Annotated in this window: 183 protein-coding genes and 1 riboswitch (2 of these 184 only partly in view); of the genes, 70 read left to right on the top strand and 113 right to left on the bottom strand. The window is 61.0% G+C overall.

Features of this window, described 5'->3' with window-relative positions; translation table 11 throughout:
* From murA to rpoE, 5 genes are all read right to left on the bottom strand, one after another.
* On the bottom strand, window positions 1-395 hold the 5' portion of the coding sequence (gene murA, locus KB449_RS28250; protein WP_282911543.1) for a UDP-N-acetylglucosamine 1-carboxyvinyltransferase. Its footprint begins 856 nt before the window's first position; 395 of the gene's 1251 nt are visible here — the first part of the coding sequence; its start codon is at window positions 393-395; its stop codon lies off the left edge, out of view.
* Window positions 396-584: 189 nt separating this feature from the next.
* Entirely contained in the window at window positions 585-1439 is an 855-nt protein-coding gene (fba, locus tag KB449_RS28255; RefSeq protein WP_277530658.1) for a class II fructose-1,6-bisphosphate aldolase, read from the bottom strand.
* 191 nt (window positions 1440-1630) lie between these two features.
* A complete protein-coding gene (locus KB449_RS28260) occupies window positions 1631-2029 on the bottom strand; it encodes a response regulator (protein WP_282911544.1) in 399 nt (132 codons plus the stop codon).
* Window positions 2030-2163: 134 nt separating this feature from the next.
* The gene (gene pyrG, locus KB449_RS28265; protein ID WP_282911545.1) at window positions 2164-3771 is read right to left on the bottom strand and encodes a CTP synthase; all 1608 of its coding nucleotides are present in this window, start codon (window positions 3769-3771) and stop codon (window positions 2164-2166) included.
* 298 nt (window positions 3772-4069) lie between these two features.
* Entirely contained in the window at window positions 4070-4660 is a 591-nt protein-coding gene (gene rpoE, locus KB449_RS28270; protein ID WP_282911546.1) for a DNA-directed RNA polymerase subunit delta, read from the bottom strand.
* A gap of 466 nt (window positions 4661-5126) precedes the next feature.
* On the opposite strand from rpoE, the gene KB449_RS28275 reads away from it, so the two are divergent.
* Window positions 5127-6326, top strand: coding sequence for a S8 family peptidase (locus KB449_RS28275; protein WP_282911547.1), 1200 nt, complete (start codon window positions 5127-5129; stop codon window positions 6324-6326).
* 440 nt (window positions 6327-6766) lie between these two features.
* On the opposite strand, the gene argS (KB449_RS28280) is transcribed toward KB449_RS28275, so the two are convergent.
* Window positions 6767-8440 carry an arginine--tRNA ligase gene (argS, locus tag KB449_RS28280; protein ID WP_282911548.1) on the bottom strand — a complete coding sequence of 558 codons (1674 nt, stop codon included), beginning with the start codon at window positions 8438-8440 and terminating at the stop codon, window positions 6767-6769.
* A 4-nt stretch (window positions 8441-8444) separates the two neighbouring features.
* Window positions 8445-8840 (bottom strand): YwiB family protein, encoded by a 396-nt coding sequence (locus KB449_RS28285; RefSeq protein ID WP_282911549.1) that lies wholly within the window; start codon window positions 8838-8840, stop codon window positions 8445-8447.
* A gap of 540 nt (window positions 8841-9380) precedes the next feature.
* Here KB449_RS28285 and argS (KB449_RS28290) point away from each other — a divergent pair.
* On the top strand, window positions 9381-11096 hold the full coding sequence (argS, locus tag KB449_RS28290; RefSeq protein ID WP_282911550.1) for an arginine--tRNA ligase: 1716 nt from the start codon (window positions 9381-9383) through the stop codon (window positions 11094-11096).
* Window positions 11097-11946: 850 nt separating this feature from the next.
* On the opposite strand, the gene KB449_RS28295 is transcribed toward argS (KB449_RS28290), so the two are convergent.
* Together KB449_RS28295 and speE are read right to left on the bottom strand one after the other, a co-directional pair.
* The gene (locus KB449_RS28295) at window positions 11947-14172 is read right to left on the bottom strand and encodes a methyl-accepting chemotaxis protein (protein ID WP_282911551.1); all 2226 of its coding nucleotides are present in this window, start codon (window positions 14170-14172) and stop codon (window positions 11947-11949) included.
* 191 nt (window positions 14173-14363) lie between these two features.
* On the bottom strand, window positions 14364-15191 hold the full coding sequence (gene speE / locus KB449_RS28300) for a polyamine aminopropyltransferase (protein WP_282912925.1): 828 nt from the start codon (window positions 15189-15191) through the stop codon (window positions 14364-14366).
* A 259-nt stretch (window positions 15192-15450) separates the two neighbouring features.
* Between speE and KB449_RS28305 the strand changes: the two genes are divergently transcribed.
* Window positions 15451-17550 carry a transglycosylase domain-containing protein gene (locus KB449_RS28305; RefSeq protein ID WP_282912926.1) on the top strand — a complete coding sequence of 700 codons (2100 nt, stop codon included), beginning with the start codon at window positions 15451-15453 and terminating at the stop codon, window positions 17548-17550.
* Between the two features lie 189 nt (window positions 17551-17739).
* On the opposite strand, the gene KB449_RS28310 is transcribed toward KB449_RS28305, so the two are convergent.
* Both KB449_RS28310 and KB449_RS28315 read right to left on the bottom strand, forming a co-directional pair.
* Window positions 17740-18255: a YwhD family protein gene (locus KB449_RS28310; protein WP_282911552.1), complete on the bottom strand. Its 516-nt coding sequence runs from the start codon at window positions 18253-18255 to the stop codon at window positions 17740-17742.
* Between the two features lie 206 nt (window positions 18256-18461).
* On the bottom strand, window positions 18462-19298 hold the full coding sequence (locus KB449_RS28315) for a hypothetical protein (protein ID WP_282911553.1): 837 nt from the start codon (window positions 19296-19298) through the stop codon (window positions 18462-18464).
* Window positions 19299-19490: 192 nt separating this feature from the next.
* Between KB449_RS28315 and KB449_RS28320 the strand changes: the two genes are divergently transcribed.
* From KB449_RS28320 to KB449_RS28330, 3 genes are all read left to right on the top strand, one after another.
* Window positions 19491-21641 carry a M1 family metallopeptidase gene (locus tag KB449_RS28320; protein WP_282911554.1) on the top strand — a complete coding sequence of 717 codons (2151 nt, stop codon included), beginning with the start codon at window positions 19491-19493 and terminating at the stop codon, window positions 21639-21641.
* A gap of 16 nt (window positions 21642-21657) precedes the next feature.
* A complete protein-coding gene (locus KB449_RS28325; protein ID WP_282911555.1) occupies window positions 21658-22476 on the top strand; it encodes a hypothetical protein in 819 nt (272 codons plus the stop codon).
* 336 nt (window positions 22477-22812) lie between these two features.
* Window positions 22813-22956, top strand: a riboswitch (cyclic di-AMP (ydaO/yuaA leader).
* Window positions 22957-22961: 5 nt separating this feature from the next.
* The gene (locus tag KB449_RS28330; RefSeq protein ID WP_282911556.1) at window positions 22962-23429 is read left to right on the top strand and encodes a C40 family peptidase; all 468 of its coding nucleotides are present in this window, start codon (window positions 22962-22964) and stop codon (window positions 23427-23429) included.
* A gap of 184 nt (window positions 23430-23613) precedes the next feature.
* On the opposite strand, the gene KB449_RS28335 is transcribed toward KB449_RS28330, so the two are convergent.
* The 7 genes from KB449_RS28335 to KB449_RS28365 form a co-directional block, all read right to left on the bottom strand.
* Window positions 23614-24915, bottom strand: coding sequence for a hypothetical protein (locus tag KB449_RS28335; protein WP_282911557.1), 1302 nt, complete (start codon window positions 24913-24915; stop codon window positions 23614-23616).
* Window positions 24912-26033, bottom strand: a complete 1122-nt coding sequence (locus tag KB449_RS28340) for a DUF58 domain-containing protein (RefSeq protein WP_282911558.1) — start codon at window positions 26031-26033, stop codon at window positions 24912-24914. The genes KB449_RS28335 and KB449_RS28340 overlap by 4 nt, the downstream gene beginning before the upstream one ends.
* Before the next feature lie 3 nt (window positions 26034-26036).
* On the bottom strand, window positions 26037-26999 hold the full coding sequence (locus tag KB449_RS28345) for an AAA family ATPase (RefSeq protein ID WP_282911559.1): 963 nt from the start codon (window positions 26997-26999) through the stop codon (window positions 26037-26039).
* A gap of 198 nt (window positions 27000-27197) precedes the next feature.
* Window positions 27198-27641 (bottom strand): hypothetical protein, encoded by a 444-nt coding sequence (locus KB449_RS28350; RefSeq protein ID WP_282911560.1) that lies wholly within the window; start codon window positions 27639-27641, stop codon window positions 27198-27200.
* Between the two features lie 48 nt (window positions 27642-27689).
* The gene (locus KB449_RS28355; RefSeq protein ID WP_282911561.1) at window positions 27690-28550 is read right to left on the bottom strand and encodes an ABC transporter ATP-binding protein; all 861 of its coding nucleotides are present in this window, start codon (window positions 28548-28550) and stop codon (window positions 27690-27692) included.
* 105 nt (window positions 28551-28655) lie between these two features.
* Window positions 28656-29462 carry a polysaccharide deacetylase family protein gene (locus KB449_RS28360; protein WP_282911562.1) on the bottom strand — a complete coding sequence of 269 codons (807 nt, stop codon included), beginning with the start codon at window positions 29460-29462 and terminating at the stop codon, window positions 28656-28658.
* A gap of 73 nt (window positions 29463-29535) precedes the next feature.
* On the bottom strand, window positions 29536-29742 hold the full coding sequence (locus tag KB449_RS28365; RefSeq protein ID WP_090117637.1) for a DUF1657 domain-containing protein: 207 nt from the start codon (window positions 29740-29742) through the stop codon (window positions 29536-29538).
* Window positions 29743-29938: 196 nt separating this feature from the next.
* Here KB449_RS28365 and spoVAC point away from each other — a divergent pair, with 196 nt between their 5' ends.
* From spoVAC to KB449_RS28380, 3 genes are read left to right on the top strand one after another with little or no spacing between them, the layout of a single operon-like run.
* On the top strand, window positions 29939-30412 hold the full coding sequence (spoVAC, locus tag KB449_RS28370) for a stage V sporulation protein AC (protein ID WP_282911563.1): 474 nt from the start codon (window positions 29939-29941) through the stop codon (window positions 30410-30412).
* Between the two features lie 10 nt (window positions 30413-30422).
* On the top strand, window positions 30423-31454 hold the full coding sequence (spoVAD, locus tag KB449_RS28375) for a stage V sporulation protein AD (RefSeq protein ID WP_282912927.1): 1032 nt from the start codon (window positions 30423-30425) through the stop codon (window positions 31452-31454).
* 4 nt (window positions 31455-31458) lie between these two features.
* Window positions 31459-32319: a DUF421 domain-containing protein gene (locus KB449_RS28380; RefSeq protein ID WP_282911564.1), complete on the top strand. Its 861-nt coding sequence runs from the start codon at window positions 31459-31461 to the stop codon at window positions 32317-32319.
* Window positions 32320-32340: 21 nt separating this feature from the next.
* Here KB449_RS28380 and KB449_RS36610 read toward each other — a convergent pair whose 3' ends face one another.
* Both KB449_RS36610 and KB449_RS28395 read right to left on the bottom strand, forming a co-directional pair.
* Window positions 32341-34206, bottom strand: a complete 1866-nt coding sequence (locus KB449_RS36610; RefSeq protein ID WP_350356247.1) for an ATP-binding cassette domain-containing protein — start codon at window positions 34204-34206, stop codon at window positions 32341-32343.
* Window positions 34203-34979: an ABC transporter permease gene (locus KB449_RS28395; protein WP_282911565.1), complete on the bottom strand. Its 777-nt coding sequence runs from the start codon at window positions 34977-34979 to the stop codon at window positions 34203-34205. The genes KB449_RS36610 and KB449_RS28395 overlap by 4 nt, the downstream gene beginning before the upstream one ends.
* A gap of 461 nt (window positions 34980-35440) precedes the next feature.
* Here KB449_RS28395 and KB449_RS28400 point away from each other — a divergent pair, with 461 nt between their 5' ends.
* Window positions 35441-36073 carry a DUF975 family protein gene (locus KB449_RS28400; protein WP_282911566.1) on the top strand — a complete coding sequence of 211 codons (633 nt, stop codon included), beginning with the start codon at window positions 35441-35443 and terminating at the stop codon, window positions 36071-36073.
* Between the two features lie 34 nt (window positions 36074-36107).
* The gene (locus KB449_RS28405; protein WP_282911567.1) at window positions 36108-36995 is read left to right on the top strand and encodes a DUF4190 domain-containing protein; all 888 of its coding nucleotides are present in this window, start codon (window positions 36108-36110) and stop codon (window positions 36993-36995) included.
* A gap of 77 nt (window positions 36996-37072) precedes the next feature.
* Here the strand turns inward: KB449_RS28405 and KB449_RS28410 are convergent, their stop codons facing one another.
* The 8 genes from KB449_RS28410 to KB449_RS28445 all read right to left on the bottom strand — a co-directional run bounded on the left by KB449_RS28410 (window position 37073) and on the right by KB449_RS28445 (window position 47177).
* The gene (locus KB449_RS28410) at window positions 37073-37336 is read right to left on the bottom strand and encodes an HPr family phosphocarrier protein (RefSeq protein ID WP_282911568.1); all 264 of its coding nucleotides are present in this window, start codon (window positions 37334-37336) and stop codon (window positions 37073-37075) included.
* Window positions 37336-39057 carry a phosphoenolpyruvate--protein phosphotransferase gene (ptsP, locus tag KB449_RS28415; protein ID WP_282911569.1) on the bottom strand — a complete coding sequence of 574 codons (1722 nt, stop codon included), beginning with the start codon at window positions 39055-39057 and terminating at the stop codon, window positions 37336-37338. Before ptsP ends, KB449_RS28410 begins: the two co-directional genes overlap by 1 nt.
* Before the next feature lie 38 nt (window positions 39058-39095).
* Entirely contained in the window at window positions 39096-40253 is a 1158-nt protein-coding gene (locus tag KB449_RS28420) for a mannitol-1-phosphate 5-dehydrogenase (RefSeq protein ID WP_282911570.1), read from the bottom strand.
* Entirely contained in the window at window positions 40250-40687 is a 438-nt protein-coding gene (locus tag KB449_RS28425; protein ID WP_282911571.1) for a PTS mannitol transporter subunit IIA, read from the bottom strand. The genes KB449_RS28420 and KB449_RS28425 overlap by 4 nt, the downstream gene beginning before the upstream one ends.
* Before the next feature lie 5 nt (window positions 40688-40692).
* Window positions 40693-42795, bottom strand: a complete 2103-nt coding sequence (locus tag KB449_RS28430; protein ID WP_282911572.1) for a BglG family transcription antiterminator — start codon at window positions 42793-42795, stop codon at window positions 40693-40695.
* Window positions 42796-42921: 126 nt separating this feature from the next.
* On the bottom strand, window positions 42922-44445 hold the full coding sequence (locus tag KB449_RS28435) for a PTS mannitol transporter subunit IIBC (protein ID WP_282911573.1): 1524 nt from the start codon (window positions 44443-44445) through the stop codon (window positions 42922-42924).
* 653 nt (window positions 44446-45098) lie between these two features.
* A complete protein-coding gene (locus KB449_RS28440) occupies window positions 45099-46523 on the bottom strand; it encodes an MFS transporter (protein WP_282911574.1) in 1425 nt (474 codons plus the stop codon).
* 123 nt (window positions 46524-46646) lie between these two features.
* Window positions 46647-47177, bottom strand: a complete 531-nt coding sequence (locus KB449_RS28445) for a TetR/AcrR family transcriptional regulator (protein ID WP_282911575.1) — start codon at window positions 47175-47177, stop codon at window positions 46647-46649.
* 173 nt (window positions 47178-47350) lie between these two features.
* Between KB449_RS28445 and KB449_RS28450 the strand changes: the two genes are divergently transcribed.
* Window positions 47351-48217: a 3'-5' exonuclease gene (locus tag KB449_RS28450; RefSeq protein ID WP_282911576.1), complete on the top strand. Its 867-nt coding sequence runs from the start codon at window positions 47351-47353 to the stop codon at window positions 48215-48217.
* Window positions 48218-48369: 152 nt separating this feature from the next.
* On the opposite strand, the gene KB449_RS28455 is transcribed toward KB449_RS28450, so the two are convergent.
* The 3 genes from KB449_RS28455 to KB449_RS28465 all read right to left on the bottom strand — a co-directional run bounded on the left by KB449_RS28455 (window position 48370) and on the right by KB449_RS28465 (window position 51321).
* A complete protein-coding gene (locus tag KB449_RS28455) occupies window positions 48370-48795 on the bottom strand; it encodes a DUF6157 family protein (protein WP_282911577.1) in 426 nt (141 codons plus the stop codon).
* Window positions 48796-48906: 111 nt separating this feature from the next.
* Entirely contained in the window at window positions 48907-50994 is a 2088-nt protein-coding gene (locus KB449_RS28460) for an EAL domain-containing protein (protein ID WP_282911578.1), read from the bottom strand.
* 36 nt (window positions 50995-51030) lie between these two features.
* A complete protein-coding gene (locus tag KB449_RS28465; protein ID WP_282911579.1) occupies window positions 51031-51321 on the bottom strand; it encodes an STAS domain-containing protein in 291 nt (96 codons plus the stop codon).
* 201 nt (window positions 51322-51522) lie between these two features.
* Between KB449_RS28465 and KB449_RS28470 the strand changes: the two genes are divergently transcribed.
* A complete protein-coding gene (locus KB449_RS28470) occupies window positions 51523-52302 on the top strand; it encodes an exodeoxyribonuclease III (protein ID WP_282911580.1) in 780 nt (259 codons plus the stop codon).
* Window positions 52303-52313: 11 nt separating this feature from the next.
* On the opposite strand, the gene KB449_RS28475 is transcribed toward KB449_RS28470, so the two are convergent.
* Window positions 52314-52973, bottom strand: coding sequence for a DUF4183 domain-containing protein (locus KB449_RS28475; protein ID WP_282911581.1), 660 nt, complete (start codon window positions 52971-52973; stop codon window positions 52314-52316).
* 487 nt (window positions 52974-53460) lie between these two features.
* Between KB449_RS28475 and KB449_RS28480 the strand changes: the two genes are divergently transcribed.
* Window positions 53461-53871: a DUF4183 domain-containing protein gene (locus KB449_RS28480; RefSeq protein ID WP_282911582.1), complete on the top strand. Its 411-nt coding sequence runs from the start codon at window positions 53461-53463 to the stop codon at window positions 53869-53871.
* Window positions 53872-54072: 201 nt separating this feature from the next.
* On the opposite strand, the gene KB449_RS28485 is transcribed toward KB449_RS28480, so the two are convergent.
* The 5 genes from KB449_RS28485 to KB449_RS28505 all read right to left on the bottom strand — a co-directional run bounded on the left by KB449_RS28485 (window position 54073) and on the right by KB449_RS28505 (window position 59356).
* A complete protein-coding gene (locus KB449_RS28485; RefSeq protein WP_282911583.1) occupies window positions 54073-55029 on the bottom strand; it encodes a stalk domain-containing protein in 957 nt (318 codons plus the stop codon).
* 66 nt (window positions 55030-55095) lie between these two features.
* Window positions 55096-55968 (bottom strand): protease modulator HflC, encoded by an 873-nt coding sequence (hflC, locus tag KB449_RS28490; protein ID WP_282911584.1) that lies wholly within the window; start codon window positions 55966-55968, stop codon window positions 55096-55098.
* Window positions 55965-57014: an FtsH protease activity modulator HflK gene (gene hflK, locus KB449_RS28495; RefSeq protein WP_282911585.1), complete on the bottom strand. Its 1050-nt coding sequence runs from the start codon at window positions 57012-57014 to the stop codon at window positions 55965-55967. Before hflK ends, hflC begins: the two co-directional genes overlap by 4 nt.
* A 386-nt stretch (window positions 57015-57400) precedes the next feature.
* Entirely contained in the window at window positions 57401-58339 is a 939-nt protein-coding gene (locus KB449_RS28500; RefSeq protein WP_282911586.1) for an aldo/keto reductase, read from the bottom strand.
* Between the two features lie 18 nt (window positions 58340-58357).
* On the bottom strand, window positions 58358-59356 hold the full coding sequence (locus tag KB449_RS28505) for a Gfo/Idh/MocA family protein (protein WP_282911587.1): 999 nt from the start codon (window positions 59354-59356) through the stop codon (window positions 58358-58360).
* 127 nt (window positions 59357-59483) lie between these two features.
* On the opposite strand from KB449_RS28505, the gene KB449_RS28510 reads away from it, so the two are divergent.
* Window positions 59484-60323, top strand: coding sequence for a helix-turn-helix transcriptional regulator (locus tag KB449_RS28510; RefSeq protein WP_282911588.1), 840 nt, complete (start codon window positions 59484-59486; stop codon window positions 60321-60323).
* A 109-nt stretch (window positions 60324-60432) separates the two neighbouring features.
* On the opposite strand, the gene KB449_RS28515 is transcribed toward KB449_RS28510, so the two are convergent.
* Entirely contained in the window at window positions 60433-60810 is a 378-nt protein-coding gene (locus tag KB449_RS28515) for a winged helix-turn-helix transcriptional regulator (RefSeq protein WP_282911589.1), read from the bottom strand.
* 116 nt (window positions 60811-60926) lie between these two features.
* On the opposite strand from KB449_RS28515, the gene KB449_RS28520 reads away from it, so the two are divergent.
* Window positions 60927-61940 carry a zinc-dependent alcohol dehydrogenase family protein gene (locus KB449_RS28520; protein ID WP_282911590.1) on the top strand — a complete coding sequence of 338 codons (1014 nt, stop codon included), beginning with the start codon at window positions 60927-60929 and terminating at the stop codon, window positions 61938-61940.
* Between the two features lie 116 nt (window positions 61941-62056).
* Here the strand turns inward: KB449_RS28520 and KB449_RS28525 are convergent, their stop codons facing one another.
* Both KB449_RS28525 and KB449_RS28530 read right to left on the bottom strand, forming a co-directional pair.
* On the bottom strand, window positions 62057-62959 hold the full coding sequence (locus tag KB449_RS28525) for an aldo/keto reductase (protein ID WP_282911591.1): 903 nt from the start codon (window positions 62957-62959) through the stop codon (window positions 62057-62059).
* Between the two features lie 75 nt (window positions 62960-63034).
* Window positions 63035-64504, bottom strand: coding sequence for a carboxylesterase/lipase family protein (locus tag KB449_RS28530; RefSeq protein ID WP_282911592.1), 1470 nt, complete (start codon window positions 64502-64504; stop codon window positions 63035-63037).
* A gap of 168 nt (window positions 64505-64672) precedes the next feature.
* On the opposite strand from KB449_RS28530, the gene KB449_RS28535 reads away from it, so the two are divergent.
* The 3 genes from KB449_RS28535 (at window position 64673) to KB449_RS28545 (ending at window position 67008) form a co-directional block, all read left to right on the top strand.
* Window positions 64673-65485 (top strand): DUF6492 family protein, encoded by an 813-nt coding sequence (locus tag KB449_RS28535; RefSeq protein WP_282911593.1) that lies wholly within the window; start codon window positions 64673-64675, stop codon window positions 65483-65485.
* Between the two features lie 147 nt (window positions 65486-65632).
* Window positions 65633-66289: an SDR family NAD(P)-dependent oxidoreductase gene (locus KB449_RS28540; RefSeq protein ID WP_282911594.1), complete on the top strand. Its 657-nt coding sequence runs from the start codon at window positions 65633-65635 to the stop codon at window positions 66287-66289.
* A 161-nt stretch (window positions 66290-66450) separates the two neighbouring features.
* Window positions 66451-67008, top strand: a complete 558-nt coding sequence (locus KB449_RS28545) for an NADPH-dependent FMN reductase (protein WP_282911595.1) — start codon at window positions 66451-66453, stop codon at window positions 67006-67008.
* A gap of 80 nt (window positions 67009-67088) precedes the next feature.
* Here KB449_RS28545 and KB449_RS28550 read toward each other — a convergent pair whose 3' ends face one another.
* Window positions 67089-68300 (bottom strand): MFS transporter, encoded by a 1212-nt coding sequence (locus KB449_RS28550; protein ID WP_282911596.1) that lies wholly within the window; start codon window positions 68298-68300, stop codon window positions 67089-67091.
* Window positions 68301-68459: 159 nt separating this feature from the next.
* On the opposite strand from KB449_RS28550, the gene KB449_RS28555 reads away from it, so the two are divergent.
* Window positions 68460-68825, top strand: coding sequence for a winged helix-turn-helix transcriptional regulator (locus KB449_RS28555; RefSeq protein ID WP_282911597.1), 366 nt, complete (start codon window positions 68460-68462; stop codon window positions 68823-68825).
* Between the two features lie 181 nt (window positions 68826-69006).
* Here the strand turns inward: KB449_RS28555 and KB449_RS28560 are convergent, their stop codons facing one another.
* Both KB449_RS28560 and KB449_RS28565 read right to left on the bottom strand, forming a co-directional pair.
* Window positions 69007-69921, bottom strand: a complete 915-nt coding sequence (locus tag KB449_RS28560) for an AEC family transporter (RefSeq protein ID WP_282911598.1) — start codon at window positions 69919-69921, stop codon at window positions 69007-69009.
* A gap of 920 nt (window positions 69922-70841) precedes the next feature.
* On the bottom strand, window positions 70842-71294 hold the full coding sequence (locus KB449_RS28565; protein ID WP_282911599.1) for an SRPBCC family protein: 453 nt from the start codon (window positions 71292-71294) through the stop codon (window positions 70842-70844).
* 134 nt (window positions 71295-71428) lie between these two features.
* Between KB449_RS28565 and KB449_RS36615 the strand changes: the two genes are divergently transcribed.
* From KB449_RS36615 to KB449_RS28585, 4 genes are all read left to right on the top strand, one after another.
* Window positions 71429-72253 carry a DUF6597 domain-containing transcriptional factor gene (locus tag KB449_RS36615; RefSeq protein WP_282911600.1) on the top strand — a complete coding sequence of 275 codons (825 nt, stop codon included), beginning with the start codon at window positions 71429-71431 and terminating at the stop codon, window positions 72251-72253.
* Between the two features lie 117 nt (window positions 72254-72370).
* On the top strand, window positions 72371-72943 hold the full coding sequence (locus tag KB449_RS28575) for an Hcp family type VI secretion system effector (protein ID WP_282911601.1): 573 nt from the start codon (window positions 72371-72373) through the stop codon (window positions 72941-72943).
* A 24-nt stretch (window positions 72944-72967) separates the two neighbouring features.
* Window positions 72968-73120, top strand: a complete 153-nt coding sequence (locus KB449_RS28580) for a hypothetical protein (protein WP_282911602.1) — start codon at window positions 72968-72970, stop codon at window positions 73118-73120.
* A gap of 64 nt (window positions 73121-73184) precedes the next feature.
* Window positions 73185-74039, top strand: coding sequence for a type VI secretion system tube protein Hcp (locus tag KB449_RS28585; protein WP_282911603.1), 855 nt, complete (start codon window positions 73185-73187; stop codon window positions 74037-74039).
* A gap of 111 nt (window positions 74040-74150) precedes the next feature.
* On the opposite strand, the gene KB449_RS28590 is transcribed toward KB449_RS28585, so the two are convergent.
* The 3 genes from KB449_RS28590 to KB449_RS28600 all read right to left on the bottom strand — a co-directional run bounded on the left by KB449_RS28590 (window position 74151) and on the right by KB449_RS28600 (window position 77075).
* A complete protein-coding gene (locus KB449_RS28590) occupies window positions 74151-74954 on the bottom strand; it encodes an NAD(P)H-binding protein (RefSeq protein WP_282911604.1) in 804 nt (267 codons plus the stop codon).
* Between the two features lie 95 nt (window positions 74955-75049).
* Window positions 75050-75493: a MarR family winged helix-turn-helix transcriptional regulator gene (locus tag KB449_RS28595; protein ID WP_282911605.1), complete on the bottom strand. Its 444-nt coding sequence runs from the start codon at window positions 75491-75493 to the stop codon at window positions 75050-75052.
* A gap of 118 nt (window positions 75494-75611) precedes the next feature.
* Window positions 75612-77075 (bottom strand): alpha-amylase, encoded by a 1464-nt coding sequence (locus tag KB449_RS28600; protein ID WP_282911606.1) that lies wholly within the window; start codon window positions 77073-77075, stop codon window positions 75612-75614.
* Window positions 77076-77306: 231 nt separating this feature from the next.
* On the opposite strand from KB449_RS28600, the gene KB449_RS28605 reads away from it, so the two are divergent.
* Together KB449_RS28605 and aguB are read left to right on the top strand one after the other, a co-directional pair.
* Window positions 77307-78308 carry an agmatine deiminase family protein gene (locus tag KB449_RS28605; protein WP_434082529.1) on the top strand — a complete coding sequence of 334 codons (1002 nt, stop codon included), beginning with the start codon at window positions 77307-77309 and terminating at the stop codon, window positions 78306-78308.
* Window positions 78309-78673: 365 nt separating this feature from the next.
* Window positions 78674-79549 carry an N-carbamoylputrescine amidase gene (gene aguB, locus KB449_RS28610; RefSeq protein ID WP_282911608.1) on the top strand — a complete coding sequence of 292 codons (876 nt, stop codon included), beginning with the start codon at window positions 78674-78676 and terminating at the stop codon, window positions 79547-79549.
* 607 nt (window positions 79550-80156) lie between these two features.
* Here the strand turns inward: aguB and KB449_RS28615 are convergent.
* Window positions 80157-81272 (bottom strand): citrate synthase, encoded by a 1116-nt coding sequence (locus KB449_RS28615; protein WP_282911609.1) that lies wholly within the window; start codon window positions 81270-81272, stop codon window positions 80157-80159.
* A gap of 464 nt (window positions 81273-81736) precedes the next feature.
* Here KB449_RS28615 and KB449_RS28620 point away from each other — a divergent pair, with 464 nt between their 5' ends.
* On the top strand, window positions 81737-83161 hold the full coding sequence (locus KB449_RS28620; protein ID WP_282911610.1) for an RtcB family protein: 1425 nt from the start codon (window positions 81737-81739) through the stop codon (window positions 83159-83161).
* 8 nt (window positions 83162-83169) lie between these two features.
* Window positions 83170-84504 (top strand): AAA family ATPase, encoded by a 1335-nt coding sequence (locus KB449_RS28625; RefSeq protein WP_282911611.1) that lies wholly within the window; start codon window positions 83170-83172, stop codon window positions 84502-84504.
* Between the two features lie 360 nt (window positions 84505-84864).
* Here the strand turns inward: KB449_RS28625 and KB449_RS28630 are convergent, their stop codons facing one another.
* Window positions 84865-85317: an Lrp/AsnC family transcriptional regulator gene (locus KB449_RS28630; RefSeq protein ID WP_282911612.1), complete on the bottom strand. Its 453-nt coding sequence runs from the start codon at window positions 85315-85317 to the stop codon at window positions 84865-84867.
* 170 nt (window positions 85318-85487) lie between these two features.
* Between KB449_RS28630 and KB449_RS28635 the strand changes: the two genes are divergently transcribed.
* Window positions 85488-86135, top strand: a complete 648-nt coding sequence (locus tag KB449_RS28635; protein WP_282911613.1) for a YitT family protein — start codon at window positions 85488-85490, stop codon at window positions 86133-86135.
* A 141-nt stretch (window positions 86136-86276) separates the two neighbouring features.
* On the opposite strand, the gene KB449_RS28640 is transcribed toward KB449_RS28635, so the two are convergent.
* Window positions 86277-86846, bottom strand: coding sequence for a spore coat protein (locus KB449_RS28640; protein ID WP_282911614.1), 570 nt, complete (start codon window positions 86844-86846; stop codon window positions 86277-86279).
* A 179-nt stretch (window positions 86847-87025) separates the two neighbouring features.
* Between KB449_RS28640 and KB449_RS28645 the strand changes: the two genes are divergently transcribed.
* Complete coding sequence (locus KB449_RS28645) at window positions 87026-87703, top strand: stalk domain-containing protein (protein WP_282911615.1); 678 nt, start codon at window positions 87026-87028, stop codon at window positions 87701-87703.
* A 74-nt stretch (window positions 87704-87777) separates the two neighbouring features.
* Here KB449_RS28645 and KB449_RS28650 read toward each other — a convergent pair whose 3' ends face one another.
* The 18 genes from KB449_RS28650 to KB449_RS28735 form a co-directional block, all read right to left on the bottom strand.
* Window positions 87778-89757: a beta-N-acetylhexosaminidase gene (locus tag KB449_RS28650; protein WP_282911616.1), complete on the bottom strand. Its 1980-nt coding sequence runs from the start codon at window positions 89755-89757 to the stop codon at window positions 87778-87780.
* A complete protein-coding gene (locus KB449_RS28655; RefSeq protein WP_282911617.1) occupies window positions 89754-92036 on the bottom strand; it encodes a beta-glucosidase family protein in 2283 nt (760 codons plus the stop codon). The genes KB449_RS28650 and KB449_RS28655 overlap by 4 nt, the downstream gene beginning before the upstream one ends.
* Before the next feature lie 39 nt (window positions 92037-92075).
* Complete coding sequence (locus tag KB449_RS28660; protein WP_282911618.1) at window positions 92076-94700, bottom strand: glycoside hydrolase family 3 N-terminal domain-containing protein; 2625 nt, start codon at window positions 94698-94700, stop codon at window positions 92076-92078.
* 152 nt (window positions 94701-94852) lie between these two features.
* The gene (locus KB449_RS28665) at window positions 94853-95737 is read right to left on the bottom strand and encodes a carbohydrate ABC transporter permease (RefSeq protein WP_282911619.1); all 885 of its coding nucleotides are present in this window, start codon (window positions 95735-95737) and stop codon (window positions 94853-94855) included.
* 12 nt (window positions 95738-95749) lie between these two features.
* A complete protein-coding gene (locus tag KB449_RS28670) occupies window positions 95750-96619 on the bottom strand; it encodes an ABC transporter permease (protein WP_282912929.1) in 870 nt (289 codons plus the stop codon).
* Between the two features lie 278 nt (window positions 96620-96897).
* Window positions 96898-98457: an ABC transporter substrate-binding protein gene (locus KB449_RS28675; RefSeq protein ID WP_282911620.1), complete on the bottom strand. Its 1560-nt coding sequence runs from the start codon at window positions 98455-98457 to the stop codon at window positions 96898-96900.
* Window positions 98458-98531: 74 nt separating this feature from the next.
* Window positions 98532-100175 (bottom strand): response regulator, encoded by a 1644-nt coding sequence (locus KB449_RS28680; protein ID WP_282911621.1) that lies wholly within the window; start codon window positions 100173-100175, stop codon window positions 98532-98534.
* Complete coding sequence (locus KB449_RS28685; protein WP_282911622.1) at window positions 100150-101931, bottom strand: sensor histidine kinase; 1782 nt, start codon at window positions 101929-101931, stop codon at window positions 100150-100152. Before KB449_RS28685 ends, KB449_RS28680 begins: the two co-directional genes overlap by 26 nt.
* Before the next feature lie 199 nt (window positions 101932-102130).
* Complete coding sequence (locus KB449_RS28690) at window positions 102131-102526, bottom strand: hypothetical protein (RefSeq protein WP_282911623.1); 396 nt, start codon at window positions 102524-102526, stop codon at window positions 102131-102133.
* 88 nt (window positions 102527-102614) lie between these two features.
* Window positions 102615-104075 (bottom strand): arylsulfatase, encoded by a 1461-nt coding sequence (locus tag KB449_RS28695; RefSeq protein WP_282911624.1) that lies wholly within the window; start codon window positions 104073-104075, stop codon window positions 102615-102617.
* Between the two features lie 61 nt (window positions 104076-104136).
* Window positions 104137-105585 carry an alpha-L-fucosidase gene (locus KB449_RS28700; protein WP_282911625.1) on the bottom strand — a complete coding sequence of 483 codons (1449 nt, stop codon included), beginning with the start codon at window positions 105583-105585 and terminating at the stop codon, window positions 104137-104139.
* A gap of 422 nt (window positions 105586-106007) precedes the next feature.
* Complete coding sequence (locus KB449_RS28705) at window positions 106008-107792, bottom strand: glycoside hydrolase family 35 protein (RefSeq protein ID WP_282911626.1); 1785 nt, start codon at window positions 107790-107792, stop codon at window positions 106008-106010.
* Between the two features lie 47 nt (window positions 107793-107839).
* The gene (locus KB449_RS28710) at window positions 107840-108736 is read right to left on the bottom strand and encodes a carbohydrate ABC transporter permease (RefSeq protein ID WP_282911627.1); all 897 of its coding nucleotides are present in this window, start codon (window positions 108734-108736) and stop codon (window positions 107840-107842) included.
* Window positions 108737-109615, bottom strand: a complete 879-nt coding sequence (locus tag KB449_RS28715; RefSeq protein WP_282911628.1) for a carbohydrate ABC transporter permease — start codon at window positions 109613-109615, stop codon at window positions 108737-108739. It abuts the gene before it with no gap.
* 107 nt (window positions 109616-109722) lie between these two features.
* The gene (locus KB449_RS28720) at window positions 109723-111189 is read right to left on the bottom strand and encodes a carbohydrate ABC transporter substrate-binding protein (RefSeq protein WP_282911629.1); all 1467 of its coding nucleotides are present in this window, start codon (window positions 111187-111189) and stop codon (window positions 109723-109725) included.
* A 753-nt stretch (window positions 111190-111942) separates the two neighbouring features.
* Window positions 111943-113187, bottom strand: a complete 1245-nt coding sequence (locus KB449_RS28725; RefSeq protein WP_282906628.1) for an IS4 family transposase — start codon at window positions 113185-113187, stop codon at window positions 111943-111945.
* Window positions 113188-113701: 514 nt separating this feature from the next.
* The gene (locus tag KB449_RS28730) at window positions 113702-115378 is read right to left on the bottom strand and encodes a response regulator transcription factor (protein ID WP_282911630.1); all 1677 of its coding nucleotides are present in this window, start codon (window positions 115376-115378) and stop codon (window positions 113702-113704) included.
* On the bottom strand, window positions 115353-117182 hold the full coding sequence (locus KB449_RS28735) for a sensor histidine kinase (protein WP_282911631.1): 1830 nt from the start codon (window positions 117180-117182) through the stop codon (window positions 115353-115355). The genes KB449_RS28730 and KB449_RS28735 overlap by 26 nt, the downstream gene beginning before the upstream one ends.
* A gap of 430 nt (window positions 117183-117612) precedes the next feature.
* Here KB449_RS28735 and KB449_RS28740 point away from each other — a divergent pair, with 430 nt between their 5' ends.
* Entirely contained in the window at window positions 117613-117879 is a 267-nt protein-coding gene (locus tag KB449_RS28740) for a glycine zipper domain-containing protein (protein WP_282911632.1), read from the top strand.
* Here KB449_RS28740 and KB449_RS28745 read toward each other — a convergent pair.
* The 16 genes from KB449_RS28745 to KB449_RS28820 all read right to left on the bottom strand — a co-directional run bounded on the left by KB449_RS28745 (window position 117874) and on the right by KB449_RS28820 (window position 137144).
* Complete coding sequence (locus KB449_RS28745) at window positions 117874-118716, bottom strand: SDR family oxidoreductase (RefSeq protein ID WP_282911633.1); 843 nt, start codon at window positions 118714-118716, stop codon at window positions 117874-117876. The genes KB449_RS28740 and KB449_RS28745 overlap by 6 nt on opposite strands.
* A 13-nt stretch (window positions 118717-118729) precedes the next feature.
* Complete coding sequence (locus tag KB449_RS36620; RefSeq protein WP_282911634.1) at window positions 118730-119179, bottom strand: YdeI/OmpD-associated family protein; 450 nt, start codon at window positions 119177-119179, stop codon at window positions 118730-118732.
* Between the two features lie 79 nt (window positions 119180-119258).
* Window positions 119259-119822, bottom strand: a complete 564-nt coding sequence (locus tag KB449_RS28755) for a DUF2812 domain-containing protein (protein ID WP_282911635.1) — start codon at window positions 119820-119822, stop codon at window positions 119259-119261.
* Window positions 119823-119824: 2 nt separating this feature from the next.
* Window positions 119825-120160 (bottom strand): PadR family transcriptional regulator, encoded by a 336-nt coding sequence (locus KB449_RS28760; protein ID WP_282911636.1) that lies wholly within the window; start codon window positions 120158-120160, stop codon window positions 119825-119827.
* A gap of 625 nt (window positions 120161-120785) precedes the next feature.
* Window positions 120786-121232, bottom strand: a complete 447-nt coding sequence (locus tag KB449_RS28765) for an SRPBCC family protein (RefSeq protein WP_282912930.1) — start codon at window positions 121230-121232, stop codon at window positions 120786-120788.
* 118 nt (window positions 121233-121350) lie between these two features.
* Window positions 121351-123462 carry a heparinase II/III domain-containing protein gene (locus tag KB449_RS28770; RefSeq protein WP_282911637.1) on the bottom strand — a complete coding sequence of 704 codons (2112 nt, stop codon included), beginning with the start codon at window positions 123460-123462 and terminating at the stop codon, window positions 121351-121353.
* Entirely contained in the window at window positions 123459-124220 is a 762-nt protein-coding gene (locus KB449_RS28775; RefSeq protein ID WP_282911638.1) for an SDR family NAD(P)-dependent oxidoreductase, read from the bottom strand. The genes KB449_RS28770 and KB449_RS28775 overlap by 4 nt, the downstream gene beginning before the upstream one ends.
* The gene (locus KB449_RS28780; protein WP_282911639.1) at window positions 124217-124411 is read right to left on the bottom strand and encodes a tautomerase family protein; all 195 of its coding nucleotides are present in this window, start codon (window positions 124409-124411) and stop codon (window positions 124217-124219) included. The genes KB449_RS28775 and KB449_RS28780 overlap by 4 nt, the downstream gene beginning before the upstream one ends.
* 32 nt (window positions 124412-124443) lie before the next feature.
* On the bottom strand, window positions 124444-125496 hold the full coding sequence (locus KB449_RS28785; RefSeq protein WP_282911640.1) for an SGNH/GDSL hydrolase family protein: 1053 nt from the start codon (window positions 125494-125496) through the stop codon (window positions 124444-124446).
* A 54-nt stretch (window positions 125497-125550) separates the two neighbouring features.
* On the bottom strand, window positions 125551-128889 hold the full coding sequence (locus KB449_RS28790) for a chondroitinase-B domain-containing protein (protein ID WP_282911641.1): 3339 nt from the start codon (window positions 128887-128889) through the stop codon (window positions 125551-125553).
* A 758-nt stretch (window positions 128890-129647) separates the two neighbouring features.
* Entirely contained in the window at window positions 129648-131516 is a 1869-nt protein-coding gene (locus KB449_RS28795; RefSeq protein ID WP_282911642.1) for a sensor histidine kinase, read from the bottom strand.
* The gene (locus tag KB449_RS28800; RefSeq protein ID WP_282911643.1) at window positions 131513-132529 is read right to left on the bottom strand and encodes a response regulator transcription factor; all 1017 of its coding nucleotides are present in this window, start codon (window positions 132527-132529) and stop codon (window positions 131513-131515) included. Before KB449_RS28800 ends, KB449_RS28795 begins: the two co-directional genes overlap by 4 nt.
* Window positions 132530-132622: 93 nt before the next feature.
* Complete coding sequence (locus KB449_RS28805) at window positions 132623-134242, bottom strand: type 2 periplasmic-binding domain-containing protein (protein ID WP_282911644.1); 1620 nt, start codon at window positions 134240-134242, stop codon at window positions 132623-132625.
* A 114-nt stretch (window positions 134243-134356) separates the two neighbouring features.
* The gene (locus KB449_RS28810; RefSeq protein WP_282911645.1) at window positions 134357-135259 is read right to left on the bottom strand and encodes a carbohydrate ABC transporter permease; all 903 of its coding nucleotides are present in this window, start codon (window positions 135257-135259) and stop codon (window positions 134357-134359) included.
* An 18-nt stretch (window positions 135260-135277) separates the two neighbouring features.
* Entirely contained in the window at window positions 135278-136240 is a 963-nt protein-coding gene (locus KB449_RS28815; protein WP_282911646.1) for an ABC transporter permease, read from the bottom strand.
* A gap of 271 nt (window positions 136241-136511) precedes the next feature.
* On the bottom strand, window positions 136512-137144 hold the full coding sequence (locus KB449_RS28820; RefSeq protein ID WP_282911647.1) for an FMN-dependent NADH-azoreductase: 633 nt from the start codon (window positions 137142-137144) through the stop codon (window positions 136512-136514).
* A gap of 137 nt (window positions 137145-137281) precedes the next feature.
* On the opposite strand from KB449_RS28820, the gene KB449_RS28825 reads away from it, so the two are divergent.
* Window positions 137282-137641, top strand: a complete 360-nt coding sequence (locus KB449_RS28825; protein ID WP_090116380.1) for a winged helix-turn-helix transcriptional regulator — start codon at window positions 137282-137284, stop codon at window positions 137639-137641.
* 278 nt (window positions 137642-137919) lie between these two features.
* Here KB449_RS28825 and KB449_RS28830 read toward each other — a convergent pair whose 3' ends face one another.
* Complete coding sequence (locus tag KB449_RS28830) at window positions 137920-138597, bottom strand: hypothetical protein (RefSeq protein WP_282911648.1); 678 nt, start codon at window positions 138595-138597, stop codon at window positions 137920-137922.
* Between the two features lie 96 nt (window positions 138598-138693).
* Entirely contained in the window at window positions 138694-139389 is a 696-nt protein-coding gene (locus tag KB449_RS28835) for an ArsR/SmtB family transcription factor (RefSeq protein ID WP_282911649.1), read from the bottom strand.
* An 84-nt stretch (window positions 139390-139473) separates the two neighbouring features.
* On the opposite strand from KB449_RS28835, the gene KB449_RS28840 reads away from it, so the two are divergent.
* Window positions 139474-139947 (top strand): DinB family protein, encoded by a 474-nt coding sequence (locus KB449_RS28840; protein ID WP_282911650.1) that lies wholly within the window; start codon window positions 139474-139476, stop codon window positions 139945-139947.
* Window positions 139948-139966: 19 nt separating this feature from the next.
* Here the strand turns inward: KB449_RS28840 and KB449_RS28845 are convergent, their stop codons facing one another.
* Window positions 139967-140473: a GNAT family N-acetyltransferase gene (locus KB449_RS28845; protein ID WP_282911651.1), complete on the bottom strand. Its 507-nt coding sequence runs from the start codon at window positions 140471-140473 to the stop codon at window positions 139967-139969.
* Window positions 140474-140645: 172 nt separating this feature from the next.
* Between KB449_RS28845 and KB449_RS28850 the strand changes: the two genes are divergently transcribed.
* Both KB449_RS28850 and KB449_RS28855 read left to right on the top strand, forming a co-directional pair.
* Window positions 140646-141410 (top strand): SDR family oxidoreductase, encoded by a 765-nt coding sequence (locus tag KB449_RS28850; RefSeq protein ID WP_282911652.1) that lies wholly within the window; start codon window positions 140646-140648, stop codon window positions 141408-141410.
* On the top strand, window positions 141385-141927 hold the full coding sequence (locus KB449_RS28855) for a hypothetical protein (protein ID WP_282911653.1): 543 nt from the start codon (window positions 141385-141387) through the stop codon (window positions 141925-141927). Before KB449_RS28850 ends, KB449_RS28855 begins: the two co-directional genes overlap by 26 nt.
* Before the next feature lie 152 nt (window positions 141928-142079).
* Here KB449_RS28855 and KB449_RS28860 read toward each other — a convergent pair whose 3' ends face one another.
* A complete protein-coding gene (locus KB449_RS28860) occupies window positions 142080-142661 on the bottom strand; it encodes a GNAT family N-acetyltransferase (RefSeq protein ID WP_282911654.1) in 582 nt (193 codons plus the stop codon).
* 91 nt (window positions 142662-142752) lie between these two features.
* On the opposite strand from KB449_RS28860, the gene KB449_RS28865 reads away from it, so the two are divergent.
* The 7 genes from KB449_RS28865 to KB449_RS28895 all read left to right on the top strand — a co-directional run bounded on the left by KB449_RS28865 (window position 142753) and on the right by KB449_RS28895 (window position 149380).
* A complete protein-coding gene (locus tag KB449_RS28865; protein WP_282911655.1) occupies window positions 142753-143484 on the top strand; it encodes a suppressor of fused domain protein in 732 nt (243 codons plus the stop codon).
* 101 nt (window positions 143485-143585) lie between these two features.
* A complete protein-coding gene (locus tag KB449_RS28870) occupies window positions 143586-144236 on the top strand; it encodes a GntR family transcriptional regulator (protein WP_282911656.1) in 651 nt (216 codons plus the stop codon).
* A 196-nt stretch (window positions 144237-144432) separates the two neighbouring features.
* The gene (locus KB449_RS28875) at window positions 144433-145254 is read left to right on the top strand and encodes a metallophosphoesterase family protein (RefSeq protein WP_282911657.1); all 822 of its coding nucleotides are present in this window, start codon (window positions 144433-144435) and stop codon (window positions 145252-145254) included.
* 102 nt (window positions 145255-145356) lie between these two features.
* On the top strand, window positions 145357-146145 hold the full coding sequence (locus KB449_RS28880) for a tyrosine-protein phosphatase (RefSeq protein WP_282911658.1): 789 nt from the start codon (window positions 145357-145359) through the stop codon (window positions 146143-146145).
* A 58-nt stretch (window positions 146146-146203) separates the two neighbouring features.
* Window positions 146204-147553, top strand: a complete 1350-nt coding sequence (locus KB449_RS28885) for an ABC transporter substrate-binding protein (RefSeq protein ID WP_282911659.1) — start codon at window positions 146204-146206, stop codon at window positions 147551-147553.
* 19 nt (window positions 147554-147572) lie between these two features.
* Window positions 147573-148544 carry a carbohydrate ABC transporter permease gene (locus KB449_RS28890; protein WP_282911660.1) on the top strand — a complete coding sequence of 324 codons (972 nt, stop codon included), beginning with the start codon at window positions 147573-147575 and terminating at the stop codon, window positions 148542-148544.
* A 17-nt stretch (window positions 148545-148561) separates the two neighbouring features.
* On the top strand, window positions 148562-149380 hold the full coding sequence (locus KB449_RS28895; RefSeq protein WP_282911661.1) for a carbohydrate ABC transporter permease: 819 nt from the start codon (window positions 148562-148564) through the stop codon (window positions 149378-149380).
* 73 nt (window positions 149381-149453) lie between these two features.
* Here the strand turns inward: KB449_RS28895 and KB449_RS28900 are convergent, their stop codons facing one another.
* The 7 genes from KB449_RS28900 to KB449_RS28930 form a co-directional block, all read right to left on the bottom strand.
* Window positions 149454-152873 carry an S-layer homology domain-containing protein gene (locus KB449_RS28900; protein ID WP_282911662.1) on the bottom strand — a complete coding sequence of 1140 codons (3420 nt, stop codon included), beginning with the start codon at window positions 152871-152873 and terminating at the stop codon, window positions 149454-149456.
* A 401-nt stretch (window positions 152874-153274) separates the two neighbouring features.
* A complete protein-coding gene (locus tag KB449_RS28905; protein ID WP_434082567.1) occupies window positions 153275-154585 on the bottom strand; it encodes an extracellular solute-binding protein in 1311 nt (436 codons plus the stop codon).
* 79 nt (window positions 154586-154664) lie between these two features.
* Complete coding sequence (locus tag KB449_RS28910) at window positions 154665-155519, bottom strand: carbohydrate ABC transporter permease (protein WP_282911663.1); 855 nt, start codon at window positions 155517-155519, stop codon at window positions 154665-154667.
* Window positions 155520-155522: 3 nt separating this feature from the next.
* Entirely contained in the window at window positions 155523-156491 is a 969-nt protein-coding gene (locus tag KB449_RS28915) for a carbohydrate ABC transporter permease (protein WP_282911664.1), read from the bottom strand.
* Window positions 156492-156561: 70 nt separating this feature from the next.
* The gene (locus KB449_RS28920; protein WP_282911665.1) at window positions 156562-157968 is read right to left on the bottom strand and encodes an ABC transporter substrate-binding protein; all 1407 of its coding nucleotides are present in this window, start codon (window positions 157966-157968) and stop codon (window positions 156562-156564) included.
* Between the two features lie 107 nt (window positions 157969-158075).
* Window positions 158076-158864, bottom strand: a complete 789-nt coding sequence (locus KB449_RS28925) for a response regulator transcription factor (protein WP_282911666.1) — start codon at window positions 158862-158864, stop codon at window positions 158076-158078.
* Window positions 158861-160648 carry a cache domain-containing sensor histidine kinase gene (locus KB449_RS28930; RefSeq protein WP_282911667.1) on the bottom strand — a complete coding sequence of 596 codons (1788 nt, stop codon included), beginning with the start codon at window positions 160646-160648 and terminating at the stop codon, window positions 158861-158863. Before KB449_RS28930 ends, KB449_RS28925 begins: the two co-directional genes overlap by 4 nt.
* Window positions 160649-160853: 205 nt before the next feature.
* Here KB449_RS28930 and KB449_RS28935 point away from each other — a divergent pair, with 205 nt between their 5' ends.
* Both KB449_RS28935 and KB449_RS28940 read left to right on the top strand, forming a co-directional pair.
* Window positions 160854-161840 carry a glycoside hydrolase family 43 protein gene (locus KB449_RS28935; protein WP_282911668.1) on the top strand — a complete coding sequence of 329 codons (987 nt, stop codon included), beginning with the start codon at window positions 160854-160856 and terminating at the stop codon, window positions 161838-161840.
* 211 nt (window positions 161841-162051) lie between these two features.
* Window positions 162052-162264 carry a DUF378 domain-containing protein gene (locus tag KB449_RS28940; protein ID WP_090116399.1) on the top strand — a complete coding sequence of 71 codons (213 nt, stop codon included), beginning with the start codon at window positions 162052-162054 and terminating at the stop codon, window positions 162262-162264.
* A gap of 78 nt (window positions 162265-162342) precedes the next feature.
* On the opposite strand, the gene KB449_RS28945 is transcribed toward KB449_RS28940, so the two are convergent.
* From KB449_RS28945 to KB449_RS28960, 4 genes are all read right to left on the bottom strand, one after another.
* Window positions 162343-162795 carry an SRPBCC family protein gene (locus KB449_RS28945; RefSeq protein ID WP_282911669.1) on the bottom strand — a complete coding sequence of 151 codons (453 nt, stop codon included), beginning with the start codon at window positions 162793-162795 and terminating at the stop codon, window positions 162343-162345.
* 49 nt (window positions 162796-162844) lie between these two features.
* Window positions 162845-163387 (bottom strand): MerR family transcriptional regulator, encoded by a 543-nt coding sequence (locus tag KB449_RS28950; RefSeq protein WP_282911670.1) that lies wholly within the window; start codon window positions 163385-163387, stop codon window positions 162845-162847.
* A gap of 678 nt (window positions 163388-164065) precedes the next feature.
* Complete coding sequence (locus KB449_RS28955; protein ID WP_282911671.1) at window positions 164066-164917, bottom strand: NAD-dependent epimerase/dehydratase family protein; 852 nt, start codon at window positions 164915-164917, stop codon at window positions 164066-164068.
* A gap of 111 nt (window positions 164918-165028) precedes the next feature.
* A complete protein-coding gene (locus KB449_RS28960) occupies window positions 165029-166078 on the bottom strand; it encodes a DMT family transporter (RefSeq protein ID WP_282911672.1) in 1050 nt (349 codons plus the stop codon).
* Window positions 166079-166214: 136 nt separating this feature from the next.
* Between KB449_RS28960 and KB449_RS28965 the strand changes: the two genes are divergently transcribed.
* Window positions 166215-167558: an aminotransferase-like domain-containing protein gene (locus tag KB449_RS28965; protein WP_282911673.1), complete on the top strand. Its 1344-nt coding sequence runs from the start codon at window positions 166215-166217 to the stop codon at window positions 167556-167558.
* A gap of 3 nt (window positions 167559-167561) precedes the next feature.
* Here the strand turns inward: KB449_RS28965 and KB449_RS28970 are convergent, their stop codons facing one another.
* Window positions 167562-169214 carry an ABC transporter substrate-binding protein gene (locus tag KB449_RS28970; protein WP_282911674.1) on the bottom strand — a complete coding sequence of 551 codons (1653 nt, stop codon included), beginning with the start codon at window positions 169212-169214 and terminating at the stop codon, window positions 167562-167564.
* Window positions 169215-169448: 234 nt separating this feature from the next.
* On the opposite strand from KB449_RS28970, the gene KB449_RS28975 reads away from it, so the two are divergent.
* From KB449_RS28975 to KB449_RS28985, 3 genes are all read left to right on the top strand, one after another.
* Window positions 169449-169667: a hypothetical protein gene (locus KB449_RS28975; RefSeq protein ID WP_282911675.1), complete on the top strand. Its 219-nt coding sequence runs from the start codon at window positions 169449-169451 to the stop codon at window positions 169665-169667.
* A gap of 206 nt (window positions 169668-169873) precedes the next feature.
* Window positions 169874-170680, top strand: coding sequence for an alpha/beta fold hydrolase (locus KB449_RS28980; RefSeq protein ID WP_282911676.1), 807 nt, complete (start codon window positions 169874-169876; stop codon window positions 170678-170680).
* A gap of 27 nt (window positions 170681-170707) precedes the next feature.
* Window positions 170708-171694 (top strand): sensor domain-containing diguanylate cyclase, encoded by a 987-nt coding sequence (locus KB449_RS28985; RefSeq protein ID WP_282912932.1) that lies wholly within the window; start codon window positions 170708-170710, stop codon window positions 171692-171694.
* A 42-nt stretch (window positions 171695-171736) separates the two neighbouring features.
* Here KB449_RS28985 and KB449_RS28990 read toward each other — a convergent pair whose 3' ends face one another.
* Both KB449_RS28990 and KB449_RS28995 read right to left on the bottom strand, forming a co-directional pair.
* Window positions 171737-173167 (bottom strand): hypothetical protein, encoded by a 1431-nt coding sequence (locus KB449_RS28990; RefSeq protein WP_282911677.1) that lies wholly within the window; start codon window positions 173165-173167, stop codon window positions 171737-171739.
* 175 nt (window positions 173168-173342) lie between these two features.
* Complete coding sequence (locus KB449_RS28995) at window positions 173343-174476, bottom strand: GntR family transcriptional regulator (RefSeq protein ID WP_282911678.1); 1134 nt, start codon at window positions 174474-174476, stop codon at window positions 173343-173345.
* Between the two features lie 293 nt (window positions 174477-174769).
* Here KB449_RS28995 and KB449_RS29000 point away from each other — a divergent pair, with 293 nt between their 5' ends.
* The 13 genes from KB449_RS29000 to trpB all read left to right on the top strand — a co-directional run bounded on the left by KB449_RS29000 (window position 174770) and on the right by trpB (window position 201257).
* Entirely contained in the window at window positions 174770-176158 is a 1389-nt protein-coding gene (locus tag KB449_RS29000; RefSeq protein WP_282911679.1) for an ABC transporter substrate-binding protein, read from the top strand.
* Between the two features lie 84 nt (window positions 176159-176242).
* Window positions 176243-177358 carry an ABC transporter ATP-binding protein gene (locus KB449_RS29005; RefSeq protein ID WP_282911680.1) on the top strand — a complete coding sequence of 372 codons (1116 nt, stop codon included), beginning with the start codon at window positions 176243-176245 and terminating at the stop codon, window positions 177356-177358.
* A complete protein-coding gene (locus tag KB449_RS29010) occupies window positions 177352-180282 on the top strand; it encodes an extracellular solute-binding protein (RefSeq protein ID WP_282911681.1) in 2931 nt (976 codons plus the stop codon). Before KB449_RS29005 ends, KB449_RS29010 begins: the two co-directional genes overlap by 7 nt.
* Before the next feature lie 8 nt (window positions 180283-180290).
* A complete protein-coding gene (locus KB449_RS29015) occupies window positions 180291-181268 on the top strand; it encodes a carbohydrate ABC transporter permease (RefSeq protein ID WP_282911682.1) in 978 nt (325 codons plus the stop codon).
* Window positions 181269-181270: 2 nt separating this feature from the next.
* The gene (locus KB449_RS29020; RefSeq protein ID WP_282911683.1) at window positions 181271-182143 is read left to right on the top strand and encodes a carbohydrate ABC transporter permease; all 873 of its coding nucleotides are present in this window, start codon (window positions 181271-181273) and stop codon (window positions 182141-182143) included.
* Window positions 182144-182160: 17 nt separating this feature from the next.
* The gene (locus KB449_RS29025) at window positions 182161-184263 is read left to right on the top strand and encodes a YIP1 family protein (RefSeq protein ID WP_282911684.1); all 2103 of its coding nucleotides are present in this window, start codon (window positions 182161-182163) and stop codon (window positions 184261-184263) included.
* Window positions 184256-186583, top strand: coding sequence for a DUF5696 domain-containing protein (locus KB449_RS29030; protein ID WP_282911685.1), 2328 nt, complete (start codon window positions 184256-184258; stop codon window positions 186581-186583). The genes KB449_RS29025 and KB449_RS29030 overlap by 8 nt, the downstream gene beginning before the upstream one ends.
* On the top strand, window positions 186580-187500 hold the full coding sequence (locus tag KB449_RS29035; protein ID WP_282911686.1) for a carbohydrate ABC transporter permease: 921 nt from the start codon (window positions 186580-186582) through the stop codon (window positions 187498-187500). Before KB449_RS29030 ends, KB449_RS29035 begins: the two co-directional genes overlap by 4 nt.
* A gap of 5 nt (window positions 187501-187505) precedes the next feature.
* A complete protein-coding gene (locus tag KB449_RS29040) occupies window positions 187506-188474 on the top strand; it encodes a carbohydrate ABC transporter permease (RefSeq protein WP_282912933.1) in 969 nt (322 codons plus the stop codon).
* 44 nt (window positions 188475-188518) lie between these two features.
* The gene (locus KB449_RS29045) at window positions 188519-191662 is read left to right on the top strand and encodes a glycosyl hydrolase family 2 protein (RefSeq protein WP_282911687.1); all 3144 of its coding nucleotides are present in this window, start codon (window positions 188519-188521) and stop codon (window positions 191660-191662) included.
* A 57-nt stretch (window positions 191663-191719) separates the two neighbouring features.
* Window positions 191720-194344, top strand: a complete 2625-nt coding sequence (locus tag KB449_RS29050) for a glucosidase family protein (RefSeq protein WP_282911688.1) — start codon at window positions 191720-191722, stop codon at window positions 194342-194344.
* Between the two features lie 159 nt (window positions 194345-194503).
* Window positions 194504-199936, top strand: a complete 5433-nt coding sequence (locus tag KB449_RS29055) for a DUF5722 domain-containing protein (protein WP_282911689.1) — start codon at window positions 194504-194506, stop codon at window positions 199934-199936.
* A gap of 157 nt (window positions 199937-200093) precedes the next feature.
* A complete protein-coding gene (gene trpB, locus KB449_RS29060; RefSeq protein ID WP_282911690.1) occupies window positions 200094-201257 on the top strand; it encodes a tryptophan synthase subunit beta in 1164 nt (387 codons plus the stop codon).
* A 565-nt stretch (window positions 201258-201822) separates the two neighbouring features.
* Here the strand turns inward: trpB and KB449_RS29065 are convergent.
* A complete protein-coding gene (locus KB449_RS29065; RefSeq protein ID WP_282911691.1) occupies window positions 201823-202647 on the bottom strand; it encodes a sugar phosphate isomerase/epimerase family protein in 825 nt (274 codons plus the stop codon).
* A 182-nt stretch (window positions 202648-202829) separates the two neighbouring features.
* Here KB449_RS29065 and KB449_RS29070 point away from each other — a divergent pair, with 182 nt between their 5' ends.
* Window positions 202830-203711 carry an AraC family transcriptional regulator gene (locus tag KB449_RS29070; RefSeq protein WP_282911692.1) on the top strand — a complete coding sequence of 294 codons (882 nt, stop codon included), beginning with the start codon at window positions 202830-202832 and terminating at the stop codon, window positions 203709-203711.
* A 15-nt stretch (window positions 203712-203726) separates the two neighbouring features.
* Here the strand turns inward: KB449_RS29070 and KB449_RS29075 are convergent, their stop codons facing one another.
* Entirely contained in the window at window positions 203727-205481 is a 1755-nt protein-coding gene (locus KB449_RS29075) for a methyl-accepting chemotaxis protein (protein WP_282911693.1), read from the bottom strand.
* A gap of 539 nt (window positions 205482-206020) precedes the next feature.
* Between KB449_RS29075 and KB449_RS36730 the strand changes: the two genes are divergently transcribed.
* Window positions 206021-206239, top strand: coding sequence for an ATP-binding protein (locus KB449_RS36730; RefSeq protein WP_282911694.1), 219 nt, complete (start codon window positions 206021-206023; stop codon window positions 206237-206239).
* 777 nt (window positions 206240-207016) lie between these two features.
* Here the strand turns inward: KB449_RS36730 and chrA are convergent.
* The gene (gene chrA / locus KB449_RS29085; protein ID WP_282911695.1) at window positions 207017-208243 is read right to left on the bottom strand and encodes a chromate efflux transporter; all 1227 of its coding nucleotides are present in this window, start codon (window positions 208241-208243) and stop codon (window positions 207017-207019) included.
* A gap of 170 nt (window positions 208244-208413) precedes the next feature.
* Here chrA and KB449_RS29090 point away from each other — a divergent pair, with 170 nt between their 5' ends.
* The 6 genes from KB449_RS29090 to KB449_RS29115 all read left to right on the top strand — a co-directional run bounded on the left by KB449_RS29090 (window position 208414) and on the right by KB449_RS29115 (window position 218436).
* Window positions 208414-209307 carry an ABC transporter permease gene (locus KB449_RS29090; RefSeq protein ID WP_282911696.1) on the top strand — a complete coding sequence of 298 codons (894 nt, stop codon included), beginning with the start codon at window positions 208414-208416 and terminating at the stop codon, window positions 209305-209307.
* A 4-nt stretch (window positions 209308-209311) separates the two neighbouring features.
* Window positions 209312-210208, top strand: a complete 897-nt coding sequence (locus KB449_RS29095; protein ID WP_282911697.1) for a carbohydrate ABC transporter permease — start codon at window positions 209312-209314, stop codon at window positions 210206-210208.
* Window positions 210209-210286: 78 nt separating this feature from the next.
* Window positions 210287-212005 carry a type 2 periplasmic-binding domain-containing protein gene (locus KB449_RS29100; RefSeq protein WP_282911698.1) on the top strand — a complete coding sequence of 573 codons (1719 nt, stop codon included), beginning with the start codon at window positions 210287-210289 and terminating at the stop codon, window positions 212003-212005.
* A gap of 80 nt (window positions 212006-212085) precedes the next feature.
* Complete coding sequence (locus KB449_RS29105) at window positions 212086-213876, top strand: cache domain-containing sensor histidine kinase (protein ID WP_282911699.1); 1791 nt, start codon at window positions 212086-212088, stop codon at window positions 213874-213876.
* Window positions 213876-215483: a response regulator gene (locus KB449_RS29110; protein WP_282911700.1), complete on the top strand. Its 1608-nt coding sequence runs from the start codon at window positions 213876-213878 to the stop codon at window positions 215481-215483. Before KB449_RS29105 ends, KB449_RS29110 begins: the two co-directional genes overlap by 1 nt.
* A 19-nt stretch (window positions 215484-215502) precedes the next feature.
* Window positions 215503-218436, top strand: coding sequence for a glycoside hydrolase family 2 TIM barrel-domain containing protein (locus KB449_RS29115; RefSeq protein WP_282911701.1), 2934 nt, complete (start codon window positions 215503-215505; stop codon window positions 218434-218436).
* A gap of 63 nt (window positions 218437-218499) precedes the next feature.
* Here KB449_RS29115 and sigJ read toward each other — a convergent pair whose 3' ends face one another.
* The gene (gene sigJ / locus KB449_RS29120; protein ID WP_282911702.1) at window positions 218500-219405 is read right to left on the bottom strand and encodes an RNA polymerase sigma factor SigJ; all 906 of its coding nucleotides are present in this window, start codon (window positions 219403-219405) and stop codon (window positions 218500-218502) included.
* Complete coding sequence (locus KB449_RS29125) at window positions 219395-220714, bottom strand: phytoene desaturase family protein (RefSeq protein ID WP_282911703.1); 1320 nt, start codon at window positions 220712-220714, stop codon at window positions 219395-219397. Before KB449_RS29125 ends, sigJ begins: the two co-directional genes overlap by 11 nt.
* 166 nt (window positions 220715-220880) lie before the next feature.
* Here KB449_RS29125 and KB449_RS29130 point away from each other — a divergent pair, with 166 nt between their 5' ends.
* The gene (locus tag KB449_RS29130; protein WP_282911704.1) at window positions 220881-221675 is read left to right on the top strand and encodes a tail fiber protein; all 795 of its coding nucleotides are present in this window, start codon (window positions 220881-220883) and stop codon (window positions 221673-221675) included.
* Here KB449_RS29130 and KB449_RS29135 read toward each other — a convergent pair.
* From KB449_RS29135 to KB449_RS29165, 7 genes are all read right to left on the bottom strand, one after another.
* A complete protein-coding gene (locus KB449_RS29135; RefSeq protein ID WP_282911705.1) occupies window positions 221672-222172 on the bottom strand; it encodes a GNAT family N-acetyltransferase in 501 nt (166 codons plus the stop codon). The two genes, KB449_RS29130 and KB449_RS29135, sit on opposite strands and share 4 nt — an antisense overlap.
* A gap of 19 nt (window positions 222173-222191) precedes the next feature.
* Window positions 222192-223193 carry a glutathione S-transferase family protein gene (locus tag KB449_RS29140; RefSeq protein ID WP_282911706.1) on the bottom strand — a complete coding sequence of 334 codons (1002 nt, stop codon included), beginning with the start codon at window positions 223191-223193 and terminating at the stop codon, window positions 222192-222194.
* Window positions 223194-223386: 193 nt separating this feature from the next.
* Entirely contained in the window at window positions 223387-225618 is a 2232-nt protein-coding gene (locus tag KB449_RS29145) for a glycosyltransferase family 39 protein (protein WP_282911707.1), read from the bottom strand.
* Window positions 225619-225961: 343 nt separating this feature from the next.
* The gene (locus KB449_RS29150) at window positions 225962-227791 is read right to left on the bottom strand and encodes an ABC transporter ATP-binding protein (RefSeq protein WP_350356249.1); all 1830 of its coding nucleotides are present in this window, start codon (window positions 227789-227791) and stop codon (window positions 225962-225964) included.
* Entirely contained in the window at window positions 227788-228729 is a 942-nt protein-coding gene (locus KB449_RS29155) for a phosphoenolpyruvate carboxykinase (ATP) (RefSeq protein ID WP_282911708.1), read from the bottom strand. The genes KB449_RS29150 and KB449_RS29155 overlap by 4 nt, the downstream gene beginning before the upstream one ends.
* A 102-nt stretch (window positions 228730-228831) precedes the next feature.
* Window positions 228832-228969 carry a paeninodin family lasso peptide gene (locus KB449_RS29160; RefSeq protein WP_282911709.1) on the bottom strand — a complete coding sequence of 46 codons (138 nt, stop codon included), beginning with the start codon at window positions 228967-228969 and terminating at the stop codon, window positions 228832-228834.
* 29 nt (window positions 228970-228998) lie between these two features.
* Window positions 228999-230686: the 3' portion of an asparagine synthase-related protein gene (locus tag KB449_RS29165; protein WP_282911710.1), read on the bottom strand. 235 nt of this gene lie beyond the right edge of the window; only the last 1688 of its 1923 coding nucleotides appear in the window; its start codon lies off the right edge, out of view; it ends in the stop codon at window positions 228999-229001.

A 230686-nucleotide genomic window follows, 5' to 3' on the forward strand; every position in this document is an offset into this window, starting at 1 on the left:
GCCTCGAAGCCCTTGATGTGCTGGTCGATCGGTCTCGGCTCGAAGTTGCAGCCGCCCGGCAGTCCGATTGTGGCTTCGCCGAAGCGTCCGAGCAGAGCGCCCATTAAGTAATAAGAAGCTCTCAATAGCTTGACCCGGCCGTTGGGCATCGGGATCGATTGAATGCCGGTCGGATCGATGGATAAAGTCTCTTCTTGCCATGAGACCCGGCAGCCCAGTTCCTGAAGCAGTTCCTTATAAATCTCGACGTCGCTGATATGAGGCAGATTGTCGAGCCTGACCTCGGATTCGGCGAGAATAGCGGCAGGGAGCAGTGCGATCGCGCTGTTCTTGGCGCCGCTGATGGAGACCGTTCCGCGAAGCGGACGTCCCCCGCGTATCATCAGTTTTTCCATGAATGCATGGTCCTCCTAGTAGATGCTTCATCTACTCCGGGGGCGCGTGGCGACCGCGTTCGATGAAGGAAAGGAAAGACGCCTGCGAGGCGTCTTGTCCGTACGTAAGACAGACGCCGCCGTCCGTCCGGATCTCCGGTTGCGGACAAGCCGCGGCGCGGCGGGACGGATTGCGGCGAAAATCTTCGATTAAGCTTGGTTGCTGCTGCCGAAGAGACGGATCTTCTCTTGAACGACGGCCTTCATCGCGGTGCGTGCAGGCGTCAGATACTTGCGGGGATCGATGACGTTGGCGTCCTTGCCGAGCACTTCGCGGATCGCTGCGGTGCAAGCCACTTGGTTTTCCGTGTTGACGTTGATCTTGCCGGCGCCCGCTTGGATCGCCTTGCGGATCATGTCGTCCGGTACGCCGGAGCCGCCGTGCAGAACGATAGGCACAGGAATCTTGGCGACGACTGCTTCAATGATATCATAGTGGATCTTGACTTCGCCCTTGTACATGCCGTGAGCCGTACCTACTGCAATAGCCAGCGCGTCGACGCCGGTCTCCTCGTAGAAACGGATCGCTTCTTCAGGCTTGGCCAGCGAAGCGTCAGCCTCGTCCACGCTCAGGTCGTCCTCGACGCCGCCGATCGTGCCCAGCTCGCCTTCGACGGAAACGCCCATCGCGTGAGCGGCTTTGACGATTTCCTTGGTCAGCTTGATGTTCTCTTCGTAAGGGTGGTGCGAACCGTCGAACATGACGGAGGAGAAGCCTGCGCGGATACACTTCATGGCGATGTCGAAGGTGCTGCCGTGGTCGAGATGCAAGGCGATCGGAAGGCCGGATTTCTTCGCTGCCGCCTCCGCGATGGCAACCGTGTACTCGATGCCCATGTACTTCAACGCGCCTTCGCTGACGCCGAAGATGAAGGGGGATTTTTCTTCCATGGCGGCTTCGGTGATCGCTTGGGCGAATTCAAGATTGTTCATGTTGAATTGGCCTACCGCGAACTTGTTCGCCTTCGCCTTGGGAAGGAATTCGTTCATTGATACGAGTGGCATTGTGATTCCTCCTGCGCTCTGAATAAGTCGTGTGCTGTCTTACGGCCCGACTTGCATGCGACGTTATTATATCACAAATGAAAGTAGGATTGTAAAATGACTGCCTTCTCCGAACCGCCCGCTTCCAGGCAAGAAAAGCAAAAACCGCCGGACGTCTCCGGCGGTTCCCGATTCGATAATCCGCGCCGTCTTCAGGTGCCCGCCGCGAACCTCGGCGACGGCCCGTCCTCTGCCAGCTGCATGTTGACGGCTACCCGCAGTTCGTCGATATCGAACGGCTTGGTGAAATGCATCAGCGCTCCAAGATCGGTGGCTTCCTTGATCATGTCCAGCTCGCCGTAGGCCGTCATCATGATAACCTTGACGTCCCGGTTCATTTCCTTGATCTTTTTCAAAATCTCAAGCCCGTCCATGCCGGGAATCTTCATATCCAGCAGAACAAGATCCGGGGTATGCGTACGTACGATCTCCAGCGCCGCGCGTCCGTTCGCCGCCTGGAAAGTCTCGTAACCTTCGACGCTGAATACCTCGAGCAGCAAGATCCGAATGCCGATCTGATCGTCGACAATTAGCAATCTCTTCTTGGCCACCTCATGATCCTCCTCTTCCTGTTGCTTCCTTCTTCCCGTATTCGCGCCCCAACCGGGAATTCCTTCCTAACTTCTGGCAATTGCAAAAAAAAGCTCCGGCTTTTGCCGAAGCTGGAATACATATGTTGAAATAATCAAGATTCCGCGCCAACCAGCGCCGCCTTGACGAATTCGCGGAAAAGCGGCTGCGGACGGTTCGGACGGGAGATGAACTCCGGATGGAACTGTACGGACAGGAACCAGGGGTGGCCCGGCAGCTCGACCATCTCCACCAGCCTGCCGTCCGGAGACGCGCCGCTGATCTTGAGACCCGTCGATTCGATGAGATCGCGGTACTCGTTGTTGAACTCGTAACGGTGGCGATGGCGTTCGTAGATAAGCTCTTCGCCGTAGCATTCTGCAGCGAGCGTGCCCGGTACGATCTTGCAGGGATAGAGTCCGAGGCGCAGCGTGCCGCCCATGTCCTCGATATCCTTTTGATCCGGCAGCAGGTCGATGACCGGATATGGCGTAGCCGCATGAAACTCGGAGCTGTGCGCGCCGTCCAGGCCTGCCATGCTCCGCGCGAACTCGATGACGGCCACTTGCATGCCGAGGCAAATGCCGAAAAACGGCACCTTGTTCTCGCGCGCATAACGGATCGCCGTAATCTTGCCCTCGATGCCCCGGTCGCCGAAGCCTCCCGGCACGAGGATCCCGCCGACGCCGCCCAGCAGCTGCTCTACATTGGCAGGCGTGACTTCCTCGGCGTTCACCCAGCGGATGTTCACTTCGGCGTCTGCGTCGATCCCCGCATGCGCGAGCGATTCGACGATGCTCAGGTAAGCGTCGTGCAGCGCGACATACTTACCCACGATCGCGATCTCCGTCGTACGCTTCAGCGATTTGACGCGGTTCACAAGCTCGATCCATTCGTCCATATCCGGCTTGTCCGCTCCGCCAAGCTTGAGATGGTTCACGACATAGTCGTCGAGACCTTGCTCTTGCAGCATGAGCGGCACTTCGTACAGCGTCGAAGCGTCGCGGCACTCGATGACCGCGTTGGCGTCGATATCGCACAACAGCGCGATCTTGCGCTTCAGGTCTTCCGCCAGCGGATGCTCGGTGCGGCATACGATGACGTTCGGCTGGATGCCGATGCTGCGCAGCTCCTTGACGCTATGTTGGGTCGGCTTGGTCTTGACCTCGCCGGCTGCCTTGATATAAGGAATCAGCGTTACGTGAATGTACATGACGTTATCCCGGCCGATGTCGCCCTTGATCTGGCGGATCGCTTCGAGGAACGGGAGACTCTCGATGTCGCCTACCGTGCCGCCGATCTCGGTGATGACGACGTCGGAGCCGGTCTCGCGTCCCGCACGGAATACGCGGTCCTTGATCTCGTTGGTAATATGGGGGATAACCTGCACCGTACCGCCCAGATACTCGCCGCGACGCTCTTTGCTGATAACGGTGGAATAAATTTTGCCGGTCGTAACGTTGCTGTTCTTGGATAGATTAATATCGATAAAACGTTCGTAGTGGCCGAGGTCGAGGTCCGTTTCCGCACCGTCGTCGGTTACGAACACCTCTCCGTGCTGATACGGGCTCATCGTGCCCGGGTCGACGTTAATGTACGGGTCGAACTTCTGGATCGTCACTTTGAGGCCGCGATTCTTGAGCAGACGCCCCAGCGACGCCGCCGTGATTCCCTTGCCGAGCGAGGATACGACGCCGCCCGTCACGAATATATATTTGGTCACCCTCTGTCATTCCTCCCGCATGTGCCCCTGGCATCATGTTAATGGTCTCCAAAAAAACAAAAAAAGTGACACCCAATTAAATGGGGGCACTTTTAAAAATAACGCTATTGAAATGCCTGCTTGAAAAGCCCAAGCATAAGTTTACCCGCTGACCACAGTGGTGTCAAGCCTTCGAAACCCGCCGCCACGGCGGCCGCTCAGGCCTTAAACCGCGCTGGAAAGACTCGAACCAAGCCACGCGCTCGCTACAGCCGGTTGCGGAAGGGGACGCCGAATCGGCGCCCCTTTCCGGACGACATTAGCGCGCTTCTTCGTCTTCCTCTTCGTCAGCGTCTTCCTCGTCCTCATCCTCGTCGAAGCCGTCGTCTTCCTCGTCGACTTCGCCTTCGATGCCTTCCTCTTCTTCGGACTCCTCGTCGATCGCGACTTCTTCGTCGGACTCGCCCGCTTCTTCGCCTTCGTCGAAGATCTCCTCGCGGTCTTCGTCGAACAGATCGAAGCCCTCTTCGGCCTCCGTGAAGGTCTCTTCCTCGTCCTCGCCGTACAGATCCTCGTCGTCGAGATCGTCGTCGTCGTTGATGATGCGCGGACGCTTGGCGCCGCCCGTAACCGGATCGTCGGAGCGATCGACCGGGTACCAGCGCTTCAGGCCCCAGACATTGCTGCCGACGCATGCGAAGCGGCCGTCGATATTAATCTCTGTATACACCTGCGCGATAAATTCGTTGATCTGCTCGGGAGAGAATCCCCGCAGCTTGGCAATCTCCATCATGAGATCCCGGTAATAGAACGGCGTATTGGCCGCCTTGAGCACCTCGAAGGCCAGGTCGACCATCGGCATCTCCCGGATCTTCTCGGCGTCGAACTTCAGGACGTATTCAGCGCTCACGCTCTAAGTCCCCATCCTCTCTGTATGTTAAACGTTCTTATACCCCTCGGGCGTCAACCTTTAGTTAACCGCATTTGCCGCCAAAATGCAAGTACGACGGCCTGCGGGACGGGCTTCGCAGGGATCGCCGGAATATGCTTTTATTCGTCACTTTCCGCAGGAAAGAAGCGGGGGACGAACGATTTGTACCGCCCGGGCTTGTCCTCCGCCCTGCGGACGCCATTAAGCGAAGGCGCCTCGGAGCCGCGCCTTCGCTTAACCGACTGTACCCTTCCGCGCTCCTCGGGAGGAGGAACCTACATGGGTGCGAGAGTCTCTCCGGGGAAACTCCCACTTCATACTATGTGCCCCGATTCCAAATGACACCGCCTGACGCCCAATTTAAGCAGGCCCGGGCCATACTCCCAAGCTTCGCTCCGCCGCTGCACATAGTATGGGGAATCTAAGCCGGGAAGGAGACCAGCACATGGATTCGAGCGCTCTCCTTCGCCTCCTCCGCCGCCTGCTCTCGGGCGGCGGAGAGCGTGGCGCCAGAACGATCGTGCGTTTCGCGAAGCACGAGGACGGCCGCCGGTTTCTCGCGAGGCTGGCCGCCAGGCGGTCGAGAAGCGCCGCACTGCGGGCCGCTCGACCGATCCGGGTCATCGGCGGCTTCAGCCTGCCGCTTCGGGCCGCCTCCCTGACGCCTCTGCTGAGTTACGGCTGTATGTTGGAGGAAGACCGCAGCGTCAAGATCAGCCACGCGCTGCCGAGACCGTCCGCTCAATCGTTCAGCAAGATGGACATTCCCTGGGGCGTGCGGCGCATCCGCGCACCCCAGGCCTGGAGCCGTACGACAGGACAACGAGTTAAGGTCGGCGTGATCGACACAGGCGTAGACTTCAGCCATCCCGACCTTCGCCACGCCTTGAACCGCGGCATCAATCTCCTGCAGCGAGCCTCGCTGCCGCATGACGACAACGGGCACGGCACCCACATTGCGGGGACGATCTCCGCAGCGAACGCTTCGCGCGGCATGATCGGCGTCGCGCCCCGGACGGAGCTCTACCCGGTCAAGGCGTTCGATACCGACGGCTCCGCGTACGTGTCCGACATCATCCTCGGCATCGAGTGGTGCATCCATCACGGCATGGACATCGTCAACATGAGCTTCGGCATGCCCAACCGGAGCGACGTGCTGCTTAAGGCGGTGGAGAGCGCGTACAAGGCCGGCGTGCTGATCGTCGCCTCGTCGGGCAACGACGGCAGGAAAGGTCGGATCGATTACCCGGCCGGCTTCTCGCACACCGTCGCCGTCGGCGCGCTCGACCGGCGCGGACGGATCGCGCGCTTTACGAACCGCAGCGCCGCCATCGACATCTTTGCCCCCGGCGCCAAGGTTGAGTCCGCCTGGCCGAACGGCCGCCGCCGCCTCATGAGCGGCACGTCGATGGCCACCTCGCACGTCACCGGCGCGGTGGCGCTGCTGCTGGCGCTCCGGCCAGGACTGTCCCCGGGCCGGATCAAGGACATCCTGCGCCGATCCGCAAAGCCGCTCGGATACGACAAAGCTCCCCAGGGGGCCGGGGAGCTGGACGTGCTGCGCTTGCTGGAGATCGCGGGCGAGTCTTCCGGCGGCGCCGGAGGAACGCCGGGGGACCGGTCGGCAGGGTCGAAGTCGTTGTAGAGAAGCGGACCTCCGCGTCGTTTCAGGTGCCAAGTTGCTGGATTCATGCCGCTAACGCCGGCGGTTTACTGCCTCAGGCGCTCTTAACGGCACGCTCTACCGTTAACCGCCCCAGTCAACCTCCATTTATGCATTTAGCGGCATAAAGTGCCGCTAACGCCTACATACGCTTGGACTCAGCCGCCCTTAGCGGCATTAAATACCGCTAACACCTTGAGCTCACCGTCCCGAGTACCCTTAACGGCATGAAATGCCGCTAACACCTTGAGCTCACCGTCCCGAGTACCCTTAACGGCATGAAATGCCGCTAACACCTTGAGCTCGCCGTCCCAGACACCGTTTGCGAAAAAAGTGCCGCTATCCACCATAAATATTCCCGTTGTCCGCTACCAACCCGCTCTTTCGGCGCCCGTTAGCGGCTGCCTGCCGCCAAGTCCCGCTTACATTTGCTCGGGCGCAGATACGCCGATCAGACGCAGGCCGTTGGCCAGCGTGTGGCGCAGCGCGGCGAGCAGTTGCAGGCGTGCCTGGCTCTGCGCGGCATCCTCGGTGATGACGCGCTCCGCGCGGTAGTAGCTGTGGAACAACGCCGCCAGCTCGTACACGTAGCGCACGATATGGTGCGGCGCGTAGTCCTTCGCCGAGTCGGCGACGACGGCGGGGAACTCGCCCATTTTGCGCAGCAGATCGTACTCGTGCTCGGCGGTGAGCAGCTCAAGATCCGCCTCCGCCACAGGCAGCACGGCGACGCCCTGCTCCTCCGCCTGGCGGAAAATGCTGCAGATGCGTGCGTGGGCGTACTGCACGTAAAACACCGGATTCTCGTTGGACGTCGAGACGGCCAGGTCCATGTCGAAGTCCAGATGCGTGTCCATGCTGCGCATCGTGAAGAAGTACCGGATCGCGTCGACGCCGACTTCGTCCATCAGGTCCTCGATCGTGATCGCCTTGCCCGTACGCTTGGACATCTTGACCTTCTCGCCGTTCTGGAACAGGCTGACCATCTGCGCGATCAGCACCGTCAGACGCTGCGGATCGTGGCCAAGCGCCGCCATAGCCGCCTTGACGCGCGGGATGTAACCATGGTGGTCCGCGCCCCAAATGTTGATCAGCTCGTCATAGCCGCGCGCGAACTTGTCCATATGATAGGCGATATCGGGCGTGAGGTACGTGTAGCTGCCGTCGTTTTTAACGAGCACGCGGTTCTTGTCGTCCCCGAACGCCGTCGTATTCAGCCAGACCGCGCCTTCCTCTTCGTACACGTGACCTTGCGCGCGCAGCGCTTCGAGCGCGCCTTCGACCTTCCCCGTCCGATACAGCGAAGTCTCGCTGTACCAGCTGTCGAAGCTCACGCCGAACCGGCCGAGGTCGCGCTTGATCTTGTCCAGCTCGCGCTCGAGGCCGTAGCTGCGGAAGTAGTCGAAGCGCTCCTCCTCCGTCTTCTCCAGCAGGCGCGCGCCTTCGCGCTCCGCCAGCTCTTTGGCGAAGCCGACGATGTCCTCTCCGTAGTAGCCGTCTTCCGGCATCGCCGCATCCTCGCCGAGCGCCTGGCGGTAGCGCGCCTCGATGGAGCGGGCCAGGTTATTGACCTGGTTGCCCGCGTCGTTGATATAGTATTCGCGCGAAACGTCATAGCCGGCAAACGCCAGCACGTTGCACAGCGCATCGCCGACCGCGGCGCCGCGCGCGTGGCCGAGATGCAGGCTGCCCGTCGGATTCGCGCTGACGAATTCGACCTGCACCTTGCGTCCGCCGCCGGCGTCCGTACGGCCGTATGCGCCGCCCTGCTCCAGCACGGATGCGACGACAGGCAGCAGATAACGCTTGTCCATGCGGAAATTGATGAAGCCCGGACCCGCGATTTCCGCGGACGTGACATTCGCCTTAGCCTTGTCCAGGTTCTCGATGATCGCGGTCGCGATCTCGCGCGGATTTTTCTTCGCGATGCGCGTCAGCTGCATGGCCGCGTTAGTGGCCAGATCGCCGTGCGCCTTGTCGCGGGGCACTTCGATGACGATCGCCGGCACCTGCTCCCGCTCCACGACCCCCGCCTTGACCGCGGCGTCCGCGATCGCTTCTTTTAACGTCTCGTATGTCTGCTCCAGCACGTTCATGACCCTATTCCTCCCGTATATCCAGTCCGATCTCGAACCGGCCCATCTCCTGATCCTCGCTGCGCATATCGTAGCGCCAGGACAGCGTGCCGCCGGCATCCGTCAAGTCCGCCGACAGCTCGTGCGTGTACGCCTCCACGGCCATCGAGCCCTGCGGCAAGCGCACCGCGCCCGGCGTCGCCGCGCCCAGGCGAAACGTCTGCTCGACGCCGATCTCGCCCTGCCGTACGACGCGCACGTCGCCCTTCAGGACGGATACCGTCATCGCGTCCGGGCACCGCAGCACCCAGCCCGTCGCCATCCGGAACCACTGGCCCGTCAGCCGCTCCTCCGCCCATTCGCCGGATTCGCCGTCTTGCCGGCTGCGGAACACGACCGTCACGCGCCTGTAGTCCGGCATTCCGATCCGCTCCCGTCTGTCCGATTGTCTGTTATTACTATATACACAACGCTCTTTGAATTCAACGACGGAGGGCGCTCGCCCCTCTTGCCCCAGCCGACCCCGCATGCTATGATATGGGCCAATATCCGATCGACGTTGAACGGGAGAGTACCGGATCGCATAGCCGTACCAGAGAGCCGGAGGGGTGGGAACCGGCACGGCGGGATCTTCGGGAAGCGGACCCGGGAGTCGGTCGCCCGAACCGGCGCGGCGCCATAGCCGCAAGCCCGGCAGTAGGGCGATCCGGCCTTGCGGCCGTTATCCGTTTGAGCGGCGTCTCGCGCAGTCCATCTGCACGGGCGCTATAAGAGTGGTACCGCGGACACACCTCCGTCTCTTGATGAGACGGAGGTTTTTTGCGTTCGGATTTAGCGTTCGGATTGTGCGTTCGGATTGTGCGTTTGGATGGAGTGCGTTTGGATTGTGCGTTCGGATTGTGCGTTCGGATGGAGTGCGTTTGAATTTTGCGTTCCGAATAAAGCGAAGGAGGACATCGACATGCTGTTACAGCAAGCTGCAGTCCTACTGCAACCCCACGTACCGTTAGAAAAGGAGGCGCTGCTCCGCCGGCTCGAAACACCTCCGGAGCCGAAGCTCGGCGACGTCGCATTCCCTTGCTTCGTCCTGGCGAAGCAGCTTCGCCGCGCGCCGGGCGCGATCGCCGCGGAGCTCGCCGATGCGGTGAATGCGGCAGACCAAGGCGTCCGTGCCGAGGCGGCTGGCGGTTACGTCAATCTGTTTTTCGATTCCGCCGTCTGGCTGGGCCGGATCGTCGACGCCGCCCTCGAACCCGGCTACGGACGCAGCGACGAGGGCCGCGGCAGACATGTCGTCATCGACATGTCTTCGCCCAACATCGCCAAGCCGCTCGGCGTCGGCCACCTGCGCTCCACGATGATCGGCAACGCGCTGGCCAACCTTTACAGAGAGACCGGGCACGCCGTAACGACCGTCAACCATCTCGGCGATTGGGGCACCCAGTTCGGCAAGCTTATCGTCGCCTACCGCCGCTGGGGCGGCAAAGCGGCGCTCGAAGCCGATCCGATCGGGGAGAGCCTGCAGCTTTACGTCCGTTTCCATGAGGAAGCGGCAGAAGATCCCGCGCTGGAGGACGAAGCAAGGGAAGCGTTTCTGCGTTTGGAGCAGGGGGATGAGGAAACGGCGGCGCTTTGGCGCTTTTTCGTCCAAGCGAGCATGAAGGAATTCGAGCGCGTCTATGCGCGGCTCGGCGTCAGCTTCGACGAGGTGCTCGGCGAGAGCTTTTACAACGACAAGCTGGAGCCTGTGCTGGAACGCCTGCGCGCGCAGGGACTGCTCGCGGAGAGCGACGGGGCGCTCGTTGTCAGGTTAGACGAGGAAGGGCTGCCGCCCTGCCTGATTCTCAAAAAAGACGGCGCCACGATCTACCCGGTCCGCGACCTCGCGACCGCGATATACCGCAAGCATGTAATGAATGCGGACCGTCTGTTGTATGTCGTGGGCGCGGAGCAGCAGCTGCATTTCAGGCAGGTGTTCGGGGTACTCGGGAAAATGGGAGAGCCGTGGACGGGAGACTGCGAGCATGTGCCGTTTGGACTCATGACCGTGGAGGGCAAGAAGATGTCCACCCGCAGGGGGAAGGTCGTCTTCCTGGACGAGGTGCTGGACGAAGCGGTGCGCAGAGCGCGCGAGATCATCGCGGCCAAGAGCCCGGATCTGCCGGGCGCGGACGAAGTCGCCGAAGCTGTCGGCATTGGCGCGGTTGTGTTCGGCGATCTGAAAAACCGCAGGCAGCTGTCTGTAGACTTCAAGCTGGAAGAGGTCGTCAGCTTTGAGGGCGAGACGGGACCTTACGTGCAATATACGCATGCGAGAATTGCCAGCCTTCTTCGCAAGGGCGGCTCCCTGTCAGAACAACAGCCGCTCGGGAAAAAGGGTGCGCATGTCCCGGCCGAAGGCATCGGTATGACGGATGCAGCTTGGGTTTGCGCCAAGCGGCTCACGGAGTGGGGCGCAGCGGTGAGCGAGGCCTTACGGGACAACGAACCGTCGGCCGTAGCGCGTTACCTGCTGGAGCTCGCGCGCGACTTCAACCGCTTCTATCACGACGGCAAAGTCATCCAGCCGGGCGACGAATCCGGCACGCAGGCGCGCTTGCGCCTGTCGGCGGCAGTCGGCTCCCTGCTGGGCAGCGGCCTGGAGCTGCTGGGCATTGCCGCGCCGGAGCGTATGTAACCGGGGCTGCGGAAAGATGGTTGGGTGCGCTTTGGCGGGCGCGTTTGCGCCTAAATGCCAAAGCCGGCAACACGCTGGCAGCACGCAGCTGACAACAGCCGCCGACGGCAAACGCCTAAAGATAGCCGATAAAATCGGCTATCTCGCGCCTCGCCGCTCCCCAACCGCCGCAGTTAGCCGGGAAAACCGGCTATCTCGGGCTTTTACTATTCTCTGGTTCCCAAAGCTTTGCAATGACGTGACCTAGTAGCCATCATTTAGTACCCATTTGCGCTTATCGACCCCATCCGGCACGGGGCAGAGTTGGCGTAAATGGCTTTTTGATCCTATCGACACCATTCCGGGCGTTGCGGAGGCTGCGGTAGCGCCCAAATGCGCTTATCTCCGGCCGCAAGCCGCATTTGTCCCGAGCGGTAGCGCCCAAATGCGCTTATCTCCCGCCGCAAGCCGCATGTGTACCGAGTGATAGCGCCCAAATGCGCTTATCTCCGGCTGCAAGCCGCATGTGTCCCGAGTGATAGCGCCCAAATGCGCTTATCTCCGGCTGCAAGCCGCATGTGTCCCGAGTGATAGCGCCCAAATGCGCTTATCTCCGGCTGCAAGCCGCATGTGTCCCGAGCGGTAGCGCCCAAATGCGCTTATCTCCGGCCGCAAGCCGCATGTGTCCCGAGCGATAGCGCCCAAATGCGCTTATCCTCGGCCCCGGGACACGCCACCCCGGCGCGTAAGCGCCTTAACGCACGCTCCCCCTCCGTCCCCTCTGCGTAGCTCCAACGAAAAAGCCCGGAACGCAAAGCGTCTTACGACGCTTCCGCCCGGGCTTTTGCATGCCAAACCGAATCTAATTCCCTTAACGGACCCGCGTCTCCGTCAATTGGAACTGTCCCACCAGCTGCCGCAGGAAGGCGGTGATGCCCTCGACGCTGTGCGACGTATGCCGGACGCCCACGATCTCGCCGAGCAGCGCCTGCACCTTGGTCTCGACCTCGGCCGAGATGGCGCGGTTCTCCTTGCTGACGTCGGCGATCTTTTCCATCAAGGCGACGACTTCGTCTACGACCTGCGTCTTCATGGCTTCCTCCGACTTGGCGGCAGCGAGCGTTTGGGAAGCGACGGCGACGAGCTCCGTGCCTTCCTCGACCACGCGGGTGCCTTCTTCCATCGAGGCGGAGGCCAGCTTCGCGTGGTCGTATATCTTGGCCACGATGGCGTTGACCTCTTCCGTCGATCGCCGCGTCGAATCGGCCAGCTTGCGGATCTCGCCGGCGACGACGGCGAAGCCGCGCCCGTGCTCGCCGACGCGCGCCGCCTCGATGGAGGCATTCAGCGCGAGCAGATTGGTCTGGGCAGAGATTTCCTCGATGACGGCAAGCACGCTGCGAATCTCTCCTGCCGTATCCATAAACAACCGGATCGTGCCGTTCGTTTGCGCGACGCTGTCCGAGATTTGCGACATTTTGCCGCCGATCCGCCCGACCTCGCCTTGCGCGACTTCAATCTGCACCGCAGCCTTTCGTTCGAGCATGGCCAGCGTCTCCCGCATCTCGCCGGCCACGTCCTTGGCGACGTCGATATCCTTCAGCTGCCTGCGGAGACTGCGGATCATGTCGTGAATGCGCTCGCTGACCCGCTCGGTCGAGCCGGCCGTGGAAGCGGCGGTCTCGTACATGAGCCGCTGGCTGCTGGATACGTCGGATGCGGCAAGGCGCACCTGAAGCATGATGCCCTCGAGCGAGTCGATCATGTTGTTGATCCATTTCGCCAGGTCGCGGATCTCGTCGTCGTCGTAATCTGCCGTTCGAATCCGCTGCGTCAGGTCGCCTTTGCCTTCGGCGTTGATCCGGATGAACTTGCTCAGGCTGCGCAGCGGCTCGGACACGCGCCGGTCGCTCCTGCGCGACACCAGCGCGATGCCTGCCCATCCGGCTACCAAAGACAGCGCCAGCTCGCAGACGGCGGTCCATGCAGGCGAAACCTCCGATGCGAGAAATCCGACGAGCGCGGCCGATACGGCGGCAAACGCGACAACGCCCAACCACAGCGGCTTCGCGAGCCGAACCGATACGCTGCGAATCCGGTATACTTCCTCCAGATCGCCCTCGCACATCATGCCCCAGCGGTCCGGACAATGCGGAAGCTCGAAGGTCACCCCTTTGCCGATAACGGGAATGTGGCGGTAATCCGAATAGCCGGGAAATTCGACGAACAGGTTGCTGCCGTTGCGGATCGTGCTGGCGACGCCCGGATGCAGCTGCCCGGTGGCCGGATCGGTGAACACAAGCTCGAGCTCGGTATGCTCCTTGACGGACACGACGCCCCAGTCGGTGGTGACGCCGTCCTTCAGATTTTCGCCATGGGTAAAGGTCCTGTCTTCGAACCGGCTGCGCGACAGCGCGGTGCCCGGCGCAATGTGCGTGTTAAGAGAGGGCTTCGCCATGAACAAATAGTTGTCTCCGGAGTCGGGGTAGACATGACCGGATTCGCGCTGGATGAGGTCCCCGATGACGTCGTTCGGCACTCTTCCGCACAACGCGCCCTGCCACTTGCCGTTTTCCGTGAACGGCAAAATGAAGAGCAGAGTCATCTTGTCGTGAAACGCGGACGAGCGGGCCCCGATCTCCGCCGTCATCGGGTCGGGGTAAGGACCGAACAGACAGGGACGGGCGCCGGCGCCGCCGCCTTTCGCATAATCCATGCCCGCCGCAAACCCGGCGCCGCTCTCGTAAGTCCGCCCCTCATGAGGCAGGTGCGTCGAATAAACGACCGTCCCTGCGGCATCGGTCAGAAAAATCTCCGTAAAATCGATTGCGCGCGTGTACGCCGAGCCGATCAGCTTTTCCATCGCTTCGCGGGCGGCCTCGCTGCCGACCGGCATCGTATCGCCGCCTTGCGATCGAAGCTGCTCCAGCAGCCGGTCCAGATGACGCCAATAGTCCGTCGTCCAATCCTTCAGGAGCTGCATCCGCGTCTCGGCAATGCCTTCGAAAATTTCTTCGATATCCCGCTTCAGCCGTTTGTTGAGCCTGTACGACCACCATAACGGAAGTCCTTTTTTAAAGCCGAGCCAGTCGAACATGCCGCCCACCCCATTTATATTTATTATGTAAGTAATAATAACATTTAGGATGACAAATTTCCTCATATTTCCGAATGTTTCCTTCCATTTTATTAAATAATGTTAGTCTTTATAACGTATTCACGATTCAGCGAATGAAAAAAACCCAACTTCTTAAGAAGTTGGGCTCATTCTGCATAATTATTGTCAAATTACTTGGTCAGATCCTCGACGAACTTCGGCAGCGCGAAGGCTGCGTGATGCAGGCGAGGCGTGTAATACTTCGTGTCGAGCTCCGGCAGCTGGGAAGCGTCGACCTGGAGCGGATCGTGCTTTTTGCTGCCCATCGTGAACGTCCACAGGCCGCTCGGGTACGTCGGGATATTCGCCGTGAACACGCGCACGATCGGGAACACTTCCTTCACGTCGCGGTTTACGCTTTGGATCAGTTCCGCCTTGAACCAAGGGTTGTCCGTCTGGGCGACGAACAGCCCCTCTTCCTTCAGCGACTCGTAGATGCCCTGATAGAAGCCGCGCGTGAACAAATGCGCCGCGGGGCCGACCGGCTCGGTCGTATCCGCCAGGATGACGTCGTACGTGTTTTTATGATCGAGAATATGCTTGAAGCCGTCGTTCACCTGCACGTCGACCCGCGGATCTTCGAGCTTGCCTGCGATCGATGGCAGGTATTGCTTGGAATATTCGATGACTTTGCCGTCGATGTCGACGAGGACCGCCTTTTTCACCTTCGGATGCTTCAGCACTTCGCGGATGACGCCGCCGTCGCCGCCGCCGACGACCAGCACCTGCTCCGGGTTAGGATGCGTGAACAGCGCGGGATGCGCAACCATCTCGTGGTATACGAACTCGTCCTTGACGGTCGTCATAACCATGCCGTCCAGTACCAGCATGTTGCCCCACTCTTCCGTCTCGATCATCGCCAGTTCTTGAAAATCGGTTTGCTCGTGCACGTATGTTTGCTTGATCTTCGCCGTGATGCCGAAGTTTTCGGTTTGCTTTTCGGTGTACCACAATTCCATGGAGGACATGGGATCCCTTCTTTCCTGTCGGATTCGACTAAACAAGTTGTATTATAGGGGATCGTGCGCAAAAAGCAATGCGGATTTGGACGGGTCTGGAATAAGCGAAAGCCGTCTTTTCCATAATAAGGGGTGAGTGTGTTCGGAATGTAACGTTAAACGTCGACCTGTGTCAGACGATTGTCGGATGATGAAAAGAATCGCTCGGCGCAAAGCCCGCATCGTTCGCATACGGCGCAAAGGAGGATTCGAGTTGGATATGCACTCGGAAAGAAGGGCGGCAGGCCGGGAAGCAGGAGGCGCGCCCGTGCGCGCGGAGGCGCCACCGCGCCCGGAACGTCCGGAGCGGGCAGGCGGCGGCAAGAGGCGCAGACTCGGCTGGCGGATGGCGCTCGGCGTCGCCCTGCTGCTGCTCGCGGGCGCCGTCGCCGCAGCCGAGCTGGCACTCCGGTTCGGCAGTCTGCCGATGGCCGAGCTCCCCCAGTCGACCCGCATACTCGACATGAACGGGCAGGTGCTGTCCTCCCTGCAGGGCGGCGTCAACCGGCGGACGGTGGCGCTGCGCGATATCTCGCCCTGGCTGACGAAGGCGACGCTCGCGGTGGAGGATCGCCGGTTTTACTCGCATTCGGGCGTCGATCTGCGCGGACTTGCGAGAGCCGCCTGGGTGGACGCGCGCCATCTGTCCCGCGAACAGGGGGCCAGCACGCTGACGCAGCAGCTCGCCCGCAACCTGTATTTGAGCCACGAGCGCACCTGGACCCGCAAAGCCAAGGAAGCCTGGTACGCGGCGATGCTGGAGCGCAAATACAGCAAGGACAAGATTCTTGAGATGTATCTGAATCAAATCTATTACGGCAACGGCGTTTATGGGGCCGAGGCGGCGGCACAGCTTTACTTCGGCAAGCCGGCCGCCTCGCTTACCTTGGCGGAGAGTTCCCTGCTCGCCGGCATTCCGAAGGGACCGCGTTATTATTCGCCGTATACGCGGCTGCCGCAGGCGCTCCAAAGGCAGCGCATCGTGCTGCAGTCGATGGAGGACAGCGGCGCGATCGATGCGCAGCAGCGGCGACAGGCGCTCGCCGAAAAGATCGTCGTCCGGCCGATGCCGGACAACCGCGGACAGAGCGCCCCGTACTTCACGGATTACGTGCGAAAGCTGGCGGCCAGCAAGCTCGGCATCGAGGAGCGGCTGTTGAACGAGGGCGGCCTGCAAATTTATACGACGCTCGACAGCCGGATGCAGCGCGAGGCGGAAGCGGCCGTCGAGAAGCAGATGCCCAAGAACAGCCAGCTGCAGGCCGCCCTCGTCTCGATCGATCCCGCGACGGGGTACATCAAGGCGATGGTCGGCGGCCGTCATTACGTGGACAATCCGTACAACCGCGTTTTCGCGGCCACGCGCCAGCCGGGCTCCTCGTTCAAGGCGGTCGTCTATGCGGCCGCGCTCGAGAGCCGTGCCGTCACCGCCGCGACGACCTTCCGCAGCGAGCCGACCGTCTTCTATTACGACGACTACCGCAAAGTGTACCGGCCGAGCAACTACAACGACCGCTACTTCGGCGCAGACATCGGGCTGCGGCAGGCCATCGGCACGTCGGACAATATTTTTGCGGTTCAGACGCTCATGAAGACCGGTCCCGACACCGTCATCGCGATGGCGCGCAAGCTCGGGATCGCCGCTAAGATGGACGCCGTGCCGTCCCTCGCGCTCGGGACGTTTCCGGTGAGCCCGTACGAGATGGCCTCGGCTTATGCCGTGTTCGCCGCCGGCGGCGTGAAGCGGGAGACCACGGCGATCCTGCGCATCGCCGACAGCGCCGGGCACACCTTGTACGAAGCGAGCCCGAAGTCGGAGCAGGTCGTGTCCCCCGCGCTATCTTACGTGCTGACCGATCTGCTGGGCAGCGTGTTCGAGCCCGGCGGCACCGCACGGCGCGTCGCCCATCTGCTGCACCGGCCGACGGCCGGCAAGTCGGGCACGACGAGCTCGGACGCCTGGTTCGTCGGCTACACGCCGGACCTGGTCACGTCCGTCTGGGTCGGCTACGACAAAGGACGGGCCATCACCTCCAGCGAAGCGCACCGGGCAGCCCCTATCTTCGCGGAGTTTACGGAGGCCGCGCTGGCCGGCGTGGAGCCGCACGCATTTGCGATGCCGGAGGGCGTCGTCTCGACGGACATCGATCCCGCATCGGGGCTGCTCGCGTCCGTCGCTTGCCCGGCGCGCGTGCATGCGGCGTTTCTGGCCGGCACGGAGCCGACCGGCATCTGCGGACAGGATCCCGAGGCAAAGAACAAGGACGGCGGCGGACCGAAGTCGCTGTGGCGCAAAATACGCGGTTGGTGGAAGAGCTGACGCGTTAAGACGCGTGCACATCGCTATTTCGCGCATGGGGCGACCATTTCGGCACATAAGACGCTGCCACATCGTTATTTCGCGCATGGGGCGACCATTTGGGTAGGAGGCTTAACCAAAAAGACTGCCTACGCTCGCGCGGGAAATCCCCGGCGAACAGGCAGTCTTTTTTATGCCGCACAACGACGCTTAAGCCAACTGGTCCTTCAGCTCCTCGGGGGAGCGGTCCCACCACTCGTAGTTGTGCGATTGCAGCAGCCGGCGGAGCGCCGCCTTGTCTTCATCGCCCAGCTCCTCGAGCAGGAACTTGCGCTTGAGCGCGCGGTCCATCCGGTTCACGTGCTCGGCCAGCAGCTTCCAGCCGCGGCGCGCTTCGGTATCGATCAGCATCTCGCACGCCGAAGCGCCGCCGTAGAAGCTGCCCCGCTCGTCGCGGTCGACGGCCACCCATACGATCCACACCTGGCGGCCGTTCGGGACGTTCTCCTTTTCCGGCGAGAACTTGATGCCCTTCTCTACCTTGCTCTTCGCATGCATCGCGCCTACATCGATATAGGCCTCGCCGCCGTCGATGATGACGGGCGATACCTGGCTGAGGTCGATGGCCCCGGCGCCAAAGCCTTTATGTTCTTTACTGCTCACTACATTCAGCGCCAGCTTCTTTTTTTCCGGCTTGGGCTGCTGCTCGTTCGCATTCGTATCCACGACTCATCCTCCATCCTCTTCGCTAACCCCTATTTTATCGAAAAGCGGCATAAAAAGCATCACGCGGCGCCGCTGCCTCCGGAACCGCCTTGTGGAAGGAGCGCGTTAGTTGCGGTTGGTCTTGATGAGAGGCAGGAGGCGGAACAAACCACGCCGCACGAAAAAAACCGCCCGCCGCATCTTCCGCGGCAAGCGGCTTCCATATTTTAAATATCGTCGTCCGGCGTCGTCGGTCCTTCGGATGCGAGCAAGTCCTTCTGCGCGACCTGCTTGCCGCTCGCGTCCGCGAGCGTCTCGAGTTCGGGCACGAATGCGCCGTATCGATACGTATAAGCGGTTCTCAGCCAGCCGATCGCCGAACGCTCACCGTCCGATTTCACTGCCGAAACGCGCTGCGCCGCAACGATTTTCCCAGGGGAAATCACATAAGAAGTCACCGGGTCCACAGTCGCTCCCTTGGCGGGAACGCCAGGGATGACGCCGCTCAGCCCGCTCGCCGGATCGGTCAGCTTGACGCCTCCGCCTGCGATCCCCTTCAACTCATAGCGCTGCGCCAGGTCTGCGATCGTAAAAGCCGGGTCCGTCACATCGAACAATAATCTGAAGCCATCCGCGCCGTCGTAGATGCTAAGCCCCGTTCCCGCCTCGACCTTTGCCGCCTTGCGGTAGATGAGCAGCTCCGGCACGCCGTCGCCGGTCACATCCTCGAACTTGACCTCGGGCTTCTTTAAATAATCGATCTCGGCCGCTTGCATGAAGGCGAAGCGGAGCGCGCCGTCCGTCAATACGCGCCACCTGACCGGACTTCCCGCTTCGTCGAGATCGGCCTCGACATCGATCCCTTCCCGAAGATTCAGCGCCTCGGCCAACTCGGGATCGCGATTCGTATATACGATTTCCGTGCGCGCGATCGGCAGCGTTCCGCCGTCGGACGCACGACCGGCCAAGGGAGGCCCGGCAAGAGCTATGGATGGGATTCCCGCGAACGCGGCGGCAGCCGTGCCTGCCGCGATCAAGCGGAGCGTGCGATGAATGGGGTTCATGACCATCCCTCCTTCTAATATAGTTGTACCCATTCTATGTGGAGAGGCAACCCGATAGACCGGCTTGTCCTCTCGATACGCAGCCTTACGCTTGCCGGAGCGTGCGAATTTCAATTGTTTGGGACAAAGATATAATCTGCGGACAACCCACATATACATCTGCTAGATGCTTGTCAACGGGAGGGTTACCGCATGCCCCAACGCCCCATTTATCGTATCGCCGCGCTCGCCGTCTCCGCCGCCGTGCTGCTGAGCTCGGCCAGCTTCGGATTCGATGCCGCCTGGCAATCTCAGTTCACCCTGCCCGCCTATGCCGCACAGGACCCGCTCACGGCTACCTCCCGGGATCCCGGCGCGTCGGCCGGAGCCCCTGACGTCAATGCGGCTGCCGATGATGCCGGAACGCCTGCCGACGCACACGCTTCCGACGCTCCCGGCACTTCCGACGTTTCCGGTGCTTCCGACGCTCCCGGCGCTTCGGACGTTTCCGGCGAGCAGCACAACGCGGCAGCGGCGCCGCAAGCTCCGTCGTCTCCGATTCCGGCGCCCCAGCCGTCCGTCGCGCTCAGCAACCGGATCGTCGACTACGACATCTCGGTCAAGCTCCTGGACGGCGGTCGATTGGAAGGCTCCGAGACGTTGACTTGGAAAAATCCCGGACGCAAGCCCGTGACGGATCTTTACCTGCATTTGTATCCGAACGCATTTTCGCCAGGCAGTACGTTCCTGAAGGAGTCGAACGGCCAGCTTCGCGGCGTGAAGATGACGCCGGGCAAGGACGGCGCCATGGAACTGAGCGAGCTGACGACCGAGGACGGCGAGACGCTGCTGCCGCGCCTTCGCTACGTCCAGCCGGACGACGGCAACGCGCAGGACCGGACGCTAGCCTCCTTCCGCCTGCCGAAGGCCGTCGCGCCGGGGCAGACCGTCACCGTCCGCATGAAGTTCACCGTCGAGCTGCCGCAGGTATTCGCCCGCATGGGACAGGCGGGGGACTTCGTCATGGCGGGCCAATGGTTCCCGAAGGTCGCCGCCTACGAGACGACAGGCGTGCGCGGACGCACCGCGGAGGGCTGGAACCTCCATCAATACCACGGCAACTCGGAATTCTACTCGGACTTCGGCGTATACGGCGTCAAGATCGACGTGCCCGAGGACCGAACCGTGGCGGCGACCGGCTTTCAATACAAGCAGCCCGTCGTTAAGGACGGACGCAAAACGTATCAATTTTACGCGGAAGACGTTCACGATTTCTCCTGGTCCGCCTCTCCCGACTTTGTGACCGCGGAGGATTCCTTCTCCTCGGCCGGCGTACCCGGCGTGCGGATCAAGCTGTACCTGGACCCGCTGCACGCCAAGCAGGAGGAGCGCTACATGCATGCGGCCAAATCCGCGCTGGCCAAGCTCGGCGAATGGTACGGCGACTATCCGTACACGACGCTCTCCATCGTCGTCCCGCCTGCCGATGCGGAAGGCGCGGGCGGCATGGAATACCCGACGCTCGTCACCGGCGCGGCGGCGAAGGACGACAATCCGGGCTACGAGCTCGAACGTACGCTTGTGCACGAGATCGCGCATCAATATTGGTATGGCATCGTGGCTTCCAATGAATTCGAGGAAGCCTGGCTGGACGAAGCCTTCACCTCCTACACCGAGGATAAGCTGATGGCCGCCATTTATGGCGTCTCGGCCCGCACGCCGATCGAGTCCCTCTACATGACGAACCCGATGCCGCTCAAGCTCGACGCATGGGATTACGGCGGGTCGGATGCCTATGCGGAAAACGTATATATGCGCGGCAAACTCGTGCTCAAGGCGATCGAGGCCAAGACCGGGGAAAAAACGATGTCGAAAATCATGCGGACTTATTTTCAAAAATACCGCTTTAAGCATCCCGACAGCCAAAGCTTCCAGCGGGTGGTCGAGGCCGTTACCAAGGATGACTGGAAGGACTTCTTCCACGCTTATGTGTACCGGGGTGAGTCGGCCGACTTCGCGGTTGCCTCCATCCGCACGGAGCCGGACGGCGAGGGCGGCTATCAGTCCATCGTCCTGCTCACCAGGACCCAGGGCAGCCCGCAGGCGGCGACGGTGCAGTTCGGCTTCAAAGACGGCAAAACCGTCCGCAAGACGTGGGACGGCATTCAGAGCCACATCCAGATCCGGCTGCAGTCGGCGTCGCCGCTGTCTTACGTGGCGGTCGATCCGATGCTCGATATCGTGCTCGATCACAGCCGTTACGACAACTATCTGAAGGCCGAGGCGCCAGCGCGCAAGCGGACCAAGCTTGACGTAACGCTGGGACAGCTGATCGACGCGATCGTCGGCAGCATGGCCTGGTGAAGGAGGAGGAAGCGACATGAACGACGCGATCCGAAAAGGCTGGGAGACGACCAAGCGGCACAAATACGTGCTCGTCGCCTTGTTCCTTTACCGCCTGCTGTGGGGATTTTTCCTCTACCGGTTCATCGACTCGGTCGTGGCGCCGATTCTGACCCGGTATCCGGACGAACATCCGCTCGGCGCGGCAGCCAAGCAGCTTTTTGCGATCGAGGCCCAGTTCCGTCTGCTCAAGACGGATCTCGCCGATCATACGCTGATCCTGCTGGGCTGCATGCTCCTCCTTCGCATGCTGATCACGCCCGTGCTGAACGCGGGACTTTATTACTCCTTCGCCCATGCGGAGGAGCAGGACGGCACCCAAGTGCTCAAGGGCATCCGGCGTGCATGGAAAAAAGTGTCGCTGCTCTACGGCGCCGAGAAGCTGATCGCCTTGGCGCCTGCGATCTGGCTGATTCCGTTCGGCCGGAGCGCCTACATGGAAATGCCCAATGCCGCGTCCTGGCTTGGACAGATGCTTCCTTACGCCGCGGGCTGGGCGCTCTGGATGCTGGCGGTGCACCTCCCCTTTTTGTTCATGCAGTTCAGCGCCGCCGCCGGGATCAGCCCCTGGCAGGGTGCGCTTCGCTCGATTAGCCGCCTGCTCCCCCTGCTCGGCGTGACGCTCCTGCTGCCGCTGCTCTCCCTCCTCGGTTCAGCCGCCGTATCCGGCGCCACGCTGATCTGGACCGGCTTGCTCGCGATCGCGCTTAACCAGGCCTTCCACTTCGTCCGGTCCATGATCTCGCTCTGGACGGCGGCTTGCCAGCATCGCTTGTGGCAGCGCGAAGAAGCTTGAAACAACGCTTAGAAACAGGAAGAGACGGCGCGCCGTTCATCGGATGATGAACGGCGCGCCGTCTCTTTTTTTTTCGCAGGCTATTAATATCGGTCGAGAGGGCGGCATAGACTACGATCATACTCTTGCGACTGCAGCCGTGTCGAAGACTTGCGCCCTCTTAATCTTTCTCATTTATTCATAGGCTTGGCCGCTCGACGGCGTACAGCCCCAATCCCTTGCCACGCTTGGGTTTTGAGACGTCGCCAGCATATTCCTTTTTGTTTGGGACATTAAGGAATTCTAATCTTGAAGGAGCAGGAGTTGGGGCCTAAAAATCGAATTTCTAAAGCTAAGGTGCGAAAACTGCCGAATTCCCGCGCACTGGGAAACGGGGGAACCAGTCTTTACCGGGTGAATTGGCTTTGCCTCGCGCAGAAGCCATAGGGAACCTTCAACCGAACCCTCCAGCTAACCTCGTAGGCACTTGGAAGGAGCTTCTTGTTTTGCGCAAAGTTACAGTCCTCTTACTTGCTTTAACCTGCCTCCTGGCTTTCCAGATGGGCAGCGCATCCGCAGCTTCCAAGCTCGACTCGACCGTCTCCAAGCTGATCGGCATCGATTACGATTACGGCGGCACGACGACCAGCGGCTTCGATTGCTCCGGATTCACGGCTTATGTATTCAAGAAGTTCGACGTCAAGCTGCCTCACTCGTCCAAGGGTCAATACGCCATGGGCGACAAGGTTGCTCGCGACGATCTTCGTCCGGGAGACCTCGTATTCTTTAATACGAGCGGCGAAGGCGTGTCCCACGTAGGCATCTATGTCGGCGACAACAAGTTTGCGCACTCGGCTTCCAAGGGTGTCACGATCTCGGATCTGGATGAAAAGTATTACGCGAAGCGCTATATCGGCGCCCGCCGCGTAATGGACTCCGACACTTACACGTCCGTGGCGATCGACCACGTGTAAACTCGGTTGAAGTGGAATGGCTTAGGCAAAGACCCGCCCCTAAAGCGGGTCTTTGCTGCTGCTTGGAGTGAATGGAGAGGTTACTTAGGTTGTACCCTTACGGCTAAGATTTCGAAACAGGTTCAGCCTAAAAAGATGACGAAAAAACGGGATTCGGCGCTGCGTGCCGGATCCCGTTTTTTCGTCATCTTTTCCAGGGAAACTCTGCGCCGAGGCGATCGGCTTCCTCCGGCTTCACCCGGCCGCCGTAGCGGGCTCTGCCGTACAGCTCGCCGAGCGGGCGTGACATCCTCGCCAGCCACCCTCGGGACGCGGTCTCCGAAGCGCGAGACTGCGGAGCTTGATTTAATTCGCGCCACTTTTCGATGGCGCCGATCGTCTCCGACGGCGTGAGCGATTCCCGGTGAACGTATCCTTCCCTGACCGCATCGGCGAGCAGCGCGGCATACAGGCTTCTGACCCGGTCTTCCGCGGACATCTCCGCCCAGTCCTCGCGCCGGAGCGAACGCCTCGGCTTTGCCCTGTTTCGCGAGAATAGTCTGCTCAGCAGCTTCTCCCCCTGAAGCAAGCTCTCGCGCTCTTCGGTGTAGCCGAGATCCGTCTCGGCCGCGCGCCGCCCCGCAAGCAGCCTGCCGTACCACGACTTCATACGATCCGCTATGCGCCGCCACCAGACTGCATTGAGCAAATATCGTCGCGCCAGGCGATATACGACGGCAAGCGCCAGCAGGGCGAGTACGACATAAAGCGCATACTCGAGCCATACCCACAGCCGGCCCGAGCCTCCCTCTTGCTGCGGGAATGCCGGCGGCTGCACGGACGGCTCCGGCTGTGGCGTCTGCTCGGGGGCAGGCTCGCCCGCAGGGACGAGCGAGAGCAGCCAGCGTATGAGCCGAAGGACCTGCGGCCAGATCGGAAGTCCCGCGAACGGGAGAAAGACGAGCGCGACGACGACGCCCCACAGCGCGAGATATCGCTTGCCGGCCGCGGCGAGCCGTCTCGTGACGAGGCCGGCGTGAAGACCGGCTTCGGCGAGCGACTTCGCCTGCTGATCGTACAGCGCGGCCGCCAGCCAGACGATGCCCGCGGCGAGCAGAAGCGGCTTCGCGCCGTCCGCAATGCCGAGCGGCGATGCCGCGGCGAGGACAATCGCGTGGAGGCCGACCGCGACGAAGCAGCGCACGCTGCGCGTCCAGTCGAAGCGGGCGATCCAAGACAAGACGCCGAGCGGCAGCACGAGCCAGAGCAGCCGCCAGTCTGCTGCGCTCGCAGCGGCGATAAATGCCGCGATGAGCGCTAAGTGGACGAGCGACGCCGGCAGCTTGCCGCGCAGCACAGAGGGCAGTGCTCGTCCGACCGCGGCGCTTAGCCAAGCGAGGGCGAGCCAGCCGACCGTCGGGAAAGCGAGACCGGCTTGCTCGTGGAGGATCAGAAGGAGCGGGTAGACGGCCAGCGCGTCAGCCAGACTTCGGAGCGAGAGCTTCATGGCGTCCCTCCTGCGGCTTGACTTGATGTTTGCCTTTCCTTATAAAGCAGCATGACCTCTACCCGGTTGCCCGCCTGTCGCAGCTGCCGCACCGCCTGCTCCTGCTTGGGCGTCAGGAAGGCGGTGACGAGCATCAGATTCGCCCCGCGCATCCGTTCCTGGATCAACTGGCCGAGCAGATAGCCGAGCTCCAGCCGGACGACGGGCTCGAAGCCGGTCGTCGCTTCGAGTATTGCGTACAATTGGCTGCGGCCTCGAGCAGGCTCGATTCGCAGGGGGACCGACTCGTCGCCCCGTACGCGGCCGTTGAAGATCAGACCCGCCCTGCCCCCGCCATCGAGCGTCTGCTTGGCGACGGATGCCGCGATGCTGACCGCCTCCTCGAACTGCTCGCTCGGGAGCCGCCTGTTCGTCGAAGCGTCGGCGAGCTCGGCGTTGAGCAGCACGGTGACGTCCCCGCCGACCATCGTCTCCCTGCGATTGACGAGCAATTCGCCGGATTTGGCGGTGGCGTTCCAGTTCACCTGCTTCATGGCGTCGCCGCCGCGGTAGGCTCTCACGCCCGCCGTATGGTAGTGATCCTCGCGGAAGGCGTCCGGCGAGCTAAGCGCGCTCTGCATCCATTCGCGGGCCGCGCGAGGCAGCTCCCTGGCGCCGAGCAGCCTCGGGTATACGGCGACCGCACAGTCCGACTCGACTTGCAGCGCGCCGCTCGTCATGCCCAAGAGATCCCCGTGCGTAATCGTCAGCGTCTGAATCCGGTACCGTCCCCGCTGCAGGCAGGTCACCTCATGACGACGAACGAGCTTCGTGTAAGGGCCCAGCGTGAACAAGCTCGCATGGTTTTGCAGCGTCTGCCCGACGCTCACCGCAAGATCCGACGCCTCCTTGCCGAATCTTAGCGCGGCAGGCATCTGCGTCTCCGCCCGCAGCCACGGGAGCGGCAGCCATTTGGCATTGACCAGCCGCTCTTCCATCCAGATCTTGTCTCCCGCAAACGCCCGAGCAACGCTGAACTTTCGTTCGTACCGGATCTTGCGCAGCCCGAGCCAGCTGAACAGCATCCGCTGCACCATGGCGAGGACGGCAGCGACGACAAGCAATTTGATGATCGGCATGTCCTAGGCGTATACCGCGTCCTGCTCGGCAGGAACCGCAATTTTGTTCAAGAGCTCGTGCACGATCGTTTCGGCGCGGCCGCCTCCCGCCAGCGGATCGTGAAGGACCAGCCGATGGGCGAGCACGGGAACGGCCAGCGCCTTGACATCCTCGGGGAGCACGAAGTCGCGCCCGCGGAGCAGCGCCCTTGCCTGTGCGGCCCGCATGAACTGAAGGCTTGCGCGCGGGCTCGCGCCGACGGCCGTGTCTTCGCTGTCCCGCGTAGCGGAGACGATCGCGAGCATATATTGCAGCACGTCATCGTGGCAGCGTACATTTTGCAGCGCGCCCTGCAGTTGCAGGACTTCTTCCAGCGCGAGGACCGGCTGTGCGGTGGCCAGAGGGTCGCCGCTCATGAACCGGCGCAAAATCTCTGCTTCCTCCCCTGCGGCGGGATAGCCCATCGGAATCCGCAGCATGAAGCGGTCGAGCTGCGCCTCGGGGAGCGGGAACGTACCATGGCTCTCAACCGGATTTTGCGTGGCGATGACCAGAAAGGGACGCTCGAGCGGATAGGTCTCGCCATCGATCGTCACCTGGCGCTCCTCCATGCTCTCGAGCAGGCTCGACTGCGTGCGCGGCGTCGCCCGGTTCAACTCGTCGGCCAGGAGAACGTTCGTGAAGACCGGGCCTTTTCTTAGCTCGAAGACACCTGCCCGCTGGTTGTAAAAGTTGATGCCCGACACGTCCGACGGCAGCAGGTCCGCCGTGAACTGGATGCGTTTGAATGCGCACCCGAGCGACCGGGCGAGCGACTTGGCGAGCAGCGTCTTGCCGGTGCCGGGCACGTCCTCCAGAATGATATGCCCCGAAGCGAGCAACGCAATCAGCGCATACTCCGCCGCATCCGGCTTCCCGACGACGATCGCCGCGATCTGATCCAAAACGCGGCGCGTCTTGTTCCGTACGTCTTCCAGATGAACCATGGATTAGAGCCTCCTCTGCCTCAAGCGCTTTCAACTACTGCTTCCTTTCATATTACAGAGGCGCGGGCGGAATCACAAACGACCGCGAAGCGGGGATGCCAGTATGAAAAGTAACATCGTGCGGCTGTACGCCGCTCAAGACTACGCTGCAGCGGCGGCAGACTGCGGCAAGCGAGAAAGCACGGTTACAAGGAATCGTTACTTGAAAAAAGGGATATCGCCATTGCCGGTAGCCCCAATTAGCGCATCGGCATAGAGTTGCACGGTCTTTTCCGTGCAACTCCGCTCCGGGCGGTGGTTTCTGCGGGAGATAAACGGTTTTTCCGCGTAAGTCAGCTTCCAGCCGGCGTTTCTGCGGGAGTTGCACGGTTTTTCCGCGTAAGTCAGCTCCCAGCCGGCGTTTCTGCGGGAGTTACACGGTTTTTCCGCGTAAGTCCGCTCCCAGCCGGCATTTCTGCGGGAGTTGCGCGGTTTTTCCGCGTAAGTCAGCTCCCAGCCGGCGTTTCTGCGGGACTTACGCGGATTTTCCGTGTAAGTCAGCTCCCAGCCGGCGTTTCTGCAGGAGTTACGCGGTTTTTTTCTGAATTTTTCATGCAGCAGCTTTGGACGCAACAACGAGGCAGCGCGGCGCAAAAGCACCAAAAAGGCCCCCTCCCTTATTAAGGGAAGAGGGCCTTCGACAGCCGATTGCTACACGACCGCGGCGGTCAAGCGGCCTTCTTCGCGAACTGCAGCCGACTGGCCCGCTGCCGACGCCCGGCCGATGCCTTCGGCCAATCCGTATGGCAGGCAGAGCGGCGCGCCTGTTCGCGGATCCGGGATCACGTCGGCATCGATGCCGAACACGTCACGCAGCATATCCGGCGTCATGACGACCTCCGGATGCCCTTCGTAGAGTACCGTGCCGCGCTTCAATGCGACGAGATGCTGAGAGAAGCGGGCGGCATGGTTGAGATCGTGGACGACCATAATAATGGTGCGCTTTTGCTCGCGGTTGAGCTTTTCAAGGAGGTTCATGACCTCGATCTGATGCGCCATGTCCAGGAACGTCGTCGGCTCGTCGAGCAGCAGCACCTCGGTGCCCTGCGCGAGCGCCATGGCGATCCATGCGCGCTGACGCTGACCGCCGGAGAGCTGGTCGACGGCCCGGTCGTGGAATTCGCTCATGCCCGTCGCCTGCAGCGCCCAGTCGATCATCCGGTTGTCCTCGGCGGACAATGTGCCGAAGCCTCGCTGGTGCGGGTAGCGTCCGAACGAGATCAGCTCCCGTACCGTCAGCCCCTCCGGAGACGTCGGGTTCTGCGGCAGAATCGCAAGCTGCTTCGCCACTTCCTTGGTCGGCTGGCGGTGAATCTGCTTGCCGTCCAGGAACACGCCTCCGCTCTGCGGATTCAGGATGCGCGCGAGCGACTTGAGGATCGTGGACTTGCCGGATCCATTCGCGCCTACCAGAGAAGTGATCTTGCCGTCGGGCACGGACAGATTCAGATTCTCCACAATACGCCGGCTGCCATAGGCAAGAGACAGCTGATTCGTGCTTAACCGCGACATATCTTCACTCCTCCGGCGAACGGAATTCGCCTTTATGTTAGGTCTGTGATAATCGTTATCATTATCAATTCATAATAAGAATGATAATGGTTCTCAACTTGTAAGTCAACGATTTACCAAATTTGTTTTTGAATTTTTTAATTGAAGCAGCTCGGATACCGTCACGAACCGGTACCCCTCTTCCGTCAGCTTAGGCAAGATCACACGAAGCGCGTCGATCGTCTGGGTCTTTCCGCTTACATAGTCGTGCAGCAGGACGATGTCCCCGCTCCGCACGTCGCCCAGAATGCCTTTTACGATATGGCTTACGCCCGGACGCGCCCAATCGTCGGTCGGATGATGCCACGACCAGAGCACGGTCATGAGTCCTTGCTCGCGCCCCGCCGAGAGCACCCGCGCATTAAAGAAGCCTTCCGGCGGCCGGAAAAGGACCGGCTCCGTGCCGGCGGCCAGCGTGATGCTTTTCTGGGCCATCGCGATCTCGCTGCGGATTTGCGCGTCCGAGCAATGCAGCAGCATCCGGTGCGTGTATGTATGGTTGGCGACTTCGTGGCCTTCCATCGCTTCACGCTTCACGATACCGGGGTACTGTTCGGCTTTTTTTCCCGTGATAAAAAAGGTAGCGTGCGCCCCGTACTTAGCGAGCAAGTCCAGAATCGCAGGCGTATCAGCCGGATCCGGCCCGTCGTCGAACGTCAGCGCGATGAACTTGCCTTCCAACGGCACCTCCCAGATCGCTTCGCCTCTGGATTCGTAATAAGACCTGCCTTTGAATGCCGGCTTGTAGCCGACGGCTTCCGCCTTCTCCATCGGCTCTGCCGCCAGCGCGACCGGCGTCGCCAACAAAATCGCCGCCGCAACCGTTCCGACCGCCAAACGGCGAATGATGGCCGACGCTTTTCCCTGCCGCATAGATTTGCCCCTTTCTAGCGAAGAAGGAGTCCCGGCGAGCCGGAACTCCGATCCTCGAACAGAATTAGCGATTCTAGAACCCTTTGTACTGAGGCTCTTCTTGTTCCAACTGCTGCACGCGCTGCTCGACCTGATCGACGATTTGCTGCGTTTGCGCAGCCGCGTCCGTAAAGAGCTGTTTGGCCTGCTGGTTTTGCGTGCCGATCGCGAATTGCTCCAGGCTCGCTTGAGCGCTTTTGAGCGAAGCGACGGTGGTCTTCACTTGGGATGCTACGGTCATTTAAGCTACGCCTCTTTCTCTTCGGTAATGTTCCCCGCAGAGGGACCTGCGTACTTTGCCCGATTGCGGACCGGTTCACAACTGTAAACATTTGGCGGTCGACCGATTACCGGCCTCATACGGGTAAAAATCCGACCGGTGAGGCATCCTCAACCTATACTGCCCGACATTTGCTTAATCGTAGGAGGCGAACGCCATGGCGAACAATAAGATTAAAAAGCTGACGCCCACCCAGCAAGAGTACCGCCAGCTTGCCTTAAAGCGTCAGCCGGCGCGTCCCGTCGCCTTGAACTGCCTGCGCGCATTTATCGTCGGCGGGCTCATCTGCGCGCTCGGCCAAGGCATTCAGGAAGCGTTCATGCACTTCGCGCATATGTCGCAAAAGGAAGCCGCAGCCCCGACGGTCGCGGTCTTGATCGCGGCCTCGGTCGTGCTGACCGCCGCCGGCGTCTACGACAAGCTCGGGCAATGGGCGGGCGCCGGCTCGGCCGTCCCCGTAACGGGATTCGCGAACGCGATGTCGTCCGCGGCCATCGAGCATCGCAGCGAAGGCCTCGTGCTCGGCACCGGCGCGAATATGTTCAAGCTGGCAGGCTCCGTCATCGTGTTCGGCACCGTGGCTGCTTTCATCATCGCGCTCTTGCGATTTATTTTCGGATACGGAGGATGATTCAATGACGATTCTGAAGGGACATCAGAGCTGGCTGTTCCGCGACAAGCCCGTCCTCCTGTCGTCCGGCACCGTCGTCGGACCGTTCGAGGGACGCGGCCCGCTGAGCCATGACTTCGACATCGTGCACGACGACTCGCTGGTCGGCCAGGACAGCTGGGAGAAGGCGGAGCGCACGTTCCTGGAGGAAGCGGCGAAGATTGCGCTGCAAAAAGCGGGCAAGACCCAGGATCAGATCAGCTTCTATCTAGGCGGAGACCTGATGAACCAGATTACGAGCAGCAGCTATGCCGCCCGTACGCTGGCCATGCCCTACATCGGCATGTTCGGCGCCTGTTCGACTTCAATGGAGAGTCTCGCGACCGCCTCCTATCTCGTCTCCACGGGCGGCGCCAAATATGCGCTCGCCGGCACCGGCAGCCATAATTCGACCGCCGAGAAGCAATTCCGCTATCCGACCGAATACGGTTCGCAGAAGCCGCCTTACGCACAATACACGGTGACCGGCGCCGGAACCGTGCTCGTAGCGGGCGAGGGCGAAGGCCCCCGCGTCGCGGCAGCGACGATCGGCCGTGTCGTCGACATGGGGATCACGGATCCGTTCAACATGGGCGCGGCGATGGCGCCGGCCGCCGTCGATACGATCATCTCGCACTTCCGCGATCTTGGCGTCGGTCCCGATCACTACGATCTCATTGTGACGGGCGACCTGGCGAAGGTCGGCTACGAGCTCGCGACCGACTTGTTCGACAAGCATCGCATTCCGATGCACAAGACGCGTTTTCGCGACTGCGGCATGATGATTTACGACTACGACAAGCAGATGGTCCAGGCAGGCGGCAGCGGCTGCGGATGTTCCGCCGTCGTGACTTACGGCCATTTGCTGAAAAAGCTGAGCGCAGGCGAGCTGCGCCGGATTCTCGTGGTCGCGACGGGGGCGCTCATGTCGCCGCTCGCCCTTCAGCAGAGCGAGTCCATCCCGGGCATCGCGCACGCGGTCGCGCTGGAGGCGCCGGATTCCATTTTGGAGAGAGAGGGTTAACGCCATGCCGATGTGGAGCCAGATCATCTTTCGCTCGCTGGGCGCACTGGTCGTCCTGTTCGTCATGGCCCGACTGCTCGGCAAAAAGCAGATTTCGCAGCTCACTTTTTTTGAATATATACTGGGCATTACGCTTGGGGAACTCGCGGGCTTCATCTCCACCGATATGGAGGCCCATTATTCGCACGGGCTCATTGCGCTCGCCGTCTGGTTTGCGGTGCCCTTCACGCTGGAGTACCTCTCGATGAAGAGCCTCCGGCTGCGCCATCTGCTTGAAGGACGCGGCCGGGTGGTCATTAAAGAGGGCAAGGTGATGGAGGACAATCTAAAGAAGGAACATCTGACGACGGACGAGCTGATGGAGCAGCTGCGCGGCAAAAATGCCTTTAATCTGGCCGATGTGGAATTTGCGGTCATGGAAACGAGCGGAGAGCTCAGCGTGCTGATGAAAAAGGAAAAGCAGCCGCTCACGCCGAGCGATATGAACATGCCGAAGGTGCACGAGGTTGAGCCGCAGATCGTGATCATGGACGGGAAAATGATGAACGAGCCCCTCGCAACCGCGGGACTCAGTCCGGGCTGGCTGGCGACGGAGCTGGAGAAAATCGGCGTTACCGTCGACAATGTGTTTCTTGGGCAAGTGGATGCGTACCAGCAGCTGTACGTCGACCTGTACGACGACAAGCTCCAGGTACCTGCGCCGCAAGGCAAGGCGCTGCTGCTCGCCAATCTGAAGAAGCTGGAAGCGGATCTGGAATTGTACGCAGTATCCACCCAGGACGCTGAAGCCAAAGCCATGTATACGCGCACCTCCGCTTCGCTGGCGCAGGTCATCTCGGACTTGAAGCCGATGCTGCAATGCTGATGCAGAGGGGCTCCAAGCCGATCAATAAACGCGGCTGACGATCTCCTCGAACGCGGGCTCCTCGACGTGCACGTCCGCGATGTCGCCCCACTCGGACAGCAGCCGCAGCACCTCCATAACGCCGATCCGCTCGCGGTTGAAGCTGACCTCCGCCTCCCGTCCCTGTATCTCAACCACGCGAACCTCTTCGGAGGCGGCCTGTCGGCTGCCTCCGATTCGCATGCCCGGCGCAAGACTCGTATCCTGGCCGAACGTCACGCGAACGGTCGTCGGCAGCCCGATCCGCTCCCGGAGCTTATCCAGCCCTCCGTCGTAAAGCAGCTCGCCTCGGCTGATCACGATGACCCGCTTGCACAGTGTCTCGATATCGTCCATGTCGTGCGTCGTGAGCAGGACGGTTTTGCCGAATTGCTCGTTGAGCAGTCTCAGATGGTCCCGAATCTGCCGCTTGGCCGCGGCGTCCATGCCGATCGTCGGTTCGTCCAGCACCAGCAGCTCCGGATCGTGGAGCAGCGCGGCCGCCAGGTCGCCCCGCATCCGCTGCCCGAGCGACAGCCGCCGGACGGGCGTGTCCCAGAAATCCCGCAGCTGCAGCACCTCCTCCAGCTTGGCCAGCTGGCGTTCCTTCTCCGCGGCCCCCAGACGGAACATCGCGGCCAAAATATCGAAGCTGTCCTTCAGCGGCAGATCCCACCATAGCTGGGACCGCTGGCCGAACACGACGCCGATGCGCCTCGCCACGCGCCTCCGGTCTCGCTGCGGGCTCAATCCTACGATCCGGACCTCCCCCGCGCTCGGGTGGAGAATGCCGCAGAGCATCTTGATTGTCGTAGATTTGCCCGCGCCGTTGGGTCCGATGAAGCCGACGAACTCGCCCTCCGAAACCCGCATGTCGAGCGCGTTCACCGCCGTGACGATCTTGCGTTCGCGGGAGAACAGCGTTCGGACTGCCTTGAGCCTGCCCTCCTTGGGCTGCGTCGTCGTAAACGTTTTGCCGAGCCCCTTGGCTTCCAGCATCGTTTTCATGATCATCCCTCCTGAATCAATCTGTCTGAAAATGGTGATGCATCTGAAGAGGTCAGGTGCCCGTACTTTGATACTTCCGAACCCCGACGCGCCACAAGGCGAGCGCAGCCCCAAGGCGAGCGCAGCCCCAAGGGACAGCGCCGCTATGGCCGCGGTCGCCGGGATCGTCCACCATCCCCATTCGGACCGGACGATGAACATGGCGGGCACATAATTGATGAATCCGAACGGAACGACGGTCAGCAGCAGCGTGCGGAGCCAGTCGGGAAACAGGCTTAGCGGCAGTTGGCATGCGGTCGTGGACGCGTTGTCCGTCAGTATGGACAGATCCTCGGTTCGCGTCGTCCAAAATCCGACCGCAGCCGTCGCGAGGCCGACGGCGAACATGATGACGGTGCCGGTGCAGACGATCAGCAGCGTCAACGGGATCGCCGTCCAGCCGGCCGTCCCGTCCCCCAGCAGCTTGCCGAGACAGACGCCCAGCACGGTCAGACTCTGCAGCAGCTCGCCGCCGACCATCCGCGTCCGGGACGTCAGCACCGACAGCAGAAGCGGCATCGGCCGCAGCAGCAATTGATCCAGTTGGCCATTCACGAGGTACGGCTCGAAGTTGTTGACGGCGGAGCCGACGCCCCGATACAAATATTTCGCCGTCATGAGCACGCCGTATAGGTAACCGATCTCCCATATGTTCCAGCCCCGGATCGCGCCGAACGCATGCAGCACGACCGCCAACCCGAGAAATTCGGCGACGGTTACGACCGAAGCGAGCAGCGTCGTCAACAGGAAGCTGACCCGGTATTGCATTCTCGCCCGAACGTTGATCCTGTAGAGCATCCATGAGATGCGCAGCCAGTTCATCCGCCCTGCACCTCCACCTTGCGCCGCACGGCGGACGTCGCCGCGATGCAGGCCAGCGTGAGCAGCAGACACCAGAAGACCGGCGCGAGCAGCCACGTGGGGGCGGCATAGCCGAGGTAGGTGCGGGTGGGAATATCGTTGAACACCGGATAAGGCGACAGCCTGGAGATCGTCTGCAGCCAGCCAGGCATCCACGCGATCGGCATGAGGAAGCCGGATAGCACGAAGCTCAGCGAATAGTTCAGCAGGCTGAACCAGCGGCTCTCCACCGTCCACAGCGCCGTCACGCCGATGCAATACGAGATGCAGATGCCGGTATAGGCCGCCATGACGAGCGCCGCAAGCGTGCGCAGCCAGCGTTCGGGATCAGACGGAACCGGCAATCCGACGAACAGCGCATAGAGAACATATAGCGGCAGCGCGGTGAACAACACGTTATAGAGGATGGAGCCCGCTTCCCGTCCGGCTGAAAATACGAACAAATGCACCGGGCGAATCAGGTCGAGCGCGATCTGGCCGGTCCGGACCCGATCCTCCAGTCCGAGTCCGTGCGAGGTGAACGTCAGCCACAGAATCACCTGATTAAACGAAATGTACGCGACCATCCCCTCCCGGCCGTAGCCCTCCAGCGCGTACTGATCGCCGATGCCCTGCCAGATCGAGATATAGATCATGCCGAATATTACGCTGGCAACCGTGCGCACGGCATGCGACGCCGTATATTGCAGGCGGCTCTCGTAAGCGCTTCTGGCCAACACCCAAAGCACAGTCATTTGGACCCTCTTTTCCGCGTTAAATGTCTCTCCCGGGAAGAGCATTCCAAATGATAACAAATTCAAAAAAAAAGACTAGACTATTCTTTTCCGGCGTGCTAATCTAATATTATAGATGTCGAGGATACATATTTCTTTTCGATCAGCCAACACTGATCCCCCTTACTTTAAATTTGCCTAAAATCCGCCGAGGGCGGTTTTTTTATGTTTTAAAAAGGTAATATGGAGTAGGTCCCTGTTGTGCAGCATGCACGATTCAAGCGGTACGCTCCAATGCCAAGCATGGATTCCGTACGACCTTGAAGCATATCGGCGGTGAGGCGAGGCATAGGATATAGGGGGCTTGGGACCCCCCCGTTCCAAAAAGTGGTTGTCGAAATGTGACATGCCTTGTAAAATCAGTATGGATTGGGGACAGGCATCTGCACCACAACTCATGACGCAAAGGTGGAATTGAGCAAATGACGACAAGTTCGGAGCTTCGTGCACGAGCAAGAACGACTTTGCAAGGCAAATGGACGGAACCGGTGCTGCTGGCGCTGGTGTACTTCATTATTATTACTGTGATTGGGTATCTTGAACAAATCCCGCTGATCGGCTGGGTGGCTTCTCTTGTGCTCACCGGACCGATAGCGCTGGGATTGTACGGGTACTTCCAGGATCTCGTGCGCGAGCGCAATCCAAGCATCGGCGGGTTGTTCAGCGGCTTCAACCGCTTCTCCGAAGCTTTTATCTTGAACTTGCTCGTCGGCATCTTTACGTTCCTCTGGACGCTGCTTTTTATCGTACCGGGCATCATCGCCGCGATTCGCTATTCTCAAGCCTTCTTCATCTTGCGCGACAATCCGGGCATCGGCGGCCTTGAAGCCATCAATCGCAGCAAAGCCATGATGGCCGGCAACAAAGGACGCTACTTCGTCTTCTGCCTGAGCTATCTCGGATGGGCGATTCTCGGCGCGATCCCGCTGGGCATCGGTCTGCTGTGGGTTACGCCGTATTTTCTTACCGGAGTCGCCCACTTTTATGAAGATCTGAATCAATCCAACTACGTAGAGCCGCCCATCCAGCCCGGACTGAACAACTACAAATACTAACAATCGAAGCCTTTCCGCAAAGGGAGACTAAACGATGACATCCGACGATTCGAACAACAATTGGAGCGGGCCGGACCCGACAGATTCCGCGCCGGGCCCGGATGCCGGCACAGCGCCGGATGCCTCGCCGGCTCGGCCGGCGGACAGCGGCGGCGAGGCCGCGGGAGAACGCGCAGCGGGAGAACGCGCAGCGAGCGAACCGGCGCGCGCGCATGAGGGGCAGGACGCCGACGGCGGTTACCGCGCGGCCGAGGAGTCGGCGGCACGCGCGCAGGAGCGGCAAGGAGCCGACCAGGCATGGGCGCGCGATCGACAGGCGGCGGGCGGCGGTTACCGCGCGGGCGATGACCCGGCGCGAGCTTCGCAAGGTTGGCAGCCGGGGCACCCGTCTGCCGGGTACCAGCCGCGTGCCGATCAGCAGCATGCCCAATATGCGGGTCAGCAGCATGCGGGTCATCCGAACGCGCCGCACCAAGGCGGTTATTATCCACCGCCTCCGCCTCATGGCTCCGCATATTCGCAGCATCCGAACCATGAACACCAAACGTACGGCGGCGGACCCTCGAATCCGTATCCTTACCGCCAGCCCGGCTACGAGTATGCCCGCCCGCCACAGTCGCCGCCGGCACGCTCGAATAGCAAATCGATCGCCGCGCTCATCCTCGGCATCGGATCGATCGTCATCCCGTTCATCGGATTCTTCCTGGGCGTCGTCGGCATCATTGTATCCGCGATCTCGCTGAAGGAGATCCGCGTTCGCGGCGAACAGGGCTCCGGCATGGCCGTCGCCGGACTCGTCTGCTCGATCGTGGGCACGGTGCTGTACTTCGTCATCATCTTGCTGATCATCATCTTCGCATTCGCCGCGACGGACAACAACTACGATTACAACAACTTTTCGAACATCATCATGGAAGCATAAAAAAGGCTGTCCTTTCGATCGCGGAATGCGACCGAAAGGAACAGCCTTTTTTACGCGCCTGCGGAGGATATCCTCTCTTATTCTTCGTAAATCTTCGACAGCAGCGGACCGAGCTCGCGAAGCGCTTCGTCCTCGCGCTCGCCGTCGACTTCCAGCGTCACTTCGTCGCCTTTGGCGAGTCCGAGCGAGAGCAAGCCGAGCGAGCTCTTGCCGTTAACCTTTTTGCTCCCCTTTACGAGATTGACCTTGCAGTTGAACTGCGTCGCCGCGTGGACGAAAATCTTCGTCGGACGGGCATGGAAGCCGGACGGATGGATGACAGTAAAGGTTTCGGAAAGCATTAGGCACGACTCCTTTGTTCTACGAATTGTTTGACTTCCTCTTGGGTACCGAGCTGCAGCGCCTCGTCGGCGAGCCGCGCCCATTCTTGCTTGGACAGCATGCCGATCAGCTCGCGGGCCGGCAGCACGGACGATGCGCTCATGCTGAACTCGCCGAGGCCAAGGCCGAGCAGCAGCGGGATCGCCGTGAGATCGCCGGCCATTTCGCCGCACATGCCCGCCCATTTGCCCTCGCGCTCCGCGGCCCGGATGACCATGCGGACAAGACGTAGAATGGACGGGTGATACGGCTGGTACAGGTACGAGACAGCGTCGTTCATGCGGTCCGCCGCCATCGTGTACTGAATCAAATCGTTGGTGCCGATGCTGAAGAAGTCGACTTCCTTGGCCAGATAGTCCGCGTTCAGCGCCGCAGCCGGAATCTCGATCATGATGCCGACCTCGATGTCGGAAGCTACCGCGATGCCTTCGCTCTCCAGCTTGGCTCGCTCCTCGGCCAGAATCGCCTTGGCCTGCCGCAGCTCGCCCGCAACGGCGATCATCGGGAACATAATATTCAGCTTCCCCGCCGTGCTCGCGCGGAGCAGCGCGCGCAGCTGCGTGCGAAACACGTCCTCGCGGCTCAGGCAGAAGCGGACCGCCCGCTGGCCCAGAAACGGATTGCTTTCCTTCGGCAGCGACAGGTACGGCAGCTCCTTGTCGCCGCCGATGTCGAGCGTGCGGATGACGACGCGTTTGCCCTCCATTTTGGCCAGCACATGACGATAGGTCTCGTGCTGTTCTTCTTCGGTCGGAAGCGAATTGCGACCCATGTACAGAAATTCGGTGCGGAACAGCCCGACGCCGTCGGCGCCGTTCTCCAGCGCCTTCGCGACGTCCTCGACGCCTCCGATGTTGGCCGCCAGCTCGACGTGGGCACCGTCAGCCGATATGGAAGGCTCGGACGCCAGCCGCTTCAACTCGGCCACACGCGCGTTGTAGGCCTCCTTTCTCGCCCGATAGTCCGCAAGCTCCTCGTCGCTCGGATCGACGACGATCCGCCCCTCCGTCGCGTCGAGGATGATCGTCGTCCCGTCCGGAACGTCCGCCGCAGCCTTGCCTGCCCCGACGATTGCGGGCAGCTCCAGCGAGCGCGCCATGATCGCGGAATGCGACGTGCGGCTGCCGATCTCGGTGACGAAGCCGCGCACGTAGTCCAGGTCGAGCTGCGCGGTATCGGACGGCGTCAGATCCTGCGCCACGATGATCGTCTCCTCCGCGATGCCGGACAGCGCTGCGTACGGTCTGCCCTTGAGATGGCTCATGACCCGACCGGACACGTCCAGCACATCCGTCGCCCGCTCGCGCAGCATCTCGCTGTCCATGCCGCGCAGCATCTCGACGATCATGCCCGTTACTTCGTGAAGCGCGTATTCGGCGTTTACCGATTCATTGTCGATCTGCTCGAGGACGGCGTCCACGAGATCGGGATCGTCGAGCAGCATCAGATGCGCTTCGAAAATTTCCGCTTTCGCGGCGCCGAGCCTGCGCGCCGTCGATTCGCGGATCGCGTCGATCTCCGTCTTCGCCCGCGCGACGGCGGCGCGGAAGCGCTCCGCCTCCGCGGACGCGTCGGCGACCTCGGCGCGCTCCGGCGTTTCGGCCGCGGTATGCGCGTATCGGAACGCCCTCGCGATGGCGATGCCGGGAGAAGCGGCGATGCCGGTTAACTGTTGGGACATGATGCATCCCTCCTTTTATTCTGAAAAGCGTCTTTGCTTCAGCTTTGGAGCTCGGCTGCCAACGCTTCGAATTGCTTCAATGCCAGCAAGAGCAGCGGGTGCTCCGGCGGCAGGGTCGTGTATTTCGCCAGTGTCGCGCCGGCGCCGCGGTCCGCAAGCGATCGCTGCAGCTCTGCCGACTCCGGGTCGTCCGGGTAGTCGAAGCGCAGTGCCGCGGCCATGACTTTGGCGAGCGCGTCAGGCTCATTGCCCTGCTCCAGCGCCAGCAGCGCGGGACCGACAAGACGGTCGTTCGGCGACAGCTTGCGAATCGGCGAACGGCCGACGCGCGCGATCTCGTCGGTCAGATTCGGATTGCGGAAGCGGCCTAGGATCGTATCGATATAATGGCGATGCGCCTCCGGATCGAAGCCGTGTTTGCGGACAATGACGGCGCCCGTCTCGTCCAGCACCGCGCGTACTTCGCCCACCAGCGCATCGTCGGCCATCGCCTGCTGAATCGTCTCGTACCCCTTCAGGTTGCCGAGATAGGCCGCAGAAGCGTGACCCGTGTTGACGGTGAACAGCTTGCGCTCGATATACGGCGTCAGGTCGTTCACATAATGCACGCCTTCGATGCGTTTGAAATCCGGGAACATAACGGATGCGTCGACCGCCCATTCGTAGAAAGGCTCCACCGTCACCGCGAGGGGATCCTCGTTGTGCTGGATCGGCACGATTCGGTCCACCGCCGCGTTCGGGAAGGCGCAAACGGCGTCGGCCCCGCGACGCGTCTCCTCGTCCAGATGCCCGTACACATGCGCTTTCAGTTGAGCGCTGCCTCCGATTGCGTTTTCGCAAGCGATCAGGTGGAGCGGACCTGCGCCCGCGGCGATACGGCGTTCTATGCCGCGCGCGAGGCCCGGAGCGATATGCTTCAAGATGTTCACGCCGACTGCGGTCGTGACCAGATCGGCTTCGGCCACGGCGGAGGCTACGGCCGCAAGGTCGGTGCCGTCAATCGCCGTCACGCCTGCCACGCGTATCCGCTCCTGCTTGTCGTCAGCCAATGTCACCGTATATTCGCCCCGCTCGCGAAGCGCGTCGACCAGCGTTTTATTTACGTCGGAAAAAACCACCTCGTAGCCCGCGCGCGACAGCAGAAGTCCGATGAAGCCCCGCCCGATGTTGCCTGCGCCGAAGTGCAGAGCCTTCATTCCTCCACACCGCTCTCAAAGATTTCGATCATCTCGGCGGGGGTCTTGGCGGCGAGAATCCGCTCCATGTTCTCGTCGTCCGAGCAGATCATCGCGACGTTCGTCAAAATATCCAGATGGTCGTCGCCGACCGCCGCGATGCCGATGACCAGATGCGCCTTTTCTCCGTCTCCGAAATCGACGCCGGCCGGCAGCTGGACGATCGACAGGCCCGTAGACTTGATGGTGCTCTTGGATTCGCTCGTTCCGTGCGGGATCGCGAGGCCGCCGCCCATGTAGGTGGACAGCGAATTCTCGCGTTCGATCATGCTGTCGACGTAAGCCGGCTCTACGTGGCCCGCCTCGACCAGCAGTTGGCCGGCCAGACGGATCGCTTCGTATTTGTCGCCGACGGTTGCGTTCAGTTTCACTTTGTTTGCGGACAGGATGCTCATATCGGTCACTCGCTTTCGGTTTTAGTTAAGAAAAAGCTTCTCAGATGCGTCGTCATTCGCTCGCGGATCGCCGTCTCGTCGCCGGCCTCGAGCAGCGCGATCGTCTCCTCGTCGAGCAGCATCGCGCTGATCTCGCTCAGCACCTCAAGCCGCTCCCGCGCCAGCGCGCGGGGCGCCAGCATGAGGAGGAAGCGCGACAACCGAACGGGCGAACCGTCTTGCTCTCGCTCCGGCAGCTGCACCGCCCGGCGAAGCCGGTACAGCTTGAGGGTGGAGGTCTTGATCTCGGGCGCCCGCGTATGAAAGAGCGCAAGGCCCGTGCCCGGGATCATCTGGCTGCCCTGTTCCTCCCGCCCCAGCAGCCTGTCGCGTACGGCGGCCGCTTCGCTCAGCAGGCCGAGCGCTTCCTCCCGCCGGCAAGCGTCGTCCAGCGCCGCGTACAGGTCGCCTGCCTCGTCGCCCAGCTCGATCACCCTGAACCCGCCCACAAGCGACACGATCTCGTCGAGCGTCGTCTTCAGGCGCTGCAGCCGGGCGAGGCCGTCTGCCGAAGAGGCCGGCTCGACCGCCGCTCCATTCCGGACGGCGGCCGGCTTAGGCTCCCACGGCGCCTCGCGAACGAACGCCCGCAGCCGGTCGGCTTCCCCCTGCGTGAGCAGGGGGCTCACCTTGATGTAATGCCTGGGGTCGATCGGAAGATCGATCGTTGAGATGATCAGATCGTACGTGTCCTCGTCGATCCGGGCCGCCTCGTACCAGGATACCCGGTCCGCGATCTCGATCTGCGGAAGTTCCTTGCGGATGCGCATCTGCAGCAGCTTGGAGGAGCCTATGCCGCTCGTGCATACGAGTATCGCGCGTACGTTCCGCCGGAGCTGCTTGAGCCGCTCTTGGGACGCGCCGAAATGCATGACCAAAAAGCCGACTTCCTCGTCCGGCACCTCCAGTTGGGGCAGCGCTGCGCAAGCCGCCTCCCTGACGGCCGCGAACAGCACGCCGTAATCCCGGCGAATCTGCTCCAGCAGCGGATTGCGGATGCGCTGTCCCTCGCCGAGCCGCTGCACCGCCTGCTTCAAGTGCTCGAACAAGCCGTCCCGCAGCGACCGGTCCTCGTCGTAATCGATGCCCGTCGACGTTTGCACGGACCGGATCAGCCGGCGGACCGTGTCCGCAAGCGCCAGATCGTCGCCGGGCAGCAGCGCGAGATCTTTGCCGCGGGCATCCTGGAGCAGCTCGGCGACATAAGCCGTTTCGGCCGGGCCGATCTCGACGCCAGGCCGTGCCGAGAGCTGCTCCGCCAGCTGCGCGGCTTCCGCCGCGGCCCGTTCGGACGCTTGCCGGTCCTGCGGCGGCGGATGATACGGGATCGGGGCATTAGCCACCGTCCTGCCTTGCCGGACGCGATGCAGCGAGATGGACAGGCGGATGAGCAGGTCCGTGTAGATCGGTTCGTTGAGGCTGCCGGCCCAGCGGCGCTCCAGACTCCACAGCGCGCTCTCGACATCGGCCATGTCTGTACGTCCGGCCAGCTGGAACAGCACGCGGTCGAGCGGATGCGACGGCGGTTCGCCCCGGCTCGCGATCAGCTCGGCATCGTCGAGGCGCAGCCGGATGAGCTGCCGGATCGCTTCCCGCAGCTCCGCCTCTCCGCCTGCGAGCTCCACGCCGTAGCCTCTGCGACGTATAAGCCGCACGCCGAAGCGCTCCACCCACTCGGCCAGCTCCTCCAGGTCGCTGCCGATCGTCTGCACCGTCACCTTCAGCTCGTGCGCCAGCGCGAATTGCTTGACAGGCTCCCGTTCCTGAAGAAGCAGGCACAGCAGGTAAATCTGGCGCTCGTCCGGGGAGAACTCGGCCTCCTCAGCCGCGGATACGATGCCGCCAAGGCGCTCTAGCGCAGCCGGGTCGCCCTGCAGGGCGATGCCCGAGCCGGATTTTTTCACCAGCGATACCGGCTGGCCTGCCAGCAGCTCCTCGACCGCGGCAAGCTCGCGGTGTACGGTGCGCGAGCTGACCTGGAGCCCCGCGGCAAGCTCGGCGGCCGTCATCTCCCGCCCGCTGCGCAGCAGCAGCTCGAGGATCAGCCTGGTTCGGTTGGACACGCTCATGAACGGATCATTCCTGTCTATCCAAAATGGGCTGAACGCCGGCGATAGGCTCGCCAGCGTCAGTCAATTCGATATGCGCGGCGGATGCGGCCGTCAGGCCGCTCCGTTCCGGAAGAGCGATGCGGATCAAGCGAGCCTGTCTACAAGGACGTCGTACGCCGGGCTTTTAAGGAAGTTGTCGATCGAGATATGCTCGGCATTCGGCGCCTTTTGTCTGGCGCGGTCGGTGAGCGTCTTATGCGTGATGACGATGTCCGCGTCGTCCGGAATGTCGCTGATAGCCGTATTAATGACTGTAATGTCCGATCCTGCAGCCTTCATTTTCTTACGAAGGATCGAGGCGCCCATGGCGCTCGATCCCATGCCGGCGTCGCAGGAGAAAACGATCTTGCGCACGTTCTCCTTATCCTTAACCGCATGGGCCGACGTTTGCAGACCTGCGTCGACGAACGCCGTGTCGGGTGTCGAGGTCCGCGATCCTGCCGCAGCCGAGACGCCTGCGACCGGAGCCGCAGCGTTTGCTGCCGCAGCCGCCGCGGCGGGCGTGCCCGCAGCCTTCATCGCCTTCACGCGGCTTTGCGCTTCCTCGATATCCTCGTCCTGCGCGTTCTTCTTCGACGTTTTCAGCAGCAGCGCCGAGACGGCGAAGGACACGATGCCCGCAGTGAGCACGCCGCTTAGCACCGGCAGCAGGCCGCCCTTCGGCGCCATTGCGATATAGGCGAAGATGCTGCCCGGAGAAGGCGGAGCGACCAGGCCCGCGCCGAAGATCGAGAAGGTGAACGTACCGGTCACGCCGCCGGCGATGACAGCCAGAATCAGGCGCGGATTCATGAGGATGTAAGGGAAGTAGATCTCATGGATGCCGCCGAAGAAGTGGATGATCGCAGCGCCCGAAGCCGACTGGCGGGCGGAGCCGCGTCCGACGAACATGTAGGCGAGCAGGACGCCGATGCCCGGGCCCGGATTCGATTCGAGCATGAACAGAATCGACTTGCCCGTGCGCGACGCTTCGTCGAGCGCGATGGGACTCAGCACGCCGTGGTTGATCGCGTTGTTGAGGAACAAAATCTTTGCCGGCTCGATGAGGACGTTCGCCAGCGGGATCAGGTTGTGATTCACCAGAAACTCCACGCCGTCCGACAGCCAGCTCGTCAATTGCTCGATGACCGGGCCGATGCCCGAATACGCGAGCAGCGTCAGGGCCGCGCCGATGATGCCGAGCGAGAAGTTGTTGACCAGCATCTCGAAGCCCGCTTTGATCTTGCCTTCCACGGATTTGTCGAACTGCTTGAGCACCCATGCGGCGAGCGGACCGCAGATCATCGCCCCGAGGAACATCGGGATGTCGGTGCCGACGATGATGCCCATCGTCATGAGCGCGCCGATGACGCCGCCACGCGTCTTGTGCACCATGGTGCCGCCGGTGTATCCGATCAGAATCGGAAGCAGGTACTTGATGATCGGATCGACGAGCTTCGCAAGCTCCGAATTCGGCGCCCACCCGGTCGGTATGAATAATGCGGTGATGATGCCCCATGCAATGAACGCCCCGATGTTCGGCATGACCATGCCGCTCAGGAATCGTCCGAATTTCTGGACGCCTACTCGTATGCCACCGCTAGAAGCAGAACGCTGTGCATGCTCCATTTCGGTTCCTCCTTGAATTAACCGCTTTCTTTTCGCGGGATTCCGCTGCGGTCGATATGCGTTTATCGTACTGCGCGCACCTTTTGGCAGCAACAGAAGGATACTGCGATTTTGTCAATCATACTGTTGACAGCATTTGATGAATTTATGAGCCGACAGCCGGCGGCGCGGGTTCTGGCGCGTGTTCCGAGGGAATAAAAAGACGCCAGGGAAGATCTCCCTGACGGTGGTCAAATGTGTGGAACGCCGATCGACGACTTCTCCGACTGTCGCTTCGATGGGTTGGCCCGGTCGCCGCCCGCATCGCCCTTTCGCTGCAAGACCTGCAAATATACATCTTTTTTGGCCGAAGACGCTCTTTTGGATAGGATAGATGCCAAAACGCATTTATTTTCCGCTGTTAGCCCCATTTCCGACCTATGTTTCGAATTTACCTGCACATTCGCATGCTTTCATCAATCGTCCGCGGGGTGGCAGAAAGTACATGTACATATGCAGGCTTTACGTCCCGCCCAACAACCGGCCAGCCCCGTTCTGCCGAAGCCGCGCCTTGCCGGTCCACGATTCGCCATTGTCCACGATTCGCCGCTGCCCACGATTCATTTTGTGCACGATTCGCCGCTGCCCACGATTCATTTTTGTCCACGAGCCGCTTATTCTACGGCCGCACTGGCCGGCAAGGCGTTGCCGGATTCGCTCGCCGCCTTCCGCGACCGTTTGTAGAACAGCAGCGTCGTAATGAACGCGGCGCCGAGCATCCCGGCATAAACGTACAAGACGGGGATCAAATGGCTCCCGAACTGGTCCGGCGTAGCGACCTGTCCGCCCTGGCGGAAGATCAGGCTGCCGATGGCGATGCCGAATACGCCGCCAAGCTCCCGCGTGGCGTTTGAGACGCCGCTCGCTTCTCCCGAGGAGGCTTCATGCACGGCAGACAGCACGCCCTCGGACAACGGCGTGAGGCTGAGCCCCATGCCGAGACCGGCCAGTACCATGGCAGGCGCCAGATAGGCGAAGGAGAATACCGCTCCGTTCACCGCAATGAGGATGGCGAACAGACACAGCGCGGCCACCTGAAGCAGCAGGCCGGTCAGCAGCACGCGGCGGGTGCCGAGGCGCCCGATGAAGAGTCCCGCCAGCGGAGCGGCGACCATCGTGGCGCCGGTCCAGGCCATCTCGCGAACTCCGGCGCCGAGCGCGGAGTAGCCTTGCCCTTGCTGCAGGAACAGCGTGAGCAGGAAGATGGCGCCGAAGATGCCCGCATTCAGCCAGAATCCCGCAGCGATGAGCGCGGAATAGTCGCGGTTCTTGAAAAGCCCGAGCGACAACAACGGGTGAGGATGGCGCCATTCCCAGGCGATAAAGACAGGCAGCAGCGCCAAGCCTCCCGCCAGCGGCCCCCACACCTCGAACGCGCCCCATCCCGCTTCATTGCCGCGAACGAGACCGAATACGATGCCCAGCAGCGATGCGGCGATCAGCAGCAGGCCGATCAGATCGAGGCGCTTCTCCACGCCCTTCGATTCCCGCAGCCACAGCCAGCCGAACGCAACGGCGAGCGCGCCGATCGGAACGTTGATCCAGAAAATCGTCTGCCAGGGAGAGCCGTTCACGATCAGGCCGCCTACGAGCGGTCCCATCGCGAGGCCCAGCCCCGACACGCCGGACACGATGCCGATCGCGGCCGCTCTGAACTTGGGCGGGAACGCCGCGCTGACCAGCGTGAGGCTGATTGGCGCGATCGCCGCGCCGCCGACGCCCTGGATAGCTCTCGCCAGCGTGAGGCCGATTGCATGGGTGCTCAGCGCCGAAGCCAGCGAGCCGAGCGTAAAAACGGCGATGCCGAGCAGGAACACCCTTTTCCGGCCGAAACGTTCTCCCAGCATGCCGAGCGGAATCAGCAGCACCGCGAAGGTCAGCGTATAGCCGTTGGTGAACCATTCCAGATCCGCGAGACCGGCGTTAAACGAATTCTGAATCGACGGCAGCGCTACGCCGAGTACCAGCGTATCCAGCATGACCATGAACAACGCCAGGCAGACGATGACCAGCATCCGGTTTCTTTGCAAAGTTGACATGTCCTCACTCCTTATTTATCGATAAATAAATTAACTCTCTTAAACAACCGCCAAGCGTCCAGGCTTGGCGGCGGCAAAAACAAGCGCGTACCGAAAGCGAGCCATCCCGACCGCTAGCGGTCTTTATTCCGGCTCGCACCACGGGAGCAGTCTCGGTAGCTCCAGGATTTGCGACAGCGCGATGAGCAGACCCGTCCCGATGAACATGCCCGCTTCCCCGGCAGCATTCGGAATGCCCGCCTGCGCGAACCGGCCGCTGACCATCTCGTGGATCTCGGCGAACTTCGACTTCACTTCATCGCGAATCGCCGGCTCGGGAATCGCATAAGCTTGCATGACCAGCAAAATCTCGTTGCGATGCGTAACCAACAGCTCTTCGAACGCGCCGCCCATCCGGTGGACCAATTCCTCCGAAGGGCTCTCTACGACGGAGAAGGCTTGCACCAGGCGCCGGTAACCGCGGTCCAGCACGGCGAGGAACAGCTCCTCCTTCGTCTTGAAGAAGTGGAACACGTAGGGCTGCGTGACGCCTACGGCCTTGGCCACCAGCGCCGTCGTCGTCTTGTAAAATCCTTGGAAAGCGAAAAGCTCGGCTGCCGCGTCGAGGATTTGTTCTTTGCGCGTCGCAGAGGATGTATCGTCCCTGGGTGTCATTCGCCGCAACTCCAAACTCATTTTATTTATTGATTAATAAATAACATGAGGAAATCGTTTCTGTCAATGGTTTCCTTCTAAAAATCTTCTCCTTGCAGACCGGCGGACGAAAGGGCTTTGGCTTCGGATTTTTGATAATATAAGGTTATCTGTACAATTCGGAGGTCGCTAACTTGGACTACATCATATTGGATATCGAATTCAACGGACGCAAGTTCGCAAGCGAGCTGCCTATGGAAGTGATCGAGATCGGCGCGGTACGGCTGAACGATGCGCTGGAGGCGGTCGACGAGTTCTCGGCGCTTATCAAGCCCGTTTACTTTGCCAAGCTGAACAGCTTCATTAAGAAAAAAACCGGCATTCCCCAGGAGGACATCGACAGCGCGAGCGGCTTCGTACCGGTGATCCGGGCGTTTCTGGCGTGGCTCGGACGCAGCGAGTCGTGCCGCTTCGTCACGTGGGGCGGCGAGGACTTCAAGCGGATCGTGCTCGATACGCGCATGCACAAGCTCGACGACGCCTACTGGATGTCCGCCGTGTATTATGACTTGCTCAAGGTGTACTTGCGCGGCCGCGGGTTGACCAACGACGTCAGCGTCGAAGCGGCGCTCGAGGATCTCGGCATCCCGTCCGAGGGCTCGGCCCACCGGGCGCTGGACGACGCGCGAATGACGGCGGAGATCTTCCGCAAGACGTTCGCCGTGCTCGATCCCGAGAAGGACGCAAGGCAGTATAAGGACACATTCAGCAATGCCAAAGAACGCCGAACGGTCAAGAATGCGATCCGGCTTGCGCAATCGCAGAAGTTCGCGCTGAGCTGGGAGCTGCTGACGGAGCAGGTGCTCGCCGGCAAAGTCGATCTCGCCGATCCGCGCAAGGCCGCGGAGCTGAAGGCCTACTACGAGGCGGAGACGGCGAAGCCGCCCAAGCCGCCTAAACCGAGGGGCGCCGAGCGCCAGGGCAGAAGCCGCGAGAACGGGACCGACGCCGAAGCGCCGGACGCAGAGACTGCGCAGCCGGATGCCGACGAAGCGGACTGAGGGAGCCGGGATTGGGGAAGATACGAAATGAAGGAGATGCGGACTGTCAAGACCGCTTGAATTCATAATAAAAGGCTTGAGCCTAGACGGCTGAAGCCTTTTTTGACGTGCGCGACGCGGCACGCGAACGTGCGGCCAATCCGCGGAGGGACTCAGGCTTTCTTGTTTCGCATAGCCTTAAGCACCTTCACGCCCTCGATCTCTCCGTCCGCGAACCGGCCGTATGCCTCCGATTCCTTGGGTACGAGCGCAACCTTGCCCTCCGCGTTGAAGTGCAGCCCCCAGCCGTACTTCTTCGGCAGCATCGAAGCCCGCATGCATGCCTTCGGCTTGCCGTAGAACTCGGTCCGCATCTCCGCCTCTCGCGCATCCCTCTCCTCGGGCGACAATTGCTTGTGGCGGACGTAGGTCTCGTACAGAATCTCTTCCTGCGTGTGCGCATAGGGCTCGCCGGCGATCATGTCGTACTCGATGCCCGGCTTCGTCTTGCCTGCGGCCTTGTCCGGCGGCACCGCGCCGTACTCGACGGGACAGTCGTCGGACACGGCGATGAAGGTGTTGTAGTAGTTCCATTCCATGGCGGGAGTCCCTCCTCTTCAGCGTGAAGGCATTGGACATTTCCTCTTGGCATGAACGTAACATATCCGGACGCGACATACAATCGGTTCGCGAGAGGAGTGGCTATTCTTTCACTTCGCTCGCTGCGGCGACCTCAAATACCCAGCCTCCAGCTCTCCCGCCGGCATCGGCCGGTCGATGTAGTAGCCCTGCGCGATGTCGCAGCGCAGCTCGCGCAGGCGCGCCATCTGCGCGGGCGTTTCGACGCCCTCCGCGATGACGCGAAGCTCCATCCCTTGCGCCATCTGAATAATCGCCCGGGTGAGCGCATCGCTTTTCGGATCCGACGTCAGCTCGCTCAGGAAGCTCTTGTCGATCTTCAGGATATCGATCGGCAGCTGCTTCAGATAGCCGAGCGCGGAGTAGCCTTTGCCGAAGTCGTCGATCGCCACGCGGAAGCCCATCCCCTTAAGCTCGCGCAGCACGCCGATTACCGAATCCATGTCGACGATGCCGAAGCTCTCCGTAATCTCGAGCACGATCTGATGCGGATCGCAGCCGGCGTCCCGTACGATGCCGCGGAACGTCTCCGCCAGATCGGGCGCCATGAACTGCTTTCCGGACAGGTTCACCGCGATCGCGGGAACGGTCCGCGCCCTTCGGCTCCAGGCGCCCAGCTGCTTGCAGGCTTCTCCCAGCACCCAGCTGCCGATCTCCCGGATCAGGCCGGTCTCCTCGGCGATCGGGATGAACTCCGACGGCGAGATTGCCCCCAGCTCGGGGTGCCGCCAACGCAGCAGCGACTCCATGCCTTCCAGTCTGCCGCTCTCCACGCCGACCTGCGGCTGGTAGACAAGCTGCAGCTCTCCACGTTCGGCCGCGAATCGAAGCTCCCGCTCCAGCCGGAGCTTGCGCGAAAAGGCGCCGCCGATCCCCTCGTTGAACAGCTGCGGCCCGGCCCCTTGCGACTTGGCCTCGTACATCGCCAGGTCGGCGTGCTGCATCAGCGACTCCAGGTCCTTGCCGTGATCCGGGTACATGCTGATGCCGATGCTGGCATTCATATAAATCTCGTTGTCCGCCCCGTCGAACGGACGCGCCATGAGCTCGGTCACACGCCGCGCCGTCTCCAACGCTTCGTCGGCGCTCTTCAAGCTCCGCAGCACGACGATAAATTCGTCCCCGCCAAGCCGCGACACGACGTCCTCCGCGCGGACCGCCCGCTTCAGGCGCTCGCCCATTTGCCGGAGCACCTTGTCCCCGGCATCATGACCCAGCGAATCGTTGACCGACTTGAACCGGTCCAGATCGATAAACAGCACGCCGAGCCGCTCTCCCGTTCTCCGGCAGCCTTCCATGACGTCCTGAAGCATGTCCTGCAGCAGCGTGCGGTTGGGCAGCCCGGTCAGCATGTCGTAGTGTGCAAGATACTTGAGCCTGTCCTCCGCCTGCTTGCGCGCGGTGATGTCCTTGAACATGCCGATGTAGTTCGTGACCTCGCCCTGCTCGTCGCGCAGCGTCGTTATCGTCAGGAACTCGGGATAAAGCTCCCCGCTCTTGCGCCGGTTCCAGATCTCGCCCTGCCAGCGGCCGGCCTCGCGCAGACTCTCCCACATGCGATCGTAAAAGTCGCGTCCGTGCCTGCCGGACCGCAGCAACGCGGGCGTATGTCCGCACGCCTCCTCTTCCGTATAGCCGGTGACGACGGTGAAAGCCTGGTTGACGGATAAAATTTTGAGCGACGTGTCCGTAATCATAATGCCCTCGCTCGCGTAGCTGAACACCTGCGCGTGCAGCCTGAGCTTGGAGGCCGCGCTCTTGTATTCGGTCAGATCGAGAAACATCGCCATATAGTTTTGCAGCTGTCCGGCCTCGTCCTTGACCGCGGAGATCGACAGCCACTGCGGATAGACCTCCCCGTTTTTGCGCCGGTTCCAGATCTCGCCCTTCCACTTGCCGTCGAGATGAATCGCCGCCCACATCCGTGCGTAAAAATCGGGCGACTGACAGTCGGATTTAAGCACGCTCGGCGTGAGTCCGACAACCTCGCTCTCTTCGTAGCCCGTAATTCTCGAAAAGGACGGATTCACTTGTACAATGCGGGCATGACTGTCCGTAATCATGATCGCTTCCTGCGAATCGCGGTAAATTCGGGCATAGAGGGGCCATAAGGTCTCGTCATGCTTCATGTCGCCCGCCGATGCCAAATATCCGCTCATTTCAATGCCTCCCCGATGCCGCCGTCCCAATGTTGTTTAACGCGAGGCCAAGCCGACTGCATCCAGCTTCGGCGCCAGCCCTGCGCCCGCGTTTTTAAGCTCGAACGCCGCTCCGATGTCCACCGACAGATTCCTCACGGCCAGCAGCAGGCCGAGACCTGAGCTGTCCAGGTCCGTGACCTCGCCCATCCGTAGAACAACGCCCGTGATTCCCGCCGTTAGCTCGGGAAACAGCCTGTGCCGGAGCTCGATCGCTTCGGCTACGCCGATCCTGCCCGAGAGCACGATATCGACCGTACCGCCCTCTCGCCTGATATCGCACTTCATGACGAACCTCCCGCGGGCGTCGACAGCCGTGTGATCCGAACCGACAGACACCGGCAAAATTAGGTAACTTTTCTTTATATACACCCTGCGCGCGGATGCTGTATGTGACAAATATCACACGCATGATTCTTCCATTCGACACGGATCGGCGGCAGCAGGTAGAATTGTAGAAAGAGCATGATCGATGAAGGAGAAGAAGCGATGAAACTGGCGTCATGGAACGTAAACGGACTGCGGGCCGCGGTGAACAAAGGGTTCGGCGAATATTTCGATGCGCTGGACGCAGACTTGTTTTGCGTGCAGGAGACGAAGCTTCAAGAGGGACAGCTGAAGCTGGACCACGGGGAGCGATACGGGCAATATTGGAACTACGCGAGGCAAAAAGGTTACTCCGGTACCGCCGTATTTACGAAACGGAAGCCGCTGTCGGTACGTTACGGAATCGAGGAGGATGCGGAAGAAGAGGGCCGAATTCTGACGCTGGAGTTCGAAGGCTTCTACCTGGTCAACGTGTATACGCCGAACGCCCGCAGAGACTTGTCGCGGCTGGAGATGCGCATGGCATGGGAGGACCGCTTCCGCCGTTATCTGACGGAGCTCGATGCGGTGAAGCCCGTCATCGTCTGCGGCGACCTGAATGTCGCGCACGAGGAGATCGATCTGAAAAATCCGAAGCCGAACCGCGGCAACGCGGGCTTCACTGACGAGGAGCGCGCGAAAATGAGCGAGCTGCTGGACGCGGGCTTCATTGATACGTTCCGCCACCTGTACCCAGACCGGACCGACACTTACTCCTGGTGGTCCTACATGCCCGGCGTTCGCGCACGTAACGTGGGATGGCGCATCGACTACTTCCTCGTATCCGCGCGGCTCGCTCCTTTCGTGCGGGAAGCGTCGATCGACTGCGCCGTCATGGGCAGCGATCACTGTCCCGTGCTGCTCGAGCTGGACGATTCGGTCTGGGAAGGCATCGGACGGTAACGGCTGCCTCGCTACGCGGTGATCTCTACGGAAAAGCTGACGATCTGCACCATGATCGGCGTCCCGGCCAGAATCGTCGAGCCTTCGGGGTCGATCGTCACGGCCGAGGATGTCAGCGCGTAAAGATCCTGCTCCTGCGGCATACCGTTCATATACAGCATCGAATAGGAGCTCGGTCCCAGTCCTTCGAATTGCGCCGCCGGCACGCCGTCTAACGTGAACTGGCCGGCGCCGAGCGTGACCGGATCGCTCGTGCTTTCTTCTAAAAAGGCGAGATACAGCAGGTTGACCGGGCGAACGGCGATGCCTGTAGGCAGCGGTCCCGGCGGACCTGCGGGACCGGTGGCGCCGGGTGGACCTGCGGGACCGGTGGCGCCAGGCGGTCCCGCGGGACCGGGCTCCCCGCTCAGCCCGGCGGGCCCCGCCGGGCCCGTCGCACCCGGGGCGCCGGCAGGGCCGGGCTCTCCCTGTGGGCCTGCCGGGCCAGCGGGCCCTGCCGGACCGATCTCCCCTGCCGGACCTGACGGTCCGGGTAGGCCCTGCTCGCCGCGCTGTCCGGGGTCGCCGCGCAAGCCCTGAATGCCCTGCAGCCCCGCTTCGCCCCGCTCGCCCTGCACACCCTGCATACCCCGCTCGCCTTGCACACCCCGCTCGCCGTGTTCACCCTGCACGCCTTGCTCTCCCCGGGCTCCCGGCGTTCCGCCCCCGTTCCCCGTCGCCCCTGACCGCACGCCGCGGTCGCGCGATCGCCTCGGCCGCCGCGCTGCCGGGCAGCGCCTTCGAGCGCTTTCCCGTTTTTCGCACGCGCAGCAGGAGCGGGAACGCCGCCGAACCGCGCGTTCTCTCTTTTTCTTGGCCCGCTTGCATCGAAGGCTCGCCGTCCCCATGATCGTCTATCCCCTTTCCGATGCGCTCCGCTGCATGGCTCGCCCAGATAGCCAAACTGGCTTATCCGCGTCTGCCGTCAGCCTATTGTATGCAGCGCCCGCCGCGCCCGCGTTGGGCCGTTAGCGGGGAGAGGCGCCATTGCAGCCTCCGCCGCAAGATAAGCCGGATGACGCGGTCGATCTGCCGTATCCCGCCGGCCTGCTACAGCATGTACTGTGAGTAGAGCCGAGACGCGCAAGTCATACCGCTCGGCCCGGGGAGGTGAATGCAATGCCCGTCATCAAACCCGTCATCATCGCCATCGCCAGCGCGCCCGTGGCTACCGGCGGCGTCATCGCGACGACGGTCACCCCGACCGTGGCGCGCTACTATGCCGCGGTCACGGCCGCGATGATCGCAGGCGGCGTGACGACGATTCCCGCAGCCAGCTTCCTCGACGACGCCGACGCTCCGGTGGCAGCGCTGCCCGTCCCGCCGGCAGACGGCTACTATAACGTCTACGTCAACGGCGTTCTGCAGCAGGGCGGCTTGTCCACGCTGACGACCGCCAGCCTGGTGCTCGCTACCGACGACCTAGCTGAAGGCACGCCCGTCTTGCTCGAGGTCAGCACGTTCGGCAGCGCCTCAACGATGACGACGCCGCCGACCATCTCGGCGCCGACGATCACCGTCATCACCTGATCCAGCGACAGCAAGAAAGCCGGCGCTCCTCGGAGGCCGGCTTTCTTATTCCCTGCAACTTCAAGCGACAGGTGCGTCCTATGGCAATAATCCCGCACATCCGCACTTCGATCAAGACGATCCACGAATACGCGAATACGCGCACAAAAAAAGGTACGGCCCCCTCAGCCGATCGGAGGAGCTGTACCTTCTTCTTCGTCGTCACGAACTTATAAATTGCTGCGTCCAATAGCTGCGATAATCGGAATCCGTGTAGTACGCATAGCCGATGCCGATCTGTTCGTAGTCGCCGAGCATATTCTTCAGATGGCCCGGGCTGTTCTCCCAGGCGGCCACGACCGACGCCGGCGTCTCCTGCCCTGCCGCGATGTTCTCCGCCGCCGACCGGTACTTGATCCCCTGCTCTCGCATCATCTCGAACGGGTCGCCGTAGGTCGGGGAGTCGTGGCTGAAGTATCCTTGTTCGCCCATATCGGCGGACTTCAGGCGCGCGACCAGGGACAACGGCACGCTGAGCGCGAACGGCTTGGTCTTGCCGTGCCGCGCGCGAACGTCGTTGGTCCGGAAAAACGTCTCGATCTCCTCGTTCGACAGCTTGAACAGCTCGCCGGAAAGCCCGTACTGCTTAAACGTCATCTCCGGCGCTGCGCCCGCTTCCGGCTGCGAGATGACGGCTGTCATGGTCGCCTGCCGCCATTCGAGCGCATGCCCGGTCAGCTCCGCGCTCGCCCGCAGCGGGATCATCGTACTGTCCGACAGCAGCTGCGCGGCGACGTCCAGCTTCACGACGTTGGCGGACGCCTTGCCAGAGGCGTCGGTCACCGTCCGCTGCACGTACGGCGAGCCGATCTTCAACTTCAGCACGGTCCCGGCGCCCGGCGCCGCCTGCATCGTCGCGGTCACGACCCGGGCGTCCGGGTCCCAGGCCATGCGCGCGCCCATCGCTTCGAGCAGCGCGCGGGCGGGCACGAGCATGCGCCCCGCCTGGATGACCGGCGCCGCCTCCGCGAAGACGACGGGCTTGCCGTCGACGATCGCATTCGCAGCGGCGGTCCCTGCCGCTGCTACGGAACCCGCGCCGCCGGGCGCCGGCGCAGCCAGCCCGATCGCCAGCAGCAGCGTTAGTACCGCCTTGCTCATCGTACCGTATCGCCTCATCCGCATCGCCTCCCTCTGTGGTGTTTATTTACCCGTATGCCAGAAGGCTCTACCCGAATCGCGCCTTTACCGCTCGCCGAGCAGGATCCGCGTATACGGCGAATCCGCAGGCAGCATGATGACCGGCTCGCCCTTGAACGTCGTCGTGTAGCTCTGCAGCGTGCGGTACAGCTTGTAAAACTTCGGATCCTTGCCGTACGCCTCGTTGTAGATGCGCGCCGCTTCCTTCTCGCCCTCGGCCACGATCTTCTTGGCGTCCGCCTCGGCCTGCGCGATCAGCTCCTGCGCCTGACGGTCCGCGTTGGACGTCACCTTGCGCGACTGCTCGTCGCCCTCGGACAGGTAGCCGGCCGCGATCGACTGGCGATCCGAGATCATGCGGTTGTAGACGCTCTGCTTGTTCTCGTCTGGCAGGTCCGTCTTCTTGATGCGCACGTCGATGATGTCGATGCCGTAGCTCTGGTTCTCCGCGACGTCGCGGACGATCTGGGTGATCTCGTCGTTGATGTCGCCCCGCGCCGTCGTCTCGCTGATGATGCTGCCGTATTCGATCTCGGACAGCTTGCGCCTAACCGCGTTGTAGACGGCGTCGCCGATGCGTCCCTCGGCCGCCGACACGGTCTGCAGCGAGCGCAGGAAGCGGTGCGGATCGTCGATGCGCCATACCGAGTAATTGTCGACGATAATCGGCTTCTTGTCCTTGGTGAGAATCGTCGTCGGCTGGCTGTCGTAGATACGCTGGTATTTGGGGAGCGTGCGAACGGATTCGATGAACGGAATTTTAAAATGAATGCCGGGAGACTGGTGAATGCGCGTGGCCTCTCCGAACTTGAGCACGACCTTGTACTGTCCCTCGCCGACGACGAACATGGAGCCGGAGAGGAGAATGATAAGCAGCAGCGCGCCGACGCCGGTCAGGATCCATTTGCGGGTGTTCATTGTCCGGCACCTCCTTGGGCGGCATTAGGCTGCGTCGTGGTGCCGCCTGAAGTCGTCGACTTGGCGCCGCTGTTTTTGAGGAAGCTGTCAAGCGGCAGGTAGTTCACCGTATCCCCGCTGCCGTCGGTCACGATGACCTTGGCGTTCGGCAGAATCTGCTCAAGCGTCTCTAGCACGAGGCGGTCGGCGGTGACTTCCGGATTTTTAGCATATTCATTGTAAACGGCATTAAATTGCGCGACGTCGCCTTGCGCGTTCAGAATCCGCGACTTCTTCTGCGCCTCCGCCTGCTCGATGAGCGCCTGCGCTTCGCCCCGCGCCTTGGGCAGCCGATCGTTCACGTACTTCTGCGCCTGGTTGATCTTCGTGTTCTTTTCCTCGCGCGCATTGGTGACTTCCTTGAACGCCGTCTGCACCTGGCCTTCGGGCGGCTCGATGTCCTGGAACTTTAGGTCGATGATCTGAATGCCCGTGCCGTACTTTTCCTGGATCTCCTCGAGCTTCTTCTTGACGTCGGTCTGGATGACCGTCTTGCCCTCGGTAATCGCGTAGTCGAGCTTCGTGGCGCCCATGACCGAACGGATCGCCGCGCTGGCGGAGTTGCGGAGGAACTGTTCGGGATCGTCGATGTTGTACAGATAGTCGCGGATATTGGCCACCTTCCACTCGATGACCGCATCGGCGGAGACGATGTTCTCGTCGCCAGTGATCATGAGCGCTTCGGATTCGACCGCCGTCACCTTGCCGCCGCTGTCCTCGCGGTAGCCGATGTGCAGCTTCTGCGTCAGGTTGGCCGGCACCTTGACCACCCGCTGGATCGGCGACGGCAGCTTGAAGTGCAGGCCCGACTTCTCCTGCGTCGCCGTATACTTGCCAAACGTCAGGATCGCCGCCTGCTCCTGCTCCTGTACCGTGTAAAACGTCGTCGAGCCGATCCAGATTACAATGACCGCTGCGATGCCGAGCACGATGAGCCGCCACGTTCGCTTGGGCAGCTGCGGCATCTGGTACACCTTCTGCGTTTTGCCGCCTTGAAAGACTTCCATGCGCAATCCCCTCCCATGTGTATGTAGGAGTACATACGGCGAAAGGGGGTAAGCGGTTGCTTTGAATTGCGGGAGGATGGTCAAAAGACGGGGACCGCGGGAAGTGGGAAAAGCGATGCGGCGCAGGCTTATGCGACGAGAAGCCGGGCTTTTGGCGGAATAGCGATGTGACACATTCTTATGCGGCGAGGGAGGGGACTAGTTGGCGGAATAGCGATGTGGCGCATTCTTATGCGGCGAGGAAGAGGACTAGTTGGCGGAATAACGATGTGGCGCATTTTTATGCCCCAACGAGAAAACCCGAGCATCCGCTCGGATGCCCGGTCAGATACTCGGTCAGGTACTCGGTCAGTCGCCCGGTTCTGCTTCGCTTACATCGCCAGCCGTCAGACTGTCGCCCGCTTCAGATCGAGCCACTCCATCTCTTCCCTCGTCAATACGAGTCGCATCGCTTCATCGCAGGAGCGGAGTTCCTCGGCGTTGCGGGCGCCGATGAGCGCGCAGGCAGGAAACGGCTGGTTCAGCACGTAAGCGAGGGCGATCTGAATCGCGGTCACGCCTTTGTCCGCGGCTAGCCGCTCGGCGCGCGCGAGACGCTCCCAGTTGTCGTCGTTGTAGAACACGCGCACCAGGTCGGCGTCGCTCCGGTCATCCGGGGAGAAGCGCCCGGTGAAAAAGCCGCGCGCCTGCGAGGACCACGAAAGCAGCGGAAGCTGGTGCTTCTCGTGCCAGTCGATGGTCGCTTGATCAGCGGAGACCGCGTCCTTCCAATACGGCTCCTTGGCCTTCGCGAGACTCAGGTTCGGGCTGCTGAACGTGAAGCCGACGAGACCGTGCGCCGCTGCATACTCATTGGCCTCCTGCAGCCGCTGCCACGTCCAGTTGGATCCGCCGATCGCCCCGATCGCGCCGGATTCGATATGCGCGTTCAGCGCTTCGACGATGACGCCGACATGTACATCGGGATCGTCGCGATGCAGCGCGTACAGCTCGATGTGATCCGTCCGCAGCCGCTCGAGGCTTACCTGAAGATCGTCGGCGATCGCCTGCTTGTTCACGCGCGGACCGTCCTTGTCATGGTGCGCGCCCTTGGTCAGGATTACGATCTTGTCCCGGTTGCCGCGCTCCTCCATATACCGGCCGAGCACTTCTTCGCTCTGCCCGCCGCAGTAGATATGCGCGCTGTCGACGGCGTTGCCGCCGAGCGCCAGATAGGCGTCCATATTGGTCGCCGCCAGCTCGTATGAGTGATGGTAAAAGTAGTCGGTCCCCTTGATCAGGCGGGATACGGGCAAGCGCGATCCCGGAATATCGATGTATTCCATACGTGCAGCCTCCTTCGATTAAATGACGATGCGCGCGCGTTCGGATGCCGACCGCAGCACCGCGTCGATGACCTTCATGTTGCGCACCGCGTCCTCCGGTCCGAACGCCGGCGCCTCGCCGTCCAGTACCGTCCTGGCAAATTCGTCGCCTTGCAGCGCATATTGGTTGCCGCGCGGCACCTCGACCTCCCGTCTGCTGTCTTTCGAAACGACGAAGAAGTTGTAACCGCCGTCCGGTCCCGAGACGAACGCCGACGGCACCTCAATGCTCGCCTTGGTGCCCAGCACCTCGAGCGTATTGCGAGAGGACGCCCACATGCCGCAGTCGAAGGTCAGCGCCACGCCGCCCGCGAACTCGACCAGCCCGGATGCCATCATATCGACGCCGTCGTGCTCGGGCGAAAAGAAAGCGTGCGCCGTAGCCGCCTCCGGCTCCTGCCCGAGAATGAGCCGTGCCGCGCTGATCGGATAGCAGCCGACATCGTACACCGACCCGCCGCCCCAGTCGCGCCGGTAGCGGATGTTCGTTTGGTTCGCCGCGTTGTTGAAGGTAAAGGTGCCGTGAATCCCCCTTACTTCGCCGATCTCGCCGGATTCGACCATTTGCCGGATCAGCCGGTAGCGCGGGTGATGGCGGTACATGAACGCCTCCGCCAGATGTACGCCCTTTTCCCGGCAAAATTCGACCATGCGCGCTGCCTCCGCCGCATCAAGCGCGATCGGCTTTTCGCACAGCACATGCTTGCCCGCTTCGGCGGCCCGAATCGTCCAAGGCAGATGCATATGATTCGGCAGAGGCACGTAGACCGCGTCGATCGTATCGTCCGCGAGCAGCGCCTCGTAGCTGCCGTAAGCGCGCTCGATCCCGAGGCGCTCCGCCGTCTCCTTCGCCTTGTCCGCATCCCGGCTCGCGATGGCCGCCACGACGTTCCGCTCCGACTGCTGCAGACCGGGAATCACCGCGCGAACCGCGATGCCCGCGCACCCGAGAATGCCCCATCTCAACCTGCGTCCCATTTAACCGCAGCCTCCTTGCTCATGCTTGATTGATAAGATATTGTCATTATAATAACAAGCAAACAAAATGAAAATGACAGCTTATTGACCACCATTAAAACAATATTGTTATAGAGGGGGACGTACTGTGAGAAGACAAGCGCATCTGCTGACGCTAGCCGGAAGCCCGTATCTCGTCATGCCTGAATCGGTGGGCGCCTACCGCGATTTTCCCGACCATTCCGTGCTGCGGGAAGCCGGCGTGCTCAACAATTTCAACATCCATTATGTCGCGGCAGGCAAAGGCTACGCGGAGACCGAGACGGGCGTGCACGAACTGCGGGCCGGCGATGCCGTGCTGTATTTTCCGCTGCAGCGACAGCGCTACTACAGCAGCGAGGACGAGCCATGGGACGTGCGGTGGGTTCACTTTTACGGGGAGGAGCTGCGCGATTATCTGGTGCGACTCGGCTTTCATCAGTCCGCGGTCTGGTCCCTCCGGCAGCGCGAAGCCTGGGAAGCCGCGCACTTGGCGCTCCTTGGGGAAGCGGAGGCGCATCAGCTGCTGCGTCCGGTGCGCCTGTCCATGCTGACCTACGCCCTCTTCTCGGAGTTCGTTCAGCAGGCCGTCCCCGTCTCCGACGTCAAATCGGCGGGATCCGATCGCCGCATTCTGGATCTGCTGCCCGACATGCAGCGGGAGGCTTGCGCGCCTTTCATTCTCGAAGATTGGGCGGCGCGCGCGGGCGTGAGCCGTCATTATTTTTGCAAGCTGTTCCGGCAGGCGATGGGCTTCTCCCCCATGGACTTCGTCACCCGCTGCCGGCTGCAGGCGGCCAAGCAGTGGCTGCTCGAGCATCCGACGCTGCCCGTCGGGCGCATCGCGGAGGACGCCGGGTATCCGAGCGCGAGCTACTTTAACAAGCGTTTCAGCGAGCATGAGGGCGTCACGCCGACGGAGTACCGGCGGCTGTTCGGGAAGGCTTAGGAGGACCGCAAGGATCGAAGCCCCGATGCATGCCCATGCTGCAACGCACAAAGGCCGGAAGCCCCGACGAGGCATTCCGGCCTTTATTACGCAGACGCAGCCTGTTCCGTCAGCCGTGCGAGGCGTCTTGGTGCACGGCATCGTACGCTTCCCGCGCCTCGCTTACAGACGCATAGTGTGCCGAAGACCAGTCCTTCAGCATCCGCAAAAAGGGAAGAAGCGTCCTACCGAGCGGCGTCAGCGCGTAATCCACGACGGGCGGGACGACAGGCGTTACTTTTCGAACGACAAGGCCGTCGCGCTCCAGCTGCTTCAGCGTCTGAGTCAACATTTTCTGCGAAATGTCCGCGATCCGGCTCTTGATCAAACCATACCGGAGCGTTCCGTCTTCCAGGGCGTAGATGACGAGCGCCGTCCATTTGTTCGAGACGATCTCCAGCACCCGCCTGTAGCTGCATTCCGCGATCGAGATATCGGGTTCTCTCACGCCGCTGCCTCCTTTACGCACCTTGAGGTTCGCATGCCACGTCAAAGTGCCTTCTTACTTAATTTTAGTAAATCAATTATGGTATGTCTATTCCCATCTCAAGGAGAGTGGCATTCATGAAAGCATATGTCGTCAAAGGCGGCTTCGGCCTCGATCATGTCGTTCAGGTCGACCGTCCGATTCCCGAGCCGGGTCCGGGTCAGGCGCTCGTCCGGCTCAAGGCCTTGTCCTTGAATTCCCGCGATATCGGCGTCATCGAAGGCTTCTACAATCCCGAACGCACAGAAGGCCTGATTCCCGTATCCGACGGCGTCGGCGAGATCGTCGCCTTAGGCGAAGGGGCGGCCCGGTTCAAGCTCGGCGACCGCGTCTGCGGCATCTTCACGCAGAGCTGGATCGACGGCGAGCCAACTCCGGCGAACTGGACGTCGACGCTCGGCAGTCCGCTGGACGGCCTTCTGGCCGAGTATGCGGTGCTGCCGGAGGAAGGGCTCGTCCGCGTCCCCGATCATCTGAGCGACGCGGAGGCCGCGACACTGCCGTGCGCGGCCGTCACCGCCTGGCATGCGATCGTCGAGGAAGGACAGGTACGCGCCGGCGACACGGTCGTCGTGCAGGGAACGGGAGGCGTCTCCATGTTCGCGCTGCAATTCGCCAAGCTTCATGGCGCGCGGGTCATCGTCACCTCCGGCAGTAGCGAAAAGCTTGAACGCGCGCTGGCGATGGGCGCCGATCACGGCATTCATTATACGGAAAAAGCGGATTGGGAAAACGCGGTGCTGGCCTATACGCAAGGGCGCGGCGCGGACCACATCGTCGACGTGGGCGGCGCGGCAACGCTGAACCGGTCGATAGCGGCGCTGAGGGTCGGAGGCAGGATCAGCATCGTCGGCTTGCTGTCCGGCGCGGCCGTCGAAGATTTCGCGATCGTCCCCGCCATTCTAAAAAAGGCGAGGCTGCAAGCGATAAACGTCGGCAGCCGCGCGATGTTCGAATCGATGAACCGCGCGATCGGCCTCAACGGGCTGCGTCCGGCCATCGATAGCGTATTCCCGTTCGCCGAGGCGGTCGACGCGCTTCGGCGCTTGAAAACGGGATCGAACTTCGGGAAGATCTGCATTACGCTTTAAAACAATGCTATCCGCATCGGAGGCGTTTCTTTGGAGCGCGGCGGCGACTTGCCGCCGCAAATCGGCCGAGCGGCACGGCTATACCGCAAGCGGCAGTCCGCAGCTTCACGCCGGGATCAGCGATGTTGCGCATAGACGCTCGCCTTGCTCGCGCCGCGGATCGCCTCAAGCTCCGCTTCGGAGAGCGGCGGCACCTCGGCGGCCGCGAGATTCTGCAGCAGCTGCTCGCGGCTGCTGGCTCCCGGGATCGCCGCGGCGACCGTCGGATGCCCGAGCGAGTAACGGATCGCGAGCTGCGAGAGGCTGCGAGCCGGGGACGTCAACTGCTGCAGCTCGCCGCGCAGCGCGACCAGCTCGTCCAGCTCGTAGTCGAGCACGCCCTTCGCCGGCTCGCGTCCGTCCGCCAGCGCCCCGCTCGCTACGGGTCCTCGCGCGATGACGCTGATCCCCTTTTCCGCCAGGAGCGGCAGCACCGTCTCTTCGGCGCGGCGGTCGACGATGCTGTATTGGTTCATGACGCTCGCGATCCCCGAGCGCGCGACGTACTCGCGTATGACGTTGGGCCGGATCGAGGAGATGCCGTACGCCCGGATGACGCCTTCGCGCTTCAACTGCTCGAACGCCTCGATCGTCTCGTCGATCGGATCGTCCAGCGTGCCGCCGTGCAGCTGGTACAGGTCTATATAATCGGTGCCGAGCCGCTTTAGGCTGTCCCGGACCGCCGACAGAATGTATGCCTTGGTGGCGTCCCATGTCCAGCCGTCCTGCCCGGGAATCCGCCGGTTGCCGACCTTGGTCGCCAGCACGACCTGCTCCCGCCGGCCCCGGATCGCCTTGCCCACCAGCTCCTCGTTGCGTCCGCCGTCATAAAGGTCCGCCGTATCCAGCAGCGTGACGCCCCGATCGAGCGCCTCGCCGAGCAAAGCCGCCGCCTTCGTCTCCTCCGTGCCCAGCGACATGCAGCCGAGACCGATCTCGCTCACGTACAGTTCTGAACCGCCCAACCGATTCTTCTTCATTATTCCGATCTCCTCCCTTTAATTAAGTTCAATTCCGGCTAGACTAAAGACGATCTCCGCCTAAGCTCATCCTCGCTACAAACCAAGCATCGCGCGCTTGCCCGCAGCCGGATCCGATACGGCCTCCGGCACCTCGGCCGCGCCGAAGATCATTGTCATCCGCTCCGGCTCCCCATATGGAGGCCATGCCAACTCCGCCGTTTCCGGCGATCCCGTCTTCGCAAATGCAAGCCATGCAGCCTGCATCTCCTCGGTCAGCCGGCGCGCGTCCGTACCCAGCGTCGCGCCCAACTGCCGCTCCAGCACCTGCAGATTGCCGAAGACAAAAACAATCTCCCGCATATGCACAGCCCGCGCCAGCGAGGGATGAACAGCCGAAGTCCAATCGAACCGGTACATCCATACAGGCGCATGCGCCGTCTGTTCGTGCGCGAGCCGCAGCGCAGCGCGCCAGAAAAACAGATCCGTCATAATATCCGCCTGCCCTTGTGCCGTATGCGGATACGAACGCACCAGCGATGCGGCGTCGGCAATGTCCGTCATGAGCTCGACGCCGCGAATCGCGCCCTCCAGGGGCACGGGCGCAGACCCGGGGCGGATGAAGTATTCGCCTTCGTCCCTGTTCGTGCCGACGAGCAGCGCCACGCCGCCCGCCGCGCCCGATCGGATCGCCTCGAGCGGCTCGACCGGCAGCGTGGCCGCCTCGACGACCGGCTGGAAGAGCATCGCCGGACCGCCGCCCAGCATCCGTCCCATCTCCTCGGCAGCCTGCATAATGGCCGACGCGGGAAGCTCCTTCAGCAGATGCGCGTCGGACCGTTCGACGCCGAGCAGAAGCAGGATGCCCGCCGTCACCTGATCGGCCTGCTCCGCCGGCAGCGTCTGCGCCGCGCCGCTCTGCAGGATCGCCCGCGCGAACAATCCCTTCGCGTCCGGCATCGCAAGCATCGCGGCGATGCTCATCGCGCCCGCAGACTCGCCGAATACGGTTACCTGTGCCGGGTCCCCGCCGAACGCGGCAATCTCGGAGCGGATCCAGGACAGCGCGGCGATCTGGTCAAGCAGCCCGGCATTAGAGACGAAGCCTTCTCCAAGCGGCGCGAGATGCAGAAATCCAAAGGGACCGAGCCGGTAATTGACCGTAACGGCGATCACGCCTTGGCGGGCGAGGCTCGCGCCGTCGCAGGCCGAATCAGCGCCGGTTCCGGTAACGAACGCGCCGCCGTGAATCCAGAACATGACGGGCAGCGGCTTTTTGGTTCGTTTGGCGGGTGCCCATATATTCAAGTAAAGACAATCCTCGCCAGCCGGCGGCGTGTCCGCAGAAAGACCGTACTTCTCCGCGGGCCCGCCAGGCTGAAGACACGGCGGACCGAACGCTTTGGCCGGCCGGACGCCTTCCCAGGCCGCCGGCCGTTCGGGCGCCGCGAATCGCCGTTCTCCGGCCGGCGGCCTCGCGTACGGAATTCCCTTCCACGATCTCGCGCCGTTCTCCGCCTGCCCTTCCAGCCATCCCGAGCTTGTCTTGATCCGCAAGTCGTCCACAGGCGCGCACCCTTTCCCGTCAACCTCTCCTTATCTTATTATCAACGCTTGCAAAGTGATTTTCCAGTCGCCGGCCCAAGCCGATGACAATTAGCTTCATACGCTGTACCACATGGACCAAAAATGCCGGCAAACGGCCTCCGTGAGCGGAAAGGAGCGGCGAGCGACATGGCTTCAGCCAAATCAGGCGCAGGAAAGACGGGTCCCCGCATCGACGTGCTGATCCCCGCGATCGAAAAGGATCTGGGCACTCTGCCCCACGTGATCGACGGCATCCGCAAGCAGGTCAAGCATCCCATCGCCAGCTTTATGATCGTCTCGCCGAACAGCAAGCGAATCCGGGCGCTCTGCCGGAGAAAAGGCTGCAAGTTCGTCGACGAGCGGACGGTGCTGCCGATCGGCAAAAAGGATATTCGCTACGGCACGAAGCGCTGGAATCGCGCGGGCTGGCTCTATCAGCAGCTGCTTAAGCTCGCGGGCAGCAAGCTGGGCGCGGCGGGCCACTATCTCGTGGCGGACGCGGACACCGTGCTGATCCGGCCTCACCGGTTCGTGAAGGGCGGCAAGCCGGTCTTCTACTGCAGGAGCTGGAGTCAGGGCGATTACTTCCGCACGTACCGCAAGCTGCTGGGCGTCAAAGCCTCCGCGCCGCGCTCCTTCGTCACGCACTACATGCTGTTCGACAAGGCGAAGGTCAGGCAGTTAAAGGGAAAAATCGAGGCGCGCCACGGCAAACGCTGGTACAAGGCGATCATCGGCAGCATCGACAAGACCAGGCAATTCGGCTTCTCCGAGTTCGAGACGTACGGCAACTTCCTGCACGGCCGCAACCCCGGCGGCATCGTCATGAAGTCCGCGCTGAACAAAAGCCTGCACGCCTCGTTCTCCTCGCTCTCGCCGACGCGCCTGCGCAAGCTCGCAGGCAAATACCGCTCGATTTCGTTTCACAAACGGAAGATCTATTCGAGGCCCGGCATATAACCGTTTCTGCAACAGCCCGTCGCTTGCGCGCGGGCTTTTTTTGTTGCAGGTCGGCACGCGAAGAAGCATACACAAAATCCCATTTTTAATGTTGTATAATTCCAGTCGGAATGATAGTGTATATAAAAAAACGAAGGAGCGGATGTCATGAGCAAGCCGTTGTTGGTCGTCGTCGGGGCGGGGGCAGGCGTTAGCGCCTCCGTCGCCAGGAAGTTCGGTTCGGAAGGCTTCAAGGTTGCGCTGATCGCGCGTCGAAAGGCCTCTCTTGAAGCGTTGGCGGAAGAATTGACCGGGCAAGGCATTGAAACGTTCGCTGTCGAGGCGGATGCGTCCGTCCCCGCTTCCGTCGAGGAAGCGTTTGGTCGGATACGTACGAGCTTCGGCGAACCGAGCGCGCTGCTCTACAACGCGGCCGCAATCACAAGGTCCTCGCTCTCGGACCTGGACGAGCAGCGGTTGATCGACGACTTCAAGGTTAACGTCGTCGGCGCGCTGACGAGCGTCAAGCAGGTCGTGCCATCGTTCGTCGCGCGCAAGCACGGGACGATCCTCATCACGGGCGGCGGCCTCGCGCTCTCTCCGAATCCGGCCTACGCCTCGCTGTCCATCGGCAAGGCGGGCGTCCGCTCGCTCGCGTTCGCATTGGCAGAAGAACTTGCGCCGCAGGGCATTTTCGTAGGCACCGTCACCATCGCCGGCTATGTGTCCAAGGGCACGTTCTACGATCCCGACCGGATCGCGGAGTCGTACTGGAAGCTGCATGCGCAGCGCGACCAAGTCGAAATCGTTTTCGCGGAAAACTGATTGCCCGCATGCGTCGAAAGCCGTCTCGCGAACGCTTGCCCGAACGCCCCTTCTGAGCTACGATACATTCGAGGCACGTCCGGTCCGCCGCAACCCCGTGGCAGCAACGCATCCAGAACGCGGAGGCCGGCTCCTACATATCTCGGCTGGAGGAATCATACATGACCAAGATCGCCATCATCATCGGAAGCACGCGCCCCGGGCGCAAAGCCGAGGACGTCGCCAAGTGGGTATACGAGATCGCCGCGAATCGGGACGACGCATCGTTCGAGCTCGTGGACATCGCCGACTACGCCCTGCCCCTGTACGACGAGCCGATCCCTCCCGTCATGGGCAACTACAAGCACGCGCACACGCTCGCCTGGTCCGAGCGGATCAAGGGCTTCGACGGCTTCGTGTTCGTCACGCCCGAATACAATCACTCGACGTCGAGCGCGCTGAAGAACGCGATCGATTACCTATACCACGAGTGGAACGACAAGGCCGCAGGCTTCGTCGGCTACGGCAGCGCCGGCGGCTCCCGGGCGGTCGAGCATCTTCGCCAGATCGCAGGCGAGCTGAAGATGGCGGATGTTCAGGCGCAGGTGTCGCTGTCGCTCTTCCACGACTTCGAAAACTTCAGCGTTCTGAGGCCCGGCCCCAAGCAGGAGGCTTCCGTGAACAACATGCTGAGCCAGGTCGTTGCATGGAGCGGCGCGCTCAAGACGCTGCGGGCTTAAGTCGCTGTTGGCTTAAGAAGTTGCGGGCTTAAGATAAGAAGGCGGGACTGCGGCACGGCCGCGGTTCCGCCTTCTTATCTTTACTCGGATACGAATCGGCCGCTTCCGTTCTCCGGTGAACCGGCTCTTTCGCCCTTGGCGAAGGACGCCAAGCCCGCCGACAGCGAGAGCAGGCCGAACGCCAGTGCCGCCCAGGGATGATAGCGGACCGTGGACGACACGTCGGCGAGCAGGCCGCCGGCCAAGGAGCCGATCGCGACGCCAAGGTGCAAGAGCGACGTGTTGAGCCCAAGCACGATATTCGTCGATTCGGGCGCGATACGGACGAAGTAGGTCTGGATCGCCGGAATCGCCACGGAATAGGCCAGCATCCAAGCCGCAGAGACGGCAAGGCCCGACGCGAGGCCGCCTGCGGCGGAGGCGAAGACGTATGTCGCGAAGGGCATCAAGGCCAAGGCCAGCGCCATTGCGGCCAGACTCCGCACGATAACCGCCGGAGGACCGCGTCTATCGGCCGCCCCGCCGCCGAAGCGCGTGGCAAGCGTACCGGCCAAGCCGAGCAGCAGCATCGTCATCCCCGTGTACGACAAGTTCAACCTGAGGACGTCCTGCAAAAAAGGTACGAAGTACGTGTTCAGCAAGGCGATGCCCGACGAGAACAGCAAAGACATCAGCAGCCCCGCCGCAAGCGCGGGCCGGCGCAGTACGGCGAACTGGCGGCCGAAACCGACGGGGACGTCGCCTTCTATCTCGGGCAGCTTGCGCAGGATCCCTGTCATCACGAGCAGCGCGCCAGCGCCGAGCAGCAGGTACATGCTCCGCCAGGACCATCCGTTAGCCAGGGCGATGCCGATCGGCGCGCCAAGCACGGAGGCGGCGCTGAACGCCATCATGACGGTGCTCATGGCGCGTCCGAGCTGGCCGACCGGCACAAGCTTGGGAAGCGCGCCGAGCGCCGTCGTCAGATAGACGCCTGCGGCCGCGCCGATCAGGGCGCGCAGCGCGAGCATTGCCGCGTAGCCTTCGTTGAAGTATGAGAGCAGGCTGCCCGCAGCGAATACGAGCAGTGCGGCGGCAAGAAGCTTGCGACGCGAGGATCGCTGCGTCAGCGAGACGAAGAGCGGCGTACCGACGGCGAATCCGACGGAAAAGGCGGTGACGAGCTGGCCCGCCTGGGCGATGCTGATCCCGGCATCCCGGGAGATGATCGGCAGGATGCCGACGACGGCCAGTTCGGCAAAACCCGTCAAGAATGTGCCCAGCGTGAGCATATAAACAATCGTGCGATTCATTTTAACCACCTCTTATCATTGTCGCTGAGCCGCGCGGCCCTTGTAGCGACAGTATAAGCGGGTTACTATATTTAAGTAAGAGCGCAAATCGTTTGGAGGTAATCCCGCTAAACGGACCTGCTAACAAAAATAAAGCGTTTTTCGAAACAGGAGGCGACCATGATGTCCGAACGCGAGAAGGACGAGGATAAGCCGATCTGCGAGGCGCTTCAGGTGCTGGGGGCCAAGTGGTCCTTTGTCGTCATCGCGGAGCTCTGCAAAGGCCCCAAACGATTCAATCGCCTGCAGCGCGACGTCGCCATCGTAGGCACGCAGTCGCTCACGGATACGCTCCGCCATCTGGAGCAAGCCGGCATCGTACGGCGGGAGGTCTATCCGACGGTGCCCGTAACGGTCGAGTACAGCCTGACGGACAAGGGCATGGACTTCCAGGCGACGCTCGCCGAGATGGAGAAATGGGCGATGCGCTGGCGCAAGCCCGGCGGCGCAGAGGCGTCGGCACTGAACGCCGCAGACGCTGGCTGAGCGGCAGAAGAGACCGCGGAGCCGAGTGCCGCCGGCGCAGACTGAGTGACAGAAGAGAGGCCGCGGAGCTGAATGCCGCCGGCGCAGACTGAGTGACAGAAGAGAGACCGCGGAGCCGAATGCCGCCGGCGCAGACCGAGCGTTGGAAGAGGCCCGGTCTTCAGTCTGTTCGCATACCGCGCTACAAAGAAGCGGCCAAATGGACCAGCAGCGGCAAATACAAGAAGCTCGCGGCGGTCGAAAAAGCGACGTTCATCGCGACGAGCTCTTTGTCCCCGCCGTACCGCTCCATGAGTACGAGCGAATTAATCGCCGCCGGCATCGAGGATTGAACGAACAGCACTGCGGCATTCAGGCCGTGCAGGCCAAGCATCGCGATCGCGGTGTACGACAGCAGCGGCACGATTAGGATGCGCATGCCGAGCGAGATCCAGATCTCCGGGCGCAGGCTGCGGCGCCAATCCGTCTTGCGAAGCTGCATGCCGAGGAGGAGCAGCACGACGGCCGGGTAAGCGCCGCCTACCAGCTCAAGGCCCGACGAAAGACTCTCCGGCAGGCGCACTTTGAATAGAAACAGCGCGATGCCGACGGCGGCCGCATAGACGAGCGGCGTTTTCGTGATCTGGCGGAACGCCTGCTTCGGCTTAAAGGATGCGCGCGCCGCCAGGTAGAAGCCCAGCGTATTCACCAGGATGACATGCGTCACGACGTTGGTCACCCCGATCGCGAAGCCTTGCGTGCCGAAGGCGAGCAGCAGCAGCGGCAGGCCGTAGTTGTTGGAGTTGGAAAAGATCGTCGTCAGCTCCAGCGCGCGCTTCGAGGGCTCGCTCATCCGCAGCAGCCTCCCGGCCGCGGCGGCCGCAGCCCAGCAGAGCGCCGTCTGCAAGAGCGTATAGATCGCCACCGTGCCTAGCGTGCCGGTCTTCAAATCGCTGCTTGCGAGAGCCACCACGATGAGGCAAGGCGAGAGGACGAACAGGCTGAGATCGGCCAGCAGGCGCGAGTCGGGGGCTTTGTACTTTTGATATAAGTAGCCCAGGCAGCAAGCGATCAAGATGGGGATGCTGACGTTCGCGAATGTTTGGAAATATGGCATGGCTTCTCGGCTCCTTGCCCGACGGGCCGGGCGCTTCATTTGGTCCCTTAATCATAAGCCGAGTTTTGTTATTGTTTAAATATATATAGTTTATAAAGTAAATAGTTAATGACTATAATGGATGCTCGCACGTTCCTGTACGGACCAGAGTTTCGCTTTTTCCACTCATTGCTCATCCAGCCAAGTTTCGGACACAGCATCCGTTATTTCCGCCTTAAAACCATCCGAGTGCAGAGTTACACGGTGAATCCGCGCATCTCCCGCGAAAACCGCCTCCGGGTGCCGAGTTACACGGTAAAACCGCGCATTTCCCGCAAAAACCGCCTCCGGGTGCCGAGTTACACGGTAAAATCGCGCATCTCCCACAAAAACCGCCTCCTGGTGCAGAGTTACACGGTAAAACCGCGCATCTCCCGCAGAAACCGCCTCCGAGTGCCGAGTTACACGGTAAAACCGTGCATCTCCGTGCAGATAAGCGCATAATGGCACTAATGCCACCTCCGCGGCGCTCTGAAAGGTGCCGATAAGCGCAAAAGGGCATTATCGCCAACTTCCTTACACACCAGGCTACGCCGATAAGCGCAAAATGGCACTAACGCCGCCACCGAGGCGCTCTGAAAGGTGCCGATAAGCGCAAAAAGGCATTATCCCAAACGCCCTTACACACCAGACTGCGCCGATAAGCGCAAAAAGCACTACCGCCGGCTATTCGTTCAACGGTCCTCTCGTCCGTTTCGTAGAGGATCCATGCGGACCGTGCCGGATGTGAGCGCCGGGCGTTTGCTTCTCAAAATAAAAAAGCCCGCCGGGAAAATTCCCCGGACGGACCCTTGGCGGGCGGCCAGTGCGCGCATGGGCGTGCCTAAGTCGCCTGTCTCGAATCTACTCTACAGCCTGCCCCCGCCGCATCGCCCTTCCTTTTACCAGCCCAGATCCAGCGTCTTGCCCGTCTCCACATAAGACTTGATGTTGCTCAGGATGATCGGCCAGCTCTGCTGCGTGCTTTCGTAGGAGGGATGCCCCTCGGGCCAGCGGTCGTTAACGAACGTCACTTTCGTGCTGCCGCCGACCGGCTCCAGCGTCATGGTTACGCGCGTCTCGAGCTCGGCGTGATTTTCCCGATAGGACGGGCCTGGATGCTCCGTATAGCTCATCAGACTGTGCGGTTCGTACGCCAGCACCGTCCCGTATACGTGCACGGTCTCGTCGCCGTCGTTGCCCGGTCCCACGTAAGCGTAGGGCGCGCCGACCTCGAAGGTCGACTGCAGCACGCTGCCGAAAAAAATCGCGCGCGTACCCTCCGGCGAGACGAGCGCCTCCCATACCTGCTCCGGCTTGCCGCCGATATAGATCGTGTACTTCAAGTCCTCCATCGTCGTTCCCTCGCTTCTATAAAATAGTCATACGGTTGAATTGCGATGTCTATCGCGGACTGCTAGTATCGATTGTAGAAGAATGCCTGCCGTTTGTATTGGACAAACGCGACAGCCCATGGAGGTCAGTGGCCGTGCAGCAGATCGAGCGTCCGTTGGACAAAGCGATACTCAAGCCGCAGGAAGCCGTCCGAAAATTCGATTTGAAGCAATACGCCCCTTCTGCGGCGCTGTCGCGGTGGATCGAGAAGTTCTGGACGCTCTCCTACGATCTCGCCGGAGAGGCGCCGTTCAGTCAGACCGTCCTCTCCTATCCGAGCGTCAACCTGACGCTGGAATGCGAGGACGGCACCTGGTCCGCCGGCGTATACGGCGTGCCGCGCAGCACCTTTACCCGCACGCTGACCGGATGCGGCGAATGCTTCAGCGTCAAGTTCAAGCCCGGCGGCTTCTACCCTTTCTGGCGGCAGCCCGCTTCGAGCCTGACCGGGCGCACCGTCGGCTTCGGCGAGCTCTTCGGACCGGCCGGCGAAGCGCTGGCGCGGCGGCTGCCGGAAGCGTGCGAGCCCGGGGAACGGCTCGGGATCATGGAGCGCTTCCTGCTCGAGCTTTGCCCGGAGCGGGACGAGACCGCCGAGCTGGCCGCGCAGATCGTGGCGGATGCGGCGGGCGACCGCGGCATGGTTTGCGTCGAGGACATGGCGAATCGCCACGGACTGAGCGTGCGTTCGCTTCAGCGGCTGCTCGACCGCTATATCGGCGTGTCGCCCAAGTGGATCCTGCAGCGCTTCCGGCTCCAGGAGGCCGCCGAGCGGATCCGGCAAGGCGGCGCTGCGGACTGGTCGGCGCTTGCGGCGGATCTGGGCTATTACGATCAGGCGCATTTCATCCGCGACTTCAAGTCGGTCGTCGGGCAGACGCCGGATGCTTATGCACGGGCTTCCGAAGCCGGAAAATAAAACGCGCGGCGGTCACTTTGACGCCGCGCGCCTATTATTTTACAGACCATCTAGCCAGCAAATCTTTTCTATGATACGATCGATACAGTTTGTATCATAGCTGAGGAGCTGATTGATTTGTTCGCACGTTTGTTGCCCAGATCCGCCGTTCTGCTTATCGCAAGTCTGATTTTCGCCATTTTCGCTCCCCTATCCGCTTCGGCCGCAACGGGCGGCAACTACATCCTGCTCACGCTGGACGGCGTCAAGGGCGAGAGTACGGCAGAAGTCGGAAAAGGCGCCATCGATATCTTGAACGTATCGTTCGGAGCCGTTAATCCGGGATCCGCATCCGCAGGCAGCGGATCAGGGTCCGGCAAGCCTTCCTTTCAGGAATTCTCCTTCATGAAATTCCAGGATTCAGCCTCGCTGTCGCTGCTCGCGAACCTGACATCCGGCAAAGCCATCAAAAGCGGCACGCTCTCCTTCTACAACGCCCAAAGCAAAAAACCGTACCTGACCATTAAGCTGGAAACCATTTTCGTCACATCCGACGTCTACGGCGCAACCCAAGGCACCGATCGGATGACGGAATCCTTCACGCTTACGGCTAAAAAATTAACATTCACTTACCAGCAAACCGGTCCTAAGGGCGAATCGCTGCCGGCGCAAACGTTCGAATTCGATCTGTCCAAAAATAAAGCGAGCTAATCCGAACAAAGGAGCTGAATCGCCATGAAGCCCGCGCATCATCCCGAATCGAAGCTCCCCTGGAGCATGCCTGCGCTTGAAGTGCTGCCGGTCAGCGAGACGATGAACGACGGCGGCGTATGGTCGTTCGCGCCGACGGACGACTTCTACCAACGTAGCTTGCTGCTGGACAGCTGAACCGGCGGCCGGCGCCGGAACGCCGGCCAGCCTCGGGCATCGCCCGACAAAGGAGTAGATCGATGTGTTCGCCAGATTGCTCAGAACAAGCCTGCTGACCGCTTTGGCCGCAGGCATCCTGCTGCTCTGTTCCATCCCGCCAGCCGCAAACGCAGCCGACGCGACTGAACCGGCGCCCCGAATTCTGCTTAATCTCGACGGAATCAAGGGCGAATACGCCAGCACGGCGCTGGATATCCAGGACGCCATCGTCGCAACGAGCTTCGGATTCGGCGCGGACGCGCCGAGCCCGGCGGGCGGCGATAGCTTGCCAGGCAAGCCCATCTACCGCGATATCGTACTCACCAAGTCGTTGGACGCCGCATCGCTGCCGCTGCTGCAGTCGCTGACCGGCGGCAAGCATATCGCGGACGGCTACGCGTACTTTCAGACCCAGCGTGCCGGACAAAGCCGCACCTACCTGATCGTGCACTTATCCGATATTCGCGTGACCGGCTACTTGGCCGGCGGCTCGCCCGGCGCACAGTTGGAGACAATCACGCTGTCGGCCCGCACGGTGCTGTCCAAGTACGTCCCGGATCAACCTGGCGGCCCTACGAATCCGGATCCTGGTCCGGACAGCGCGGATGTGGCAACCCGGTACCATTTCGACCCGATTAACGCGGTGACGGCCAAGGGCAATCCTTATGTCAAGGGCTTCAAGGTCACGCTGCGGGCGTCCGGAAACCAAGGCGAGACGCTGACGACGCGGTATCGGGTAAACGGAGGCGCCTGGACCGATTATACGGGGCCTTTCGAAATTTACGCAGCGGATACGCATACGGTCGAGTACTACAGCACGGGTGCGGACGGACGCGTGGAAAAGACCAATGTCATGGACTTCGACAAAGGTACGTTCGACGGCCGCGGCACCTTCTAGCCCGCTAGCGATCACAGCCTTCGGCCAGGTCCGAAGAGGCAAGAACCCTGCGCGGTCGCGCAGGGTTCTTGCCGTTTTAGCGCAGTTTTAGCGCAGTTTTCATTTAGCGCTTCAAGGCATCCGGTCCGCGAGCCATTCCTTCACGCCAAGCGGCCGCGCTCCGATGAGCGATTCCAGATCGGAGGAGACGGAGGCCGTATCGGAAAAAGGAAGCATCGCGTAGGCGCCGCCGTTCATCGCCGGATCCGTCCGGTGCTCGATCCGTCTGCCCGACAGCTCGGACAACGCGCGCGCGAGCTCCTTCAAATCCCAAGCGCGCGAGGCCGTCAATTCATAGACCCGTCCCCGATGATCGTCCTCCGCGAGCACGACGGCAGCTGCCGCGGCCAGATCTTCTCTCGCAGCCGTATTGAACGTCCAGGGGCCGGGCGGGCTGAGCAGCACGCCGCCGGCTATCGCCGTCCGCCATCCGAGCATTTCGACAAGATCCATGTAGAAGGCGTTGCGAAGAATCGTATAGCTCAGCCCCGACTCCCGAATCAATTGTTCGGTCTTGATATGCAGTGCGTGCAGCGGCAGTCGTCCCTTTTCCGGGAAAGCAATGCCGGTATATACGATCCGCCCCGCGCCGGCCTCCTTGGCTGCTGCGACCACCGTCCGATGCTGCCTGAGACGAACTTCCTCATCCCGCTCCGGCGAGGAAATGAACAGCAGACGGTCCGCTCCCCTGAACGCCCCTGGCAGCGACGACGCGTCGTCATAATCCCCATATCGGACCTCGATGCCATTTTCGTTTTGGAATTCCGCGGGCCTGCGCGCCACGATCGCAATACGCTCGGCAGGCACGCGCCTCAGCAGCTCTTTCAGAACCAACGACCCCAGATGTCCCGTCGCTCCGGTCATGACGATTTTCATCGAATGTCACGCTCCTTTAATCCGAATAGTTAAATATTTAACCAAATGAGCGAACGATAGCGGGATTGCCCCTTTATAGATCGGGCATCTCCCGCTTAATCCTTCAGCTTGGCCAGCAGGCCTTGCAGCTGTCGGGTCTCGGCCTCGCTCAGCCTGTCCATCCGCCGCCCGATGACCTCCCGATTGCCGGGAAGCTTATCCCGCAGCAGCCGCTCGCCCGCTTCAGTCAACGTAACCCTGCGCTTGCGCCCGTCGTGCGGATCGCCATCGATCCGCACGAGATCTTCGTTCGCCAGCGGCACGAGCAGCACGCTGATGTTCGCCTTCGTGACGCCGATGCGCTCGGCCAGCGCCGAGGGCAGCAGCGAGCCGCCGGCCTTGGCGATCTCGACGAGAATGCGTATACGCGCCCCGTTCAGGCCATGCGACTGCCAGTAACGCTCGGATGCGGCGATCAGATCCGCCGTCGTCTCCACCAAGGCAAAAAACGCATGTACGCCGGGCGGCTGCTCAGCCGTATACTTTTGCAGGTCGTCCATGCGATCGTCTCCAAACTAGTTAAACCATTAACTAATTGGAGAATACCGCAATGCATAACCTTTGTCAACGCATAAGGTTGCGGACGGCGTCCGCTCAGACCGGATCGGGCTGCGCGCCTTATACCGGATCAGGCAGCGCCCACACCGACACGCTGCCGCCGTTCGCCGGGAAGCTGCCATAGCCGTCCTCCCCTATGACGACCTTGTCGTCGCGCGTCTGCGTGAAGTCGACCCACTCCTCGCCCGCGCGATGCTCGCCGACGTACATTTTCTTCTCGCCGCCCTCGCCCGTGCAGACAACGACCGCGCAGCCGGAGCGCTCGATATCGGCAACGCCGCGCCGCACCCACCCGATCAGCTGCGGATCGTCGAAGTAATCCTCCTGCTCCCCGTAAGCTTTGTAATGCCGGCTGTAGAGCAGCGGGTCGATCGCCATTTTCTTGCCTTCGATCTCTTCTTCGTCTCCCCCGATGTGAAAATAGTCGCCGTAGAAGACGCACGGATAGCCGCCTTCCCGCAGCAGCACGAGCGCATAAGCGCTCTGCTTGAACCAGTCCGCGATCCACGACTCCAGCGCCTCGCCGGGCTGCGAATCGTGATTGTCGACGAAGGTTACGGCGTTGGTCGGGTTCGACTGCACGAGCGTATCGTCGAACAGTTTGGTCAGATCGTAATCTGCACCTTGCTCCGAAGCCTCGTGCAGATTGTAGTGCAGCCGTACGTCAAACAGGCTGATGCGTCCGCCGACGTCCTCGAGGAACTGCTGGCACGCGCCAGGATCGCTGTTCCAAAACTCGCCGACGATAAAAAACGCGTCGCCCCGATCGGCGTACATCGCCTCGGTAAATTCCCGCACGAAGGTATGGTCGATGTGCTTGATCGCATCGAGCCGGTACCCCGCGCAATCCAACGTATCCGCGAGCCACTTTCCCCACTCAATCATCTCCCGGCGCACGTCGGGATGGTGGTAGTCGATATTGGCGTACATTAAATAGTCGTAGTTGCCGAACGCGTCGTCCACGTTTTCGTTCCAGCGCTTGCCGTCTCCTACAATCCGGAAAACGCCATTGCGGTCCTCGCGCGCGTCGCAGTCGGTGCCGTTGAAGTGCTCGAAGTTCCATTTAAACGACGAATAAGCATCCCCGCGCCCCGAAAAATCGAACTTCGTCCAGCCCTCGATGTCGAACGGCTCCGAGATCTCTTCGAGCCGGTTGTCCGCCTGCACCTCGACGACCTGAAATGTCTCCGTTCCGTCCGCGCCCGCCTTGTGGTTCATGACGAGATCCGCGTAGACGCCCACGCCCGCCTCGCGGCAGGCCGCGATCGCCTCGAGGAGTTCCTCCTTCGTGCCGTATTTCGTTCGCACGCCGCCCTTCTGATCGAACTCGCCCAGATCGTACAGGTCGTACACCGCGTAGCCCGTATCCTCCGGCGATACGGCCTTCGTGGGCGGCGGGATCCAGACGGCGTCGATGCCGCGGTCTTTGAGCTTCGGCGCGAGCTTCGCGAGACGGCGCCAGTGCTTGCCGTCGGCCTCGAGGTGCCACTCGAAAAATTGCATGATCGTATGATTGCGTTCCATGCTCGGGCCTCCATTATATGTAGATGCATGTTTATCCGGCATTGATCCGTCCCTTCAATGACTTACCTCAACCGGCGCGCGCGTAAACAAATCCGGAAGCCGCCGACTTGCCCCGAACACGTTGAGATCGCGCCCCGATTCGTATATGATGATGGAGAACTTAAGCGGCATCCGTTCAATCTCTAGCAAAGCGAGCTGAATCTCTTGTTCCCACGAGACCTCCAATATAAAATGCCCGCCGAATGGGCGCGGCACGAACGCACCTTCATGTCCTGGCCCGTCCGGGACTCCATGGTCTATCCGGACGACCACGAATCCGTCTGCGCCGGCTACGCGCAGGTCGTCCGCGCTATCGCCGAGTTCGAGCCGGTCAGCGTGCTCGTCAACGAAGCGGATCTGGCGCTCGCGCAGCAGCATCTGGACGCGCCCGACATCGAGCTCGTGCCGATCGCGCACAGCGATGCCTGGCTGCGGGACAACGGCCCGACCTTCCTCGTCGGCGAGAACGGCGAGCTGGCCGGCGTGAACTGGCGCTTCAACGCCTGGGGCGGCAAGTACGCGCCTTGGGATCTGGACGACGCGGTCGCGCCGCAGATTCTCGAGCGCATGGGCGTGCGCCGGTTCGACGCGCCCGTCGTGATGGAAGGCGGCTCGATTCACGTCGACGGCGAAGGCACGCTGCTCACGACCGAGGAGTGCCTGCTGAACGTCAACCGCAACCCCGAGCTGAGCCGCGAGCAGATCGCGGAGCTGCTCGAGCAGTATGTGGGCATCAAGAAGATCGTCTGGCTCAACCGCGGCCTCGCCGGCGACGAGACGGACGGACACGTGGACAACATCGCCTGCTTTGCGGCGCCGGGCAAGGTGATTATTCAGACCTGCTACGACACGGCCGATGAAAATTACGAGATCACGCAGGAGAACCTGCGCATCCTTCGCGAAGCGACCGACGCCAAGGGACGCAAGTTCGAGATCGTGGAGCTCCCGCAGCCTCCGCTCGCGTCCTTCGAGGAGAGCCGGCTTACGCTGAGCTACCTTAATTTCTACTTCGTCAACGGCGGCATCATCCTGCCGGTATTCGGCGGCGCCGCCGAAGAGACGGACCGCGAGGCCGCGCGCATCCTGGCCGAGACGTTCCCGGACCGCCGCATCCGCACCGTGGACGGCATGGCGATTATCAAGGAAGGCGGCAACGTCCACTGCACGACGCAGCAGATGCCTGCGCGGGGCTGAATTTTTTTGCGCCGAATGGACCGCCGCGAGACGACCATAGCTGCCCGAATTCCGCTTCTTTGCGTGGTACGGCGATTCGGTAATTCGCGATTCGATGATTCGCGATTCGGTGATTCGATGATTCGGCTGCTGTGATAATTGTTAAAAAGCATCTATTTTGTCTCGTACCGACATCTATGTCCGAATAATTGTTCAAAAGCATCTATTTTGCCGAAATAGTCGCAGGTCCGCGTTTTTCTTGCCCATTAACTGCTTTTTAACCGTTATTCTTGATTTCTTCCACGTCTTGGCGATCAATAACTGCCTTATAACAACTAATCGCTGCCGGCCTGCGAATATTTGCATACAGAAGGAGGAATTTCCCGATGAGAAAAGTCAAAGTAGCAGCTACCCAGATGAGCTGTTCCGGCGATATCGACGAGAACATCGCCAAGGCCGACAAGCTCGTGCGCGAGGCCGCGGCCCAAGGCGCGCAGATCATCCTGCTGCAGGAGCTGTTCGAGACGCCGTACTTCTGCCAAAAAGAGAAGTCAAACTATTACGTCTACGCGACCGAGCTCGAGCACAACAAGGCCGTCAACCACTTTAGGAAAGTGGCCAAGGAGCTTCAGGTGGTACTACCGATCAGCTTCTATGAGAAGAAAAACTACGCCCGCTACAACTCGCTCGCGGTTATCGACGCAGACGGCGAGGTTCTCGGCCACTATCGCAAAAGCCACATCCCGGACGGTCCCGGCTATGAGGAGAAGTTCTACTTTAACCCCGGCGACACCGGGTTCAAGGTCTGGAACACGAGGTATGCCAAGATCGGCGTCGGCGTCTGCTGGGACCAATGGTACCCCGAGGCTGCGCGCTGCATGGCGCTCATGGGCGCCGAGTTGCTGTTCTACCCGACGGCCATCGGCTCGGAGCCGCAGGACGGCTCGATCGACTCCAAGGATCACTGGCAAATGTGCATGAGAGGCCACGCCGCCTCCAACCTGATGCCGGTCATCGCCTCCAACCGCATCGGGCGCGAGGAAGACGAGGATTCATCCATCGACTTCTACGGCTCCTCGTTCATTGCCGGCCCGCAGGGCAACATGATCGAAGAGGCCGGCCGCACCGAAGAAACGGTACTGACCGCCGAGTTCGACCTCGACCAGCTCGAGATCCAGCGCATCGAGTGGGGCATCTTCCGCGACCGCCGGCCCGAGCTGTACCGCGTCATTGCCTCGTACGACGGCAGCACGACGGTGTAAGTACAGAAAGACCGCCGATCTTGGCGGTCTTTTCCTTTGCGGAAACCCCTGGATAAGCACGGCTGTGGGCCAGGCTCCCAAGTACCGATCTACGTTCACACTTCATGCGACCATCGGGGGCCAAGCTCGCAATTACCGATCTAGGTTCACACTCCATGCCGCAAAGTAACCTCGCCGGGTCCCGTTGCTCTAGTTAGCCGGTTTTTCCGGCTATCTCGCAGCCTCGCGGGGCTCCGACGGCACAGTTAGCCGGTTTTTCCGGCTATCTCGCAGCCTCGCGGGGCTCCGACGGCCGAGTTAGCCGGTTTTTCCGGCTATCTCCCGGCCTCGCGGGGCTCCGGCGGCATAGTTAGCCGGTTTTTCCGGCTATCTCGCAGCCTCGCGGGGTTCCGCGGCACAGTTAGCCGGTTTTTCCGGCCATCTCCCGGCCTCACACCGCCCTGACGCCCGAGTTAGCCGGTTTTTCCGGCTATCTCCCGGCCTCGCGGGGCTCCGACGGCATAGTTAGCCGGTTTTTCCGGCTATCTCGCAGCCTCGCGGGGTTCCGCGGCACAGTTTGCCGGTTTTTCCGGCGATCTCGCTCGCCCGCACCGCCATCGCGGCTCCGTTAGCCGATTCTCCCGGCGATCTCGCTCGGCATATTGCCCACGTAGGCGGACTGCGGCCGAAAGATGCGGTTGTGGGCGGCCTGCTCCAGCATGTGCGCGGTCCAGCCGACGACGCGCGCGGCCGTGAATGTCGGCGTGAACAACGCCGTCGGGAGCGCGATCGCCTTCATGATGGCGGCGGCGAAAAATTCGACGTTCGTATGCAGCCGCCGCCCCGGTTTGTATTCGGCGAGCAGCCGCGTCGCCGTCTCCTCCACGTGCAGGGCGAGCGCGAACGCCGGATCGTCGCCGGTCAGGCCGCGCGTCACCGCGCGCAGCGCTTCGGCTCGCGGATCGACGGTCTTGTAGATGCGATGGCCGAAGCCCATCAGTCGACCGCCCCGCTCAAGCACGTCGCGCAACCAAGGCTCGGCACGATCCGGCGTACCGATCGCCTCCAGCATGGCGATCACTTCGCTCGGCGCGCCGCCATGCAGCGGCCCGCCCATCGTGCCGATCGCCGCGCTTACGGCGGGGTACAAGCCGGCCTGCGTCGACAGCGCGACACGGCCCGCGAAGGTGGACGCGTTCATGCCGTGCTCCATGCCGAGGACCAAATAAGCGGTCAGCGCCCGTGCGTGATCAGGCTCGGGGCGGCGGCCCGTCAGCATGTAGAGGTAATTGGCTGCGTGGTCCAGCTCCGCGTCCGGTTCCACGGGCTCAAGCCCCTGCAGGCGGCGATACCGATAGGCGATGACGCCCGGCACCAGCGCCGTCATCCGCTCCGCCTGATCCGCACGCGGCGGCCAAGGGGGCTCGGCCCCGTTGGCAAATGCGGCGGCGGCTGCCTGCAAGACGCCCATCATCGGCAGTCCCGCCGGCAGCGCGTCCAGCAGACGGCGCAGCTCGATCGGCAGGACGCGCGCAGCGGCCAAGCGCTCTTTCAATGCCGACAACTCCCGCTCGCCGGGAAGCTGTCCGTACCACAACAGATGCGCCGTCTCCTCGAAGCCGCGGCTCACCGCCAGGTCCTTTGCCCAATAGCCTCGGTATACGAGATGCCCACGCTCGCCATCGACGAGCCCGATCCCGGTCTCCGCAGCTACGACGCCTTCCAGTCCGGTTACGCTTGCCATTCGATCACTCACTCCTTTTCTTTATAATTTCAATATACATCGCCGCATTAATTATGTATATTTATTGTATTTTTTATGGATGAAAGAATTCATTTATCAAAAACCTTTCTCATAACTCTTTTTAATCACCTTAATTAACTTTTTTCATCATTTGGGTTGACAGGGTTTGCCTATACCCCTTAATATAGCCAATATCTCATGAGAAAGGAGGTCGGCCGACATGACCGCTATTCAACTCAGCCGCCGCTGCGACGTATGGACCCAACTGAATATGCCGCTCGATGTCCGCCGGCCTCTACGGGCCGCTCCAGGAGTCAGACCCGGATAATGCGCGTTCCCGCAAGGGAAGCGCGACGAATCCAGGGTGTTGTCTTGACGTATCCAGGGACCGCGAGCGAATCGGCTTGCGGTCTTTTTGTTTTCCCAAAAATCCAATTCGATAAGATAAGAGGTCAAGTGAATTTATGATACAGAACGAATCTTACTATCGGCGCATCGATCTGCCCGCGGGCGATCTGCACGTCTACGCCGGGGACGCGCTGTTCCGCGCCATGGGCGCCAAGCCGCTCGAGATGGCGAACAACAATTTGCAAATTCCGAATATCCGCTACATGAGCTACACGCCGGACGCCCACGTCGGGGTCGGCACCTGCATCGGCACGACGGCCGTCTGGAAGGCGGACGAAGGCTTCGTCTCTCCCACCATCGTCGGCAGCGACATCGGCTGCGGCATGCGGGTACACCTGACGAACCTGGACGCGGACGACCTGAAGGACGTCAAGCTCCGGCGCAAGCTGGTCAAGGCGATCGAGAAGCGGATCCCGACGGAAAATCACGCCCGCGGGCATTTCTCCGATATCCGTCTCGAGGACGTGCTCATCAAAGGACTTCACGGCCTGCCGGGAAAATACGTGCCCGATGCCTACACGCCCCGCCGGGCGACCTCGCTCACGCACGTGGAGCACGCCCGCTTCCGTTATGACGAAAACGCGCTGAACCGGATTCCCGAGCATCTCTGGCATCGGGCCCACCGCCAGCTATGCACGCTCGGCGGCGGCAATCACTTCGTCGAGCTGCAGGCGGTCACGCTGGACGAAGCCAATCGCGACATCGGCGAGCGCTGGGGGCTGCGCGACGGACAAGTCATCGTCATGATCCACTCCGGTTCGCGCTCCTGGGGCGGCGCCGTCAACCAGCACTGCGGCTCCGAGGTGGTCAAGACGATGCGCAAGCTCGGCCTTGGCACGGCGGATCCCAAGCTGGCGTTCGCGCCGCTGGACAGCGAAGCCGGCGCCACGTACGTCAACCTGATGTATGCCGCGCTCAACTTCGCCGTCGCAAACCGCCATCTGCTCGCCTTCGCGGTGCGCGACGCGCTGCGCGAGACGCTGGGTCCGCAAGCGGAGACGCGTACGCTGTACGACCTGATGCACAACTACGCGTTGGAGGAAAGCCATAACGACGAGCCGCTGTTCGTGCACCGCAAGGGCGCGACCCGCTCCCTCCCTCCAGGCCATCCGGACAATCCGGAGCCGTACATGGAGACGGGGCACCCCGCGCTCATCCCCGGATCGATGGGGACGTCCTCGTACTTGATGGTCGGCGTGCAGTCCGGGGCGCGCAACTACCACTCCATTTGCCATGGCGCCGGCCGGGTCCGCTCGCGCAATGCAACCAAACAGCTGGTCACCGTGGACGAATTTGCGGCTTCGCTGCGCGTCGGCCAAGAGGACGAGGTCGTCGTCAACCATCGCGCGCTCGAGGCGATCATCGACGAGTCGCCGCAGGCTTACAAGGACGTCGATCAAATCATAGAAAGCGTTACGGGCGCAGGCCTGGCGGCCGTCGTCGCCAAATGCCGGCCGCTCGCCACCGTCAAAGGAGTATAAACCACAATATGACATTGTTAAATGAAAAAGCGCTGCGCCCCTTCCTCATCCGTCGGGACGACTATGAAGCGGAGCCTGCCGGCATGCAGGCTTACTTCGACTACACGATGACCGTGCGGCGCATCGCAGATTGGCTGTGCGAGCGTTACGGCTGCGAGTTCCACCTTTACTATCAGGCGGACAGCAGCGATGCCTGGGACGGGCTGGACGACGACATCCGCAGCGGCTATACAGGCGTGCAGCATGCGGCGAGCCTGTTGGACCTTGTCGAGACGCGCATCTTCAAGTACGCATCCGAATCTGCGCCGGAAGCCGACGGCCACCGGAGCCAGCCAACCAACGGCACGCACGACATCCGCATGTCCGTCCGCAACAACCTGTTCGTATACCCGGCGCATCGCGTCGCTTTCGCGCGGGTGCCGCGGCTCGCCCACTATGGGCTGGACTACGAGGATCTGATCTTCGCGGAGAGCGACGCTCATCTCGATCGATTCCTGACGGAAATGCGCGAGCGGCAGCTGGCGGACCGGAAGCTGGTCGTATTCACGGATACCAAGGACGGCCTGGAGCGCAGCCGCGAGACCGCGGAGCGCCCGGTCGACCGGGACGGGGTATTCATGGACGAGTCGCTGAAGGCGCAAATCTTCCGCTCCGTGGATACTTTTTTCGCAGACGACCGCAGCTTCTACCAGACCTACGGCGTTCCCTACAAGCGGGGGATCTTGCTATACGGTAAGCCGGGGAACGGGAAGACGACGCTCGTCAAATCAATCTCAGCCACCGTGAACGCGCCGGTCGCCTACTGGCAGATTACCGAGTTTACAGGCAGCGAGTCGATCCAGCAGGTATTTGACGCAGCGGTGAAGCTCGCACCCATGGTGCTCGTCGTCGAGGATATCGACTCGATGCCGGAATCGTGCCGCTCGTACTTCCTCAATACGCTCGACGGGGCGACTTCCCGGGAAGGCATCTTCCTGATAGGGACGACGAACTATCCGGAGAAAATCGATCCCGCGCTCATGAACCGGGCCGGGCGCTTCGACCGCGCCTACGAGGTCAAGCTGCCGAGCGAGCCGCTGCGGCTGGCCTACCTGACCCACAAGGGCGCGGGACGGCTGACGGAAGAGGCGGCGCTGCCCGGGATTGCGCGCTTGACTGAGGGATTTACGTTCGCGCAGCTCGCCGAGCTGTACGTCTCCGCCGCGCTTGAGCTGCATCAGACCGGGTCGACGGATTGGGAACGGCTGATCGCGGGGATGAAAACCGATCTGTCCAAGGGACGGAGCCGGGAGTGGATGACCGAGAACGCCGGACGCAGAGTGGGCTTCTCGGCGGGGAACTGATGCTATCCTGCAAAAGTGCATCATACAAGGCTCGTATGGCGGTTTATTGCGATCTATCGTGCAAAAGTGTACTTTAGCTCGCCTATTGAAGCGAGAACTCGCTTGTTTGAGATAACAATCCTACACTTTTGCGCGATAGACGATAAGACGAACGAATGCGGCTCTCAATCGCGTACTTTTGCGCGATAGCTTCACGCAGGCCGCTTTGCTTTATTCAATTAATGATATACGCTGCGATAGATTAATCATCTTTAACGATCGCTTGCCGCAGGGCAGCGCAAGGCAGCGAGAAGAGGCGGAGCGCCGGCAGCTCCGCCTTTTGGTTACGCGCTGGCGCTTCGGAACCCGGCCTGGTAGCGCTCAGGTGTCCGACGCCTCCGAGTGCGGCAGCACCGCCCGGCCCGCTACGGGGGAAGACAGAATGACCGACGTATTCAGCATGCCGCAGGGGATCAGCCGCTCGACGAGGCGGTTCAGCGCATTTAGGTCCGTCACAGCCGCCTTGATGACGAATGTAACGGCGCCCGTAACGCGGTGGCACTCCAAAACGTCGCTTTCTTCGGCGATCCGGCGCTCGAACACGAGCGGCGATATCTTGAGCTCGCTGACCTGAATAATCACCTGTACGCTTCGTCCGACGGCCGGCGCCGACACGACGGCGCTGAAGCCTGTAATGATCCCCCGCTCCTGCAGGCGCGCGAGCCGCTCCGAGACGCTGGGACGGCTGAGCGACAGCCGCTTCGACAGCTCGCTGACCGTCATTCGGCCGTCCTCCTGCAGCAGCTTGAGCAGGCTGATGTCTATGCGATCCATGTAGATTCACCCTCACCTTCAAATTGCAGGACATCCGGCGTTTATTGTTTCAATGTGAGATTAAGTAACACAAAAGAGCTTCACTTCAACATTTCTCGGCGCTTACTCGCTGCGTATCATGGAATATAACATTACTTCATGGTAGGCAATCAGAAGCGGAGGCGTTTGTCATGAATCATATCATGCATCAGCGACGCAGGGAATGGCTGCTCATCGTACTGGGCTGCATCGTCACGGCCATCGGCGTATCGCTGCTGAAGGAAGCCCGGATCGTCACCGGAGGCAGCGCCGGATTGGCGCTCAGTCTCTCTTACTTGCTCCATATGAAGTTCCCGGTTCTGTTTATCCTGATCAACCTGCCCTTCCTGCTGTTTGCCTGGGTCAAAATGGGCCGCTCGTTCACGCTTCGGACGATCGGGGCCATCGCCCTGCTGTCCGGCTTGACCTCCCTCGAAGGGCTGTTGCCTGTATACGGCTTGCCCGTCATGGGCGAAGCCGTCGTCGGCGGCACGCTCGTCGGCATCGGCATCTGCATCCTGTTCAAAAACGGCGCATCGTTCGGCGGCTCGACGGTGCTGGCGCGCTATTTGCAGCTCAAATACGGGCGCGACCCCGGCAAGACCGGCTTTGCGTTCGACCTGGCGGTCATTGCGACGAGCCTGTCCGCCATCTCCCTCGGCGGCGCGCTGATCTCCGCGCTCTCGCTCGCGATCACCGGCACGGTGATATCGCTGTACAAGGGACGGCTGGACGCCTCCCGACGCCAGGAGCCCGGTCAGACCGCCTCCGCTTCCGCTCCCACCGTGGCCGCAGGATAAAAAAATGCCAACGAAAAACACCGAACGGCTTGGTCCGCTCGGTGTTTTTCGTTGCTTACCGGTTGCTTATCGGTTGCTTATCGCATAGCCGGCGCGACCGTTCGACCGGCGCCGCGGCTTCCGGGGGTCCGGACGCCTTTTTTATTGGTACACCGTCATCGGCTGATGATTCGGCACTTCCCGGTAGATCTGGCCGACCGTCTCCATCAGGTTGCCCGTCGCGGGCACGATCGGATACCACCCTTTGCGGCCCATGTACGACCATACTTCGTGCGCCTGATGCGAGCACATGCGGAACGCGTCCTCGAGAAACGCCCGCAGCTGCGGCGTCCCGCATTCGAAGGCGGCCCACGCGTACTCGCGGCCCGCGCGCTTCAAAGTCAGCAAGTACGAAGTGGCGATCGCCCGGTCGTCCAGTTCGGCCAGCTTCACCTGGGGCTCGATGGACGGATACGGCGGCGCAGGCACGGGCAGGAGCGCCGTCATCGACAGGCCGGGGACGTTCAGCTTGTCCGTGGAGCCGGTCATTTTTTTCACGAATTCGATCTTCATATTGTAATCCTGTACGTGGGCCGGATACTGCTTGGCAATCATCTCCCTCAGCTCCGGATCCTTGGCCTGATTCAGGAACAGCGCCATCGACTGAATGGAGTTCGTGCAGCTCATCAGGAGTTCGCTTAGTTCAAGCGCTTCATGGTTGCCCAGATTCAATTTGGAAAAACCCCCTTCGATTGGATACGCGCCGCAAGTAGTATGCCAAGCGGGACAAGGGATATGCGGAACGAAGCGCGGCCAAGGTCTTTGGAACCATTTATTCGGGAATCGTTGCGAAGTCTTTCCAGACATTTCTATACTAGGATTGCGTAATTGCAAATGAATGCCATGGGAGCGTGAACAGATTGAAGAAAAAGCTGACCGCAGCCGTCATCGGGCTGTCCATGGTCGCCAGCATGGGGGCGGGCGCTTATGCCGCTTCGAACCTGACGTCGATCAAAGCCTACTTAAATTCCGGACTGAGCTTCAAGGTAAACGGCAAGCCGTTCCAGCTGCGCGACGGCAACGGCGGCACGCTCGCGCCGATCACTTACAACAATACGACTTACCTTCCGATTCGTTCCGTCTCCGACGCGCTCGGCATCGCCGTGCACGTGGACAATAAGGGCCTCATCCAACTCGGCGAGACGGTCGACGGCATCTCGATTGCGACCGGTTTCGAGGGCGACAATCACACGAAGGATCCGTCCAAGACCGTCTATGACGGCAAGGATTACAAGGAAGTGTTCTTGGACAACAACAGCGGCGATCGCAGCGCTTCGTTCATGCTTTATCCGAAAAAGAAGTACCAGAAGCTGTACATTCAAATTGCCGCGATCGGCAAAGACATCAAGTCGTTCAACGTTCAGGATAGCGACACCGATATCGAGCTGAAAACGACGCCGATCGCCATGGGCGACGGTCTCGCCACAGTTGAAGTGGACATCGGGGGTTCCAACGCGCTCTACGTATGGGCCGAAACATCCGACGGCGGCTCGGTGTTCATTCCGCTAACGACTTCTTATTTTAAATAACGGATAAGCGAGCGTCCAAGAATCGCGCAAAACCCGTCAGCAGCGCATCGCTGACGGGTTTTTGGCATTTTTGCTTATTTTGGCGATTCGCCGGCGTCACGCAACCGGTCCTCGTATTGCGAGAGCAGCTTGCGCAGCGCGCCGCTGCTATCGGCGAGGCCGCTTTCGCGGTTGCGCGCGCGCCACAGCCGTTCGAACTCGCGGATGGTCTCCTCCAGTTCGCCCTTCAACCGGACCAGCCAGTGGCGACGCGATTCGGCATCGGGCAACTCCTGACCGAAAACGTACCGGTGCAGCCCCGCGCCCTGGCCGATCAGGCGCAGCGCGTTGGCGAGCTCGGCACGCGTGATGTCGGCATCGTCCCCCACAAGCACCAGGGAATCAAGTTCCTCAACGCGCGCAGCAAGCCAAGCCTCCGCCTCCGGGTAACGGTAGTCGAGCTCGAACGGCGTGCCGCTGCCGCCCATCAGCCGCTGAATCTCGACATTGACGGCGAGCTGCCTCTCCAGCTCCTCCCGCGTCAGCAAGCCGCGCCCCAACAAATAACTGGTGTACGTCATATTTTCGGCCGAGCTTCGTTCGAGCAGGTAATAGCGCCCCATCTCGAGCAGCAGCCGCGCGCCGGCGCCGCTGCGTTCCTGAAGCATGCGGCGCGAGACGTGGCGCTCCAGCGGCACCGTCGCTTCGAGATTGGCTTCCGCCTGCCAGGCCGCGCCGGCCGCATAGGCATACGCCGGATAGCTGGCTGCAAGCGGCTGCCAGTGTCCGCCGTCGCCCCAATCGCACACGACGAGTCCCCCGGCGCCGTAAGCCTTGCCGTTTCTGGCGGCATCGGCGATATTGGCGAGCATGTTGTCCGTGCGACCCGTGATGGCGGACCAGGTGCTCGTGCCAGGGCAGACGTAATACGGCACGCCGCTCTCCCGCAGCCTGCGGCAGTGTGGCTCGTAAGGCACCGGCGCATCGTAGTTCCAGTGCAGGACGGTGACGTCGGCAGGAAGTTCGGAAGCGAGCTCCGGATGATGAGCGAGCACATCGCCCCACATGAGCGTTTTTTTGCCGTGGCTTCGCACGATCTCGATCATACGCAGGGCATAGTCGAAATAGAGCCGTCCAACGCCGACCTCGTCGGCTCTGGCTTTGCTCGCGCCGGCGCCTAACCCGAACGGCTCGTCCAGGTTGATATTGGCGTATTCGGACCTGAAGTTGGGCAGCAGCTCGTCGAACAGATCCTTCGCCAGCGCGACCGATTGCGGGTCTGCCGGGTTGAGCGTGAGCGGCGGGATCTTGAACGGGATCGGCGGCGGCGCCGGCATCCCGTCCGGATGCTCGGCGAGCTCGCGGAACGCCGGCTTCGCGAGCCAGGCCCCCATATGGCCAAGGCAATTCTGGTTCGGCACGAGGTCGATGAACCGGGCTGCCGCATAGGCATCGAGCGCCCGAAATTCCGCGGCGGTAACCGGCGTCGTGTCCGGGAATTGATCCGCGTACTTGCGGTAGTCGAAGGCGAAGCCTTCCATATAAAGCTGCAGGTGGTTGAACTTGACCGCGGACAGCAGGTCGACCAGCCCGTACAGCGTGTCCATCTTCGGAATTTTGCCTCGTCCGATGTCAAGCATAACGCCGCGCACGGGGAAGTCGGGCTCGTCCCGGACGATGCAGTGCGCCCACTCCCCCACCTCGCGCTGGCCCTCGATCATCTGTGCCGCGGTCAGCAGCGCGTAGTGCAGCCCTTGGGCGGTAGCGGCGGCCAGACGCAGACCTGCCGCGTCCCAGCTCAGTTCGTAGCCCTGCGGGTGCAAACTCGGGTCGTAGACGATCCGCGCCACCGTTGCCGAGCTGGCTGCAGGATCTGCCAGGCCGTCGGCCTGGCCATCGTCTCGGAGCGCGGGAGCGACTGCAGCCCTCAGGCGCTCGGCGGCGCCCGCCGCCTCCGCCATGCGTGAGGCGGCTTCGTCTGCCGGCCGCGCCTCGAAGCGCGTCGCGGCCGGCGAGGCGCCGCCCCGCTCGACGTACTGACGCGGCTGCGGATATAAATACACAGGTGCATTCATCTTGCCGTCTCTCCTTCCCCGTTAAGCTTGCGCAGCGTCGCCTCGAGCGCCTCTTCGGTGAACTTGCCTCCGCTGAACGAGAGCAGGCCGCGCAGCGGCATATGCGCCATGAACGCCTTCAACATGGCCGCATGCTCGGATTCGAGCGCCGAGGCGAACGGCAGCGCCGCGGTCAACTGCTTGACGAAAGCCGCGCCGGCCTCCGTCTTCTCCAGCTCGGAAAGGGTCGAATTCCGGTGATAGGCCGCGGGACGCTTCGCCGTAGATTGCACCTCGACGACGCCCGAGAGCGCGATGTCGCGCGACGAGCGGCCGATCAATATCTTGAATGCCCCGGTATCGACCGTCCAGTCCTCCGCTTCCGCGTCATAGTAGGCGAAGCTGCGTTTGTCCAGCTTGAAGGCGACGGTTTTCGATTCCCCCGGCGCCAGCGAGATTTTCTCGAAGCCCTTCAACTCCTTGTCGGGCCGGATGACGGCGCTATGAGCGTCGCGCACATACAGCTGGACGACCTCCTGACCGGCACGCGCGCCTTCATTCGTCACGTCGACCGATACCGCGAGCGTGTCCGTATCAAGCATTTCTTGACGATCGAACGCCAGGTTGGCATAAGAGAAGGTCGTATAGCTTAAGCCGTGACCGAACGGGAATAGCGGCTCGATCCGCTTCTTGTCGTAGTAGCGGTAGCCGACGAAGATGCCTTCGCGGTATTCGACGCGGTCGCCTTCGCCCGGGAAAAACAAATACGACGGATTGTCCTCCAGCCTTGCCGGGAAGGTCTCCGCGAGGCGGCCCGACGGATTGGCGTCACCGAACAGCAGATCCGCGATCGCGCCGCCGAGCGCTTGTCCGCCCAGATACGCCTCAAGCACGCTTTTCGCCGATCCGAGCCACGGCATCTCGACCGGCGCGCCGTTGCCGAGCACGACGACCAGATTCGGCTGCGCGGCGGCGACCGCCTCGATAAGCGCGACCTGATTGGCGGGCATCCGCAGATGCGCGCGGTCGAAGCCCTCCGACTCGTAGCGCTTCGGCAGCCCGGCGAACAGCACCGCGACTTCGGATCCCGCGGCTGCGCGTACGGCCTCCGCCGCCAGCGCCTCGTCGGGGGTCTCCGCGTCCAACGCGTAGCCTTGCGCGTAGAGGAGCGCAGCCCCTTCGCCCGCCGACTTTTTCAGCTCCTCGTAAATGTCGTCGAGCCGCGTCGGGTTAATTTGCGAGCTGCCGGCCCCTTGGTAGCGGGGCTCGCGGGCCATCGCGCCGATGACCGCGATCCGGCCACCCTTGGTTAGCGGTAGAATACCGCCTTCGTTCTTGAGCAGCACCATGCTCTCGCGAGCGACCTCGCGCGCCAGACGATGATGCGCGTCGACGTCATAGGACGCGCCCGGCTTGCGCGCATCGACTGCTTTAAACACGATCCGCAGCAGACGCGCTACGGCCGCGTCGAGCTTCGCCTCGGGCAGTGTGCCGTCCAATACGGCGCTCACGATCTTCCGTTCCCCCTCGCCGTTGCTCCCCGGCATCTCCAGCTCGAGTCCGGCGGCCAGTCCCCGGGCCCGCTCGTCGACCGCGCCCCAATCCGAGACGACGAATCCCTCGTGGCCCCACTCCTCCTTCAAAATGCCGGTCAGCAGCCGTTCGTTTTCCGAAGCATACTCGCCGTTGACTTTGTTGTACGCGCACATGACCGTCCAGGGCTGCGCCTGCTTGACCGCGCCTTCGAAGCTGGCCAGATAGATCTCTCGCAGCGTGCGCTCGTCGACGACCGAGTCGCTCGTCATCCGACGATGTTCCTGATTGTTCGCCGCGAAGTGCTTGAGCGAGGTTCCCACGCCCTGGCTCTGCACGCCCATGATATGGTGCGCCGCCATCTCGGCGGACAAGTACGGATCCTCGGAAAAGTATTCGAAGTTGCGTCCGCAAAGCGGCGAACGCTTGATGTTGGCGCCCGGCCCGAGCAGCACCGCCACCTCTGCCGCCTGGCACTCCAGCCCGAGCGCCTCGCCCATGCGCCGGATCAGCGCGCGGTTCCACGAGCTGGCGACGCCCGCAGCCGAAGGAAAGCAAGTGGCGGGCACGCTGTTGAACATGCCGAGAATGTCCGCCGACGCCTGCTGCTTGCGCAGGCCGTGCGGGCCGTCCGTCAGCATGACGGACGGGATGCCGAGCCGCTCGATGCCCCGCGTGTGCCAGGTATCTGCGCCGGAGCAGAGGCTCGCTTTTTCCTCCAGCGTCATCTGCGCGATCAGTGTTCCGATGTCCCCTGTCTCGATCATGCCTTAATCCCTCCAAATCGATTTTATATGGCTATGCGTTCACGCTTCGAGCAATTCAAACGAAGCCGTCCGCACGTCGCGGCTGTTCGGGCCGACCATGACACGGAATTCGCCCGGCTCGGCCGCATAGCCGGCTGCCGGCGACCAGAAGGCGAGATCGGACTCGCCGATTGCGAAGACGATCTCCCGGCTCTCGCCGGGCGCAAGCGCCACCTGCGCGAAGCCTTTCAGCTCCTTCACCGGACGCACGATGCTGCCGCATACGTCCTGGATGTACAGCTGCACGGTCTCTACGCCAGAAGGTCCATCAGCGTTCGTCACGGTCACGCGCGCCTCGAGCTTTCCGCCCGGCGTCAGCGTTTCCCTGTCGAGCCGCAGCTCGCCGTATTCGAACCGGGCGTAGCCGAGTCCGTAGCCGAACGGATACAGCGGCTCGTTCGGGCCGTCGAGGTACTTGGAAATGAACTTCTCGCCCGCGTTCGCCTCCGTCAGAGGCCGGCCCGTGCGGAAATGATTGTAGTACACCGGCACCTGCCCTTCGTGCAGCGGGAAGCTCATCGTCAGCCGGCCCGACGGATTGCACGCGCCGGTCAGCACGTCCGCGATCGCATGGCCCGCCTGCGAGCCGAGGAACCAGGTCTCGACGATGGCGTTCGCATGCCGGTCGAACCAGGTCAGATCGAGCGGCCGTCCGTTCGTCAGCACGAGGACGACGGGCTTGCCCGTCGCGGCGACAGCCTCGGCCAGCCGCAGCTGCGCGTCGGGCAGCGCGATGCGCATGCGCGAGGCGGCCTCGCCCGACATGCCGCTGTCTTCGCCCAGCGCGAGAAGGACGACGTCGGCCTGCTCGGCCTGCGCGACGGCGGCCTCAATGCCGCCGTCGATCGGCGTGCCGACGCCGCTGCCCTGCGCGTACAGTAGCCTGTCCTCGCCATAGCCCGCGGCGACGAGCCCCTCGTACAGCGTGACCGTCTCGTGTCCGAAGCGCGAGAACTGCCAGGGTCCGAGCAGGTCCTTGCTGTCGGCGAACGGTCCGATCAGCGCGAGCTTCCCGCGGCCGCCGGGGCCGCAATCCCGCGATGCGGTCGAAGGAAGGGAGACGGCATCGCCGGCCCCCTCGAGCCGACCGCCCGCACCGGACGCGCCGCCGAGCGGCAGCGCGCCGTCGTTCTTCAGCAGTACGATCGACTTCGACGCCAGCGCCCGGCTCGCCGCAAGATGCGACTCGCTGAAGTGCATCTCCGCCTCCCGCTCCGGCCGAATGTACCGGTAAGGATCGTCCATGAGGCCGAGCCTGTACTTGAGCGTCAGGATGCGGCGCACCGCGTTGTCGATTTGGCTCTGGGACAGCTTGCCTTCCGCGGTCAGCCGCGGGATATGGTCGTAAGCCCGCGTGACCATCTCGATGTCCATCGTCGCGTCGACCGCCTTTTTCGCAGCCTCCTTGGCATCCCGCGCATGGCCGTGCTGCACGATCTCGTCCACCGCGCCATAGTCCGAGATGAGCACGCCCTCGAAGCCGAGCTCGTCGCGCAGCAGCTCCTTCAGCAGCGGGACGCTCGCCGCGACCGGCACGCCCTGGTAGATATTGAAGGCGTTCATGACCGCCCCCGCGCCCGCTTCGATTCCCGCCTGAAAAGGCGGCAAATAAACGTTGCGCAGCGTCGCCTCGGACATGTCCACGGTGTTGTAGTCGCGCCCGCCTTCGGCCGCGCCGTAGCCGACGAAGTGCTTCAGGCAGGCGACGATCGTATCCAGATCGCGCAGTGAGCCCTGCCCGTCCGTGCCGCCCTGGAAGCCCTCGACCTGCGCCTTAGCGATAAGCGCGCCGAGATACGGATCCTCGCCGGCGCCTTCTACGACCCGGCCCCAACGCGGATCGCGCGAGATATCGACCATCGGACCGTGGTTGTACACGATGCCCGAGGCCGCGGCTTCGCGCGCCGAGACGGCGCAAGCTTCGCGGATCGCGTCCATATCCCAGCTGCATGCCCAGGCGAGCGGCACCGGGAAGATCGTCTGCGCCCCGTGGATGATGTCGTTGTTGAACAGCAGCGGGATGCCATGCGGCGACCGCTCGACCGCAATCCGCTGCAGTTCGAAAACGCGACCCAGATCGAAGGCGCCGAGCACGGAGCCGGCGCGGCCTTCGGCCACGAGCTTCTCCGGCGGGTCGGACGCGACCGCGCCGCCGAATGAGAAGTTGGAAGCCATGCACTGGCACATTTGGCCTACCTTATCGGCGAGCGACAGCTTGCCGAGCAGCGCTTCGACCGCCTCGCCGATCTCCGCTTCGCTGCGAGGCGGCGGCGCGTCCGTCTTCCGGTAAGCGGCGATCTCGTCCGCCAGCGAAGCGTAGAGCGTGGGACCGCGCCCGCGGATACACGCCAGCGCGAACACGCCAAAGGACGGCAGCCGCAGGCTGCCCTCGAAGGCGTCTCCCTCGAAGCGCAGCTCCACGCTCGTTTCCTCGTCCGGCTTCCAATAAGCGCTGCCGGTCGCGCGCAGGGTGCCGCCTTCGGCCTCTACGCGATCGAACCGCACCGGCAGCGGGAACGGCTCCATCGCCATGTCGAGCGCATAGGCGGCTTTTTTCGCCACCTTGAACTGGAGCTTCAGCTTCAGCCGGGGCGTCTCGATAAACGCATGCCATATTCCGAGCATTGACCGTACCTCCTCGCAGAATAAGAATCCGCGCGTCTATTTTTTATCGCGTCAATCGCGTCAATCGCGTCAGTCACGTCAGTCACGTCAGTCACGTCAGTCACGTCAGTCACATCATTCGTGTCATTCGCGTCGATTGCGTGTCAGCGACCTCAACCCTTAACCGCGCCGATCGTCATGCCTCTGACGAAATACTTCTGGAAAAACGGATAGGCGATCAAAATCGGCACGACGCCGATGACGGCGATCGCCATGCGGAACGTCTCGCTCGGCAAGGCCGCCAGCGCCTGGCTGCTGCCCGCGCCGCCGCTCGTCGTGAGGAACTGGATGTCGTTCATGATGCGGTTGAGCACGTTCTGCAGGCTGAACAGGTTCGGCTCGGTCACGAACACAAGCCCGTTGTTCCAGTCGTTCCAATAGGCGAGGCCCTGGAACATGCCGACCGTCGCCAGAATCGGCAGCGATAGCGGCAGGACGATTCGATAGTAGGTCTTGAACTCGCCTGCGCCGTCGATGCTCGCGGATTCGAGTACGGCAAGCGGCACGGTCGTCTGGAAAAAGGTGCGCATGAGCAGCACGTTGAAGCCGTTCATGAGCAGCCAGGGGAGCAGCAGCGCCAGCAGCGTGTTTTTCACGTCGAGCACTTGCGTGTACACCATGTAGGTTGGCACGAGGCCGCCGTTGAACAGCAGCGTGAAGAAGACGACGAAGGCGATGAACTGGCCGCCGGGCAGATCCCTGCGCGACAGCGGGTAGGCGAGCAGCGAAGTGATGACGAGGCTCGCGAACGTGCCGATGACGGTCACGAGCACCGTGATCCCGTACGCGTGGAAAATCTGACTCGACTGGTTCCACAAGTATTCGTAGGCGCTGAAGCTGATGCGGGACGGGAAAAACGAGTACCCGTTCGCGACGATCGTTTTCTCGTCGGTGATCGAAGCCATGAACAGCAGAATAAACGGCAGTACGCAGGCGAGCGACAGCAGGATCAGGACCGCATGCGCGGCCCATTGCCACTTTCGGTTTTCAACGTCCATGTCGGTCCCTCCTTAGAACAAAGCGTTTTCTTTGTTGATTTTGCGAACGATATAATTGGAGATCAGCACGAGCACGAAGCCGACGACCGATTGGTAAAAGCCCGCCGCGGAGGACATGCCGATGTCGCCGAGCTGCATCAGGCCGCGGAAGACATAGGTGTCGATGACGTTCGTCGTCTCGAACAGCGCGCCCGAATTCAGCGGCACCTGGTAGAACAGCCCAAAGTCCGCGTAGAATATCCTGCCGATCGCGAGCAGCATGAGCATGATGATGACCGGCGTGATCATCGGAATCGTGATCTTGCGGATCTGCAGCCACTTGGACGCGCCGTCGAGGCGCGCGGCCTCGTAGTACTCGCCGTCGATGCCGATGATCGCCGCTAGGAAGACGATGCAGTTGTAGCCCACGCCTTTCCACAGATGCACGAACGTCAGAATATACGGCCAGTACTTGGGCTCCGTATACCAGGCGATCGGCTCGATCCCGAGGGCGGGCAGCAGCGTCTTGTTGAGAAAGCCGGTATCGGTGCTCAGCATCGCGTACACGAGGTAGCTGACGAGGATGATCGAGATGAGGAACGGCAGGATAATGACGCTCTGGTACAAGCGCGAGGCGAACCGGTTTTTGATCTCGTTCAGCAGGATGGCCACCGCGATGGCGAGGCCAAGCCCGAGAACGATGAAGACCGCGTTGTACAGCAGCGTATTGCGAGTGATGAGGAGCGCGTCGCTCGTCTTGAACAGGTACTCGAAGTTGTCGAAGCCGATCCAGTCGCTGCCCCAGATGCCCTTGCTGTAGTCGATGTTCTTGAAGGCGATGGACAGCCCGAACAGCGGCAAATAATTGTTGAGGACCAGGTACGCGAGTCCCGGCACCAGCATGAGGTACAGCGGGACGAACCGGCGGAGGCTGCGGCGTTTTTTGCGGTGCGCGATCGTGGCCACCGTATTCTCCCCTTTCTTGTCGTCGGCGTATCGTGCCGCCGGCGCTATGAATCGATTGTATCGGAGCGACGAACGCCCCCACTACCGCTGCGGCGACTTCCGCTTTGCGCTTTGCCGACCACCTGCCGGGCCGTCTTCCGCCACTGCTTGCCGAACGGCAAAGAACCCGGCCAATGCAGGATTGGCCGGGCAAAGATGCACGCGTGCGCGTTGAATTACGGAGTCGGATTGGCCTTCGCCCACTCGTCCAGCTGCTTCTGCTTCTCGGCGACGATCTTGTCGATGCCCGCCGACTTCAGCTTGGCGATGAACTCGGGCAGTACCTTTTCCGGATCGACGCTGCCCGTCTCCAGTGGCAGCTTGTATTGGGTGACGACGTTGGACACCGCCGCGAACTCGGTCTTGACCGGCGTCGCGTCGAAGGCGAAGCCCATCGCCTTGGAGTGCTGCGCGCTTTTGTTGAACGCGTCCATCTTGTTCCAGATGTCGGCGTCGCCGCCTTCCATCGTGTAGGACAGGAACTGGTTGCCGAACATCCAGCCGAGCGGCATGTTGTAGGTCGTATTGGCGGCGTTGACGCCCTCCGGATACTTGATGACGCCGTCCTGGCCGTCGACCTTCGCATAGTGCTCGCCTTCGATGCCCCAGTCGAGCAGATTGACGATATCCTTGTCCGCATACATCAAGTTAAGGAACTTCATCGCCGATTCGCGATGCTTGGAATTGACGGGAATGCCCCACATGGCGCCGGTGACGGTGCCGGTCCTGGCGATGACGGGCGTCAGCTCTTTGGCGACGACTTCGGTGCCGGCGGCCTTCCCTTCCTGCTCGGCGATGCCCGGTTTAATCGCGGCGAAATAGGCGAAGCCCTTGCCGGAGCGGAGCAGCTCGAACGTCGACGTCTTGTTCGTCGATGCATCCTTCAGAACATAGCCGTCTTGGTACCACTGGCGGAACTTCGTCACTAGCTCTTTGTATTCCTGCGACTCGTACAGATCGACGACCTTCAGGCCGTTGTCGTAGTTCGGCAGCACGCCCAGCGAGTCGCCCAGATTGTCGTACGTCATATAACCGTCCAGGAAAGACATGTTGACGCCCGGCGGCACGAGCGGCGCGAAGTCCGGCTCGCCGGCCTTGACCGTCTTCAGCGCGGCAGCGAAGTCGTCCAGCGTCTTGATCGCGTCGACGTCGATGTTGTACTTGTCGATGAGATCCTTGCGCATGATCACGCCGTAACTGCTCGCCAGGTCGCGCACGGACGGCACCGCATAAATGGCGCCCTTGATCTTGGGCACGTTGATATAATCCTCGCCGACAGCCGCCTTGACGCCCTCTCCGTACTGGCCGAGCAGCTCGTCGAGCGCCACCAGCTGGTTCTTGGCGACCATGCTGCTGTATAGGCCTCCGCTCACGTACATGAGGTCCATCGTCTCGTTGCTGGTGAACATCAGATTCGTCTGCTGCACCCATTCGCCCGAGCTGATCGCCTTCAGCTTGACGGTCGTGTTGATTTTGGCCTGCGAAATTTTGTTGATCGCCGCTTCGATGGCCGGCATCTGCGGAATGACGGTGCTGATCATCGGAAAAGTGACGGTGATCTCTTCCATCTTGCCGCTCGGCGCGGCCGAGCCGCTGCCGGACGGAGCCGGATTGCCGCTTGCCGCCGAGCTGCCGCTCGGCGCCGCGTTGTTGCCGTCGTTGTTGCCGCCGCAAGCCGACAGCGCCACCGCCGTCGCGAGCAGCAGCGAAGCCGCGGCCGTGTTTTTCTTGCTCATGTTCGTTCCCCCCGCTTTGCTTGAATGGTAACTGTCTTTATTGTAAGCAAGCGCTGTCTCGGGTACTGCTCCGCTCACGACCTCGGGCTGTCACTTTGCCGACTTTGTGCTTCGCTATGCCGGCCTGCGGCATGCCGCTGGCGATATTCGGCCGGGCCCGCGTCCATGTACTTCTTGAACATGCGCGAAAAGTGCGAGAAGTTGGCGTAGCCGATCTTGCTCGCGACGGCGCTGACCGGCATGTCCGTGTTCTCGAGCAGCTGGGCGGCGATGTCGAGACGCTGCTGCAGCAAGTAGTCCGAGATGGACTGGCCCGTATCCCGTTTGAACACGCGCGTCAGATAGTCGGGGTTGAGGAAGACATGCGCCGCGATATCCTCTCTGGAGATGTCGGCGTCCAGATGCTCGCGGATGTACGCTTTGGCCTGCTCCACCACGCTGGGCGAATGCTCGAGCGCCGACGCGTAGTCCATCGCCTTGCCCACCGCATGGCGGATCCAGGCCAGTGCGTCCTGCGCGGACCGGGTCGCGCGGGCGTACAGCTCGGACGAATCGCGATCGCCGAGCAGCCGATGCGCCTGGATGCCTTTAACCTGCAATACGTAATGGACGGTCTGCTGAAAATCCTGCACGAACGCGCCGAGCAGCGAAGGCGTGAGTGCGCCGGCGCGCAGCTGTTCGCCGATGTAGGCTTCGGCCGCCTGCAGCACCTTGTCCCGCGCGCCTTCCTTCAGCAGAACCGCCCAGACGCCCATATCCGGGAGCGAATGCGCCCGCGCTTCGGCACGCTGTTCGCCCGGAAGGAACACGCGGCTGTCGTACGACACGTTGTTCGCGTCCCGCTCGAGCAGCCTCCTGTAGCCCTCGCCCATCTCGTGGACGTGCGCCGGCTCGCCGATATAGCAGGCTACGTCGCAATAAAAATACCGCGGACACGCCGCCATATACGCTTCGCAGGACGACTTCAGCCGCAGGAGATCGACTGTCTCACGGCCGTCTCCGCCCAGCACCGCCAGCATCGTCTCCTCCGCCGGCGACAGCAGCAGCCCGCTGTCGTGCCGCTCCATCACGAGTTCTTCGGCCGACTTGCGCAGCGCGTAAGACAGAATTTTTTTGTCGCGCAAGGAGAACTCCCTGTACCATCTCCGAATCCGGATCAGCAGCGGGACGAAAACCAGCTCGCCCGAGTACGGGATATTGCGCGCTTCGGCGGCTTTGGCGACCGCCTCCGACTGCGGCGGAATTTCGTGGTTCAGGATGTCCAGCCAGAACCGCTCGACGAGCAGCGGCTGATGCTGCACCCAATACTTGCCGTACTGGCTGAACTCGCTGAGCTCGCTCTCTTCGTCGAACTTGACGAGCGCTTTTCGCACCGACGCCTCCAGGTCCGCGTAAGGAATCGGCTTGAGCAAATAATCCAGGCTGCCCAGCTGAATCGCCTGCTTGGCGTATTGAAAATCCGCGTGGCAGGTCAGGAATATCGTCTGCGTCCTCGGGTAGCGCGCACGCACCCATTCCAGCAGCTGCAGGCCAGAGCCCTGAGGCATCTCGATGTCGCACAGCATGACGTCCACCGGCACCTCGCCGAACACGGTCTTGGCCTGCTCCGCGCCATATGCGGTCAGCACGCGGCCGATACCGATCGCGTCCCAATCCACGCCCGAGCGAATGCCCTCTACCGCGAGCGGTTCGTCATCTACGATCAAGAGCGTATGCATCGCCCTTCCTCCCCTTCCCGTCCGCGTTCAGCGGCACCGCGATCTCCGTCACCGCGCCGTGCGGGTCGTCGTTGTAGCATTCCATCCAAGCTTGATCTCCGTACTGGAGGCGAAGACGCTCGCGGGCGTTCCACAGGCCGATATGATCGCCTTCGCCGTCCGTCGGCACGCGGCCGTACCGGAAGTCCGCCAGTGCCCCTTCCGAGTAGCCCGGCCCGTCGTCCCGAACGGTCAGGCACACCATGGGCTGCTCGGCCAGATCGTCCAACGCGGCTTCGATCGTTAGCGTCGTCCGTCCGTCCGCCCGGACCGCGTGCTTGATCGTATTTTCCACGATCGTCTGCAGCAGAAGCGGAGGTATCCGCGTCTCGCCGAGATAGTCGGGCACACGGATCGCGCATTCCAGCTGCCCGGCAAATCGCATCCGCTGGATGCGCAAATAGTTGCCGATATGGCCCAGCTCGTCCTGCAGCAGCACGAGCGACCGTCTGCTCTGGAACATATAACGGAAGTACTGGACAAGGGACATCGTCATTTCCTGAATGAGGCCGTACTGCTTGACCTGCGCCAAGTTGTACAGGATGTTGAGCGAATTCATGAAAAAGTGCGGGTTGATCTGCAGCTGCAGCTGCTTGAGCTCGGCGCGCTGCTTGCTGATCTGCTCCTCGTACACATTGATTTTGAGCGCCTCGATCTGGGAGCTCATCAGGTTAAAGGTCTGATGGACCAGCTGAAATTCGTCCGGCGCCTGCCGCTCCTCCATGCGCGTGCTGAAGTTGCCCTGCCCGATCAGCCGCATGGCGGCGACCATCTTGCGGAGCGGCAGCAGCAGCAGTTGGCGAAGAAACCAGAAGCCAAGCGGCAGCATCAGCACCGCGAGCACGATGACGATCGCCGTCGCCCGCTTGAGATACGGCAGATTTTCCAGAATCGAACGGTCCGGAATCGCCGCTGCCAGGCCGAAATCCCCTTTGCCGGACGCTTCGCCCACGATCAGATGCGAGTGTCCGCGTCCCGACAAATAATACCCGTCGCCGAACCCGCGCGAGAAGTCCAGTCCCGCTTCCTCCAGCGGACGCGTGCTGTACAGCTGCTCGCCCGCCGCGTTAACCATCAGAACGGCGGTCTCGTCGCCCGTCCGCGTGCTGCGCAGCGGCTCCACCAGCGAGGCTACGCGGACCCACGCGCCGATATAGAGATTGCCGTCGCCGAAGACGCGGACCAGATGGTACGGCTCGCCAATGCGCTCCGCCTTCCATGCGGCGTTCGTATATTCCGGGTGGGAGATCAGCGTATCCACCTTTTGTTCCATCGTTTGGCGCATGGCGACGAGCTCCGCATAGGTGAACGAGCCCCGGAATGCCTCCACGATATCCTTCCGGGCCGCCGAGTAGACGAAGAAGCCGTCGATATACGGGTAGACGGTCAGGTCGGAAGACAGCTTGCGCGAGACGGCGCTCTTCGCCAGCATGTAGGCATCTTCCGACGCGGACTCTCCCATCGTCTGCACGTTCGGGTCCGTCGTCTGCAAGGCGACCATATGCCGCTCGGCCTCGGTCAGCTGTCCGTCGATCTGCTTCATATAGATGCGGATCAGATTCTCGTTCGACATCGCCACCTGGTTGTGGACGACGCCCACGCTGTATTGGTTGTTATAGATCAGCAGCGCGATCAGCGGCAGCGTAACGGCCAAAAGGCCAAGCACCAGCTTGACCCGAATCGAGCGCCAAGGAATTTTCGCGAGTCGGCTGAACATGCGGGTTCCTCCGATCGGTGAAGACGCGTTTTTCTCCAGCTTACCTTCACCGTCAAGTATTGACTACCCCTGCGCCGACTAATCGCTTGCGGTTTGACGACCTGGGACCCTATAACGCTGCGCAAAGTCGCAGCAAAAACCGCCAGGGGTAATCTCCCTGACGGTAATGGTTCATATTGAGCGGCGCGTTCGCAGACCCTCATCCGCCCCGGGGTCCCGCCCTGCCCCTGAGCAACAGCACCAACTCCAGAACGATACCGACTACCAACCCAAGCCCAAGCAGCTCCATGTATAAGAGCAGACTCGAGAGATCTTCCCAGCCCGTGCCGCGCGAAACGAACGCCATGAACAGCAAACCGAGCAAGTTTCCCGATAGGACCGACAAGGCCAGCCACCGTGCGCCGAGCCAACCGGATATAGCCGCGAACGCGCTTACGGCTAAGGCGACCAGCAGAAAGCGGAAAGCGTGTACGACCGTCCATGACTGTCCCAGCACGACGAACCGCATGAGCCAAAACAGCAGTGTCGTGACGAGCCAGGACGTCGCGCCCCAGGAGAGCCACTGCTTGCTTCGAGAAGCGGGAATGACGCGCATGACGTTCACCCTTTCACCGACGAGAATCGGCCCCCAGCTGGCAGCCGTTTATTCATATGTTTATTATGGCATACCCGATTCTGTCGGACTATAAAATGTGAGACAGACAGGCGCGCGGCTCTCTGCCCGCTACCAATCGTCCTTCCATGACATAGCCTTCCTCCCGTCCCTCCAGCTCGCGGACGAGCCGTTCCCGCCATAGCGCCACGCGGTCTGCCCGCGCCGGGTCGCCGGCCCTGTCGACGAGCTCGGCCGGATCGACCGTCAGGTCGAAGAACTGCTCTTCGCCGCTCTGCGAAAACCAAATATACTTCTCCCGGCCGTCCGTCACGAAGTGGTTGGACCGGTCGCCGTATGCGTGCTCGCCGTGCAGGTAGGAACGCCGGGCTCCCGCTTCTCCTCTCGCCGGTCCGAGCAGGCTCGCGCCCTCAACGGAGGCCGGAATCGGCGCGCCCGCCGCTTCGAGCAGCGTCGGCATGATATCGCGCAGCTCGACGACCGTGTCGGGACGGCTGCCTGCGGCCAGGCCGAACCGGCCTCCGGGATCCCAGAGGATGAGCGGAATCTTGGCGCTGCCCTCATAGGGGAGCGACTTGCGAAACGCAAGATGGTCCCCCATCAGCTCGCCATGGTCGGACGTAAACAGGATGAGCGTATCGTTCAGCACGCCATACTCGCCCAGCGCCTGCAGCAGCCGGCCGATCTGATCGTCCAGATGCGTGATGAGGCCGTAATAAGCGGCCCGCGCCCTGTCCAGCCTGCGCTTCGGCAGACGCCCGAAGGTCGATGTCGGGTCTGCGCCGCCAGCCAGCGCGGCAGCCTCCTTGTCGACCCAGTCGCCGATCGGCGGCACCGGCAGCTCCAGATCCTTGTACAGGTCGAAGTAGGCCTGCGGCGGATCGAGCGGCGAATGCGGCCGTACGAACGACGACCACAGGAAAAAGGGCTTCGACGGGTCGCGCCGCCGGAGAAAGTCGATCGACTCCGTCACGCACCAATTGGTCGGATGCAAGGCCTCAGGCAGATGCCACGGGCGACCGACGGTCGAAGCGTTGCAATCCAGGCCCAGGTCCGTCAGGTCCGCCTCCGTCCCCGCTTCCCGCCGAAGCCACCGCATATAATCGTCTACCTGATCGAAGTGCTCTGCGAACGGGGTGTCGCGTTTGTCCCGATTATGATGAAGATACCCGTCGTGCAGGACGATGTTGTGGAAATCGCACAGGTTGCGAGCGGGATAGACGTGCATTTTGCCGACGCACTGCGTATGGTAGCCCGCTTGCGCGAGCTCGCCCGCCAGCATATGCGTATAGCGCCACGGTACCTGGTCCTGGTAGCCGACCCTCCCGTGCGATCGCTGGCTCATGCCGGTCATGATGGCCGCCCGAGCGGGGATGCAGGACGGGACGGCCGAGTAGGCTTGCGGGAAAAGAACGCCTTTGCTGGTCATCGCATCCAGGTTCGGCGTCTCGACGACGGGGTGTCCGAGCGCGCTCAAACAGTCGAAGCGCATCTGGTCCACGGTGATCAGCAGCAGGTTGGGCGGGTTCATGAACGAAGCTCCTCTCATTAGGAAAACGGATGGATGGGATGGAAGCGAAAAATCCCTATCCTCACATGGAGAACAGGGCGGCTTCGCCGGCTTTATAAACTTCGAACGCCGAGATCGTCGGTTGATAGCGGGACTCGTCGATGAGCAGCCGCAGCTTGCGCGCGCTCGTCGCGGCCACGCGGCAGATCCGCTTAGCGCCGATGACCGTGCCTTCGGCGAGCGGCTGCCAGCCGCCTTCGCGCCAGGCGTCCAGGCGGAAGCGCTCGACGCGCTGGCCCTCGCGGATCTGCTCGCGCAGCACGATGCGGTCGAAGCTGCGATCGGCGCCCAGATCGATCTCGAGCGCGGCTTGCTCGGTGCCTTCGGGCGGGCACCAGTACGTATCGGTCCTGCCGTCGGCCGCGCGGGAGGCGCCATGCTCGGGATCGGATTCGGCGGATGCCGTCGCGATCGCGCCGGCCGCCAGGTCGTCGCCGTAGGCGGCCGCAAGCCATGCGCCGAGCTCGGCGAGATGCGCGGCGTCGCGCTCGTGAACGAGGCCGCGGCGGTCGGGCGGGATGTTGAGAAGGAAGGATGCGTTGCCGCCGACCGTCCGCTCGTACAGGTCCGCGAGCTGCGCCAGCGTCAGCACGCGGTCGTCTTCGGCGGCATGGTAGAACCAGCCCGGCCGGATCGAGGTGTTGACCTCCGCGGGATACCAGACCGCCTCATCCGCCAGGGCGAGCACGGCGCGGCTGCCGAGGTCGTCGTCCTCGGTGTTGACGCGAGTCGCGAAGGCGCCGCCGTCGTCTTCCTGCTGCGACTTGGCCTGGATCTTCTCGTTGTCCCGCATCGATGCGGGGACGACGCTCCATTCGGACGGCCGAGTGTGGCCGGCTTCGTTGCCGCACCAGCGCACGTCCGGTCCGCAGACGGAGATGACCGCGCCGGGCTGCAGCTCGCGGATCAAGGCATAGTAGGCGTCCCAGTCATAAACCTGGCGCTTGCCGTTGGGCCCCTCGCCGCACGCGCCGTCGAACCAGACGCAGAACACCTCGCCGTAACCGGTGAGGAGCTCTCGAAGCTGGTTCAGGAAATAGGCGTTGTAGGCGGGCGAATCGCCGTACGAAGCTTCATGGCGGTCCCACGGCGACAGGTAAACGCCGAACTGGAGCCCCTCCTCGCGGCAGGCGTCCGCGACTTCGCGCACGAGATCGCCGCCGCCGTCGCGCCAGGGGCTGCGCCGCACGGAGTGTTCGGTGCAAGCGCTCGGCCACAGGCAGAAGCCGTCATGGTGCTTGCAGGTCAGGATGAGACCCTTCATGCCGGCGGACTTAACGGCGCGCGCCCACTGCCTGGCGTCAAGCGCGGAGGGGTCGAACAGCGACGGGGCCTCGGTGCCGTCTCCCCACTCCCTGTCCGTGAACGTGTTCATGGAGAAGTGTATGAAGGCATAAAACTCCAATTCTTGCCATGCGAGTTGCCTAGTCGAAGGCCGAACCTGCGCGGCCTGGACAGCGGATACGGGCATCTGATGCTGCTCCTCTCATGGTTGGATTGGATTGCGGGTGATCCGTGAACGTGCGCGGTTGGTTTCTAGTTGAGACTTCTCTGCGGAGAGCCGCAGCGTCGGGCTATGGTAATGTTTCTGGTTGAGTTTAGCGATGAAAATAGCGCAATTTTTCCAATTTTGCGCTATGCGCGTGTACTGCCGCGAACGGCAGGTTTCGGCAACGCGGTCGGAGGGCGATTGGCCTCAGATTAGCGCAATTTTGCGCTATGCGCCGTGTGCTGCCGCGGACGACAGCCTTCGGCGACGCGGTCGGCGGGCGATTGGCCTCAGCATAGCGCGATTTTGCGCTATGCGCCGTGTACCGCCGCGGAAGGCAGGCTTCGGGCGCCCACGCCGCCTCTGTCTCGGCTCTCAGCGCCTTGGCAGCCCGCGCCCCAACCCTAGCCCAAATCCGCTCGGTCCGTCAGCGTCGCGACGGGGGCGACCGTGCCATGCAGCTCGAACACGACGATCTCGTTGTCCCCCTCGCGCAGGAGCGGCGCGGGCACGTACAGCGTGCGTGTCGGCCCCGCCTCCCAGTAGCGGCCCAGGTTGAAGCCGTTCAGGAACGCCTGCCCCTTGGTCCAGCCGTCGAGGCGCAGGAACGTGTCCGCGCGCTCTTCAACGCGGAACATGCCGCGGTAAAAGGTCGGCTGCGATTGCAGCTGCGACGGGCGAACGGGCTCAACCGATCCGTCCGAAGCGTCGACGCCGATATCGCCGAACGTCAGCCCGCCCAATTCCGCCAGCGGCAGGCAGCGAATCTCCCAGTCATACAGAAACTGATTGCCCAGCCGCACGCCGCAGGTGATGCCCTTCGGATCGCGCAGCAGCGGGCCGTAGTTGACGCGCCCCATGTTCTCGACGAGGATGTCGATCCGCACGCCCGCAGCAGGCACTTCCAGCGGGATGCCCGCCGGCGCCCAGCGCTCCACGGCCCCCACATAGACGCCGTCCGCGAACACGAGCGCACGGTCGCGCACCTCCTGCAGGATGAGCTCCATGCCGCTGCGCGGCCCCGTTACCTGCACCGTGTACAAGATAAACCCGTACGCCTGCCCAAGCTTCTCCATCGGCTCCGGGCACGGCCGTCGCACGGGCGTCGACAGCGCATCCAGCTGCGCGAACAGCGGCGCGGCCCCCGTCATCGCCACTTCGCCGTACGCCCGTTTCGGCAGCGGCTCCGGCAGCTCAAGCGGTGGCAGCTCGACATAACGCGCCAGCACCTCGCGCGTCGCATAAAACTTCGCTGTCGGCTCGCCGCATTCGCTCAGCAGCGTGTCGTAGTCGTAGCTGCCCACGGTCGGCTCATACCTCGCGATATGGTTGGCTCCGTTCAGGAAGCCGAAGTTCGTCCCGCCGTGAAACATGTAGAAGTTGACCGAAGCGCCCTCGCCCAGCATCTCCTCCAGCGTCTCCGCTACCTCGGAAGCCGGGCGAGACTGATGCGGCTCCATCCAGTGGTCGAACCAGCCGTTCCAGAACTCCATGCACATGAGCGGCCCCTCAGGTTGATACTCGCGCAGCTTGGCGAACGCCTCCGCCGCGCGCGAGCCGAAGTTGACCGTCGCGAGCACGCCGTCGATCATGCCGCCCTGGAGCATATGGTCCTCGGGCCCGTCCGACGTGAACAGCAGCACGTCCATGCCTCGCGCGATCATCCCGTCCCGCACGTATTCGAGATACTGCTTGTCGTTGCCGTAGCTGCCGTATTCGTTCTCGATCTGCAGCGCGACGATCGGACCGCCGTTCGTGCAGAGCAGCGGGCGCAGCCGCGGCAGCAGCTCGTCGAAGTAGGCGTCCACTTTGGCCAGGTACGCTTTGTCGTAGCAGCGCAGCCGCATGTTGTCGTCCGCGAGCAGCCAGGCCGGCAGCCCGCCGAACTCCCACTCCGCGCAAATATAAGGGCTCGGCCGCACGATGACGTGCAGCCCCAGCTCGCCGGCAAGCCGGACAAACGACTCAAGGTCCGCGATGCCATCGAAGACGAAGCGTCCTTCTTCTGGCTCGTGGACGTTCCAAGCGACGTATGTCTCGACCGTATTTAGCCCACACGCCTTGAGCTTAAGAAGCCGGTCCCGCCAATATTCGGGCACGACCCGGAAGTAATGGATCGCGCCGGACAGCAGTCTGACCGGACGGCCCTCGTACGCGAACTGATTGCCCGATACTGTAAATGTCGCCATCGTACACCTCTTTCATTTCCCATAATCACGATCTTCCCCGCCGCGAATCAGCCCTTGACGCCTCCCATCATCATACCTTCCGTCAGCTTTTTCTGCAGCAGGCCGTAGACGATGACCGTCGGGATGAGCACGATGACGAGCGCGGCGAACAAGGAGCCCCAGTCGGTCGCGAACTGCTGAATCTGCATCAGGTTGGAGAGGCCGATCGGCACCGTCTTCTTGGCGTCGTCGGTGATGAGCGTCATGGCGAGCACGTACTCATTCCAGAAGTCGAAAAAGCTGAACACGAACAAGGTAATGATCGCAGGGCGCGTCATCGGCAGAATAACCTTGAACAGGGTGCCGAAGTAGCCGCAGCCGTCGATCATCGCAGCCTCCTCGAAGTCGTGCGGGATCGCCTTCATGAAGCCGGTCATCAGGTAGACGGCGAAAGGCAGCGTGCCCGTCGCGTAGACCGCGCTGAGCCAGAAACGGCTGTCGAGCATGTGCATCTGGTTCATCAGGATGAACAGCGGCACGATGATGTAGACGCTCCCGATGAACAGTCCGGCCATATAGAAGTTGGTCAGAAACGCGCGCCCCCGGAACCGCATGCGGCCGAGCACGTAGGCGGTCGGCATGGCGGCCAGCAGCAGGATCGCGATCGACAGGATGACGACGAACGCCGAATTGAACATATAGTCGCCGATGCGCGCGGCCTTGAAGGCCCGGGAGTAGTTATCCCATTGCAGCGAGGTCGGCAGGCTCCAGGGGCTCTCCATGACCTCCTCGTTCGTCTTGAAGGAGGCGAGAACGTTCCACAGGATCGGATACACGACGGCGAGCGCCTGGACGATCAGGAAGATGCGCAACAGGAGCCGTCCGAAGGAGAAGCCCGGCTTGCGCGGCTGCGCCAAGGAAGTAGGAGATGCAGGCGATGCAGGGGAAACGGAGTAGCCGGCCATTTAGTGGGACCCCCTTTGCGTCAGGCGATTGCTGATGAAGGCCAGCAGGATCGAGACGACGAAGATGAATACGCCGATCGCCATCGCATAGCCGAAGTTGGAGTTGGTGAACGCCTGCCCGTACAGGTAGGTCATGACGACCTCCGAATGCCGGTCCGGACCGCCCGCCGTCATGACGGCGACGAGGACGAAGCTGATCGTGAGCACGCCGTTGATGCTGAAAATGATCGTCACGCGAATGATCTCCCAGAGCATCGGGACGGTGATGTGAAAAAATTTCTGGAACGCCGTCGCGCCGTCGATCGAGGCCGCCTCGTACAGGTCGGGCGAGATGCTGTCGATGCCCGCCATGTACATAACCATGTAGTAGCCGGCCGCCTGCCAGACGAGCGTGACCGCGAGCGCCCACAGCACCGTTCGTTGATCGCCGAGCCAGGGCAGCGCCCAGTCGCCGAGGCCCAGCATTTCGAGGCCCGAATTGACGAAGCCCATCGTCGGGTGGTAGATAAACGACCAAAGGATCGCGATGACGACGAACGAGAGGATGCTGGGAAAGAAAAAGACCGTGCGGTAGAAACCTCGCTCGCGCAGCTTGCTCTGCGTGAGGATCGAAGCGTTGACGAGCGCGATGAGCAAGGTGACGACCGGGACGACCAGCATGAGCAGCCCCGTGTTGCGGACCGACAGCAGGAATGCGTCGTCATGGAACATATCCCGGAAGTTCTGCAGCCCGATAAACTTCGGCTTGTCGGCCACGCCGGTCCAGAGGTACAGCGACTTCTGGAACACCTGCACGGCCGGATATACTTTGAACAGGAGGTACATCGCGAGCCCCGGGAGAAGGCAGGCGGCGATGAACCAGCCACGTCTTGTTTTCATCGTCATGTCCAAATCCCCTTCCTGTCTGCCCCCAAGAACGGGGAAAGCCCGCCGGTCATGCGCGGCAGGCCTTCCGCTTCTTCAGGAGTCCGTTGTGCCGGGCGAGGTCATTCGCCGCCGCTGGCCTTGAGCTCCTTCTGAATGTCCTCGTAGATCTTGAACAGCTTGTCGCCGTACTGCTCGATGGTCATCTGCTTGTTCATGATGGAAGAGATCGGCTTGTAAACTTCGTCGGACGGGTTGTACTTGCTGCCCTTGGCGACGGCTTTGAACGTGCCGTTCACGGCGACCATGCCGCCGTCGACGGCTTTGTAGACATTGTAGGTCGTCTCGGAAAGGAAAGCCTTGCCCAGGTCCGGCGCGCCTTTGACGGCGAGCACGCCTTTGGAAGTCTCCGCGTTCAGTTGGACGCTCTTGTCCGAGTACAGGTAACGCAGGAATTCCTTGGCCAGCTCGGGGTTCTTCGCCTTGGCCGGGATCGCGATCTGCTCGACGTTCGTCATCGCGAGCGGCGGCTGGCCGGCTTGGCCCGACGGCACGCCGAGGAAGCCGAACTGGAAGCCGTCTTCGCGCGGCGCGTCCTTCATCTCGTCCTCGAACCACGTGCCGTTCGGGATGAACATCGCTTTGCCTTGCAGGAACGACGTCTGCGCCTGCGTATGATTCAGCGCGACCGTGCCCTTCATGAGGGCGTTGTCGTCCGTCGCGATGCGCTCGAGGATGCCCCATACTTTCTTGAACGTCTCGCTCTTCCAGAACTGCGGATCGTAGTTGAAAAATTGGTCAAGCGCTTCTTGCCCGCCGTAGCTGTAGATGGACGGAACGATGATCTGCTCCAGGTAGCCCGGATAAAGGCCCTGGTAGGTGAACAGCGCGCGACCGTTTTCCTTGGCCGTGGCGTTCGCGGCGAAGAAGTCGTCCCACGTCTTCGGCAGCTCGATGCCCTTCTTGTCGACAAGGTCCTTGTTATACCAGAAGCCCAGCACGCCGAAGTTGTACGGCGCGAGGTACACCTTGCCGTCGCCGTACGGCGACATGGCGCGGGATTCAAGCACGCCCGGGAGAATCTTGTCCTTCAGCGGCGCTCCGCCGTCCGCGGCCGGCTCGTTGAACAGATCGGTCAGGTCGAGGAGCGCGTTGTCCTTGATCAGGCCGTTGAGGAACGGCACGTTGTCGCCGCCCGCCATGTACAGGAAGTCGGGCGGATTGCCGGCGACCGCCTTGGGGCGGACGAGCTCGGCGATCTTCGGACTCGCGGTGATGTTGATCTTGGTGCCGGGATAGTCCTTCATGAAGTCTTCGGCGATCCTGTCCCAGTACTCGCGGCCGTAACCGCCCTGGAAGACGGCGATGTTCAGTTCGGTATTCTCGAACGTCTTGGCGCCTGCCGCGCTCGGCGAAGCGGATGCATCGGCACTAGCGGATGCACTTGCATTTGACGATGCGCCGGCACTCGGCGAAGCTGCTCCGTTGGCGTTTCCGTTGCCGTCGTTGCCGTTCGAACCGCAGCCTGCCAGCATCGACACAGCCAGCGCAGACGCGCCGACGGCGGTCAACCATTTCTTTGGACTCATTTCTGGACCCCCTCGGATGAGATGGCTTCATTATACGTGCATGGGGTCTGGCGCCATATGAACGATTCGAATGAGAAGCATGGAGAATATTATGGGATTCGCATGTAGCGTTTCATGACATGGAGATTTGCCTGAAAGCGCAATCTTAAAATCGTCCAGGTTTGCAACCGCTTAAAGCTTACATTGGTTTGTCTTGGCTATGGCGGTCCGAAGCGTTGAACGCCGGGCATCGGGGGTGCCAGGGGCCGAAGCGGAAGCTAGGTGGAACGGAGCGGATGGGTCGCCGGTGTTCCTCGATGTGCCGCAGCCCGCAGCAGCTTCGGTCGAGCGGAACCGCACAAGAAATGTGCGGTTTGGGCACGTTGCTCGCGGTGGGCCTCGAGTAACTCGTCTTGGCTGCCTCCGTCGCACATGAGGTGAGGGGGAACCGCACAAATTTTGTGCGGTTCTGAGCGTTGCTCGCGGTTGGCCCTCAGTAACTCGCTTTCCCTGCCTCCACAGCAGGTGGTGTGGCGCGGAATCGCACAAAAATCGTGCGGTTTGGGCAAGGCACAGAGATTGGTTAGTTGGGCCATCTTCCTCATGCACATGTCTTGCACTAGCCTTGCATAAACCCTGACATCCAACCAGCTCAAGTTGTAAAATGTATGAAAAATACGAATGATGTATATTTTTACATTCGCGATTTTGCTCGACAATGCGAAAAGATTGAGCTCTACTTAGATGTAGACGTGAGTATCCATTTTCAGGAATTTATGTCTTCTTTCGCGGCTTCCGTTTTCTTGGATTCGAATTTCTTTCTTTAATCCATCCAACGCGGCTTTCAGGGGGCGAGTCGCGCGTAGTTGGTTTGCTCGCTCGCTGTCGTCCCCGAGAATGACGGCTTGCTTCACGGTTCATCTCTTCACATAGCTCAGTCCATGCCCGCATCAAGTATGCGTTTACAGCCTGCAGCACTTTCCAAGTTCGCTGACGCCAACCTTGCTCTTCTTGAAGCTTTAGGAGGAGCAAGCTGCAGATCAAGGCGAGAAACAACTGGTTCCAAATCCCCTGCGCCTTGGTGCTGTACAGCTTCGTCAACTTCAGATGTTGCTTCATCCATTTGAAGTACAACTCGATCCACCAGCGACGGCGGTAAATATCCGCGATCTCCTCGGCCGTCAGATCGAAACGCGTGGTGGCCAGACGATAACGGCGCGCTTTGTCGTCGAGAAACTCAACCACCCGCAAAGCACCTTTCATACGCTTGGACCCGCGGCCGAGCCGAACGATGGCGTCTAGAAGGATCGGTGATGCATGAGGCACTTCCCTTTGTTCCAGCAGGGTTATGCTCATGTTATGGTTGATGCGCATCACGAAACGTACGTTGTCATGGACCCATTGGTCCATCGTCTCATACTTCACGTAGCCACGATCCATGACGTAGGTGAGATCGGGATCGGTGACCATCGATACGGCCACTTCCCGGTCGTCATAATTGCGCGTCGATGGAATCATATGATCCGGATAGACCTCGTCGGGCGAAGCCGCTACGATTCGCAGGTGCATTTTTACACTGCTGTCGAACACGGAAAGCTTGGCGAAATCGTGTACCGAGTAAGGAACGTGAATCGACGTCGAATCAATGATGCCGAGCTTCCCAATCTTCTTGGAAATACCGCTTTTAGGCTCGACCGGACACTGGCGCTCCACGACCAACTGCGCGAAAAGTGTCTGAAAGAATTCCGTCGGAATCTCATTAAACTTACGACTGAGTTGAGAAGCGCTAATTTGCTTTAAATCCAGCGCCTGCTGCAAATAAGGGTTGGCACGCACTTGCATGGAAATCGCGTCGTAAGAGGGCCATTTGGCCATAACCGCAATCGCGAGCAGCCCCATCGTCTTAGCGACAGTAAGCTTTTTAGCACCGTGGTCGAAAAAGGAACACTTATGATCCATATCAAATGGAAGCAAAGAAAACAATTGCGATATGACGGTATTTTGAGTTATGATATCCACGCTGGTCTCCTAAGCTAAAGGGATGTGTGGATACACGTCGACCCCTTTAGATTAGGAGATTTTTCTATGTTTGTCCTTGAAGATAAGTAGAATACTTCAAAATATAGTAAGTTTAGTAGAGCAAATTATACATGTGAGGTTTAATGCAAGGCTAGTGCAACTTTTGTGCATGAGAGCGATACACGATACCTCAGCCAACCGCCTCGCTCCCGCCATGCACATTTATTGTGCACGATGACGCAGTTCGCCACTTTCCATCGCTGCTCGCGCTCCACCATGCACAATTTTTGTGCATGGAAACGATGCTCGCCTTCCCAAGCAACCGCATGCCCTCCACCATGCACAATATTTGTGCATGGCAACGATACTCGCCCTCCCAAGCAACCGCATGCCCCACCATATACAATTTCCGTGCACGGCAGCGGTGCATGGCTCCCCAAGCAACCGCGTCCCCCTACCTTGCGCATTGAAGGCTCATCGCTTGCGATTGGCCCGCCTACTTCCGGCGACACGCTCAGTCCGCCGGCTTCACGCTCTTCGGCGCGATGCCGAAGCGCTTCTTGAACAGCCGGTTGAAGTAAAACGGGTCGTGAATGCCGACCTCGGCCGCCGCCTGCTTCACGAGATAGCGGCCGGTCCCGAGTAGCGCGTAAGCCTTCAGCATCCGAATCTCGTTCAGATGCGTCAGCAGGCTGCGGCCTGTTTCCGCCTTGACGACGTGGCACAGGTAGGGCTCGGACAAGCCGACATGCGCGGCCACGTCCGCGATGGCGAGCCGCTCCGCGTACCGGTCCTCCAGATACCGGAGCGCCTGCCGCACCTCTTCCCGCGCGGCCGGGTAAGCGTCCCGCTTCGCATCCGCCTGCTCGGCCGCATCCTCGGCCAGCTCGCGCACGGTCTCCTTGAGCTGCGTATCCGTCGCGGCCGCGGATATGCGCGCCAGCCAGGGCGCTTCGTCCCAATCCCGACGGATGCCGAAACCCTGCGCGTTGGCGAGGCCGAGGACGCTCCCGCCGAGCGACCGCTTCAGCGCGCGGGCGGCGATGCGCCGCTCGGCCGCGGTCTCGATCAGGCGCAGCGCCCCCTCGACCCACAGATCGGTCGAGCCGGCCTGCGGCTTGCCCCGCACCGACTCGCGCAAGCTCGCTTCGGCCCGGCGGTACTCGTCGTCCTCCTCGACCGGCACCGTCCGGTTCGACAGCCCCGCCGCGCTAAGCTGCGCGTAAAACAGCAGCTGCGCCGCCCGCCGATTTCCCCGCAGCTGCTCCAGCAGCGCCCCGGCATCGGATGCCGGCTCGGCGAAGACGACCTGCGACTGCGCGTTGTAATACATTGCGCACAGACTTTGGATCCGCCGCGCCGCGTCGCCCGCCTCCGGCATGGCCTGGGCGGCCGAGTACCCGGCCGCCAGCACGAAGCAGCCGTCGTCAGCCTTAACGGCATGCGCCCACCTGCGGCCGGGAAACAAGCTGTCCGCGAGATCGCCCAGCTTGTCCGCAAAGCGTTCGCCCTCCGGCCTTGCGGGCTCCTCATCCCGCAGCCGGACGAGAAAGGCCAGCACGCGCTCGCCCTTGTCCTGCCAGATCTCGCGCGACACGGCCTCATCCGCTCGTCCCGGCCGGCCTTCGCCGCCCGCATCGTCCCGCGCCTCGGCATCCATCGCGGCGAGCCAGGCCTTTATCCGGGTCGCGCGCTCCCGCTCCGTCCCCGCCCGTTCCCGGTCCGCCTGCGCCCGATCCGTGTCTGCGCCTGCTTGCGCCCCCGCCTCAGCGCCATGCGCGCCGCCAGCCGCCCCGCCAGCCGCCCCTCTGCGCGCATCCAGCTTGGCCGCGATCTCTCCGAGCGCCTCCATGAAGCTCTCGCTTTTCAGCGTCAGCTTGAGCATGTAATCGTGCGCGCCGCACTTCAGCGCCTCCCGGACGAGGTCGAAGTCGTTGTAGTTGCTCAGCACGAGCACCTCTCCGTCGAACCCGCTGGACGCAAGCTCCTTAATCAGCCCGATGCCGTCCAGCTCCGGCATCTTGATGTCCGTGATGACGATGTCCGCGCGGCCGTCCCGCGCCAGCTCCAGCGCAGCGCGGCCGTTCGCGGCGGCGCCGACGTATTCGAAGCGGCTGTCGTCCCAACGGATCATCGACTTGACCGCATGCCTCACGATGATCTCGTCATCCGCGATCAGTATTTTGTACATCGTCCCTCTCTCCTTTCAGCACGATCGGCAGTACGATCGTCGTCTCCGTCCCTTCCTGCACGACACTCGCCGTCGTCAGCCCGTACGGCACGCCGAAGTGCAGGCGAATCCGCTCGTCCACATTTCCGATGCCGATGCCCGAGAGCTTGGCATGCGTCGTGCCGCGCAAGCCCGCCTCTGCCGCATCGAAACCCTTCCCGTCGTCCCGAATCCGGATCCGCACCCGCGCCCCGTCTCGCTCGCCGGTCACCTTGATCCGCACGCTCCGTCCCTCGTCGCCGCCTCCGTGCAAAATCGAATTTTCCACGATCGGCTGCAAAATGAATTTCGGCACGAGACAGTCGCGGAGCTCGTCCTCGATCGCAAACTCCAGCTCGAACGAGTCCCCGTAGCGGATGCGCTGGATCGTCGCGTAGTGCGTCAGATTGTCCAGCTCGCGGTCGAGCGGGATGAGCTCCTCCTTGACCAGGATCGTGTTGCGCAACAGCTCGGACAGCGATGCGATGCCTTGCGAGACGGCGTCGTTGCCGCCCAGCATGGCGCTCCATTTGAGCGAATTCAGCGTGTTGAACAAAAAATGCGGATTGATCTGCGCCTGCAGCATCGCGAGCTCCGCGTCCCGCTTGGCCTGCTGCTCCGATTCTACCTGGTAGATCAGCTCCTTGAGCCGGCCGACCATCCGGTCGATCGTCTCCGCGAGGATGCCCATCTCGTCGGGATACGAGGGCCCGATTTTCTGCTGCAGCTGGCCCATCCGCACCTGGTTCGCGTACTGCAGCAGCTTGCGCACGGGACCGCTGATGCTGATATAGATCCACATCGCGAGCATGCCGGCGAGCAGCAGGATCAACAGGCAGATGAGGACGACGTTGTGGCGCAGCACCGATAGCTCCGAGACGAGGAACGAGCGGGGGATCATCCCGACCAGGTACCAGTCCGCCGACCGAATGTACGAGCTGGTCACGAGCGTGCGCTCCCCGCCGACATCCGCGTAAAAAGCCCGTTCCTCGCGGGATGCTTGCCTTCGTGCCTGGACGCCCTCGAACACCTTTTCCTGGTAAAGAGAGCCTTGTCCGATCGCGGGAGAGAGAGAAGAGACGACGACGCCCGCGGCATCCGACAGGTAGATCGAGCTTCCTTCCCCCAGATCCACGGACTCGTAGGTGTTGCGGGAGAACACCTTCTCGTCGATAACGATGATCAGGTAGCCGATCTGCCGGTTCAGGTTGTTCTCGGCGAAAATCCGGCGGCTGAGCGCGATCCGGCTGGAGCCGCGGTTGTTGCGGATGCCCGTCCAGTACGCATTGCTCTTGCTGTCCGCCACCAAAGTCGTCAGCTCGCGGATTCGCGCCTCGGGATACAGCTCGAAGCCCAGATCGAACATCGACTGGCCGTCGTTGGTCAATACGATGACGTTCGACAGGTTGCTAATGCTGAAGATCTGCTGGCCGAGCTCGTCCTTGATCCGGGTGCGCAGCTCGCTCTTCTCGATGTCGGCCATTTTCGTAAACTTGGGCAGGCCGCCCTGGATCAGCTTGTTGATGATGATCGTCTCGCTCAGCGTCTCGTACTGCTCGAGCTCGCGCGTCGTGTTCTGGGCGAGCTGGTCGAGCACCTGCGTCGACGAAGCGCTGAGCTTGTTCGTGATCGACGCCTCGTACTTCTGATTGGAGTAGATCGCCACGACGGCGACGGGGAGCAGAGAAGTAATGAGAAAAGCGGCCAGCAGCCGCCGCTTGATGGACAACCGCCGCAGCGAGAAGACAGATCGTCCGAGTGCGCGCAAAGAGGGAAGCCGCGGCATGCCGTTCACCTGCTTGGTTCTTTTTTTCTAATCTTATACGCAAACCATTTATTCGCCAACCGGCAAACGCTAGCAGACGGATTGGCGCCGCCCGCCTAGTAATAGCACATCCGACAACCATTCCGATAGGTGACCAATCGTCGCCCGCGTCGCGCTTTCGCTGCAATGCCTGCAAATATACATCTATTTCCGCCGATATCGGCCCTTTTAGACTGGATTGATGCAAAAGTGCATTTAATTTCCTCCGCCAGCCCCATTACCGGCTTGTATTCCTAAATTACATGCATATTTGCATGTATTTCATCGGCTATGGCGGGTCGGCAGAAAATACATGCATAAATGCAGTTTTGGACCCGCAAAAACACCCGAAAGGCTTCGGCACGCCGAACGCGCGCTTCCCTGTCCGCGATTCGCCGCGGCCCTAGCCTGGATGCCAAGCACGGACTCTTTCTCCGGTTCGATGCTCGGTTCGATGCTCGGTTCGATGCTCGGTTCGATGCTCGGTTCGATGCTCGGTTCGATGCTCGGTTCGATGCTCGGTTCGATGCTCGGTTCGATGCTCGGTTCGATGCTCGGTTCGATGCTCGGTTCATGGATGGCCGGACCTTGCGGACTTCACCGATGGTATAGTCAGATCGCAAAAAGCGCAAAGAAGCCGGCTCTCGCGAACCGGCTTGCGGCGCACTGCGCCTTATAAATTCAGTTGGATTTTCCGCGTGTTCAGCATGCCTTCCAGTCCGGTCGGATCCTGGCTGGTCTTGAAGCGGGCGAACGTCTCGGCGGCCTCGGAGGTCCGGATTCGCAGGGGCTTGGTCTCCAAGCGCAGCAGCCCGCTCACGACGTCCGCGACTGACTCCGCCGTCTGCGGCACGGAGTTGCGGCTCGCGAAGCCGTCCAGATAGCGCTGGACGACAGGCTTGTACTCGTCTTCGAGAATGCCGCCGGTCGCGTTCAACTGCCCCATGACCGTGCCTACGAACTCCGTTGCGATCGCGCCCGGCTCCAGAAGCGTGACGTCGATGTTGAACGTCGGCTTGTAATACGTCGCCAGACTTTCCAGCAATCCTTCTACCGCGAACTTGCTGGCGCAATAGATCTCGTTGAGCGGCTGTCCGACCAGACCGCCGACGCTGGAGGTGGCGATGACGTAGCCGCCGTTCGTCGCTTTGCGCAGCAACGGCAGCGCCGCCCGAATCGTATGCATGACGCCATAGACGTTCGTGTCGAACACGCGATGGATATCCGCGGGATCCGCCTGACCCAGTGCGCTGAGATACCCGAAGCCCGCATTGCAGAAAAGTACGTCCAGCGTCCCGTGTTCGCTCTCGACAAGGCCAAACGCAGCCTCCAGCGAGGAGACGTCCGTGACCTCCATTTCCACCCAGCGCAGGTTGCCCTGTCCGGCATAACGCTCCCGGTCCCGCTCGACATGGCGGGTTCCCGCGTATACGACCCAGCCTTCTTCTGCCAACTTGAGCGCCGTTGCCAGCCCGATTCCGGACGAAGCGCCTGTAATTGCGATAATGCCGCTCATTTGGTGAGCCCCCTTATACGGTTTTGCCTTCGCTTAGCGCTTGCACGGCCTTTTCGATGCGGCGCAGCCGCGTCTCCTCGGTCTTGGCACCCTCGACGGAGAGGACGACGCGGCTCTTGTTGCTGTTCGAGAGTCCTTCGAAAAAGGCGCGCGCCGCAGGCGCTCCCGCGAGCGCGGTGGCCAGATCTTCCGGCACCTTCACCTCGCGCGGATCCGTATCCAGCTTAAGCGCTACCTCGACCTCGTCGCCGGCCGCGACGCCGGCGGCGCCGCGATGCTCCGCGCTCAGCGGCAGCATGTAGCGTCCGCCCATGACCGCCACCGTGCTGCGGTACGTATAACCGCCGATCGTCGCGTATACCGCCGGCTTTTTGCCCCCGCCCAGCGCTTCGACCGCTTCTGCCGGCACCTCGATACCGGTCGCCGTCTTGCCGTTCAATTCAATCGTCGCTTTGAATTTCACGCTTTGCCCGCTCCTCTGCTATGATCGCTTCCACACCAGTATAGCAGGATGGCGCACGACTCGTCAGAATGAAGCGGAGCTAAGTATTGTGCCCGCCGGTCTCCTTGATCTTCCTGTTCATCTTGGCGATGCCATACCCGAGGAGGGCGAACAAAATTGCGTAAATGGCGAGCAGCGGCACCGTAATTCCCCATCGCAACCCGCCATCGAGCCTGATGAAGATATTCGTGGAGTTGGCGAGCAAGATGACGACATTCGCGAGCAGCACCGCCGTCATTACGCGCTGGATTTTCTTGTAATGCTCGACCAGAGACTCCCGGTCCGTATACAGCTTCGGCGTTTCTCCCGGCTCCCATGGCCTGCGGAAAAAATGCCAGATGCCGCTGGTCGTGCACACATACTCCCATCCAAGTTCCCGGTACAGCTCGATATATTCGTCCAGCTTGCCGTTTTTCTTCGTGAGGCCGCCCTGATAATCGAGACCGTAGGTGTATCGGACCGTCTCGTCGCGCTCGAATTCGCTGCTGAATGCGCCTCCCTTCGTGAGGTGAAGCCCTTGGGCCGACAGCTCGTTCAGCCAGCGCTCTTCCTTCTCGTAGTCCCAGCTCATCCAGGCGTGCCTTCTTTTCTCCGTCCGCGCCATTGTTAGTCCCCCCCGTTCAACGCTAGCCTGCCGACAACGAGCAGTTCCTCCAGCCGGCCGACCTCCGCTGCCAGCACCTCTCGCCCAACCCCCGTTATCGCATACACCTTGCGTCGGGCGTCCGCCCCCTCCGCGCCAGGATGCGGCTCGATGAGCCCCTTGCCTTGCAGCGTGTTCAATGCCGTGTACAGCGTGCCCGCCCCCAGCTTCAGCCGGCCGCCGCTCATCCGCTCGACCTCCTGCATCATGCCGTAGCCATGCGCAGGCTCCCCGCACAACGTCACCAGAATGTAGTAGAACGCCTCCGTCAGCGGCAGCATTTGCTTCGATTTATCCAAGTCCGTTCCTCCGCATCGCAATTATATCGGGTAGCGATATATCGTATACCGATATAATATAATGCGATATATTGACTGTCAATATAGTTCGGAGGTTGCTGGCCGAGGGTGTCGGTTGAGGCAGATGTGCGGTTTTTCGGGAGCCGCCCGGCAGCGATGTGCGATCGGACGACGCCTCCCCTGTGCGCGATCCGCCTAATCGAGGGGTAACAGACGAATGCCTGCAAATTTACATCCTTTTCTTGTATGACTGACCTTGGGCGATAAAAAGATGCGAATCTGCAGGCTTCGATCGCTTTTCCTTTGCGATTTCGGACTTCGCAGCAAAATGGATGCTGATTTGCAGGAATTTCCGATTCTGCTCGTCTTATCGGCTTAAAAGCCTGCACGGATGCAGGCTTTTATTAAACGTCCCGTCTCTTTCATTTACTTTTACTTTTACTTTTACTTTTACTTGTACTTTTACTTTTACTTTTACTTTTACTTTTACTTTTACTTTTACTTTTACTTGCACCTCGCCTCTTAACCCTGCTCCTTATTTACAGAAGGTGATTTTTTATACGTTCCAGTATGTAAACAAAGACCGCCAGGACTGGTTGTCCTGGCGGTCCCGCACAAGTATGGCTTACTCGATAGGCCGCACGTGCGCGCCCGGTGCCTTGTCGGCGACGACGTTCAGCTCGATGCCGTGCTCGAGCAGCGCCTTCAGCGCGCAGAGCATCATCGTGAAGCCGCCCGTGGAGTCGAGCGCCTGGGCCACGACTGCGTCGCCGTCGCCTTGGAAGCCCGAGTTGACGATGCTGACGAAGGTCTCGTTTGCCCCGCGGCGCTTGAAGGTCCACTCCACTTCCGTGAAGCCGTTTGTCTCGTCTCCCCACCGAATCCGGATCCGCTGATTCGGCTCGATCGCGAGGACTTCGACCTGCGCCGCCGCGCCGTACATCTCCCATTCCCACAGGACGCGCGCTCCCGCCGTCAATCGGCCGCCGCTCTTGGTGAACCAGAACCGCGTCGTCACCGACGGGTCGACAAACGCTTCGAATACTTCTTCCACCGGCCTGCGCACGAGCATTTGCGTTGTCGCCACCGGAGCTTGACTGAGGTTTAGGGAAGTCACCGACGATCTCTCCTCGTTTTAAAAGAGTCTGGTCTTCTTCCCTATTTTAGCATGTCTGCGCGTTGCGGATTTCTCACCGATTGCGGGCTTCGGACAGGGCAGGCTGAACATGCAGTCCGTCCGCCGCAAGCCGAACGGCCACGGTCCCGTTCATACCCCGAACCTCGATCTCGGTATCCGAGATCCGGCGAAGCTCGGTCGAATCGCCCGCCGGCGCGTACAGCGCCGCGAATTGAACGACGCGGCCGCGCTGACGCTGCAGCAGGCCCGCCATCGGACGCGCGGGATCGAGCGACGTGCCGGGCGATTGAAGCCGATATAGCTCCGAGCCAGCCGGGAATAGCGCATGAATCGCGATCTCTCTCGCTAAACCATGCACGGCATCGCCCGCCCTCGCGCGGAACACGGCCGCGCTTTCGGCAACTGCGAGCCGCTCCGCCGTTATCTGCGAATAATCCGCCATAACCTGCACGGCATCGCCGATGTTTCGGTTGGCCGAGCCTTGCGTCCTTTCCGAACCGTCCGAGCCGTCAGCCTTTTCCGAAGCTCCGGTTTGCTCCGGAGCCTCCCTCAACAAATGAAGCCAACAATCGACCGTATCCTCGGCCTCAAGCGTTACGACAAACCAGTCCAGCAGCCATCCTGAAGAGAGCCAAAGATGACGATCGAGCACGGCGCCTTCATAAGCGCCCTCGGAGCGTGCCCACGCGTAGGTGCGTTCTGCACCCGTCTCGAACTTCAAGCATACGCCCGCATGCTCCGATTGCGAGCGTCCGCCCACGGTCACCGTGTTGTGGCTCGCGGTCTGGGAATACCAAGCGTCGCGAAGCGCGGAACCATACGGCACCATGCCGCGCTCGGGCGCGATGAAGCCGTCTTCGTGCATCAGCACGAGATTGAGCTTGTCGTAGTGGCCGTGGCTGCCGCCATGCGGGCCGTAGTCCAGCACGAACGAGAGCGGATTGCCTGCTTGGCGCCCGACGGCGAAGCCCGCGTCCGAATACAGCCTGGAGCCGCGGACGTCGCTAAGCAAACAATTTTCGGAAAATGGTGCCTCGCACTCCCACTCGCCCTCGCCGAACAGCACGGCTTCAAGCCCCGCGCGCCGCGGCGACCCGTTCGCTTGCGCATACGCTTGCCGAAGCACGGGCAGCAGCGGCTTCGCCCGGTAGATGCGCCAGCCGATCTCCATCACTTCGGCGACCTCGCGAGCGAAAGGAACGCGCCGGTAAGGCCCGTCGTGCAGCGCGGGCAGCTCGCCGTTCGGGGCAGCCAGATCCGCGGCCGCGAGCAGCATGCCGTAGAAGCTCTGCCCGGCGGCGCCCGTCATGGCGTACAAGTCCGTGCCCAGGCGCTCGGCCATCTCCGCGGCGATCAGATAAGCGCGCAGCACGAATAGATGATAGTAAGTGCTGCCTTCGAACTCGAACCCGTCCGCCAGTACGCCGATCGAGAGATGATCGCGCAGCCCACCGGGCTTTTCAAGTAGCGCGGCGAGCGCCCGGCCGTCTCCGCGGACGGCGTACACAGCCGACAGACTGGCATTCAGCCAGGCAGTATAGTTGTTGCGCGCATCCCCGCGCTCCTCCACGAGGATGCGGCGGGCCTCCCCGGTCCGCTCCTCCAGCAGCGCGAGGAACAGCGGCAGTCCCGGACAGCGCGCGCCTACATCGACGCCGCAATCCCTCACCAGCAGCACGGCTCTCAGCAGCGAGACGGCCCAGATCGACTCGGTCAGCGCCTGGTGGAACACCGTGCCGCGCAGCATCCAACCCTGCGCCTCCGGGTTCGCGGGATACCGCGGGTAGCTTGCCGCATAAGCCTCGACGATTCCGCATGCCAGGTCGGCGTAGGCCAATTCGCCCGTTGCCGCATAGACGGCAGCCGCGGAGAGCGCCTCGCGGGCGTTCTCCTGATGGCGATAGACGAGCCAGGCGCCGCGGTAGGGCTCGCCCGAGAGCTCGCAGCCGTAAGGGCAGCGATAGACGTACGCCTCCCGCTCCATCGGATCGAATACGAGCTCTGTATGGTGCTCTGGACAAACGTACTGGTGCCACCACCCCGCAGGCGACACCGGAATCTCGATATCCGAACCCACCGCCGCCTGCCTCAGCTTCGTTCGCAGCTCGTCGACGGCTTCCCGGCACCAGGCGTGCGACTCGTAGTTGCGCCGGATCGTATTCATCGCATAAACATGCCGCCGTTAATCTCGATCGTCTGGCCCGTCACGTAGGCGGACTGCGCCGACACGAGGTAGACGACCGCATTGCCCACGTCCTCCGGCGCGCCCTCGCGGCCGAGCGGAATCGTCTTGAGCGTCGCGGCGCGCGCGTCCTCCGGGGTGAACGTATCGTGAAACGCCGTTTGCCCGATGACGCCCGGCGACACCGCGTTGACCCGGATGCCCGAGCCGGCGAGCTCCTTGGCCAGCCCCTTCGCATAGGCGAGCATCGCGGCCTTGGCCGCCGCGTAGACGGACGCGCCCGGACCGCCCCCGTTGTGGGCGGCTACCGAGGAGACGTGCACGATCGCGCCTTCCCGCCGTTCCGCCATCGCCGGAATGACCGCTTTGCTCATGAACACGCAGCTCTTGAAGTTCACGTTCATGACTTCCTCGTAGTGCCGCTCCGTCATCTCGGCGTTCGCCACTCGGCCGACGAGATGCCCGGCATTGTTAACGAGAATATCGATCGGACGCCCGAAAAAGGCTTCGACCTCGGACGCCAGACGCTCCGTCTCCGCAACTTGCCGCAGATCCGCGCCGAAGGCGGCGGCGCGGACGCCCGATTCGGCAATCTCGCGGGCAGTCGCTTCGCCCGCCTCCGCATTGCTATTGTAGTGCACGGCCACGTCGGCTCCCTGGCGCGCGAGCGCCCAGGCGATGCCTTTGCCGATTCCGCTCCCTGATCCTGTGACTAGCGCAAGCTTTCCTGCGAGTGTCATAGCTGTCTCTCCTTCGCTTTTTTCAAATGTTCCGGGGCGTTGTCGTCAATCGGAACCTCGTTGAATTCCACCTTGATAAACGCCGGATCGCGGTCGATGATCCTCGCCATCTCCCGGGTAAACGCCTCCGTCAGCTCGTTCTTCTGTTCCTGCGTGCGTCCTTCGTACATGCGGATCGTAATCAGCGGCATCTCTCTTCCTCCTTTTTCTAATGAACGGGTTATTAAACAGGAGCTGTCAGGCGATCCAGCAGCGCTGTCAGGCCAGGGCGCAGCGCGTCCGCCAGACGTTCGCCCATCCGGATATGCCCGTACTCGGACGGGTGGATCAGATCGCTGGTCAGCCAGGCAAAATCGCCGAGGATCTCCGTGCCCTCTACGAGACGAACCTCGCCGCCCGCCCGTCCCGGTTCCGAGCACAGCCGCCGTAGCACCTCGTTAAACTTCAGTTCCTCGTCGCGGAACGCGTCCGCTTCATAACGCGACCGGGTCGCCCGGTTCGGATATATCGTCGTCACCAGTGTCGGTCGCCCCGGAGCCGCATCGGCCAGGCGATCCAGCAGATAGGCCGCCCGCTCCTCGAACTCGTCCGCCGGAACCTGGCCGCGCATGTTGACGCCGAGCTCCAGGAATACCAGGTCCGCGCGGCGCGACGAGATGAAGTCCGACAGCTCCCACTCGCAGAAGCACGAGCCGCTGAGCCCCAGATTGATCGCGTCCAGACCGAGACGCTGCGCCGCTTGCTGGACATAGCCGTTGGCATGGTTCAGCGAGCCCGCGCCCTGCGTGATCGACGAGCCGTACGCGAGCAGCGTCAGCCGCGGCATTTCGTCCGGCGCGGGCGGGCGCAGCTCGCCGCCGTAAGCGTCCGCGCCGTAGAACACGGCGGCGAACCGGTCGAAGCAGATTCGCCAGACATCCGGCGAGAAACCACCGCCCGCGAGCGCCGCGGGATCGACGCCGTCGAATCGCTCCGGCGTCTCCAGCAGGATCGTCGCCGGCATGCCCGCCCGCAGCCGGTGCGACGCATGCAGGAAGTTCCCGCGATACACGAGCGCAGTCCCGTCCTCCTCTGCCGCGCCGACGATCACGCGCGCGATTCTCGACGAGGCGACGAATCGAATTTCGCAGCCGTTCGACAGCTCCGCCTTGATCCTGCCTTTGTCCGTCAGCGTGCGCCGCACGCCCTGCGGGAAACGCTGGAGCCAAAGCCCGGGCAAACCGGGCTTCGCTTCGAGCTCCGCGACGTTGTGAAAATAAACGCCTCGATACTCCAATTAATTCATCCTCCCGGCGCCTGCCTCATGCGTTCATCCCAAGCAAGATGCGCCTTATTCGTCTATGACCGTGTAGATGAGCGTCGGTGCCTGCGCGGCGGTGCCCGCCTCGATTGTCCGAAGCGATATCGAGACGGCTGGAACGCCCGTCACGATCCGGAAGCTAAGCGTGCCGTCGGTCTGCCGTTCGTAAAACCGGGTGACGTCGAAGGTGACATACGCCCCACCGGTCAGCGGAGATGCGGCGCCGAGATCCGTGTCCGTCGAGGCGGCCGCCGGCTGGTTGTCGGCCGTGATCAGCGCCGGTACCCAGCTGTCGTCCTCGATGCCGTACAGCCGCAGGTCCGCGCCGGCTTGCGCCGAGGCGACGTAGAGCCGCAGCCGAACCGTGTCCACGATGCCTGCCGGCGGGGACGCAGTCGCCTTGACGTAGCCGGCTCGCCTGTCCGCGCCCTCGGTCTTGATCTTCATCTCCGTCGCCGTGCTGAAGTTCGTGGCGGCATTCGTCGACGTGACATTGTCGACGTACGTGTCGGCGGACGCGGTCTGCGTGGTATCCGCCGAAGCAACGACGGTCGTCTGCACCGCCGAAGAAGCGAGGCCGCCGTAGGTCGCGGTCAGCGAGGCCGCGCCCAGCGCCTTCGCCTCCGCGATTCCCGTCGCCGACACGACGATCTTGGACGGACTGCCGCTTGCGAACGTCGCGGATGCGGTCACGTCCTCGGTCGAGTTGTCCGCGTAGCGGGCCGTCGCCGTCAGCTGCTTGGTTGCGCCGCCCAGCGCGATGCGATCGCGGATGCCGGACAGCTGCACGGAGACGAGCGCGGGCGTCGCGACCGTCAGCGTGTTGGTCGAGGCCGTGCGCCCGGCCTGGTCGACCGCCCGCACTTGGTAGGCGTAGGACGTACCCGGCTGCAGTCCGCGGTCCCGGTACGTGCCGACGTCGGCGAAAACGGTGTCGATCTGCGTGCCGTTCCGGTAGATGCGGTACGCCGCGACGCCCGAGTCGTCCGCGGCCGACGGCCACTGGATGCGCGCTTCCCGCGGGGCGACGCTCGCCAGCGTCAGCGGCGACGACGCGCTCCATGACGGCGGCGTTGCGTCTGCCGGCGTGCCGGCCGTGTACTCGTCGGCGCCGACGTCGCGGATGCCGACCTTCGCCTGACCTTCCATATCGGAGGCTGCGTAAGCATAGGCGCCTGCGCTGCCGTAATCGCCGATCGCCGCGTTGATCGCAGGGCTGTTCGCCGCGAGCTTTTTGTAGCCGATCGTCCGCAGCGACGCGTATTCGGAAGACGTCCACAGCCAGGCGTAATCGCTCTGGCTCAGCGCGACCGAGGCGCCTACCATCATCGGGAAAGCGATCTTGACCTGCGACTCCGTCAGCGGCGCGGAGAGTCCGGTCGCAAGCGTCGCGCCCTGCTGCGGATACATCTGATTGCCGCTCCAGGTCAAGCCGACCGGCGGCGTCATCACTTTGATCAGCGAGCCCTGAGAGCCGACGACCAGGTTGTTCGCGAACGTCAGATTTTCCGGCGCGATGCCGTACCGTTCGAATCCGAGCTCGATGTTGGCAACGTTGTTCACCAGCGTGTTGTTGACGACCGTCAGATTTTTAGCGATATAGTGCTGGGCCGGCGCTTCGGGATGCGCGAGCAGGTCGTCCGCGTCGCCCGTCGTTACCGTGATGGCGGCATCCCAGACCGAGCCGGTCAGGCCTTCGAAGTAGTTGTTGTAGATTTTGTGGTTTTCCCCGTAAACGCGCACGCCTCCGGTACCGAGCGGCAAGCCGGTCGGATCGGGATTGGGCGCGGTTCGTCCGTTCCCGAGGAACAGATTGCCGTAGACGCTCGAGCCGATGCCCGCCCGCAGCGTGAGCGAGCCGAGGCATTCGATGAAGTAGTTGTAGCGGATCGTGTTGGCGCCGCTCTTGACCGACACGAATTCCGGATCGCTGTCGACCTGGTCGAACACGTTGTATTGAATGGTCGCGTAGGCGTTCAGGGCGACCAGATTGGAGACGCCGAGACGAATGCCCTCGGAGTTGTTGGGCTGGCGGGACAGCGTATGGCGGAAAATGTTGTACTCCACGACGTCATGCTGGGAGATCTCGTAAGGGCCGGTCCCTGAGGCCACGCCGTCGAAGACGATGAATTTACCCGTATCGCGCTTGTTTTCCATGAGGTTATGGTCGATGCGGTTGTCATGGCTGCCCGAGCCGTCGAGCAGTACCCAGACGGACGAAGTCGCGGGCGTGACCGACGATGGAGAATAGAAGCGGTTGTCCGTGACGCGCATATGATGGGAGCCGGTGAGGCGCACCCAATTGCCGGCGCTCGCCATCGACAGCGTCGAATCCTCGAGCGTGACGTACGAGCAGTCCGTGAAGCGAAGGCCGGATGTATTGAAAACGGCCAAGCCTTTGTTTTTGGCGCGGATCGTAATCGGCGCTTCGGCCGTGCCGTGCACGCCGGTGATCGTCAGGCCGGCATAATTCCCGTCCTTGAGCAGCACGGTCGTGCCCGGCGTCGCGGCCTGCAGCGCCGCGCCGAGCTCAGTCGCGTTGGCGACCTCGACCGTCGTGCCCGGCACGACGGGTCCGCCGTCGACGGAAGCCTCGATGTCATCGAAGGCGGTCGCACCCGCCCGGCTGAGCAAGCCGACGTCGCCGGCGCCGATCGGCGCCGTGTCGGTGCCCGACAGCACGAGCTGGTCGTCATAGTACCCTTCGAGCGTCAGGCTGCCGTCCGGGTTTTCCGCGATCTCGAGCCGAAGCTTGAGATAGCCGTTGCCGTCGAAGTGCGCGGACAACGTCGTATTCGGTACGGATACGCCGCTCGCATTGGCTGTCCCGGCCGTCTGGGGCACGGCGGCTCTGGCGTTTGCCGTCACCCGCTCCAGATAGAACTGGTAGCTGGACGAGTTCTTTTTCATCGTGAACTGGTAATAGTCCGCCACGCCGCCGCTCGTCGCGAAGCGGGCGACCAGGCCGGCGTACGTGCTGTTCGCGCCCGTCACCTTCAGCTTGCCGGACAGCGTCGCGCTCTCGTCTGCCAAGCCGGGCTCCTGCGCCGTCCAGAACGGATTCGTCAGCACGTAAACGCTGCTCGTCCCCGTGTCTGTCTGCTGCAGAAAATGCGCGGACGCCGACTGCTCGCCTACCGTCCACGCGCCGGACCCCACCGCGTTTTTCCACGGCTGCGCCGCGCTTGTCCCGCCGCCGACCGGCGAAGTGTATCCGCCCGCCGCGCTGCCGTAGCTCTCGAAGCTCTCCAGCTGCGTGCCTGCCGCCCGCGCGCCGCCCGGTCCCGCCGATGCCGCCGCCCCCGTCGCCAACAAGAGCGCGAGCGCCACTCTCGTCCCGCCGCTCCTCCACCGCCGCCAACCCATCATCGAATCACCAGCTTTCCCTCGTGATGGTTCCGATTATAGGCCGGGGCGACCGGCAAGTAGATGATCGTTTTTAAGCGCGGTTGACGTTTTTTACAGAAGATGTTCGGGGGCATTATTGCTACGATTACTAAAATTACTTTGATTGCTTAATTGCATAGATGGCTTAGATTGTTTCGAGGCAAGCATAGGAGGCTGATTGGTGGTTTGGGTTAAGGGCATCTTGCTTAAAAACTGCAATCGTGCAGGCTTTGAGATGCAAATGTAGCGTTTTCGAGAGAATGCCTGCAAATATGCATCCTTTGCGCTGTCGATCGGTACTATGGCCTGGAAATCTGGAAAAAGCCTGCTGATTGGCATCCTTTTCAAATAAGAGGTTTCATCCTGAGAAAAAGCCTGCATTTCTGCAGGAATTATGGCACGGCGCGATGCGGCATAACACGGAATGGCGCGGCGTGACATGGCACGGTATGGCGAGGCGCGATGCGGTATGGCGAGGCACGATGCGGTATGGCGAGGCGCGATGCGGTATGGCGAGGCACGATGCGGTATGGCGAGGCGCGATGCGGTATGGCGAGGCACGATGCGGTATGGCGAGGCGCGATGCGGTATGGCGAGGCGAGGCGCGATACAGCATGGCGCGGCACGACGCTGCAATATGCGGCACAACCGGCTTGGCCGCTGCGAAATGTCCGGGGCATCGCACGCTGCTTCCGATAGGTTAGCTCCGCCCCCTCGCCTCGCCACCGCTGCCCACATACTCACATCGCCTCCCGCTCTCCCGCCCCCTCCGTTGGCCCCGATTGCCCCGCAGCGCTCGAAGTTCCCGCGTCCGGCAGCCGGATATACACCTTTGTCCCTTCCCCCAGCACGCTCTCGATCCGCAGCCCGTAGGACACGCCGAACACGAGCTGGATGCGCCGGTGCACGTTCATCATGCCGATGCCGCGCTGCTGCCGCCCGCTGCCGCTCTGCTTGACCGCCTCAGCCAGTTGGTTCGCCTCCAGCTGCGCTTGCAGCAGCGCCAGACGCGCCGGCGCAATGCCGACCCCGTTGTCCTCGAGCAGGACGACGAGGCTGTCGTCCTCGAGCCAGGCGTCGAGCCTGATGTAATGATACTCCTCGAACCCGTCGGCGAAGGCGTGCTGGAACACGTTCTCGATCAACGGCTGAAGCGTCAGCCGCGCGATCTTTTTCAGGAAAAACGCCGGCGGGATGCGCACGTCCAGCTCGAACTCGCGCCCGATGCGGTGCTTCATGATCGTCATGTAGTTGAGCACGTGCTTGAGCTCGTTGACGATGGCCGTCTCTTCGACGTACGTCTGGATCGAATAACGGAACATGAGCGCCATCGCGTCGACGATCTCGGTAATCTCGGACGACTGCTGGATGACGGCGTAGCTCATGATATTTTCCAGCGTGTTGTATAAAAAGTGCGGGTTGATCTGCAGCTGCAGCGACTGGAGCTCCGCCCGCTGCCGTTCCAGCTCGGCATCCTTCTTGCTCAGCTCGGTGCGATACAGCTTCTCCATCAGCTCCGACAGGCTCGTCACCATCAGGTTGTAACGATCGATCAGCTCGTCCAGCTCGTTGTTCGCCTGCACCTTCGGGATCTTGACCCAGTTGCCCCGCTCCGTCTGGCGCATGCCGTTCTTGATGATCTGGATCGGCTTGGTGAGCGTGCGCCCGAACCGAAAAGCGACGGCCAGGGCAAGCAGCAGCGTGATCGCGCCGACCAGGATGGACGAGTAGCGAATGCTCGCGATCGGCCGCCGGATCTCGGCGGTCGGGATCGACACCATGAGATTCCAGCCGGTGTAGGCGGATTTCAGGCTGACGAACATGCGCTTCTCGCCCAGCGACGAGTCGACGAAGGAATGCAGCTGGTTCTGCTCCATCTTGGCGCGCAGCCCCTCGTCCAGCGGCTGGCCGATCTGCGACTTGTCCGGGTTGTAGACGAAACGCCCCTGGGAATCGACGATGGCAAAGAAGCCCCGCTGGCCGAGATTGATGCCCTTCCACAGCGTGGAAAACTCGTCCGCCCGGATCTCGATCGCGAGGATTCCCTTGAACCGGTCGTAGACGCCGCCGTACACTTTGCGCGCCAGCGTGATGAGCTGGTTGTCGCTGTCGCTGAACACGCTGTTGTTGATAATCGTCAGCCGGCCGTTGTCGTCGGTCTCCGCCTCCAGCTCCTCGAGCGTCACCCGGGGCAGCGGATCGGTAATAAGCCGAAGCTCGGGGTTCGGATAATAGGCGTAGTTCCCGTTGTAGTCGATCAGGAAGACCGTCATGATCTCCGGCGACTTGAGGAACAGCGGCTCGATGACCTGCTCCTTGATCCGGTGCGTCACCTCGTAGCGCTCGTAGTCGTCCGCCGGCGGCGCGTCCAGGAACGAGCGGATGTCCCCGTTGGTCACGAGCGACAGATGCGCGCGTTCGTACGAATTCAAATAGAGATCGGTGTGGTGTACGACGTTGGACACGATCTCGATCAGGTGCTGCTCGTTCTGCTTGCGAAGCTCGACGGACGAATTGCGATAGGAGAAAAAAGCGACGGACGCCACGGACGCGATCACGAGGCAGGCCATGCTGACGAAGATGCTGCGGGCGAGCGACGGCTTCCTCATTTGATGCCCAGCTTGCTGCGGTATTCCTGCGGCGACAGGCCGGTCACCTTTTTAAACGTCCGCGAAAAATGCGGGTAATTCTCGTAGCCGACCTCGAAGGCGATATCGTTGGTCCGGTGATGCGGCACCTCGAGCAGCCGTTTGGCGAGCTGGATGCGTTTGGCGATCCGGTACTGGACGAAGCTCGTCTTGTGCACCTTTTTGAACAGCAGGCTTAGATAAGGGGGCGTGATGCCGAGAAAATCGGCGACGTCCTCCAGCGACACTTCTCGGGTGATGTGCTCGTCGATATACGTCTTGGCCTTCTGCATCAGATCCTGGCCACCGCGGCGAAGCGCCAGCTCGTCGATCCACCGGAGCACCTGGACATATAACCCGATATAACGCTCGTCGGTGCCTGCCGCGTCCGGCATCGGCTCGGCCGCTGCAGGCGGCTCGAAGCCACGCTGCGCGAGACGCTTGCGGATCATGGACAGGCTGTCGTCCATCAGATTCGCCCACTCCGCTTCGGTGGCGGACGCGGCCCTACAGTAGGAGCGGCACGCCTCGAGCTGCGCCTCCGCCTGCGGCGTGTCGAGCGCCCAGACGGCCTCGACGATGCGCTCGATATGCTCCTCGAAGCGGGCGATCGAGAACGTCGAATCGCTCTTTGGCAGCAGCACGGCGAGCAAACTATGGATCTTGGCTGGTGTAAACGGTTTCAAAATATATTCTTTAACGCCATAAGAAATGCACGCCTGCGCGTATTCGAAATCGCCGTAGCCCGAGATGATCACCTTGCGGATGCGCGGATAACGCTCGTGCACCTGCCTGCACAGCTCCAGGCCGTCCATCTTCCGCATCCGGATATCGGTTAGCAGCAGGTCGGGCGGCGATTCTTCGATCATCCGCAGCGCCTGCGCGCCGTCCGCCGCGGTGCGGATCGAGCCGACCGGCTGCGGGTACTGCCGAAGCACGGTGACCAGCGCCTTCACCGTCAGCGGTTCGTCGTCCACGATGAGAATATGCTTCATCAAGCGTCCCTCCCGGATGAACGAAAAAACATTTATTCCCTAAAGAATAAATGTTTTTCCGACTCTTGTCAGCCTAAACGCCCGCCGGCACGATCATTCGCCCAGCTTGACGCCGTCCTTGCTGTTGTACCGCTCCGTCGCTTCCTTGATGATCTCGTTGCCGCCCTTCGACCGCCATTCTTCGAGCACCTTCGGCCAGTCGGAGATCGGCTCCTTGCCGTAGATCATCTTGAGCATATGGTTCAGGATGATCGGCGGCATGTCGGAGAACTTCAGCCCTGCGTCGCTGTACTTGCCGCTCGCTGCAAGCTCCGGCAGGAAGGAGATGCCCTCGCGCCCTTCCTTGGTGACGACCGAGTCGAACAGCTCGACGACCTGCCGGCCCGGTTCCGTCGTGGCGAGCAGTGTGCGGTTGAGCGCCGTGTCCTCGACCATCCGCAGGATGCTGGAGCGGAATTGCTCCTCGTACGTCTCCTCCGCCGTCACCGGCTGCTTGTAATCGACGTTGCCGTCCTTCAGCGTGTACGTGTCGCCCTCGATGCCGAAGTTGAAGAACCGGTCGCCCTCGTCGGTCATCATGAAGTTGAGCAGCTTGAGGATGGCCGCGGCTTTTTCCTCGCCGACGTCGCTGTTGATGTAAGTCAGGTTGCCCGTGAAGCTGTACTTCATCATGCCGCCCTTGCCGTCGTCGCCGACGGGAGAAGGAATCATCGTGACGACCGCGTTCGGGTTAGCCGCTTTGGTCGTGTTGACCCACGTCGTCATCAGGTTGGCGTTGTGATTCCAGATGCCCGACTTGCCGGCGTTGATCTCGTTGGTCCAGCGGTTGCCGTCGACGCTTGCGAAGTCCTTGGCGATCAAGCCCTCGTCATACATCGTCTTGTACGCCTGCAGCGCCTTTTCCATCGCCTCGACCTTGAAGAACTTCGGCACGACCTCGTCGCCGATCTTCTCGAACATCGTGCTGTAGGGCATGACGTCGTAGGCGCCGAAAATGAAGTCGGAGTAAGCGAACTTTTCGCGGAAGGCGAAGGGATGCTCGACGCCGTTTTTCTTCATCGCGCGCATCACGTCGAGGTATTCGTCGACCGTCTTCGGCACCGGAAGCCCCGTCGCATCAAGCAGATCCTTGCGGATGAAAGTCGCGCGACGCGATTGAATCGACAGGTATTCCGGGATCGCGTAGATCTTGCCGTCGTAACGGACCTCGTTCCAGGCCTCCTCCGGAATCGCTTTCAACAAATCCGGCGCGTATTGCTTCAGCAGATCGTCAAGCGGGAGGAACACGCCGCCCTTGACCGCGCCCAGCATATCCGTGCTGACCGGGTACATGCCCTGGATCGTGTGCAGCACGTCCGGCACGTTGCCGCCCGCGAACATGAGCGCGATCTTCGGCTTGATGTCGGCGTGGGGGATCAGCTTGATGTCGAGGTCGGTGTTGGTCAGCTCGCCCAGCTTTTTCACCCATTTGTCCTTGTTGATGTCGTCGCTGGCCAGCGCGTACTTGTTGAGCGCGTCGCTCATGCCGATCGAGATCTTGACCGCCTTCTGCGGCGCCGTTGCCGTCGCGGTCGCCTTCGCGGTCCCGGAAGCCCCGCTTGCCGGCGCGGCCGCTTCCGTCTTCTCTTTGTCCGAACAGCCCGCCAGCGTCACCGCCGCCAGCGCCGCGAGTATCCCCGTATTTCTCCAGCCTTTCCGAGCGCCTCCCGCCATACGTTCATCCCCTTCGCTATTTGTGTTTGCGATTATGATCTTATCGCGGCCCGTTCGCCGCAGACATTGTGTTTTTTAAGCCGTGTTGACTTTTATTATACGGGATGCGGACGGTCACGACTTGATCGAGCCCAGCATCATCCCCTTGATGAAGTACTTCTGCAGAAACGGATACACCATCATGATCGGCACGGTCGCGATGACGATGACGGCCATCTTGAGCCCCTCGGGCGACAGATTGGCGATGTCCGCCGCAGTCGTGGCCAGGTCGGACGAGTCGGTGATGATGAACTCCCTAAGCTTGACCTGAAGCGGGAACAACGAGCGTTCGCTGAGAAAATACAGCGCGTTGGCGTAGTTGTTCCAGAGCGCGACCGAGTAGATAATGCCCATCGTCGCCATCGCCGGCTTGGCCAGCGGCAGGATGATCTTCCACAGCGTCTGCAGCTCGCCGGCGCCGTCGATGCGGGCGGACTCGATGAGCTCGCCGGGGATCGCCAGGAAGAACGACCGCATGACGAACAGGTTAAACGCGCTGATCGCGCCTGGCAGCATGAGCGCCCACAGCGTATCGAGCATGTGAAGCTGCTTGATGAGCAGATAGTTGGGGATGAGCGGCGCGTGAAAAATCATCGTGACGAGCACCAGCGTCAGCACCCCCTTGCGCTCCCGGTACTCCGCCCGCGACAGCGGGTAGGCGAGCGAAGCCGTCATGGCGAGCGCGATGAGCGTGCCGGCGACGGTGATGATCGCGCTCACCCCGAAGGACCGCCAGATGCTCGTCTGCCCGAGGATCGCCTCGTAATTGCTCGTCGTGAACTCGACCGGCCACAGGTATACGCGCTGATCGCCGATGGCGGCGGCGCTGCTGAACGACTGCGCGAGGATGTTGAAGATCGGCAGCAGCATGATCAGGCAAATGACGGCCAGGATGGTTGGAATGACGTAGGATGTACCCTTTTTTCGTCGGATCGTGGATGAGATTGAGGTTGGCGTCGAAGTTGAAGCTGCGTTCATATCGGTGGCCCCCATTCGTTAGTACAGGCCTTCGCCGGTCGTTTTTTTGCTGAGCGCGTTGGCGCCCATGATGAGCGCAAGCCCGATGAGCGACTTGAACAGGCCGATCGCCGTCGTGTAGCTGTATTGGCCCTGGATGAGGCCGACGTCGTAGATGTACGTGTCGAGGATGTCGCCGCGTCCGCCATTGAGCGGATTGAGGAAGACGTACACGCGCTCGAAGCCGAGGTCGAGAAACTGCCCGATCTGCAGCAGGAACAGCACTGTGATCGTCGGCAGCAGGGCCGGGATCGTGATCGACCGGGTTTGCCGCCAGCGGTTCGCACCGTCGAGCTGCGCGGCCTCGTAGAGGTCGGGATTGATGCCCGCCATCGCCGCCAGATAGATGATCGTGCTCCATCCCGCGTCGCGCCAGACGCCGGAGCCGACGATAATCGACCGCACGTACGATTCCTCGCCCATGAAGTAGATCGAGTCGATGCCGAAATGATTGAGCAGCTGGTTCATGAGGCCGTTGGTCGGCGACAGGATACCGATGACGATGCCCGCCACGACGACCCACGACAGGAAGTGGGGCAGGTAGACCGCGGTCTGCACGAACCGCTTGAACAGCCGGCCGCGGAGCTCGTTCATGAGCAGCGCCAGGACGATGGGGATCGGGAACGCAAACAGCAGCGTGTAGCCGCCGATCGCGATCGTGTTCATCAAGATGCGGCCGAAGTCGGGGTACTCGAACATGCGCTTGAAGTGGGCGAATCCGACCCATTCGCTTTTCCACATGCCCGCGAATACGTTGTAATCCTTGAACGCCATGATCGAGCCGAAGAGCGGCACGTACTTGAAAACGAGAAAGAAGAAAATGCCCGGCAGCGATATGAGGTACAGCACCATGTATTTGCGGTAATGCGCGTACCGGCTGCCCGTCCGGGCGAGCGGTCGCGGCTTGGTCCGCGGCTTGACCGCGCTCGTGCTCGCGTGCACTGTCCATTCCCCCCGTCGCGGTTGATGACTGAAGTGTACCGCAGGATGCCGGGAAGCTGGGATACCGGGAATTAAGCGCGCTTATCTTTTTTTAAGATCGGGGAGGGGGTTAAGCGTATCGCCGGCTACAGCAAACAGCAGGATCGGTCCTCGGCCAGAACGACGTAGAAAATAACCCGGGAGCAGAAGTCCCCAGGTTATTTCATGCGATACAACGAACTCCAATTTACGAAATATTGCCATGATATGTCTCGAGAACGACGCCCCTTAGTTAGAAACCTTTGGCAACTTCCTTCGCATGTGCAATTGCTTTTTCTTTAATAGCTGGAGCTCGCTCTTTTGATGCTGTTCCCTCAGCTAAAATAGCCTCCATAGATTGAATCCCATAGAACTGCAAAATCTTTTTCAGATAGCTGTATCCCATTTCAATATCAGCAAGAGGACCTTCCGAATAAACGCCGCCGCTAGCTTGAATGTGTAAGGCTTTCTTGCCGTGCAGCAGACCTACAGGACCGTTTTGGGTATATTTGAAAGTTTTACCCGGAATTGAAGTCGCGTCCGTGTATGCTTTCATAAGCGGCGGGATCGAGAAATTCCACATGGGGGAAACGTACACGTACTTATCGGCAGCCACGAATTGATCAACAATCGCCTCAAGACGGGCTACTTTTGATTTTTCAGCATCGGACAATTGACCGAAAGTTGAACCCGACTGAAGCTTTCCCCAACCACGTAAAACATCAGCATCAAATTGTGGAATATTCTCTTTGTACAGATCCAAATGAACAACTTCATCATTTGGATTTGCCTTACGGTACGCTTCCATAAATTCTTTGCCTACCGCGAGGCTAAAAGATTCCTGTGGATCAAGGGGATGCGCGGTGATGTACAGTACAGTTGCCATGGATAATCAAGACTTCCCTTCTGTAATTAATTTAATTACACTTTCAAGGTTGATCGTATAACATATACTTACTAATGGTAAGTAGGCACAATATTGTGGTATAGTATTAAAAAAGGTACTGTAAAGGAGGCCGACGAATGCAAAAGAACCCTTTCCAATGTCAATTCGTTGCGGCGCTGGATTCGATCGTCGGCAAATGGAAGCCGATTATCCTTTATCATTTGCTTCAAGGTAAACCTTTGCGGTTCAATGAGCTAAGAAGATTACTGCCCGATATCACGCAAAGGATGCTTACGCTCCATCTGCGCGATTTGGAGGAGGAAGAGCTCGTTAAGCGAGTCATTTATCCGCAAATCCCGCCGAAAGTGGAATACTCCATCACGGAATACGGCATGAGCCTGTCTCCGGTGTTGGAAACCTTACATCAATGGGGATTGGCCCATGTTGAGCGAAAGCAGCTCAAAAAGGCGAAAAATGAACAAACAGAAACGGACTAGCGTTCAATATTACGCTAGTCCGTTTCATTCTGCACCGAGTCATAGCAATATAACGATGCGCAAGAGGCTCTAGTTAAAGTCTGTTTGAGGCGTTGTCCGGAGAATTGACGCAAGAGGCTCTATCTGGAGCTTCTTTGGAGGTTGTCGGGCGGATCCGAGCAAAAAGGCTCTATCTAGCGCTTCTATGGGATAATGGCGGGCAGATCGGCTCAAGTGACGCTGACTAGAGCTACATTAGAAACGTCGGCGTTGTCAGACGCTGGTGCCCGGGGCCGCGCTTAGCGACCGCCGAGCACGCTTGCCAGCGCCTCTACGGCGCTAGCAAGCGGACGAAGCGGATGGCCGATCGTCACGCCGCGCGCGGCTTCCGCCTTCTCCGCTGCATCGACCATCGACAGCTGCGCGACGGAGACCGACCTTGCCGGCTCGGCGTCCAGAAGCCGGTCCAGTTCCGCCTGGACGACGTCCTGATACGCTCCCTTTTCCCCCCGCATGATGAGGTCGAACGCCTCGGGCAGTACGACGGTCTCGATCTGCGGCCGACCGCGATTCCCGCGCTCCGCATATTCGTACAGCCGGCTCATCGTCCCTTCCACAGTCGCGGGGTTCGTGAACAACAGCGCTTGCGGTCCTTCGCGCCCGCAGATCTCCTCGAAGAACGGCTCGTCGATCTTGAGAATCGGCAGCTTGACTGCCAGCTTGGATTCGTCGAGCAAGGCGATATAGTTCGTGCATGTGATCAAAATCGCGTCGGCGCCGGCCTTCGCCATCCATTCCAGTTGACGAACGACATGCGCTCGCGCATGCTCCTCCGTAAACGATTCATCCGCGCCAATGCGCGCGATCAACCCCGGATCGACGTAGTGGGCCCACGACAAACCAACGGGTACGCGAAGCCCGTTGATGTAAGCGATATTCGATTCGTGCGCGTGAAGGCAGACGATTTTCATCTTCAAATGAGCTTCCTCCTGAGCTTCCTCCGATTCGGATCAGGCGTTGGCACGGGAAAGAAAACCAGCTTAGCGGGCTGCACCTTCATGGCACCGCCGGCATTAAGGCTGCCAATCCATGCCGTACATATCCCGAAGGCTGTCTCGACCTCGCTCGGTGACGCGCAAGGCCCTTGTCCCCTCCACGCGTTCGACCCAGCCGTTCGCAAGCGCCGCCGATGCGACCCGGGCACCCAGATAACCCCCGACATGATGATATCTCTCGCTCCAATCCAGGCAGCGCTTGGCGAACACGCGCCTCCCCGGGGAGGATGTCCGGAGGTCGACCCCCCAGCTCAAGAAGTGCTCGGCGCCTTCGTCCGTCACGTCGAATTCCCGGTCGGAGAGGATCGACAGATAGGACCGCTCCAGCCACGCATTCGTCAACGCGACGCCCAAACGGCCTGCCAGATGATCGTAGCAGGTGCGGGCGTGGCGTACTTTGATTAGCTCCTCGGACTGCCTAAGCGATCTGACGGGGCGGGCAGGGGACAGTGCCTCCAGCATCTCCACAAACTGAGCCACCTCAGCGTTCGCTAGGCGATAATAGCGATGCCGACCTTGTGATTCGACCATTAGCAGCTTCCCATTGACCAGTTTTGACAGATGCGCGCTGGCCGTCTGAGGCGATACGCCCGCGATATAGGCCAGTTCTCCGGCAGGCAGCGCCTGCCCTCCCATCAAAGCGTCCAGCATTTTGGCGCGGCTCGGATCGCCGATCAGCGAAGCCACGGATACGATATTCTGATATGCATTCATACTTCGATCCTAACCGAAATGTCGTTGTTCTACAATATAAGCCGAACGCCGGCTATCGCCGATCCCATTATCGGAGGAATATACATGGACGCCAAATCACTCATCTTGCTTGATCTGAAAGAAACCCGCAGAAGATTTATCAAAGCCGCATCCTGCATCCCGGATCGGTTTATTCACTGGCAGCCCGATGCCGCAGCCTTGTCCGTCGGACAGATGGTCAGGCACGTGCTGGAGCACGACTATTACTGGTATATGATCTTGACCGAACAGAGGCTGCCGACCGAGGAGGAAATGGCACCGATGCAGGATCGGCCTTACACAAGCATGCAGGACGAGGTCGAGCGAAGCGAAGTTCACCACGCGCGCTTTCTGTCCTACGTGGAATCGCTGGACGTCCGCACATTCGAGACGGTCTTGATCCGCTGGCCCCATCGTCCGATCGAACGCTGCCTCGGAGACGCGCTTGAACGCAAATCCTATCACGACGCCGTCCATACCGGTCAGCTGCTGCAGTACATGCGCATGCTCCAGATCAGCCGGCCGGATATTTGGGACTGACTCTTTTCGCCGGAATCCTTCAAAGCTCCAGCCGCCAGTCGTTGCACCGCATCCAGCTGCCCGGCGGATATTCGAATTCGCATTCGCCTAGCAGCGTGAAGCCGAGCTTGCGGCAGACGGCGTTCGAGGCAGGGTTGCCGGCACCCGGAAACGCATGAATCGTGCGGCGGGCGCCCTCCTTGCGGACATGCTCGACGGTCTTAGCGACTGCGGCCGTCGCGAGACCTCTCCCCTGATAGGCAGGCAGGATGCCCCAGCCCATCTCATAGATCTGGGCGCCGGCCCATGTCCGATCCCAGTAGCCGACGGTTCCGACCGGCTCGCGCCCGGGAAGCAGGACGACGGCGAACATGCGGCCCGTTCCTTTCCCAGCGATTCGCATATAACGCTCGTGACGCTCCGCGACCTGCGCCTCGGTCTCCGGTCCGCCCAGATTCTCGGTCATCTCCGGCGCGTTCATTTGATGCAGCAGCTCGAGATGGTCCGCGGACCACGTTACGATCTCCACTAGCGTTCGTTCGCTCATTCTTGTCTCCTCCTCCGCGGTGGTTGTCCTGTTAACCTATTCTATCAGCCTTAACCGGCATCGGCCATTCAATCGAAGGCTACGTACGGTCATCCGAATAGAAGCGCAACATCGCAAAGGCGGCCTCGTGCTATAAATGGTCTTGTAAAAAAGTGAAGGGAGTTGCTCGGAGATGGCGAGACTGAACGGAAAGGTTGCATTGGTAACGGGGGCGAGCAGAGGAATCGGCCGGGGCATCGCGCTGCGCCTTGCCGCGGATGGAGCGACCGTCGCGGTGCATTACGGGAGCAACCGGGATCTCGCGGAGGAGGTCGTGCGCGAGATCCGGTCCGACGGCGGCTCGGCCTTCGCAATCGGGGCCGATCTCGTCTGTGCCGGAGGCATCGAAGCCTTGTTCGAGGCGCTGGACGGCCGATTGGACGGGCCGGCATCCGGCACTCGGATCGATATTCTGGTCAATAACGCAGGCATCGGCCAGCAGATCGGCATCGAAGAGACGACGGCGGCATCGCTTGACGAAGTGCTGGCGATCAACGTCAAGGCGCCGATCCTCGTCATTCGGGAAGCGCTGAAGCGCATGAACGACGGCGGCAGCATCATTAATCTGTCATCGGCCGTGACGCGGATCCCGCTGCCGAATCTGCTCGGCTACAGCGTGTCCAAGGGCGCGATCAACACGCTCACGCTGAATTTGGCGCAGGAGCTGGGAAGCCGCGGCATCCGGGTCAACGCCATCCAGCCCGGCATCATCGACACCGACATGAACGCCGGTACGCTGCAAGATCCGGGAGGCAGGGCATTTGCCGCCGGGCTCTCCGTCTTTGGCCGATGGGGCCAGCCCGCGGACGTCGCCGACATCGCCGCGTTCCTCGCTTCTTCGGACAGTCGCTGGGTGACAGGCCAATTGATCGATGCCAGCGGGGGATCGAGGCTTTGACGGAAAGGGTAAGCCCGGGCTGCCTTATCTGACACAATTGCCAGAAAGGTGCCAAGGCGATTACGCGCTTTCGTACGAAAGCAATTTATGCGATGCGGCGCCCGTCACCGGCAAAGTGCTGTCGTACGAAAGCACATCAGGCGATGCGGCGCTCAGCAACCGCCAAGTGCTGTCCTACGAAAGCACATCATGCGATGCCGCGCTCAGCAACCGCCAAGTGCTTTCGTACGAAAGCACACCAGGCGATGCGGCGCTCAGCAACCGCCAAGTGCTGTCGTACGAAAGCACACCAGGCGATGCCGCGCTCAGCAACCGCCAAGTGCTGTCGTACGAAAGCACTTCAGGCGATGCGGCGCCCGTCATAGGCAAAGTGCTGTCGTACGAAAGCACTTCAGGCGATGCGGCGCCGTCACCAGCCAAGTGCTTTCGTACGAAAGCACACCAGGCGATGCGGCGCTCAGCAACCGCCAAGTGCTGTCGTACGAAAGCACTTCAGGCGATGCGGCGCCCGTCATAGGCAAAGTGCTGTCGTACGAAAGCACATCAGGCGATGCGGCGCTCAGCAACCGCCAAGTGCTTTCGTACGAAAGCACACCAGGCGATGCGGCGCTCAGCAACCGCCAAGTGCTGTCGTACGAAAGCACATCAGGCGGCAACGCAGCCCACTTGTTACTCCCTCTCCCGTTTCAGCAGCGCATCCAGGATCGGCATCGCCAGATCATAGTCGTTCCGGTAGGATCCGAAGGTCTCGTCGCGTACGATCTCGAATCCGAACCGGCTGTAGAGTCGCACGGCTTTATAGCTCCAGGTTTGCGTATGCAGGTATATATCCCGGTCACCCTCCAACCGAATCATCTCCTGCAGGCAAACTGCTACCAGCGCCTTCCCCAGACCTTTCCCCTGATATCCGACCTTGACCGCGAACCAGTGTATGGACGGATCCCGCCTTCCCGCCGTGAAGTCCCACCAGCACGTGATGGTACCGACTGCCTCGCCCCGCTCGTTTTCCACGAACAATAATCGCTCCCCAAGCTCGTCGGGCAGTGGCAAATAGGTTTGCCGAAAGTATCGAACCGCCTCTCCCGCGCAGTCGAACTCGCCTACGGACGCTTCGATCTCGGCCCAGCTCTCCTCTTTCCCGGGAATAAACTTGGCGATCGCATACCCCGCAGGCAGCGGGCATTCCGGAATCGGTCCGCCCGGCGGCCTTTTCATAATGACGTTAAAGTAGGGAACGGATCGGTCGAGCATCGTTCATGCCACCCTCTTTTTGTCTATTATGCAAGCGATACAAAAATCCGATATATTTAGATGATTTATCCATTATATATCGGAGGTTCCTATGCGCAAAGAAGAGAGATCCGCCGGGGGCAGCATCATCTATCGGCACGAAGCCCCGGAAAGCCCGCCTACATACGCCGAAGAAGACGGCGCCTACCTTGAACGCGTCACCCGGCATGTAGAAACGCATATCGGCGAGGTGCGCAACGTTTTCCACGAGATCGTCTCCACGCATGTTCATCTCGACATCCTTGTCGTCGATCCGACGCCGAAGCGTAATTTCTACACGCTCGTCACCTGCGGCATGGGCATGCGCCCGATGAACGTGCCCGAGGGAGCCGAAGCCTGGCGCCATGCCGAACTCATGCTGTGCCTGCCCGCCGATTGGCCTTTGTCCGAAACGGCCTTCAGGGACGAAGACCATTACTGGCCTGTCCGCATGTTGAAGACCATCGCCCGCATTCCGCATGAATATAACACCTGGCTCTATCTGGCGCACACGATCCCGAACGGCGACCCCGCCGAGCCTTATGCCGACAACACCAAGCTTGCCGGCGCGATCTTGTCGATTCCGTCGACGGCTCCGGCCACCAAGGACTTCTTTACGTTGACTGCGGCTCCCGGCCAGGACGTTCATTTTTTCAGCCTGCTGCCGATTTACAAGGAAGAGATGGACTTCAAGCTGAAACAAGGTCCGGAGGCGTTATTCGAAAAGCTGGAAGCAGCCGGCGTCAACGAACTGCTGCGCGCAGACCGCAAAAACGTGTGCAAGAAACGATTCGGCCTATTCTGAACGCAATCGCGTTAACAAAGAGCTGCATTGCCCGCCGTGGATCGACAAGATATACTAAATGGATATCATGATCGGTAACGATTCAAAGGAGATTGCGCTCAATGTCCGACCTGCCTCTCGCGGAAGTCGCCTACCAGGAACTCCGGCAGCGGCTGCTCAGCGGTAAGTACCTGCCCGGCCAACTGCTCTCGGAGAGCGAGCTCGCGAGCGGGCTCGGCATGAGCAGGACCCCCGTCAGAGCCGCCGTCATGCAGCTGGAAAAGGAAGGATTCCTGGAAACGCTGGTCAAGCGCGGGATCCTCGTCAAAGGAATCGACGTCAAAGAACTGTACGATATGTTCGATCTGCTCAACGCGCTTTATCTGTTCGTGCTGGAACGCATGGAGCAGGATCAGTACGAGCCCGACTTCGAGCGCCTGCGTTATTACCTGGACCAGCTGATTGAAGCCAGCGAGCGCAAGATGCACCGCGAATATTACGAGTCCGGACTCATGTTCATGAGCACGCTCCTCTCCACGATCGGCAACCGGAGCATCATGGAGACGTTCGACCGCTACAAGGACAAGGTTCTGTATGTCGTCGTTGCCTACCGGTCGACCGAGGGCTCGAATCGTCCATACACAGGCAAAAAGCTGTACGCCGAAATTTACCGTCACTTAACGGAAGGCAACTACGTAGAGGCCAAAGCCGCCATCCAGGCGTCCAAACGCAACTCGCGCGAAGAGCTGCTCCGAAACGGCTACAAGGTATAAAAACGTATAGCTTCGCCGTTTTTCGGCACCGCCGCATCGCCGAACCCGTCCCGAAACCTCTCGTTTCGGGGCTTTTTTGCGTGTCCGTCACTTTTTACACAACTCCGAACGCTCGTTTATACCCGCCTTACATACAAGATCGATAATTCTTGTATACAAGATAAACTTTTCAAAAAACCAAGGAGGCTAATTGAAAATGAACAGCATGAAATTCGTCCACCTGACCGACACGCACATGAACGCGCCGAGCTCCGAGGGCCCCTTCGCCAAGTTCCAGCTTGCCGAGAAGGTCAAGCAGACGTTCCGCCACCTCCGCGACGCAAACGTCGCACCCGACTTCGTGCTCATCACGGGCGACCTGTCGCACGAAGGCGACGCAGCCGACTATGCCTATATCCGCACCGTGCTCGACGAATGCGCGGCGTTGATCGGCGCCCCCGTGCACGTCGTGCTCGGCAACCACGATCACCGCTCCGCGTTCCGCCAAGGCTACCTCGGCGAAGCGCCGTCCGAAGAAGCCTACTACTACTCGCTCGACTTTGACGGACTGCGCCTCATCGGCCTGAACTCGCAAGTGCCTGGCCGTCACGACGGCGAGCTTGACGCCGCGCAGCTCGCTTGGCTCAAGGACGAGCTCGCCACCCCCGCGCCGCTCGGCACGATCGTCGGCATCCACCATCCGATGATGAGCGTCCGCGGCATGCCCGGCGACCACCTGCTGGCGAACCGCGCGCAGCTCGGCGACGTGATCGAAGGCACCGACGTCATCGGCGTCATGGCCGGACACGTTCACTCCAACAACGTCGGCACCTACCGCGGCATCGTCAACGTCGCGGCCGCAGGCACGGCGTTCACCGGCGAACTGGCGGATGCCGAGAACTACAAGATGGTCGACTTCTGCGGCTTCAACATCGTCGACGTGACCGAGGAAGGCATCTCGATCCAGACGACCGTGCTGCCGACTTCCGGCGAAGAGTACTTCCGCTTCCCGATCTCCATGCTCGTCGCCCAGCACTGAATTTACTTCCGGCGCCAGTCTGCCGGCGCAAGCGCGATCGCACCGAACGGCGGACGCCGGCAGCCGGCTCTACCGACATCGATAACCGAGGAGAGACGCATCATGACGACGATTCAAATGCCGGACTGCCTGCTGCCGCTGGAAGGCGCCTTTAACTTCCGCGACATGGGCGGACTTCGCACCGAAGACGGCCGAACGGTCAAAAAGGGACTGCTGTTCCGCGCCGCCGAGCTGACCGGCCTGACGGAAGCCGACCACGAGGCGCTGCGCGCCATCGGCCTTCGGCACGTTTTCGACTACCGCAACCGCGCCGAAGCCGAAGAGAAGCCGGACCCGGTCATCGGCGAAGCGCGCTATATCCGCGTGCCGGCCAACGAAGCGGCCGAGGACGCGCCGCATGTGACGATGGAGCAGCTGTTCAAGAGCGGCATGCACAAGGCGTTCTCGGACAACATGCTGGACAGGCTGTACGCCAGCCTGCCGATTAACAACGCCTCCTACAAACAGCTCATGTCGCTGCTGCGCACGCCGGAAACGAGCCTGCCGCTCGTCCATCACTGCGCGGGCGGACGGGATCGCACGGGCGTCGGCGCCCTGCTCATCCTGCTCACGCTGGGCGTGCCGTACGAGACGATCATGGAGGACTACCTGCTGTCGAACGTGACGCTCGAGAAATTCCATGCGCAAATGTTCGACATGGCCGCCCAATATCTCGACGAAGCGTCGCTCGAGACGATGCGCCGCACGATGGCTTTGCAGGAGCGGTATCTCGACGCTTCGATGAACGCCATTTTGTCCGCGCACGGTACGTTCGAACAGTATTTGCTCGCCGAATTCGGCATCGACGCCCAAGATCGGGCGCGTATACAAGCCTATTGCCTGGAAGCCTAGAAGCCTAGTCGCTTAGACGAACCGGCATCCATTATTGAAAAGGGGGACTCATGATTTTATGAAACCGTTCATGAAAGGCACCGCCCTGGTACTCGCCATCGCATCCGCAGCCAGCCTGTCCGCTTGCGGCTCCGCCGCGGAAGGCGAAGCCGACGCGGCTGCCGCTACCGCGGCGCCAAGCCAGACGGAGCTTGCGAAGCTCGATCCCGCGAATCCGACCAAGGTTACGTTCTACTCCTACAGCCTGGCTTACCCGACGATGAAGCCCGGCATGGAGCAGCTTATCAAAGAGTTCAACGACACGGTCGGCAAGGAAAAAGGCGTCGTCGTCGAAGGCGTCGCGGACACGACGATGCAGCAGTACAAGGCGGACATCTCCGCGGGCAAGGAAGTCGACGTCGTGCAGCATCCGTTCGGCACGCTCGACGCCTCCCGCCTGAGCCTTGGCTTCAAAGCCTACGAGGATGTCTTCCCGAAGGCGGAGCTCGACGCGCATCTGCAGGGCATCTCGCCCAACGCGCTTGAGCTCGGCAAGATCGACGGCAAGATGTACGGCCTCGCCTTCACGTTCAGCACGCCGATCGTCTTCATCAACGGCAAGCTGTTCGAACAGGCCGGACTCGATCCGGCGAAGCCGCCGAAGACGTGGGCCGAGATCAAGGAAGCTTCCCTCAAGATCAAAGCAGCCACGGGCAAGGACGGCTTCGGTCTCACGCCGACCAACGGCTGGATCACCGAAGGCCTCATCCTGAGCAACGGCGGCAGCGTACTCGCGAAGGACCGCAAGTCGGCGGAATTCGCGAGCCCCGAGAGCGTCGAGGCGATCGAGACGTGGAAGGATCTGTACCTGAACGGCGCATCCGCGCCAGGCACGGAGACGGAGCTGGCGGAGCAATTCATGGCCGGCAACCTCGGCATGTACGCCTCTTCGACCTCGCTCTACAGCGGCATCAAGAAGGCGTCCGAAGCCGGCGGCTGGAAGGTATTCGGCGCAGGTCTGCCGCAATTCGGCGACAAGCCGGCCGTCCCGGTCAACTCGGGCAGCGTGCTCGCGATCCGCTCGGACACCCCGGAGAAGAGCGCTGCGATCTGGGAATTCATCCGCTTCGTGACCGGCGACCGCGGCTATACGATCATCACCTCGCAGATCGGCTACCTCCCGCTGCGCACTGCGCTCGCCGACGATCCGAACGGCCTGAAGGACTTTGTCGAGCAGAACCCGCTCTACCGGATCAACCTCGAGCAGCTGTCCCATATCCAGCCGGTCGCCATCTGGCCGGGCGAATACGCCACCGAAGCGGCCACCGCATTCACGGACGCCATCGTCAAGTCCGTCATGACGAAGGACGGCGACGTCAAGGCGACGCTGCAGAAGGCGCAGGACGACATCAACCAGATGATCCAGTAACGAAAGGAAAGGAGCCGTCATGAGCCAAGCGATCGAAAACGCCTACGCGCCCCCCCTTGCGGGGAAGCCGCCCGTAGCCTTGGACCGGCCTCGGACCCGGTCCAAGGCGCTTCGCATGCTGAAGCCCTGGCTGTACCTGCTGCCTGCGCTGGTCCTGCTCGGCATTTTTATGTACAGGCCGCTGCTGTACACGTTTTATCTGGCTTTTCACAAATGGAGCATGGTCCCCGGCACCGAGCCGCTGTACGTCGGCTTCGACAACTTCTCGCGGCTGCTGGCGAACAAAAGCTTCGCCGACTCGATCGGCAACACCGTGTTCTACACGGCGCTGCTGCTGCCGTTCTCCATCGTCATCCCGCTCGCGCTGGCCGCGGTCACCCATCATATGGAAGGCCGCATGAAAAACGTGTACCGCGCGCTCTTCTTCATCCCGATGATCCTGGCGCCGGTGTCCGTGAGCGCGATCTGGCGCTGGCTGTTCCACCCGTCCGGCGGCCTCGTGAACACCGCGCTGATGAAGCTCGGCCTGATCGAGACGCCGATCGCCTACTTCTCGGATCCGTCCTTCGCCAAGTGGATCATCCTGCTCATCACGGGGTGGAAGATGATCGGCTTCAGCACGATCATGTTCTCCGCCGCGCTGACCGGGATCAACAGCGAGTACTACGAAGCCGCCTCGCAGGACGGCGCCGGCAGCATGCGCCAGTTCTGGAACATCACCGTACCGCTCATGTCGCCGATGATTATTTTCATGCTGACGATGAGCATCCTGTTCTCCAGCCAATGGACGTTCGCGTACATCGACATCCTGACGACCGGCGGTCCTTACGGCACGTCGACCAACGTTTACTACGAGATGTACAAGTTCGCCTTCTCCAACCTCAACGCGGGCTTCAGCTCGGCGGCGTCGCTCCTGTTCTTCGTCGTCTTCGGCGTCATCTCGCTCGCGCTTAATTCGCTGTCGCGCCGATTTTCCTTTTACGATAACTAAGCCGGGAGGAGCCGACCATGAAAAGAAAACCGCCGGCGGTCTCAATCCTGCAGCACGGCCTGCTGTCGCTGATGTGCGTGATCGCGCTGTTCCCGCTGTACTGGATGCTGAATTCGTCGTTCAAAAACGAATCGGACATCTTCAAGTCCGACTTCCTGCCGCCCAACCCGATCTTGAGCAACTACAGCTACGCGTTCGAGCAAATGCCGATCTTCCGCATGATGTTCAACTCGTTCGGCGTCTCGATCCTGATGACCGCGCTGCAGCTGTTCACCGGCCTGCTCGCGGCGTACGCGCTCGTGCGCTGGCGCTTCCGCGGACAGACGCTCATCTTCACGCTGCTGAGCCTGACGTGGCTCATCCCTTTCCAATCGATCATGATCCCCAACTACGTGCTCGTCAACGACATGGGCATGAACGAGACGCTCATGGGCATCGTGCTGCCGTTCGCCGTGTCCACCTTCGCCATCCTGTCGCTGTACCAGAGCTTCCAGTCGTTTCCCAAGGTGCTCATCGAGGCGGCATGCATCGACGGACAGAGCGACTTCGGCATCCTGACTCGGCTCATCCTGCCGAACATCAAGTCCTCGGTCGCCTCGCTCGGCATCATCCTGTTCATCAACGGCTGGAACGAGTACCTGTGGCCGATGCTCATCACCAAGAAGATGGAGAACGCGCCGCTGCAGATCGGACTCAAGCTGTTCGTCAACTCCGACTCCAACATGTGGGGCTCGCTGATGGCGGCCACGACCGTTTCCTGCCTGCCGATCCTCCTCATCTACCTGCTGCTGCGCCGCCAGATCGTGGACTCGTTCGTGCGGTTCGGGATCAAGTAACAGGTACGCGGAAAAAGAAATCGCCCTCTTCGGCCGCGGGCCGGGAGGGCGATTTTGTCTTAAAACGATTAATTTACTGTTGCTTGCTAACAGGAATGTAGTCGAAATCCGGTATTGAATTACCCGCGATATCCGCCATAGCGGAAGTATACATTGCTTTTTCATATTGGTTCGTAAATTTTATCCGAATCAGGTGCCCCTGTGCGATCGCGTTCTTGGCCCGCACATCATAATCGCTGTTCAAGTTAACCAAGTAGACATTGGATTCCAGGGCGGGAGAGACAATAAATCCGCGCAGTGCATATGCCGTCCCGTCTACGTCAAGCTCCAGACCGGCAGCGGTCGCCATCGAGTTGTATGTTCTGAAGCCCTCGGCAAACGTCAGCTTGATCTGTCCGTTCGCGTAAGTCGCCGTCGGCGTCCCCGGTGCCGACACCTCCTCGATTTCAGGAAAAACGATCTCGGCGGGATACGGATCGTAAGCGACGCCGATCAGCCCTGCGGAGTCAAAGACGGCTGTCGCCGGACCTGCCGGCAGCGGCTCGTTAAAGAGAAGCGTGTAGGATGCATAATCTTCGTTGTAACTCATGCCAAAGCTGTTCGGTTGATACGAATGCCCGCCGATCCGGACCGTAAACCGGTCTGTAAGGTCGATATACTCGGTGCCGTTGGCATTTTGATTCCAGCCCTTGCTTACGGAGAGCCTAACGGACTTTCGATCGGCACTGATCAAAGCCCCGTCCGACTCGTACGCCACCGTTTCTACCTCGCTTCCCGAAAACTTTCCGGCCGGATTTTTGGCATCACTCGCATCCCGAATTGCAGTACCTGAATACGACAATACAAGTTCGTTTTTCAAAGCTTCCGGTATGCCGCTAACCTCCAGCTTGATATAAGAGGAAGGAAAGAGAAACATGCTCTCATAATTGGTCATGCTCACACGGTCGATCGAACCATAATTCAGCGCAAAGTCGTTTGCCGCCGGCACGCTTGCCGTATCTAGCTTCTCATAATAGTACAAATAGATCTCGCTCAGATCCTCGTTAATGAACGGCGCCGAAGCATATGGCGGATACGTATCGATCGCCTCGCCGACCTGAGATTCGAAATGAATCGTTGTTACGTCGCTTGAAACGTAACCAGCGCTCTCGTCCTTAATAACGAACTCGATGCGCGCTTCACTATTGGACAGCGGCAGGTGCGTATTAAATTCCAGTTCTTGACCGACTTGATCGGCCCTTACGCGGAAGTACGGCCATCCTTCGACCCAGATGACTTCATTCTCCCCGGCATGACCCTCAAGGACGGACTTCACGTCGGATTTAAAATAACCATTGGCGAAGTTCAAAACCATATATACTTCAGCTGGCTTAGTGAGCTTGTACTTAACCCAAACCTCTCCGTTTTTCACGTAGGCCTGCGGATAGTCCGCAGCGAAGTACGGATCGATGAAGCTCGGCTGCTGCGGAGACTGCGCCGTCCGGATGGGACCGAAAGCCGCGCTGACCGAAGAACCGGCGAATACGTTCTGGTCCGCGCGTGCCTCAACGCGAAGATATTGGCCTAGGTCTGCCTGTTTGGGCGTATAGTTCTCGCCGGTGGCGTCTGCGATGGCCGTATAAACGCCATTCGCGGCATTGGAGATGTACCACTGGTATCGGTTCGGTCCGACCGCGCCTTCGCCTTCGTAAGTGACTTGCCCTGCGATCAACGTCGAACCTACCTCAGCATCGCCGGAGATCGCACCGATGCGTTTGATATAGGACTTGCCTTGCGGCACCAGCGTGATCGCCAGCGTCAGGAGCGTCTCTCCGTTGCGCTTGAACGTCGCCGAGTACGGCTGAATCGACGGTTCGGCGCCTGCGTCCAGCTTCAGGACGACGCTGCCTGCCTTGGCGCCTGCCGACAGATCCGCGCCGAACGCCGGCTCGTACGAATAGGTCGCGCTCGACACCGTGACCTTGACGTTCGATACGTCCGACAGCGGAACGCCCTTCTCGTCCTTTAGCGTTGCGACCAGGTTGAAGTAATGCCCGGCAGGATCGGTCGTCTCGGACAGTTCACCCTGTGCTGCAACGACAGCTTCGTAATAGGCGCTTCGCAGTACGGACCGCTCGAATTGACCGATATCGAGCGCGGCGCTGTTAGCGGCCACAACGCTGTCCAGCTTGTCGTACGCCTCTGCGTTCGACGCGTCGAACTTGGACAACGACAGAGTCACGGCACCGGTTGCCTCGTCCGGACCGGGATTGTTCGTGCCGCTTCCCGGATTGGTGTTGCCGCCGGTCGAGCCCGTATTACTTCCGGCGTTACCCGTCGGCTGGACGACTTGGTCGTTGACGGTTGTCTTTATGCCTTCAGCCGCCGTTACCTTGGCGATCTCGACCTTGCCCGTCAGCTTGGTCTGGACCTGCGCGACCAGATCCTTGATGGTTCCGTTCGCCGTTATTTTCGCATCGGCGGACTGATTCACGACCTTGTTAAACGTCCCGTCGAGCACGATCTCTTGGCCTGCCGCAATATCAGCCGTGATCTCGACCGTCTCGAAGCCGCCGCCTGTCAGCTCCTTCGTTACAAGCAGGCCGCCGCTCTCAAGTCGGGTTACCGCAACAGATGTCGAACCGGTCGCCAGAATGCGGATTTTGCCGTTGTTCTTGTTGACGACGAGCGCTCCTTTGACGTCGACACTGTTGAAGATGATAGAGTGCTCGCCGCCGCCGCGCACATAGACGGAGCCCGTTATGCTCACATTGTTCAGCGTGACTTCGCCTTCCCCGACGCCCTGCGTGATGTACAGGTCGCCCGAGATCGCCATATCCTTCAATACGGCGCCGGGCGTATTGACGACCAGATTGCCCTGGACATCCTTCGAGTAGTCGCCCTCCTTGGAGACGAGATCCTGCATGAAGTTGGCGAACATCGTCACAGCCTGGGCCCTCGTCAGGCTTGCGGTCGGCTTGAACGAGCCGTCCGGCATGCCGCCGATTATCTTCTTGGCCGCGAGCGCATGAACGTAGCCATTGGCCCATCCCGCGATTGCGCCTTCGTCCGTGAAGGTTGCGCCTGCCTCGGACTCCGCGATATTGAACGCCTTGGCGACCATCACGGCCGCTTCCTGACGGGTGATGACGGCGCCCGGCAGCGCTTTACCGTTCGAGCCGCTCAGGACGCCAGCCTTGCTGAGCTTCAAGATCGCGTCGTAATACCATTTCGAAGAAGAGAGATCGGAGAACAGGTTGTCGCCCGTTTCCGTGTACTTCACGATATTGTCGATCATCGTCGCGAACTCGGCTCTGGTAACAGACTCGTTCGGTCTGAAGGTCCCGTTGGCCCCTTGAATAACGCCGGCTTCGCTCCATTTTTCCACGGCCCCTTGGGCCCAATGTCCCTGTGTGTCCTTGAACACGGCAGCCGAAGCAAGACTGGACCATCCGGTCAACAGCATCGCAACAGCCAGCAGGATACTTGTAATACGCTTAACCGAAAGCTTCATCCGACAGACTCCTCGCTAGATTTAAGTTCTGAATCGAAGATCAGTGATCAGCAACCCTCTTAAAATACTAATTATCCCAGCATGATTCAATATACCCAGTCTACTTTAGTTAAATTTTAGGAAATACGACATAGATTCAGCATTTGTATCTAACCGGGAGTTTGGGCACGATCCGAACAAAAAAATAACTGCCAAAAGGCAGTTATTTTCGCCATTTTCGATAAAGCAAGAAGCGATAAGTGTTACAAAGCAGTTATTTCGGCGGGCGGGGCGGATATACGAGACATTTGCGGGAATTAACTGCCTTCTGACAGCTATTTCGCGAGGATAGCGTAAACGAAGAGAAATAACTGCCTTTTGACAACTATCGGGCGCATCAACCGACGCTACCTCGCAAGTCCTCACTGCCCCGCCTTAATCACCTTGTCGTGCGCGGCCGCGAAACCTTCCGGCGTGACGGCTTTGCCGAACAGCGCCTGGATCTGGTTCAGGTGCGTCTCGGCGGCGCCCGGCTTCAGCTGCACGTCGGCGAACAGCGTGATGCTCGTCGCTTTGTTCATCTCGTTGAGCAGGTCGACGTACAGCTGCGGCAGCTTGACGGCCGCGGTATCGACCTTGGTCGCCGGGATGACGCCCGCGTCGGTGACGGATCGCTCGCCCCAACGCTTGACGAAGTACTCGACGAACGACTTGGCTTCCGCCTTCACCTCGGAGTTCTCGGCCACGAACAGTCCGACGCCGGGACCGCCGACCCAGCCGTCGATGTCTCCTTTGCCTTCCTCAACCGTCGGAAACTTGAAGAAGCCGACGTTGTCGCGGAAGCGCTGGGGGATGTCCTGGTTCGTCGTGAAATTCGGCAGCTCCCACGCGCCCACCATGTACATGGCGGCTTTGCCGCTCAAGAACATCGCCTTGGCCTCGTCGTTGGACAAGCCGTTGAAGTCCGGGTTGAACGCCCCCGCGTCCACCAGGTCCTGCACGCTCCGGCCCGCCTGGACGAGCCCCGGATCGGCAAAGGAGCGCTTGCCGCCGATCGCCTCCGCCAGCGTCTCTGCGCCTGCAATGCGGTCGGCCATGTACATGTACCACATCGACCCGGTCCAGCGGTCCTGATTGCCCAGCGCGATCGGCGCCACGCCGCCCGCGGCGAGCGTCCCGATGACGTCGCGGAGCTCGTCGTACGTCTTGGGAACATCCAATTGGAACTTGCGGAACAGCTCCTTGTTATAGAAAATCGGCGCGATGTTGAATTCGAGCGGCAGCGCGTACGTCTTGTCGTCCACGGCGTAAGCCTCCGTCGTGCCCGCCACGAACGAATCCTTCAGCTCGCCCTGCAGCAGGTCGTCGAGCGGCGTGAACAGCCCGCCCGCAACGAACGGCTGCAGCGCCCCCGCCGCCCAAGTCAAGCCGACGTCGGGCAGCTCGTTGACGGCGGAGAGCACCCGGAGCTTGGCTTTGTACTGTTCGTTGTCGAGCACTTCCTGCTTGACGACGACGTTCGGATGCTCCGCCTCGTACTCCTCGATGATCTTGTTCACGATCCGATGCTGGCCGAGCGCGCCGGATTCCGGCCACAGATGCATCATCCTGATCGTAACTTGATCGCCAGAGCCCGGCTCCGGGGCGAGACGATCGCCGGCCCCCCGCCCGCATCCGGCCGTCGCGAGGGCCAAGCCGGCCGCCGTCAGCGCCGATACCGCCCGAATTTTTATGCGCACGTTCATTGCCTCCACCATGCAGCATGACGATCCGCCAGGCGCGGAGCCGGACGGATCGAGGTTTGTGCCCTTCTTATTCTTTGACGCCGCCAAGCGCGACGCCTGCGATAATATACCTGGACAGCAGGAAGTATATCACGAAGAGCGGCAGGGCCGTAAGGGCGAGCCCCATATAAATCGAACCGAACTCCGTCTTGTAAATATCCCCTTTAAGCAGGCTGACCATAATCGGCAGCGTGTATTTGTCCTTCTGCGTAAGCAGGATGAGCGGCATGAACAGGTTGTTCCAGCTGGCGACGAAGGCGAAGATGGCCTGGGTCGCGATAGCGGGCACCATGATGGGCAGCACGATCCGGTTAAACGTGTACAGCTCCCCCGCTCCGTCGATGCGCGCGGCTTCCACCATTTCGATCGACAGCATGGACAGCAGGTACTGCCGCATGAAAAATACGATGGCAGGCGCAGCGATGGCAGGCAGGATCAGCGGCAGCAGGCTGTTCGTCCAATGCAGCTGATACATGAACTTGTAGAAGCCGATGGCGCTCGCCTGCGCCGGGATCATCATGACGAGCAGGATAAACGTAAAGAACGCCTGGCGAAGCTTCCAGTTGTACGCGACCAGCGCATAGGCGGTGAGCGACGAAAAGTATACCGCGCAGATGGTCGAGAAGCCCGAGATGATGAGCGAATTAAAGAATCCCTTGAGCGGATCGAAGCTTTTGCTCAGCAGCACGTCCAGATTTGTCTTCATATGCGTGGACGGCAGCAGCGAGAGCCCGCTCTGAATCTCCGCCGTCGAGCGGGTGGCGTTGACGAACATGATCCAGAACGGCAGGATGCTGAGCAGCGCCAGGACGATGCAGACGATGTAAACGATCGTCCGGTTAACGTGAAGGAAGGCTCTGGATTCCGTCCGGATGTTTTCCATGAATCACAGCCCCCTTGCCGCCGCTTTCGCAGCCTTTTTGATTCTTTTTTGCGCTTTCTTGAGCAGCGAAGCGTCGCGGTCGCGCATGAGGTAGAACAAGAGACCCGACAGAACCGCCGCGATCGCGAACATGATCATGCTGGCCGCCGCCGCTTTGTTGAACATGTAGCTGCCCTTGAACGCTTGCCCGTAGATGAATACGGACGTCGTGAGCGTCGCGTCGTCGGGACCGCCGAACAGGAACAGCTGCGGGATGTCGAACAGCTGCAGCCCCCCGATCATCGACGTGATCAGCGTGTAGAGCATGATCGTCTTGAGACTCGGGAGCGTGATCCGCATGAACGTCTGCCAGCCGTTCGCCCCGTCGATGGCGGCCGCCTCGAACAGCGCGGGGTTGATGCCCATGACGCCGGCGATCAGGATGATCATCGTGTTGCCGTACCACATCCAGAACTGGATAAAGGCGACGATGCCCCGCGCGGTCGTCTTGTCCTGCAGGAAGTTGACGGGCGCGTCGATCCAGCCCAGACTCTCGAACAGACTGTTCACGGGACCCATCGGGTAGGAAAACAAAGAGTTAAAAAGCACGGCGATCGTGCTCGCCGTGATAATATTCGGCATGTAGAGGAGCACCTTGAACGCGCCTTGCCCCCGCACCTTAAGGCGCTGGTTGGTGAACCAGGCGGTGAGCAGCAGCGCCAGCCCGATCTGGGGAATGAAGTTCAGGATCCAGATCAGCGCGGTATTCGTTAACGATATGCGAAACGACGTGTTATGCATAATGAGATCGGTGAAGTTGCCGAAGGGATTGTCCAGCATATGGACCGGCTTCGGAATGACGCCCTTCATGTCGGTAAAGCCGATGACCGCCGTATACAGGACCGGATAGAACGAGAATACAAGGAACGCGAGTATGAAAGGCAAGCTGAACATGTAGCCGAATCTCGAATAGCTGACGCTCTTGCGGCGCATGGCTACCACCTCGTTTATTCATATAAAGGGGCGGGCCGTCGACCCGCCCCTTCGGCGCAAAAGTGCCGTCTTATTCGCTGTCGATGTCGAGCTGGTCCTTGACCTTTTGCTTGAAGTCCGCGATCGTCTTATCCCGGCTCTTCGTGCCGTTCGCATATTCGCGCACCTGGTCGCGCCAGATGAGGTTGATCGACTCGTCGTATTGGGTGAGGTTCTTGCCGGTGGCGTTGGCGTTAGCCGGGACGAACACATCGAACATATTCTGGCCGCCGAGCAGCGCGACTTCGCCGTTCGACTTCGACATGACGACGCTCGACGCAACGCTGTCCTTCGTGCCTTGCTCGCCCGTCTTCATCGTGCCGTTCGCCCAGTAGTATTGAAGACCGGTCTCGGACGTATCCAGCGTCACCCACTTGATAAAGTCGGCGACGGCAGCTTTCTTGGCGTCGTCCTTCGTGACGTCCTTGTTCGCGAGCAGCCATGTGCCGCCCCAGAAGAAGCCGGTCGGCGGTTCGGTCACGGCCCAGTCGCCGTTCGTGTCCTTGACCTGGCCGTTCATGACGTAATTGATGAGCCAGGCGGGGCCGAAGAAGCCGAAGATCGGCTGCTTGCCGGTGCCGGACATGTCGGCGTACCAGGCTTCCGTCCAGTCCTTCGTATCGTTCGAATAGCCGTTGTCCTTGAGCTGCTTGGAGAAATCCAGGAACTGCTCGCGCTTCGGATCGATGTGCAGTTTGCCGTCCACGATCCAGCCTTTGTCGGAGCTGTTCTCGATCGGGTGCCAGATGTCGCCGTCGCCGGATACGATGCCGTAGCCTTTGGCCTTCAGCTTGGCGGCCGCGTCGAAGAACTTATCCCAGCCCGGACCGACCGCGGTCTTGATCGTCGCCGGATCGTCCGTGCCGAACACGTCCTTGGCGATCGAACGGCGATAGATGAAGGCACCGCCTGTCGCTTGGTAGGCAAGGCCTTTCAGCGCGCCGTCCTTGCTGCCGATGTCGACCGAGTATTGGGCGATGCCTGCGTCCTTGACCAGGTCGTCGCCCAGCCCCAGGTCCGCGTAGTTCGCGGCATAGTCCGAGGCGTCGCCTTGCGTGTACTTCAGGACGAAGGCCGATTCGGCCGCGTAAAGGTCCGGCGCGTCCTTGCCGCCGCCCGCGAGCGCTTGATCGAGCGCGGGCTGGTAAGCGCCGTCCGTCGTCGCGATGACGGTCGTCTTGAACTCGACATTCGCGTCGGGGTGGGTTTCCATGTACTTCTTCGTCATGTTGGGAATCTCGTCGGTGAAGCTCCAGAGGTTGATGGTCACCTTATCCTTCGGCTTGCTGCTGTCCGAAGGAGCGGCGCTGCTCGAAGCGCCTGCGCTCGGGCCGGCCGATTGGCTGGCGCCCGCATTGTTGGAGGCGTCCGAGCCGCATGCGGCCAGGACGGAGGACAAGAGGACAATGGCGGTGCTTGCGGATAGTGCGCGTTTCATTTTTTTAGCCTCCCTTTTTACGACACAGTCACTTTGTAATCGCATACACAGTATAAAACCGGAAATGTAAGCGCAACAGTTAACTGCGATTGGGAGAAATTCCACTTTTATTGGATCGACGGATCTTCTTCCGCCGCTTGCTGCCTGTACTGCCTTGGGCTCGTCCCTTCGCTTTCTTTGAACACCTTGATGAAATATTTGACGGTCTGGTAGCCGACCTTCTCCGCGATCTCCCACACCGGCAGGCGCGTCGCGACGAGCAGCTCCTTCGCCTTTTGCAGCCGGATCCGCGTCAGATAATCGCTGAACGTCACGCCCGTCTGCTCCTTGAACAGCACGCTGAAGTAGCTCGCGTTCAGGTGAAGCTGCTCCGCGACCTGCTTCATCGTGATCGCCTCATGCAGATGGCCGTAAATAAAGTCGATCGCGTCCTTGATGGAGGAGCCGTATCGCGCCTCGTCGCGGCCTACCTCGAGCAGCTTGGAGTCGACGAGCTTCTCCATCGCGCCCACGCGATCCTTGTCGCTGTCGCGTTCGAACGCCCGCTGCACGGTGTCGATGAGAGACGCTTTGTCGAGCGGCTTGAGGATATAATCGAACGCGCCGAGCTGCAGCGACTTTTTCGCATACTCGAACTCGGCATGGCCGGAGATGACGATGACGACGGGCAGCGGTCCGCGCTTCGCGAGCGCCTCCAGCATCTGCAGGCCGTCGATCTCCGGCATCCGCACGTCGGTGATGAGAATCTGGACCGGATTCGTCTTCAACCATTCGAGCGCTTCGACGCCGCTTGCCGCGCTTTCGATCCGGTATTTGCCCGCCGCCCAGGCGACGAGGGTCTTTTGGATGCCGAGTCGCGTGCGCGGCTCGTCGTCGACGATCAATAACGTTTTCACAACGGTTCGACTCCTCCCGGAGGAATGGTGATATCAAAACGGACGATCGTGCCGACGCCGGCCTTGCTCTCGATGTGCAAGCCGCTGCCGGCTCCCGCCGCGTCCGGATAATAAAGCTTGAGGCGCCGCTGCACGTTGGACATGGCCACCCCCGCCCCCTTCTTGGAGGAAGGCTGCCGGCTCCCGCCGTCTATTTTCTGCAGGAGCTTGGCCAGCGTCTCCTCGTCCATCCCGAGCCCGTCGTCGATGACGGCGATCGTGGCGATGCCGGGTTTGTCCGACGACACCTGGATCGTGACCGACCCGGGGCCGATCCGGCTCTCCACGCCATGCAGGATCGCGTTCTCCACGAGCGGCTGAATGATGAGCTTGGGGATCGGCACGTGCATGAGCCCCTCGTCCGCGGCGATGTGCCAAACCAGCCGGTCGATCAGACGCATCTTCATGATCTGCAAGTACCGCTGCGCATGCTCGAGCTCGTCGCGGGCGGTCACCCACTCGTCGTCCCCGCCGGCGCCCCCGATGACGTAGCGGAACAAGCCCGACATGGCGACGACGATGCCGGCCAGCTCCTCGTCCCCTTTATCCTCGAGCGACCAATAGAACGCTTCCAGCGTGTTGAACAGGAAGTGGGGATTGATCTGCGCCTGCAGCGCCTTGAGCTCGGTGCGGCTCTGGGTGATCTCCTTCTCGTATACGACCTGGATCAGCTCGTTCATATGCGTCACCATCTGGTTGTAGGTGTTGTTCAGCTCCCGAATCTCCAGGGATGCGATCGTCGGCGAGGGCGACAGGTTCTGCTTGAGCCCGCCGAGCCGCGCGCCGCGCATCGTGCGCATCAGCTTCAGCATCGGACGCGTGATCAGCGTGGACAGCAGCAGCGTCAGCAGCAAAAACGCCACCGCGCCGATGCCGATCGATACCAGGATCGCGGTGCGGAGCACCGAGATCCCTTCGGTCGAAGCGCGGACTGGCGTGAGCAGCACGAGCGTCCAGCCCGTCGTGCGGGATTGCTGGCGCACGGACAGCAGCTCTTCGCCGCCGACGGAGACGGTGGATCCGGTCTGCGCGAGCACTTCCTTGGCTTCCTCGGCCGTAAGGTCCGAGGTGATCGGGGCGCCCTGGCCGTCCGCGAGCAGCATGTACTCGTCGTCGCCGCGCGTCTCTCCCTCGCCCGTCGCCTGCTCGTTCATCTCGAAGTAGTCGCGGCTGAGCCGGACCGCCAGGTAGCCGCCGGCCGCGTAGCCCCGGTCGATGAGGCTGATGCGGCGCATCGCGAGCACGGTATCCGGCTGCGCCGGATCGAGCCCGAACCAGACGAGCCGTCCCTTTACACGGTCGGTCTGCCAGATCATCTCTTGCGAGACCCGCGCGTTCAGGCTGGTCTGGTCGAGAGGGAACAGGCGCCGGTAGTCCCTGGCGTAGAGCTCCATCGAGCGGATGCCCGTCGAATAGGCCATGTAGGTGCTCGCGATCTGCAGCAGCGACTGACGCTGGGCGAACGCGGCGCGGACGCCGTCCGCTTCCTGGAGCAGCAGCTTCTGCACATAATCGTTGGTCGCCACCTGGGTCGTCAGCGAATCGATCTGGTCGAGCAGCGCGTCGAGCCGCCCGTTCGCCTGCACCGCCGTCTGCTGGATATGCTTCTCCGCGCTGCCCCGCAGCAAATCGGATACCTGACCGTATATATAGATGCCCGCAAAGGTCAGCACGACGATCATCGTTAACGTAAAAGCGGCGAAAATCTGGTTTCGCAGCGTGTTCATTTCGCTCCATTTGACCAATCGAATCGCCCGCCCGTTTTTCGCATGAGTCCAATCCCGTCTACTTTATCACAAAGACCGATTTGTCAGCCAACCGTTGTGCAAAGGCGGCCAACTTCTAAAGATTGTAGGTATAAAACCTAATCATTGTGCCGTATCTGCGCGGATTTATATTTGATACGATGAGGGGAAATCGGATGGATAGCGCTTACAAGGAGGCAACGGGATGACGACAGAATCGCGGGGCGGGGCGCCGCTCGTGACGCATATTTACACGGCGGATCCTTCCGCTCACGTATTCGAGGGCAAGCTGTACCTGTACCCTTCTCACGATCTGGACCACGAGATGGCTTCAAACGACAATGGCGACCAGTACGACATGGAGGACTACCACGTCCTCTCGCTTAACGAGGATCTGACGCAGGCGCTCGACCACGGAGAGGCGCTGCACGTTAACGATGTTCTCTGGGCGAAAAAGCAGCTGTGGGCGCCTGACGCTGCCTACAAGGACGGCACGTACTATCTGTTCTTCCCGGCGCGGGACCACAACGACGTATTCCGCATCGGCGTCGCTACGGGCATCTCGCCCCAAGGGCCGTTCCGCGCGGAGAAGAGCTATATTGCCGGCAGCTTCAGCATCGATCCGGCCGTATTCGCCGATGAGGACGGCAAGGCTTATGTCTACTTCGGCGGGCTGTGGGGCGGTCAGCTGGAAAAGTGGCAGACCGGCACGTTCCAGCCGGATGCCGACGGGCCGTCGGGCGACGAGCCCGCGCTCGGGCCGCGGGTGGCGGAGTTGGCCGACGACATGCTCGAATTCAAGGAGACGCCGCACGAGATCCGCATCGTCGACGAAGCCGGAGAGCCGATTCGGGCAGGGGACGAAGAGCGCAGATATTTCGAGGGACCCTGGGTGCACAAGCACGAGGGGCGGTATTACCTATCTTATTCGACGGGGACGACGCACAAGATCGTCTATGCGGTCGGGGACAATCCGTACGGCCCGTTCACGTTCAAAGGTACGATCCTGACGCCCGTCATCGGCTGGACCACGCATCATTCGATCGTCCGCTACCGGGATAAATGGTATCTGTTCTACCACGACAGCTCCCTGTCGGGCGGGGCGGACAACAAGCGCTGCGTGAAGATGGCCGAGCTGCATTACGAAGCGGACGGCTCTATCCGCACGATCGACCCTTATCCGGAGGAATAGGAGAGGGCGGAGGCGCTTTAACCCGGTTTCCTCAGCGCGATTTTGGCGGATACAACTAGGGCGTAACGATTTTTTTCGGCCGCTCCCCTCCCATCTTTGTTGAAAATAAACATAAGAATTGGCAGGGAAGCGTAACTTATGAATAGAAATCGCCGCAATGGGGTATTTTCTCGATGAACCGCCAAAATTCGGCTGAAGGAGTGGGTCTGGAATGAAGACGCTTAACGCAATCGCGCTTGCCATTCTGATCATCGGAGGCATCAACTGGCTGCTGGTCGGTCTGTTCAAGTACGATCTCGTCGCCGAGTTGTTCGGGGGTCAGGAAGAAGTCGCTTCCCGCATCGTGTATACGATCGTCGGCATATGCGCGCTGTATGCGATCAAATTTTTCAACGACGTCAGCAGCGATTCGCGTGCCCGTTAATAAACGCTGCAGCGGCGCAAAGAGCCGGACGGCCGCCTCCAGCGGCGACTGTCCGGCTCTCTTTTTTCGGTATAAGGCTCATGACGCCTCAGGCTCGCTCTGCAGCGCGTCGCCGAGCATGTTCAGCAGTATGTTCGTGCCATGCTCGCGCTGCTCCGGCGTATCGAGTCCGTCCAGGAACACGCCCTGCTCGGTAAAAACGAGCCGCGTGCTGCCTTCGGCCGGATGAAGCTCGACCGTCGTCACCGAAGCGGAGATGCGCCTGTCGCCCATGTCCAGGACGTACGAGTAGACGATGCGCTCGTTCGGCACGATGTCCTGATAAAAGGCATCGAACGTGAAGACGGGGCCGTCCGGCGGTCCGCCGCGGCTGTACTCCCGGCCGCCGACGCGGAATTCGAAGGTCTCGGCGGGGGTAAACCAGCGCGCTTTCGCCCCGGCGTCCGACCAAGCTTTGAAGACGCGCTCCGGCTTCGCGGGGTACGTTCTCTCCACCGTAAAAGTAGCATGGTGCGTCGAGCGTTGTTCCATTTCGTTCATCCTCCCAAATGGTGATCTTTCAAATCGTCTTACGCTCGTCTTACGACTCATCGCGTTCATCATCCGGCTCTTCCGCCAGCCATTCGCCCAACCGGTCGAGCGCCCGCTCGGCGTGCGTTCGCCTCTCCCAAAAAAACTTCTCATGGCTCTGCTTCATCATCCCGAGCAGCTTGGCGAACGCCTCTACCCCGAGCGGCGCTTGCGCCCGTACGGCGGCCGAAGCCTGCTCCAGCTCGCTCAGCAGCTTCTGCTGGACGCGAATCTTCTCCCGCAGGCGGTCGATCTGCGCGGCGATGATCTCGGACAAGTCGGGCGCATCCCGCTTCAGGACGGACTGAATCTCAGTGAGCGGCAGGCCCAGCTCCTTGAGCGCCAGAATCTGATGCAGGCGGGACAGGTCGCCTTCGTCGTACAGCCTGTGCCCCGAGTCGGTCTGACCGGAGGGCGGGAACAAGCCGATCTGGTCGTAATAGCGCAGCGTCCGAATCGTAAGCCCCGTCAGTGCGGCGATGTCGCCCACTTTCCACCGGCGGTTCGCCTCGGCGGTCTCGCCGTCCTCCGTGCCTCCGCGATGCTTGGCCATTTTTCCGCCTCCCCGTCCTGACGTCTCTGCCCGTAACTTTACTATAAGACGTGACGTAACGTAAGGTGCAAGGAGGAATTTTAAATTAGCTGATTCGGTGGCGGGGATGAGGAAACAGGCTTGCGCTCGCGGGGCGAATGTGGCGGAAATGCGGGTACGATGGTGGGTGATGGGTGTCAATTGGAAGGTAGCGGTGGCTATGTGCGATGGCTGGCGGTGGGTGATGGGCGGCTGGTGATGGACGGTTGGCGGTGCGCGGTTGGCGGTGCGCGGTTGGCGGTGCGCGGTTGGCGGTGCGCGGTGCGCGGTTGGGGGGGCAAGTGATTGGCTGCGGTTAACGGTAAAGGTTGGCGGGTGGCGGACTTACAGTCGGCAATCGATAATTGTTAAAAAGCATCTAATTCCGGAGGAACTGCGAACTGTAGCCCGATAATTGCCAAAAGGCAGTTATTTCCCGGAAATTTGGTCCTGGGGAAGCTCAGCGGCCAATTTAGTTGCTCTTTAACAACTATTTGCGCCGGGCCCCCTTCCCGCAAACAAATTAACTGCTTTCTGACAATTAAATTCGGGTCCCTTAAATTAAATTCGGGTCCCTTAGCAAATGAAAATGCGGCCCCTCCGCAAAAAAACGGGCGGTCTGCCCGCCCGGGTCCAAAAACCAATGCATTAGAGATCAGCCTAGCCGAGCGTCGCGGCAAAGCCCTCGTGCCAATCCGCGAAGCGCGGCTGCCAGCCGAGCCGCCGCGCTTTGAAGTTGGAAGCGCCGCGCTCGCCTCGGGCGGCACCGGGCTGCCGCGCCGGCGCAGGCGCGCCCAGCAGCGCTGCGTAATGCGGCAGCCACTCGCTGCCCGGCGCCGGACGGTCGTCGACGACGTTCACGGTCCCGGGCGGCCAGCCCAGCGCGAGCAGCGCTGCATGCGCCGCGTCGTCGACGTGCACGAACGACGCCACGCCCTCGGTCGCGGGCAGACCGCCGCGGCGCACCTCGTCGGCCACGAAGCCGTCCGGCGCGTACCAGGTCCCTGGCCCGTAGAACAGCCCGTACCGTAGAATGACGGCTTCCGGCATTTCGAGCGTCGCCGTCTCCAACGCGCGCACGCCCTGGATCGTGCCGCTTCGCGGCGCAGGCGCGTCCAGGTCGAGCGGCTCCTCCTCGGTCGCCGGGCCGTCGCCTGGCGCGTACGCCCAGGAGATGCTCTGCGCGATCATCCGGCGCACGCCCGCGGCCAGCGCGGCGTCGACCAGATGCCGGGTGCCGAGCGTCCGGATGTGCGAGTTCGCTGCGAAGTCGCGCTCGCCGAGCGCGGTAAGCTGGTGGATCACGGCCTCGGGCTGCATCTCGCGAAGCGCCGCGAACACGGCGTCGCGGTCGAAAATATCGAGCACGACGGCCTGCGCGCCCAGCGCCTCCAACTGCGCTGCGCCCGACGCGCGGCGAGTGAAGCCCGTCACCTCGTGACCGGCCTCGACGAGCAGCGGGATCAACGATTTTCCAATGGCGCCCGTGGCGCCTGCGACTGCGATTTTCATCTTCGATCGACCTCCGACGATTAAGAATGTCTTGCCTCGAGATAGGACGGCAAACTTGCGCCATGTTAGAGACCACAGTCGCCGGCCGTACCGTGGCCGCACCGTGTTAGATCAAGGCGTTCGCGAGTCTGCCGGCAGGAAGGCAGATTTATTCCGGTCTGAGACTTCCGGCAACGCTTCGGCGTGCGAAACCTCGTTTTTGCTGCCGCTCGGCTCGCCCCGATCAACCGCAGCGCGTTTCCCGCCCCGATAGTTCGCGCCGATCACGCCGGCCAGCATGCATATCGTGCCGATCGTCTGCGAGGCGCTCCATGCGTCGCCCATAATCAGGACGCCTGACAAGATAGAGACGAGGTTGCCCAGGTTGACGAACAGGCTCACCTTGAAGGCTTCGATGCGGGAGAGCGCGAAGTTCGACAGCCAGGACGAGACGAGCGAGGACATGATGGCGATATAGAGCAGCGGCAGCCAGAAGCCCGGCTCGGACGCCGGCGCGAGCAGCGCGGACGTCGTGCCTTGCATCAAGTGGCGAACAAGCGCGAACGCGACGAAAAAATAGCAGCCGGTCCGCATCATCGCATAGCTCAGCTCCAAGGCCGAGTATGAAGTGCGCAGTCCACGGGCCATCACGCCGTATAGCGCCAGCGCGACCGCCGACAGAAGAATCAGTCCCCCGCCGACGGCGCTCGTCCCCCGCAGCGCGTCCCCCGAGATTCCCGTCATGAACGCGAGGCCGAAGACCGATACGAGGACGGACAGCAGCTGCAGCTTGCTCGCCCGCTCCTTCAGGAGGAGCGCGCCCAGCAGCAGCGCGAAGATCGGCGAGCTCGCCGAGAGGATGCCGGCGCCCGAGGTCGTCGCGGCATCGAGTCCTACCGACTGGAAGCCGAAGAAGGCGGTCGGATAAACCAGGCTGACGAGCAGAAGCGGAAGGCGCCGCCGACCCTTCTGCTTTTGCGGCATCCGTATCCAGCCCGCCCGCACCGGGATCGCAAGCAGCGCGAACGACAGGAAGAAGCGGTAAGCGAGCATGTCGAACGGATCGGCGTGACGCAAGGCGAGCTTGGTGAACATAAAGGAAAATCCGATGACGATCGCGTATAATAGAGCCAACGTATAAATGGCGGCGGTGCTTTTGACGGTTGAGGGCGTATGGGTCATGCCTCTTCCTCCCCTTGCTGCGAGTGCGGAGCCGGCCGGCTTCATGCTCTCAGCATAAGCCATTGAACGCGCTGTCGCCATCGATACATCAGCGATCTGTACCGGTACAGATCGCTGCCGGAGGAGCGGTTGAAGCATGATGAAGTATGAAGAGGTCATCCACGACATCGAGCTTAAGCTCGAAGACGGACGCATCCGCGGCGGTCAGAAGCTGCCGTCCGTCCGCGAAGCGTCCGACGCCTATGCATGCAGCAAAAGCACCGTCATTCGCGCCTATGCCGAATTGGAGAAGCGCCACCGGCTCTACTCCGTCCCCCAGAGCGGCTATTACGCGGTGACGCAAAAACAGGCGGAGGCTTCGACCTCGGCCAACGCGGGATGGAACTTCGCGTCCGTCGCGCCGGATCCCGAGGTGTTCCCCTATCTGGACTTCCAGCATTGCATCAACAAGGCGATCGACCGGTACCGCAATCATCTGTTTACCTACGGCACGCCGCAGGGACTTCCATCCTTGCTGCAGGTGTTGAGCAAGCATCTGGCCGCCTATCAGGTGTTCGCCCCGGCAGAGCGGATCACCGTAACTTCCGGCGTCCAGCAGGCGCTGTCGATTCTTGCGCATATGCCGTTTCCTTCGGGCAGGCGAACGGTGCTGGTGGAGCAGCCGACGTACACGATTTTGCTGGAAATGCTCGCGCTCTTCGGCGTCCCCGTCCAAGGAATCGCGAGAACGGAGCGGGGTATCGACCTCGACGAGCTGGAGACGCTGTTCCGTGTCGGCGAGATCAAGTTTTTCTATACGATCCCGCGGTTCCAAAATCCGCTCGGCACCTCCTACGGGACCGATACGAAAAAAGCGATTGCCGCCCTGGCCATGCGTTACGATGTCATCGTCGTGGAGGACGACTTCCTCGCCGATCTCGAGACCGATCCGAAAGCCGATCCGATTCACGCTTACGGCGCATCGCACGTCGTTTATTTGAAGAGCTATTCCAAAATTCTGTTCCCCGGTCTCCGCGTCGGCGTCGCGGTGCTGCCGCCCGAGCTGCAAGCCGCTTTCAGCCGCTTCAAACGCTTCACGGACATCGACAGCTCCATGCTGTCGCAGGCGGCTCTCGAGATCTATATTCAGAGCGGCATGTTCGCGCGGCGCAAACGCAAAATCTCGGATTCGTACCGCCATCGCATGCTGCGGCTGGTCCGGGCGCTCGATGCATGCAACGACACGCAGGACATACGTCATCTTCGGCCGGAGGCCGGCATGCATACACACATCGAGCTTCCGCCTACGCTGCGCACAAAGACGCTGATCGACCGTCTGGCCAAAAGGAAAATCGAGCTGCGGGACGCCGACGCGAGCTTTCTGCCTTCGTTCCCCAAGCGTCCCCTGCTGCAGCTCAGCATTTCGCAGATCGCCGACGAGCGGATCGACGAAGGCGTCGCCGCCCTCTTCGCGGAGATCGCGCGGCTGCGGAGAGGCTAAGCGTCAGCGCAGCTTCCACTCCTGCACGTTGATGAACATGCCCAAGTCCTTGGGCGTCGCGCCGATGACGCGTCCGTTCACCGCGCCCAGCGCCTTGGCCGCATACAGCGCCGGCATCGGCATGTCCTCGGCAAGGATAACCTGGAGCTCGTGGTACAGCGTCTTAATCTTCGTCTCGTCGACCTCAGCTGCCAACGCAGCCAGCAGCTCGTTCACCTTTTCGTTTTTGTAGCCGTTCGGATTGCTCGCGCCGAGGAAGTACGCGAGATCCGGCAGCGGATTAACCGGCTTCATCGTCACGGTCAGAAGGGCCAGGTCGAAGTCCTGTTTAAGGAGCTTGTCCGACACGTCGCCCGGCTCGGCAATCTTTACGTTGACCTTGACGCCCACCTTGCCGAGATTCTGCGCTACGCTGTACGCCGCTTGCCGGATCGCGTCGTCGCCTGACGGCGTCGTCAGCGTCAGCGCCTTCCGTCCGTTCCAGCCCGCTTCCTTGAGCAGGCGCTTCGCCTTCGCCGGATCGTAGGCTGCAGGCTTCACGGCCTCGTTGCGATACGGACTGACGCTGCTGAAGTAGCCGTCCACGACCTCCCCGGCCCCGCCCAGCAGCTTGTCTACGAGCTTGCGGCGGTCGATCGCAAGCGAGATTGCCCTGCGTTGTTTGACGTCGGGCACGGATTTTTCGTTCACGTACATAAAGGCGGTCGTCAGCGGCTGTCCCCCGACCGTCGTAACGCCACGCATCTTTCGAATCCGCCCGTAGTCTTTGGCCGGAATGACGCCCGCGGACGGAATGTTCATGTCGATCTCTCCGCGCTCCAGGGCATCTGCAAGCGCAGCCCCCGGCAGCACCTTGAAGTTAAGCCCGTCCAACGCCGGCGCTCCGCGGAAGTAATCTTTGTTCGCGACCAGTCCTACGAATCGGTCCGGCTCGTACCGCCCGAGCTTGAACGGGCCCGACGTCACGTTCGGCTCCCGCATAAAGCGGTTTTCGTTCACGTCCTGCGGCGCGATGCCCTCCAGCGCGCTGCGCGGGAGCGTCCGAAGATTGCGGCCTATCGTATCTTCGAATGCCGCGAGCGTCGTCGGCTCCTTGGTTTTCATTTCCACCGTGCGATCGTCGATCTTGCGAACGCCGGAGATATCCGACTCCCCGTCCGGCAGAAACCCCGAAGGTCCGAGTCCTTCGAGAATCGCGAACATATACGCACAATTGGAGGCGACAATCGCGTTCGCCATCAGCTTCAGCGTGAAAATCACGTCGTCGGCCGTGACGGACTCGCCGTCGGTCCATTTTGCCGCCTCGTTCAGCTTGACCCTGAACGTCCGGTTGTCCGCCGTCTCGATCGAATCCGCAAGCATCGGCTTGTATCTCAGGTCCGCGTCAATCTCCACCAAAGGCGGAAAAAGCAATCCGGCGACATAAGCGGACACGAGGCCGACCGGCGACAGCGGATTGATATCGCTTGGCGCATACGTGACGCCGACGTTCACTGTCTTTTCCGCGGCCGGATCCGGGAAAGTCCCGACGGTCGGTGCAGCCGACGGCGTGCCTCCGCCCCTCTTGCCGGAGCGTCCGTCGCATGCCGACAGGACAACGAGCGCGAAGACCAGGGACAGCGCGACGGCAAGCTTCAGGGCGGGCATGCGCTTCATGAAGGTAACTCCTTATCGCAGTTGCGATCCGAATCTGCAGGTTTGTATCCATAGTATCGGATTTTGTCGAAAATATCGCCACTAAAATAGGAAAAATTAACTACGATTTCGTTAAAACTATTTCTCTGGCATGTTTCCTCGTTATCCTTCAATATGCTTCGCCAGCCTGCCATTCGGTTTAGATAAACAGTAGCGGGCGAAACTGACGAATCCACAAGGAGGAGGAGGATACGGATGGATATCAAACGCAAAGTCGGCGACATCGTCAACAAGATCAAGAGCGACAAGGACTTTTCGGAAAACTTCAAAAGAAATCCGGCTGCCGCGATCGAGACGGTGGTCGGCGTCAATCTGCCGGAAGACCAAGTGAACGCGATGATCGCGGGGATCCAGGCCAAGCTGACCACGGACAAGGCTGGAGAGCTGATCGGCTCTTTCAAAAAAATGTTCTAGCGTCGCATCTGATACGGGGAATGACTCGGGTCGGTAAGGGCTGCCGAAAGGTAGCCCTTACGGCCCTATTTGTACGGCGAGCAGCTTAAAAACGCGAACAATCGTCGCGTCCTCGCCCTCGATCGGCTATAATAGGCATAATTTAAATATCGTATCGAATTAAATCGAATTTTGTCTGAATTTGATTCCGCGGAGAGGGTTCGGCCATGACAATAGACGTTCTTGCAAGAAACAACGTGAGAGTGCTGGGCAAAGGAGAACAGCCGATCGTGTTCGCGCACGGCTTCGGCTGCGACCAGGACATGTGGCGCTATATCGTGCCGGGCTTCGAGACGGATTACCGCGTCGTCCTGTTCGATCACGTCGGCTCCGGCCGATCGCAGATTCAATATTACGACGCCGGCAAGTACAATGACCTGAGCGGGTACGCCCAGGACGTCAACGAGATTCTGGATGCGCTCGAGCTGCAGGATGCGATCTTTGTCGGCCACTCCGTCAGCAGCATGATCGGCCTGCTCGCTTCCATACGCGACGGCAGCCGGTTCGAGCGAATCGTGATGATCGGCGCCTCTCCCCGGTACGTGAACGATGCGCCCGATTACTTCGGCGGCTTCGATGCGAACGAAATTCAGGATTTGCTGGGCATGATGGAGATGAACTTCATCGGCTGGGCCAGCTACATGGCGCCGATCGCGATGCAGAACCAGGACCGCGAAGAGCTGGCCGAAGAGCTTGAGCGCAGCTTCTGCTCCAAGGACCCGCATATCGCGAGGCAATTTGCGGAAGTCACGTTCCTGTCGGACTGCCGCAGCGAGCTCGATCGCGCGCCCGTCCCGTCCCTGATTCTGCAATGCGCCGAGGACAGCATCGCCCCGATCGAGGTCGGCAATTATCTGCATGCCCACCTCAACAACAGTACGCTCCGGCTGATGAACGCCAAAGGACACTACCCTCACCTCAGTCATCCAGAAGAGACGACATTCCTCATCCGACAATATTTGGCCGACGCATAGGCCCCGGAGAAAGGCAGTTTGATGGAACTGGACGCACAACTTAATCATGCCCCTTGCGGCTACTTTTCGATTACCGCCGAAGGCCTGCTGCTTCGGTCGGCCAACGAGACACTGCTGAATATGCTCGGATATCAAAGCTTGGAGCTGGCGGACCGGCACATCGAGTCGATCCTGTCGCTCGCCAACAGGCTTTTTTTCCATACTTACTTCTATCCCTACATACAACTGTACGGACATGTCAAAGAGATGTATCTCGCCTTGCGGACCAAGGACGGCAGGGATCTCCCCGTACTCATGAACGGCGTGCGGCTGGAGCGCGGGGGCGAGCTCTTCATCGACTGCGTCGCGCTGGAGATGAACAAGCGCATCGAGCACGAGAAGGATATTCTGAGGACGAAAACGCAGCTTGAAGCGCTCTATCAGGCCACGCAGGAAGCGAACGTGCGGCTGGAGCTTCTGCATGCCGAATACGAGGCGAAGCAGCAGGAGCTGCTTCGCCTTAACGCGCAGCTGGAGGCCCTCGCATCGACGGACCCGCTCACCGGTCTTCGCAACCGCCGCTTTTTCAAGGAAAGTCTGGCGACGCTGCAGGAAGCCTACGCACAAAATGAACAGCCTTTTTCGCTGCTCATTCTGGACATCGACCACTTCAAAAAGATCAACGACACCTACGGGCACCCGGTCGGCGATCTGGTGCTCTCGAGCCTGGCCGCGCTTCTCCGCTCGGAGGCGGGCCCGGCCGACATCGCCGCCCGCTACGGCGGAGAGGAATTCGTCGTGCTCATGCCCGGCGCTGACCGGACGGGCGTCATCGATGCCGCCGAGCGATACCGCGCCGGCGTAGAAGCCGCCTCCTGGGAAGGGCTTCGCATCACGATCAGCGTGGGCGCGGCGACGATCTCCCCCGGCGATACCGACGAGACCTTGGTCAACCGGGCGGACCATGCGCTTTACGCCTCCAAGAGCGGCGGGCGCAATCGCGTCACGCATGCGGAGGCGGAGGCGGAACGCTGAAGCCGGCGCTGGCATCGGCACGATTCGCTTATTACGCGCTGTCTAGAACAAATAGAACGAAGTCGTGATGCTTCGTGCCGGGTTGGTCGTACCCAAGGTAGCCACATATGGCGGAGTGCCGCCGCCATTGACATCGTTTTCGATAATCATGGCGTACACCTCGGCATTATCGACAAGACGGTATTGATCGTGCGCACCCGTGGACAAGCTTCGGAACACAAGGGAATAACCCGGATTCTGATCGTTGCCGATCAGGAACTCATAGGCGTAGTTGGCCTGAGAAGGGTCCATTTTCCAATGGCGGTCAGGCCCCGCATAGTTCGTCCAGCTTCCTGTAGGCGTCGTGCGGTAATACAGCTTGTTCAGCGTCGGATCGCCAGGGCGGTTCATGAAGAAGATAGGCATCTGTACAAAGTCGCCGTCGATCGGTCGGATTGCACTCGAGAAGTTGTTGACCTTCGTCGTCATCGAGAACAGATTGGTGACCGGATCGTATACCGTATCGCTGTCGAATTGAATGCCCATATCGTAGAAGCCGAGATTGCGCCAGTCCACATTGTTGTTAAAGTTCACAATGGCCGCGTAGTTGCCGTTGTATGCGGCATCGGTTACATCGATTTTTTTGACGTCGTCAAGCCAGACTTGCAGATTCGATCCGGACGTGCGTACTTCGATCTGGTAGGTCTGATTCAGGACAGCAAGCCCCGTGTTCACCCTTCCCAGCAGCTGCGGTCCGGTTGAGGATGCTTTCAACAAGTCGAGCGTGCCGTCGTACCGGAGCAGGGCCAAGTAACCGGATTGGTTGATACTGTCGCCGGACCCGGTCTGCCTGAACTGGACGCCGAACCAGTTGTCCGGGGTATTCGCGGCCGTCACCTTGCCTTCCGCCTTCACGGCGACCTTCCCGTCGTAAAATTGGTACTTCGTTATGTTGGATGGAACGTTGGTCATATTCGGCCACGCCGTCGTCGTACCCGTCGCACGAAATACGTTAAAGGCAGGATTCGTGAGGTTGCCGGAAACGCTGAGTTCGGGGATGCTTTCCTGCGCGATCTGCGCAATCCATAGCGGCGCATGCAAGGCGACATGGTAACGCGTTGAGGTCGCCTGCAATTCTTCTCCGTAATACTGGTAGATTGCGCTGGCGTTGTCTCCGTAAACTTTGATCCGGTTTTTCTGTACGCCGTTGGAGCTGGCTTGGGTCGGATCGTTTCCGATGCCGATGGCCATCTGCCACAAACGGCCGTAATCCGTACTGTCCACCATCTCATGATCTTTGTTGGTTGCGCTTACAATTGCGCCGCCATAATTGGGATCGAACTTGATTGTGCCGTTGGCATGACTCATCTGAAAGATACGGGATGAAGCAACCGTACTGGATGCTTCCGCTACGGGGTCGACCGGATGCGAAATGCTTGCCGCGAACTGAATGGAAATGAACAATGCAGCGATGCTTAGAATCTTTCTTTTCATCGATACTCCTCCATTGTATAAAATAATAAATTAAGTATACATAGAAATCTAAATACAAATGACCGGGAAAGTCAATGTATATTTTATATATTAACGAATTGAATAAAAAACGCCGCGCCTCTATCCGGATTCCGGACGAGATTGCGGCGCCGCTGCGTTGAACAAGCTTATTTAATCAGGGGGCGATCATGGGGCCGGTGCTGTGTCTGACAACGAGCTTGGGCACGATCTCGTCTTTAATGTTGCCTGAACCGTCCTCCCGCCATTCGGACAGCAGCAGCTTGGTCGCCCGTTTGCCCAGCAGCTCGGTATTCTGGTTGACCGTCGTCAGGCCGGGGTTCGAAAATCTGCTGATCAGAATGTCGTCGTAACCGACGATGCTGATGTCTCCCGGAATCGCTAGGCCGCGGGCGCCGGCAGCGCGGATCGCGCCGTGCGCTTTGTAGTCGCTGGTCGCAAAGATGGCGGTAGGCGGCTGCTCCAGTTCCATAAGCTGATGAAATCCCTGCGCCCCCATCTCCTCCAGCTCTTCCTTCCCTTCAACAATGCACACCAGGTCCGGATCGAAATGGATCCCGTGTTGGGAGAGCGCCAACCGGTATCCTTCCAGACGCAGCGAGAACTCCTGATTCAGATGATTCTGCGCGTAGGCGGTCAGAATAATGCCGATTCGCCGATGGCCAAGCGACAACAGATGCTCCGTGGCCAGATAACCGCCAGTCAAATTGTCCATAATGACGTATGGAATATTCAAATGCGGGTAGTAAAAATGCACGGTGACGAGCCTGCGGTTCTCTTCTCTCCAACTGCGCAGCTTGTCCATCGGGATCTCCGCCGGCGTAATAAGCACGAATCCGGCTTGCTCGTCCTTCGGCAATTCCAGGTCGTGATCGAGCTTATGCGTATAGAACGCAATTCCGTTCTGCTCGCACTCCGCCTGCAAGCCGATCAGCAGATCGCTGTAAAATTTGTGCATAAAAAAGGACAGCTCAACGTTGTAATAGATGCAGTAAATTCGCCGAACCGCGCCAGCGCGATCGGCAGCCTCGTCTTGAAAGGCCCGTCTCTTTACGAAGGTCCCCTTGCCCCGGACACGATAAATCAAATCTTCCTGCACAAGCTCGGATAAAGCCCTTCGCGAGGTAATCTCGCTGATGTTATAAAATTTTGACAGTTCCATTTGCGTGGGCACAGGCTCTTCGGGCTTCATATCCCCCCGCAAGATTTTAGCTTTCAAATCATGTGCGATTTGTTGATAAAGCGGTTTTTTTTCTTGCTTCTTCATTTCACGATCACTCCATTTGAACATTAGTATACGTTACCGTTTTAAGCTGTGCAACATTAAAAAGAACCGCTTCACATCTAGCATAATCAACTAAAAACACTTGAAGATAAATAATCTAAATAATTATTTTGTATACATTAATTTTAATTTTCTTGGAAAATGCATTGATAAACCGTTTACAGTGTTGTATCATACGCTTTGTATACTAAATACTTTTGATCTTGTTGGTTAAGGGGGCGCATCTGAGCTTAATCTCAAGCTTGCCGCGATTTGTTAAGAGCTATGCCTGCTCCAAATAACATTAGGGGGGTTACCGCATGAAAAAAATCGTAGGCTTCAAACCCATTTTTCGGATGGCGCTCGTCATGATGTTCGCATCTGCAGTTGCGGCTTGCAGCAACAACAACGGCAATTCGTCCTCATCGCCGACCGCTTCGACGCAACCGAGCGCGAGCGACGCTGCGTCCGCGTCTCCTAAAGCGACCAAAGAGCTGGATCAGACGCCGGTCACGCTTCGCTTCGCAGCCTGGGTACCGGCCGAAAACGAAGCATTCACCAAAATCGCCAGAGAATTCGAGAAAAAGTATCCTTGGGTGACGGTCGAGTGGAATTTTGTCAACGACAATATGATGCAGGCGGTGACGGAATCCATCGCCGGAGACAATCCGATCGACGTCTTCTGGGGCGCGACGTTCTATGACTATGTGGCGCAGGGAATTACGGAAGACCTTACGCCTTACATAGCGCAGGACAAGGAATTTCAGGCCTACGAATTCAACCCCGGCATTCTCGAGCCCTTCCAGGTGGACGGCAAACAGTATGCGCTCTCTCGCGGCAACGATACTTTCCTGGTCTATTACAACAAGGACCTGTTGAAGAAGTACGGTCTCGAGGCTCCTGCCAACGATTGGACGTGGGAAGAGCTGAAGGAGATGGCGAAAGCGGCGACCAATCCGGCCGAGAAGGACTACGGCATCGCAAATACCGTCCTGTGGTTCCAGTATGGGGCGACCACGCTGCCGAATGCGAACGGACACGCGCCCAAGAATCGGATGATGAACGAAGACTTCACGAAAAATCTGGCGGACGGCTCGAATCAAGACGTGCTGGACGATCTGCAGTGGATGCTGGACTGGGTCACCAAGGACGGCATCATGCTGAATACGAAGCGCGCCGCCGAGGCGGGCGTAGAGGGCGACACCTGGATGAACGGCCAATCCCTGTTCATGCTGCACGTATCGCCGCTGATCCCGACCTACAAGGACCAGTTGAAATTCGATTGGGATATCGCTCCGATGCCGAAGGGAACCGCCAAGCAAGTCGGCATGTCCTTCATCAATCCGATGATGATGACCAAAGCGTCGAAGCACAAGGAAATGGCCTGGGAATTCATGAAGTTCTGGACGGCGACGGTCGAAGGACAAAAGCTCGTCATGGATGCCGGCGGCACGCTGCTCAACACGCCAAACCAAGAGCTAACGGACTACTTCAACCAGCTGCCGGTATACGCAAACATCAATAAAGAAGCGTTGATCACGGCGTCGAAGATCGGCGAGATCGATCCTGCCATTACGATGAAGGGCGGGGAAAAAGTGAGCGAGGCGGTCAATGCCTGGGCCGGGGACAAAGGATATACGGAGGAAATATCCGCATTCGACTATTTCCCTGCGGCCATGCAAAAGGTTAACGAAGAATTGAGCAAGTAGAACCAGCTCGTTCGTCCTGAAGCCCCGGTGTCCTTTTCCCGGGGCTTTCGGTCAGCCGGGCCTGCATCGATGGGGGGATCACATATGGCCAGAGTCTTGTTTCAGCATGTCAGCAAACAATACCCCGGGGAACACCGCCTGTCCGTAAACGACTTTCATCTGGAAGTCGCGGACGGGGAGTTTCTCGTACTGGTCGGGCCGTCCGGCTGCGGAAAGTCTACGCTTCTGCGGATGCTGGCCGGGCTGGAGGACATCAGCGACGGCGAGATTTATATCGGCGACCGCCTGGTGAATTACGTATCGTCCAAGGACCGCAATATCTCCATGGTGTTCCAGAACTATGCGCTGTATCCGCACATGAACGTATACGAAAATATCGCGTTCGGCTTGCGTCTCCGCCGAATGCCCAAAGCAGAAATCCAGGAGCGCGTCGTTCGCGCAGCCAAAATTCTGGAGATCGAAGCGCTCCTGAACAAGCTCCCCGGCCAGATGTCGGGCGGTCAGCGGCAGCGCGTTGCGCTGGGGCGCGCGATCGTGCGGGAACCCGAGGTCTTCCTGATGGACGAGCCTCTCTCCAATCTGGACGCGAAGCTGCGCGTGCAAATGCGGGAAGAAATCGGCAAGCTGTACAGAAGGCTTAAAACGACGATGATCTATGTGACCCACGATCAGGTCGAAGCGATGACCATGGGCACGCGAATCGTGGTGATGAAGGGCGGCCTGATTCAGCAAGCCGCATCTCCCCAGGAGATCTATGACAAGCCGGCCAACATGTTCGTGGCGGGCTTCATCGGATCGCCGCCCATGAACTTCGTCTCCGGCACCATTAGGGCGGACCGGGAAGGCTGCCTCTTCGAGACGCGGCGCTATTCGTTGCGCATCCCCGGCAGCCGAAGCGACGCGCTGGCGGCGAAGTATGCGGGCAAGAAGATCGTCATGGGCGTGCGCGCCGAAGATATCCTGTACCGGCTGGAGGATCTGGAGCAGGAGCGGCATCGAGACGCGCGGCTCGATGCCGCAGTGACCATCAAGGAGCATATGGGCTCGGACGTCTATCTGTATCTGCACAACAAGGAGCATCGGCTGGTCGTGCGCGTCGATCCCCGAATGGCCTACGAAGAGGGCCAGGCGGTGACGGTGGCGCCGGATATGGAGCGCGTGCACTTTTTCGATCCTGACACGGAGGCGGCCATATGGTAGACGTCGGGAAGCTGAAGAGACGGATGCTGCCCGCAGCCGCGCTGCTGCTCATGGCGCTGGTCGGGACCGCTTCCGGCGCCGCGATCGCCGAGACGGTGAATAAAGAGACAGAAGCCCGCCCCGCCCTCATCAACGACGGCGTCACCACCTATGCGGAATGGCTCGACACACAGCCCGTGGACCAGGCGCGGAGCGATCTGGACCGGGTGGAGGTGTCGGCCGTTCACTATGCGAACGTCTCGAGCGAAGCGGCGTTTCAGGTTGCGGGCGACCAGCTGATCTGGTCGGAGAGCGAGACGGAAGACTGGGCGGAATGGGAAATCAATGTCGCGCAGGACGGGCTATACAATATCGGACTGGTCTATGCGTCCGCCAACGACAGCGGGCTGGATATCGTGCGCAAGCTGGAGATCGACGGCGCCTCTCCGTACGCGGAGGCTGAACGTATCGTATTGAAGCGGCAGTTTGCGGATGAAGCCTATCCACCGCTGCGCGATGAGTTCGACAACGATATCCGTCCCCGTTCGGTGGAGCGGAAGGATTGGCAGGACGCGCTGCTAACCGACTACTCGGCGGATACGGAGCCGCTGCTGTGGCGGCTCACGGCAGGCAAGCATACGATTCGTCTCCTGTCGGACCGTGAACCGATAACGCTGAAGTCTCTCTATATCGCCGCTCCAATTCGAACGCCGGACTACCAGGCCTACAAGGCCGCGATGCCGGCGGACACGACGGAAGGCGACTGGATCTCCATATATGAAGCGGAACATTCGGCCGCCAAGTCGAACACCTCGCTCACGCTGCAGTCGATCGACGCCTCGCTGATCTCGCCGCCGACCGATGGCTCAGTCCGATACAACACGATCGGCGGCGAGCAGTTCCGAAGCAGCGGCGAGTGGATCGAATGGGACTTCGAGGTTCCCCATGACGGCGTCTATCATATTGGATTCAAGTTTTTGCAGGCCTATATCAACAATTCATACGCTCACCGGACGATTGAGATCGACGGCACCTCCCCGTTCGCCGAGCTGCGCCGAGCGGCATTCCCTTACAACACCAAGTGGAGCTGGAGCGGGATGACACTGTCCGACGAACAGGATGCGCCCTATGACATCTACTTGACCAAGGGCGCGCATCGGCTGCGCATGACCGTTACCGCAGCTCCGGTCAAAGGCGCCTATGATCGCCTGCTCGCCGGGATCGACCTGGCGGGGACGCTCGAGCAGAAGATCCGCAAGGTCACGGGGAACTTTGAGCGATCCGGCGCCAACGCCGACGTCAACCGCGACTGGCAGCTGGAAAAGTACATACCGGATCTGGGCGATCAACTGTCGAACATCATCGAACAGCTGAACGATCTGGCCGACGAGATGCGGTCGCTGACGACCGGCAGCTCCGAGATGGAGAGCGCAATCCGACTGGCCGTACGCGACTTCATCCGGATGAAAAGCAATCCGCGAGACATTCCGGGCAGCCTGGCCGACTTCACCAATCTGAGGCAAAACCTGGGGTTCTGGGCCTACCGGATGCTGGATCAGCCGCTGCTGCTGGATTACTTCTGGGTCGCCGAGCCCGGCGCGAAGCTGCCGAAGGCCGCCCCCGGCTTTTTGGACAGTATCGGCCACAGCCTGAAGGGCTTCTTCACGAGCTTCACCGTCGATTACGATTTCCGCCGCAACAATCCGAAGGCCATCGACGTGTGGGTGAATCGCAGCCGGGATTATGTCAACCTGATTCAGCAGCTGGCGGACGAGGACTTCACCGCCAAGACGGGCATCGCAGTCAACGTCAATATCGTGCCCGATCCGCAACTGTTCGTGCTCGGCAATATTGCCGGCATTCAGCCCGACGTAGCGTTAGGCGTAGACCAGACGCTGCCCGTCGATCTGGCGACTCGAGGCGCGCTGACCAAGCTGAATGCATTCCCGGGCTACGCAGAGACGGCGTCACAGTTCCTCCCGGGCGCGCTGCGGGCGCTCCACTACGATCAAGACGATTACGGCCTGCCGGAGACGCAGTCGTTCAACCTCCTGGTCTATCGGACGGACATTCTGGATTCCCTCGGAATCGAGCCTCCGCGGACCTGGGACGATCTGGTCAAGGTACTGCCGTCTCTCCAGCAGAACGGCTACGACTTCTACTTGCCGCCAAGCGACTACTCTCCCTTCATTTTGCAGAACGGGGGCAGCTACTATACCGACGACGGAATGCAGTCCGCACTCGGCACTGAGGCTGCGTTCAAGGGTTTCCAGCAGTGGACGGACATGTTTAATCTGTACCAGCTGCCCAAGGAAGTGCCCAGCTTCTATACCCACTTCCGCATGGGAGACATCCCGATCGGCGTGGTCGACTACAACACGTATCTGCAGATCCAGTTCGGCGCGCCGGAACTGACGGGCAAGTGGAAGGTCGCCACGATTCCGGGCACCGCACAGAGCGACGGCAAGATTGCGAGATGGTCCGGCGGCGCGCTGTTCGCGGGCGTTATCTTCAAGGCGTCGCAGAAGCAGGAGCACGCCTGGGCGTTCCTGCAGTGGTGGGTATCGGCGCAGACGCAGACGCGATTCGGCAATGAAATCGAAGCGATGTACGGACCCGAATACCGCTGGAACACCGCAAACCAGCAAGCGTTCAGACAGCTGCCCTGGCCGAAGGATCAACTGCCGGTCATGCTGGAGCAACTGGGCTGGTATCAGGAGATTCCTCAACTCCCCGGTGGCTACTTCACAGGCAGGCAGATGGACTTCGCCTGGATCGATGTCGTCGGCAGCAGGAAAAACGCCCGCGAGGCGCTCAGAAAGGCCGTCGACGAGATCAACCGCGAGATGGTGCGCAAGCAGATCGAATTCGGGCTGCGCAACCGGGAGGCCCGCATCGTCCGCACGCTGGATGTGCTGCCGCTAAACGAACATCAGGAGGAGTAACGGCGAACATGAGATTAAAAACTGCCGAAGGTTCGCAGACGCCGGGGGCGGACAGCGCGCCAAGCCGTTGGACGGGGTGGCTCGCTTCCCTGTGGAAGCATCGCGTGTCGTACCTGTTCATCGCTCCCTTCATGATCAGCTTCATCATTTTTATCGTGATTCCCGTCGTGGCTGCGATCGTCCTGTCCTTCTTCACTTTCAATGCGGTGTCCGCACCGCGATTTAGCGGCTGGGACAACTATCTGGCGATCGTGTCGCAGGACTGGATCTTCCTTCAATACGCGATTCCCAATACGTTCAAGTTCGCGATCATCGTCGGCCCCGGCGGCTACGCGCTGTCCTTTTTCCTCGCCTGGCTCATCAACCAACTGCCGAAGAAAATCAGGGATTACTTCACGCTGGCCATCTACGCGCCTTCGCTCGCAGGAGGCGTCGCGATGGTGGTCGTATGGGTCGTGCTGTTCAGCGGAGACCGCGTGGGCTATCTGAACAATTTGCTGCTGTCGTTCGGCATCATCGACACGCCGCAGCTGTGGCTCAAGGATCCGAGATGGTTCATGAACGTGATGATCGTCATCTCGCTGTGGTCCAGCATGGGGGTCGGCTTTCTCGCCATGCTGGCCGGCCTGCAGACGGTCAACGAAGAGATGCTTGAGGCGGGCGCCATCGACGGCATCTCAAACCGGCTGCAGGAGATCTTCTATATCATCATTCCGGCGATCAAGCCGCAGATGCTGTTCGGAGCCATCATGGCCGTCGTGGGGACTTTGAAGGCCGGCATGATCGGCGCGATGCTGGCGCAGTCAACGGGACAGAAGATCACGCCGCAATATTCCGGCCATCTGATCATCAACCATATCGACGACTTTGCTTTCATTCGTTACGAGATCGGATATGCTGCCGCGCTGAGCGTCATTCTGCTGGCAGTGATGTACGGGGCATCCAAATTTTCGATGCGAATATTCGGCAGCAAGGGGGACGAATAGCCGTGCAACGTGTATGGAAGCTGCTCAGATTGCCGAAGCCGGACCCCTTCCTGATCGTCGCCTTCATCGGATTGACGCTGCTCGCGCTGTTCATGCTGCTGCCGCTCGTATTCATCGTCAACCATGCATTCAAGCCGATCAACGAACTGTTTATTTATCCGCCGCGCTTTTTGGCCGAGCATCCGACGATGTTCAACTTCCGGCAGCTGTTCCTGAACGCTCAGAAAATGTCCATTCCATTTTCGCGCTACTTTTTCAACAGCGTGTTCACGACCGGCGTCACCGTGCTGGTCGCCGTGCTGATCAGCGCGATGGCGGCCTATGCGTTTTCAAAGCATCGGTTCCCGGGCATGCGCGCTTTCTTCGGCCTCATTATCGTATCACTGATGTTCGCCCCGGAGGCAGTCGTGATCCCTCGTTTCATTCTCGTCTCCGAGCTTGGGATCATGAATACGTATGCCGCCCATATCTGGCCGCTCGTCGCGATGCCCGTCGGCGTGTTCCTGATGCGTCAATTCATCGACCAGGTGCCGGACGCGCTCCTCGAAGCTGCCAAGATCGACGGTGCCCGGGAGTGGAAAATTTTTTACCGTATCGTCCTGCCGGTCTGTATGCCCGCCGTGGCGACGGTCGCCATTCTTGCGTTCCAAATGTCGTGGTCCCAGACGGAGACGTCCAACTATTACACGCAGGTCGAGTCGCTCAAGACGCTGCCGTACTACGTGGCGACGCTGACCGGAGGATTGGGGAACAGCGTTGTCGGGCAAGGCGTCGCGGCGGCGGCCGGTCTGATGCTGTTTTTGCCTAACTTATTGATCTTTCTGTTGTTTCAGCGCCAGGTGCTGATGACGATGGCTCACTCGGGCATCAAGTGATTGGGGGGAGGACTTGCGTGGGAACCACGTCGAGCTGCATATCGAAAAAGCTATTGCGGCGCGCAGCGCTGCTGTTGTTAATCCTTGCCCTGGTGCCATGGGGTACGGCCGAAGCGAGCCTGCCTTATTCCACGATCTCCAGCGACGCGAACGGACAGCGTATTCTAACCCCGGACGCCTACGTGCCTCGCGAAGTATGGAACGGGTTCAACGACCCTGAAGACCTGTTCGTCACTGCCGCGGACGAATTATACGTTGCCGATACGGGCAACAACCGCATCGTCCAGTTGGACCCGGACGGCCGCGTGGTCCGGACGATTCCGGCGGCCCTCGCGGAAGGGGAAGACGAACAGGCTCGCAATCCGAAGGAAAAGCTTCGCCGTCCCGAAGGCGTATTCGTGACCGCAGGAGGCGAGATCTACGTTGCGGATTCGGGAAGCCGCAGAATCGCCGTGTTCGACAAGGACGGGAATTACGTCAAGGAATTCGCCGCCCCCCAGTCCGAGCTGATCCCTTCCACCTTCACCTACATTCCTTCCAAGGTCATCATCGATGCCCGGGGCTATATGTACATCGTGACCAAGGGCGGCTATCAGGGGATGCTGCAACTGGACCCGGACGGCCTTTTCTCGGGCTTCTACGGCGCCAACAAGGTACAGTCGGATTGGATGACGCGCATCAAGAGAAAGTACTATACCGAAGAGCAGCTGAAGGCGGAGGCGGCCAATCTGCCTGGCGCCATCACGAATATGACCGTCGACGGTCGCGGCTTCATCTACACGCTCAATAGAGATTTGAAGAGCGGCCAGCTGAAAAAGCTGAACTACGGCGGGATCGACCTGCTGGGCGGCCGCAACTTCGCGCCGTGGCTGGGTCCGCTGGACCGCTTTTCAATGCAGGACGCAGCTGTCGACGCAGACGGGATCATTACGGTGATCGAGGCGGCCGCCGGCAGAATCTATCAGTACGATCCGGACGGCCAACTGCTGTTCCGCTTCGGAAACGCGGCCACGAGCACCCAGCAGATGGGTCTCTTCAAGCGGGCAACCAGCGTAGCAGTCAACAGCCGCGGACAAATCCTCGTCGCCGACGGGGAGCTTAACAATATCCAGGTGCTGGACCGGACGGCGTTCGGAAGCCTCGTCCATTCCGCGGTGTCGATGTATACGCGCGGCGAGTACGAGAAAAGCCGGACAACCTGGCAGGAAATCCTGAAGCTGGACAGCATGTACGACCGGTCCTATCAGGGAATCGCCAAGGCCGAGTATGACGCGGGGCAGTATGAGCAGGCGATACGCCACTTTGAGATGGCCAACGACAAGACCGGGTATTCGGAATCGTATTGGCAGTTGCGTATGGAAGTATTGATGCGGGAATTCGGCCGTACGATGACGGGGCTCTTCGTACTGCTTGCCGTCTGGTATGCGTTCAGACTGATTCGGCGCAAGCGCGCGAGCGCGGCACCGTCTTCCGAACCCCGGCGCCGGCGATTCACGGGACGCTGGGGAACCGCATTCCGCTTGACGGGACTCGTGCTGCGCAAGCCTGTCCAGGTCATGGACGAGATCGCCGAAAACCGGTCTGCTCCTTATCTGTATGCGGCCGCGCTCGTCGTGGCGGGTTATCTTATTCGCATCGCCGGAGAATGGGCTGTCGGCTTTATCTTTGCGAAGCAGGATTTTGTAGATATCAGCCTGAAGTCGGAGGCGGTCTCGTACTTCGTCCCTTGGATGCTGTGGGTGCTGGCCAGCTATCTGATCGGCTCGGTGATGAAAGGGGAAGGCACCTTCCGCAACGTGTTTGTCGTCAACGCCTACGCGCTTGTGCCCTATCTCGTGCTGACGCTGCCGATCAAGCTGCTGTCGAATGTACTGACGCTGCAAGAGAGCGTCCTGTATACATCGGCGATTACGGGCATCCAGATCTGGATGCTGCTGCTCTTCTTCATCGGAACGCAGGCCGTACAAAACTATAATCTCAAGGAAGCGATTCAAATGGCAGCCGTCTCTCTGTTTACGATGGGTTGCATCTGGCTGTTCGGCTTCGTGCTGATCGGACTGGTCTATCAAGCGGTCGACTTCTTCGTCGATCTGGGGCAGGAGGTGTGGGCCCGTGTTTAAGAAAATCGTTCGCGGCAGCCTGCGCGGGCTGCGCCGCATGAGAGCCGCAGGGATAACGCTCGCGGTCGCCGCCGCTGCCGTCGCGCTGCTGGCGCTCACCTCGGAAGGCCGGCACAAGGGAATCGGAACTTATGATTCGGGCAAAGCTCAAGCGTTCGTAGAGTCGCTGCAGGTCGGACAGCGGCAGCCTTCTGGCGAGAGCCGCGAGATCGGCGGGAGAACGTGGTACCGGGTGGCTGAACAGACCGGTACGGCGCTGTGGCTGGAGCCTGCACGCGGGCAGATTGCGCTGGAGAATACGCGCACGGGCGCGCTCTGGCTCGGTAATCCGGGCGAAAAGGAGCTCGCGCAAGCGAACGCCAAGGGCATCTGGGCGACCAACCTCCTCTCCCCCATCCTGTTCCGCTACCTGGACGAAGGGCAATCCAACGAGAAGGTCACGAATACGGTCGATCAGGAGGCAAAAGTAGAATGGGTCGCGCTCGATCGCGGAGTTGGCGTGCTCTATTCGATGGACAAGCTCGGCTTTTCCTTTTATGTGGAGTACACCGTCGAGCAAGGCGAGCTCGTCGTCCGCCTGCCCGAAGAAGGCGTCCGGGAGAAAGGAACCAAGCGACTCGTCAGTTTGGAGCTGCTTCCGTTTTTCGGCGCATCGCCGAACGGTCCGGAGGGCTATCTGTTCGTGCCGGACGGCCCGGGCGGGCTGATCCGGTTCAATCGGACCTACAGCAGCCAGCTTGCGTCGTATGCCTTCCCGGTGTACGGCTACGATCCGGCTGTCTGGAGCGTCGGCGCCTACGAGAATCGCACGGATATCGCCTTTCCGGTTTTCGGCCTGAACCGGGGTACGGACAGCTACATCGCCGTGATTGAACGCGGCGCGGCCAATACTTCCATCCTGGCCGCACCGGCGGGCATCAACACCGCTTTCAATGAAGTCCACACCCGCATTACGCTGCGCAATTATTATTACCAGCCGATCGGACTGGGCGACGGCAACTGGAAAAATGTCTACCAGGAGCAACTGGCGCCCGTCGAGGTCCAGATCCGCTATCTGCTGACGGACAAAGACAAATCCGACTATGTTGGGATGGCGCAGCAGTATCGCCGATATCTCATGACGCATGAGCAGGTGCCTACGCTCCGGGAAAAAAACGGCGCGGACTACGGTCAAGGCAGTCCACCGCTCATGCTCAATCTGGTGATGAGCGCGGCCGAACCGACTCCGACGGGGGAAAAGCTGGTCGTCGGCACGACCTTCAAGGATGCCGCCGGCATCGCGGATGTCCTGGCCAAGGCCGGCATCCGCAACCTGAACGTCAGCCTGACGGGATGGAACAACGGCGGTTTTCCCGGAAGGCTTCCCGACCGCTTCCCTGTGGAGCAGCAGCTCGGCGGGGAGAGCGGACTGCGACAGCTGCGTGAGCAGCTCGCCAAGATGGGCATCCCGCTGTCGCTGAACGACGCGCCTTTCTACGCCACGGACAAGCGAGCCAACGGCTTCTCGGCGCGCAGCGAGGCGATTAAAAATATCAACGGCACGACGGTCTCCTGGAGCCAAGGCGGAGACTGGTACGGAGACGCGGACATTCCCGATTTTTACTTCCTCACGCCGAGCGCGGCGCTGAAGAAGTGGCAGCGCACGTTGACTTCGCTAAAGCGGCTGGGCATCGAAGGCGTGCATGTGCAGACCTACAGCCACGGGTTCGGCGACTACCGCGCGGACAGCTACACGACGCGGGAGGCGTCGCTCGGCACGCTGCAGGACATGCTGGACCAAGCGTCCGCCCAGCTGGGGAGCGCGCAGACGGTCGCGGCCGCATATAGCGTGGGCCATGCGGAGCATCTCAGCGGGATGGCGCTGGATTCCAACTACGATCTGATCGTGGACGAGCAGATTCCGTTTTTCCCGATCGCGATCCACGGCCTGGCGACGTATTCGAGCAATCCGGGCAATCTGCGGAGGAACCCGACCGTCGAGTTTTTGCGGGATATCGAGTACGGGGCGGTGCCCACCTTCATGGCGATGACTGGAGACACGCGGGATATGGGCCGAACGAACTTCGCCTCCATGTTCAGCGGTCAATTCTCCCTCATTCAGGATCAGATTGTCGAACAATACGAAGCCTACCAAACCGCCAGCACGGACGTATGGGCCGGCTTTATAGAGGGTCATCGCCAAGTAGCGGCGGGCGTCTACGAGACCGTCTATGAAGGCGGCCGCAAGATCTGGGTTAACTACAACAGTCAGCCGTTCAAAGCGGATGGCATCGTCGTGGACGGACTGAACTTCAAGGTCGTCGAGGAGGGGCGCGCATGACAGACAATTCGACAACCGGACTGGCCATGAGCGCCAAGGATCACCGAAGGAAAAGAAGACGTCAGCGAGGCCGGGAAGCGCTGCGCGGATATTTGTTTTTGGCGCCCTGGCTGATCGGCGTCGCATGCTTCGTCTGCTACCCGCTCTTCTATTCGGTCTATATCAGCTTCAATAAGGTATCGATCGCCAAGGACGGCTCGGGCCTCGCCTACGAATGGATCGGTTGGGGCAACTACCGCTATTCGTTTTTGCGGGACAATGTATTTCCGATCGAGATGCTGTCGTTCCTGCGCGAACTGCTCTTCATCGTGCCGATCACGGTCATCTTCTCCCTTCTGGTGGCGGTTATGCTTAATCAGAAATTCCGCGGTCGCATGTTTTTCCGCATGATCTTCTTTCTGCCGGTTATTTTCGCCACGGGTGAAGTGCTTACGGAGCTGTTCTCGCAGGGACAAGGGGCGATCCCATTCGGGGATCAGTACGATGTCGAGGCGCTGATCTACGGCATTTTCTCGCCGAACGTCGCAAGCACGATTATGTCGGTGATCTCGCGATTCGTGATCATTTTGTGGAGCAGCGGCATCCAGATCATTATTTTTCTGGCCGCGTTCCAGACGATCCCCCAATCGGCGTTCGAGGCCGCCCGCATCGACGGTGTCACGCCATGGGAGTCGTTTTGGAAGATTACGTTTCCGGTCATCGTGCCGTTTATCGCACTAAACCTGATTTACACCCTCGTCGATCAGTCAACCAATCCGTTCAACCCGATCATTGCGCATATCCTCAAAAACATGAGCGACGCCGAGACGGGGTACGGCTATGCCAGCGCGCTGGGCTGGATCTACTGCGCGATCACGCTGGTGCCGATTCTGATCCTCGCGAGGTTCGGCAGGCCGGCTAACAAGAGGAAGGGGTGAAGCTGATGGTCCTGTTGAATCGTGTCCGGCGCTATTGGGCGCGTCATCACATTGCGGAGCGACTGCGGGTTGCGTTCGTCGGCAGGCAGATCGTTGACGGTCTGCTATTCAAGGCCGCGCTGATCGCGATTCTGATCTCGGTCTCGGTGCTCTACGTAAAGCCGCTACTCTACATGATGTCGACCTCGCTCAAAACGCTGCCGGATTTGCTCGATCAGTCGGTGCGGTGGATACCGAATACGCTCGAGTGGCTGAATTATGAAAAGGCGATCGGCGGCCTGAAATACTGGCGTTCGCTCGGCATCACGTCGTTCATCGCACTGACGGCCGCCGTGCTGCAGACGCTGGCATGCGGGATCACGGGGTACGCCTTCGCGCGGCTGCATATTCCGGGCAAAAAGTTTTGGTTCGCCATCGTCATTTTGACGTTTCTGATTCCGCAGCAGACGCTTGTCATTCCGCTCTATGTCATTTACGTCAAGCTGGGTTGGCTGAATACGGTATTGCCCTTCATCGTGCCGGCGATCGTGGCACAGGGGATCAAGGGCTCGCTGTTCATCATTATTTTCCGGCAGTTTTTCTCCACGCTGCCCAAGGAACTGGAGGAGTCGGCGAGGATGGACGGAGCCGGAGCGTTTCGTACCTACTGGAAAATCATGATCCCCCTCTCCCGCCCGGCGCTGCTGATCGTATTTCTATTCTCATTCGTCTGGCACTGGAACGACTATTTCGAACCCGCCCTGTACTTGAAGGGCGCGGATTTTTATCCCCTGTCGCTCAGTCTGGAGCATCTCCAAGCGAACCTGAACTTTATGAGCGGGTCTTCCTCAGGCCTGACAAACGTGGTCGTCGACGTGAACGAGCCGATCAAAATGGCAGCCGCCTTTCTCATCATTTTGCCTCCGCTCATTCTGTACATGTTTGCGCAGCGATATTTCGTCGAAGGCATTGAACGTACAGGAATCGTGGAGTAGGCCGGATTCGCGGCACAACGGAGCTTATAAGGAGCCTATCGGACATGAAGGAACAATTGTACGGCACGTTCGTCAACCCCGGCCCCGCTTATCGCGGCAAGCCTTTCTGGTCTTGGAACGGAGAGCTGGACCGAGAGGAATTGCTTCGACAGATCGACGTGTTCGAGCAGATGGGCTTCGGCGGATTTTTCATGCATGCCCGCACCGGGCTCATCACGGAATATCTGGGCGAAGAATGGTTCGAGTTGACGCGTATCTGTGCGGAGGAAGCGCAGCGGCGAGGCATGGAGGCATGGCTCTACGACGAGGACCGCTGGCCCAGCGGCACGGCGGGCGGCAAGGTCACGGCGGAGCCGCGATTCCGCATGAAGTTCGTGAAGATGCGGATCGTCGCAGAGCCGTTCTGCCCGTGGCGGGAGACGTGGATCGCGGCCTTCGAGTGCCGGCTGGAGGACGGCGCCTATTACGACGGCCGCAGGCTGACCCCCGGCGAAGACGCGGCACCGAGGCCCGGCTATGTCACGCTCTCCTTTGAGATCGAGGAGATGGCACCGGAGAGCTTCTACAACGGGCAGACCTATGTGGACACGATGAACCGCGAAGCGACGGAAGCGTTCATCACCGTCACGCACGCGCAGTACAAGGCGCGCATGGGCGAGCTGTTCGGGAACGCCATCACGGGCATTTTCACCGACGAACCGCATCGAGGGCCCCTGATGACGAACTTCAACGTCGCCAACGCCGATCCGCAGCATATGCTGCCATGGACGTATGACCTATTCGAACGCTTCGAAGCCAAGTTCGGCTACGATCTGCGCGACCGGCTGCCGGAAGTGTTTTTCCGTCCGGAGGGACGCAGCGTATCCCAGGTGAAATGGCATATCGTGGATCTGCTGCAGGAGCTTTTTCTGGACAACTATGTAAAACCGCTCGACGAGTGGTGCCGGGCAAACAAGCTGATCCTAACCGGACACCTGCTTCACGAGGACTCGCTGTCCGCCCAGACGGCCATGGTCGGTTCGGTCATGCGCTGCTACGAGCATATGGAATATCCGGGCATCGACGTGTTGACGGAGGGCAACCGCTGCTTCTGGGTGGCCAAGCAGCTGTCCTCCGTCGCCAGGCAGATCGGGCGCAAGTGGCTCATGTCTGAATTGTATGGCTGCACGGGCTGGCAGATGCCGCTCGAGGCGCACAAGGCGGTCGGCAATTGGCAGACGCTGCTTGGCATTAACCTGCGCTGCCACCATCTGTCCTGGTACACGATGGAGGGCGAGTCCAAGCGGGATTACCCCGCCAGCATCTCTTATCAGTCGGCCTGGTGGCGGGATTATCAGGTTGTAGAAACGTACTTCGCGCGTCTGGGCGCAGTCATGACGCACGGCGAGCCAGTCTGCGACCTGCTGGTCATCCATCCCGTCGAGAGCGTGTGGTGCCAGGTGCATGCCGGCTGGGCCGACACCCTGGCGGGCAATACGGCGGAGATCCGCCGGCTGGAGACCGACTTCGCCAACGTGTTCAACTGGCTCTCGTGCGCGCGAATCGACTTCGACTACGGCGACGAGGAGATGCTGCAAAGACTTTCCGCCGTCGAGCGCGACGCAGCGGGCCGTGCGGTGTTCCGTGTCGGCAACGCCGTCTACGGCACGGTGCTGGTCGCGGGACTGACGACGATCCGCGCGTCGACGCTCAGGCAGCTGGCGCTGTTCCGGCAGGCCGGAGGCGTCGTCGTCTTCGCCGGCGAAGCGCCGGGCTATGTCGACGCCGTGCCGTCCGAGGACGGCGGGACGCTGGCGGCGGGCTCGGTGCGGGTGCCGCTCGACGAAGCGGGCATCGCAGCCGTAGGTACGCACCTCGCGGGCGGCCGCATCGCCGCAGTCGACGCGTCGGGCGAGCCGATCGCGGATCTGTATGCGCAAGTGCGCCGTGACGAGACGCATACGTACGTCGTCCTGCTAAACGTCAACCGCGAGACGGCCTATGCGGGCGTCAGGCTCCGGCTGCCGTACCAAGGCCATGTGGAGGAATGGAATTGCGAAACGGGCGAACGGATCGCGACCGATGCCACAAGCCTGGACGGCGCGATCGAGTTGACCGCCGACTTCGCCGCGGCTGGCGAGAAGGTATACGTATTCGGCGGCGCGCCGCCGGAGGCGCCGACCGTACGGCCGGTTCTGCAGACCGTGGCGGCATATGAATGGGAAGGCGACTTCGCCTATTCGCTGGACGAGCCGAATGTGTGCGTGCTCGATCGCGCGTCGTACAAGCTGGACGGCGGCGAATGGCGGGAGACGCTGGAGATTCTGAAGCTGGACCGCGCCGTTCGCCGGGAGCTGGGCTACGCCTACCGCTCCGGCGACATGGTCCAGCCCTGGTATGCGATCCAGACCCGCGCCGGGACGGCGCGCCAGACGCATCGTCTGACCCTCCGGTATTCGTTCGACGTGGACGAAGCGGTCGCAAGCGGCGGTGCAGATGGGTGGCATCTTGCGGTCGAGCGGCCGGGGCAGAAACGGATCCGCCTGAACGGCCGCAAGCTCGCAGGCGGTGACGCGGGCTGGTGGGTCGACCCGGTGTTCCGCAAACTGGACATCCCGCCGGCCGGCCTGCAGCCGGGACTCAATCAAATCGAGATTGAAGTCGACTTCGATGCCAGCGTCGATCTCGAGGCGATCTACCTGCTCGGCCCGTTCGGCGTTCGGGTGCAGGGCGCGGACAAGACCGTCTGCGCCTTGCCGGAGCGGCTGGCCATCGGCGATCTCGCGCCTCAGGGATTGCCGTTCTACGGCGGCACCGTCACCTACGCGTTCGAGTGGGGCGCCTATGCAGAGCAGGCGAAGCGGCATCTGGACAGCGTGCCTGACGCTGCGGTCCAGCTGGAAGTGCCCGCTTACGAAGGCGGCTGTCTGAGAGCGGGCAACCGGACGGCGGGCAGCGTCACGATTCCCTGGCGGCCTAACGTCGCAGACGTGGCGGGTATCGTCGGCGCGGACGAGCCGCTGCTGCTGGACGTCGTGCTGACCCGTCGAAATACGTTCGGGCCGCTCCATATGGAACCGCTGTACAGCGCGGCGTACGGGCCCGGCCATTGGCTGACGGAGGGCGACGCATTCAGCGAAGCCTACAAGCTGGTCCCGTCGGGACTGACGCAACCGCCGCGGTTGCTATTGCGCGCGCCTGCGCCGTGAAGCGATCCGCCGAAGCGTATCTTATTCAATCGTAACTCAGGTATTGGAGGTCTAGACTTGATAAAAATCGCAATTTTATGGAACGACAGCGTCGGCGACGGCTCGATCGCCGTTGAGTACGGCAAGCTGGAGCGCCTGGAAGTAACGGCCGGGCAGGGAAGCTGCATCCCTGCCGAAGGAAGGTTCGCGCTGCAGGGCCCGGGCAGGCTTGAACTGGAGCTGGGCGACGAAAACGCGGGCCAGGGCGCATATGCGACGATTGTGTCCGTGCGCAGCACGCGGCATGCGTTCAGCTTTTTCCTGCGGGATGTCAGCCGGGCCTATCCGATCTATATTCCTGCTTACGGCGTAATCGTGACGGAAGCGTCGCATGCGGAATCGTACGGAGAAATTGCCGAACGGATCGCGTCCAGCGGACTGCGCACGAATCTTCAGCAGATCGAAGCAGAACCGGAGGAGTCGTTCGAACGCGCCGCCGAAGCGGGCAGACCGCTGACCTGTCCGATCTGGCTGGGGTTGTCGCGGGACGCGAGATTGTTCGAAGCGGACTTTCGCGGCGTCGGGGACAACGACAATATCCGGTCGTGGGACTGCGTGCGTCCCCGCTACCCCGCCCGCATCAACCAGCTGCCGGAGACGGGCGATGCGCCCGTCCTCTATTACTACTTGCTCGGACGAGGGATGGGCGCCGAATACCGGGTCACGCGCAGTCTGGAGGAGCGCGTCTATCCGATCGCGCACGGCTCGATCCGCGACGATGATATCGTCTACGACAATGTCGCTTTCGTTTCCTATGAAGCGATTCCGTTTACGGCCGATACCTTGCAAGGCACACATTACCTGGCCGCCGATCGCGCAAGCGTCGGATACATGTTCACGCCGGAGCAAGAGGAGAGCTGGGAGCGACTCGCCGAGACCGATCCGGATCGCCCGGAGGAGACGGTCTACTACTCCAAGACCACCGCTACGAATCTCGGCAAGGTGCCTCGCTACGCCTGGTTTAAAAATCCTGCTCCTTTGAACGCAGCGTACACGTTCGAAGGCGACGGCGGGTTCGGCGTATTTGAATCGGGCCGCGTCTTCGTCGCGTCCAAGCTGGACGGGCGGCCGCTGCCCCAGGAGGAGATCGCGGTCCTGTTGACGCCAGGGGAGTCGGTTACCTTCGAGTTCTATATTCCCCACACGCCGGTCTCCAGGGAGCGGGCGCTGCTGCTGGCGCAGCAAAGCTTCGAGCTCCGGCATCGGGAATGCCTCGCATTCTGGCAAGCCAAGCTGGATGGCGCGATGCAAGTCCGACTCCCCGAGCCGAGGATCGAGGAGATGATGAAAGCAGGCTACCTGCATCTGGATCTCGTCTGCTACGGCCGGGAGCCGGACCGGACGCTCGTGCCGACGATCGGCGTATATACGGCCATCGGCTCGGAGAGCTCGCCGATCATTCAGTATCTCGATTCGATGGGCGCGCATCGCACCGCCGAGCGCGCGCTGCAATTTTTTCTGGACAAGCAGCATGAGGACGGATTTATTCAGAACTTCAACGGCTACATGCTGGAGACCGGCGCCGCCTTGTACGTCCTGGGCGAGCATTACCGATATGTTCGGGACAAGGCGTGGCTGACGCGTATCCAGCCGCAGATGCGCAAGGCTTATGAATATTTGAAAGGCTGGCGGGACCGCAATCTGCGGGAGGAACTGCGAGGACGCGGCTATGGCATGCTTGAAGGCAAGACGGCCGATCCCGAGGATCCCTTCCGTTCTTATATGCTGAACGGCTTCGCGCATGCGGGATTGAAGCGTCTGGCCGAGATGCTGTCGGAGATCGGCGACCCGCTCGCGGACGCGGTCGGCGCGGACGCGGAGGCGCTCAAGCAGGACATTCTAACCTCGATCCGGGAATCGCTTGCGAACTCCCCCGTCGTGCCGCTAGGAGACGGCAGTTGGGTGCCGACCTGCCCGCCCTGGGCCAACTACAGAGGACCTGTCTCTCTCTATGCGGACGGCGGCAAGTGGGGGACGCACGGTTCTATGGTCGTACGGGATTCCTTGCTCGGGCCGCTGTATCTGGTCATCCAAGAGGTGCTGGCGCCGGACTCCGTCGAAGCCGGATTCCTGCTCAGCTTCCACAACGAGCTGATGTGCATGAAGAATGTCGCGCTGAGCCAGCCGTATTACAGCGTGCATCCCTGGATACACCTCAAGCGCGGCGAGACGAAGCCATTTCTTAAGGCTTTCTACAACGGCGTAGCCGGGCTTGCGGACAGGGAGACCTATACGTTCTGGGAGCACTATTTCCATGTGAGCCCGCACAAAACGCACGAGGAAGGCTGGTTTCTGATGCAGTGCCGGTGGATGCTCTATCTCGAGGAGGAGCGGACACTGCGGCTGCTGCCGGGTATCCCGCGGGCATGGCTGGAGCAGGGCAAGGAGATATCGGTTCGCGACGCAGCCAGTCATTTCGGGCATTTCTCCATGGACATCCGCTCCGACATCGCGGAAGGCACGATAACGGCGCATCTTGTCTTCGATGCCGAACGCCGACCCGGCAAGGTCAAGATCCGTCTGCCGCATCCTAGCGGCATGCAGGCGATGCGGACCTCCGTCGGTACCTACCACGCTGCGTCGGAGACGGTAGAGATCGACGATCCGAGCCGCGAGGTGCAGATCGTGCTGACGTTCGCCTAAAAATCAAACGCCGCAGACTGCGTGCCCGGTTTCCGACAGGAGCCGGGCGTTTTTTTGACAAAGGAGGTGAGGAACCGCTAACAGCAACTGCCTGACCGGACTATAGCAAGGTCTTGAAGTGGCGGGACTGCTTGTACCAATTCGAAAGGTGTGATGAAGATGAGGAAAAGAAGAAGCTTAATCTCGACGCTGCTCGTATTGTCCATGGCCGTACAACTGCTCCTACCGTCCGGGCGGACGTCCGCGGGCGCTTACGACCCGACGCTCGCGCCTGTCCGCGCCACGACGGGCGACGCCATCTATGCGCAGCAGGTCATCAACGATTTCAACACGGCGGAGCAGGCTGCGCAATGGCAAGCCGGATCGAACGTACAGCAGGCCAACTATGCGACGACCCTTCTGAACACGCCGGGGCTGCCTTATGAGGGTGCCGGCGTGCTGGAGGTTGTACCGCAGCAAGTCAAGGCTTACGAATGGCGGACGATCTACCGGACCTTCGACGTCCCCCTCGACCTTTCGGCGACCAATTTTATGGCGGTGGCGGCGAATATTTGGGGATGGAAGCAGGACGACTACTTTTTGCGAATCAAATTGACGAGCGGCACCGACACCTATGAGGCCGTGGCGACCATCGGACTCAAATGGAATATCGTCTACTTCGATATTCATGAGTGGGCCGCGAGGAGCAGCATCGACCGGATCGAATTTTCCTATATGAAAAATTACGATCTGGCCGGCATGTCGCCGGGAGAACCCGGCTACGACTACTGGGACGGCAGGCTTCAACTGGACTACCTGAGCGCCTCCCAGGCGGCCAATCTGGATTTCGACATCACGGGTGTGACGGAAGGCTTCACGGTCCGGGGCGGCACGTTGACGTCGGGCCAGCATGCGCTGCAGTATACGTTGACCGATCCGTCCGATACGTATATCGAATCCCCTGCGCTGAAGCTGGACGCAGCCAAGCGCAATGTCGTGAAGCTGAGAATGAAAAACGACACGGGAGCTGATAAGATGCGGATCTCCTGGATTACCGAGCAGGATCAAAGCTGGGACGAGTCCAAATCGATGCTGTTCGATTGGTCGAATTCGACCGACTACGCCGACTACACCTTCGGGATATCCAGCGCCGCCTGGCAGGGCACAATCGATCGCCTCCGCTTCTCTCCCGCGATCGCCGCAGGCGCCGGTTCGACGCTGGATATCGACAAAATCGAATTCTCGCTGCAAACTTTGGATGCATACGATTATCAAGGTCGAATTGAAAGCGCTTTAATAAAAAACGACAAAGAGACAGTAGCCTTCAACGGCAGCGTGAAGTCCGAATCCCTCGCCGCTCATCCGTCCGCGGAGGTCCAGGTGTTCGAGCTGCCGCTGTATGCCGACGAAAAAACCGTTGATTACAGCGAGCTGACGGCACTCGATACACAAGCCGCGGAGACCGCATTCCAGCTTGCTTTTCAAGCGGTCGAAGACGGAGTCTCCCGCCTGTTCTCCAAATTCGCGGTCGTGCTGCGCGATGGCGGTACCTACCTCCTAGTCGATACGCCCAAATATATAACGAACCCGGAAATGCTGGCGGAGCATACCTACCCATACACGGCTACCGCGAGTATCAAAGGGCAGGATGTCTTGCTGCTGACCGACGCCGAACGCCAGGGCGCGCAGCACGCCGCGATCAACATTCCGTACAACCAACTTTTGACGTTGAGCGATCATGGCACGGACACGCTGCCGTACGCATTCGAGGGCAAAACGTACTATTTCCGCAAATCGGCGGTGGATCTTTACGATGCCAACATCAAGTCGATGACGGAAAACGGCATGGCCGTCACTGCGATCCTGCTCGTGATGCGCACGAACATGGACGACCCGGACTCTCCCAATCGGGACATCGTTCACCCCGACAGTACGCCGGACGGCACCGTATTCGCTCCGAACTTGACGAACGAAACCGGTGTCGATTATTACAAGGCGATCACGAGCTTCCTCGCGGAGCGGTATTCGCGCGAGGACCGGGCCTACGGCAGACTAATGGGCTTTATCGTCGGCAATGAAGTGGGCAACAACCAGGTATGGAACAACATGGGGCCGCGGCTTTTGGACGATTACGTCCGACAATACGAGCGCACGCTGCGACTGACCTACAATATCGTGAAAAGCAAGTCGGCCAATGCCCGGGTGTATGTATCGCTGGACCACTTCTGGAACGATGGGCATATGCCGGATTCGCTGTGGGGATACAGTAACAAGACGCTCGTAGACACACTGGGCCAGGTAGCGAAAGATGGCGGAGATTACGGTTGGAACGTCGCCTTCCACCCATATCCCGAAGACCTGTTCAATCCGCGCACATGGGCGGACGCCACCGCGACCGACACCTTCGATACTTACCGGATCACATTCCGTAATCTGCAGGTGCTGACCGGTTACTTGCAACGTCCGCAGCTTCAATATCAGGGCGGCCAGCGCCGCGTGATCTTGTCGGAGCAAGGCTTCCACAGCGGGACGAACAGCATGGAGGATCAGCGGGTGCAGGCCGCCGCATTCGCCTATGCGTATTACAAGGTCAAGTCGCTCCCGCAGATCGACGCCTTCATTCTGTCCCGCCATGTCGACCACGCGGGTGAGGGCGGGTTGAACCTGGGGATGTGGACCAATCTGCCGGGATCGCTTAACTCGCCGGGGACGGAGAAGCTGATCTATGACGTGTTCAGGCAGATCGATACGGATGAGTCGCTGTCTGCGACTGAATTCGCTAAGAGCATCATCGGCGTGGACGATTGGAGCGAGATCATTCCGGGATTCGATCCGCAGTTGCTGGAATCACGGCCAGTCAGGGCCGAAGCTCCCGCGGGACAGGTCTCGAGGACGACCGGCGCCGTGACGCTCGATGGGCTGGACGACGACTGGAATGGCTGGCAGGACACCGACAATGTTGCGGATCTGACGTTGGATACGACAGACAAAGCAGCGGGAGCGGCCAGTCTGCGCACAGCCGTCGTCGCCTCGCCTTTAAAGGACTTTAAAGGGGTGGCCCGGCAATGGGACGCCCCCCTCGACTTGACGGACACGCCGATCGTCAAGACCTTCGTCAAAGCCGAAGGCATCGTCGCCGGAGAACGGGCGGCGTTCATGATCCGCGCTTACAGCGGAGATAAAGTCGTTGAAGGCGCCGTGACGGGGGCGGCGGACACCTGGAATGAGGTTGGGCTGGACCTGGGCGGCTGGGACGGCGCTGACAGCGTCGATCGGATCAAGATCTGGGCGCGGCCCGAGCGTGCCGTCGCCTGGACGAGCGGTGCGCTCCTGGTCGACGAATTGTCCGTCGCGGCTGACGCCGACCTGTCGAACCTGACAGTCTCGCTGGATCGCGGAGACTCGCTTCAGGTCGGCGATAAGCTGACGATCCATATACAGAACAAAGGCAATCGGATGTATGCCGGCACGATCGGCATCGCCGGGATACACGGCGTCGAGCTGGACAAGACAGGCAGCCCGGTATCTCTCGCCTACGGCGAGCGGGCGGACATCGAGACGACGATCACGGGTCTTGCGATCGAGAACTACGAGCGCGGCATGCTGAAACTGACGTTAAACGGCACCGTGTACACGTATGAGCTGACAGAGGTAAACCTGCCGGATTACGTCGAAGCCGACGGCTTGAGGGTGCTGGGAGACTTCGAGAACGGCCGGACGGATGGCTGGACCGCCGGCAGCCAGACCGCTTATGTGCAGTCGGTACAGACCGATTCTACGCATCACGCTTTTCCCGCGGCGGCGAACCATGGTCTCTACATGCTGGAGAGCGCCAAGTCGCCCGAGGCGGCAACCAGCGAGAGCAAGGTCGTCAAGACGTTCTCGCAGCCCGTAGACTTCAGCGGCTACGATACCGTCCGATATGAATTATACGGCTGGGGCGGGACCTCTTCCCGTTACCTGACCCGGATCAAGCTGACGGCCGCGGACGGCACGTCCTTTGCGTCCGAGCAGGAGACGAGCCTGGAGAGCGAGTGGACACACGTCGCCGCGGATATCTCGTCGTTCGCCGGCCGCAACCAAGTGCAGAGCATCGAGATCTCGTATCGGGGCAAGGATCTGGCCTACTATGCCGGTCCTTGGGCGGGATTCTTCTACATCGACTATGTCAGGGCTGAACCGGCTGAATCAAACCCGACTCCGGAGCCGAGCACTTCGCCTGAGCCGACCGCGACGCCTGAGCCAAGCGCGTCGCCTGAGCCGAGCACATCGCCCGAGCCGAGTACGTCGCCTGAGCCAAGTACGTCGCCTGAACCGAGTACGTCACCAGAGCCGAGCACATCGCCTGAGCCAAGTACGTCACCAGAGCCGAGCGCATCGCCCGAGCCGAGTACGTCCCCCGGACCTATCGTTTCAAGCGCAAAGTCGCCTGTGGAAGCCCATGCCGGTCAAGTGTCGATCCCTTTAAAGCTGGATAAGACCTCAGGCAATCTAGCCGTCGATCTGGCATCCGGCTTGCTAGATCAGGCTTTTGCCGCCGAACTTGCCAACGACAGCGGCATAAAGACGGTAACGGTGGACATTCCGGCAGTGGAGGGCGCCGCCTCCTATTCGCTCGATTTCGATACGGCTTATTTAACCCACGGAACGGCCGACAACATCGTGACCGTGAAAACCGGGCTCGGGATGATATCGATTCCCGGCAATATGCTGGAGAAACTCGGCTACGGGGAATCCGGCAAAGTATCGCTGCGAATTGAAAAAGGGAACCCATCCGCATTAGGCAAAGAGGCGCTGGAACTTGTCGGCGACAGGACGATCCTTGAGATCAGCCTGCTGGCAGACGGAAAGAAGCTGGACTGGAACAACCCCGAGGTCAAGGTAAAAGTGTCCATTCCCTACACGCCGACGGAAGCAGAGCGCACAGCGCCGGAGCATATCATCATCGTCTACCTGGATGAGGAAGGCCGCATCCATCCGATCCCGAGCGGACGGTATGACGGCAGCTTGGGATCGGTTGTTTTTACGACTACACATTTCTCGCAGTATGCCCCTGCGTTCGTCGTTAAGCGGTTTATCGATCTGGAACGCTATCCTTGGGCTAAAGCCGGCATTGAAGCGCTCGCCTCTAAAGGCGCGCTGCAAGGTGTCTCGGCAGACCGGTTCGCGCCGCAGCAAGCGATCACCCGCGCGGAATACGCCGTCATGCTCGTGAACACGCTCGGACTGGCCGCGCAGCCGGCAGTCCGCTTCGATGACGTCCAGTCTTCGGACGATTATGATCAGGCGTTGGGCGTCTGCAGAGCATTGGGCATCGTGAAGGGGAACGGCAACAATCGCTTTACCCCGACGGCAATACTGTCGAGGCAAGAAATGATGGCTATGACGGAGCGGGCATTGGCGGCGCTCGGCCGATCGAGTGCCGCCTCGAATGAAGGCTTGAGCCGGTTTAAAGATGCGGATCGTATCGGGAAGTCGTTCCGGAGCAGCATTGCAAACCTTGCCGCCGCCGGGCTGGTGGAGGGCTCGGGCATCAGGATCGATCCTGATGCCCAGGCGATTCGAGCGGAAGCCGCCGTACTGCTGTATCGCGCCTATCAACGGGCAGCGTAATCCCAGCCAAGCAGTCCCTTCTTTCGGCGACCTGAGGTTCTGACGCAGCGGTAGTATAGCTTGTGCTTGTCTCCGCCATTTTGAGGCTTCTGCCCGCGATTTTTATGTGATACGCTTGTATAGAAAAGCGAGAAATCTTACCATTGGAGGCGCTTGCATGAGCCAAGAGACGCTGCAGGAAGGATACTTCGGGGAGTTCGGAGGCAGCTTCGTGCCGCCGGAATTACAGGAAGTGCTGAGCTATCTCAGCGAGCAATTTTACAAGTTCCGGGACGATCCGGCATTCAACGAGGAGCTGCAGTATTACCTGAAGGAGTACGTCGGACGGGAGAGCCCGCTGACCTACGCGGAGCGTCTGACCGATGCCTGGGGCGGCGCCAAGATCTATCTCAAGCGCGAGGACCTGAACCATACGGGCGCGCATAAGATCAACAACGCCATCGGCCAGATTCTGCTCGCCAAGCGGATGGGCGCGAAGCGCATCATCGCGGAGACGGGCGCCGGACAGCACGGCGTCGCGACGGCGACGGCCTGCGCGATGTTCAATATGGACTGCGTCATCTACATGGGGGCCGAGGATACGCGGCGTCAGGCGCTGAACGTGTTCCGCATGGAGCTGCTCGGCGCGAAGGTTATCCCTGTCGACAAGGGGCAGGGCCGGCTGAAGGACGCGGTCGACGAGGCGCTGGGCGATCTGGTGCAGAACTATAAGAATACGTTCTATCTGCTGGGCTCGGCCGTCGGGCCGCATCCGTTCCCGAAAATGGTCAAGCATTTCCAGGCGATCATCAGCGAGGAGTCCAAGCGGCAGATTCTGGAGAAGGAAGGCCGGCTGCCGGATGCCGTCATCGCCTGCGCGGGCGGCGGCAGCAACGCGATCGGTGCGTTTGCGCACTACATCGACGAGCCGGGCGTGCGCCTGATCGGGGTCGAGCCGGACCAGGCGCCTACGCTGACCGAGGGCGTGCCGGGCATCATCCACGGCTTCAAGTGCCTGGTGCTGCTGGACGAGGCAGGCGAGCCGCGCAAAACCTACTCGATCGCCGCCGGGCTCGATTATCCGGGCATCGGGCCGGAGCACAGCCATCTGAAGGTGTCCGGCCGCGCGGAATACGTGACGGTCACCAACGACGAGGTGCTGGCGGCGTTCCAGGAGCTGTCGCGCACGGAGGGCATCGTGCCCGCGCTGGAAAGCGCGCATGCGGTCGCTCACGCCAAGAAGCTGGCGCCGACGCTGACGCGGGACCACATCCTCATCGTCAACCTGTCCGGCCGCGGCGACAAGGACGTCGAGCAAGTGTTCCATATGCTGAAAAAGTAAGCTGACGACGCCCGCGAGCGCCAAGAAGCCGTCCCCGAGTCATGTTCGCTGACTGAGGGACGGCTTCCTTGTATTTGTTGTGCCGTTGCGCGGAGCATTGTCGCTATGGAAGTGCGCCGTTTGCGCATTTGTGGGCCGGGCATCGATCAACCACTGCTCTACAGAAGTTAATGTACCTGGCACCATCTTTGAACGACTCGGAGGCGGCGTTAGTGCCTTTATGCGCTTATCGGCGCCACCTTGAACGACTCGGAGGCGGCGTTAGTGCCTTTATGCGCTTATCGGCGCCACCTTGAACGACTCGGAGGCGGCGTTAGTGCCTTTATGCGCTTATCGGCACCACCTTGAGCGACTCGGAGGCGGCGTTAGTGCCTTTATGCGCTTATCGGCACCACCTTGAGCGACTCGGAGGCGGCGTTAGTGCCCTTATGCGCTTTATTGGCATAGCGTTACACGTTTTTTCCGTGCAACGACGCCTCGGGAAGGCTATCTTAAGGCTTTTAAGGCCTGCCAGACGTCCCCGTCATGCCCCGCTGCGCCGTGCGCAGGCCCCACTCGCCGCCTTTCAAGCCTCCTGCAGCCACTGCTTCAGATCGCCCGTCGTGCGCAGGATGTCCTGCCGCTGCGCTTCGCCCGAGATCTCGCGCTCGATGATGTACTCGCCTGCGAAGCCGATCTCCTTCAGCTTGCGCACGAACGCGGGGAAGTTCACCTTGCCCGTGCCCGCGCGGACTTCCTCGCCCAGGTCGTCGCCGTTCGTCGGGTACAGCCCGTCCTTCACGTGGATGTTGCGCACGTATGGGCCGATCGTGTCGAGTGCGTCGATCGGATTGCCCTTGCCGTACAAGATGAGGTTGGCCGGGTCGAGGTTGATGCCGAGGTTGGACGTGCCGACCCGCTGGATCGTGCGCAGCAGTACGACCGGCGTCTCCTGCCCCGTCTCGAACCAGAAGCCGATCCCCTTGCTCTCGCAGTACGCGGCGACCTCGCGAACGGCTTCGACGACCGCCGGGTACGCGGGATCCGTCATATTTTCCGGGATAAATCCCACATGCGTGATGATCGCGGGTGCGCCGATCCATGACGCGAAGTCCGCCCAACCCTTCAGCGCCTTCACCCGCTCCTCGCGGTAAGCTTCGGGCACGAGGCCCAGCGTAAGCGGACCCTGCGTGAAGTTCCACTCCGCCGGTCCCGGCACGCCCGCCCATACCGCGCAGATGCGAACGCCCGCCTCGCCTGCTTCCTTGACGACCCGCTCGGCCACTTCCCGCGTACAGTAATCCATGTTCCACGAATTCAATTGGCATACGTTAAATCCGTAATCGCTGACGACCTTAAACATATTGTCCTGCGTGCTCGTATCGATAGTATGAATAACGCCGATATCCAAGTCCAATACCCTCCTCGTGTCCCCAAGACGGGGCCGACGCCCGCCATTGGCTATGTAAGCTAGCTAGCCTCATCATAGCCCCTTTCGCTGCGGCATGATTTAGAAAATTTGTCGGTAATTTTATACTTCCTTTTGCATAATCGAACGGAAAGTTTATACTTTAAGGCGGAGGGGACAAACGGATGGATTTTATCAAGCATCGGCTGCGCGAACAGCTGGTCGTGAATGACATTTACACCTGCTATTACTTCGAGCAGTCCAATCGCGAGCAGTATGTCGCGGAGAGTCATGATTTCTGGGAGATCGTCTACGTGGACAAGGGCGAGGTTAACGCGAATACGGGATCGGGGTATTATCGGCTGAACCAAGGCAACATTCTCGTGCACAGTCCGAACGAATTCCATCAACTGGAGAGCACTGGCAGCAAGGCGCCCAATCTGTTTATCGTCACCTTCCGCTGCGACAACGAAGCCATGGCCTTTTTCGAAGAAAACAAGCTGTTCCGCATCGGACAAGCCGAGCATGCGGCGCTCGCGAGACTGATGAAGGAGGGACTGGATGCCTTTGGCCTGAACCAGTACCCGATCGTCCCCCGGCCGGAAGCCGCGTTCGCCGCGGAGCAGCTGTTCAAACTCTATCTGGAGCAGCTGCTGATCCTCATCATCCGCAATGCGCGGCCTGCCAGGCAGCAGGAGGAGCAGCTCATGTCCACCACCGCCGAGAATCAGAGCGCGCACATGGGCAAGCGCATCATCGCTTTTCTCGAGCAGAATCTGTCCGGCAAAATTACGCTGGACGGTCTGTCCGCACAGTTCAACATGAGCCGCACGCAGCTGAACATCCTGTTCAAGCGCACGGTCGGCACGGGCATCATCGCGTATCTCAACCGGCTGAGGATCGAACGCGCCAAAAGCTATATTCGCGAGGAAGTCTATAACTTAACCGAGATCTCGAACCTGCTCGGGTACAGCAGCGTCCATTACTTTTCGCGTCACTTCAAGCAATCCGTCGGCATGACGCCTTCCGAATACGCCAGGACCATTAAAGCGAGAAACGAACGCTGAGCGGCACGAGCCGCATCAGAGCTTGAACTTGGCGACCGCTTCTTCCAATACGACGCCCCGCCGCTTAAGATGCTCCGTCGTATCGGCGATCCGTCTCGCCGCCTCGAGCTGATCGCCCGACATCCGCTGTATGGAGATTGTGCTGTCCGCGCTGACCGCCGATATCTGCGACATCTGCTCGACCGACGCGGCGACCTCCTCGGAGCCGGCAAGCACCTGCTCCGCTGCAGCCGAGATCTCCTGGATATGGCCGTTCACGAATACGAACCGGTCTACCGTATCGTCGAATAGCGACGCCACTTCGCCGGACAGCTCCACGCCCTTCGCCATCTCCTGCGCTTCCTCCGCCATCCGCTCCCCGATCTGCGCCGACTCGCGGCGGATCTGCTCGAGCAGCGAGGTCACCTGTGTCGCGGACATCGCGGCCGCCTCCGCAAGCTTGCGGATCTCGCCGGCCACGACGCCGAACCCGGCCCCATGCTCTCCCGCCCGCACCGCCTCGATCGACGCATTCAGCGCGAGAATCTTGGTCCGATCCGCATTGCTCACGATCGACTGGAGGACCGGCTTGATTTCCTGCATGTATTCGTTCAGCACCTGAACCGAGCCCGTCGTCTGCTCGGCGACGCCGGACATTGAGCCGACCTGTTCCTTGAGCCAGCGGATGGCGCTTCTGCCGTGCTCCGCCGTCGCCAGGGCGTCCGTGGAAGCCGCGGCGACGCTCGCCGACGCTTCGGCGACGCGCTGGATGGCCAGCGAAATCTCCTCCATCGACTTCGCGCTCTCCTCCGCCCCCGTGCGTTGATGTCTCGCACCGTCGGCCAACTGCGCGATCGATTGCTCAAGCTCCACGTTTAACGTAACCACACGATTGGCTTCGGCACCGAATTGGTCGGTCGAACGCACGAGTTCCTCCGTCGTCGCCGTCACGTCGCGCAGCACGCTGCCGAGCGTGACGCCCAGTCTCTCGGCCATTTTCGCCATCGCTGCGTACGCTTGCCCGATCTCGTCCCTCGACCGCACGCGCCGGGCGCCAAGCTGCCGCTGCGCCTCCGCCAGATCGCCGACGGCCATCGCCTCCGCTCCGCGCACGATCGTGCCGAGCGGCCGAAGCGCCCGGGACATGAACCAGGCAATTAGCAAAAAGACGACCAGCGTAAGCGCACCCATCAGGATGAAGACAGACGTGCTCTTGTCCAGAACCTGGCGATAAATCGAATTGGACACGGATACGTCCGTGTCGATGCCGATGGCTCCGATTACCTGGCCCGACGAACCCCGCAGCGGCGCGTAAGCCGAGATATAATCGCCATACGTGGGGTTATGAAGAATGCCGGTCTTGGCCGTATGGCCCGCCAGCACATTGTCGATCGCTTCCTTCGGCATGTCGGTGACCTCGCCGATCGGAGACGCCGTCTCTTCGTCCTTGGGCTGGCCGTCGATTAGAATGACCGGCTGTCCCAGCTCGTCGATTTTTACCGTGTACACATACAGCGCGCCGATTTTCAGCCTGTAGCTGTTCAGCGCTTCGCGCAGACGCCAGTAAAGATCGTTCTCCTGCGCATCCTTGATATAAGTCTCGTAGGAGGCCATATCGAATTGCCCCGCATACGCCTCGGCGACGTGCATGCCGAAGCTGCCGATCGCTTCCTCGCTGGCTTGCTTGGTGTTCCGTACTTGCAAATAGATCAACGCGGAAGACAACAGGACGAGGATCGTCAATATCATGACCGACAGCTTGAATACGAGGCGGCTCCTAAATCTAAACATGCGGATCCATGCTCCTTCATGTGGTTTGCGACAAGTTTCCCCATTTTTCTTGAGGGCTCGACATTATCAATTCGATTATTGCTGCGACTTATCCTTCTTAAAAGAAGGCGCTTACGGCTAAATAAAGACTTAACGCGGCGAGCGCGCAGAAAACGATCAATAGTTGCCGATTGCTCCGAAGCCGGGAGCCCCACGCGCCAAAGAAAATGGCCGCGGCCAGCTTGGCCCAGCCGTCGTATAGCGATTCGTCCGCGAAAAACGAGCTGCTAAAAAAAATCGATGCAAGCAAGGCCGCCGGAGCCAAGATTCTAAACCATAGCGGTTGTCTGAGATAAAAACGGTAAATAAACTTCAGCCTTCGCATGATGTCGCTTGCCCCTTTCTCATAAAACCTTACTAATAGCATATCGGCGCCTTGCCGCCGCGAATGAACGGCAAGAGCCAAAGGTGCGCCGGCGTACAAAAAAGATTCGGGACTTTAGCAGCCAGGGAGGAAACTTCGTCCGTCTCCGATCCCCCTCAACAAGCTGCTTGACCAGTTGCTCGACATCGCACACCCTGAAGGCGACGCGTTCGAGCTGCATCCCGCGCCGTACAACCTGTCTGAGCTGATGCGGAAGCTTGCGGCCGAGTACATGCTGTTCCTCGACGGCAAAAGCTTCGACATGAAGGCGGACATTCCCGACGATGACGTCGTCACCGTAATCGTTGCCCGGCTCGTCGAGCGTGCGCTGCGCAACTTGCCGGATAGTGCTTGAGGTACGGAGTAGAAGGACCTTTCGTGTGGATCGGACTCGCTGAGGAAGATGCGGGGGTGCGAATTACCGTCGCCGACCTGGACGGCGGGATTGCGTCAGAGGAATCGCGAGCGCGCCTTCAACCGATTCTAACGCGCCGAGGGCGGGCGGAAGTGCGACGGTCTCGGCATCGGACTATCGGTAGTGAGAGAAATTGCCGAGTCGCACGCCGGGCAGTGCGCGTCTGCTCTGCGAGAGGGAGAGACGGTTTTCGGGATCAGACTGCCGGAGCACGACAGCGCATAGCCTCCCGCCTGCAGCGCGCTTCTTTTTTGCTCGGGACCCGATTTAATGGTCAGAAGGCAGTTAATCCGTTGCCGGAGAGGGTACCCGGTACGAATAGTTGTTGAAAAGCATTTAATATGGTCGCCGGGGGTTCCCGGGAGCAAATTTTCCGGAAAATAGCTGCCTTCCAGCAACTATCGGACGGCAACACGCAGTTCCGCCTAAAATAGCTGCCTTTTAGCAACTGTGGGTCGCCGGCTGTAAATCCGCCACGCTATCGCTCCGTTAATCGCCGATCGTAACCGCCATTTGTCGCGAACAACCGCCCCGCCTCCCCACCGCCAATCGCCAACACCAATCATAATCGCCCATTTGCCGCGTACAACCGCTGCCCACCGCCAACCTCCAATCGCGCATTTATCAACAGCCAATTTGCCGCGCCCACCAACCATTTAACGCATTGCATTTGAGGTTCGGGCGGGCCAACCGCCCGGAACTTGGCGTTCGCCTGCGTTAAACGGGCAGCAGCCCCAGCAGCATGCCGCCTGCGGCGCCGGCCAGAACGACAGCCCACGGCGGCAGCTTCCAATAGGCCAGCAACAGGAACAGAAGGAGCGCCAGCGCGGCGTCCGCAGGCCTCGCCACGGCCGTCGTCCACAGCGGGTCGTACAGCGCCGCCAGCAGGATGCCGACGACTGCCGCGTTGATCCCCGCTAACGCGCCGCGAATGCTTGGACTGCCCCGCAGCGCGTTCCAGAACGGCAGCGCGCCGACGACGAGCAGAAAGGCGGGCAGGAAGATGCCGACTATGGCGATCGCCGCGCCTGCGATGCCACCCGCCATCGTCCCCAGGTAGGCGGCAAAAGTAAACAGCGGCCCGGGCACCGCCTGCGCCGCGCCGTAGCCTGCCGAAAAGTCGGCCAGGCTCACCCAGCCCGCAGGCACGACGACGCGCTCAAGCAGCGGGAGCACGACATGCCCGCCGCCGAAAACCAACGCGCCCGACCGGTAGAAGCCGTCGAACATCGCCAGCCAGCGGGCGGCATCGCCGAAGCTTCGGAGCAGCGGCAGGCCCGCCAACAGAATCGCGAAAAGCGCGAGGCAGACGACGGCGCCGATGCGTCCGACCGGGACGCGCAGGCCGGGCGCCTCCTCCCGCGCCCCTTCCTGGCGATAAATCCGCCATCCGACAAGCCCCGCCGCAACGATAACAAGCGCCTGGGTATAGACAGACTGCCATAGCAAGACGCCGGCTGCCGCCAGAACCGCGACCGTCGCTCGGCCCCGGTCCGGCGCGAGCTGCCGCTTCATCCCCGTCACCGCTTGGGCCACGATCGCGACCGCGACGAGCTGGAGTCCGTGAATCCATCCCGCGCTTCCGATGTCGTACCCCCGGACGAAATAGGCAAACAAGACGAGCGCGACAACGGATGGGAGGGTAAAACCCAGCCAAGCTGCGAGGCCCCCTAGCAGGCCCGCGCGCGAGACGCCGATGCCGATGCCGACCTGGCTGCTGGCCGGACCCGGCAGAAGCTGGCACAGCGCCACGAGATCGGCATAGCTCCGCTCGTCCATCCATTTTCTCCGACGCACGTATTCATCGTGAAAGTAACCTAAATGGGCGATCGGTCCTCCGAAGGAGGTCAGGCCCAGCTTTGTCGATACGGCCAGCACTTCCAGCAGCGCGCCGAGCCTCCCTTTTCCATGCGTACGACTGTCCTCTTGGCGATTCGGTATCATGACGTCTTTGGCTCCTTGCAGCGATTTACATTTACTTTTAGTTATAACACGCGATTGTTGTCCCTGTGTTGCCTTCCCGATCTCCCAATCAAAACGATAGAAATCCAATCGCCGTCTCATGGATGCGCTTACCCTCGACCCTTTATGATGGATTCATAAGGGGGATGGCCATGTACGCCAAGTTTTACAAACATCGTTGGCAATACCTGATGATTTTGCCGAGCGTCGTGCTGCTCTTCTTGTTCAGCTATATGCCGATGGCAGGCATTCTGGTCGCCTTCCGCGACTTTCAGATCGGGACGTCCATCTGGAGCGCGCCGTGGGTCGGGCTGGACAACTTCGCCTTCCTGCACGAGCCTCAGTTCTGGACGGTCGTGCGGAATACGCTGTACATCTCCGTGCTGAAGTTTATCTTCGGCTTCCCGGCGCCGATCCTGCTGGCGCTGCTGATCAACGAGGTGACGCATTCCACCTTCAAGCGGTTCGTGCAGTCGGTCAGCTACCTGCCCCACTTCTTCTCCTGGATCGTCGTCGCCTACATGCTGCAGTCGTTCCTCACGCTCGACGGCGGGCTCGTCAACCAGCTGATCGGCAAGGCCGGCGGAGATCCGGTGTTCTTCCTGGGCTCGACCGAGTGGTTCCGGCCCATCGTCGTCGGCAGCGGACTGTGGAAGGAGACCGGCTGGAATACGATCCTCTATCTCGCGGCGATCACGACGATCGACCCGCAGCTGTACGAAGCGGCCAAGGTGGAGGGCGCGGGCAAGATGGCGCAGATCCGGCATATCACGATTCCCGGCATCCTGCCGACGATCTCCATCGTGCTGATTCTCAGTATCCCGAGCCTCATCAACGTCGGGATGGATCAGATCTATCCGCTGATGAACTCGGCCAATATGGAGGTCGCGGACGTGCTCGATACGTACGTGCTGCGAAGCGGCCTGCAGCAGGGCTACTTCGGGATGTCGACCGCAGTCGGGCTGCTTTCCTCCGTCATCGGTCTCGTGCTCGTCCTCGGGACGAATCAGCTGTCGCGCAAAATAAACGGCGAAGGATTGTGGTGAGACGATGAAAAAGAATTCCGCGGAAAAAGTTGCCTACGGATTCATCGTCGCCCTTCTGGCATTATTGTGCTTAAGCGTCGTGTACCCGTTCCTGTACATGCTGGCCATCTCGCTCAACGACGGCGCGGACGCGGCCCGGGGCGGCGTCTACATCTGGCCGCGCAGCTTCACGACGATCAACTACGAGATCGTGCTCGGCAACGAGGTCATCCGGCATTCGTACCTGATCACGATCGGCAGGACGGTGCTCGGCACGGTGCTCGGCCTGTTCGTCACGCTGCTCGCGGCGTACGGCCTGTCGTACAGGAAGCTGCCGCTGCGTTCGACGATTCTCGCCTACGTGCTGATCACGATGCTGTTCAACGGCGGGCTCGTCCCGCTCTACATTCAGCTCAACAACCTGCACCTGCTCGACACCTTCTGGGTGTTCATTTTCCCCAGCCTCTTCTCGGCCTGGAACATGTTCGTCATGCTGAAGTTCATCCAGGGCATCCCGGAGGCGCTCATCGAGTCCGCCGAGCTGGACGGCGCCGGCCCGCTGCGGACGCTGCTGCAGATCGTCATGCCGCTGTCGAAGCCGATGCTCGCCGCGCTGGGCCTGTTCACGGCGGTCGGGCATTGGAACGATTGGTTCTCGGGGGCGTTCTACGTGACTTCCCAGTCGCTCATCCCGGTGCAGACATTCCTGCAGCAGCTGCTGTCGGCGTCGGATCTGTCGACCGTGCTCGGCTCCAATTCGAACCAGGAAGCGCTCGCCCGCAGCGCCGAGATGCAAAATATTACGCTCATGTCGATCAAAATGGCCGTCGTCATGGTCAGCGCGCTGCCGATTCTGTGCGTCTATCCGTTCCTGCAGAAGTACTTCGTCAAGGGCGTGCTCATCGGTTCGGTCAAAGGCTAGACTTGTATCTCCAACCGGGTATACGCAAGATGTTCATATACCAATACCACACAGAATAGGGGAAATTCAATGCGCTCCATGAGAAATAGCAAAGGAACGGTCGCGCTATCGCTGGCGGCGATGCTCGCCGTGCTTGCAGGCTGCTCAGGCAACGGCGGCAACAACGCGAACGCCGGCTCCGAAGCCGCGGGCACGCAGTCCGCGTCGACATCCGCCTCCGCATCGGCATCGGCCAGCCAGGCGTCGGGCGATCCGCTCGCATTCAAGCTATGGCTGGGCTGGACGGCCACGATCAACAACGACAGCCTCGTGCAGAAGTACTGGCGGGAAAAAGAGCCCGGCGTCGACGTGAAGCTCGAAGCGACCCAGGGCGACGCGCTGACGGCCCTGAACCTCAACATTAATACGGGCGGCTTCGACGACGCCGCGATTTTCAGCCGCAACGACACGGTCAAGAGCGCGATGGGCCGCTCCAACCAGATCATGTCGCTCGAGCAGTACTTCGACATGCCGGACAAATATCCGGGCCTCGCCTCCATCCCGAAGCAGTATCTGGATCGGATGAAGGACAAGGACGGCCATATCTGGTCCATCCCGGCCTGGTTCGACCAGAATCCGAACGATCCGTGGCCGGGCTGGTCCTCCCTGGCCTGGACGGTGCGCACGGACGTCGTCGAGAAGGCGGGCATGAAGCTCGAAGACCTGTCCACGCTGGACGGCGTCGAGACGTTCCTGAAGAAGGCCGCCGAGCAGAAGGACGCCTCCGGCAAAGCGCTGCTCCCGATGTCGTTCCTGATGGACACGAACGATACGGCGAGCTGGAACGACGAGAACGCCATCCTGACCGCCTTCGGCGTATCGACTTCCGGCAAGGGCGTCGCGAAGAAAGGCAACGACTTCGTATTCACGTTCGACGATCCGCAGTACAAGGCCGCCTACCAGTGGATGAACAAGCTGTATCGGGAGAAGCTGATCGATCCCGAAGTCGTCACGGACAAGAAGGAACGGTACAAGGAGAAGAACAAGTCCGGCCGCGTCGCGCTTAACGTAGGCAGCTTCTTCAATATCGACACGACGCTGTGGGAGACGCTCGACGGTCCTACGGAGCCGGGCTGGTACTACCAGGTGATCCCGTTCCCTAAGGTTCCCGGCGTCGATCAGGTCGGCACCAACCAGGTCGTCAATCCGTACCCGGGCTATGACGTCTATATCAGCAAAAAGTCGAAAAACCTCGACGCGATCCTGAAGTTCTTCGATTATACGCTGGCGCCGAAGCCGGAGCAGCAGCAGGTCATCAACGAAGGCCCTGCCGGCCTGTATTGGGACTGGATCGATCAACCGCTTGGAAAGTGGAAATACATCGACGATAATTATAAGGCCGACCGCAACTCGGGCGACGTCGCCCGCAAAGCCAAGGTCACGCCGGAGCTGTACATGACCTCCTCCTACAACAATAAGTGGTATCCGTGGTGGAACAGCGAGGTCGACAAAGCCGGCGCGGCCAAGACGCCGGCGTTCACCGAGGCCGTCGGCAAGATGGGCGGCGTGCGCGCGGCGCACAATTACGACCTGTTGACGCCGAAGGAAGGCGGCACCTGGGAGAAGTACGCGCCAGAGATCGAGAATCTTCGCAAGGAATACCGCGCGAAGCTGCTCATGGCCAAGGACGACGGACAATTCGAGTCGACCTGGAAGGCGTTCCAGGATGCGCTCGAGAAGCGCGCGCACTGGAGCGAGATGAAAGCCGAATGGCAAGAGACGTACAAAGCGGACGTCGCGGCGAACGGCGAATTTTAAAAGAAGCAGGAGCAGCCCTAAGGGGTTGCTCCCTTTGCCTTTGTAACGGCGCGCATTGACTTCGGGGATGGGGGAACGGCATGAAGTTCGGGCAATCGTTGGAGAGATCGATCATTCGGGCGACCAGGTCCATGAATATGCGGGGCAAGATCGTCCTTCTCTACGGCTTGATCGTCTTCATTCCGACCGTTCTGCTGGCGGTGGGCGCGGGCTACCTGACGTTTCACAACGTGCGGTCCAACTACCTGCTCACGATCAAGGAAGCGGTCCGGCAGACCGCGCAGAGCGTCGACTTTCGCAAGCAGACCTACGATCTGCTCGCGACGCGGACGGCGACGGACGGCGAGCTGATCTCGCGGCTGTCCCGGAACTACGCGGACATGGCGGAACAGCTCGAGACGGTGAAATACGTGGACCGCTCCTTCCTGTTCACCACCAAATACTTGCCCGGCATCGAGGACTTCCGCATCTATCATACGAACGACACGCTGGTGCAGGACGGCGGGCTGCTGTGGAAGCCCGAGGACCGGACGATCGCCGGCATGCCCGAGCGCGACTGGTACGAGCGGACGATCGGCGATCCGGGCATCCTCAGCTGGACCAACGCCCGGGACGACGCGCGCAAGCTCGTCGTGTCCCGCAAGATCATGGACGGCTACGGCCGCGCGCACGGCGCGATCTACCTGCTGCTCGATTATAACGACGTGTTCGCGGAGCCGCTCGATCACCCCTTTAACGGGGCTGGCGACCTGTATATCGTCGACCAGGACGCGCGGATCATCGCCTCCTCCGAGACCGCCGCGATCGGCGCGGATCTCTCCGCCTCCTCGCTGGACCGCTACTGGCGTCACGCGAACCAGGTGAACGACGCCATCGCCGGCAAGGTGCTGATCGTGCAGCGGATCGCCGGCGGCTGGTCGGTCGCCGCGCTCGTGCATATCGAACAGTTGGAAAAGCAGTCCAAGCGAATCTACTACGCGGTCGGCGTCGGCATCGCCTTCTTCCTGCTGCTGTCCGTCTTCCTGATCACGGCCGTCGTCAAGAACGTCGTCTGGCGCATCCGCAAGCTCGGCAGCCGCATGACGGACATCTCGCAGGGCGTGTTCGAGGTGACCGTCCGGAACAGGGACCGCGACGAGCTCGGCGAGCTTGAGGTGCTGTTCAACTCGATGTCGGGCCGGCTCGGCCGGCTGGTCGAGGAAAACACGCAGGCGAACCTCAAGGAGCGGGAGCAGTCGTTCAAGGCGCTGCAGGCGCAGATCAACCCCCACTTTATCTACAATTCGCTCAGCCTGATCCGCTGGCGCGCGATGGACCTGCAGGACGAGATGCAGCTGCGGACGATCGACGCGCTGACGACCTTTTACCGGCTGGCGCTTAACAACCGCGTGAACGTGACGCGCATCCGCGACGAAGTCGATCATCTCAAGGCGTACCTGGAGATCCAGCAGCTGCGCTACCCGGACCGCGTCCAGGTGGCCTGGGAGATCGACGAGGACGCGCTCGAGCTGTATACGATCAAGCTGCTGCTGCAGCCGATCGTCGAGAATTGCTACCTGCACGGCGACATTACGAAGCGTCCGGGCGCGCTCATCCGCATCGCCGTCCGCCGCGAGGAGCGATCCGTGCGTTTCCTCGTCCAGGACAACGGGAAGGGCATGCCGGCCGACGTGCTGGAACGGGTGCGTGCCGGCGACTACGAAGGCACGAACAACGGCTTCGGGATGAACAACATACGCGAGCGCCTGCGCCTTTACTTCGGCGACGAAGGCCGGCTCGACATCGACAGCGCCCCCAACGCGGGAACGTCCGTCACGATCCTGATTCCCGTCTGCGAGGAACGACCCGAATTGAAGCGAGGTGAAGGATGATGATACAGGCATTGATCGTGGACGACGAACCGCTGCATATCCAGGGACTCGTGCGTCACGTCGGCTGGGAACGGCTCGGCTACGCGCCGCCGCTGACCGCCGAATCCGGTGAGGAAGCGCTGGAGGTTCTCGGCGAGATGGACGTCGACGTGCTGATCACGGACGTCTCGATGCCCGGCATGACCGGAATCGAGCTGCTCGCAAAATGCAGGGCGGACTATCCGAAGCTCCAGTCGCTCCACACGCTGATGATCAGCGGCTTCGACGAGTTCGAATTCGTGCAGGAGGCCATTCATCTGGGCGCCAAGGCGTACGTGCTCAAGCCGATCCGTACGGAGGAGATCGAGGAGAAGCTGGCCGCCTTCCGCGCGGCGATCGAGAAGCGCGAGCAGATCGAGCGGGAGACCCGGGCGCTCCAGGACAAGCTCACGGGCAGCCTCGACGTGCTGCAGGACCGGTTCGTGAACGATCTGATCGAAGGCCGCTCCGAGGATGCCGAGCTGATGGATTCCTGGCGACGCCTGCTGGACCTCCCGGAGGCGGTGCGCCACATTCGGCTGTTCCTCTTCGCCTACGATCGCCAGGAACGAGGAGCGCCTGCCGATGCGCGGCAGCGGATTCTGCTCGCGGACGGCCTGTGGAAGGCCGTTAAAATCGGGCTGTCCGGCTGGGAAGGGACGTACGTCGGCAAGACAGGCGCGAGCGAGACGGCGGTCGTTCACCTGAACGCGAAGCCTTTGGACCGGGCCGGCATGGAGAAGCAGCTGCAGTTCATGCAGGAGATCATCCGCGAGCAGTACGACGCCTCCGTCACGATCGGCGTCAGCCGGGATGGAGACGGCTGGGAGGATGTCCCGCCGCTGTACAAGGAAGCGAAGCATATGCTGGCCAAAGCGCGTCTGGGCGGCGGAGGCCGCATCCTTTACTTCGACCGGGCCGAGGCGGAGGAATACCGCGAGTACCTGCTCAAGGAAGAAGAAGTGCCGGAGATGATCCGGCTGCTGGAGCGCGGCGAAGACGATCAGGCGCGCGTCATGTTCGACCTGGCGTTCGAGCGGCTGCTCGCGCGCCAGCCTGCGTCCTTTTCGTATGTGCAGGCGTTCGGCATGGGGATCATCAGCGAGCTGGCGAAGATCGGCTCCGGCAAGGAGGACGGCGCGGACAACGCCAACATCCTCGTCTGGCAGCGGCTCATCGACTGCACCGACGCCGGAGAAGTGCGGGAGGCCGTGCTCGACTACATGGCGCGGTTCAGCCGGTCGATCAAACGCGAGGACGCCGCGCCGCAGCACAATCTGATCCGCAGAATCGCGGACTACATCGCGGCGCATCTGCAGGACCCGATGACGGTCAAGCAGCTGGCGGAGCAGTTCCATCTGAACGCGAGTTACCTGAGCGTCCTGTTCAAGAAGGAGACGGGCCGCACGATCTCGGATTACGTTCAGGACGCGCGCATGACCCGGGCGAAGGAGCTGCTGCGGGACCCGAACGTCAAGATCTATGAGGTCGCCGCGCAGGTCGGCTTTCAGACCGCGGCCTACTTCACGTATTTATTCAAAAAGGTCGTGGGCCAGACGCCCCAGGAATATCGCGACTATGCCAAATAATCGAGCAGAAGGTGATCGCTTGTTAACGACAATCGACCTGTCCGGGTCATGGAACGTCCAATTGGACGCGGGGAAAGGCGGGCTGCGGCTGCCGTTCGACGATACGATGCAGCTGCCGGGCACGACCTCGCACGCGCAGAAAGGCCCGAAGAACGAAGCAATCGAGACCGGCCACTTGACGGACGAATACAAGTTCGAGGGCTGGGTCTGGTTCTCGCGAGAGGTGGATGTTCCCGAGGCTGCGGCTGGCGGCTCGGTCTTCTTGTACCTCGAACGGACGCGGATGACGACCGTATGGATCGACGGCCTGGAGGCTGGCGCGCGAGACAGCTTGGGCACGCCGCATTCGTACGAGCTGACCGGCTTGCTTGCTCCCGGCAGGCATACGATTACGATCCGCGTCGACAATACGGATTATCCCACCAAGGGCGGCCATCTGACGTCGCCGGACACGCAGACCAACTGGAACGGGATCACCGGCCGGATCGAGCTGCGGTTCGCGGCAGCGACGCATCTGCTAAGCGTGCAAGTTTACCCGCGCGTGACCGACCGGTCGTTCGTCGTGCGCGCGGATTGGGTCGGCCGCGGCGCAAGGCGGCTCGCGGTCTCGGCGGTCGGCTTCAATGGGCACGGCCATGCGGCTGCGGAGCGGATTTACGACTTGGACGGCAGCTACGGCGGCAGCGATGGCAGCAGTGACGGCTACAGCGACTGCGATGGCGGCAGCGACGACGGCGAAAACGCCTTCTCGACTTCCTCTGCCTCCGTCCGGTACGCCCTTGGCGACGACGCTCGGCTGTGGAGCGATGCGGAGCCGCATCTTTACCGCGTCTACGTCCGTCTGCTGGACGAAAACGGCAAGGCGCTGGATGCGCGCGAGTTCGTCTCGGGGCTGCGCGAGTTCAAAGCCGACGGGGACAAGTTCGCGATCAACGGCGTCCGCACGTTCCTGCGGGGCAAGCACGACGGCCTCATCTTCCCGCTCACCGGCTTCGCGCCGACCTCCGTCGACGAGTGGGTGCGCATATTGGGCATCGCAAAGTCGTACGGCATCAACCACTATCGCTTCCATACGTGCTGTCCGCCGGAAGCAGCCTTCGAGGCCGCAGACCGGCTCGGCATCTTTATGGAACCTGAACTGCCGTTCTGGGGTACCGTCACGGACGTAGGAGACGCGAATCACGACCAGGCGCAGCAGGATTATCTCGTCCGCGAAGGCTTTGCCATGCTGGACGCCTATGGCAATCATCCGTCGTTCGTCATGATGTCGCTGGGCAACGAGCTCTGGGGGAGCAAGGACCGGCTGGACGCGATCCTGGCAGCCTACAAAGCCCATGACGACCGCCACCTGTACGCGCAGGGCTGCAATAACTTTCAGTTCGCGCCTGTCATTTTGCCGAACGACGACTTCTACTGCGGGGTCCGGTTCGCGCGGGACCGCCTGTTCCGCGGCTCGTACGCGATGTGCGATGCGCCGCTCGGCCACGTGCAGACCGACCGGCCGGGTACGCGCAAGGACTACGACGCGCAGATCGTGCCGCCGGCGAGCGGCGAGCGGGCGGACACGGGCGGCGAAGGCGAAGGTGTCGGTGCGGACGCGCGTGCTGGCGTGAATTCGAACGCTGGCGAAGGCGCCATTCAGATTCAGTACGGCACGGGCACCAAGACCGTGCAAGCGGATGCCGCGGGCGAAGCGCTCGTGCCGAAGATCCCCGTCGTGTCGCACGAGATCGGGCAGTACGCGATGTATCCGCGCTACGACGAGATCGCCAAGTACACGGGCTCGCTGAAGGCGCGCAATCTGGAGACGTTCCGGGAGCGGCTGGAAGCGAAGGGGCTGGGGCATCTGGCCGACCGGTACTTCGAGGCTTCAGGACGGCTGGCCGTGGCCTGCTACAAAGAAGAGCTCGAGGCCGCGTTCCGCTCGCGGCGGCTCGCCGGCTTCCAACTGCTCGACCTGCAGGACTTCAGCGGCCAAGGTACGGCGCTCGTCGGTATCCTCGACGCCTTCATGGACAGCAAGGGGCTCGTAACGCCCGAAGAGTGGCGCACCTATTGCTCCGACGCCGTGCTGCTCGCGCGGTTCGAAAAGTACAATTATGCCGCCGGCGAGCGTTTCGACGCGCACGTCGAGCTCGCGTGCTTTCGGCAGGCTCCGCTTGGACCCATCTCGCTGCGCTGGGCGATGACGGATAGGGACCACGTTCTTGCGGCCGGCACCGCAAACACGACGGCACGGGCGGACGAAGCCTATATCGACATCGCCGATCTGAGCTTTGAGCTGCCTGACGTAGGAGCGATGACCAAGGTCGTCTTGCATCTTGAGATCGACCGGACGGATATTCGCAAGACGTACGAGCTGTGGATTTATCCGCGCGAGACGGCTTGGGACCCTGCGGGCATTCGCGTCTCGGATTCGCTGTCGGACGATACGCTGCGCCTGCTGGAGAAGGGAGAACGCGTGCTGCTGCTGGCCAAGCCGGATCTCGCGAAGCGAAGCGTCGAGGGCGCTTACTGCGCCGACTTCTGGTGCTATCCGATGTTCCGCTCGATCTCCGAGAGCATGAACAAGCCGTTGCCGGTCGGTACCCACGGCCTGCTCATCGAGCGGGAGCACCCGGCGCTGGCGGCTTTTCCGAGCGAGACGCATTCGACTTATCCCTGGTGGAGCCTGGTTCAGCACGCCAGGTCCTTCATTCTCGACGATCTCCCTCCGGCGCTCGCGCCCATCGTCCGGACGATCGACAACTTTGAGCGCAACCACAAGCTCGGCTTCTTGTTCGAATGCCGCGCGCTGGAAGGCAGCCTGCTTGTCTGCGCGCTCGATGCCGATCGCGCCGCAGGCACGCCGGAAGGCAGGCAGTTCCTGTCCAGCCTCGCGAACTATGTCCGGTCCGACGCATTCAGGCCGCAGGTCGAGCTATCGGTCGACGAGCTGCGGAAGCTGCTGTAGCGCCGGCATCATAAATAATCAATCCGCCTCCTGCGTGCCGGGAAGGCGGATTTTTTCATCGTATTATTTCAAATTCAGATGCAGCAGCTTATCCGGATTGCGCAGCAGGTACATCTCCTGCACGCGGTCGCCCTTGAACGCCAGGCTGACGAGCGTAGGGAACGGTTCGAGCGGGCCGGTCAGACAGAAGCCGAGCTGCCCGTTGATCTTGACGAGCCGCACCTCGCCCAGCCCGCCGGCCTTCGATATCAGTCCCTGGATGAACGCGACTACGCGCACGTTCGACGTAATCGGCCTAACCGCGGCACTGACTTTGCCGCCGCCGTCGCTGTACAGCACGATATCCTCGGAGAGCATGGACAGTAGACCTTTCATGTCGCCCGAAGATGTCGCATGAAGGAAGCGGACCACCAGCTGCTCGCACCTTTCGCCGGAGACCGGCTCGGCAGTAGGCTCCTCCTGGATCTTGCGCTTAAGCCGGCTGTAGATTTTGCGGCACCCGATCTCCGTCCTGTCTACGAAGTCCGCGATGTCGCTGTAGTCGTACGCGAAGGCTTCGCGAAGAATGAACACCGCGCGTTCGATCGGCGTCAGCCGATCAAGCAGCACGAGGAAGGCATACGATATCGTATCCTCAAGTAAAACGGTCTGGAGCGGATCCTGCCCCGAGGCGAAGTCTTGGGCAGCCGCATAATTTTCCACGAGCGGCTCCGGCAGCCAGGGCCCGACGTACACCTCCCTTTTCCTTCGCGCGGACTTGAGATGGTCGAGACAGCGATTCGTGACAATTTTACACAAATACGCCTTTAAATTAAGGATCGGTCCTCGCCGTTGATCGGCGGCCTGCTGCTGAACCGTTACAAAGGCATCCTGAACGAAATCTTCGGCCTGCGCCACCGAACCCAGCATGCGATACGCGAGGGACAGAAGCAGCGGTTTGTACGTCCTGTACGCGGCATCAAGCTCCACGATGCATCCCTTCCTTGACTGTGTCCTCACCGTCAATTATACATCTCGCCGCCTCTCTCGCGCTTGCCAGTGATGCGTTTAGCAGCATGCCCGAAGGGCCGACCCAATCCCCGGCGACGTACATCCCCGGCCTTCCTTGGACGGCAGTCCCTGGTCTGCCGGACAAGCCGCCGCTAGCAGCGTCTGCGACCGCATGAGAGACAAGCATCCGCGGCAAGAAACGGCGCTGCACGACATGCTTGCGCCAGCCCGGCTGGATGAGGTCGAGGAAGCCCTCCAGCTCTCTCTCATCTTGCGCAGGATCGGTCTCGTTTGAAACCGGCAAATACTTCATGACATGCACGACTTCGCGCGCGGGATTGTCGGAGAGCGAAGCGACGGCCGAATGATTGGAGTAGTACCACGGATAATCGGCGCCAAGCACGAAACGCGTCTTAGGCTGGGGCATGCCGGACACGACGAGATCGAGGCACGCGGCGCGAACCGGGACCAGGCGCTCATATATGGCAGCTTCCGCAGCGGTCAGCGAAGGGCTCAGCAGCGCCAGCGTCTCCGCGGGCCCGGCCGTGGAGATCACGCGGCGAGCGGTCAACCGCGTTCCGTCCTTGAGCTCGACCGTCATGCTTGGCGCGCTGCCCCCGACCTCCCGCGCAAGCGAGCGCGGACGAATCGACACGCCCGCCTGCAGCGCCTGTTCCGTCAACCGGTTCACCAGAGACTGCCAGCCGCCGTCCACGTACATGACCTGGGCCTGGCCGAGCTGCTCGACGACGGCGCCGGCGCTGAGCAGCTGCGGGGCGTCGCAATACGTAGCTACGCGTACAAGCGCAAGCACGGCGTTGCGCACGCGCGTACTGCTAAGCTCCGACGCCAGATAATCCTGCAAGCGGACCTTGTGCAGAGCGGCGGCGTCAATCTTGCGCAGCTTGGCGTAAAAGCGAAGCAGTTGGGTTTTCTCCTGCCACTTCAGGAACGATCCGAGCAAGAGCTGTCCCAGCGGGAGCACCTTGTTGCTGCCGTCGGCTTGCTTGAACACGAATGCGCCCGTCGTCTTGGGCGTGCCGCCCGCCGGCTCGACCCCGACCTCCCGCAATATAGGAAGCGCGCTTTTGTATAACGCATGCCCTCCCAAGTTGACGCGCGACTCCGCCATCTCGTTCGACATCGCGCGGCCTCCGGGATTCGCGCCTTTGTCGAGCACGAGCACGCTTTGCCCCGCCCGCGCCAGGTAGATCGAAGCCGTCAATCCGGCGATGCCTGCTCCGATGATGACAACGTCCCATTCCTTTTGATCGTATCTTTGCGTCATGCTTGATCCATCCTCTCCGGTCTGATGGCAACATGACGATCGGGGGAACGGATTTGTGACACGGATGCGCCATTCGTTCTGAAACGGGATCGAAGCATAGATTCGCGAGGGCCTCCATAGATTCTAACTAAATGGCATAGCACGGATAGCAGGGGGAGGAATGGCGGTGTATTTAAGCAAAAAGACGATGATGATCATGGCTGGCATCTTGATTCTGCTGCTCTCGGGCGCGAGCGTCTACGCGGCGGCGGCTGCAAGCAAGACAACGAGCACGATCTATGCCTGCGCCAAAAACGACGGGCAAATCCGCATCGTCGCCAAAGCCGCGTCGTGCAAAAAGACCGAGAAGGCGATCTCCTGGAATGTCGTGGGGCCCAAAGGGGATAAGGGCGACCGCGGCGCCCCCGGACCGCAAGGACCGCAAGGGGCCAAGGGCGATGCCGGGCCGACTGGGGCGATCGGGCCGCAAGGGGCCAAGGGCGATGCCGGGCCGATTGGGGCGATCGGGCCGCAAGGGGCCAAGGGCGATGCCGGGCCGACTGGGGCGATCGGGCCCCAAGGGGCCAAAGGCGATGCCGGGCCGACTGGCGCGACCGGACCGCAAGGCGTGAAGGGCGATACGGGACCGGCCGGTCCGCAAGGGCCGCCGGGAACCGCCGGTTCCGCAGGCCCGAAGTTCGGCGATCCGAACATCGCCGACGGATCGGCAGGAGAAGGCGGCAGCGCCGCAGGCTATATCGGCGAAGTTTGGCTGTTCGCGGGCAACTTCGCGCCGGCCGGCACTCACGTATGCGACGGCGCGCTCCTGTCGATCGCGCAAAACACGCCGCTGTTTTCGATCTTGGGCACCCAGTACGGCGGCGACGGAAAAACGACCTTCGCTTTGCCGGATCTGCAGGATTACGCGCCTGCAGGCGTCAGCTACGTCATTAACCTCACGGGCATTTTCCCGCCCCGCTAAAGGTTCAGCCGGAACGCCATGACCGTGATGCCGTCGTCCGCAGGCTGAAAATCGTATTGCGGAAGCCGCTCGAATCCCAGCTTCTCGTACAATTGGCGCGCGTCCTTCATAAACTCACCGGTATGCAGGCCGACGGCCCCGCTGCCGGACGCGCGGGCGCGGCGAATGCATTCGGCGATCAGCGCCGACGCTGCGCCTTTGCCGCGGTACGCCGGAGATACCGCCAGCATGCGGATCTCCGGATAGTCTTGCTTGTCGGCATGGCCGTCGTAGGCATCCGTATTCGCCGGAAACAGAACGACGCTGCCCGCAATATTGCCATCCGCCTCGGCCACGATCAGTTCCGCGCCAGGCTGCGCGTCAGCTTCCGAGCTGATCGCACGCGCCAGCGCCTGCCAATGGGAATCGGGGATCGACCGGGCATGCTCCCGGTAGGCATCCAGCCGTTGCTCTCTGATAAAAGCGCGCTCTTCCGGAGCGGCATCACGTATATGCATGTTTTCGACTCCTCCCCGCTCAGGCGCGTATGAGAAACTTCTCTTCTTTTCCGCTCAACAGATGCCGCTCGTGCCGGTTCTCCCAGACCGCAAGGTCCGGTCCGTTGGGCAGGATATTCACTTCTTGCTTGTCCGTCGCGATGGTGATCGACAGGTGATAGTGACGCTTGATCGCATCAAAATCGGTCGTATCTCCGAATCCCGGGGTCTGATACAAGTCGCGGGCGTACCCCCACAAATGCTCGAACTCGCGAAGCAGATTGCGGTTCGTCCGGAACGCCGTATAGTAAGCCGCATCGAAGCGGGCCAGCGTCGTATAGAGACGGACGTCGGAGTCCGTGATGTAGTCCCCGTTCAGGAACCGGCTGCGCGCCAGGCGCCCCTCCAGCTCGTCCAGACGTGCGAACAAGGTATCGTAGGCCGCATCGTAGGCTTCCTGGGAACGGGCGAAGCCGCATTTGTATACGCCATTGTTGATGTCGTGGAAAATGACTTCGTTCAGAGCGTCGATCTGCTCGCGCATCGCCTCGGGATACAAGTCGGGTGCATTAGGCTTGTGAAAAGGCGACCATACCGTCTCGAAATAGTTGGTCAGCTTGAAATAGTCGTTGTTCGCTGCTTCGCGTTTGTGCAAGTCTACGACGACGGGCACGGTCGGCCTGCCTGTGTAGTCAGGGTCCGTTTTCAGGTAGATCTCGCTGACATACCGAATACCGAGGACGGGATCGACGCCATCCGGATCGAGCGAGAACTCCCAATCTACGCGCGGCAGCCTCGGACGCATCGGGCTCACGGTTCCCAGGCTGATCGCATCCTCGAGCCCGAGCACGCGTCGGACGATCACGGACCGGTGCGCCCACGGACACGCCGCCGACCAGAGGAGGCGATATCTTCCCGCTTCGACGGGCAGCGCGTCCGGCCCCTCTCCGAACGGCGTCGCAAACCGGTTGACTTGGCGCTTGAACGAACCGTCCTTCGTAATCTCGGCCGGCTTGCTGCCGGCTTGTTCGCTTGCGGACATGGGCTTCATTCCTTTGCTGGAGGGATTGTACCTTTTATCGTTCTATTGTAGCCGATCCGAAATGAAAAGGCCCGCGCGCCTCAAAGTTGCTTACACACCGGGGCTTTTTCGCAAAATAGAAAACCCTCGGCAGCTCCTTTAGGAGTGCCAAGGGAATTGAACCATACATAAGCGAAGATGCCCGCACGATATTTTATAATGAAACCGCATATAACGTCGCACTCCTGCCAAAACCGCCAAACCCTTGGAATCCGCCGTTCCCCCGGCCGTCGCCTGCCTCGGACTGCGCGGCACCGCCGTTCGACGACTGCCATTCGGAAGCCGGAATCTCCTTGCCGTGCTGCTGAATCCATTGCGTTACCTCGGTGCTGCTACCGCGTCCGCCGCCCATTCCGCCGCCGCCGACCAGGAAGTAGGTCACTTCGCCTTTTGCCACCAACGCTTGCAGCTTGTCGGCCGTGTAGACCCGGTCCGAACCGTTGAACCCGTTCAAAATGACGACCGACTCGCCTTTGTCGATCATATATGGCGCCGCCGTGCCGTAATCGGATACCGCAAGCAAATACTTTTGGCCCGTATTGTGCGCCTTTAAGTAATTGTAAAGTCCCTCGTCCAGCGTGCCGCCCGATTCGCCTCCGCCTTGACCGCGTCCCGCGAACTCGCCGCCCTGCGGGCCGTTCGCCTCGCGGGACGAGCTCGGGCCGACGATCGGCGTCATGCTGCTCACGCCGTACGTGATCGGCGTCAACGCCCAGTAAACGGGGCCGACCAGCAGCGTCAGCAATCCGGCGATCGCCCACAGGCGGGCGGGACGCAGGTTTTCCCTCGTTCTCCACACGATGAGCAGCGCCGTAACGATCACGCCTGCCAGCCCGATGCCCGCTGCCCATCCGCCGCCGATCGTCGCGTCGTACGGATGAACGATGTACCAGGCGAATACCGTCGTCGCCAAAATAGCTGCGGGCAGCAGCCAGGACGTCCAGGAATTACGTTCTCTGTAAGCCCGCCACATCTCGACGAATCCCGCTCCGGTAAGCGCGGCGATCGGCGGCGCGAGCATGATCAGATAATATTGGTGGAAAAAACCTGCTACGCTGAAGAACGCCGCCGCCGGAAGCAGCCAGGACAGCCAGAAAATCGTCTCCTTGTGCTTATCCGTCCACCGCCGTCTGCGAATGCTGCCAAGCAGGCCGACCGAGCCGATAAGCGCGAACGGAATGAGCCAGCTGGCCTGATCGGAAAGGGAGGATTGGAACAAACGCAGCGGCCCCGACTGGCCTGTTCCGAACATGCCGCCGCTGCGGCCGCCGTTCGGACCGCCGGATCCGCCGGGGCCGCCAAAGCCACCGCCATCCTGCCGGAAGCCCCCAAAGCCGCCGCCCTGCGGAGCGCCGCGGAATCCGCCCCCGTCTTGTTGGCCGGGCGCCTGATTCTGGCCGGGCGCCTGATCTTGCCCGTCTCCCTGGCCTTGGCCGGACATCGGGTTCTGGCTTGCCCCTTGGCCTTGGTCCGGCGCCAGATTCGGCGGCTGGCTCGTATCCGTCCCTTGGCCCTGACCGAATCTTTGGTTCTGACCGCCCGCCGGGAAGCCACCGCCGCTCCTAAAGTTCGGAGCTCCGCCGCCGCCCTGCCCGCGATCCCCCGTTAGCCGGGACACGCCGTTATAGCCGAAAGCCAGATTCAGCACCGAATTCGTGCCGCTGCTGCCGATAAACGGCCGCTTGTCCGCGGGGACCGCGTCGACGACGACCGCCCACGACACCGAGACGACCAGCATGAGCGCCGTAGCGCCTGCCAGAATCCCCGTTTTCTTTTTCCACGATCGCGAAGACGCCACCCAGTAGAACAAGTAAAAGGCAGGAAGCACCATATACGCCTGAAGCATCTTCATATTAAACCCGACGCCGACAACCGCAAAAGCCCCCAACACACGCCACACGCTTCCCTTTCGCACTCCACGGAACAGCAAAGCGGCGGCAAGCAGCAAAGTAAATACGAGCATGCTGTCGATGTTGTTCGTGCGGCTGACGGCCACCGCGATCGGCGTGCACGCCATGACGAGGGCGCCGATCAGCGCCGCAGCCCTGCCGAAAGTCGGCTTGACCAGCTTGTACACGAGCAGCACCGAGCCTATGCCAGCCAGCGCCTGAGGCAGAATCACGCTCCAGCCGTGAAGTCCGAAGAACTTGGCGCTGATCGTCTGGATCCAGAATACGACAGGCGGCTTATCCACCGTGACCGAGCCCGCGGAATCGAGCGAGGCATAGAAGAAATTGTGCAAGTTCTCCATCATCGCCGCGACAGCCGTCGTATAGTAGGTATTGGCGTACTTGTCCGTCCAGATGTTGAAGCCGTTTAAAAATGCGGACAGCAAGACGATGAACAACAGCGGAATATCGATTTTCAACCTAACAGGAGCTCTCATGCGTCCGCCCCTCCTTTTCGCCATCACATCCTTTAACTATGGGCATAGAAGTTAAGTCGGACATTAAAACAAACTGAATGTTTTCTGAAAGTCTGACGTTGCAGACGGAAGCTGGCAGCCTGGTTGTGTACAAACGGCAAACACAAGTGCCTCATATGACGAAATACGGATGGAGATGCGTCAGCGTCTTATCGTCGCCGGAATTTCTCAGGCGTTCGCCTGTCCGAAAAACAGACGCAAAAAATGCAGCTTATTTTCCTGAATGGGGTCACTCTCCCCCGCCCGCCAGGATTAGCTGCACTTTTGCATGTATGATGTTCGTTTCCCGCAGACAGAGGAGCTTTTACCCGCTAGCCCTCGCCTGATAGGACAGCAGCTTCCCGAACAAGCCGTCTTGCTCTTCGGAGAGCTGCGCGTATCCCCCGTGCTGAACGACCGAGCCGTTGTCCAGCACGATGATCTGGTCCGCGCCGCGGATCGTGGACAAGCGATGGGCGATGACGATGAGGGTCATCCTGCCCCGCAGCCGTTCCAGCGCTTCCTGAATGCCGGCTTCGCGCTCGCCGTCCAGGGCGCTCGTCGCTTCGTCCAGCACGAGGACGGACGGATTGCGCAGGATCGCCCGGGCCAACACGATCCGCTGCCGTTCGCCTCCGGAGAGGCGCACGCCCCGGTCTCCCAATACGGTATCGAGCCCTTCCGGCAATCTTTTGACAAACGCATCCGCCGCCGCAAAGCGCAGCGCTTCCCACATCTGCGCCTCGCTTGCCTCCGGCGCGGCGATCGCCAGGTTGTCCCGCACGCTCTCATGGAACAGGAAGGGGTCCTGCGAGACATAGCTCACGGACCGCCTCAATTCATACGCCTCGCCAGCGCCGAGCGGCTTGCCGTCCACGAGCACCTGCCCCCGCTCCGGCTGCACGAGCCCGATCAGCAGGTCGATCAAGGTGCTCTTTCCCGCGCCCGATCGGCCGACGACGGCCGTCATCCGGTGCGCCGGAATGCGCAGGCTCACGCCTTGAAGCGCATAAGTCGCCTGGTCGCGGTCATAACGGTAGTATACGTCCCGCATCTCAAAGCCCTGCGAGACGCGCATCGCATCGCCTTCGGCAAGCCGGACCGGCCCAAGTTCGGGCTCTTGCGCTTCCTCGGAAGCCTGCTGCAGCTCACGCAAATGCCTGAAGGCGGGAACCGTCTGGCCGATCTGCTCCAGATTGGACTGCAGCGTCGAAAACTTCGGCCACAGCCGCGAGAAGACGAGAACGATAAAGATGAGCGTCTCGGCGTGAACGTGGAGCACCGCGAAGGCAAAATACACGAAAACGGCAATCAGGATGCTTGCGGCGGCCTTGTAACGGAACTGGGAGGCAGATTGCAGCTTGGTAAATTGAACGAGATTGCTCTCCAGCCGATCGCAAAGCGCGCGGAACCAGGACAAATGCTGCTGCTCCATCCGATTGCCTTTGATATCCTTGATGCCGTTGAAGTGGTCGGTCATGCCCCCCACGTAGCGCTGCATCAGCTCGGTCGTATCCTTCCCGAGCGCCCTCGATCTTCTCACCTGAGACCGGGAATACGCGGCGAGCGCCAGCCCGCACAGCAAGACGGCAAGGGTTAGCGGAACGGACAGCCATAAGGCAAAGCCGATTTGAATCAGCGTAAAGAGCAAGGTCGTGGCGAGCCGCAGGCACATGAACACGCCGAAGCTCACCCGGGGCAGCTCGATCGTGGCATGGTGGATAAAGTCCGACCTTCTTCTTTTCAGGAAAAACGCCCAGTTCGATTGCAGCAGCCCCCGATAGAGCTCGAGCCTCAGGTGCCGGATAAAGCCCTGCTCCAACTCGGCGCTCATATTGGCCAGCAGCCGCTGGAGCAATCCCTGGCCGAGCAGCAGCATCAGGAAAACGGCGAGCACGGCCGGCAATCTCAGCTCGGGCGACAAGCGCTGCAGCGGCTCCGCGGCCGCGGATAACAGCGGGATGCCTCCCGAGGCGGCGTCGAGCAGCCCGATCAGCCCCAGCATCGGGGCCAGCAGGAAGATGCCGATTCCCTCCATCATGCTGACGACGATCGTTCCCGCCAGATTCGCATAAAGTTTGCGCCCGGCAAATGCATGCAGCTTTTTGAGATAGTAGAACATGGGCGCGACGTCTAGTCTTCCCTCGCCTTTCACGCCTGCATGACCTTCTCTCCTCCAAGCACGGCACGCAATACCGCATCGGCCAGCGCATGCGCAGAGAATCCGGCGGCAGGCCGCTGCAGACGATACAAGTCGATCCGGCTTGCCATCCCGGTCACTGTCGAAAAATGCCATTGGTCTCCCGCCAAACGCGAAATTAAAAAAGGCCGATACGTATGGATCCGGAGGAGCGCCAACCGTTCGAGGGCCTGACAACGCGAAAGAGTCACCTCGTCCTTGTCGGTCCGCGTCAGCTCGAATACGCCGGCCAAGGGTACGGCGTCGACGGAAAACGCCGACGTCACGGGGATGGCATACTTGGACAGATACAGATGGCGATACCGGTCGGACTGCAAGCCCAGCTGCTCGATGCTCTCCTGCCACAGCTTCTGCTGCGGATAGGCCGGCACGACGACCGGCGTTCGGCCGTCCTCGCCGCCGGACGCTATCGCGATCACGTCATCGGTCAGCAACCGGTAGCCGCGGCTTCGGAACGCAGCCGCCAGCGTCGATTTTCCGGCACCGGATTCCCCGATAAAGGCGTAAGCGCGCCCATCGACGACGATTGCGCTGCCATGGAGCGGAAGTATCCGCCGCTGCATCAGGATCGAACCCATGCACGTGCCGAGCAAGTAGAGCCGGATACGCTCTTCCTCGATGCCCGCCAGGGGCGACACGATCACCTGTCTTCCGTCGCGGATGCTGTAAACGGCCACTTCAGGCACGTAAAACAAAAACCGGCCGTTCTCGAACGCATAAAAATCGTCCTCTACGTCGGCTGCGCGCCAATCCGCCGACAAATCTCCGAGCTTGATCTCGACGTCGGCTTCGCAGGCTCCGCCGGTCGTCTCCAAGAGCTCCGGCAGGCGAATTTCGCTTGATATATGAAGGCCGAATGCGTAGTACATCGTTGGCGCGATCTCATTCTTCATTAAAAGGGCACCTCGGTTCTGCGGTTTTTTCCCGCTCGCATGCGTCAAACAAGGGCCCTATACATGCTCGATGTAAGAGGGCCCTTGATCATTTCCATGTAATTAAGAAGCCTCCGGGGCATGGGGATGGCCGTTGTTCGTGCCTTTGCCGTTGCGATCCGGGTACAGGCCGTTCGGTCCGCCGAACGTCTGGTTGACGTCGAGCACTTCGAGCGTAGGTTGATTCCACTCTTTCTTCATCTGGTCTCACCTCCTTCCAAGCGGGAGTGTCAGGCGCCTTGCCGAAGAAACCGGTACACGATCAGACTCTGCATCAGCAATCTCGCATGCCGGTCGAAAGCGCGATCGGGACGAGGCGGATTGCCCATCTCCGCCAGCGACAAGCGGACTTGTTCTACGTTCAGCAGCCCCGAGGCCCGGGAATCGTCGCATAGCCGGCGCAGCTCCTCCGACATCTCGTCCCAAGCGGGAAGCACGCGGTGGATCCAATCCGCCCCCTGTACGCCCCGGACGCGTTGATTCAGCCGGACGGAATCGGGCAGATAACCGGCGGTCGCCCGCCGGACGAGCGCGCGGTCCATGCCGCCCTGCACGTACTGTTCGACAGGCACGGACAGGCAGAACCGGACGACCCGCGGGTCGCAGGTCGGGTCCCTCTCCCGGACGGCATATCGCAGCGACAGCTTGGTCGATGACGTTCCCTGATGGTTCAAGATCGACAGGTTGTCGAACTGATACGTCCGCGCGTCGAATTCGTTCATCCAGGCGTCCGTCAGTCCGACGTCGTGCCCCTTCAGCCTGTCGAATACACCGGTGCGCGCCGCCAGGTCCGGGTGAATCAGCATCGGGATGCCCGCCAGCGGCTTCGGGGCCGGATTCGCGAACGCCAGTCTTCCGATATAGGGAAGGAGCCGCGACCGGCCGACGCGAACGTTTTTGCCGTATTGCGACAGCTCGCGGTACAACCGCACCCAGCGCAGCCGCCGCAGGAGAAGGGCGTAATAGTCCATCGCCGGCCCCCATGAGATGGAGTAATTGCCGTTGCCGCCATGCAGCAGGACGCCGACATCCTGTTTGCTCGCTTGCGCGAGAATGCCCTTGAACCAGTAAGAATTTTCAAAAAATTTATAAGGCGCTTCCATTAATGCCAGCAGATCGTCGATTTCCTCAAAGGAATTGTGCTTCGCGAAGTCCATGTAGCTGTGCGAGAGCGTGCCCACGTGATCCACGATATCCCGGATGAAAGGCGTCTCGTCGGCTGCCATGCTCCGCGGGGTCCAGTCCGCGAAGTCCGAACGCGGGACATAGCTGTATGTATGCAGCGTCTTGCCTTGCTCGCGCAGCGGCGCTGCCGCGAAGCTCACGACGGCTCCCGAGTCCAGCCCGCCGCTTAAGCTCGCGCCGACGTTCCGGCTTGTCCGAAGCCTCGAGACGACGGCCTCCCTGAACACCTCGCGGAACGCTTCCTCGTACTCGCCGCTCGACCGCAGCTTCAGCTTGGGCACATCGGCCGTCAAAGAGCCGTAGCGCCGTACCTTCAAGCTGCCCTGCTCGACGGTAAAGGCATGCGCAGGCGGAATCTGGCCGATCTGGCGGTACACCGTGGAGCGAACGTCGATCGTATCCAGGATGATCGGGATCGCGAGGAACTCGGCCAGCCAGGACTCGTCCAGCTCCCGGCCGACGCCGGGCAGCGCAAGCAGCGGATTCATCACCGTGCAAAAAGCAAACCGCCCCGGCCGATGAACGTAATACAACGTTCGGCTTCCCGCCAGATCTCTGGCTCCGAACAGCCGGCGTCTCCGTTCGTCCCACAGGACGAAGGCGAAGTCGCCGATCAGATAACCCGGCGCCTCCTCTCCCCACTTGCGGTACGCCGCCAGGATCAGGTCGCTGTCCGTCATCCGCTCCCGACGGGCACGCTCGACCTGCAGCCGGCCGAATAGCTCCTCCCTGT

The organism is Cohnella hashimotonis (assembly GCF_030014955.1).
Lineage (GTDB): Bacteria > Bacillota > Bacilli > Paenibacillales > Paenibacillaceae > Cohnella > Cohnella hashimotonis.

Excerpts from the sequence above, each read along its gene's own strand:
- fba (WP_277530658.1), bottom strand. The coding sequence starts at position 1,439 with ATGCCACTCGTATCAATGAACGAATTCCTTCCCAAGGCGAAGGCGAAC.
- KB449_RS28275 (WP_282911547.1), top strand. The coding sequence starts at position 5,127 with ATGGATTCGAGCGCTCTCCTTCGCCTCCTCCGCCGCCTGCTCTCGGGC.
- argS (WP_282911548.1), bottom strand. The coding sequence starts at position 8,440 with ATGAACGTGCTGGAGCAGACATACGAGACGTTAAAAGAAGCGATCGCG.
- KB449_RS28285 (WP_282911549.1), bottom strand. The coding sequence starts at position 8,840 with ATGCCGGACTACAGGCGCGTGACGGTCGTGTTCCGCAGCCGGCAAGAC.
- argS (WP_282911550.1), top strand. The coding sequence starts at position 9,381 with ATGCTGTTACAGCAAGCTGCAGTCCTACTGCAACCCCACGTACCGTTA.
- KB449_RS28295 (WP_282911551.1), bottom strand. The coding sequence starts at position 14,172 with ATGTTCGACTGGCTCGGCTTTAAAAAAGGACTTCCGTTATGGTGGTCG.
- speE (WP_282912925.1), bottom strand. The coding sequence starts at position 15,191 with ATGGAATTGTGGTACACCGAAAAGCAAACCGAAAACTTCGGCATCACG.
- KB449_RS28305 (WP_282912926.1), top strand. The coding sequence starts at position 15,451 with ATGCACTCGGAAAGAAGGGCGGCAGGCCGGGAAGCAGGAGGCGCGCCC.
- KB449_RS28315 (WP_282911553.1), bottom strand. The coding sequence starts at position 19,298 with ATGAACCCCATTCATCGCACGCTCCGCTTGATCGCGGCAGGCACGGCT.
- KB449_RS28320 (WP_282911554.1), top strand. The coding sequence starts at position 19,491 with ATGCCCCAACGCCCCATTTATCGTATCGCCGCGCTCGCCGTCTCCGCC.
- KB449_RS28325 (WP_282911555.1), top strand. The coding sequence starts at position 21,658 with ATGAACGACGCGATCCGAAAAGGCTGGGAGACGACCAAGCGGCACAAA.
- KB449_RS28335 (WP_282911557.1), bottom strand. The coding sequence starts at position 24,915 with ATGAAGCTCTCGCTCCGAAGTCTGGCTGACGCGCTGGCCGTCTACCCG.
- KB449_RS28340 (WP_282911558.1), bottom strand. The coding sequence starts at position 26,033 with ATGCCGATCATCAAATTGCTTGTCGTCGCTGCCGTCCTCGCCATGGTG.
- KB449_RS28345 (WP_282911559.1), bottom strand. The coding sequence starts at position 26,999 with ATGGTTCATCTGGAAGACGTACGGAACAAGACGCGCCGCGTTTTGGAT.
- KB449_RS28355 (WP_282911561.1), bottom strand. The coding sequence starts at position 28,550 with ATGTCGCGGTTAAGCACGAATCAGCTGTCTCTTGCCTATGGCAGCCGG.
- KB449_RS28360 (WP_282911562.1), bottom strand. The coding sequence starts at position 29,462 with ATGCGGCAGGGAAAAGCGTCGGCCATCATTCGCCGTTTGGCGGTCGGA.
- KB449_RS28365 (WP_090117637.1), bottom strand. The coding sequence starts at position 29,742 with ATGACCGTAGCATCCCAAGTGAAGACCACCGTCGCTTCGCTCAAAAGC.
- spoVAC (WP_282911563.1), top strand. The coding sequence starts at position 29,939 with ATGGCGAACAATAAGATTAAAAAGCTGACGCCCACCCAGCAAGAGTAC.
- KB449_RS28380 (WP_282911564.1), top strand. The coding sequence starts at position 31,459 with ATGCCGATGTGGAGCCAGATCATCTTTCGCTCGCTGGGCGCACTGGTC.
- KB449_RS36610 (WP_350356247.1), bottom strand. The coding sequence starts at position 34,206 with ATGAACTGGCTGCGCATCTCATGGATGCTCTACAGGATCAACGTTCGG.
- KB449_RS28395 (WP_282911565.1), bottom strand. The coding sequence starts at position 34,979 with ATGACTGTGCTTTGGGTGTTGGCCAGAAGCGCTTACGAGAGCCGCCTG.
- KB449_RS28400 (WP_282911566.1), top strand. The coding sequence starts at position 35,441 with ATGACGACAAGTTCGGAGCTTCGTGCACGAGCAAGAACGACTTTGCAA.
- KB449_RS28405 (WP_282911567.1), top strand. The coding sequence starts at position 36,108 with ATGACATCCGACGATTCGAACAACAATTGGAGCGGGCCGGACCCGACA.
- KB449_RS28410 (WP_282911568.1), bottom strand. The coding sequence starts at position 37,336 with ATGCTTTCCGAAACCTTTACTGTCATCCATCCGTCCGGCTTCCATGCC.
- ptsP (WP_282911569.1), bottom strand. The coding sequence starts at position 39,057 with ATGTCCCAACAGTTAACCGGCATCGCCGCTTCTCCCGGCATCGCCATC.
- KB449_RS28420 (WP_282911570.1), bottom strand. The coding sequence starts at position 40,253 with ATGAAGGCTCTGCACTTCGGCGCAGGCAACATCGGGCGGGGCTTCATC.
- KB449_RS28425 (WP_282911571.1), bottom strand. The coding sequence starts at position 40,687 with ATGAGCATCCTGTCCGCAAACAAAGTGAAACTGAACGCAACCGTCGGC.
- KB449_RS28430 (WP_282911572.1), bottom strand. The coding sequence starts at position 42,795 with ATGAGCGTGTCCAACCGAACCAGGCTGATCCTCGAGCTGCTGCTGCGC.
- KB449_RS28435 (WP_282911573.1), bottom strand. The coding sequence starts at position 44,445 with ATGGAGCATGCACAGCGTTCTGCTTCTAGCGGTGGCATACGAGTAGGC.
- KB449_RS28440 (WP_282911574.1), bottom strand. The coding sequence starts at position 46,523 with ATGTCAACTTTGCAAAGAAACCGGATGCTGGTCATCGTCTGCCTGGCG.
- KB449_RS28445 (WP_282911575.1), bottom strand. The coding sequence starts at position 47,177 with ATGACACCCAGGGACGATACATCCTCTGCGACGCGCAAAGAACAAATC.
- KB449_RS28455 (WP_282911577.1), bottom strand. The coding sequence starts at position 48,795 with ATGGAATGGAACTACTACAACACCTTCATCGCCGTGTCCGACGACTGT.
- KB449_RS28460 (WP_282911578.1), bottom strand. The coding sequence starts at position 50,994 with ATGAGCGGATATTTGGCATCGGCGGGCGACATGAAGCATGACGAGACC.
- KB449_RS28465 (WP_282911579.1), bottom strand. The coding sequence starts at position 51,321 with ATGAAGTGCGATATCAGGCGAGAGGGCGGTACGGTCGATATCGTGCTC.
- KB449_RS28470 (WP_282911580.1), top strand. The coding sequence starts at position 51,523 with ATGAAACTGGCGTCATGGAACGTAAACGGACTGCGGGCCGCGGTGAAC.
- KB449_RS28480 (WP_282911582.1), top strand. The coding sequence starts at position 53,461 with ATGCCCGTCATCAAACCCGTCATCATCGCCATCGCCAGCGCGCCCGTG.
- KB449_RS28485 (WP_282911583.1), bottom strand. The coding sequence starts at position 55,029 with ATGAGGCGATACGGTACGATGAGCAAGGCGGTACTAACGCTGCTGCTG.
- hflC (WP_282911584.1), bottom strand. The coding sequence starts at position 55,968 with ATGAACACCCGCAAATGGATCCTGACCGGCGTCGGCGCGCTGCTGCTT.
- hflK (WP_282911585.1), bottom strand. The coding sequence starts at position 57,014 with ATGGAAGTCTTTCAAGGCGGCAAAACGCAGAAGGTGTACCAGATGCCG.
- KB449_RS28500 (WP_282911586.1), bottom strand. The coding sequence starts at position 58,339 with ATGGAATACATCGATATTCCGGGATCGCGCTTGCCCGTATCCCGCCTG.
- KB449_RS28505 (WP_282911587.1), bottom strand. The coding sequence starts at position 59,356 with ATGGGACGCAGGTTGAGATGGGGCATTCTCGGGTGCGCGGGCATCGCG.
- KB449_RS28520 (WP_282911590.1), top strand. The coding sequence starts at position 60,927 with ATGAAAGCATATGTCGTCAAAGGCGGCTTCGGCCTCGATCATGTCGTT.
- KB449_RS28525 (WP_282911591.1), bottom strand. The coding sequence starts at position 62,959 with ATGAAGAAGAATCGGTTGGGCGGTTCAGAACTGTACGTGAGCGAGATC.
- KB449_RS28535 (WP_282911593.1), top strand. The coding sequence starts at position 64,673 with ATGGCTTCAGCCAAATCAGGCGCAGGAAAGACGGGTCCCCGCATCGAC.
- KB449_RS28540 (WP_282911594.1), top strand. The coding sequence starts at position 65,633 with ATGAGCAAGCCGTTGTTGGTCGTCGTCGGGGCGGGGGCAGGCGTTAGC.
- KB449_RS28545 (WP_282911595.1), top strand. The coding sequence starts at position 66,451 with ATGACCAAGATCGCCATCATCATCGGAAGCACGCGCCCCGGGCGCAAA.
- KB449_RS28550 (WP_282911596.1), bottom strand. The coding sequence starts at position 68,300 with ATGAATCGCACGATTGTTTATATGCTCACGCTGGGCACATTCTTGACG.
- KB449_RS28555 (WP_282911597.1), top strand. The coding sequence starts at position 68,460 with ATGATGTCCGAACGCGAGAAGGACGAGGATAAGCCGATCTGCGAGGCG.
- KB449_RS28560 (WP_282911598.1), bottom strand. The coding sequence starts at position 69,921 with ATGCCATATTTCCAAACATTCGCGAACGTCAGCATCCCCATCTTGATC.
- KB449_RS28565 (WP_282911599.1), bottom strand. The coding sequence starts at position 71,294 with ATGGAGGACTTGAAGTACACGATCTATATCGGCGGCAAGCCGGAGCAG.
- KB449_RS28580 (WP_282911602.1), top strand. The coding sequence starts at position 72,968 with ATGAAGCCCGCGCATCATCCCGAATCGAAGCTCCCCTGGAGCATGCCT.
- KB449_RS28590 (WP_282911604.1), bottom strand. The coding sequence starts at position 74,954 with ATGAAAATCGTCATGACCGGAGCGACGGGACATCTGGGGTCGTTGGTT.
- KB449_RS28595 (WP_282911605.1), bottom strand. The coding sequence starts at position 75,493 with ATGGACGACCTGCAAAAGTATACGGCTGAGCAGCCGCCCGGCGTACAT.
- KB449_RS28600 (WP_282911606.1), bottom strand. The coding sequence starts at position 77,075 with ATGGAACGCAATCATACGATCATGCAATTTTTCGAGTGGCACCTCGAG.
- KB449_RS28605 (WP_434082529.1), top strand. The coding sequence starts at position 77,307 with ATGCCCGCCGAATGGGCGCGGCACGAACGCACCTTCATGTCCTGGCCC.
- aguB (WP_282911608.1), top strand. The coding sequence starts at position 78,674 with ATGAGAAAAGTCAAAGTAGCAGCTACCCAGATGAGCTGTTCCGGCGAT.
- KB449_RS28615 (WP_282911609.1), bottom strand. The coding sequence starts at position 81,272 with ATGGCAAGCGTAACCGGACTGGAAGGCGTCGTAGCTGCGGAGACCGGG.
- KB449_RS28620 (WP_282911610.1), top strand. The coding sequence starts at position 81,737 with ATGATACAGAACGAATCTTACTATCGGCGCATCGATCTGCCCGCGGGC.
- KB449_RS28625 (WP_282911611.1), top strand. The coding sequence starts at position 83,170 with ATGACATTGTTAAATGAAAAAGCGCTGCGCCCCTTCCTCATCCGTCGG.
- KB449_RS28630 (WP_282911612.1), bottom strand. The coding sequence starts at position 85,317 with ATGGATCGCATAGACATCAGCCTGCTCAAGCTGCTGCAGGAGGACGGC.
- KB449_RS28635 (WP_282911613.1), top strand. The coding sequence starts at position 85,488 with ATGAATCATATCATGCATCAGCGACGCAGGGAATGGCTGCTCATCGTA.
- KB449_RS28650 (WP_282911616.1), bottom strand. The coding sequence starts at position 89,757 with ATGAATGCACCTGTGTATTTATATCCGCAGCCGCGTCAGTACGTCGAG.
- KB449_RS28655 (WP_282911617.1), bottom strand. The coding sequence starts at position 92,036 with ATGATCGAGACAGGGGACATCGGAACACTGATCGCGCAGATGACGCTG.
- KB449_RS28660 (WP_282911618.1), bottom strand. The coding sequence starts at position 94,700 with ATGCTCGGAATATGGCATGCGTTTATCGAGACGCCCCGGCTGAAGCTG.
- KB449_RS28665 (WP_282911619.1), bottom strand. The coding sequence starts at position 95,737 with ATGGACGTTGAAAACCGAAAGTGGCAATGGGCCGCGCATGCGGTCCTG.
- KB449_RS28670 (WP_282912929.1), bottom strand. The coding sequence starts at position 96,619 with ATGCTGGTGCCGGGACTCGCGTACCTGGTCCTCAACAATTATTTGCCG.
- KB449_RS28675 (WP_282911620.1), bottom strand. The coding sequence starts at position 98,457 with ATGAGCAAGAAAAACACGGCCGCGGCTTCGCTGCTGCTCGCGACGGCG.
- KB449_RS28680 (WP_282911621.1), bottom strand. The coding sequence starts at position 100,175 with ATGCATACGCTCTTGATCGTAGATGACGAACCGCTCGCGGTAGAGGGC.
- KB449_RS28685 (WP_282911622.1), bottom strand. The coding sequence starts at position 101,931 with ATGTTCAGCCGACTCGCGAAAATTCCTTGGCGCTCGATTCGGGTCAAG.
- KB449_RS28690 (WP_282911623.1), bottom strand. The coding sequence starts at position 102,526 with ATGCGCGTCATTCCCGCTTCTCGAAGCAAGCAGTGGCTCTCCTGGGGC.
- KB449_RS28695 (WP_282911624.1), bottom strand. The coding sequence starts at position 104,075 with ATGAACCCGCCCAACCTGCTGCTGATCACCGTGGACCAGATGCGCTTC.
- KB449_RS28700 (WP_282911625.1), bottom strand. The coding sequence starts at position 105,585 with ATGCCCGTATCCGCTGTCCAGGCCGCGCAGGTTCGGCCTTCGACTAGG.
- KB449_RS28705 (WP_282911626.1), bottom strand. The coding sequence starts at position 107,792 with ATGGCGACATTTACAGTATCGGGCAATCAGTTCGCGTACGAGGGCCGT.
- KB449_RS28710 (WP_282911627.1), bottom strand. The coding sequence starts at position 108,736 with ATGGCCGGCTACTCCGTTTCCCCTGCATCGCCTGCATCTCCTACTTCC.
- KB449_RS28715 (WP_282911628.1), bottom strand. The coding sequence starts at position 109,615 with ATGAAAACAAGACGTGGCTGGTTCATCGCCGCCTGCCTTCTCCCGGGG.
- KB449_RS28720 (WP_282911629.1), bottom strand. The coding sequence starts at position 111,189 with ATGAGTCCAAAGAAATGGTTGACCGCCGTCGGCGCGTCTGCGCTGGCT.
- KB449_RS28730 (WP_282911630.1), bottom strand. The coding sequence starts at position 115,378 with ATGTACAAAATACTGATCGCGGATGACGAGATCATCGTGAGGCATGCG.
- KB449_RS28735 (WP_282911631.1), bottom strand. The coding sequence starts at position 117,182 with ATGCCGCGGCTTCCCTCTTTGCGCGCACTCGGACGATCTGTCTTCTCG.
- KB449_RS28740 (WP_282911632.1), top strand. The coding sequence starts at position 117,613 with ATGCCAAGCACGGACTCTTTCTCCGGTTCGATGCTCGGTTCGATGCTC.
- KB449_RS28745 (WP_282911633.1), bottom strand. The coding sequence starts at position 118,716 with ATGAGCGGCATTATCGCAATTACAGGCGCTTCGTCCGGAATCGGGCTG.
- KB449_RS28755 (WP_282911635.1), bottom strand. The coding sequence starts at position 119,822 with ATGGCGCGGACGGAGAAAAGAAGGCACGCCTGGATGAGCTGGGACTAC.
- KB449_RS28765 (WP_282912930.1), bottom strand. The coding sequence starts at position 121,232 with ATGCTCGTGCGCAGGCCGGTGGAAGAAGTATTCGAAGCGTTTGTCGAC.
- KB449_RS28770 (WP_282911637.1), bottom strand. The coding sequence starts at position 123,462 with ATGAATACGATCCGGCGCAACTACGAGTCGCACGCCTGGTGCCGGGAA.
- KB449_RS28775 (WP_282911638.1), bottom strand. The coding sequence starts at position 124,220 with ATGACACTCGCAGGAAAGCTTGCGCTAGTCACAGGATCAGGGAGCGGA.
- KB449_RS28780 (WP_282911639.1), bottom strand. The coding sequence starts at position 124,411 with ATGCCGCTGATTACGATCCGCATGTACGAAGGACGCACGCAGGAACAG.
- KB449_RS28790 (WP_282911641.1), bottom strand. The coding sequence starts at position 128,889 with ATGATGGGTTGGCGGCGGTGGAGGAGCGGCGGGACGAGAGTGGCGCTC.
- KB449_RS28795 (WP_282911642.1), bottom strand. The coding sequence starts at position 131,516 with ATGAGGAAGCCGTCGCTCGCCCGCAGCATCTTCGTCAGCATGGCCTGC.
- KB449_RS28800 (WP_282911643.1), bottom strand. The coding sequence starts at position 132,529 with ATGAAGCATATTCTCATCGTGGACGACGAACCGCTGACGGTGAAGGCG.
- KB449_RS28805 (WP_282911644.1), bottom strand. The coding sequence starts at position 134,242 with ATGGCGGGAGGCGCTCGGAAAGGCTGGAGAAATACGGGGATACTCGCG.
- KB449_RS28810 (WP_282911645.1), bottom strand. The coding sequence starts at position 135,259 with ATGAACGCAGCTTCAACTTCGACGCCAACCTCAATCTCATCCACGATC.
- KB449_RS28820 (WP_282911647.1), bottom strand. The coding sequence starts at position 137,144 with ATGGCAACTGTACTGTACATCACCGCGCATCCCCTTGATCCACAGGAA.
- KB449_RS28825 (WP_090116380.1), top strand. The coding sequence starts at position 137,282 with ATGCAAAAGAACCCTTTCCAATGTCAATTCGTTGCGGCGCTGGATTCG.
- KB449_RS28835 (WP_282911649.1), bottom strand. The coding sequence starts at position 139,389 with ATGAATGCATATCAGAATATCGTATCCGTGGCTTCGCTGATCGGCGAT.
- KB449_RS28840 (WP_282911650.1), top strand. The coding sequence starts at position 139,474 with ATGGACGCCAAATCACTCATCTTGCTTGATCTGAAAGAAACCCGCAGA.
- KB449_RS28845 (WP_282911651.1), bottom strand. The coding sequence starts at position 140,473 with ATGAGCGAACGAACGCTAGTGGAGATCGTAACGTGGTCCGCGGACCAT.
- KB449_RS28850 (WP_282911652.1), top strand. The coding sequence starts at position 140,646 with ATGGCGAGACTGAACGGAAAGGTTGCATTGGTAACGGGGGCGAGCAGA.
- KB449_RS28855 (WP_282911653.1), top strand. The coding sequence starts at position 141,385 with ATGCCAGCGGGGGATCGAGGCTTTGACGGAAAGGGTAAGCCCGGGCTG.
- KB449_RS28860 (WP_282911654.1), bottom strand. The coding sequence starts at position 142,661 with ATGCTCGACCGATCCGTTCCCTACTTTAACGTCATTATGAAAAGGCCG.
- KB449_RS28865 (WP_282911655.1), top strand. The coding sequence starts at position 142,753 with ATGCGCAAAGAAGAGAGATCCGCCGGGGGCAGCATCATCTATCGGCAC.
- KB449_RS28870 (WP_282911656.1), top strand. The coding sequence starts at position 143,586 with ATGTCCGACCTGCCTCTCGCGGAAGTCGCCTACCAGGAACTCCGGCAG.
- KB449_RS28875 (WP_282911657.1), top strand. The coding sequence starts at position 144,433 with ATGAACAGCATGAAATTCGTCCACCTGACCGACACGCACATGAACGCG.
- KB449_RS28880 (WP_282911658.1), top strand. The coding sequence starts at position 145,357 with ATGACGACGATTCAAATGCCGGACTGCCTGCTGCCGCTGGAAGGCGCC.
- KB449_RS28885 (WP_282911659.1), top strand. The coding sequence starts at position 146,204 with ATGAAACCGTTCATGAAAGGCACCGCCCTGGTACTCGCCATCGCATCC.
- KB449_RS28890 (WP_282911660.1), top strand. The coding sequence starts at position 147,573 with ATGAGCCAAGCGATCGAAAACGCCTACGCGCCCCCCCTTGCGGGGAAG.
- KB449_RS28895 (WP_282911661.1), top strand. The coding sequence starts at position 148,562 with ATGAAAAGAAAACCGCCGGCGGTCTCAATCCTGCAGCACGGCCTGCTG.
- KB449_RS28900 (WP_282911662.1), bottom strand. The coding sequence starts at position 152,873 with ATGAAGCTTTCGGTTAAGCGTATTACAAGTATCCTGCTGGCTGTTGCG.
- KB449_RS28910 (WP_282911663.1), bottom strand. The coding sequence starts at position 155,519 with ATGGAAAACATCCGGACGGAATCCAGAGCCTTCCTTCACGTTAACCGG.
- KB449_RS28915 (WP_282911664.1), bottom strand. The coding sequence starts at position 156,491 with ATGCGCCGCAAGAGCGTCAGCTATTCGAGATTCGGCTACATGTTCAGC.
- KB449_RS28920 (WP_282911665.1), bottom strand. The coding sequence starts at position 157,968 with ATGAAACGCGCACTATCCGCAAGCACCGCCATTGTCCTCTTGTCCTCC.
- KB449_RS28935 (WP_282911668.1), top strand. The coding sequence starts at position 160,854 with ATGACGACAGAATCGCGGGGCGGGGCGCCGCTCGTGACGCATATTTAC.
- KB449_RS28940 (WP_090116399.1), top strand. The coding sequence starts at position 162,052 with ATGAAGACGCTTAACGCAATCGCGCTTGCCATTCTGATCATCGGAGGC.
- KB449_RS28945 (WP_282911669.1), bottom strand. The coding sequence starts at position 162,795 with ATGGAACAACGCTCGACGCACCATGCTACTTTTACGGTGGAGAGAACG.
- KB449_RS28950 (WP_282911670.1), bottom strand. The coding sequence starts at position 163,387 with ATGGCCAAGCATCGCGGAGGCACGGAGGACGGCGAGACCGCCGAGGCG.
- KB449_RS28955 (WP_282911671.1), bottom strand. The coding sequence starts at position 164,917 with ATGAAAATCGCAGTCGCAGGCGCCACGGGCGCCATTGGAAAATCGTTG.
- KB449_RS28960 (WP_282911672.1), bottom strand. The coding sequence starts at position 166,078 with ATGACCCATACGCCCTCAACCGTCAAAAGCACCGCCGCCATTTATACG.
- KB449_RS28965 (WP_282911673.1), top strand. The coding sequence starts at position 166,215 with ATGATGAAGTATGAAGAGGTCATCCACGACATCGAGCTTAAGCTCGAA.
- KB449_RS28970 (WP_282911674.1), bottom strand. The coding sequence starts at position 169,214 with ATGAAGCGCATGCCCGCCCTGAAGCTTGCCGTCGCGCTGTCCCTGGTC.
- KB449_RS28975 (WP_282911675.1), top strand. The coding sequence starts at position 169,449 with ATGGATATCAAACGCAAAGTCGGCGACATCGTCAACAAGATCAAGAGC.
- KB449_RS28980 (WP_282911676.1), top strand. The coding sequence starts at position 169,874 with ATGACAATAGACGTTCTTGCAAGAAACAACGTGAGAGTGCTGGGCAAA.
- KB449_RS28990 (WP_282911677.1), bottom strand. The coding sequence starts at position 173,167 with ATGAAAAGAAAGATTCTAAGCATCGCTGCATTGTTCATTTCCATTCAG.
- KB449_RS28995 (WP_282911678.1), bottom strand. The coding sequence starts at position 174,476 with ATGTTCAAATGGAGTGATCGTGAAATGAAGAAGCAAGAAAAAAAACCG.
- KB449_RS29000 (WP_282911679.1), top strand. The coding sequence starts at position 174,770 with ATGAAAAAAATCGTAGGCTTCAAACCCATTTTTCGGATGGCGCTCGTC.
- KB449_RS29005 (WP_282911680.1), top strand. The coding sequence starts at position 176,243 with ATGGCCAGAGTCTTGTTTCAGCATGTCAGCAAACAATACCCCGGGGAA.
- KB449_RS29010 (WP_282911681.1), top strand. The coding sequence starts at position 177,352 with ATGGTAGACGTCGGGAAGCTGAAGAGACGGATGCTGCCCGCAGCCGCG.
- KB449_RS29015 (WP_282911682.1), top strand. The coding sequence starts at position 180,291 with ATGAGATTAAAAACTGCCGAAGGTTCGCAGACGCCGGGGGCGGACAGC.
- KB449_RS29035 (WP_282911686.1), top strand. The coding sequence starts at position 186,580 with ATGACAGACAATTCGACAACCGGACTGGCCATGAGCGCCAAGGATCAC.
- KB449_RS29040 (WP_282912933.1), top strand. The coding sequence starts at position 187,506 with ATGGTCCTGTTGAATCGTGTCCGGCGCTATTGGGCGCGTCATCACATT.
- KB449_RS29045 (WP_282911687.1), top strand. The coding sequence starts at position 188,519 with ATGAAGGAACAATTGTACGGCACGTTCGTCAACCCCGGCCCCGCTTAT.
- KB449_RS29055 (WP_282911689.1), top strand. The coding sequence starts at position 194,504 with ATGAGGAAAAGAAGAAGCTTAATCTCGACGCTGCTCGTATTGTCCATG.
- trpB (WP_282911690.1), top strand. The coding sequence starts at position 200,094 with ATGAGCCAAGAGACGCTGCAGGAAGGATACTTCGGGGAGTTCGGAGGC.
- KB449_RS29070 (WP_282911692.1), top strand. The coding sequence starts at position 202,830 with ATGGATTTTATCAAGCATCGGCTGCGCGAACAGCTGGTCGTGAATGAC.
- KB449_RS29075 (WP_282911693.1), bottom strand. The coding sequence starts at position 205,481 with ATGTTTAGATTTAGGAGCCGCCTCGTATTCAAGCTGTCGGTCATGATA.
- chrA (WP_282911695.1), bottom strand. The coding sequence starts at position 208,243 with ATGATACCGAATCGCCAAGAGGACAGTCGTACGCATGGAAAAGGGAGG.
- KB449_RS29090 (WP_282911696.1), top strand. The coding sequence starts at position 208,414 with ATGTACGCCAAGTTTTACAAACATCGTTGGCAATACCTGATGATTTTG.
- KB449_RS29095 (WP_282911697.1), top strand. The coding sequence starts at position 209,312 with ATGAAAAAGAATTCCGCGGAAAAAGTTGCCTACGGATTCATCGTCGCC.
- KB449_RS29100 (WP_282911698.1), top strand. The coding sequence starts at position 210,287 with ATGAGAAATAGCAAAGGAACGGTCGCGCTATCGCTGGCGGCGATGCTC.
- KB449_RS29105 (WP_282911699.1), top strand. The coding sequence starts at position 212,086 with ATGAAGTTCGGGCAATCGTTGGAGAGATCGATCATTCGGGCGACCAGG.
- KB449_RS29110 (WP_282911700.1), top strand. The coding sequence starts at position 213,876 with ATGATACAGGCATTGATCGTGGACGACGAACCGCTGCATATCCAGGGA.
- KB449_RS29125 (WP_282911703.1), bottom strand. The coding sequence starts at position 220,714 with ATGACGCAAAGATACGATCAAAAGGAATGGGACGTTGTCATCATCGGA.
- KB449_RS29135 (WP_282911705.1), bottom strand. The coding sequence starts at position 222,172 with ATGCATATACGTGATGCCGCTCCGGAAGAGCGCGCTTTTATCAGAGAG.
- KB449_RS29140 (WP_282911706.1), bottom strand. The coding sequence starts at position 223,193 with ATGTCCGCAAGCGAACAAGCCGGCAGCAAGCCGGCCGAGATTACGAAG.
- KB449_RS29145 (WP_282911707.1), bottom strand. The coding sequence starts at position 225,618 with ATGAGAGCTCCTGTTAGGTTGAAAATCGATATTCCGCTGTTGTTCATC.
- KB449_RS29155 (WP_282911708.1), bottom strand. The coding sequence starts at position 228,729 with ATGAAGAATGAGATCGCGCCAACGATGTACTACGCATTCGGCCTTCAT.
- KB449_RS29160 (WP_282911709.1), bottom strand. The coding sequence starts at position 228,969 with ATGAAGAAAGAGTGGAATCAACCTACGCTCGAAGTGCTCGACGTCAAC.